This is a genomic window from Paenibacillus sp. J22FR83 (assembly GCF_059691955.1).
In genome coordinates this window covers 1-230,686 of record NZ_JCAUAM010000005.1, presented here as the reverse complement: position 1 = coordinate 230,686, position 230,686 = coordinate 1, and the positions used below count along the sequence as shown (strand labels likewise).

The 230,686-nt window shown below is 42.3% G+C and carries 251 protein-coding genes and 1 pseudogene (1 of these 252 cut by a window edge); 17 read left to right on the top strand and 235 right to left on the bottom strand.

Features of this window, described 5'->3' with window-relative positions; translation table 11 throughout:
* Nucleotides 1–823, bottom strand: the 5' portion of a protein-coding gene (gene rsiV, locus AC58PV_RS11550; protein WP_497432376.1) for an anti-sigma-V factor RsiV. 65 nt of this gene lie to the left of the window's left edge; the window shows 823 of its 888 coding nt (coding positions 1–823); its start codon is at nt 821–823; its stop codon lies beyond the left edge, outside the window.
* Nucleotides 824–825: 2 nt separating this feature from the next.
* Complete coding sequence (sigV, locus tag AC58PV_RS11545) at nt 826–1,335, bottom strand: RNA polymerase sigma factor SigV (protein ID WP_497432375.1); 510 nt, start codon at nt 1,333–1,335, stop codon at nt 826–828.
* A gap of 156 nt (nt 1,336–1,491) precedes the next feature.
* Between sigV and xerS the strand changes: the two genes are divergently transcribed.
* The gene (gene xerS / locus AC58PV_RS11540; RefSeq protein ID WP_497432374.1) at nt 1,492–2,574 is read left to right on the top strand and encodes a tyrosine recombinase XerS; all 1,083 of its coding nucleotides are present in this window, start codon (nt 1,492–1,494) and stop codon (nt 2,572–2,574) included.
* A gap of 39 nt (nt 2,575–2,613) precedes the next feature.
* On the opposite strand, the gene AC58PV_RS11535 is transcribed toward xerS, so the two are convergent.
* From AC58PV_RS11535 to AC58PV_RS11495, 9 genes are all read right to left on the bottom strand, one after another.
* Nucleotides 2,614–3,288: a YjgB family protein gene (locus tag AC58PV_RS11535; RefSeq protein ID WP_497432373.1), complete on the bottom strand. Its 675-nt coding sequence runs from the start codon at nt 3,286–3,288 to the stop codon at nt 2,614–2,616.
* 149 nt (nt 3,289–3,437) lie between these two features.
* Complete coding sequence (gene mgrA / locus AC58PV_RS11530) at nt 3,438–4,427, bottom strand: L-glyceraldehyde 3-phosphate reductase (protein WP_497432372.1); 990 nt, start codon at nt 4,425–4,427, stop codon at nt 3,438–3,440.
* Nucleotides 4,428–4,607: 180 nt separating this feature from the next.
* Nucleotides 4,608–5,636: a phosphotransferase gene (locus AC58PV_RS11525; RefSeq protein WP_497432371.1), complete on the bottom strand. Its 1,029-nt coding sequence runs from the start codon at nt 5,634–5,636 to the stop codon at nt 4,608–4,610.
* Nucleotides 5,637–5,660: 24 nt separating this feature from the next.
* Complete coding sequence (locus tag AC58PV_RS11520) at nt 5,661–6,167, bottom strand: ADP-heptose synthase (RefSeq protein ID WP_497432370.1); 507 nt, start codon at nt 6,165–6,167, stop codon at nt 5,661–5,663.
* 161 nt (nt 6,168–6,328) lie between these two features.
* Nucleotides 6,329–6,922, bottom strand: coding sequence for a ribonuclease H-like YkuK family protein (locus tag AC58PV_RS11515; protein WP_497432369.1), 594 nt, complete (start codon nt 6,920–6,922; stop codon nt 6,329–6,331).
* A gap of 105 nt (nt 6,923–7,027) precedes the next feature.
* Nucleotides 7,028–7,987, bottom strand: coding sequence for a C40 family peptidase (locus AC58PV_RS11510; protein ID WP_497432368.1), 960 nt, complete (start codon nt 7,985–7,987; stop codon nt 7,028–7,030).
* A gap of 140 nt (nt 7,988–8,127) precedes the next feature.
* Complete coding sequence (locus AC58PV_RS11505; protein ID WP_497432367.1) at nt 8,128–8,424, bottom strand: hypothetical protein; 297 nt, start codon at nt 8,422–8,424, stop codon at nt 8,128–8,130.
* 92 nt (nt 8,425–8,516) lie between these two features.
* Nucleotides 8,517–10,820 carry a thiamine pyrophosphate-dependent enzyme gene (locus AC58PV_RS11500; RefSeq protein WP_497432366.1) on the bottom strand — a complete coding sequence of 768 codons (2,304 nt, stop codon included), beginning with the start codon at nt 10,818–10,820 and terminating at the stop codon, nt 8,517–8,519.
* Nucleotides 10,821–10,854: 34 nt separating this feature from the next.
* Nucleotides 10,855–11,865: a 2-oxoacid:acceptor oxidoreductase family protein gene (locus tag AC58PV_RS11495; protein ID WP_497432365.1), complete on the bottom strand. Its 1,011-nt coding sequence runs from the start codon at nt 11,863–11,865 to the stop codon at nt 10,855–10,857.
* 493 nt (nt 11,866–12,358) lie between these two features.
* Between AC58PV_RS11495 and AC58PV_RS11490 the strand changes: the two genes are divergently transcribed.
* Nucleotides 12,359–13,606, top strand: a complete 1,248-nt coding sequence (locus AC58PV_RS11490; RefSeq protein ID WP_497432364.1) for an ATP-binding protein — start codon at nt 12,359–12,361, stop codon at nt 13,604–13,606.
* 70 nt (nt 13,607–13,676) lie between these two features.
* On the opposite strand, the gene AC58PV_RS11485 is transcribed toward AC58PV_RS11490, so the two are convergent.
* From AC58PV_RS11485 to AC58PV_RS10965, 105 genes are all read right to left on the bottom strand, one after another.
* Entirely contained in the window at nt 13,677–14,165 is a 489-nt protein-coding gene (locus AC58PV_RS11485) for a low molecular weight protein-tyrosine-phosphatase (RefSeq protein WP_497432363.1), read from the bottom strand.
* A complete protein-coding gene (locus tag AC58PV_RS11480) occupies nt 14,162–14,896 on the bottom strand; it encodes a phosphonate ABC transporter ATP-binding protein (RefSeq protein ID WP_497432362.1) in 735 nt (244 codons plus the stop codon). The genes AC58PV_RS11485 and AC58PV_RS11480 overlap by 4 nt, the downstream gene beginning before the upstream one ends.
* Before the next feature lie 117 nt (nt 14,897–15,013).
* Nucleotides 15,014–15,478: a YlbF/YmcA family competence regulator gene (locus AC58PV_RS11475; RefSeq protein ID WP_497432361.1), complete on the bottom strand. Its 465-nt coding sequence runs from the start codon at nt 15,476–15,478 to the stop codon at nt 15,014–15,016.
* Between the two features lie 35 nt (nt 15,479–15,513).
* On the bottom strand, nt 15,514–17,100 hold the full coding sequence (gene miaB / locus AC58PV_RS11470; RefSeq protein ID WP_497432360.1) for a tRNA (N6-isopentenyl adenosine(37)-C2)-methylthiotransferase MiaB: 1,587 nt from the start codon (nt 17,098–17,100) through the stop codon (nt 15,514–15,516).
* A 148-nt stretch (nt 17,101–17,248) separates the two neighbouring features.
* A complete protein-coding gene (locus AC58PV_RS11465) occupies nt 17,249–19,687 on the bottom strand; it encodes an EAL domain-containing protein (protein ID WP_497432359.1) in 2,439 nt (812 codons plus the stop codon).
* Nucleotides 19,688–19,968: 281 nt separating this feature from the next.
* Complete coding sequence (locus tag AC58PV_RS11460) at nt 19,969–20,538, bottom strand: phosphate propanoyltransferase (protein WP_497432358.1); 570 nt, start codon at nt 20,536–20,538, stop codon at nt 19,969–19,971.
* A gap of 96 nt (nt 20,539–20,634) precedes the next feature.
* The gene (locus AC58PV_RS11455) at nt 20,635–21,501 is read right to left on the bottom strand and encodes a 2-oxoacid:ferredoxin oxidoreductase subunit beta (RefSeq protein WP_068662513.1); all 867 of its coding nucleotides are present in this window, start codon (nt 21,499–21,501) and stop codon (nt 20,635–20,637) included.
* A complete protein-coding gene (locus AC58PV_RS11450; RefSeq protein ID WP_497432357.1) occupies nt 21,489–23,237 on the bottom strand; it encodes a 2-oxoacid:acceptor oxidoreductase subunit alpha in 1,749 nt (582 codons plus the stop codon). Before AC58PV_RS11450 ends, AC58PV_RS11455 begins: the two co-directional genes overlap by 13 nt.
* 207 nt (nt 23,238–23,444) lie before the next feature.
* A complete protein-coding gene (locus AC58PV_RS11445; protein WP_497432356.1) occupies nt 23,445–24,386 on the bottom strand; it encodes a dipeptidase in 942 nt (313 codons plus the stop codon).
* Between the two features lie 145 nt (nt 24,387–24,531).
* Nucleotides 24,532–24,792, bottom strand: coding sequence for a stage V sporulation protein S (locus AC58PV_RS11440; protein ID WP_028558349.1), 261 nt, complete (start codon nt 24,790–24,792; stop codon nt 24,532–24,534).
* Between the two features lie 118 nt (nt 24,793–24,910).
* On the bottom strand, nt 24,911–25,705 hold the full coding sequence (locus AC58PV_RS11435; protein ID WP_497432355.1) for a TIGR00282 family metallophosphoesterase: 795 nt from the start codon (nt 25,703–25,705) through the stop codon (nt 24,911–24,913).
* A gap of 99 nt (nt 25,706–25,804) precedes the next feature.
* Nucleotides 25,805–27,346 (bottom strand): ribonuclease Y, encoded by a 1,542-nt coding sequence (gene rny / locus AC58PV_RS11430; protein ID WP_056625130.1) that lies wholly within the window; start codon nt 27,344–27,346, stop codon nt 25,805–25,807.
* A gap of 380 nt (nt 27,347–27,726) precedes the next feature.
* Nucleotides 27,727–28,419, bottom strand: a complete 693-nt coding sequence (locus tag AC58PV_RS11425; protein WP_497432354.1) for a regulatory protein RecX — start codon at nt 28,417–28,419, stop codon at nt 27,727–27,729.
* A gap of 76 nt (nt 28,420–28,495) precedes the next feature.
* Nucleotides 28,496–29,542 carry a recombinase RecA gene (recA, locus tag AC58PV_RS11420; RefSeq protein WP_497432353.1) on the bottom strand — a complete coding sequence of 349 codons (1,047 nt, stop codon included), beginning with the start codon at nt 29,540–29,542 and terminating at the stop codon, nt 28,496–28,498.
* Between the two features lie 170 nt (nt 29,543–29,712).
* Entirely contained in the window at nt 29,713–30,963 is a 1,251-nt protein-coding gene (locus tag AC58PV_RS11415; protein ID WP_497432352.1) for a competence/damage-inducible protein A, read from the bottom strand.
* An 85-nt stretch (nt 30,964–31,048) separates the two neighbouring features.
* Complete coding sequence (pgsA, locus tag AC58PV_RS11410) at nt 31,049–31,633, bottom strand: CDP-diacylglycerol--glycerol-3-phosphate 3-phosphatidyltransferase (protein WP_497432351.1); 585 nt, start codon at nt 31,631–31,633, stop codon at nt 31,049–31,051.
* A complete protein-coding gene (gene rimO, locus AC58PV_RS11405) occupies nt 31,630–32,958 on the bottom strand; it encodes a 30S ribosomal protein S12 methylthiotransferase RimO (protein ID WP_497432350.1) in 1,329 nt (442 codons plus the stop codon). The genes pgsA and rimO overlap by 4 nt, the downstream gene beginning before the upstream one ends.
* A gap of 128 nt (nt 32,959–33,086) precedes the next feature.
* On the bottom strand, nt 33,087–33,578 hold the full coding sequence (locus tag AC58PV_RS11400; protein ID WP_056625112.1) for a YajQ family cyclic di-GMP-binding protein: 492 nt from the start codon (nt 33,576–33,578) through the stop codon (nt 33,087–33,089).
* Nucleotides 33,579–33,722: 144 nt separating this feature from the next.
* Complete coding sequence (locus AC58PV_RS11395; RefSeq protein ID WP_497432349.1) at nt 33,723–34,598, bottom strand: helix-turn-helix domain-containing protein; 876 nt, start codon at nt 34,596–34,598, stop codon at nt 33,723–33,725.
* A 51-nt stretch (nt 34,599–34,649) separates the two neighbouring features.
* Nucleotides 34,650–35,393: a DUF3388 domain-containing protein gene (locus AC58PV_RS11390; RefSeq protein WP_497432524.1), complete on the bottom strand. Its 744-nt coding sequence runs from the start codon at nt 35,391–35,393 to the stop codon at nt 34,650–34,652.
* 144 nt (nt 35,394–35,537) lie between these two features.
* Complete coding sequence (locus AC58PV_RS11385; protein WP_497432348.1) at nt 35,538–36,392, bottom strand: hypothetical protein; 855 nt, start codon at nt 36,390–36,392, stop codon at nt 35,538–35,540.
* A gap of 89 nt (nt 36,393–36,481) precedes the next feature.
* Nucleotides 36,482–36,733, bottom strand: coding sequence for a DUF3243 domain-containing protein (locus AC58PV_RS11380; protein WP_028558337.1), 252 nt, complete (start codon nt 36,731–36,733; stop codon nt 36,482–36,484).
* Between the two features lie 97 nt (nt 36,734–36,830).
* On the bottom strand, nt 36,831–37,586 hold the full coding sequence (gene ymfI, locus AC58PV_RS11375; protein WP_497432347.1) for an elongation factor P 5-aminopentanone reductase: 756 nt from the start codon (nt 37,584–37,586) through the stop codon (nt 36,831–36,833).
* Complete coding sequence (gene yfmH, locus AC58PV_RS11370; protein ID WP_497432346.1) at nt 37,583–38,872, bottom strand: EF-P 5-aminopentanol modification-associated protein YfmH; 1,290 nt, start codon at nt 38,870–38,872, stop codon at nt 37,583–37,585. The genes ymfI and yfmH overlap by 4 nt, the downstream gene beginning before the upstream one ends.
* 3 nt (nt 38,873–38,875) lie before the next feature.
* Nucleotides 38,876–40,156 (bottom strand): EF-P 5-aminopentanol modification-associated protein YfmF, encoded by a 1,281-nt coding sequence (gene yfmF / locus AC58PV_RS11365; protein WP_497432345.1) that lies wholly within the window; start codon nt 40,154–40,156, stop codon nt 38,876–38,878.
* 95 nt (nt 40,157–40,251) lie between these two features.
* Nucleotides 40,252–41,031 (bottom strand): spore cortex-lytic enzyme, encoded by a 780-nt coding sequence (gene sleB, locus AC58PV_RS11360; protein WP_497432344.1) that lies wholly within the window; start codon nt 41,029–41,031, stop codon nt 40,252–40,254.
* A 119-nt stretch (nt 41,032–41,150) separates the two neighbouring features.
* A complete protein-coding gene (locus AC58PV_RS11355; RefSeq protein ID WP_497432343.1) occupies nt 41,151–43,703 on the bottom strand; it encodes a DNA translocase FtsK in 2,553 nt (850 codons plus the stop codon).
* Nucleotides 43,704–43,766: 63 nt separating this feature from the next.
* A complete protein-coding gene (locus tag AC58PV_RS11350; RefSeq protein ID WP_497432342.1) occupies nt 43,767–44,006 on the bottom strand; it encodes a YlzJ-like family protein in 240 nt (79 codons plus the stop codon).
* Complete coding sequence (locus AC58PV_RS11345; protein ID WP_497432341.1) at nt 44,003–44,737, bottom strand: ClpP family protease; 735 nt, start codon at nt 44,735–44,737, stop codon at nt 44,003–44,005. The genes AC58PV_RS11350 and AC58PV_RS11345 overlap by 4 nt, the downstream gene beginning before the upstream one ends.
* 173 nt (nt 44,738–44,910) lie before the next feature.
* Entirely contained in the window at nt 44,911–46,587 is a 1,677-nt protein-coding gene (locus AC58PV_RS11340) for a ribonuclease J (protein ID WP_497432340.1), read from the bottom strand.
* Between the two features lie 171 nt (nt 46,588–46,758).
* The gene (gene dapA, locus AC58PV_RS11335; protein ID WP_497432339.1) at nt 46,759–47,622 is read right to left on the bottom strand and encodes a 4-hydroxy-tetrahydrodipicolinate synthase; all 864 of its coding nucleotides are present in this window, start codon (nt 47,620–47,622) and stop codon (nt 46,759–46,761) included.
* A 26-nt stretch (nt 47,623–47,648) separates the two neighbouring features.
* Nucleotides 47,649–48,866: an aspartate kinase gene (gene dapG / locus AC58PV_RS11330; protein WP_497432338.1), complete on the bottom strand. Its 1,218-nt coding sequence runs from the start codon at nt 48,864–48,866 to the stop codon at nt 47,649–47,651.
* 41 nt (nt 48,867–48,907) lie between these two features.
* On the bottom strand, nt 48,908–49,948 hold the full coding sequence (locus tag AC58PV_RS11325; protein ID WP_497432337.1) for an aspartate-semialdehyde dehydrogenase: 1,041 nt from the start codon (nt 49,946–49,948) through the stop codon (nt 48,908–48,910).
* Nucleotides 49,949–49,984: 36 nt separating this feature from the next.
* Nucleotides 49,985–50,578, bottom strand: coding sequence for a dipicolinate synthase subunit B (locus AC58PV_RS11320; protein ID WP_068662536.1), 594 nt, complete (start codon nt 50,576–50,578; stop codon nt 49,985–49,987).
* Nucleotides 50,575–51,474, bottom strand: coding sequence for a dipicolinate synthase subunit DpsA (gene dpsA / locus AC58PV_RS11315; protein WP_497432336.1), 900 nt, complete (start codon nt 51,472–51,474; stop codon nt 50,575–50,577). Before dpsA ends, AC58PV_RS11320 begins: the two co-directional genes overlap by 4 nt.
* Nucleotides 51,475–51,626: 152 nt before the next feature.
* On the bottom strand, nt 51,627–52,082 hold the full coding sequence (gene dut, locus AC58PV_RS11310) for a dUTP diphosphatase (protein ID WP_497432335.1): 456 nt from the start codon (nt 52,080–52,082) through the stop codon (nt 51,627–51,629).
* Nucleotides 52,069–53,325 (bottom strand): M16 family metallopeptidase, encoded by a 1,257-nt coding sequence (locus AC58PV_RS11305; protein ID WP_497432334.1) that lies wholly within the window; start codon nt 53,323–53,325, stop codon nt 52,069–52,071. The genes dut and AC58PV_RS11305 overlap by 14 nt, the downstream gene beginning before the upstream one ends.
* 108 nt (nt 53,326–53,433) lie before the next feature.
* Entirely contained in the window at nt 53,434–54,411 is a 978-nt protein-coding gene (locus tag AC58PV_RS11300) for a polysaccharide deacetylase family protein (protein ID WP_497432333.1), read from the bottom strand.
* 290 nt (nt 54,412–54,701) lie between these two features.
* Nucleotides 54,702–56,804, bottom strand: coding sequence for a polyribonucleotide nucleotidyltransferase (gene pnp / locus AC58PV_RS11295; protein ID WP_497432332.1), 2,103 nt, complete (start codon nt 56,802–56,804; stop codon nt 54,702–54,704).
* A 267-nt stretch (nt 56,805–57,071) separates the two neighbouring features.
* Nucleotides 57,072–57,341 carry a 30S ribosomal protein S15 gene (gene rpsO / locus AC58PV_RS11290; RefSeq protein WP_028558319.1) on the bottom strand — a complete coding sequence of 90 codons (270 nt, stop codon included), beginning with the start codon at nt 57,339–57,341 and terminating at the stop codon, nt 57,072–57,074.
* Nucleotides 57,342–57,496: 155 nt separating this feature from the next.
* Nucleotides 57,497–58,444, bottom strand: coding sequence for a bifunctional riboflavin kinase/FAD synthetase (locus AC58PV_RS11285; RefSeq protein ID WP_497432331.1), 948 nt, complete (start codon nt 58,442–58,444; stop codon nt 57,497–57,499).
* 48 nt (nt 58,445–58,492) lie between these two features.
* On the bottom strand, nt 58,493–59,407 hold the full coding sequence (gene truB / locus AC58PV_RS11280; RefSeq protein WP_497432330.1) for a tRNA pseudouridine(55) synthase TruB: 915 nt from the start codon (nt 59,405–59,407) through the stop codon (nt 58,493–58,495).
* Nucleotides 59,404–60,405 carry a DHH family phosphoesterase gene (locus AC58PV_RS11275; RefSeq protein ID WP_497432329.1) on the bottom strand — a complete coding sequence of 334 codons (1,002 nt, stop codon included), beginning with the start codon at nt 60,403–60,405 and terminating at the stop codon, nt 59,404–59,406. Before AC58PV_RS11275 ends, truB begins: the two co-directional genes overlap by 4 nt.
* Nucleotides 60,402–60,761: a 30S ribosome-binding factor RbfA gene (gene rbfA, locus AC58PV_RS11270; RefSeq protein WP_056625044.1), complete on the bottom strand. Its 360-nt coding sequence runs from the start codon at nt 60,759–60,761 to the stop codon at nt 60,402–60,404. The genes AC58PV_RS11275 and rbfA overlap by 4 nt, the downstream gene beginning before the upstream one ends.
* A 6-nt stretch (nt 60,762–60,767) precedes the next feature.
* Nucleotides 60,768–63,698: a translation initiation factor IF-2 gene (gene infB, locus AC58PV_RS11265; protein ID WP_497432328.1), complete on the bottom strand. Its 2,931-nt coding sequence runs from the start codon at nt 63,696–63,698 to the stop codon at nt 60,768–60,770.
* Complete coding sequence (locus tag AC58PV_RS11260; protein ID WP_239696555.1) at nt 63,688–64,017, bottom strand: L7Ae/L30e/S12e/Gadd45 family ribosomal protein; 330 nt, start codon at nt 64,015–64,017, stop codon at nt 63,688–63,690. The genes infB and AC58PV_RS11260 overlap by 11 nt, the downstream gene beginning before the upstream one ends.
* Complete coding sequence (gene rnpM, locus AC58PV_RS11255; RefSeq protein ID WP_497432327.1) at nt 64,007–64,324, bottom strand: RNase P modulator RnpM; 318 nt, start codon at nt 64,322–64,324, stop codon at nt 64,007–64,009. Before rnpM ends, AC58PV_RS11260 begins: the two co-directional genes overlap by 11 nt.
* A gap of 30 nt (nt 64,325–64,354) precedes the next feature.
* Nucleotides 64,355–65,452: a transcription termination factor NusA gene (nusA, locus tag AC58PV_RS11250; RefSeq protein WP_497432326.1), complete on the bottom strand. Its 1,098-nt coding sequence runs from the start codon at nt 65,450–65,452 to the stop codon at nt 64,355–64,357.
* 36 nt (nt 65,453–65,488) lie between these two features.
* Nucleotides 65,489–65,953, bottom strand: coding sequence for a ribosome maturation factor RimP (rimP, locus tag AC58PV_RS11245; protein WP_275667871.1), 465 nt, complete (start codon nt 65,951–65,953; stop codon nt 65,489–65,491).
* A gap of 230 nt (nt 65,954–66,183) precedes the next feature.
* Nucleotides 66,184–70,494: a PolC-type DNA polymerase III gene (locus AC58PV_RS11240; protein ID WP_497432325.1), complete on the bottom strand. Its 4,311-nt coding sequence runs from the start codon at nt 70,492–70,494 to the stop codon at nt 66,184–66,186.
* Nucleotides 70,495–70,560: 66 nt separating this feature from the next.
* Nucleotides 70,561–72,009: a proline--tRNA ligase gene (gene proS / locus AC58PV_RS11235; protein WP_497432324.1), complete on the bottom strand. Its 1,449-nt coding sequence runs from the start codon at nt 72,007–72,009 to the stop codon at nt 70,561–70,563.
* 21 nt (nt 72,010–72,030) lie between these two features.
* Nucleotides 72,031–73,290, bottom strand: coding sequence for an RIP metalloprotease RseP (gene rseP / locus AC58PV_RS11230; RefSeq protein ID WP_068662549.1), 1,260 nt, complete (start codon nt 73,288–73,290; stop codon nt 72,031–72,033).
* A 273-nt stretch (nt 73,291–73,563) separates the two neighbouring features.
* Complete coding sequence (locus AC58PV_RS11225) at nt 73,564–74,709, bottom strand: 1-deoxy-D-xylulose-5-phosphate reductoisomerase (RefSeq protein ID WP_497432323.1); 1,146 nt, start codon at nt 74,707–74,709, stop codon at nt 73,564–73,566.
* A gap of 27 nt (nt 74,710–74,736) precedes the next feature.
* Nucleotides 74,737–75,531 (bottom strand): phosphatidate cytidylyltransferase, encoded by a 795-nt coding sequence (locus AC58PV_RS11220; protein WP_497432322.1) that lies wholly within the window; start codon nt 75,529–75,531, stop codon nt 74,737–74,739.
* Nucleotides 75,532–75,606: 75 nt separating this feature from the next.
* A complete protein-coding gene (uppS, locus tag AC58PV_RS11215; protein ID WP_497432321.1) occupies nt 75,607–76,380 on the bottom strand; it encodes an undecaprenyl pyrophosphate synthase in 774 nt (257 codons plus the stop codon).
* Nucleotides 76,381–76,448: 68 nt separating this feature from the next.
* Nucleotides 76,449–77,003 (bottom strand): ribosome recycling factor, encoded by a 555-nt coding sequence (gene frr / locus AC58PV_RS11210; protein WP_057315673.1) that lies wholly within the window; start codon nt 77,001–77,003, stop codon nt 76,449–76,451.
* Nucleotides 77,004–77,006: 3 nt separating this feature from the next.
* Nucleotides 77,007–77,732: a UMP kinase gene (gene pyrH / locus AC58PV_RS11205; RefSeq protein ID WP_068662553.1), complete on the bottom strand. Its 726-nt coding sequence runs from the start codon at nt 77,730–77,732 to the stop codon at nt 77,007–77,009.
* Between the two features lie 92 nt (nt 77,733–77,824).
* Nucleotides 77,825–78,475: a translation elongation factor Ts gene (tsf, locus tag AC58PV_RS11200; RefSeq protein WP_497432320.1), complete on the bottom strand. Its 651-nt coding sequence runs from the start codon at nt 78,473–78,475 to the stop codon at nt 77,825–77,827.
* 117 nt (nt 78,476–78,592) lie between these two features.
* Entirely contained in the window at nt 78,593–79,291 is a 699-nt protein-coding gene (rpsB, locus tag AC58PV_RS11195) for a 30S ribosomal protein S2 (protein WP_056625008.1), read from the bottom strand.
* 247 nt (nt 79,292–79,538) lie between these two features.
* A complete protein-coding gene (locus AC58PV_RS11190; protein WP_497432319.1) occupies nt 79,539–80,057 on the bottom strand; it encodes a hypothetical protein in 519 nt (172 codons plus the stop codon).
* Nucleotides 80,050–80,625, bottom strand: coding sequence for a hypothetical protein (locus AC58PV_RS11185; protein WP_497432318.1), 576 nt, complete (start codon nt 80,623–80,625; stop codon nt 80,050–80,052). The genes AC58PV_RS11190 and AC58PV_RS11185 overlap by 8 nt, the downstream gene beginning before the upstream one ends.
* A 31-nt stretch (nt 80,626–80,656) precedes the next feature.
* The gene (locus AC58PV_RS11180) at nt 80,657–80,977 is read right to left on the bottom strand and encodes a hypothetical protein (protein WP_497432317.1); all 321 of its coding nucleotides are present in this window, start codon (nt 80,975–80,977) and stop codon (nt 80,657–80,659) included.
* Between the two features lie 20 nt (nt 80,978–80,997).
* Nucleotides 80,998–82,413: a flagellar assembly protein A gene (locus AC58PV_RS11175; RefSeq protein ID WP_497432316.1), complete on the bottom strand. Its 1,416-nt coding sequence runs from the start codon at nt 82,411–82,413 to the stop codon at nt 80,998–81,000.
* Nucleotides 82,414–82,441: 28 nt separating this feature from the next.
* Nucleotides 82,442–83,230: a FliA/WhiG family RNA polymerase sigma factor gene (locus AC58PV_RS11170; protein WP_497432315.1), complete on the bottom strand. Its 789-nt coding sequence runs from the start codon at nt 83,228–83,230 to the stop codon at nt 82,442–82,444.
* Nucleotides 83,231–83,249: 19 nt separating this feature from the next.
* The gene (locus AC58PV_RS11165; RefSeq protein ID WP_497432314.1) at nt 83,250–83,681 is read right to left on the bottom strand and encodes a hypothetical protein; all 432 of its coding nucleotides are present in this window, start codon (nt 83,679–83,681) and stop codon (nt 83,250–83,252) included.
* Nucleotides 83,681–84,175, bottom strand: a complete 495-nt coding sequence (locus AC58PV_RS11160) for a chemotaxis protein CheD (RefSeq protein WP_068662558.1) — start codon at nt 84,173–84,175, stop codon at nt 83,681–83,683. Before AC58PV_RS11160 ends, AC58PV_RS11165 begins: the two co-directional genes overlap by 1 nt.
* Complete coding sequence (locus AC58PV_RS11155; RefSeq protein ID WP_497432313.1) at nt 84,172–84,792, bottom strand: chemotaxis protein CheC; 621 nt, start codon at nt 84,790–84,792, stop codon at nt 84,172–84,174. Before AC58PV_RS11155 ends, AC58PV_RS11160 begins: the two co-directional genes overlap by 4 nt.
* A 3-nt stretch (nt 84,793–84,795) precedes the next feature.
* Nucleotides 84,796–85,257 (bottom strand): chemotaxis protein CheW, encoded by a 462-nt coding sequence (locus AC58PV_RS11150; RefSeq protein WP_057315684.1) that lies wholly within the window; start codon nt 85,255–85,257, stop codon nt 84,796–84,798.
* Nucleotides 85,258–85,327: 70 nt separating this feature from the next.
* The gene (locus AC58PV_RS11145; RefSeq protein ID WP_497432312.1) at nt 85,328–87,400 is read right to left on the bottom strand and encodes a chemotaxis protein CheW; all 2,073 of its coding nucleotides are present in this window, start codon (nt 87,398–87,400) and stop codon (nt 85,328–85,330) included.
* Nucleotides 87,401–87,444: 44 nt separating this feature from the next.
* Nucleotides 87,445–88,566, bottom strand: coding sequence for a protein-glutamate methylesterase/protein-glutamine glutaminase (locus AC58PV_RS11140; RefSeq protein WP_497432311.1), 1,122 nt, complete (start codon nt 88,564–88,566; stop codon nt 87,445–87,447).
* A 47-nt stretch (nt 88,567–88,613) separates the two neighbouring features.
* Nucleotides 88,614–89,483 carry a MinD/ParA family protein gene (locus AC58PV_RS11135; protein WP_068662562.1) on the bottom strand — a complete coding sequence of 290 codons (870 nt, stop codon included), beginning with the start codon at nt 89,481–89,483 and terminating at the stop codon, nt 88,614–88,616.
* Nucleotides 89,480–90,784: a flagellar biosynthesis GTPase FlhF gene (gene flhF / locus AC58PV_RS11130; protein ID WP_497432310.1), complete on the bottom strand. Its 1,305-nt coding sequence runs from the start codon at nt 90,782–90,784 to the stop codon at nt 89,480–89,482. The genes AC58PV_RS11135 and flhF overlap by 4 nt, the downstream gene beginning before the upstream one ends.
* On the bottom strand, nt 90,781–92,814 hold the full coding sequence (gene flhA / locus AC58PV_RS11125; RefSeq protein WP_497432309.1) for a flagellar biosynthesis protein FlhA: 2,034 nt from the start codon (nt 92,812–92,814) through the stop codon (nt 90,781–90,783). The genes flhF and flhA overlap by 4 nt, the downstream gene beginning before the upstream one ends.
* A 21-nt stretch (nt 92,815–92,835) precedes the next feature.
* Complete coding sequence (flhB, locus tag AC58PV_RS11120; RefSeq protein WP_497432308.1) at nt 92,836–93,930, bottom strand: flagellar biosynthesis protein FlhB; 1,095 nt, start codon at nt 93,928–93,930, stop codon at nt 92,836–92,838.
* A 10-nt stretch (nt 93,931–93,940) separates the two neighbouring features.
* Nucleotides 93,941–94,741, bottom strand: coding sequence for a flagellar biosynthetic protein FliR (fliR, locus tag AC58PV_RS11115; protein ID WP_497432307.1), 801 nt, complete (start codon nt 94,739–94,741; stop codon nt 93,941–93,943).
* Nucleotides 94,742–94,753: 12 nt separating this feature from the next.
* Entirely contained in the window at nt 94,754–95,023 is a 270-nt protein-coding gene (gene fliQ, locus AC58PV_RS11110; RefSeq protein WP_057315691.1) for a flagellar biosynthesis protein FliQ, read from the bottom strand.
* 26 nt (nt 95,024–95,049) lie between these two features.
* Complete coding sequence (gene fliP / locus AC58PV_RS11105; RefSeq protein WP_497432306.1) at nt 95,050–95,823, bottom strand: flagellar type III secretion system pore protein FliP; 774 nt, start codon at nt 95,821–95,823, stop codon at nt 95,050–95,052.
* Nucleotides 95,820–96,452 carry a flagellar biosynthetic protein FliO gene (locus AC58PV_RS11100; protein ID WP_497432305.1) on the bottom strand — a complete coding sequence of 211 codons (633 nt, stop codon included), beginning with the start codon at nt 96,450–96,452 and terminating at the stop codon, nt 95,820–95,822. The genes fliP and AC58PV_RS11100 overlap by 4 nt, the downstream gene beginning before the upstream one ends.
* 48 nt (nt 96,453–96,500) lie before the next feature.
* A complete protein-coding gene (locus AC58PV_RS11095) occupies nt 96,501–96,863 on the bottom strand; it encodes a response regulator (protein WP_028558282.1) in 363 nt (120 codons plus the stop codon).
* A gap of 24 nt (nt 96,864–96,887) precedes the next feature.
* Nucleotides 96,888–98,156, bottom strand: a complete 1,269-nt coding sequence (gene fliY, locus AC58PV_RS11090) for a flagellar motor switch phosphatase FliY (protein WP_497432523.1) — start codon at nt 98,154–98,156, stop codon at nt 96,888–96,890.
* Complete coding sequence (gene fliM, locus AC58PV_RS11085) at nt 98,149–99,147, bottom strand: flagellar motor switch protein FliM (RefSeq protein ID WP_497432304.1); 999 nt, start codon at nt 99,145–99,147, stop codon at nt 98,149–98,151. Before fliM ends, fliY begins: the two co-directional genes overlap by 8 nt.
* Before the next feature lie 35 nt (nt 99,148–99,182).
* Nucleotides 99,183–99,668: a flagellar basal body-associated FliL family protein gene (locus tag AC58PV_RS11080; protein ID WP_497432303.1), complete on the bottom strand. Its 486-nt coding sequence runs from the start codon at nt 99,666–99,668 to the stop codon at nt 99,183–99,185.
* Nucleotides 99,669–99,890 carry a flagellar FlbD family protein gene (locus AC58PV_RS11075; protein WP_497432302.1) on the bottom strand — a complete coding sequence of 74 codons (222 nt, stop codon included), beginning with the start codon at nt 99,888–99,890 and terminating at the stop codon, nt 99,669–99,671.
* Nucleotides 99,891–99,952: 62 nt separating this feature from the next.
* Nucleotides 99,953–100,774, bottom strand: coding sequence for a flagellar basal body rod protein FlgG (gene flgG, locus AC58PV_RS11070; RefSeq protein WP_497432301.1), 822 nt, complete (start codon nt 100,772–100,774; stop codon nt 99,953–99,955).
* 101 nt (nt 100,775–100,875) lie between these two features.
* Nucleotides 100,876–101,265: a TIGR02530 family flagellar biosynthesis protein gene (locus tag AC58PV_RS11065; RefSeq protein WP_497432300.1), complete on the bottom strand. Its 390-nt coding sequence runs from the start codon at nt 101,263–101,265 to the stop codon at nt 100,876–100,878.
* Nucleotides 101,262–101,705: a flagellar hook capping FlgD N-terminal domain-containing protein gene (locus AC58PV_RS11060; protein WP_497432299.1), complete on the bottom strand. Its 444-nt coding sequence runs from the start codon at nt 101,703–101,705 to the stop codon at nt 101,262–101,264. Before AC58PV_RS11060 ends, AC58PV_RS11065 begins: the two co-directional genes overlap by 4 nt.
* Nucleotides 101,706–101,736: 31 nt before the next feature.
* The gene (locus AC58PV_RS11055; RefSeq protein ID WP_497432298.1) at nt 101,737–103,176 is read right to left on the bottom strand and encodes a flagellar hook-length control protein FliK; all 1,440 of its coding nucleotides are present in this window, start codon (nt 103,174–103,176) and stop codon (nt 101,737–101,739) included.
* A 33-nt stretch (nt 103,177–103,209) separates the two neighbouring features.
* Nucleotides 103,210–104,127 carry a MotE family protein gene (locus AC58PV_RS11050; RefSeq protein ID WP_497432297.1) on the bottom strand — a complete coding sequence of 306 codons (918 nt, stop codon included), beginning with the start codon at nt 104,125–104,127 and terminating at the stop codon, nt 103,210–103,212.
* A 23-nt stretch (nt 104,128–104,150) separates the two neighbouring features.
* Nucleotides 104,151–104,594, bottom strand: coding sequence for a flagellar export protein FliJ (gene fliJ / locus AC58PV_RS11045; RefSeq protein ID WP_497432296.1), 444 nt, complete (start codon nt 104,592–104,594; stop codon nt 104,151–104,153).
* Between the two features lie 9 nt (nt 104,595–104,603).
* On the bottom strand, nt 104,604–105,932 hold the full coding sequence (gene fliI / locus AC58PV_RS11040) for a flagellar protein export ATPase FliI (RefSeq protein ID WP_497432295.1): 1,329 nt from the start codon (nt 105,930–105,932) through the stop codon (nt 104,604–104,606).
* Nucleotides 105,932–106,768: a FliH/SctL family protein gene (locus AC58PV_RS11035; protein ID WP_497432294.1), complete on the bottom strand. Its 837-nt coding sequence runs from the start codon at nt 106,766–106,768 to the stop codon at nt 105,932–105,934. Before AC58PV_RS11035 ends, fliI begins: the two co-directional genes overlap by 1 nt.
* The gene (gene fliG / locus AC58PV_RS11030; RefSeq protein WP_068662580.1) at nt 106,752–107,768 is read right to left on the bottom strand and encodes a flagellar motor switch protein FliG; all 1,017 of its coding nucleotides are present in this window, start codon (nt 107,766–107,768) and stop codon (nt 106,752–106,754) included. The genes AC58PV_RS11035 and fliG overlap by 17 nt, the downstream gene beginning before the upstream one ends.
* A gap of 12 nt (nt 107,769–107,780) precedes the next feature.
* On the bottom strand, nt 107,781–109,349 hold the full coding sequence (gene fliF / locus AC58PV_RS11025; RefSeq protein ID WP_497432293.1) for a flagellar basal-body MS-ring/collar protein FliF: 1,569 nt from the start codon (nt 109,347–109,349) through the stop codon (nt 107,781–107,783).
* Nucleotides 109,350–109,390: 41 nt separating this feature from the next.
* Nucleotides 109,391–109,699, bottom strand: a complete 309-nt coding sequence (fliE, locus tag AC58PV_RS11020; protein ID WP_497432292.1) for a flagellar hook-basal body complex protein FliE — start codon at nt 109,697–109,699, stop codon at nt 109,391–109,393.
* Between the two features lie 11 nt (nt 109,700–109,710).
* Nucleotides 109,711–110,160, bottom strand: coding sequence for a flagellar basal body rod protein FlgC (gene flgC, locus AC58PV_RS11015; RefSeq protein ID WP_497432291.1), 450 nt, complete (start codon nt 110,158–110,160; stop codon nt 109,711–109,713).
* Nucleotides 110,161–110,166: 6 nt separating this feature from the next.
* Nucleotides 110,167–110,574, bottom strand: a complete 408-nt coding sequence (gene flgB, locus AC58PV_RS11010; protein WP_497432290.1) for a flagellar basal body rod protein FlgB — start codon at nt 110,572–110,574, stop codon at nt 110,167–110,169.
* Between the two features lie 226 nt (nt 110,575–110,800).
* Nucleotides 110,801–111,586 carry a GTP-sensing pleiotropic transcriptional regulator CodY gene (gene codY / locus AC58PV_RS11005; RefSeq protein WP_056624907.1) on the bottom strand — a complete coding sequence of 262 codons (786 nt, stop codon included), beginning with the start codon at nt 111,584–111,586 and terminating at the stop codon, nt 110,801–110,803.
* Between the two features lie 36 nt (nt 111,587–111,622).
* Nucleotides 111,623–113,020: an ATP-dependent protease ATPase subunit HslU gene (gene hslU / locus AC58PV_RS11000; RefSeq protein WP_497432289.1), complete on the bottom strand. Its 1,398-nt coding sequence runs from the start codon at nt 113,018–113,020 to the stop codon at nt 111,623–111,625.
* Between the two features lie 88 nt (nt 113,021–113,108).
* Entirely contained in the window at nt 113,109–113,663 is a 555-nt protein-coding gene (gene hslV, locus AC58PV_RS10995; RefSeq protein ID WP_497432288.1) for an ATP-dependent protease subunit HslV, read from the bottom strand.
* 196 nt (nt 113,664–113,859) lie between these two features.
* The gene (gene trmFO / locus AC58PV_RS10990; protein WP_497432287.1) at nt 113,860–115,176 is read right to left on the bottom strand and encodes an FADH(2)-oxidizing methylenetetrahydrofolate--tRNA-(uracil(54)-C(5))-methyltransferase TrmFO; all 1,317 of its coding nucleotides are present in this window, start codon (nt 115,174–115,176) and stop codon (nt 113,860–113,862) included.
* A gap of 12 nt (nt 115,177–115,188) precedes the next feature.
* The gene (gene topA, locus AC58PV_RS10985; RefSeq protein WP_497432286.1) at nt 115,189–117,297 is read right to left on the bottom strand and encodes a type I DNA topoisomerase; all 2,109 of its coding nucleotides are present in this window, start codon (nt 117,295–117,297) and stop codon (nt 115,189–115,191) included.
* 70 nt (nt 117,298–117,367) lie between these two features.
* The gene (gene dprA / locus AC58PV_RS10980; RefSeq protein WP_497432285.1) at nt 117,368–118,459 is read right to left on the bottom strand and encodes a DNA-processing protein DprA; all 1,092 of its coding nucleotides are present in this window, start codon (nt 118,457–118,459) and stop codon (nt 117,368–117,370) included.
* Nucleotides 118,460–118,574: 115 nt separating this feature from the next.
* Nucleotides 118,575–119,507 carry a succinate--CoA ligase subunit alpha gene (sucD, locus tag AC58PV_RS10975; RefSeq protein ID WP_057315715.1) on the bottom strand — a complete coding sequence of 311 codons (933 nt, stop codon included), beginning with the start codon at nt 119,505–119,507 and terminating at the stop codon, nt 118,575–118,577.
* A 49-nt stretch (nt 119,508–119,556) separates the two neighbouring features.
* The gene (sucC, locus tag AC58PV_RS10970) at nt 119,557–120,717 is read right to left on the bottom strand and encodes an ADP-forming succinate--CoA ligase subunit beta (protein ID WP_068662589.1); all 1,161 of its coding nucleotides are present in this window, start codon (nt 120,715–120,717) and stop codon (nt 119,557–119,559) included.
* Between the two features lie 280 nt (nt 120,718–120,997).
* A complete protein-coding gene (locus AC58PV_RS10965) occupies nt 120,998–121,255 on the bottom strand; it encodes a hypothetical protein (protein WP_497432284.1) in 258 nt (85 codons plus the stop codon).
* Between the two features lie 193 nt (nt 121,256–121,448).
* Between AC58PV_RS10965 and AC58PV_RS10960 the strand changes: the two genes are divergently transcribed.
* Both AC58PV_RS10960 and AC58PV_RS10955 read left to right on the top strand, forming a co-directional pair.
* A complete protein-coding gene (locus tag AC58PV_RS10960) occupies nt 121,449–122,144 on the top strand; it encodes a magnesium chelatase domain-containing protein (RefSeq protein WP_497432283.1) in 696 nt (231 codons plus the stop codon).
* A 48-nt stretch (nt 122,145–122,192) separates the two neighbouring features.
* Complete coding sequence (locus AC58PV_RS10955) at nt 122,193–123,881, top strand: recombinase family protein (protein WP_497432282.1); 1,689 nt, start codon at nt 122,193–122,195, stop codon at nt 123,879–123,881.
* Between the two features lie 303 nt (nt 123,882–124,184).
* Here AC58PV_RS10955 and AC58PV_RS10950 read toward each other — a convergent pair whose 3' ends face one another.
* From AC58PV_RS10950 to AC58PV_RS10820, 27 genes are all read right to left on the bottom strand, one after another.
* Nucleotides 124,185–124,586, bottom strand: a complete 402-nt coding sequence (locus AC58PV_RS10950; protein ID WP_497432281.1) for a hypothetical protein — start codon at nt 124,584–124,586, stop codon at nt 124,185–124,187.
* 146 nt (nt 124,587–124,732) lie between these two features.
* Nucleotides 124,733–125,293, bottom strand: coding sequence for a M15 family metallopeptidase (locus AC58PV_RS10945; protein ID WP_497432280.1), 561 nt, complete (start codon nt 125,291–125,293; stop codon nt 124,733–124,735).
* 41 nt (nt 125,294–125,334) lie between these two features.
* Nucleotides 125,335–125,550 (bottom strand): hypothetical protein, encoded by a 216-nt coding sequence (locus tag AC58PV_RS10940; RefSeq protein WP_497432279.1) that lies wholly within the window; start codon nt 125,548–125,550, stop codon nt 125,335–125,337.
* A 409-nt stretch (nt 125,551–125,959) separates the two neighbouring features.
* Nucleotides 125,960–126,115, bottom strand: coding sequence for a hypothetical protein (locus AC58PV_RS10935; RefSeq protein ID WP_497432278.1), 156 nt, complete (start codon nt 126,113–126,115; stop codon nt 125,960–125,962).
* Nucleotides 126,116–126,195: 80 nt separating this feature from the next.
* On the bottom strand, nt 126,196–126,486 hold the full coding sequence (locus AC58PV_RS10930; protein WP_497432277.1) for a hypothetical protein: 291 nt from the start codon (nt 126,484–126,486) through the stop codon (nt 126,196–126,198).
* A 127-nt stretch (nt 126,487–126,613) separates the two neighbouring features.
* A complete protein-coding gene (locus AC58PV_RS10925; RefSeq protein ID WP_497432276.1) occupies nt 126,614–127,669 on the bottom strand; it encodes a right-handed parallel beta-helix repeat-containing protein in 1,056 nt (351 codons plus the stop codon).
* Nucleotides 127,656–128,054, bottom strand: a complete 399-nt coding sequence (locus tag AC58PV_RS10920) for a hypothetical protein (protein WP_497432275.1) — start codon at nt 128,052–128,054, stop codon at nt 127,656–127,658. Before AC58PV_RS10920 ends, AC58PV_RS10925 begins: the two co-directional genes overlap by 14 nt.
* Nucleotides 128,055–128,286: 232 nt before the next feature.
* Nucleotides 128,287–128,853, bottom strand: coding sequence for a DUF4376 domain-containing protein (locus AC58PV_RS10915; RefSeq protein ID WP_497432274.1), 567 nt, complete (start codon nt 128,851–128,853; stop codon nt 128,287–128,289).
* An 11-nt stretch (nt 128,854–128,864) separates the two neighbouring features.
* A complete protein-coding gene (locus AC58PV_RS10910) occupies nt 128,865–129,767 on the bottom strand; it encodes a hypothetical protein (protein ID WP_497432273.1) in 903 nt (300 codons plus the stop codon).
* A 4-nt stretch (nt 129,768–129,771) separates the two neighbouring features.
* Nucleotides 129,772–130,239 (bottom strand): hypothetical protein, encoded by a 468-nt coding sequence (locus AC58PV_RS10905; protein ID WP_497432272.1) that lies wholly within the window; start codon nt 130,237–130,239, stop codon nt 129,772–129,774.
* 16 nt (nt 130,240–130,255) lie between these two features.
* A complete protein-coding gene (locus AC58PV_RS10900) occupies nt 130,256–131,716 on the bottom strand; it encodes a hypothetical protein (RefSeq protein ID WP_497432271.1) in 1,461 nt (486 codons plus the stop codon).
* The gene (locus AC58PV_RS10895) at nt 131,713–133,329 is read right to left on the bottom strand and encodes a phage tail protein (RefSeq protein WP_497432270.1); all 1,617 of its coding nucleotides are present in this window, start codon (nt 133,327–133,329) and stop codon (nt 131,713–131,715) included. Before AC58PV_RS10895 ends, AC58PV_RS10900 begins: the two co-directional genes overlap by 4 nt.
* Before the next feature lie 75 nt (nt 133,330–133,404).
* Nucleotides 133,405–133,626 (bottom strand): hypothetical protein, encoded by a 222-nt coding sequence (locus AC58PV_RS10890; protein WP_497432269.1) that lies wholly within the window; start codon nt 133,624–133,626, stop codon nt 133,405–133,407.
* 89 nt (nt 133,627–133,715) lie between these two features.
* On the bottom strand, nt 133,716–134,057 hold the full coding sequence (locus tag AC58PV_RS10885) for a hypothetical protein (protein WP_497432268.1): 342 nt from the start codon (nt 134,055–134,057) through the stop codon (nt 133,716–133,718).
* A gap of 69 nt (nt 134,058–134,126) precedes the next feature.
* On the bottom strand, nt 134,127–134,624 hold the full coding sequence (locus AC58PV_RS10880; RefSeq protein WP_497432267.1) for a hypothetical protein: 498 nt from the start codon (nt 134,622–134,624) through the stop codon (nt 134,127–134,129).
* 15 nt (nt 134,625–134,639) lie between these two features.
* Nucleotides 134,640–135,020 carry a hypothetical protein gene (locus AC58PV_RS10875; RefSeq protein WP_497432266.1) on the bottom strand — a complete coding sequence of 127 codons (381 nt, stop codon included), beginning with the start codon at nt 135,018–135,020 and terminating at the stop codon, nt 134,640–134,642.
* Nucleotides 135,017–135,469, bottom strand: coding sequence for an HK97-gp10 family putative phage morphogenesis protein (locus AC58PV_RS10870; protein WP_497432265.1), 453 nt, complete (start codon nt 135,467–135,469; stop codon nt 135,017–135,019). The genes AC58PV_RS10875 and AC58PV_RS10870 overlap by 4 nt, the downstream gene beginning before the upstream one ends.
* Entirely contained in the window at nt 135,456–135,767 is a 312-nt protein-coding gene (locus tag AC58PV_RS10865; RefSeq protein ID WP_497432264.1) for a phage head closure protein, read from the bottom strand. The genes AC58PV_RS10870 and AC58PV_RS10865 overlap by 14 nt, the downstream gene beginning before the upstream one ends.
* Nucleotides 135,768–136,034 (bottom strand): phage head-tail connector protein, encoded by a 267-nt coding sequence (locus tag AC58PV_RS10860; RefSeq protein WP_497432263.1) that lies wholly within the window; start codon nt 136,032–136,034, stop codon nt 135,768–135,770.
* A gap of 34 nt (nt 136,035–136,068) precedes the next feature.
* Nucleotides 136,069–136,218, bottom strand: a complete 150-nt coding sequence (locus AC58PV_RS10855; protein ID WP_497432262.1) for a hypothetical protein — start codon at nt 136,216–136,218, stop codon at nt 136,069–136,071.
* A 14-nt stretch (nt 136,219–136,232) separates the two neighbouring features.
* Complete coding sequence (locus tag AC58PV_RS10850) at nt 136,233–137,366, bottom strand: phage major capsid protein (protein WP_497432261.1); 1,134 nt, start codon at nt 137,364–137,366, stop codon at nt 136,233–136,235.
* 64 nt (nt 137,367–137,430) lie between these two features.
* Nucleotides 137,431–138,072: an HK97 family phage prohead protease gene (locus tag AC58PV_RS10845; RefSeq protein WP_497432260.1), complete on the bottom strand. Its 642-nt coding sequence runs from the start codon at nt 138,070–138,072 to the stop codon at nt 137,431–137,433.
* The gene (locus AC58PV_RS10840; RefSeq protein WP_497432259.1) at nt 138,038–139,291 is read right to left on the bottom strand and encodes a phage portal protein; all 1,254 of its coding nucleotides are present in this window, start codon (nt 139,289–139,291) and stop codon (nt 138,038–138,040) included. The genes AC58PV_RS10845 and AC58PV_RS10840 overlap by 35 nt, the downstream gene beginning before the upstream one ends.
* An 18-nt stretch (nt 139,292–139,309) precedes the next feature.
* The gene (locus AC58PV_RS10835; protein WP_497432258.1) at nt 139,310–140,986 is read right to left on the bottom strand and encodes a terminase large subunit; all 1,677 of its coding nucleotides are present in this window, start codon (nt 140,984–140,986) and stop codon (nt 139,310–139,312) included.
* Nucleotides 140,983–141,357 carry a hypothetical protein gene (locus AC58PV_RS10830; protein WP_497432257.1) on the bottom strand — a complete coding sequence of 125 codons (375 nt, stop codon included), beginning with the start codon at nt 141,355–141,357 and terminating at the stop codon, nt 140,983–140,985. The genes AC58PV_RS10835 and AC58PV_RS10830 overlap by 4 nt, the downstream gene beginning before the upstream one ends.
* 354 nt (nt 141,358–141,711) lie before the next feature.
* On the bottom strand, nt 141,712–142,029 hold the full coding sequence (locus AC58PV_RS10825) for an HNH endonuclease (protein ID WP_497432256.1): 318 nt from the start codon (nt 142,027–142,029) through the stop codon (nt 141,712–141,714).
* 70 nt (nt 142,030–142,099) lie between these two features.
* On the bottom strand, nt 142,100–142,639 hold the full coding sequence (locus AC58PV_RS10820; protein WP_497432255.1) for a stalk domain-containing protein: 540 nt from the start codon (nt 142,637–142,639) through the stop codon (nt 142,100–142,102).
* 447 nt (nt 142,640–143,086) lie between these two features.
* On the opposite strand from AC58PV_RS10820, the gene AC58PV_RS10815 reads away from it, so the two are divergent.
* Nucleotides 143,087–143,524, top strand: coding sequence for a hypothetical protein (locus AC58PV_RS10815; protein ID WP_497432254.1), 438 nt, complete (start codon nt 143,087–143,089; stop codon nt 143,522–143,524).
* A gap of 194 nt (nt 143,525–143,718) precedes the next feature.
* Here AC58PV_RS10815 and AC58PV_RS10810 read toward each other — a convergent pair whose 3' ends face one another.
* A complete protein-coding gene (locus tag AC58PV_RS10810) occupies nt 143,719–144,258 on the bottom strand; it encodes a hypothetical protein (protein ID WP_497432253.1) in 540 nt (179 codons plus the stop codon).
* A gap of 125 nt (nt 144,259–144,383) precedes the next feature.
* Here AC58PV_RS10810 and AC58PV_RS10805 point away from each other — a divergent pair, with 125 nt between their 5' ends.
* Both AC58PV_RS10805 and AC58PV_RS10800 read left to right on the top strand, forming a co-directional pair.
* Complete coding sequence (locus AC58PV_RS10805) at nt 144,384–144,581, top strand: hypothetical protein (protein WP_497432252.1); 198 nt, start codon at nt 144,384–144,386, stop codon at nt 144,579–144,581.
* A gap of 69 nt (nt 144,582–144,650) precedes the next feature.
* Complete coding sequence (locus AC58PV_RS10800) at nt 144,651–144,824, top strand: hypothetical protein (RefSeq protein WP_497432251.1); 174 nt, start codon at nt 144,651–144,653, stop codon at nt 144,822–144,824.
* 66 nt (nt 144,825–144,890) lie between these two features.
* Here the strand turns inward: AC58PV_RS10800 and AC58PV_RS10795 are convergent, their stop codons facing one another.
* From AC58PV_RS10795 to AC58PV_RS10760, 8 genes are all read right to left on the bottom strand, one after another.
* Nucleotides 144,891–145,607: a hypothetical protein gene (locus AC58PV_RS10795; protein WP_497432250.1), complete on the bottom strand. Its 717-nt coding sequence runs from the start codon at nt 145,605–145,607 to the stop codon at nt 144,891–144,893.
* A gap of 176 nt (nt 145,608–145,783) precedes the next feature.
* Nucleotides 145,784–146,368 (bottom strand): HNH endonuclease family protein, encoded by a 585-nt coding sequence (locus AC58PV_RS10790; protein WP_497432249.1) that lies wholly within the window; start codon nt 146,366–146,368, stop codon nt 145,784–145,786.
* Nucleotides 146,369–146,807: 439 nt separating this feature from the next.
* Entirely contained in the window at nt 146,808–149,507 is a 2,700-nt protein-coding gene (locus tag AC58PV_RS10785; RefSeq protein WP_497432248.1) for a hypothetical protein, read from the bottom strand.
* A 3-nt stretch (nt 149,508–149,510) separates the two neighbouring features.
* Nucleotides 149,511–150,497 (bottom strand): hypothetical protein, encoded by a 987-nt coding sequence (locus AC58PV_RS10780; RefSeq protein ID WP_497432247.1) that lies wholly within the window; start codon nt 150,495–150,497, stop codon nt 149,511–149,513.
* A gap of 302 nt (nt 150,498–150,799) precedes the next feature.
* Nucleotides 150,800–150,967 (bottom strand): DUF5659 domain-containing protein, encoded by a 168-nt coding sequence (locus AC58PV_RS10775; protein ID WP_497432246.1) that lies wholly within the window; start codon nt 150,965–150,967, stop codon nt 150,800–150,802.
* A gap of 485 nt (nt 150,968–151,452) precedes the next feature.
* Nucleotides 151,453–151,608, bottom strand: coding sequence for a hypothetical protein (locus tag AC58PV_RS10770; RefSeq protein ID WP_497432245.1), 156 nt, complete (start codon nt 151,606–151,608; stop codon nt 151,453–151,455).
* Complete coding sequence (locus tag AC58PV_RS10765) at nt 151,596–151,982, bottom strand: type II toxin-antitoxin system PemK/MazF family toxin (protein ID WP_497432522.1); 387 nt, start codon at nt 151,980–151,982, stop codon at nt 151,596–151,598. The genes AC58PV_RS10770 and AC58PV_RS10765 overlap by 13 nt, the downstream gene beginning before the upstream one ends.
* Nucleotides 151,983–152,090: 108 nt before the next feature.
* Nucleotides 152,091–152,324 carry a hypothetical protein gene (locus AC58PV_RS10760; protein ID WP_497432244.1) on the bottom strand — a complete coding sequence of 78 codons (234 nt, stop codon included), beginning with the start codon at nt 152,322–152,324 and terminating at the stop codon, nt 152,091–152,093.
* A 127-nt stretch (nt 152,325–152,451) separates the two neighbouring features.
* Here AC58PV_RS10760 and AC58PV_RS10755 point away from each other — a divergent pair, with 127 nt between their 5' ends.
* A complete protein-coding gene (locus tag AC58PV_RS10755) occupies nt 152,452–152,682 on the top strand; it encodes a helix-turn-helix domain-containing protein (RefSeq protein ID WP_497432243.1) in 231 nt (76 codons plus the stop codon).
* Between the two features lie 25 nt (nt 152,683–152,707).
* Here the strand turns inward: AC58PV_RS10755 and AC58PV_RS10750 are convergent, their stop codons facing one another.
* From AC58PV_RS10750 to AC58PV_RS10705, 10 genes are all read right to left on the bottom strand, one after another.
* Nucleotides 152,708–152,917 (bottom strand): hypothetical protein, encoded by a 210-nt coding sequence (locus AC58PV_RS10750; RefSeq protein WP_497432242.1) that lies wholly within the window; start codon nt 152,915–152,917, stop codon nt 152,708–152,710.
* 178 nt (nt 152,918–153,095) lie between these two features.
* The gene (locus AC58PV_RS10745) at nt 153,096–153,269 is read right to left on the bottom strand and encodes a hypothetical protein (RefSeq protein ID WP_497432241.1); all 174 of its coding nucleotides are present in this window, start codon (nt 153,267–153,269) and stop codon (nt 153,096–153,098) included.
* 122 nt (nt 153,270–153,391) lie between these two features.
* Nucleotides 153,392–153,646 (bottom strand): hypothetical protein, encoded by a 255-nt coding sequence (locus AC58PV_RS10740; RefSeq protein ID WP_497432240.1) that lies wholly within the window; start codon nt 153,644–153,646, stop codon nt 153,392–153,394.
* A gap of 1,092 nt (nt 153,647–154,738) precedes the next feature.
* Entirely contained in the window at nt 154,739–155,218 is a 480-nt protein-coding gene (locus AC58PV_RS10735; RefSeq protein ID WP_497432239.1) for a hypothetical protein, read from the bottom strand.
* Between the two features lie 24 nt (nt 155,219–155,242).
* On the bottom strand, nt 155,243–155,770 hold the full coding sequence (locus AC58PV_RS10730) for a hypothetical protein (RefSeq protein WP_497432238.1): 528 nt from the start codon (nt 155,768–155,770) through the stop codon (nt 155,243–155,245).
* A gap of 79 nt (nt 155,771–155,849) precedes the next feature.
* On the bottom strand, nt 155,850–156,020 hold the full coding sequence (locus tag AC58PV_RS10725; protein ID WP_497432237.1) for a hypothetical protein: 171 nt from the start codon (nt 156,018–156,020) through the stop codon (nt 155,850–155,852).
* A 65-nt stretch (nt 156,021–156,085) separates the two neighbouring features.
* Nucleotides 156,086–156,496: a hypothetical protein gene (locus tag AC58PV_RS10720; protein WP_497432236.1), complete on the bottom strand. Its 411-nt coding sequence runs from the start codon at nt 156,494–156,496 to the stop codon at nt 156,086–156,088.
* A 22-nt stretch (nt 156,497–156,518) separates the two neighbouring features.
* Nucleotides 156,519–157,139 (bottom strand): hypothetical protein, encoded by a 621-nt coding sequence (locus AC58PV_RS10715; protein WP_497432235.1) that lies wholly within the window; start codon nt 157,137–157,139, stop codon nt 156,519–156,521.
* Nucleotides 157,140–157,178: 39 nt separating this feature from the next.
* Nucleotides 157,179–157,766 (bottom strand): DUF2441 domain-containing protein, encoded by a 588-nt coding sequence (locus tag AC58PV_RS10710; protein WP_497432234.1) that lies wholly within the window; start codon nt 157,764–157,766, stop codon nt 157,179–157,181.
* Between the two features lie 45 nt (nt 157,767–157,811).
* On the bottom strand, nt 157,812–158,081 hold the full coding sequence (locus AC58PV_RS10705; RefSeq protein WP_497432233.1) for a hypothetical protein: 270 nt from the start codon (nt 158,079–158,081) through the stop codon (nt 157,812–157,814).
* 573 nt (nt 158,082–158,654) lie between these two features.
* On the opposite strand from AC58PV_RS10705, the gene AC58PV_RS10700 reads away from it, so the two are divergent.
* Entirely contained in the window at nt 158,655–159,572 is a 918-nt protein-coding gene (locus AC58PV_RS10700; RefSeq protein ID WP_497432232.1) for a YifB family Mg chelatase-like AAA ATPase, read from the top strand.
* A gap of 67 nt (nt 159,573–159,639) precedes the next feature.
* On the opposite strand, the gene AC58PV_RS10695 is transcribed toward AC58PV_RS10700, so the two are convergent.
* The 26 genes from AC58PV_RS10695 to AC58PV_RS10570 all read right to left on the bottom strand — a co-directional run bounded on the left by AC58PV_RS10695 (nt 159,640) and on the right by AC58PV_RS10570 (nt 182,337).
* Nucleotides 159,640–160,020 carry a YraN family protein gene (locus AC58PV_RS10695; protein ID WP_497432231.1) on the bottom strand — a complete coding sequence of 127 codons (381 nt, stop codon included), beginning with the start codon at nt 160,018–160,020 and terminating at the stop codon, nt 159,640–159,642.
* Nucleotides 160,017–160,334 (bottom strand): EscU/YscU/HrcU family type III secretion system export apparatus switch protein, encoded by a 318-nt coding sequence (locus tag AC58PV_RS10690; protein WP_497432230.1) that lies wholly within the window; start codon nt 160,332–160,334, stop codon nt 160,017–160,019. The genes AC58PV_RS10695 and AC58PV_RS10690 overlap by 4 nt, the downstream gene beginning before the upstream one ends.
* Nucleotides 160,331–162,166, bottom strand: coding sequence for a TP0910 N-terminal domain-containing protein (locus AC58PV_RS10685; RefSeq protein ID WP_497432229.1), 1,836 nt, complete (start codon nt 162,164–162,166; stop codon nt 160,331–160,333). Before AC58PV_RS10685 ends, AC58PV_RS10690 begins: the two co-directional genes overlap by 4 nt.
* 60 nt (nt 162,167–162,226) lie before the next feature.
* Nucleotides 162,227–162,925, bottom strand: coding sequence for a ribonuclease HII (gene rnhB / locus AC58PV_RS10680; protein WP_497432228.1), 699 nt, complete (start codon nt 162,923–162,925; stop codon nt 162,227–162,229).
* A gap of 85 nt (nt 162,926–163,010) precedes the next feature.
* Nucleotides 163,011–163,874: a ribosome biogenesis GTPase YlqF gene (gene ylqF / locus AC58PV_RS10675; RefSeq protein WP_497432227.1), complete on the bottom strand. Its 864-nt coding sequence runs from the start codon at nt 163,872–163,874 to the stop codon at nt 163,011–163,013.
* A gap of 11 nt (nt 163,875–163,885) precedes the next feature.
* Nucleotides 163,886–164,497 (bottom strand): signal peptidase I, encoded by a 612-nt coding sequence (gene lepB / locus AC58PV_RS10670; protein WP_497432226.1) that lies wholly within the window; start codon nt 164,495–164,497, stop codon nt 163,886–163,888.
* Between the two features lie 101 nt (nt 164,498–164,598).
* Complete coding sequence (rplS, locus tag AC58PV_RS10665) at nt 164,599–164,940, bottom strand: 50S ribosomal protein L19 (RefSeq protein ID WP_028558249.1); 342 nt, start codon at nt 164,938–164,940, stop codon at nt 164,599–164,601.
* Nucleotides 164,941–165,102: 162 nt separating this feature from the next.
* Nucleotides 165,103–165,867, bottom strand: coding sequence for a tRNA (guanosine(37)-N1)-methyltransferase TrmD (gene trmD / locus AC58PV_RS10660; RefSeq protein WP_497432225.1), 765 nt, complete (start codon nt 165,865–165,867; stop codon nt 165,103–165,105).
* On the bottom strand, nt 165,864–166,379 hold the full coding sequence (rimM, locus tag AC58PV_RS10655; protein WP_497432224.1) for a ribosome maturation factor RimM: 516 nt from the start codon (nt 166,377–166,379) through the stop codon (nt 165,864–165,866). The genes trmD and rimM overlap by 4 nt, the downstream gene beginning before the upstream one ends.
* Before the next feature lie 82 nt (nt 166,380–166,461).
* Nucleotides 166,462–166,692 (bottom strand): KH domain-containing protein, encoded by a 231-nt coding sequence (locus tag AC58PV_RS10650; protein WP_028558246.1) that lies wholly within the window; start codon nt 166,690–166,692, stop codon nt 166,462–166,464.
* 26 nt (nt 166,693–166,718) lie between these two features.
* Complete coding sequence (gene rpsP, locus AC58PV_RS10645) at nt 166,719–166,991, bottom strand: 30S ribosomal protein S16 (RefSeq protein WP_028558245.1); 273 nt, start codon at nt 166,989–166,991, stop codon at nt 166,719–166,721.
* Nucleotides 166,992–167,028: 37 nt separating this feature from the next.
* A complete protein-coding gene (gene ffh, locus AC58PV_RS10640) occupies nt 167,029–168,387 on the bottom strand; it encodes a signal recognition particle protein (RefSeq protein WP_497432223.1) in 1,359 nt (452 codons plus the stop codon).
* Between the two features lie 31 nt (nt 168,388–168,418).
* Nucleotides 168,419–168,769, bottom strand: a complete 351-nt coding sequence (locus tag AC58PV_RS10635) for a putative DNA-binding protein (protein WP_497432222.1) — start codon at nt 168,767–168,769, stop codon at nt 168,419–168,421.
* An 81-nt stretch (nt 168,770–168,850) separates the two neighbouring features.
* Nucleotides 168,851–169,840 (bottom strand): signal recognition particle-docking protein FtsY, encoded by a 990-nt coding sequence (ftsY, locus tag AC58PV_RS10630; protein ID WP_497432221.1) that lies wholly within the window; start codon nt 169,838–169,840, stop codon nt 168,851–168,853.
* A 32-nt stretch (nt 169,841–169,872) separates the two neighbouring features.
* Entirely contained in the window at nt 169,873–173,448 is a 3,576-nt protein-coding gene (gene smc, locus AC58PV_RS10625; RefSeq protein WP_497432220.1) for a chromosome segregation protein SMC, read from the bottom strand.
* A gap of 94 nt (nt 173,449–173,542) precedes the next feature.
* Nucleotides 173,543–174,244 (bottom strand): ribonuclease III, encoded by a 702-nt coding sequence (gene rnc, locus AC58PV_RS10620; RefSeq protein ID WP_497432219.1) that lies wholly within the window; start codon nt 174,242–174,244, stop codon nt 173,543–173,545.
* 60 nt (nt 174,245–174,304) lie between these two features.
* Nucleotides 174,305–175,540 (bottom strand): beta-ketoacyl-ACP synthase II, encoded by a 1,236-nt coding sequence (gene fabF, locus AC58PV_RS10615; protein ID WP_497432218.1) that lies wholly within the window; start codon nt 175,538–175,540, stop codon nt 174,305–174,307.
* Between the two features lie 91 nt (nt 175,541–175,631).
* Nucleotides 175,632–175,865: an acyl carrier protein gene (acpP, locus tag AC58PV_RS10610; protein ID WP_028558238.1), complete on the bottom strand. Its 234-nt coding sequence runs from the start codon at nt 175,863–175,865 to the stop codon at nt 175,632–175,634.
* 84 nt (nt 175,866–175,949) lie between these two features.
* Nucleotides 175,950–176,690: a 3-oxoacyl-[acyl-carrier-protein] reductase gene (gene fabG, locus AC58PV_RS10605; RefSeq protein WP_068668856.1), complete on the bottom strand. Its 741-nt coding sequence runs from the start codon at nt 176,688–176,690 to the stop codon at nt 175,950–175,952.
* A complete protein-coding gene (gene fabD, locus AC58PV_RS10600; RefSeq protein ID WP_497432217.1) occupies nt 176,677–177,630 on the bottom strand; it encodes an ACP S-malonyltransferase in 954 nt (317 codons plus the stop codon). Before fabD ends, fabG begins: the two co-directional genes overlap by 14 nt.
* Nucleotides 177,631–177,703: 73 nt before the next feature.
* The gene (locus AC58PV_RS10595; RefSeq protein ID WP_497432216.1) at nt 177,704–178,690 is read right to left on the bottom strand and encodes a beta-ketoacyl-ACP synthase III; all 987 of its coding nucleotides are present in this window, start codon (nt 178,688–178,690) and stop codon (nt 177,704–177,706) included.
* Nucleotides 178,687–179,691: a phosphate acyltransferase PlsX gene (plsX, locus tag AC58PV_RS10590; RefSeq protein WP_497432215.1), complete on the bottom strand. Its 1,005-nt coding sequence runs from the start codon at nt 179,689–179,691 to the stop codon at nt 178,687–178,689. Before plsX ends, AC58PV_RS10595 begins: the two co-directional genes overlap by 4 nt.
* The gene (fapR, locus tag AC58PV_RS10585) at nt 179,675–180,286 is read right to left on the bottom strand and encodes a transcription factor FapR (protein WP_057315735.1); all 612 of its coding nucleotides are present in this window, start codon (nt 180,284–180,286) and stop codon (nt 179,675–179,677) included. The genes plsX and fapR overlap by 17 nt, the downstream gene beginning before the upstream one ends.
* Before the next feature lie 121 nt (nt 180,287–180,407).
* A complete protein-coding gene (rpmF, locus tag AC58PV_RS10580; protein WP_068668809.1) occupies nt 180,408–180,581 on the bottom strand; it encodes a 50S ribosomal protein L32 in 174 nt (57 codons plus the stop codon).
* A gap of 38 nt (nt 180,582–180,619) precedes the next feature.
* Nucleotides 180,620–181,129: a YceD family protein gene (locus AC58PV_RS10575; protein WP_497432214.1), complete on the bottom strand. Its 510-nt coding sequence runs from the start codon at nt 181,127–181,129 to the stop codon at nt 180,620–180,622.
* 86 nt (nt 181,130–181,215) lie between these two features.
* Complete coding sequence (locus AC58PV_RS10570) at nt 181,216–182,337, bottom strand: SepM family pheromone-processing serine protease (protein WP_497432213.1); 1,122 nt, start codon at nt 182,335–182,337, stop codon at nt 181,216–181,218.
* A gap of 123 nt (nt 182,338–182,460) precedes the next feature.
* Here AC58PV_RS10570 and AC58PV_RS10565 point away from each other — a divergent pair, with 123 nt between their 5' ends.
* The gene (locus AC58PV_RS10565; protein WP_497432212.1) at nt 182,461–183,732 is read left to right on the top strand and encodes a nucleoside recognition domain-containing protein; all 1,272 of its coding nucleotides are present in this window, start codon (nt 182,461–182,463) and stop codon (nt 183,730–183,732) included.
* Between the two features lie 33 nt (nt 183,733–183,765).
* Here the strand turns inward: AC58PV_RS10565 and coaD are convergent, their stop codons facing one another.
* The 4 genes and pseudogenes from coaD to AC58PV_RS10545 form a co-directional block, all read right to left on the bottom strand.
* Nucleotides 183,766–184,269, bottom strand: a complete 504-nt coding sequence (gene coaD, locus AC58PV_RS10560) for a pantetheine-phosphate adenylyltransferase (RefSeq protein WP_497432211.1) — start codon at nt 184,267–184,269, stop codon at nt 183,766–183,768.
* Between the two features lie 13 nt (nt 184,270–184,282).
* Nucleotides 184,283–184,867 (bottom strand): annotated as a pseudogene (rsmD, locus tag AC58PV_RS10555) (16S rRNA (guanine(966)-N(2))-methyltransferase RsmD); the annotation flags it as partial.
* A 446-nt stretch (nt 184,868–185,313) separates the two neighbouring features.
* Nucleotides 185,314–186,852 (bottom strand): stalk domain-containing protein, encoded by a 1,539-nt coding sequence (locus tag AC58PV_RS10550; protein WP_497432210.1) that lies wholly within the window; start codon nt 186,850–186,852, stop codon nt 185,314–185,316.
* A gap of 528 nt (nt 186,853–187,380) precedes the next feature.
* Nucleotides 187,381–187,569, bottom strand: a complete 189-nt coding sequence (locus AC58PV_RS10545; RefSeq protein WP_497432209.1) for a hypothetical protein — start codon at nt 187,567–187,569, stop codon at nt 187,381–187,383.
* A gap of 493 nt (nt 187,570–188,062) precedes the next feature.
* Between AC58PV_RS10545 and AC58PV_RS10540 the strand changes: the two genes are divergently transcribed.
* Nucleotides 188,063–189,298 (top strand): hypothetical protein, encoded by a 1,236-nt coding sequence (locus tag AC58PV_RS10540; protein ID WP_497432208.1) that lies wholly within the window; start codon nt 188,063–188,065, stop codon nt 189,296–189,298.
* Between the two features lie 75 nt (nt 189,299–189,373).
* Here AC58PV_RS10540 and AC58PV_RS10535 read toward each other — a convergent pair whose 3' ends face one another.
* The 4 genes from AC58PV_RS10535 to AC58PV_RS10520 are packed head-to-tail and all read right to left on the bottom strand — an operon-like array spanning nt 189,374 to nt 190,926.
* Nucleotides 189,374–189,826: a hypothetical protein gene (locus AC58PV_RS10535; protein WP_497432207.1), complete on the bottom strand. Its 453-nt coding sequence runs from the start codon at nt 189,824–189,826 to the stop codon at nt 189,374–189,376.
* Nucleotides 189,810–190,040, bottom strand: coding sequence for a hypothetical protein (locus AC58PV_RS10530; RefSeq protein ID WP_497432206.1), 231 nt, complete (start codon nt 190,038–190,040; stop codon nt 189,810–189,812). Before AC58PV_RS10530 ends, AC58PV_RS10535 begins: the two co-directional genes overlap by 17 nt.
* Nucleotides 190,040–190,126, bottom strand: coding sequence for a hypothetical protein (locus AC58PV_RS10525; protein ID WP_497432521.1), 87 nt, complete (start codon nt 190,124–190,126; stop codon nt 190,040–190,042). The genes AC58PV_RS10530 and AC58PV_RS10525 overlap by 1 nt, the downstream gene beginning before the upstream one ends.
* 38 nt (nt 190,127–190,164) lie before the next feature.
* Nucleotides 190,165–190,926 (bottom strand): hypothetical protein, encoded by a 762-nt coding sequence (locus AC58PV_RS10520; protein WP_497432205.1) that lies wholly within the window; start codon nt 190,924–190,926, stop codon nt 190,165–190,167.
* Nucleotides 190,927–191,096: 170 nt separating this feature from the next.
* On the opposite strand from AC58PV_RS10520, the gene AC58PV_RS10515 reads away from it, so the two are divergent.
* Nucleotides 191,097–191,267 (top strand): hypothetical protein, encoded by a 171-nt coding sequence (locus AC58PV_RS10515; RefSeq protein ID WP_157257142.1) that lies wholly within the window; start codon nt 191,097–191,099, stop codon nt 191,265–191,267.
* Nucleotides 191,268–191,339: 72 nt separating this feature from the next.
* Here AC58PV_RS10515 and AC58PV_RS10510 read toward each other — a convergent pair whose 3' ends face one another.
* Complete coding sequence (locus AC58PV_RS10510; protein WP_497432204.1) at nt 191,340–191,624, bottom strand: hypothetical protein; 285 nt, start codon at nt 191,622–191,624, stop codon at nt 191,340–191,342.
* Between the two features lie 153 nt (nt 191,625–191,777).
* Between AC58PV_RS10510 and AC58PV_RS10505 the strand changes: the two genes are divergently transcribed.
* Nucleotides 191,778–192,275 carry a GNAT family N-acetyltransferase gene (locus tag AC58PV_RS10505; protein WP_497432203.1) on the top strand — a complete coding sequence of 166 codons (498 nt, stop codon included), beginning with the start codon at nt 191,778–191,780 and terminating at the stop codon, nt 192,273–192,275.
* A gap of 120 nt (nt 192,276–192,395) precedes the next feature.
* Complete coding sequence (locus tag AC58PV_RS10500; protein WP_497432202.1) at nt 192,396–193,457, top strand: polysaccharide deacetylase family protein; 1,062 nt, start codon at nt 192,396–192,398, stop codon at nt 193,455–193,457.
* Nucleotides 193,458–193,521: 64 nt separating this feature from the next.
* On the opposite strand, the gene AC58PV_RS10495 is transcribed toward AC58PV_RS10500, so the two are convergent.
* The 12 genes from AC58PV_RS10495 to AC58PV_RS10440 form a co-directional block, all read right to left on the bottom strand.
* Nucleotides 193,522–193,944, bottom strand: coding sequence for a Fur family transcriptional regulator (locus AC58PV_RS10495; protein ID WP_497432520.1), 423 nt, complete (start codon nt 193,942–193,944; stop codon nt 193,522–193,524).
* Between the two features lie 173 nt (nt 193,945–194,117).
* A complete protein-coding gene (locus AC58PV_RS10490; RefSeq protein ID WP_497432201.1) occupies nt 194,118–195,116 on the bottom strand; it encodes a CobW family GTP-binding protein in 999 nt (332 codons plus the stop codon).
* 38 nt (nt 195,117–195,154) lie between these two features.
* The gene (locus AC58PV_RS10485) at nt 195,155–195,697 is read right to left on the bottom strand and encodes a hypothetical protein (RefSeq protein WP_497432200.1); all 543 of its coding nucleotides are present in this window, start codon (nt 195,695–195,697) and stop codon (nt 195,155–195,157) included.
* 3 nt (nt 195,698–195,700) lie between these two features.
* On the bottom strand, nt 195,701–196,855 hold the full coding sequence (locus tag AC58PV_RS10480) for a metallophosphoesterase (RefSeq protein ID WP_497432199.1): 1,155 nt from the start codon (nt 196,853–196,855) through the stop codon (nt 195,701–195,703).
* A gap of 30 nt (nt 196,856–196,885) precedes the next feature.
* Nucleotides 196,886–197,566 carry an SOS response-associated peptidase gene (locus AC58PV_RS10475; protein ID WP_497432198.1) on the bottom strand — a complete coding sequence of 227 codons (681 nt, stop codon included), beginning with the start codon at nt 197,564–197,566 and terminating at the stop codon, nt 196,886–196,888.
* A 145-nt stretch (nt 197,567–197,711) separates the two neighbouring features.
* Nucleotides 197,712–198,236 (bottom strand): YhjD family protein, encoded by a 525-nt coding sequence (locus AC58PV_RS10470; protein ID WP_497432197.1) that lies wholly within the window; start codon nt 198,234–198,236, stop codon nt 197,712–197,714.
* The gene (locus AC58PV_RS10465; protein WP_497432196.1) at nt 198,233–199,507 is read right to left on the bottom strand and encodes a DNA polymerase IV; all 1,275 of its coding nucleotides are present in this window, start codon (nt 199,505–199,507) and stop codon (nt 198,233–198,235) included. The genes AC58PV_RS10470 and AC58PV_RS10465 overlap by 4 nt, the downstream gene beginning before the upstream one ends.
* Nucleotides 199,504–199,875, bottom strand: coding sequence for a YhjD family protein (locus AC58PV_RS10460; protein WP_063795520.1), 372 nt, complete (start codon nt 199,873–199,875; stop codon nt 199,504–199,506). Before AC58PV_RS10460 ends, AC58PV_RS10465 begins: the two co-directional genes overlap by 4 nt.
* Nucleotides 199,876–200,145: 270 nt before the next feature.
* On the bottom strand, nt 200,146–200,412 hold the full coding sequence (locus tag AC58PV_RS10455) for a hypothetical protein (protein ID WP_497432195.1): 267 nt from the start codon (nt 200,410–200,412) through the stop codon (nt 200,146–200,148).
* 35 nt (nt 200,413–200,447) lie between these two features.
* Nucleotides 200,448–201,065: a hypothetical protein gene (locus AC58PV_RS10450; protein WP_497432194.1), complete on the bottom strand. Its 618-nt coding sequence runs from the start codon at nt 201,063–201,065 to the stop codon at nt 200,448–200,450.
* A gap of 55 nt (nt 201,066–201,120) precedes the next feature.
* Nucleotides 201,121–201,477 (bottom strand): hypothetical protein, encoded by a 357-nt coding sequence (locus AC58PV_RS10445; protein ID WP_497432193.1) that lies wholly within the window; start codon nt 201,475–201,477, stop codon nt 201,121–201,123.
* Between the two features lie 42 nt (nt 201,478–201,519).
* Nucleotides 201,520–201,696 carry a hypothetical protein gene (locus AC58PV_RS10440; protein WP_497432192.1) on the bottom strand — a complete coding sequence of 59 codons (177 nt, stop codon included), beginning with the start codon at nt 201,694–201,696 and terminating at the stop codon, nt 201,520–201,522.
* Nucleotides 201,697–202,046: 350 nt separating this feature from the next.
* On the opposite strand from AC58PV_RS10440, the gene AC58PV_RS10435 reads away from it, so the two are divergent.
* Entirely contained in the window at nt 202,047–202,418 is a 372-nt protein-coding gene (locus AC58PV_RS10435; protein WP_497432191.1) for a DUF3992 domain-containing protein, read from the top strand.
* A gap of 34 nt (nt 202,419–202,452) precedes the next feature.
* The gene (locus tag AC58PV_RS10430) at nt 202,453–202,794 is read left to right on the top strand and encodes a DUF3992 domain-containing protein (RefSeq protein WP_497432190.1); all 342 of its coding nucleotides are present in this window, start codon (nt 202,453–202,455) and stop codon (nt 202,792–202,794) included.
* A gap of 49 nt (nt 202,795–202,843) precedes the next feature.
* On the opposite strand, the gene AC58PV_RS10425 is transcribed toward AC58PV_RS10430, so the two are convergent.
* From AC58PV_RS10425 to AC58PV_RS10390, 8 genes are all read right to left on the bottom strand, one after another.
* A complete protein-coding gene (locus tag AC58PV_RS10425; RefSeq protein WP_497432519.1) occupies nt 202,844–203,245 on the bottom strand; it encodes an S-Ena type endospore appendage in 402 nt (133 codons plus the stop codon).
* Between the two features lie 362 nt (nt 203,246–203,607).
* A complete protein-coding gene (locus AC58PV_RS10420) occupies nt 203,608–204,633 on the bottom strand; it encodes a hypothetical protein (RefSeq protein WP_497432189.1) in 1,026 nt (341 codons plus the stop codon).
* Between the two features lie 260 nt (nt 204,634–204,893).
* Complete coding sequence (locus tag AC58PV_RS10415) at nt 204,894–205,181, bottom strand: stage VI sporulation protein F (protein ID WP_068668745.1); 288 nt, start codon at nt 205,179–205,181, stop codon at nt 204,894–204,896.
* Between the two features lie 535 nt (nt 205,182–205,716).
* The gene (locus AC58PV_RS10410; protein WP_497432188.1) at nt 205,717–205,983 is read right to left on the bottom strand and encodes a DUF1294 domain-containing protein; all 267 of its coding nucleotides are present in this window, start codon (nt 205,981–205,983) and stop codon (nt 205,717–205,719) included.
* Between the two features lie 92 nt (nt 205,984–206,075).
* On the bottom strand, nt 206,076–208,121 hold the full coding sequence (gene recG, locus AC58PV_RS10405) for an ATP-dependent DNA helicase RecG (RefSeq protein ID WP_497432187.1): 2,046 nt from the start codon (nt 208,119–208,121) through the stop codon (nt 206,076–206,078).
* A 2-nt stretch (nt 208,122–208,123) separates the two neighbouring features.
* Nucleotides 208,124–208,984, bottom strand: a complete 861-nt coding sequence (locus AC58PV_RS10400) for a DegV family protein (protein WP_497432186.1) — start codon at nt 208,982–208,984, stop codon at nt 208,124–208,126.
* Between the two features lie 45 nt (nt 208,985–209,029).
* Nucleotides 209,030–210,766: a DAK2 domain-containing protein gene (locus tag AC58PV_RS10395; RefSeq protein WP_497432185.1), complete on the bottom strand. Its 1,737-nt coding sequence runs from the start codon at nt 210,764–210,766 to the stop codon at nt 209,030–209,032.
* A 29-nt stretch (nt 210,767–210,795) separates the two neighbouring features.
* Nucleotides 210,796–211,155: an Asp23/Gls24 family envelope stress response protein gene (locus AC58PV_RS10390; RefSeq protein WP_028558212.1), complete on the bottom strand. Its 360-nt coding sequence runs from the start codon at nt 211,153–211,155 to the stop codon at nt 210,796–210,798.
* A 249-nt stretch (nt 211,156–211,404) separates the two neighbouring features.
* On the opposite strand from AC58PV_RS10390, the gene rpmB reads away from it, so the two are divergent.
* On the top strand, nt 211,405–211,593 hold the full coding sequence (gene rpmB / locus AC58PV_RS10385) for a 50S ribosomal protein L28 (protein WP_029197753.1): 189 nt from the start codon (nt 211,405–211,407) through the stop codon (nt 211,591–211,593).
* Nucleotides 211,594–211,697: 104 nt separating this feature from the next.
* On the opposite strand, the gene spoVM is transcribed toward rpmB, so the two are convergent.
* The 18 genes from spoVM to dapF form a co-directional block, all read right to left on the bottom strand.
* Complete coding sequence (gene spoVM / locus AC58PV_RS10380; protein WP_036634233.1) at nt 211,698–211,778, bottom strand: stage V sporulation protein SpoVM; 81 nt, start codon at nt 211,776–211,778, stop codon at nt 211,698–211,700.
* A gap of 334 nt (nt 211,779–212,112) precedes the next feature.
* Nucleotides 212,113–212,358, bottom strand: coding sequence for a hypothetical protein (locus AC58PV_RS10375; RefSeq protein ID WP_497432184.1), 246 nt, complete (start codon nt 212,356–212,358; stop codon nt 212,113–212,115).
* 16 nt (nt 212,359–212,374) lie between these two features.
* Nucleotides 212,375–213,025, bottom strand: coding sequence for a ribulose-phosphate 3-epimerase (gene rpe / locus AC58PV_RS10370; RefSeq protein WP_497432183.1), 651 nt, complete (start codon nt 213,023–213,025; stop codon nt 212,375–212,377).
* A gap of 5 nt (nt 213,026–213,030) precedes the next feature.
* Nucleotides 213,031–213,963, bottom strand: a complete 933-nt coding sequence (gene rsgA, locus AC58PV_RS10365) for a ribosome small subunit-dependent GTPase A (protein ID WP_497432182.1) — start codon at nt 213,961–213,963, stop codon at nt 213,031–213,033.
* Complete coding sequence (pknB, locus tag AC58PV_RS10360) at nt 213,963–216,071, bottom strand: Stk1 family PASTA domain-containing Ser/Thr kinase (RefSeq protein WP_497432181.1); 2,109 nt, start codon at nt 216,069–216,071, stop codon at nt 213,963–213,965. The genes rsgA and pknB overlap by 1 nt, the downstream gene beginning before the upstream one ends.
* Entirely contained in the window at nt 216,068–216,832 is a 765-nt protein-coding gene (locus AC58PV_RS10355; protein WP_497432180.1) for a Stp1/IreP family PP2C-type Ser/Thr phosphatase, read from the bottom strand. The genes pknB and AC58PV_RS10355 overlap by 4 nt, the downstream gene beginning before the upstream one ends.
* Before the next feature lie 12 nt (nt 216,833–216,844).
* Nucleotides 216,845–217,915 carry a dual-specificity RNA methyltransferase RlmN gene (rlmN, locus tag AC58PV_RS10350; RefSeq protein ID WP_057313261.1) on the bottom strand — a complete coding sequence of 357 codons (1,071 nt, stop codon included), beginning with the start codon at nt 217,913–217,915 and terminating at the stop codon, nt 216,845–216,847.
* Between the two features lie 79 nt (nt 217,916–217,994).
* Nucleotides 217,995–219,470: a 16S rRNA (cytosine(967)-C(5))-methyltransferase RsmB gene (gene rsmB, locus AC58PV_RS10345; protein ID WP_497432179.1), complete on the bottom strand. Its 1,476-nt coding sequence runs from the start codon at nt 219,468–219,470 to the stop codon at nt 217,995–217,997.
* Nucleotides 219,471–219,664: 194 nt separating this feature from the next.
* On the bottom strand, nt 219,665–220,612 hold the full coding sequence (gene fmt, locus AC58PV_RS10340) for a methionyl-tRNA formyltransferase (RefSeq protein ID WP_497432178.1): 948 nt from the start codon (nt 220,610–220,612) through the stop codon (nt 219,665–219,667).
* Nucleotides 220,609–221,094, bottom strand: coding sequence for a peptide deformylase (gene def / locus AC58PV_RS10335; protein ID WP_057313262.1), 486 nt, complete (start codon nt 221,092–221,094; stop codon nt 220,609–220,611). Before def ends, fmt begins: the two co-directional genes overlap by 4 nt.
* A gap of 40 nt (nt 221,095–221,134) precedes the next feature.
* Complete coding sequence (priA, locus tag AC58PV_RS10330; RefSeq protein WP_497432177.1) at nt 221,135–223,648, bottom strand: primosomal protein N'; 2,514 nt, start codon at nt 223,646–223,648, stop codon at nt 221,135–221,137.
* Nucleotides 223,648–224,871, bottom strand: coding sequence for a bifunctional phosphopantothenoylcysteine decarboxylase/phosphopantothenate--cysteine ligase CoaBC (gene coaBC / locus AC58PV_RS10325; RefSeq protein ID WP_497432176.1), 1,224 nt, complete (start codon nt 224,869–224,871; stop codon nt 223,648–223,650). Before coaBC ends, priA begins: the two co-directional genes overlap by 1 nt.
* Before the next feature lie 158 nt (nt 224,872–225,029).
* Complete coding sequence (rpoZ, locus tag AC58PV_RS10320; protein WP_497432175.1) at nt 225,030–225,257, bottom strand: DNA-directed RNA polymerase subunit omega; 228 nt, start codon at nt 225,255–225,257, stop codon at nt 225,030–225,032.
* A complete protein-coding gene (gene gmk / locus AC58PV_RS10315) occupies nt 225,258–225,896 on the bottom strand; it encodes a guanylate kinase (protein WP_497432174.1) in 639 nt (212 codons plus the stop codon). It abuts the gene before it with no gap.
* On the bottom strand, nt 225,886–226,146 hold the full coding sequence (gene remA / locus AC58PV_RS10310; protein ID WP_009672664.1) for an extracellular matrix/biofilm regulator RemA: 261 nt from the start codon (nt 226,144–226,146) through the stop codon (nt 225,886–225,888). The genes gmk and remA overlap by 11 nt, the downstream gene beginning before the upstream one ends.
* Nucleotides 226,147–226,180: 34 nt before the next feature.
* Complete coding sequence (locus tag AC58PV_RS10305) at nt 226,181–227,065, bottom strand: YicC/YloC family endoribonuclease (protein ID WP_497432173.1); 885 nt, start codon at nt 227,063–227,065, stop codon at nt 226,181–226,183.
* A gap of 29 nt (nt 227,066–227,094) precedes the next feature.
* Nucleotides 227,095–228,969 carry a bifunctional homocysteine S-methyltransferase/methylenetetrahydrofolate reductase gene (locus AC58PV_RS10300; RefSeq protein ID WP_497432172.1) on the bottom strand — a complete coding sequence of 625 codons (1,875 nt, stop codon included), beginning with the start codon at nt 228,967–228,969 and terminating at the stop codon, nt 227,095–227,097.
* Between the two features lie 16 nt (nt 228,970–228,985).
* Nucleotides 228,986–229,816 carry a diaminopimelate epimerase gene (gene dapF, locus AC58PV_RS10295; RefSeq protein WP_497432171.1) on the bottom strand — a complete coding sequence of 277 codons (831 nt, stop codon included), beginning with the start codon at nt 229,814–229,816 and terminating at the stop codon, nt 228,986–228,988.
* Between the last annotated feature and the right edge of the window lie 870 nt (nt 229,817–230,686).

Below are 230,686 nucleotides of genomic sequence, written 5' to 3'. Positions count from 1 at the left end.
ATTCCGGTGTCCCCATGTAGCCTGGCGTAATCTCATATTTTTGAAACACAATAACAAGCTTGCCATCCTTATTGATGTAGAAACTTTGATTCTTCTTAATCGATTTGAAGTAAAAGTTCACCTCGTTCGGAACGCCATCCACCCAGTACACTTTGGAAGGATCCTCCTTCATTCGTTGAATCATTTGTGCCTTCAGATAGTCACTAATCACTTGAATATATCCTTCATCTTTAAATAAGCTCGGTAGCGTGATTAGTAACTGATTCTTCTTATCAATCGTGTCATACTGAAAAGTTGTTGACGACGATGCAGCCGTGTTCACAACATATCTGCCTACAGCGAAGATTTGGTCATTGTCAGTTTTAACAACATAGCCACTATCTACGCCAAGGTGCCCTTCGAATCCACTCTCTTTCAACTTTTCAAGATCTTTCATGAAATCAGTGTACAGTTTCTTACTTTCGTCCAAGTATTTCGTATTCAGGGACTCCTCTAATGCTTTATTATCCAAATTAGTGATGATCGGCACTTCAACTTTTGCCTTATTTGCACCATCATCGAACTGATATTCTCGAAAGGTGAGGACTTGGATCAGTTTGCCAACGACAGGCACATCCGCTAACGACCCTGCGAATGCTGGACTCGTATTAAGTCCCGCAACAAATATAATAACTGCTGCCGCGGCAGCTACGGATGACCATTTCAAATGCTTCCTCGGCTTTTTACTATGTTGCTTGATCGCTTGATTGACTATGAAATCGAGTTCTGCAGGAATAGGTATGTCCATATAAGTTTGTTTCATTTGTTCTAACTTCTCGTCCATGGTTAATTAACCTCCACAAGCGTATCATCGTTCATTTTAATCCGTAGAAGCTTAAGTGCTTGGTACAGCCTTGTCTTAATCGTACTCGAATTTTCTTTTAACACATCTGCAATTTCATCGATCTTCAAATCTTCAAAATAGCGAAGCGTAATCACAGAACGATATATGGTCGGTAAATCCTCTAACGCTCTCTCTAAGTCAATATTCGTGTAGGCATCTTCACTGCCAGGCGTTATCGCCTCCATCGTTACATCATCCATAACAGTAAGCTTCTTGTGTTTACGCAAGAAATCTAATGACGTATTGACGACAATCCGGTAAAACCAGCTTTTAATGGCCACCTGGCTTTTCAATGAATCTGAGGCTGCAAAAGCTTTCTGGATGGCTTCCTGCACGATATCGAGTGCATCCTCTTGATTTTTCACATAACTGTAGGCAAGACGATATACGTTCTCCTTATGTTCAGTAATACAAGAAATAAGTTCAGTTTCTAGCTTCCTATTCGTAGTCATATCGGTGATGACGCTCCTTTTACCGCGCGGTTAATCAGAATTGAATCATGTTGTAGCTAAGACGATACAGGGTGCCAAATAGTTTGATTGGGATGCCTACCATTTTCGGGAAACCACTGGTATACTAACACCAAGACGCTTGTGAGGTGAACCGCCATGAATATAATTAAAGTCAAAGACCGCCATGAGTTAGATCGACGTGTCCCTTCGATGCCTTGGTATATTGAGAAATTTATTAATTATAAGCTTCCTGATCTGTCTCCTTCATCACTGCTTGAATATGTACGTGATTATGAAATTTTCCTCTCGTGGCTTCTAGCCGAAGGACTTAGCACTGCGACAGCAATGAATCAAGTTCCCCTAGAGGACTTAGAGCGATTACATATGGACAGCGTGAATAATTTTCGCATGTTCCTTGCGACTCGTAAAGCACAAGCTAATGGAAAAACTACGATTAACCGCAAATTATCAGCGCTTCGATCCTTATTTCACTATTTAAGCCAAATTGCTGAAGATGATAATTTCTACCCGCTGCTCAAACGGAATGTGATGGCCAAGGTTGAGATTAAACGTGCGCACAAAGCCAAAGATAGCGCAGCAAAGCTCGAAGGGAAGTTGCTGCAAGAAGAAGAAATTGCCGAGTTCATAGCTTATGTCAAGGAAGGTTATGAACATGATGTCGCAACGAATAAACAAGCACTATATGCTTATGAGTTAAATAAAATCAGGGATGCTTGTATTGTGACCCTCATCCTGAATTCGGGTCTTCGTGTATCTGAAGTGTTTAACCTAAATGTCGATGATATCGATATGAAATTAAAGCTTGTCCATGTATACCGCAAAGGTAAGAATGACGATACGTTCAAAACGCCCGTTTATTTCCGTCTAGATGCCATTCAGGCCATCACGGACTATCTAAATATTCGCTCGTCCCGATATAAGCCAGCCAAAAAAGAAAAAGCCCTCTTCGTTGCCATAGCCAATGGCAAAAAAGAAGGCGATCGTATGACGAAACGAGCCATTCAAGAACTAGTGATCAAATACGCGAAGCGGTTTGGCAAACCCTACTTATCTGTACATAAGCTGAGGCATTCTTTCGCCACAGATTATTATTTACAGAATGACTTATACAAAACGCAAGAACAGCTCGGCCATGCCTCTCCTGAGACTACGCAAATTTATGCGCATCTCACGGATCGTACGATGTCTGAAGCAATTGACAAGCGTGCAGATGCTTAGAGTTGTTTATCTCTCCTACACTCACTGTACTTGTGTAAATTAGCCTGCCATATTATTGATGGAATGAATGGTATCGAATACGGATATATGATCTACTTTTCCAGTGGATTTGGGAATAATAAATTTAAGTTGAAATTCTTGTGAAGCTTTATAAATATAAATGGTATCATCACCATTGACTTTGGTATCAGTTGGTTTACCTAAGGCTTGTTCAATCTGGCTTAACGTCAGCGTGTGCAATTTGGGATCATTCGACCGAAGATCTATGATTTGACTTCCTTTATTAAAACCAATCACAGCATTCTTCTTCGAATAGGTTGCATATATGCCGCTTCCTGCTGATTCTGTCTTATCGGCCTTCCCCCACGATTTCTCGACATCATCAGTTAGATTAGTATTGGCCGCAAATGGAATGCCGTCAACTTTACCTGATTTGGCAAGCTCAAACATATCTTTTACTTGCTTAGACACCGTACTAGCACTGGTAGAAGACGATGCTGCCGGCGAAGAAGATGGTGCTGCTGAAGGGCTCGCAGTAGGACTTGCAGTGGGGCTAGCAACTGCAGTTGATGTAGGTGTAGCCGATGGTAACGAGCTCGGACTTGGAGCCGTCGTATTGGACGCCGGCTCTTGTGTTGAAGAACATGCCGATGCTAGAAGCATTGTCGACAAAATCAGTGTATATATCGTAGTTTTTCTCTTGTATGTTTGCATCGTAAAATCTCCTTTAATCGATTTAGTTACAGTTTACTAACGAAGTACTGACAAGAAAAGTTGCAACTCACGAAATAAAACAAACCATAGGGAATAATTCCCTATGGTTTGTTTGGTTCCATCCCTAATCATCCGTCGAAACGGCAAATTTACTTCAGAATTTTCTCAATTGCTGCTAATTCATCTGCTGTAAATTCCAGATTTTTGAGCGCAGCAACATTCTCTTCAATTTGTGACACGCGGCTTGCGCCAATCAAAGCTGATGTAACACGTTCGCCGCGAAGCACCCAAGCTAGCGACATCTGTGCTAAACTTTGACCACGAGCGTTCGCCAACTCATTCAATTGAATAATTTGGTTAAGCTTCTCTTCTGTAATATCTTTCTCTTTCAAAAATTGGCTCTTTCCGCCAGCTCTTGAATCCGCTGGGATTCCGTTCAGATATTTATTCGTAAGCAAGCCTTGAGCGAGCGGACAGAATGCGATACTGCCTGCACCGAAATCATCCAATATATCCTGTAATCCTTCTTCGATCCAGCGGTTCATCATGCTATAGGAAGGCTGGTGAATAAGAAGAGGTGTTCCCAATCCTTTGAGAATGGATGCCGCTTCTTGCGTTTGCTCCGCTGAATAGTTGGAAAGTCCAACATAGAGCGCCTTACCTTGACGGACGATAAGATCCAATGCTGCCATTGTTTCTTCAAACGGTGTGTTCGGATCTGGACGATGGGAGTAGAAAATATCGACATACTCTAGGCCCATTCTTTTCAAACTTTGATCTAAGCTAGAGACCAAGTATTTCTTGGAGCCCCACTCACCATAAGGCCCTTCCCACATGTGGTAGCCCGCTTTTGTCGAAATGATAATTTCATCACGATAAGCCGCGAGATCACTTTTCAGCACACGTCCCATTAACTCTTCTGCAGAACCTGGCGGCGGTCCATAGTTATTCGCTAAGTCGAAGTGTGTAATACCCAAATCAAATGAACGAAGCAGCATGGCTCTTCCGTTCTCATGGTAATCTAACCCTCCGAAATTATGCCACATGCCAAGTGATATAGCTGGCAGCTTAAGCCCCGATTTCCCTGTACGATTATATTTCATTTCTGCATAGCGAGTTGAACTTGCTTGATAGACCATGATTGTCCTCCTTCATCATTCTAAAACCTTCGTTATTAGGCAGGAATTGTATGTATTCACTAAAGTTTTCACATCTTTCCTGCTTCCTATGTACCAGTATAGTTCAAGCTTCTCGACAAAAAAAGAACTGAAAAAAACGTGTCTTACTAACCTTAAGGTTAGTATGGCACGTTTTTGGGATTAATTTAGGTCAAATCGTAGTAACGAATTATGCTCTTCGAGCCATTTCGTTTTCTCATAGGTATTGCCAATAATATCAACCAGCACTCCTTGTGGGTCCACGCCGTCCAAGTATCGACCAAGGAAATGTATGAAGACATCTAATCTACGAAGTTCAATTAGCAAGGGTAACATTGTAATTTCTTCCTGTGTTAACTGGACAAATTGACGGTAACCTTCATAGAATACTTGGCTATTCTTTCTTAGTCTTTCCTCAGCAAGCGTCGGATCAATCAAATCCGATAAGCAGACCGCAAGTTCCATTACCCTTGCATCGATCGTTACAAATTCAAAATCCAGAATGGCAACGAAACGACCATCGTCATCAACTAGCATATTGGAACCATTAATATCACCATGAACAAGTTGATGAGGTAATTGTCTAATGTGGGGGATCGCACTGTACAAAGCCATATAACGATCAAATATATAAGCAAGTTCGTCCTGCTGTGCGATGAAAGGTTCTGGTGGTTGCAGCGAAAACGCCCGAATCGCATCTGGGTTGCAGCTAGGATGAATATGTTCAATTTCATAATAAGGAGCGTACTCCGGTTTATGTGCAATTGCAATCTTGGCTAAGGATGCAGAGAGTTGCCCTGCTGCTTTCCCCATCTCTTTCAGCTGATGTAAACTTAATTCAATTGGATTATGTCCATCTGTAAATGTAAATAATGCAGCAAGCTTCCCATCATCCTCATTCCCTAATGTAACCACAGTCTCCCCATTTGGCAGCTCTAGCGGCATTGGAATTTCAAAGGGAAGCTCCTCTTTCATGTCAGCCAAACGAAGAAGTATGCTATGCTCAAAATTAATTTTGCTACGGTCACGATGCGTTTCATACAGTCTCAGAACATATGTACGTTCATTTACCTCGACGAATCGTGTTGTATTATTCATCCCGCCTGCACCAACACGAAGCGTCCATGTTTGGGTGGGGAACCAATTAGCTGGGAGTAATGCTAATTGTTCCTCTTTTTCAATGACTCGCATAATACCCTGACTCAACTCCTCATATTAAACTTGATTATCGCCTTCTACCGCGAATTCAAAATCCTCGACATCGAAAGCTTCCACTGGGATAGCAAATTCCACTAAACGCTCAATAAAATCGAATTGATCCGTCAATAGTTCAGCTTTCTCCTTAATTGCAGTCAAGATTAATTCTGTTTCAATCGGGTCAAACTGATCCCCATAAGCTTCATTATCTATTGCAAAAACAATCTGCAAGATTACATGTTCATTAATAGGTAACGGAGGACTTTTGCCCCAAGGCATGGACAAGGCTTTTTCAATTTTTTTCTTATTAAATGATTCTTCGAAGAAAGCAATCAGCTCGCCAATCATTTGTTTGACGAATCCATCATCCTCCGTTTCAAGCATGATGGGTTCGGGACTACTATGCAGTTCGTAAAGTTCTTGAATGGTCGTATACGGAATTAGATAAGTCACAGGCTTAGATGGCAGCATGAGCTGACCATGCACGGCTAACATCACAGCTTCGATAATAAACGTTTTGCTCATGGTGTCCCCCCTAATGCTACAATCTTAATTCAGCAATATTTCGCTAAACATACTCAGAAACCCTTTTTTATACTAGAAACATACCTTACCTTTACCTTAAAACAAAACCGTTAACTCCCAAGATCACTTTGACCATTCGAGCTAACGGTTTAAGATTCTCCTTATAAACTGCCATCGAACACCTCATTGTCTTCATACTGAGGGCGATATGGTTTCTTCGAGAAGCGATTCGCATAAGCAGATGCCACATAACAATCAGGTTTAATGACAGGAACCATACCAACAGTCTCCACTCTTTGCACCATTTCTTGGACGAATTTGGCCGTCCGATTTCTATTCTCGTCATCCCCTGCATCAATATGAATATACATTTCGAAAGTGGCACCTTGATACAGATGAGGAAGAATGATATTTTCCATATCTAATCGTTTGTTTTCGTCAAAATACATCGCAATCTCTTCACTTAACGTTGTTTCCATCGAAAGTTTTTCTTTGATTGAGTGAAGCGCTCGCGGTACGATGACTTGACGATAACAAGCCCACGCTCCTTTCCCTAGCCGCTGGATCACTACACCAGTAATAAATTTCGTATGACCTGTGTGTACCTGACAATCCGTCCCTATAATAAATTTATAGGTCGCCACAGGGTCAAGACGCATGAAATGGAGAATACGCTCGTGCACGGTATCCAGGTTAAGTCCTCTTTCCGCCCGGTTCCTAAATTCCAATGGTTGGTTCATCGTCGAAGGTTTCACAGACAAGGCTCTCCCTTTCTCCATATACTATAAAGAGGCGGATGCTGGGGCAGCACTCGCCTCTTCTATAGTATATGGCAAACCTTGCCTGTTCGAACCATCAACTTATTTTAAAACAGAACCGCCGTACAAATATCGATTTTCCCATTGCTTGCCATCAATCGTATCCACACGAACACCGCCTGATTCAACGGAATACGTATGTAACATTTGACCATTGCCTAAGTATAAGCCAACATGTGTGATTGGCTCTGTCAAGACATTAATGCCATCGTAATCCGATGCTTTAGATCCTTTGTAGCTGCTGAAAAATAAGAGATCTCCACGCTTTAACTTCGTCCAATCCATTACAATCGACCCCAAAGATCTCACATAGCCGCCTTGCGCAGCAGAATCACTTGGCAAGGACAGTCGAAGCGCATCCCAGAACATCGTTTGCACAAAGTCTGAGCAATCAAACGTCGTAGGATCGTTACGTGTTGAGCCGAATTCATATGGAGTCCCCAGGTATGCTTGTCCCGCTTCAATCACAGCTTCGATCTCATCGGCAACAGGCATATTTGGCTTCAATACGGTGAAGTCTGCCGTTATGTATTTGGAACTAGTGCTCACATAACCACTGACACCGTCAGCATCTTTCACTTTGTACCAGCTATCATTCACTTTATCGGTGACCAGAACTTCCTCGCCTTTGGCCAACATTCGGATAACTTTGGATCCTGAGCTAGCATCTGAAGATGGTAAGGTACGGAAATTAACACCATACAAGATTTGAGCATTACTTACGATCGTTATGTACTTACTGTTTGTTGACACATATCCTCTTACACCTTGCGCATCTTTAATTTGGAACCAGTTCGTTGTCGTATAATCCGTTACCGTGACCACTTCGCCTGTTTTCAACATGCGTATGACATTACTTGACGTGCTAGCTTGATCTCGAAAGCTTACACCTGCAACGATTTGAGCTTTAGTCACGACCTTCTCATCAGCGTGTGTTTCTTTGGGAAGTAAAGCCATGAAGGATACTAACAATACCGCAATCACCATAGTCAACTTATTCATCGTCTTATCCTCCACCTTCTTGATGTTAAAAATTTCTTCCGTATCCTTATTATAGTTTGAGGGGGTCATACGCGAATATAGGTGAATGGTAGCGATTATTGTCATTCCATGCGTGGCGATTAGCCTATTGACGGGTAGGTTTAATTTTCCAATTTTTGCACTTCTGCTTTGCGCGTTAAAGATGACCAAAACAGGCGCCACTGCGGGGAATTTTTGAGTTTAACATTCCCAATTTTCATCTCATTCTCTTCCAATTCTATAACCTGCCAACTGCTGAGATCCGGAACGGCTTGCGATTCTAAAAAGGCTAAAGCGTGCTCATTCGCGTCCTCTAGCTCATGCCAGAATTTTACACCGTAGTATGTGAGTCCATACTGGTTAACGAGCGTAGTCGTATAAATCTGACCGGACTCTTTCTGCTGTAGCACATAGGGCAACTTCCTTCACCTCCTAATGCGAAGGCCCATTCGCCATGATGGGAATGGGCCTTCATTCGTACTCAATCGTCTCCGTTCTTAATTACATCAACTTATAAATACGCGTTCTCATGCTTCGCTTTCAACATATTCCACCGGCGTTCAACTTCGGTCTCGAACGATTTCAGTGAACCCTCATACTCAGGCTTCGTAAGATGTTTCGTTTTCCCCATCGTTTTCAACCAATCCGATAGTGGAATCTTCTTACTCTTATCCTCTGGATTATAGGTAATCGAAGTTACGCCATGCTCCACTTCATAGAGCGGGAAGAAACAAGAATCTACTGCAGCACCAACGATGTTGGAACCCTCTTGGTCATCAGAGAGCCAATTCAATGGACAAGCAATAAGAATCTTGCCATACACTAGCCCCTCATGTTGCGCATACCATTGTGCCTTCGCCGCTTTCTTGACCAGATCCTGCGGATACGCTTCAGAACCCGTAAAGACATACGGAATATGCGTCGCAGCCATAATTTGCGCAGTGTCCTTATGATGGAAGACCTTACCACCTTGATGCTTCCCTACATTGGAAGTCGAAGTCCGATGACCCATTGGCGTTGAATACGACAACTGTGCACCTGTGTTCATGTAACCTTCATTATCGTACTCAAGAATAATCATTTTATGATTTCGAAGAGCAGCACCGATCGCTGGCCCCATTCCGATATCCATACCGCCATCGCCCGTAATCATGACGAAGGTAAAGTCGTCTTTCAAACCTAAGTGATCGAGTTCACCGCGACGCTTCCGCTCCCAGAACATCTCCACAACGCCTGACAGCGTTGCTGCTCCATTCTGGAACAAATTGTGGATGTAAGTCGCTTTATGTGCGGAGTATGGATACCCCGTTGTTACAACCATTGCACAACCTGTATGGAAAATAGAAACAATATCGCCCTCTATACCTTTGAAAAACAGTTCGAGTCCTGAGAAAATTCCGCAGCCAGGACAAGCACCATGGCCTGGCGCAATCCGCTTCGGCTTTTTCGTCAAGGAACGCAGTGGCGGTATGCGTACATTTAATTTCCCCGTATTCTCATCTGGTGTAACCGTGATGAGGCCCGTCTTCAGATCTTCATACTTCATTGGCGTCAATACCCGCTTCGGTGCTTTCGAAGGATCCCCCGGCGTATGGCCGTAGTAATCGAAAGGCACGTCAACCTTGCCGCTCTCCATCGCATCAATGGCGAATTGGAACAAATTATGCCCATCCTCGGCATAAAAGTCTTTACCACCTAAGCCATAGATTCGGCTTATGACAAGCGTGTCCTTGTTCCCATGTGTGAACAAGGCCGCTTTAATTTCATTGACCATGTTGCCGCCATGTCCGCCATAAGAGTCCGCGCGATCGCCAACCGTGATCGCTTTGACATGCTTCAGCGCTTCAGCGATTCGCTGCGCTGGGAAAGGTCGGATCAGGTTCGGTGCGATCGAACCTGCTTTAATGCCCTTCTCGCGGAGCTGGTCGACGACATCCTTGATGATTTCGGAGGCCGAATTCATCAGGAATACCGCGACTTCCGCGTCCTCCATCCGATATAATTCAAGAATCGGGTAATCACGACCTGTCAAATCGGCATATTCCTGCCGAATGCGGTCATATACACCTTCGGCATTGTACATCGCTACAGACTGTTGATAACAATTATTAATGTAATCCGGCTCATTCATATAAGGACCGACAGTAATTGGATTGTTCCGATCCAAGGTATCAGGGAAGCCCTGTGGCTTCTCACCTACGAATGCCTGCACATCAGCCCGATGTGCGAAGGTTTGCACTCTGCGCTTTTGGTGAGAGGTGAAATAACCATCGGACGCGACCATAACTGGCAAACGCACCTCAGGATCCTCTGCTAATTTCAGCGCCATAATATTCATATCATACACAGCTTGCGGGTCACGACACATGACAATCGGCCATCCCGTATTCAGCGCGTAGTAGAGATCTGAATGATCGCCGTGAATATTCAAAGGTCCAGATACACTACGACATACCAAATTCAGCACCATCGGAAACCGCGTCCCCGATTGCACCGGCATTTGCTCCAACATATACAAATAACCGTTGGCGCTTGTCGCGTTAAATACGCGGCCGCCAGCAGTTGATGCACCATAACATATACCTGCTGAACCATGCTCACCGTCGGCAGGAATTAAGACAATATCATGTTGTCCATTAGACTTCATGAGATCTAGAAATTGAGCTACTTCTGTCGATGGTGAAATCGGAAAGTACCCCATAATATGATAATTAATTTGATGCGCCGCATAAGCAGCCATCTCATTCCCTGATTCGTATACGATGCGCTGTTCGACTTTGGCTAGCCCTAATTCCTGCTTGATATCAATGGCCATGCGTGTAGTTCCACCCTTCTCCCATAAATACTCTCTAAGAGTTTATAGCTAGATTGAATCGATGAGGCATGCGATTCTGATCCGCATAACTATCTTCTTCACGCTCACTGGAGAGCGCATCGGTTGGACAAGCTTGTACACATTTAAGGCAACCTTTACAGTATTGATAGTCTATGCCTTGCAGGAACATCTGGGGACGGCCTTTCTTATCAGGAAGCTCATCCCATACAAAACAAAAGTCGGGACATACATTATCACAAGATGCACAATGAATACAGGAATCTTCGTGAAAATGCGGCATCATCCCAGCACGGGATATACTCAAATCTTTGAGAATACTGTTGCCAGGATTCGTAACAACGCCCCCGATAGGCTGTGTAGCATAGCCCAGAACGGGTGTATCATACCGCACAAAGTCTGGCATAGATTCGCCTTCTGGAAGCGCATACGTTTGGAAAACAACTTCATTAAATCCACGATCAAATGTGCGTAATGCGGGTGCAACAGCAAGCGGGTATTTCTTCTCTAAAGATTTTCTAATAACGCCTCGCATAACATCCGGATCTAGAAAATCACACAATCGGAACATAGCTCCTAACATAGCCATATTGACACGATTCTTTTCCTCGAGCGAGATACCAATTGCATCAATAACCGCAATCGTTCCTCCTCTGAGCTTCATCTTCTCCTTCAATTCATCAGGCGTTTTCGTTGAATTTACTAACACGGTACTATCCTCATAGATGCCACTGATAACGTTTACAGTTTTGGAAAGAGACTCATGAAAAACACCTACAACATGCGGTCGTTCAACGGGCGATGTATCCCGAATCTTCGTATCCATGTCACAAAATCGAATATGTGCTTTTACTGCCGATCCTTTCTTCTCAGACCCGTAGGATGAAAAACTGACACCGTTCAAACCAACACCAACGACTCCTGCTTCAGCTAACATCTTACCTGCCAGATTAGCGCCTAGACCGCCGATGGATTCCAGTCTTATCTCGAAAAATCCGAGATCGTTCAATTTAGGTAAAGTTACCATGCTTGGTCTCCTTTCAAAAATGAACTGCATATAGAGTGAATAGTGTGAATAATAAATCTACTATCATTGTAACAAGAAATGGCTGGTAATCAACCTTTTTTTGAACGGACTATTTAAAGCAAGTAATCCATGATTAAACCGCATTTTCCCAAATAAAAACTAAGCGATCCCCTTTCTATTTCAATGTCATCCTGCCTCTCTTCACAATCTTCACAAACGTCTACATAATCGTCTTCAATCGGATTAAACACAACACCGCACACCTGTGAGCACAACCGCATTCACATCTCTCCTCGGCTTCAAATCCCTCAATATTGTAAACGTTTGCAAGTATTGTTTTCTTTATTATACAGCGGTTTATACATCATTGACCATAAGTCTTTATGAAATCTTTAGCATTCCAAATGAGCTATTTCTCTTGATTCATACGTCATTTGTGAGATAATGTAGAAATAATTGCCAGATTGTCGAATTATGGAAAGGATGCATAGAATTGCTTCATTTCATTATTGCTAATGAACTCCAAAACCTTTTCTACATCATGAGCGCTGCACTACTCCACCTCATTCTTGCTCCTCGTTTCATACATAAAGAACAACATTTAAATCTCTTCTTCTCTTTAATTCTAGGAAGCTTCATCTTCCTATACTGGAACTTTGGCGATATTGATCCCTTAATTTATTCCTTGCAATTAGTCCCGGTCTGTTTGCTTTTTGTGACGCTTGGTGTTGGCATTGCGCCTTCTATCATGACATGGATCATATTTAATATTGGATGTATGTTCGTGCTGAATTACTATTGGGAGCCAGCGCTTCTAAGCAGCACATTCTTATTAATGTTAGGAATTCTAGTTCGCCATCGTGTAACTAACGCAAATTTGAAAGTGAAACTTCTGTATGCATCTGGCATCCTCATCATTTATGAATTATTGTATGCACCGCTTGCTCCGTATGCCTTAGACCCATTTTCCTTATACACTGGCTTTGTTTTAGCCCTTGCTTTTATCTCGTTATGGATAATGATTACTTTACTTTACTTTATTACTAAATATGAGATACAGCGGACACATATCACTCATCTGGAGAAAAATCGAATGCTCGCTGAGTTATCTGCTACCGTTTCACATGAAATCCGCAACCCTCTCACGTCCACACGTGGATTTATACAATTACTCGCAAGATCAGATCTTACTACATTGGATCGTAGACGTTATGTTGACCATGCCTTATCAGGTGTGGATCAAGCCATCACAATATTGACTGATTTCCTTAACTATGCGAAGCCTTCGCTTGATATGAAGGAACAACTTGATATTAAAGAAGAATTAGAACATACCATTCGATTCATTACTCCCTTTGCGAATGATTTTCAAATTACTATTGATATTCTACATGACTGTGAAACTCCACTTTATATTCTTGGTGAGTCACAAAAGTTGCGCCAATGTTTACTCAATCTCATTAAGAATGCCATTGAGTCCATGCCTAATGGCGGAAAGCTGTCGTTACGTACTTGTAAACATCCTAGCGCCGTTCAGATCTCGATTACTGACACGGGGGTTGGCATGACCGAGAAGCAGCTGAGCTCCTTGGGTAAACCTTTCTACACGACGAAACAACACGGCACAGGACTTGGTCTTGTTGTAGTCATGAGTCTCATTAAGAAAATGAATGGCAAGATTTCATTCACTAGCTCCCTCAATCGCGGAACGCAATGTTCAATTATTTTCCAACAATATTAATTGTAACAAAAAAGCAAGTTAGACAAGAGATAAACTCTTAGTTAACTTGCTTTGATTTGTTGTATGCCGCTTACTTAACCAGTCCATGTTGATCTACAATATGTGTAAGTAACCGAGCACAACTTTCCTCAACCATCTCATATACTTCTTGAAATTTCCCCGTGTAATAGGGATCAGGGACTTCACTAATTGCTTGATTACTAGAAAAATCCAACAATTTATGTACCGAGGCGTGCTTCTCATTCCCCGTCAATGCTGGAGCAAATGCAGCCAGGTTTACGATATTACTTTCATCCATAGCGATGATATAAGTAAATCGACTGAAATCATCTGGACGTACTTGTCTAGCTTTCAAGCCCTCATAACCAATCTGATACTGGTCAAGAATAGCTCGTGTTCCTTGGTGTGGAGGATGACCGATATGCCAATCCCCAGTACCCGCTGAATCAATTGCAATAACATCTTCCAGTTCAGCTTCCTTCACTTGATGACGAAACACCGCTTCCGCCATAGGTGACCGACAAATATTGCCCAAACAAACGAATAAGACCCTAATCATATTTGACCAAATACTAGCATTTTTTCATTTAACGTGAGCGGTCTAGCTGGAATGTCCAGTACAATCTTACCTTCAGACACTCCCCAAATACGTGTGGCAAATCGTTCGGCAAGTTCTACTTTATGTAGTGTTGCAATGACAGTCATATTCCGGTCTTTGCACAACGACTTCAAATCTTGCAAAATATACTCGGTAGACTTCGGATCAAGTCCAGATACCGGCTCATCAGCGACTAGCACCTTAGGGCCAAGAATCAAAGCTTTGGCAATGGCAACACGTTGCTGCTCTCCACCACTAAGCTGACCAACTTTCTTTTCTCCTTTATCCAAGAGACCAACTTTCTCCAAGAAGTCCATGCTATCAATTTTCTCATTTCGTGACGATAAGCCTGTAACCATCCGAAGTGGAGCTTGATAAACCCTGCCCATCAATACGTTCTTGACAGCGCTTTTATTCCGATTTAGAAAAGGTTTCTCTTCCAGGTATGCAAAATCCTTCCCCAATTTGAAACGATCCCACGGACCTGGCTTCGTTATATCATTCGAGTTATATATGAGCTGACCGCTTGTCCATTTCTCTTGATGACTAATACAACGAAGCAGCGTTGTTTTCCCACTGCCGCTGCTACCGATTACCGCGATGAATTCTCCGGCATCAACTTGAAAGCTGATTTGCGATAGGACCTGATTATCCGGAGGGAATACTTTACTCAGATTTCGAACTGTCAGCATAACTACTCTCCTTCACATAAGCCTAGTGGTCATTCATCTGAAATAGTAAATCGCCGCTCAACTAGGGCCATTGGACTACTTGTTGAGGGCGATTTCCTTCACATTTACATGGTCAAATTAATCGCATGAAGTCGGTGCTTCTGCCGCGCCAGCTTCAACATTAATCTTATCAGAAATCGTGTCTCTAACGACTGACATGACCAATTGAAGCAGATAGTTAATATCTTCTTGCGTTTGTTTAAACTCATTTACAATTGGAATGCCATCTAATTCATCCTGTAGAACTTCGATTTCACCCTCAATTTTTTCCACCATTTTCTTATTTTGGAACGTTTCAAAAGCAACAATCTCTTTTTGCTTCTTCTTAATCGCACTAATCAAACCTTGAATATCCGGATTCGTTGCAATTTGCTTTTCAGCTTTTTGATAGAACTGAACTTCATTAGAAGTTGTAAGCAAAGCAGCTAATTCCTTCGCTTTCGCCAGAATATCCTCGCGGACGATCATTTCTGTATTCGTAAATTCCTCTACTTTAAATGCATGAGGTTGATTATCATCATGTGCATGATCACAATGGGACATTTATTAACACGCTCCTATTTATCCTGTTCGTAATTTTATACAGACAATTGAAGAGGTTTATGTACAATCTCGCCCTTCAAAATCCAAGTTTGTGCATGAGTAACTTTGACATGTACCATTTGGCCAATCAAAGAAGGATTTCCAGTGAAGTGAATCAACTTATTCGTCCGTGTACGTCCAGCTAGCACATCCGTATTGTTCTTGCTTTCACCTTCTACTAACACTTCGACAGTTTGATCAAGCAAGCGGTCATTGCTGTCTTTACTCAGCTTATTTACTAGCTCATTCAGCCTATATAAACGCTGCTTCTTAACTTCCATTGGCACATTATCTTCCATCTCAGCTGCTGGCGTCCCTACTCTTGGTGAATAGATGAAAGTAAACGCGAAATCAAATCCAACTTCCTCATACAGCGTCATTGTATCCTCAAATTGCTCATCGGTCTCACCAGGAAAGCCAACGATTATATCTGTCGTTAATACGACATCTGGCATCGTTGCCTTGATTTTACCTGCAAGTTGCAAATAATGATCTCTCGAGTACTTCCGACTCATCCGTTTTAAGACATCTGTATTACCAGCTTGTACAGGTAAATGGATATGCTCAACGAGATTGCCACGTTTCCCTAACACCTCAATCAAACGATCATCGAAATCTCGCGGATGTGACGTTGTAAAACGAATACGTGGAACATCAATCTTACGAATATCGTCCATCAGATCAGCGAACGTGTACGTTATATCTTCAAAGTCTTTGCCGTAAGCATTGACATTCTGTCCAAGTAGCGTAATTTCTTGGAAGCCTTGACGAGCCAAATCTCTGACTTCTGCCAAAACGTCCTGCGGTCTGCGGCTTCGCTCCTTACCACGTGTATAAGGAACAATACAGTAGGTACAGAACTTATCGCAACCGTACATAATATTAACCCAGGCACGGATACCTTCCCGTTTTTTGGGGAGATTTTCTACGATATCGCCTTCCTTTGACCATACCTCCACAACCATTTCTTTGTTGAAGAAGGCATCTTTCAAAAGGCTAGGCAAGCGATGAATATTATGTGTCCCGAAAATCATATCGACAAAAGCATGTTTCTGCATAATGCGATTAACCACGGATTCTTCTTGCGACATACAACCACATACACCAAGAATAAGTCCTGGCTTCTGCGCTTTCAACGTCTTCAAATGACCAAGTTCGCCGAACACCTTATCTTCGGCATTTTCACGTATCGCACACGTATTCAACAGGATCACATCAGCGATCTGTTTGTCATCCGTAGCCGTATAGCCCATTTGCTCAAAAAGGCCTCTCATGACTTCGGTATCATGCTCATTCATCTGACATCCATAAGTCGTGATTAAATAAAACTTGTCCTTACCAAATTCCTGCATATCTTCTGGAATCGCAAAATCGTAGTGAACCTGAATGTCCTCTTTCCCACGTTGCTTCTCATCCCTGTAATTCGGTGCAGAATTTATTTGGATGTTCCTACCTTTAATTCGATAAGTCGTTTTGCCCTCTTCTTGGCTTAACACCTTCGCATCCGAGAAGTCAAAGTATTTGGAGTAATCCTTAACCTTGTCGGATTTTAAGTCCGATGTATTTTGGTTCTCCTTTGACATGATGAATTCACTTCCCTTTATCTATATATATAGCTCTAACTTGTATTAACCCAATATCAAATTATAGCACAAAAGATACCTGTATATCCATATTGGCTTCCATATCAGATGAAAGAGAAAAACCTTCTCCAAAGAGAAGGTTCTGAAATCATTGTTTCCCGAATGAATATTGCTGCATAATGATACCCGTCATCTCTTGCGCAGGTAATGGACGACTAAATAAATATCCTTGGGCTTCATTGCATTCTTTCAATAGTAAAAATTGAAGTTGTTCCTTCGTTTCCACACCTTCAGCGATGACCTTCAAATCTAAGTTATGTGCCATTGAAATAATCGTATGTACGAGTGCAGCATCCTTCGCATCTTCAAACATGTTTCGCGTAAACGATTGGTCAATCTTTAAGCTGTCGATAGGAAACAACTTTAAATAATTCAATGAGGAATAGCCTGTTCCAAAATCGTCAATCGATAAAAAGATACCCATAGCCTTTAACTTATGCATCGTCTCAATGGCATATTTGGAGTCTTGAATAATACTTTCCGTTAGCTCAAGTTCTAGATATTGGTGTTCTAATCCGGATTCATCTAAGGCTTTATTCACCATATCAATCAAATTACTTTGCTTAAATTGTCTAGACGAAATATTTACAGCAATACGAAATGGTGAATATCCTTGATTCTGCCATTCTTTATTTTGACGGCAAGCCTCGTTTAGAACCCATTCTCCAATCGGAATGATTAATCCCGTTTCTTCTGCAAGTGGAATAAATTCAGCTGGTGATATCGGTCCCCACTCTGGATGCTGCCAACGAAGTAATGCTTCAGCCCCTGTGATCTTACCTGTATTCACATCAATCTGCGGTTGATAGAAAACTTTAAATTCGTTTCGCTCTAATGCTTTGCGCAGACCAATTTCCATCTGCATCTTTTTGGTTACTGCTTCGTTCATCTCTGGTGTATAAAACTGAAAATTATTTTTACCTTGTTCTTTCACACGATACATCGCGGTGTCTGCATTTTTAATCAGTGTCTCTATATCGCTTCCATCAGATGGATAGAGACTAATACCAATGGAAGGAGTAACGAATAACTCGTGTTCCAAGATGATAAATGATTGTGAGAAAATACGAACAATTTTATTTGCATTTTTTATCATGTCATCCGTCGTTGTATGCGCCCAAAGGATAATAAATTCATCGCCACCCTGGCGAGAAACAGTATCACCTTTACCTATACATGCTTCGAACCGTTTAGCCACTTCAATCAGTAATTTATCTCCCATTGCATGGCCAAGCGTGTCATTAATAAATTTAAATCGATCCAAATCAATGAACATGATTCCCATACTTTGTTGGTTTTCATGTGCTTGGTCTAGAGCAAGCTCAAGACGATCATTTAATAAAAGCCGATTAGGCAGACCCGTTAAAGGATCTCGATATACCATCCGATTAATTCGTTCCTCTGTCCTTTTTCTTTCAGAGATGTCTCGAATGATACAACTAAAACACATACCATCTTCTTCTTTCCAAACTGCAAGTGAAAGTTCCATCGGAAACTCGGTTTGATCTTTGCGTAATCCTAGTAATTCATAAGTCATTCCAATCTCATTCGCATCAACTGTGGCGGTGGCTAGGAATTTCTCCAAACGTTCTTTATGAGATTCTATGAAACGCTCTGGGAATATGCGATGTAATCTTTCACCGATAAGTTCTTGTTCCTCATAGCCAAAAATGAGTTGTGCACCTTTATTCCAAGAGATTATCGTCCTATTATGATCAGTTAGGATAATTGCATCATGTGCTGATTCTACAACAGAACGGAACCTTTTCTCCGACATCATCATCTGTGATTCAAATCGTTTATCAATGAATGTACTAATGAAAGCTAGCCCCAGTATGAATAGAATTCCAAAACTTATCAAATAAGCTAACAATTGCGAGTCAAATGTGAGGTCTGATGCGATGTGCGCATGATCATGTTTAAATGTTGCAGCTGCCATGCCTGTATAGTGCATACCACTTATAGCGACGCCCATGACCAACGAACTTCCTATCTTTCGTAACATAATGCGCGGGGAGCTGGCATTCTGTTTAACCGCAAACAACAACAGTAGTGCTACTAAAGAGACAACGTAGGCAATAACTGCAGAGAGCGCCCATAGATAAGGATTATATTCAATCATTGCTCCCATCACCATCGCTTCCATGCCAATGTAATGCATCGATACGATCCCAGTAGCTATAAAAGTAGCTCCAATGAACACATGCGGCTTACGCATAATAGGCCTGCTTATGATATATAAAGCTAACCAAGACGCAAGTAACGCTGGGATGATGGAATAAATCACCGTACTTAATTGATATGTGACCGTAATTGGTAAATGAAACGCTAGCATCGCTACAAAATGCATGGACCAAATCCCCATACCCATTGCAAATGCACCACCAGCTAGCCAGGCTTGCCTCGCTGAGCTTTTGGCTTTATGGATCCTTATTCCGAGATCCAAAGCAGCAAAAGATGCAATGATCGCAATTATAATTGAAAAAATGACAAAAGGAATGTGATAGGTACTAGAGATCGTTTCCACAGTGATGTCTCCTAACTTAAGGCAAAGATAATGATATCGACAGGAGCCATTGAATCAAATCGATAAGCCTAAGTAATCTTTATTTGAATCTATTAGAATTCATTTTACCATGATTTACGTAGTGCCTCTATACATTTACGTCGAATATACTCGAAAAATGCAATTATTTACATCGCAACGAATTTTCATGGAAAAAATACGCAAAAAAGCATCCTTATACGTCTTAGTAAAGGATGCTTTTTATGTTAAATTAACCTAACTAATAATTAACGTCGTTAATTTTATAATAAAAGTTCTACTTTGTCACCCGTTTTTACACCTGCTGCATTACCTTCGTCTGTATCAATATGCATGTCCAACGCGAATTGGTCTGATACTCGGGCAATTACATCTTCGAATACTAATGGTCTCTCGCCTCGCATATGTACTCGTAGAAGTTGCTTATCTTGAATTCCCCATTGCTTTGCATCAGATGTATGTAAGTGAATATGCCTTGCCGCGACAATTACTCCTTGTTCCAAGGTAACTTCCCCTTGAGGGCCAATAACACGCAATCCAGGTGTCCCCTCAATGTTCCCAGACTCGCGTACTGGTGGATGTATGCCCAATGTGAACGCATCTGTGCGTGAAACTTCGATTTGCGTTTGCGGACGAATCGGCCCAAGAATTCGCACCTTATCGAATTGTCCTTTGGGCCCTACGATAGCAACGGTTTCTTGCGCTGCGAATTGACCTGGCTGCGAAAGATTCTTGAAGTTGGATAACTCATATCCTTCACCGAATAGAGCAGCTACATCCGCTTGTGAAAGATGGATATGTCTTGCTGAAACACCAATTGGAATCATGGGCATGTCTGTACGCTTCCTCTCATTTGGGTCATAGTTATCAGTATTACCGCTTAGCAAAAAAGGCATACGGATTTCACCGTATGCCTTTTTAAGAAATCATTATTTGAACTCAGTAAGTAGTTTGCTGAAGTCAGCTTCGGAAAGCTTAAGATCTTGCTTCGTTAGACCTTCTTTAGCAAAGTTAGGGATGGAATCTTCATAGCTCTTTTTGTCTTTGTTTTGGTAGATGATACCCGTTAGCATGGAATTCGTTTCCATGATCTTCGTCATCGCCATCACACGGTTTGTGTAATCGTAGTCTGGAATTTCATCCAAATCAACGATATTCTCTTTGAACCAGTCATATGTGTTTACTTTGTTGAAAGTAACACATGGGCTGAATACGTTAATCAAGGAGAATCCTTTGTGATTCAAGCCAGCTTCAATTACTGCTGTCAACTGTTTCAAGTTACTGGAGAATGATTGTGCTACGAAAGAAGCACCAGCAGCCATTGCAATTTCTAATGGCGAAATTGCTGTTTCAATTGTACCTGATGGTACACTTTTCGTTTTGAACCCTTCCGCACTACGCGGAGATGCTTGACCTTTTGTCAAACCGTAGATTTGGTTATCCATGACAATATAAGTCACATCAATGTTACGACGAATAGCATGAACTGTATGTCCCATACCAATTGCAAAGCCGTCTCCGTCTCCACCAGATGCGATAACTGTCAAATCGCGGTTAGCCATTTTCACACCTTGAGCGATTGGCAAAGATCTACCATGAATACCGTGGAATCCATATGCATTGATGTAACCAGAAATACGTCCAGAACATCCGATACCTGATACGATTGCTAGGTTTTCCGGCTCTAACCCAACGTTAGCTGAAGCACGTTGAATCGCTGCTTGTACGGAGAAATCTCCGCATCCTGGACACCAGTTAGGCTTTACATTGTTACGAAAGTCTTTTAATGTTGCCATGCTAAAGTCAACTCCTTACATTTTTGTTCGATTTCTGCAGGTAAGAATGGGTTACCGTTATATTTAAGTACATTTTTGATTTTATCTGCATGACCAACATGCAATTTGATTTGATCAGCTAATTGACCTGTCGCATTGTTTTCAACAATGATAACTTGTTTCGCTTTTTCAACTAGCGGGCGAAGTTGGTCAGCTGGGAACGGATGAATCAAACGCACAGTTGCGTGGTTGGTTTTGATGCCTTCCAATTCAACACGGCTTCTTGCTTCATCAATAGTTCCACCCGTGGAACCCATACCGATAATAAGAAGATCCGGATTCTCATGAGGTGCATCAAATTTGATAGCATCTGTAACTTGAATGTGTTTCAACTTCTCAAGACGTTTATCCATCATGCGTTGGCGATTCTCCGTGCTCTCCGATGGACGACCTGTTTGATCATGCTCTACGCCTGTAACATGGTGAATACCATGTTTAACACCAGGGATTACACGAGGAGAAACACCTTTCTCCGTGAACTCATAACGTTTGAACAATTGATTAGGCTCTTGTTCAGGAGCTTCATTTACAAGTGCACCGCGGTCAATCACAATTCGGTTATAATCCAGCATTTCTGCGGATTGTTTACCTAGGGAAAGTTGAAGATCTGTCATTAGAATAACAGGTACTTGGTATTGCTCAGCAAGGTTGAAGGCTTCAATCGTATCATAGAAACACTCTTCAATCGTGCTTGGGGACAATACGATTTTTGGGATTTCACCGTGTGTTCCGTACACCATAGCATTCAAATCTGATTGCTCTTGTTTAGTAGGAAGTCCTGTACTTGGACCACCACGTTGCGTATCAACGATTACTACTGGAGTTTCGGTCATTCCTGCAAGACCAATAGCTTCCATCATAAGAGACAAACCAGGACCTGCTGAAGCTGTTAGGGCACGAGCACCTGCGTAGTTAGCACCGATAGCCATAGTGCATGCTGCAATTTCATCTTCCGTTTGGATAACCGTTCCACCCAATTTAGGAAGTACTTTTTGCAAATACTCCATAACTTCGGAAGCTGGTGTAATTGGATATGCCGGCATGAAACGGCAACCTGCTGCTACAGCACCAAGTGCGATTGCATCATTTCCGATCATGAACAATTTTTGTTGACCATCAGCAGGCTCAAGTTGGAAGTCAGCGATAGGTCCGCCAGCTAGTTCAAGGACAGATTCTGCACCTTTGCGAACTGCTTCAATATTCTTCTCAACAACTGCTGCGCCCTTACGTCCAAATTCTTCTTCTACAGCTTTATTAAACACGTCAATCGGCAAGCCAAGTAGAGCCCACGAAGCGCCTGACGCGGCCATGTTCTTAAATAGGGAAGTTCCTAACTCCTCTGCAATTGCAGTAATGGGTACTGGGAACAATCTAGCTTTAATACCTTCTGGTAAAACAGGGTTGAATTTAGCGTCCGCAACGATAACACCGTTGTCGCGAAGCTCGTGTGCATTGAAATCGATACTTTCTTGATCGAAAGCAACAAGAATATCCAAGTCGTCTGAAATTGCGCGAATCGGTTTGGTGCTGATGCGGATCTTGTTATTCGTATGTCCCCCCTTAATCCGTGAAGAGAAATGACGGTACCCATACAAATAGTAACCGAGACGGTTCAATGCAGTAGAGAAAATGCGGTCTGTACTTTCGACCCCTTCACCCTGCTGACCTCCGATTTTCCAAGATAACTGACTAATCACCGTACGTCCACTCCTTTTAATTGTAGCTGCGTGAAGAAAATTTGATAAGCTGTTTGTTAAGTAATATAAGATTTTCAATAAAAAAATTCTTTCACTGTCATCCAAATTCTATGCCTTTACAGAGTAAATTGCAAGGGGTTTAACCGTTTCTAACAGATAGAGTTTTTAGATTGTATCCATATCAATATTAGATTGGTTTTTAATTATTCATTGCGGAAGGTTCTGCAACATGAAATTGCGCCAGTTCCCGTACAAAAACGCCTCCACTTGCGACTCTGTATAGTTTTTACACAAAGCTTCTATAATATTTCCGTAATCTCCAACATGTCTTAAATCTTTGACCCATTGTTCGATTCCATCAAAGTCTGAACCAAAACCAATCTGGGACTCTCCGCCTAATGCACAAACATGATCAATATGTTTTAGAATCGTGGAAATTTCTACTGGCGTTTTCAAGTTCTCTAGAAAGTAAGGAACAAATGTAATCCCCATCATACCCTTACATTCTATGATAGCTTTTATCTGATCGTCTGATAAATTTCTTGGATGAGGACAAATGTGATAAGCGTTTGAGTGTGAAGCGATAAACGGTTTTCTGTAAACGTCTACAAGCTCCCAGAAGCCCGATACAGAAAGATGGGACACATCGACTATTATACCCATAGTTTCTATTTCTCTTAACATCAGCTTTCCTTTTTTCGTAAACCCCCCTTTTCTTTGCTCCATAATGCCGTCCGCTGCCCAATTCGCGTAATTCCAAGTAATCCCTGCGCAACGAACACCTAAATAATCGAGTATCCGCAAATGGGTCAGATTGCCAGCAAGTGCATCTAAACCTTCAATAGTGAGAATAGCTCCTATTTCCTGTGTTTGCTCTATGTCTAACCAATCTGAAGCCGTTCGAATCCATCTCATTTGTGGATGGTTAATAATCTTACGATGAAAAATATCTATCATTTGCAAAACATGCTCAAAGCTAGGATTAGGAATGGACTCTGAAAGATAGATCGCAAAAAATTGCACCTTAACGTTTGCCTGCTGCAACTTTGGCATGCTTACATCTAACTCTAATACATTCTGATTAAATGCCAGTTTACCATTCTGAAATAGTTTCGTTAGTGCATCACAATGTCCATCGACAATCTTCATTATAGTGCCTCCTCCTAACAAACGCACATTATGTCCATACAGCACAAAAACCTCTATACAGAGGTTTCATAGGTACTGTGATAACAATTCGATTTAACTGGCAGTCAGTCATGAAAAGTTAACACTTATACTGTTGTCTAACCATTTACCGTGGCTCGACAATCAATTTAATCGCTGTCCGGTCCTCCCCATCAATAACGATATCCGTGAAGGCTGGTACACATATTAAGTCGACTCCACTAGGCGCCACAAATCCTCTTGCGATAGCTACTGCTTTGATGGCTTGGTTCAAAGCGCCTGCACCTATCGCTTGAAGCTCAGCGGCTCCACGCTCACGCAATACGCCTGCCAATGCACCTGCTACGGAGTTTGGATTGGATTTTGCTGAAACTTTTAACACATCCATGAATAGTACCTCCTCGGAAATGATGGATAGCTTCCAATACCCATCATATTCACGAGGTACACGAAACATGCTACCTACCACATGTCATTCAAACAGATACCATTCATATTCCTTACAACTAATCCATAAATACTTGATCCTCGTCGTATCTAATCAAATTAATCCCTTTGGCAAGTCCAGTCTGATCGTTTAATTCTATAACAACGGCATGGAAATGCCATTTTCCCTCATCAGTAATGAAACGCACAGGAAGCTGTGTCTTAAACTTCTGAAGCACAGCATTACGTTCTACCCCTAGAATGCCATCACGCGGCCCTACCATCCCTACATCCGTCACATAGGCTGTTCCTTGAGGCAATACGCGGTTATCATTTGTTTGAACATGTGTGTGGGTTCCTACAACCGCTGACACCTTACCATCCAAGTGCCAACCCATTGCGATTTTTTCTGAAGTTGCTTCCGCATGGAAATCGACAAAAACAAATTTATGCTTTTTCTTATCTCCTTCTAATATCTCATCCACTTTACGGAATGGGCAATCAATTGGAGGCAAGAATGTTCGTCCTTGTAAGTTTATAATAAGAAGTTCTTGATCTTTCACTTTAATGACGGTGTGGCCCTTACCAGGCGTACCTGGAGGAAAGTTCGCAGGACGCACCATCTTATCGTCTCGATCAATAAAATCGAAAATCTCTTTCTGATCCCATGTGTGGTTGCCCATCGTAATCGCTTGAATGCCCATTTCATAAATTTCTTTGGCAATTGCTTGGGTTATCCCTTTCCCCGCGGCTGCATTCTCACCGTTGGCAATGAAGACCGCATGTGGATGTAATTGCTTTAGTCTTGGCATGATATTTTTCAATGCTTTTCTTCCAACAGAACCTACGATATCACCAATAAACACAATTTTCATAACTTAAAACAAGCTCCTTTATATGACCCAATCATCTATTCCATTCGGCCTTGAAAATAAGGAAAAGTGGCTATAATAGCCACTTTTCGCATTTGTTTCTTATTTAGCGTATTCAACTGCTCTAGTTTCACGAATAACCGTAACCTTAATATGTCCTGGATAATCGAGTTCACCCTCGATTTTCTTCGTAATATCACGGGCTAAACGGAACGCTTCAGTGTCATCCACTTTCTCTGGCTGCACCATGACACGTACTTCGCGACCTGCTTGAATGGCATATGATTTCTCAACACCTTCAAATGATTCTGAAATCTCTTCCAGTTTCTCAAGACGCTTGATATACGTTTCTAGCGTTTCTCTTCGTGCACCTGGTCTTGCCGCAGACAATGCATCCGCAGCTCCGACTAACATAGCAATTACTGAAGTTGCTTCCACATCACCATGATGTGAGGCAATACTATTAATTACAATTGGATGCTCTTTGTATTTCTTGCCTATCTCAACACCGATTTCGACATGAGACCCTTCCACTTCATGGTCTAACGCTTTACCAATGTCATGAAGCAGCCCGGCACGTTTCGCCAAAGTTACGTCTACCCCGAGCTCTCCGGCCATTAAACCAGCCAGATACGCTACTTCCATGGAATGTTTCAACACGTTTTGTCCGTAACTTGTTCTGAACTTTAGGCGCCCCAAAATTTTGATCAAGTCAGGATGCAAACCATGTACCCCAACTTCAAACGTCGCTTGTTCCCCATATTCGCGGATACGTTCGTCCACTTCTTTACGAGACTTCTCAACCATCTCTTCGATACGTGCGGGATGAATACGTCCATCCGCCACAAGTTTCTCAAGTGATGTGCGAGCAATTTCACGACGGATTGGGTCAAAACCAGATAAGATTACTGCTTCAGGCGTATCATCAATAATAAGGTCAATACCAGTCAATGTTTCCAATGCTCGGATATTTCTACCTTCACGACCGATAATGCGACCTTTCATTTCTTCATTAGGCAACGAGACAACGGATACCGTAGTTTCCGCTACGTGATCTGCCGCACAACGCTGGATAGCAAGTGTGATAATCTCACGTGCTTTCTTATCGCCTTCTTCTTTGGCTTGTTGTTCGATCTCTTTGATCAGCTGAGCAGTCTCATGACGAACTTCTTGCTCTACATTAGTAAGAATAATACTCTTCGCTTCTTCCATAGTAAGACCAGAAATTCGTTCCAATTCGGAAACTTGGCTTTTATAGAGCTGATCAATCTGTGTTTGTGTATCCTCGATTCGCTTCTCTTTGTTGGCTACTAGCTCTTCTTTACGCTCGAGAGACTCTAATTTTTTATCCAGCGATTCCTCTTTTTGTAACAGTCGTCTTTCTTGTCGTTGAATTTCATTCCGACGTTCACGAATGTCTTTTTCAGCTTCGGAGCGTAGTTTGTGAACTTCGTCCTTTGCTTCCAGAACCGTTTCTTTTTTCAGTGCTTCTGCTTCCTTTTTGGCAGATTCTTTTATCTGCTCAGCGGCTGTTTCAGCACTGGAAATTTTCGCTTCTGCAAGAGATTTACGGATAAAATAACCAATCCCTAAGCATGCAGCTCCAACAACGAGAATGATCGCGATCCAGATGGCAGTCATCATCTTGTTCACCTCCTCGTTGGTTTCTCCAAGTTGTTAGCCTGGGGTACCTTCGGTTTTTTAATCCGATTCAATTGTTTGACTAGTCATACATACCCTTCAATAGTAAGAGTATGGCTTTTAAATGAATGCGCACTGTGCGTTAGGGCACTATAGTGCTAATAATCCATAATCAACAGTGTAAAAATTGGCGGTTTTTACAGCTGTCTTCTCAAAATCAATGAAATTAGTATGATTTTGAATACATTATGAAAATATACACTGTTATTTTATCTTTTGTCGAAGAAGCTTGTCAAGCGTATGTCCTAGAGTTGATTAATTAGACCCAAATTACAAACGCCGATAATTAATGTCATTAAGTTTATTCGAATTAATTAACGCCATTAATTAAAATCAAATTCATCTTCCATATAATCCAATTCTTCCTCATCTGTTTCAGTACTTACGACTCCCAAGACCTTAGTAACAACAGCTCCCGTATAACCTCTTCGCATTAGAAATGCCGCAGTCTTACGCTTTCTATCCATTACTTTTCCTGAGGTTTGCTTCCATTTCGTTTGTGCTACTTTCAATGCGCCTTCGTACTCATCATCTGGATTAATTGACTCCATGGTACTTTTAACCACATCTTGATGTATCCCTTTTTGTTGCAGTTCTTGTCGAATTAGATTTCGTCCTTTGCGTTGTGAAATCACGCGGTTGTCCGTCCACATCTTAGCGAATTCTTCGTCATTGATGTATTTATTTTCAACAAGCTTGTCACACACCCACGCTATTATAGGTGCTTCAAACCCTTTCTCTTTCAATTTACGTTTAACTTCTGCGAGAGAATGAGGACGTCTTCCTACCATATGGAGTGCTTTAACGTAAGCCATATTTCGTTCTTCATCTAGAATAATAGCTTCAATCGCTTGCTGATATAGAGATTCTCCTTTGTTTAAACGATGCTTGATCAGAATATCTTCATGAACTGAAAAAGCGTACTCCTCATTCAGATAAATATTGTAACGATGTCTCCCTTGCTTTTGCTTCTCTACTTTAGTAATTACTTGTAATTCTTGCTCTTCGTTATTCATCTCAACAATCCCCCAAATGAAGAAAAAAACACCCCAACACAAGGTTAAGGTGCTTCATCCATCCTAGTTTTCAAACCTATTCAAAAGCTGTTTCCAACTCGTCTTCTTCATCTTCATCTGTATTCGGGCCAACAACTTTAATCAAGTTGCTATTTTCTCTGATGCGAAGTTCGATCGTTTCGGAGATTGCTTTATTATCTTTCAAGAATTGCTTAGCATTCTCACGACCTTGACCAAGACGTTCACCTTCATAGGAATACCAAGCACCGCTCTTATTGACAATATCCATTTCAGTTCCGATATCGATAATACTACCTTCGCGGGAAATTCCTTCACCGTACATAATATCAACTTCAGCTTGTTTAAATGGAGGCGCTACTTTATTCTTAACAACCTTAATTCTCGTACGGTTCCCAACCATGTCATTCCCTTGTTTTATCGTTTCTACACGACGCACATCTAAGCGTACAGAAGAGTAGAACTTCAATGCACGACCACCAGGTGTCGTCTCTGGATTTCCGAACATAACACCAACCTTTTCACGCAATTGGTTGATGAAGATAGCGATAACTTTGGATTTGTTGATTGCACCGGACAATTTACGAAGCGCTTGTGACATCAAACGCGCTTGAAGACCTACGTGAGAATCCCCCATGTCACCTTCGATTTCCGCTTTCGGTACTAGTGCTGCGACGGAGTCGATAACGATAATATCTACAGCGCCACTGCGAACAAGTGCTTCCGCGATCTCAAGTGCTTGCTCACCTGTATCTGGTTGAGAAAGTAATAGTTCATCTATATTAATACCAAGTTTGCTTGCATAGGAAGGATCCAACGCATGCTCTGCATCGATAAAGGCAGCTTGTCCGCCCACTTTCTGAACTTCTGCAATCGCATGTAGAGCCACAGTTGTTTTACCTGATGATTCTGGTCCATAAACTTCGATAATTCTTCCGCGTGGGAATCCACCTATTCCAAGTGCGATATCCAAGGCAAGAGCACCCGAAGAAATCGTTTCAACTTGCATATGTGTAGATTCTCCAAGTTTCATGATGGAGCCTTTTCCGAACTGTTTCTCAATTTGACGTAATGCGTTATCTAACGCGGCACGACGATCTGACAAAACGACCACTTCCTTCTATCATTATAGGTATATGATAACTTGTTTTAGCACGTTTGCCAAGCATTTTTTCGAACATACATTCGTTTTTTTTGCGAACAAACAAAAAACCGTAACAAAGTTATCGCTTTGCTACGGTTCTTCCGTTAACTACCTCTGATTATAGAGGATTTCTAGTTTTCTTTCAACTGTTTCCATAATTGATAGAGTGCACGCTTAGCTGCCCTATGTTTAATTGACTCTCTATTGCCTGATAGTTGAAGAGTATAAACTTCAGTCTTCGCTTGCTTTTGCGCTAATCCGACATAGACAAGTCCCACAGGCTTCCCTTCAGACGGGCTTGGACCCGCCACACCGGTCACAGATATGCCAAAGTCACTTCCTGTCCTAACGAGCAACTGCTCGGCTAAAATAACAGCTGTCTCGCTGCTAACAGCACCTGGAGCACCTTCCCCCTCCAAAATTTCCATAGGTACACCGAGCAGCCCATGTTTTAAAGCGTTGGAGTACACGATAATGCCGCCTAAGAAGGACTCTGAACTGCCTGGCACTGTCGTTATTAAGTCGCTAAGTAAACCGCCTGTACAGCTCTCAGCAACAGCCAGCGTCTTCTTGTTAGCCGTTAGCAATTGCAAAACAACTGTCTCAATAGGGACGTCGTGATCCGCATAAAGATATTCTCCTAAGCGGTTAGCAATTTCATCCTCAGTCGCTTTGAGCTTCATCTCACCTTCTGCGGCTGTATGTGCACGAGTTGTCAACCGAATTGTGACCTCCCCTTCTTTGGCATATGGGGCAATAGTCGGGTCCGTTTGCGTTTGAATCAAATCTATCAACTGGTGTTCCAAATTCGATTCACCAATTCCTGCAAACTTCAACATTTTAGAATATAGTGGAACTTCATCATTCATTCGTAATTGTAGCCACGGGACTGCATATTTAGTAAACATAGGCTTCATTTCTTTAGGTGGTCCTGGCAAAAGAACGAAATGTGTCCCCTCGAAGGTGAGTGCATTTCCCACCGCTAAACCTGTCTCATTATGTAAGGGATCGCTGCCTTCTAGCATAAGTGCCTGACGACGGTTGCTTTCCACCATATGAATGCCTCTTGAAGCAAACATCGCAGCAATAGCCTCCATAGAAGGCTCATGAAGCACCAATTCACGTCCCGTTAGGGAAGCTAATACATCCTTGGTCAAATCATCTTGCGTTGGCCCTAGTCCACCTGTGCAAATCACAACATCAGCACGGGATGCAGCTAATCGAAGACTGTCTAACAAGCGCTGCTCGTTATCACCAACAACCGTTTGAAAATAAATATCAATCCCTTGCGCTGCACATTCTCTAGAAATAAACTGCGCGTTCGTGTTCACAATTTGACCTAGTAATAACTCTGTCCCTACTGCAATAATTTCTGCTTTCATCTACGAGTCCCTCCTTAAAATGAGAAAACCTCTAACGTGATCGCTCGTTATAGATCGACCGCATTTAGAGGTAAGTTACATGGAACTATGACTTTTCCGAAAAATCGATGACGTGTTTATTTTTGACGAAATATTCCACACCAGAATAAACGGTAATAATTGCTGCAGCCCAACTAGCTATTACATCAAAGGGAACATCTAGAAACGTAAATGGAAAATTATTAATCAGCAGTGCAATGATGGCTGTAATCTGAGCCGCCGTCTTCGCCTTACCCCATTTGCTAGCAGCCATGACAGTACCCTCTAGAAGAGCAATTTGACGAAGTCCAGTCACTGCCCATTCTCTGCTAATAATGACAATAACAATCCATGCATCAACTTTATCCATTTCTACTAATGAAACAAGTACAGCGGTAACAAGCAGCTTGTCTGCCAAAGGATCCAAAAGCTTGCCTAAATTCGTAACAAGATTACGTTTCCTAGCAATGTAACCATCTAAGCTATCTGTACTCGCAGCAATAATAAAAATTAAAGCAGCAATAATTTGATTATACGTTATGCTAAACTCCTCTATCCGTATTTGAGGAAATTTTACCTTAATCAGCAAAAAGAACATGATGATCGGTACTAATAAAATTCTCGCTACGGTGATGCGGTTAGCTAAGTTCATGCAATTACCTCCCCTGACAAGTCAAACTCGTAGGAGTGGGTAACACGAACCTTCGCAAGTTCACCAATATTTAATTTCCCATTGGAAACGAACACTTCGCCATCAATTTCTGGAGCGTCGAATTGCGAACGACCAATATAAACGTCGCTTCTTCCATCATATCTTTCAATAAGCACGTCAATCTCTTGCCCAATTCGGCGACCGCCGCGGATATTCGAAATTTCACGTTGAATTTCCATAATCGCATTGGCACGATATTCTTTCACATCATCTGGAACTTGATCCGGCAGTCTTGATGCAGGTGTATCATCTTCCATCGAGTATGCAAACACACCAAGGCGATCGAACTGAACATCTCGTACGAATTGTTTCAAGTTCTCAAAATCTTGTTCAGTCTCACCAGGGAACCCAACAATTAAGGAAGTGCGCAAGGCAACATCCGGAATCGCTTCACGAATTTTACGAACGAGTTCGCGTGTATCTTTCTGGCGACCTGGTCTGCGCATACGCTTAAGAATAGAATCTTCACTATGTTGTAATGGCATATCAATGTACTTGCACACTTTCGGATTCGTCGCCATGACTTCAATCAACTCATCACTGAAGAAGCCTGGGTATGCATAATGCAGACGTACCCACTCAATACCTTCTACTTCACTCACTTTGTTCAGCAAAGTAGGAAGCATGAAGCTATCATAAATATCCGTTCCATAGTTTGTAGAATCTTGTGCAATTAAGCTAACTTCTTTAACACCTTGAGCCGCAAGGCTTGCAACTTCAGCAACGACCGATTCCATACTTCTGCTTTTGAATGCGCCGCGCATAATTGGAATAGAGCAGAATGTACATGCGTTATCGCACCCTTCTGCAATCTTGACATAGGCTGTGTAACGAGGTGTTGTCATCAGTCGAGGCAGGTCAGCGTCATAGTTAAATACCGGATTCCCTACTAGAACCGGTTTCTTGCCTCTAAGCGCTTCGTCCACAATGTGGTTAATCTTATCAAAATCACCCGTACCTACAATGCCATCAATCTCAGGCATTTCTTCCATTAACTGCTTTTTGTATCGTTGTGTTAAACAGCCTGAAACGATTAACGCCTTGAGATTCGCTGTTTGTTTCAGTTCTGCCATATCCAAAATTGTATTTACGGATTCTTCTTTAGCAGCATCAATGAACCCGCAAGTGTTCACGATAATGACTGTCGCATCTTCCTTGTTGTCTACAAGGTGGAAACCACGGCCATGAATTAAACCTGACATAATCTCGGAATCAACCATATTCTTCTCGCATCCGAGAGTAACTACTTTAACCTTTTCTGTCATGAAAGAAACAACCTCCAATAGTCCTAAAAAACACTCCCTACCAGTATAATACAAGCCAATTAGGGTGTCAAAATGTAAAAACCCCCTGAATCCAGGGGGTTTTCCTTCAAGTAACCTTATTCTGCAGATTATTTCATATTAACAAACTGCAAATCCAAGGGAATATCCGCTTTCCGAAGTAGAGCAATTACGGCCTGTAAATCATCACGGCTCTTCCCGGTTACACGAATTTGATCCCCTTGAATTTGAGTTTTCACTTTCAATTTTGAATCGCGAATCAGTATATTAATCTTCTTGGAATTGTCTTGATCAACACCTTGTTTCATACTGATTTTCTGCCTAACCGTGGAACCAGCAGCTGGCTCAACTTTGGAATATTCGAGATTTTTAATCGAGATTCCACGTTTGGTCATTTTGGCATGCATAATATCAAGGACATTCTGAAGTTTAAACTCATCATCCGATGTGACAACAAGCTGGTCTTTATCAAGTTTAATGCTGCTCTTGCTTCCTTTAAAATCAAAACGGGTTAACATCTCTTTCTCCGCTTGTTGAATCGCATTATTTAGTTCTTGCATATCAACTTTGGATACAATATCAAACGAACTCTCTGAACTCATCTACATCCCAACATCCCTTCCATCAAATTACATAGCATTATAGCAAGAACACATAAAAAAGGAAATATCCAACCGCCAATGGCTTCGAATATTTCCCATCACACTATTTTCATTACCCGGGAAAGCGCAGGAACTGGCAAAAAGCTAGCTTTTCTGCAAATTAAGTTGAACCCGCTTCGGATTCGGCGTATCGCCAACAGGTACGAGAGTGCCATTGACCATGAGCTGCAATGCACTAGCTGCACCAACATTCAAATAGGCTGAAGTCGCAATATCAAATGTATCCGTATCACCGGTATTGTACAGTTTCTGTCTTAGCAATGCACCTTTCTCCCCCTCAGGGCTTAGTGCATTAACAGCGATCCAACAAGATCCGGTAATTTTGAATTCGATTTTCAAATTCGCAGTACCTGTGATGATGTAATTATCTACACCTTTTTCATTAGAGCTAAATTTCACCTGCACAGCAGGCGGTGTTGGCGTCGGAGCTGGAGTTGGTGTCGGCGTTGCAAGCACAGATGCTTTACCATCTCCGGTAGCATTCACAGATGTGCTCGGCGAAGGATTCGTCGAGTCTGTAATGCGCGGTGATTGCGTTTGCGCTGGCTTCTCATCCGCTGGCGTTCCCTTATAATTCTTATATGTATAATAGTATACGATCCCGAATATGAGCAAAATAAAACAGACAAACATCAGGCTTGAAGCCCACCGGCTCATCTTTTCTGTATTGCGAACACTTGATCTATTCTTACGAATCGCTTCCACAACAGGCTTCTCAATCGTTGGGGCAGGAATCGTGGACTGATACATATTCAGAACTTCATTCGGGTCAAGCCCTAATGCTTCCGCATAGCTTTTAATAAAAGCCCTCACATAGAAACTCCCTGGGAGCACTTTATAATTTCCTTCTTCAATAGCTTCTAGATAGCGTTTGCGGATCTTAGTAACTTCCTGAAGATCATCCAACGAAATCTTTTTTTCCAGTCGAGTTTTGCGCAAAATGTAGCCTAAGTCAGACATATGGTCACCTCCCCGAAGGAATTATTCATCCTGTTATTGACGTTTCAAACATTAAAAAGGTTCGGACGTATACGTAAATGAATCATAGTTAATTTCTTCATCCGGACTGTTGCGAAGCTCGATAATATAATCGAAGTGATTATAGGTGTATTCCGATTCGCGAATAAAAATGTCTGGATGCTCGATAACTTTGGTTGATGGCTGACCCATAATATCTTGCAGAAGACTGTAATGTTTCTCGTTGGAACGAATCGTCGAAACAATACCATCAATGATATAGACATTGTTTGGGGTCATTTCATCCTCAGAAAGCTGGCTGCGAACAGTTTGTCTCAATAAAGTTGAAGAAACGAACGTCCACCGTTTATTCGCACACACGCTGCCTGCAATAATCGACTCCGTCTTCCCAACACGCGGCATACCACGAAGACCAACAACTTGATTTCCCTCACGCTTGAATATTTCTCCAAGGAAATCAACTAACAAGCCTAACTCATCTCGCGTAAAGCGGAATGTCTTGCGATCGTCAGAGTCTCGTTCTATATATCTGCCGTGACGAACAGCCAAAATATCCACTAATTTAGGGGGTCTCAAAGCAGTAATAGTAATATTATCTACTTTTCTCAACATTTTACCCATCAAATCAATTTTTTCTTCATCATTCGTTTGTAGAAGCATACCACGTGTACGATCTTCAACCCCATTAATCGTCACAATGTTAATATCCAACATCCCCATCAGTGATGCAATATCACCTAACAAACCGGGACGGTTCTTGTGAATTTTGTACTCCATATACCATTCTTTAACGTCCAATTCTTCCACCTCATCATCATCTCTGTCGCACTGATCTGTAGATGAACCAGAATGTCCATCTCCATATCATTAAATTCTACAAATTCCGTCAAAATCCTTCTCGCAATGTTAACAACCTTGACATTATTTCATTTTTAGTTCTTTTAGCTCTTGCGCATTGTAATTTTGGATACCTTTTTGCCAAGCATGTGTTTTCATCAGTGCAAGACGGTTTTCAAAAATTTGCGTCCAGTTAAGATCCGCAGTCAATGCCCCTGAATAATCCATGACCGACACGCCTAAAGATTTCGCTTTCTGCAGCTGTTCCTCACTCGCCTGACTGTAGAAAATAACCCATGATGCGCGGTGTTGATGAACTTGAAAAGTCAACTGCTGAAACCATTGGGTATTATTGTTTAGCAAAACGACGTGATCAGCCTCTTCAGAAGGGGCCCAGGCGGATGGGATTGGACGATCACTTTGCGTTACCCATTCGATAACCGCATTTTGAAACAGAAGATCTTGAATCGCTTGGTTCTTCATGGTTTCCATCTGTTGCAAATCCAATTGGAGCAATGACGCTTGCTCATTCACACTAACTGCACTGCCTGCTGCCCATGGCTGACTTTGCATAAAAGTCCATTTGCTCGTCGTAATGCCTAATGCCATCGTCTCGTTGGCAGATGGAAATAACTCATTTCCAATAACGTATATGTAATCATATGATTTCGTTTTCAATTTCGAAACCACATTATCATCCACCGCATTCAAATCTTTAACCCAGTCATACGCAATCGAATCAGTATCTCGCCAATTCTTTAGCGTTTGACCTAGCACGTCCTTCGCTGAAGCCGGTATTCCTACACTGGATAACAGTAAAACGGACATTTTCTGGTCAAGAAGCTCTTGTTTAATAACTGGAATTCCACGATTCCCACAACTAGCAAGCAGGGTTACTAATAAGGTTAAAATAAAAAGTAAACGAGTGTTCGTCATCATTGATAATTCCTTTCCAGCTTATAAAGCATGCAAAAGCCTCCGAAAGAGGAGGCTCTCACATCATACCCTATTGAATTGTAAAACGGTTATTAACCTTTGTCTACTAATTTTACCATGAGGCGTGCAAGAGTGTGTTTCTCCTGTTCATCCCCAGCATCCCACAACTCTTTGAGAACTCGTTCTTGCTCATTCTGAGGATCCACCTTGTCTGCCAAAAACTCCCCAATTTGAAAAGCCAGCTTGGAGATGGTTTCATCACTCATCCCTGCATGTCCAGCCTGACTCACGCGTTCAGCCAAAAATTCTTTCCATTTGTCGAACACCTTAAGTACAGTAGCCATTGTAAGAAGCCTCCTTTGAGTTATGAGAAATGGTCATTACATACGTAATATGCGCTTCTCCTAACCGAATTATGCGTGGACTTCCCTACCAGAGATACTAAGTCAACCAACCTCCGTTAGGAGAAATAATTTGGCCAGTAATATAGCCGGATTCAGGCAAGGCCAAGAAATAGACAAGGGATGCGACCTCATGTGGCGACGCAAGCCGACCAACAGGAATTTCGTTCGTAATAGCATCGATTTCATCAGCCTCAAAACCGGCCATCATATCCGTCTGAACAGCTCCAGGTGCGACGGCATTCACCGTAACACCTGATGGAGCAAGTTCTTTGGCTAGCGCTTTCGTAAACGCATTAAGCCCACCCTTAGCCGTTGAATATAAAACCTCACACGAGGCACCTGAGATGCCCCATATGGAGGATACGTTAATGATTCTACCATACTTCTGTTTGACCATGGCGTGCATAAACGTTTGTGTGCATAGAAATGAGCCTTTGAGATTGACATTCATGACACGGTCCCAATCTTCTTCCGTCACATCAGCAAGCATCCCATAATGAGAAATCCCTGCATTATTAACGATAATATCTGGTATCATGTTCATTTGTTCCAGCTTATCTCTCATTTTGAGAATCTGCTCATGCGATTGAATATCCGCGGATACGGTTAATACCTTCGCCCCTTGCTTCATGCACGATCGGGCTATTTCATTAGCTGCTTCATGAGAATCCCGATAATGAATGACTATCTGCATACCTACCGCGGCGAAACGTTGGGCTATTGCAGCCCCAATCCCCCTACTAGCACCCGTAATTAGCACGGTCTGTTCGCTAAAGGGTTTACCCGTATTCACGATGGTTCACGACTCTGTACAATGGATACGGCGAGCTTACTCCAATCAAAATGCTCACGGAAACGGCGATTCACATCTTCTAAGGTTAGCTGTTCATACACAGGCAGGATATCAAAGAGATCAATCCCTTTAAACCGATATTTGGTATATTCATTTGCAATCGATTCAGGTGAGTTCATCATTCGCAGGAAACTGCCAATTTTCTTCTTCCGACTACGTTCGAAAGTGATACGATCGAGACCAGACTCTTTTCTTTTTTCAACCTCTTCACGAATTCTGGCAATAAGCTGTTCCGGATCCTTGGTATCCCCACCAACAATGGAGAACGCATACCCGTCACTGCAGTTATACTCATGACCGAAATTATCCGAAATGAGCTGATCATCATAAAGTGTTTGATACATATCCGAGCTGGAGCTGAATAAGATATCCAACATTAACTTGGTCGTTAATTCTCTCTCCAATAGAGGCTTACCCGTAACTGCAGGTGCCGCTTCCTTAAAGCCCATTAAACATTTCGGCAACGAAACGGGAAGTAAAATAATCCTCCGAGCTTCCTTGACTTCATGTGGTTCATCTGGAAAAAACCTTTGGATCTCGCCTTGGGGTGGAAACGTTTTGGCTGCTTGATTATCTTTGACTAACGTTATAACTTCTTGCGGATCTACGCCTCCAACAACGAATAAACTCATGTTGCTCGGATGATAGAATGTGTTATAGCATTCGTATAACGTTTCTTTGGTAATTTCAGCAATAGATGCCACAGTTCCCGCAATATCAATATGAATCGGATGTTTGGCATACAAAGATTCAATTAACCCGTAATAACTTCTCCAGTCCGCATTATCTTCGTACATTTTAATTTCCTGCCCGATAATCCCTTTTTCCTTCTCAACATTCTCGTCTGTGAAATAAGGATTCTGTACGAAATTAATTAATGTCGTTAAGTTTTCTAAGTAGCGGTCTGTTGATGAGAATAAATAAGCAGTCCGATCAAAGCTTGTAAATGCATTGGCAGATGCGCCATTCGTAGCAAACGTTGCAAAAATATCCCCTTCGGGCTCCTCGAACATTTTGTGCTCTAAGAAATGTGCAATACCGTCCGGTACTCGCACTTCCTCTTTACCTTGAACTTGAAAATGATTATCGATAGACCCATACTGGGTAGTAAAGGTTGCGTATGTTTTCTGGAAACCTGCTTTGGGTAACACAAACACATGCAGCCCATTATCAAGCTTTTCATGATAAATCGTCTCATCAAGATGTGGATATGGCATACTCTGCATGGTTTACTCCCCCTTCTGATCCCGTAAAAAGTATATCGTATCCAATTGGACTCGTTTCGCAACCTCTGCTATAGCAGGTATATCCACTTGCTCGACTGCAGAGATCAACCCTGCTACCGTACGTTCTTTTCCTGACAAAATAGCATTGAAATCAAACGAAATCAGCTCAAACGCTGAATCTTGTATTTCACGCAGTTGATTGGAAATCATCGCTCTCGTTTGACTCCACTCAATGTCAGTGATTTCTCCTTGTTCCAAGGCTTTCAGTTGCTTACGTATAATATCTACGGCTTTCTCATAGTTCGCCATTTCAATACCTGACTGTATCGTCAAAATACCTTTATGACCATCAAAACGAGAAGAAGCATAATAAGCTAAGCTCGCTTTCTCACGAACATTCGTAAATAATTTGGAATGTGGATAGCCACCTAGAACCCCATTATACATAAGTGCTGCTGGATACTGATCGTCGCTGTATGAAAGGTTCGTACGTAGCCCCATATTCAACTTACCCTGGTTAACATCCAAACGTTCTACAATCGTCTTCACTTCACCTGTGACACCGCGCGGCGCGGATGTGACATAATTTGCTTCAGCATTCCGCTCAATAGCGAACGATTGCTTCACAATTTCTTCGACTTCGCTAAGCGTCGTATTGCCGACAACATAAATATCCATCGGCGACGATTGGAGCCATTCTTTATACTGTTCGTACAGCTGCTCCGCATTCATACCGTCGAGATCTTCTATTTTACCTAATGGATGAAGCCGGTAGGGTTCTCCACTGCACATTTCTTCCATACACCGTTCAGCTGCATAGCGAATCTTATCATTGATGACAGATTCAATTCGTTTACGAAGCGTTTGCTTCTCTGCATCTACGTATTTCGTGCGGAAATGTTGATCCTCTAATGCCGGACGCGTTAACGTTTCTCCCACAAATTCTAGTCCTTGCTTTAACAAAGAATCCGCTGATTTGACGAATCGATCATTAATAATGTCCATGCGTAGCTGAACGATTTGATAATCGCCTCGTTTATAAATATCAAAACCAAACCCTGCACCATACAAATCGTCTAGATACTCCCGGAACTGCTTCGTTTCTGGACGTAGCTCTGTACCTCTGCGAAGGATAAATGGTGTTAATGCTGTACTCGTGACCGTCTCTTCATCTAGTTGACGTCCTATGTATACGGAAATGGCAAAAGTTTTGAACCGATCTGTCGGTAGAACGTGTATTCGGATATGTTTCCAGCTGCTGCGCTCAAATTGAGTAGGCTTCAAAGGTCAGTCTCCCTTCTATGTCCGTGTAATAAATCCATTATATTCCTATACGAAGAGGAGAAGCAACCATATGTGGCTCCTTCTCCTTGTCCATTTTACACACAGAAAATGTGTTTACCAATTTTTTTGATTTGCTTTCTTGTCCAAATCCATTTGGACGTTGCCGTTTCTGGGTTGAAGTAATAGATACAGCCGCCTGTTGGGTCCAATCCATTCAAGGCATCTCTAACGGCTTTTTTGGAGTTTTCATCTGGCGTTAACCAAATTTGACCATCAGCAACAGCTGTGAAAGCACCTGGTTGAAAAATAACACCAGAAACTGTATTCGGAAAACTGGCAGATTTTACTCGATTTAAAATAACTGCCGCTACGGCAACTTGTCCTATGTATGGCTCACCACGCGCTTCACCATGGACGGCATTAGCCATTAAATTAATATCCTGTTCTGAATATCCAAGATTATTGGAGGGAGTTAGATTGGCAGGCGCGTCCGTACCTGTACCTTTATTATTCGTACCTTGATTGTTATTAGCTGTTTCCGGAGCTGTAGGTTTCCAGTTTTTCGTTGCTTCCCAGAGCTTCAGTTTGGTCTTCGGTCCAACGATACCGTCTACCGTCATGCCAAACTCACCTTGGAATCGCTTCACTGCGGTTAAAGTTTTGTAACCATAATCACCGTCTATGTTGCCGTTATAGAATCCAATGAATTTCAACCTGCCTTGTAATTCATTCACATCCGAACCGGTGGCGCCATAACGCACTTCATGCTTACTAAATGTTTCTTCCGTTGGTGGATTGAATTTGCCCTTTAATTGAAAAGAAACTACCAAAACAAATACAATACAAAATGTAATGACAATTAGTCGTTTATTCATTCCCCTTCTCAACCTCACTTTTCAAATTACAACCTTTTCTTGCTTATTATGAGAAAGTGAGTCCATGATTATACAAATAAAACAAACACTCCCCGAAGGGAGTGTTTATTCGATACGGATTAGGAACTAATCCGGTTATGATGATATTGTTCAAGTGAAATCAGTACTTCACGTGGTTTGCTGCCTTCATAAGGGCCAACTACCCCTTTAGCTTCCATTGCATCAACCAGCCTAGCAGCACGTGTGTAACCAACTCTCATTCGCCTTTGTAGTAAGGATACTGATGCTTGTTTCGCTTCCAAAACAATTTGAACGGCTTGATCATACAATTCATCCTCAAATTCATTCTGCTGCTCTGGCATTTCTTCAACTTGAGGTACGAGTTCCTCCCGATAATTCGCTTGCTCCTGGGTTCGAACGAACCCAACAACCTGTTCAACTTCCCCATCGGAAAGGAATGCCCCTTGGATACGAACTGGCTTTGATGCACCAACTGGCAAGTAAAGCATATCTCCACGCCCCAGTAGTTTCTCAGCTCCTACCATATCCAGAATCGTTCGCGAATCCACTTGCGAAGATACACCAAAAGCGATCCGGGAAGGGATGTTGGCCTTAATAACACCTGTAATAACGTCGACAGAAGGGCGCTGTGTAGCAATAATTAAGTGAATTCCCGCCGCACGTGCCATTTGGGCAAGACGGCAGATTGAATCCTCTACATCATTTGCTGCTACCATCATGAGATCTGCTAACTCATCCACGATAACTACATAGTATGGCAACGGCGGTGCTGTTCCGCTCTCTGTCAGCATGGCGTTATAACCTTCTATATTTCGCGTCCCACTCTTGGAAAATAACTCATATCGTTTCTCCATCTCGACAACGATTTTCTTGAGTGCGAGTGACGCTCGCCGCGGATCCGTAACTACAGGCGCTAATAGATGTGGAATGCCATTGTACACATTCAACTCCACCATTTTCGGATCAATCATGAGGAACTTCACTTCGTTTGGTTTAGCTTTATACAAAATACTTGTGATAATCCCATTGATACAAACCGACTTACCCGATCCGGTAGCACCAGCTACCAATAAATGGGGCATTCTTGCTAGATTACCAACAATCGGCTGACCCGAAATATCTCGTCCAAGAACGACAGACAAGCGTGAACTAGACTCCTGAAAAGCAGACGTTTCCATGACTTCTCGCATCGTAACAATGGATACTTCTAAATTCGGCACCTCGATACCAATCGCGGATTTCCCTGGAATAGGTGCCTCCATCCGTATATCCTTTGCTGCTAGTGCTAGCGCAATATCATCAGTCAATGATACAATTCTGCTAACCTTCACACCAACATCAGGTTGGATTTCATATCGCGTTACTGCTGGACCTCTTACGACTTCTAGAACCTTAGCTCGAACACCGAAGCTTTCTAATGTCGCCTCAAGTTTCCTAGCATTAGCCTTGTAGTCTGCCATTTCGCTTCCCTTCCCTAGGGCAGGTCTTGCTAACAAATCAAGCGACGGTATCTCGTATGGACGAGTCACAATGGCTGGCGCATCTTGAAACTCAAGTGTTACTGGCTCATTCTCATCGTTTTCCACACTTGCTGGAACAGTAGTTGGACTATTGGATACTAATGGAACCGTAGGTCTAACTACATGTTGGGCTTCTTGAATAACTTGTTCTTGGAAATCACGTATAATAGGCGCCCCTGTTGGATCACCAGCATTATGTATAGGTTCAACTATTGGATCTGCAGTATTCGAGTAAACAACTTCCTCCCCGACTAGTTCAGCTTCTCCCTCAGACAAATTATCCTCGATATCATCTTGTTCTCTTGATGCAGCTTTCTTACGGTTCTCCTTAATAGGACGGAGGAGCTCCATAAACAATGGCGATTTCTTCGATTTCTTAACTGGTTGGAAGACTTCCTCGTCAAATTCATCATCCACAGGTACATAGGCTGGCTTCTTCACCTTCGCAGGCGCACTTCCGGCAGATGCTGCCTGAGGCTGTGGTTGACGCCCTTCTCGATCTTGCAACCATTCCTTCATTCTGTCTTTAAAATTTTGTCCTACGTTACTGAAACGACCCTTCACAATATTACCTAGATCCACATAAGAAACACCTGTCGCTAGAATAAAACCCATAACAAAAAGCATATATTGGATTAATCTGGCACCGAGGTAATCAAATAGGAAATAGAGAATGCTGTATAAAAAAGCACCTATCATTCCTCCGCCAATCCCGTGTTCCAAGGCTGCTCGTCCAGCTTCAGTGGGGTGCAATCCCTCTAGCATGGCAGACCATGTCGAAGAAATGACTTTACCCGACGAAAAGTCGTTGTCAGGATATAGTTGAGCAAATAAATCAATATGATTCTTGATTAATAATCCAAGAATGAACAACAAAATGCCCGCTTTTTTAGGCGTTACCATTAGTGGCCAAGCTCGTTTGATCATGGCGTATAAGGCCACATAAATGAAAATAAGTGGTATGAGTGAATACCAAGTCCCCACAAAAAAACGAAACAAATAAACCAATGAATTTCCCACATGACCTTGATGAGCAAGGGCAATGACCGAGAAAATCAAGATGAGGATTCCATACAGCTCGAATAATAAGCTGGTCTTTACAGCCTTCGTCTTTTTCTTGCGTTTCGCCAAGATTGTCACCCCCAAGTCCACATTATACCACATTTGACTCGAGGGATGATACGGGAACAAGACCTAACGAGTTGAAATAACCGCTAGTTGTGGATGGTATGAAATGATATTTCCAGGCGAGTAGTGTTCATTCAAATAGTCTTGTGGATTACAGCTGTACAATCTTACAATGCGTGCTTGATAGCCACTTAACGGCTCAATTTGCACCATCAAACCGTCTACTTCAATATCTACATACTGTGGGGCATGAGCCTCGAATCCTTCAAAAATAACTTCCATCGGAATCACAGAATAATGGATCACTGAACAAGCCCCCCAGAGTTCGCCGCTTTCTTTTCCTCGATCCGGCTGTTCAACTCACGAATGGCATCACCAATCCCACCTACTTGATCGATTAACCCATATTTGACGGCATCGCTGCCAATTACCGTTGTGCCGATATCTCTTGTAAGTTCACCCGTCTTAAACATAAGCTCTTTAAACTTTTCTTCTGTTACGTTGGAATGCTTCGTTACGAAGCGTACAACACGCTCTTGCATCTTATCCAAGTATTCAAAGGTCTGCGGTACGCCAATTACCAAGCCGTTTAGGCGAATCGGATGAATCGTCATGGTCGCAGTTTCAGCAATAATCGAATAGTTAGCAGATACAGCAATAGGAACCCCAATACTATGTCCGCCTCCTAGAACCAAAGCTATCGTTGGTTTCGATAACGTTGCAATCATTTCTGCGATCGCAAGACCTGCTTCCACATCACCGCCAACCGTGTTTAAGATAATCATGACGCCTTCAATCTTGGAATTCTGCTCCGCTGCTACAAGTTGAGGAATGAGATGTTCATATTTGGTCGTCTTATTCTGAGGAGGCAGTACAATATGCCCCTCTACCTGCCCAATGATCGTTAAACAGAAAATATTTGATTCACCAGAGACCGTATTCGTCTGTCCTAATTGTTGAATATTCTCGAGAACAGCATTCTTCTTAGCTTCCTCTGTCCCTTGTTCCTGTTCTTTCGAGCCTGGTGCTGATGCCACTTGGTAATCCCCTTTCAAATTAAGCTGCTATGACAAGTTGTTCAAGATCTCCCATAGTATGAATAAACTTCTATACTTTCATGCATACATCGCTTTGCAGGAACAAGAAAAAGCTCCCCCCAATTGGAGAGAGCTTTACTATTTGCATAGGCTCAAGTGACTTGTTCGAGTACCTAAACTTCCATAATGATCGGAAGAATCATTGGTCTTCTTCTGGTTTGTTCATATAAAAAGCGTCCGAGAACATCTTTCACATTTGTTTTTAAAGATGCCCATTCGTTTACATTTTCATTCATTAGTTTAGTTAACGTATTTGTTACGATTCGATTGGCTTCTTCAAGAAGTCCTTCGGATTCACGAACATAAACAAATCCGCGTGAAATAATATCTGGGCCGGACAAAATTTTGCCATCTTGCTTACTTAGTGTAACCACGACAACTAGAATTCCATCTTGCGACAGTAATTTACGGTCACGCAATACGATATTGCCTACATCCCCTACACCTAGTCCATCAATTAGGATATTGCCGCTTTGGACTTTCGAACCTTTGCGTGCAGATCCATTTTGAATTTCGACCGTATCACCAATATCGCATAAGAAAATGTCTTCTTTAGGAATGCCGACAGTTTCGGCAAGGATAGCGTGTTGACGCAGCATGCGATATTCGCCATGAATTGGAATAAAGTATTTAGGCTTCATCAGGTTTAGCATAAGCTTCAATTCTTCCTGACTACCATGCCCTGAAACGTGAACACCCGTAACTGATCCTGGGCCATAAATCACGTGGGCACCAATGCGCATAAGCTCATCAACCGTTCTGCCTACGTAACGCTCATTTCCTGGAATTGGAGTTGCCGCAATAATAACCGTATCCCCTGGTAAAATATCAATCTTACGATGGGTTGAACGTGCCATTCTTGTTAGAGCAGACATCGGTTCGCCTTGGCTACCCGTGGATAAGATAACGACACGATCAGCTGCAAGCTTATTAACTTCCTCTGGCTCAATCAACATGCCATCTGGAATGTGTAAATAGCCTAATTCGCTAGCGATCGAAACCACGTTGACCATACTGCGACCAATAACTGTCACTTTGCGATTCGTTGCTGCAGCTGCATCAAACACCTGTTGTACACGGTGAATATTCGATGCGAATGTCGCAATAACAACTCTTTGCTTCGCTTTACGAAATACTTCTTCAATTTCAATCCCTACGCCGCGCTCAGAGCCCGTGTAGCCAGGACGTTCAGCATTCGTACTGTCTGAAAGCAAGGCAAGTACGCCTTTCTTTCCAATTTCAGCCATACGATGCAAATCTGCATATTGTTCATTCACTGGAGTCTGATCAAACTTAAAGTCTCCTGTATGAACAACAACACCTTCTGGCGTATCCAGTGCGACACCAACAGAATCCGGAATACTATGATTGGTTTTGAAGAAAGTTGCCGTAAGAACGCCCAGTGGAAGAACAGATTCCGAATTGATTAGAATTCGGTTCGTCGTTCCGAGCAAGTTCGCTTCCTTCAGCTTAGCCTCGATAAGTCCCATCGTTAACTTCGTAGCATAGAGGGGAACGTTGAGGTGTTTAAGCACGTAAGGTAAGCCACCAATGTGATCCTCATGGCCGTGCGTGATGATAATGCCGCGTACTTTATCCCGATTCTCTGTTAAGTACCCGATATCTGGGATGACAATGTCAATTCCGAGCATGTCCTCCTCTGGAAATTTCAAACCACTGTCAATGACAATAATATCGTTCGCATACTGAACGCAATACATATTTTTTCCGATTTCGCCCACGCCGCCAAGAGCGAAGATCAAAAGTTTATCAATATTTTTTTTGGACAAGAATATACCTCCTTCATAGATTGGACGACGAATTTTAAATGAATAAACCGAACTAGTCACTTGCAACCATTATACATGAAAAAAAACAGCAAATACAAGTTAATACTGAATACGTTTAGATTTCCCAAAAAAAGAAAACCGATGCCGGAAGCACCGATTCATTAGGCATGATCATACAAAAAGTGATTGAATGAATTGTCCTTCTTGCTCGGATACACGAACTAACGGAAGTCGAACGCCGCCTGTTTCAATGCCTTTAAGTGCCAAAGCATATTTGATTGGTGCAGGGCTCGGTGCACAAAAGATACCAGTGAATACTGGATGAAGCTTACGATGAAGCTCAGCAGCTTGCTGAATGTTGCCTTCTAGATAATACTTTATCATAGTTTGCATTTCTTTTCCAATCACATGACTCGCTACACTGATAATCCCTTCACATCCAATAGCTAATGAAGGCAAAGTATTACTGTCATCTCCACTATATACAAGGAAATTAGGGGCAGCATGTGTAAGTATACGTGTCATTTGATCCGTATTCGAGCAATCTTTGGTCGCCACAATATTCGGTATGTGGGAAAGACGAATGGTTGTATCCGCATCCAAGTTCACACCTGTACGTCCAGGCACATTATAGAGCACGACTGGAGTAGTAACCGCTTCTGCTATTGCTTTGAAATGTTGATACAAGCCCTCCTGAGATGGACGGTTGTAATACGGAGCAACGAGAAGTAAAGCATCCACACCAAGTTGTGCTACTTTACGCGAAAAAGCAATTGTATGAACCGTGTCGTTGCTGCCAGTACCTGCAATAATTTTGCAACGTCCTGCCGCAACACGAACGGAAAGTTCAATAAGGCGCAACTTCTCATCTTCTGATAACGTTGGTGACTCCCCTGTCGTCCCACAAATCACAAGGCTATCTGAATGTTGTTCTTCAATTAAATAATTAATTAATGGCTCTACTTGATCCCAGTTAACCTGCAATTGGTCATCAAATGGAGTAACCATAGCTGTGACTACTCTTCCAAAACTCACTTGGTACGCCTCCTGACTTACTTGTTTTATTTGAATAAATTGAATTTTCGATGAAGTGCACGCACGGACTTAATCATGTCGACACCTTGAACAAGCACCCAAATGGTTGTATTCGAATCCGCTGATTGAAGAATTCGGATATCTTCCACTGTTAATGCTTCAACAATATGCGCCATAATACCAGGTACACCATTCATTCCGCCACCAATCACGGACACCTTCGCACAGCCACTCGTAAACTTGGGCTCGTAACCCTGCGCCTTAAGTAATTGAACTGCACGTTCGGCCTCATGATCAAAGACCGTATATACAACGCCTGAAGGGTTTACATTAATAAAATCAACACTAATCTGATGCTGAGCCATCGTTTTGAATACTCGAAGTTGAAGATCGAACTCACCATCAACGGCAGCAACCTGAATCTGTGTTATATTCGTGAAATGTGCAATCCCTGTAACAAAGCGATCTTTAACTTGGTTAATGTCTGTTGACACATTGTCAGAAGCAGTGACAAGTGTTCCTTCTTCCTTCGTGAACGTTGATCTCACACGAATCGGAATATTGGCTTGCATAGCAACTTCAACAGCGCGCGGATGAATAACTTTAGCACCATTATGAGCCATATTACAGATCTCGCTAAAACTCACGCGTTGCAATGGTTTAGCATCCTCAACAATTCTTGGATCCGCTGTCAAAATACCATTAACATCTGTGAAGATATCTACGATTTCTGCTTTCAGTGCGGCGCCAAGCGCTGTTGCTGACGTATCACTGCCCCCGCGGCCTAAAGTCGTCAACTCATCATGACTTGTTTTCCCTTGAAAACCAGTGACAATAACGACCTGATCTTGCTCTAGTAATTCAAAAATCCGATTCGGTTTCATCGCAATGATCTGAGCATTGCCATGATTCTCATTCGTAATTAGACCTGCTTGCCCACCCGTCAAAACTGTGGATCGAATTCCTGTTTTGTTCAATAAACTACACAAAAGTACTGCAGATATTAATTCTCCGCAGCCCATTAACATATCGAGTTCCCTTGCTGGCAGCCCTTCCCCATTCTTCCGAACGAGGTCTAGAAGCGTATCAGTCGCATAGGGTTCCCCTTTTCTTCCCATCGCAGATACAACAACAACTAGTTTATAATGTTGAATTAGTGCGTCTTGAATGTGTCCTATAACGTGTTCTCTAGCTTGTGCGGTGGAAAGTGAAGTACCTCCGAATTTCTGAACTAGAATTCGCATGAGTATCCTCCAATTTCACTGCTCAAAAGGCAGTATGCTGATTATTGTTGCTCTATAGCAATATATTCAGCAATCTGTACCGCATTCCAAGCAGCACCTTTTAACAAATTATCTGACACAATCCACAGGTTAAGCGCTTTAGGGTTGCTCAAATCTCGACGAACACGACCGACGAAAGTTTCGAGTTTACCCGCAGCATCCGTAGCAAGTGGGTACAGTTGCTCAGATGGATTGTCAACAAGAACAATACCGGGTGCATTCGCTAGTAGATTTTTCACTTCTTCAATATCATACTCTTCTTTCAATTCTACATAGACGGACTCTGAATGCCCGTAAACAACAGGAATTCTCACGCATGTAGCTGTGACTTCAATGGACTCATCGCCCATAATTTTCTTTGTTTCAAGAATCATTTTCATTTCTTCATTCGTAAAACCATTATCCAAAAATTTATCAATTTGCGGAATGGCATTGAAAGCAATTTGATGCTTGACTGGTAAAGAGCCCACTGGCAAAATTGCCGGATTAGCCTCATTTCCTGCTAGCACTTCTTTGGATTGTCGCAGCATTTCATTAATGGCTTTAGCCCCAGCACCAGAAACGGCTTGGTACGTGGAAACGATAATACGTGAAATGCCATAGCGGTCATACAGTGGTTTAAGTGCTGCAACCATTTGAATTGTAGAACAGTTCGGATTAGCAATTATCCCTTTATGCTCATTGATTTTCTCAACATTCACTTCGGGTACAACAAGTGGTGTATCCGGGTCCATACGGTACGCACTCGTATTGTCAATACAAATCGCACCTGCTTCAACAGCATGCGGTGCCAATGCTTTGGTGACATCGCCTCCAGCACTAAAGAGCGCCAGATCTACACCATGGAAACTGTCCGGAGTAGCTTCTTGCACAACTACTTCTTGGCCTTTGAATGCAATCTTTACACCAGCAGAACGAGCAGAAGAGAGTAATTTCAATTCCTTGATGGGGAAATTCCGTGCTTCTAGTAGACGGATGATTTGCTCGCCGACAGCGCCTGTAGCGCCTACAACTGCAACGTTGAACAGCTTCTGGTTGGACATAATCTGGTTTCTCCCCCTCAAGTTGACATCTATCAGTTAGTACTGAAATCTCTCAATAATCATGGGTTGCAATTGCTTGCCTTCCAGCGCAGCTTCACAAGCTTCCATTATCAAGTCCATCCGGGCCACCAACGAATTTGGCTTAGCTCCTGGAGCATCTTGACCGTATGGCACAAAGTAAATATTCTTGGTCACCAATAACTTTGCAATGTTCATTGCATTTAATCCTAAACCATCATTTGTTGAAATCGCTAATACGAGCGGTCTCAAGTTTCTCATTTGTGCTTTAGCTGCCATTAGAACGGGACTTTCTGTCATTGCATTTGCTAGTTTACTAGTTGTATTCCCCGTACAAGGAGCAATCACCATCACATCCAACAACTTGGAAGGACCTAGCGGTTCCGCATCTACAATGGTAGAAATAATCTCGTTACCCGTAATATCTTTCAGCATTTGCTGCCAGTCAGCAGACTTACCAAACCGTGTGTCTGTCGTCATGACTGTATTAGATACAATCGGAATGACACGAGCACCCGCATCTACAAATCTCTTAATTTGAGGCATGACCTCTTCAAGTGTACAGTGAGAACCGGTTAATGCATAACCGACTGTTTTCCCTTGCCAATTCATTCCACATCGCTCCTGTCTTTGAAGTCTTCCTCGATCAGCTGACTTAAGGTGTTAGCCATAATACGGCCAGCTGTTTTGGGGGCGACGATTCCAGGTAAACCGGGCGCTAGCATCGCTTTAATGCCTCTCTTCTCGGCAAATCGGAAATCCGTTCCGCCGGGTCTCGAAGCTAAATCGATAATAAGCGCGCGATGTGGGATATTGGTAATAACTTGCGCTGTGACTATCATAGTCGGAATTGTGTTAAAAAGCAAGTCAATATTCCCCACTTCCGGGTACAGATCCTTCGTATAAAAAGGCTGAAAACCCATCTCCCACGCCCTTGCATAATGCTCCGGTTTCCTGACACCAACCTTGACGGTTGCCCCTAATCCTTGCAAAGTTTTGGCCATAGTAAACCCTGTTCGACCAAATCCTAGTACCATACATGTGGAACCATGAATTGTAATATCGGTGTTCTGGATGGCCATCATAAGCGCACCCTCTGCAGTTGGAATCGAGTTATAGATGGCAATATCATCACGATCTAATAACTCTACAAGCTCAATGTTATGTGCTGAAACGAGCTTCTTCAAATAGCTCTTCGCCATACCTGTGTATACCTTGGCATGTTTCGGCAATGAAGATATATGCTCATCTGTCAAAATCATCTCTTCACTTGAGAAAATTGATTCCACTTGTCCTGTCTCATCCGTACCTACAACTGGTAATATTAGTGCGTCCACATGCCCAAACAATTCCGGATCTAACTTCACATTCGTTACACCATGAAATTGCCTCCCGAGATTGTCAAATCCGAGTAAAATAACGGTAGCGTCTAGCTCAGTAAATTTCTGAATTACTTCAAGTTGCCGGGCGTCTCCTCCCATAATAGCAACCGAAATCCCAGTAAGCATTCTTGCTTACACCCCTTCCTCGGTCCGTTTCGATACGTTATAGTATGCGTTCGCCTAAGGATGGGTGACTTCCGACTTTGCATCCTCTGAAATGAGAAAGAACCCCTTCCTAAGAAGAGGTTCTTTCCCTTTCGTTATGTGATCCCGCAGCATTAACGGCCAGTATGGCCGAAGCCGCCTGACCCACGTACTGTTTCTGTCAACGCATTGACAAGAGTTAATTGGATTTGTGGTACACGCTGGAATACCATCTGAGCTATGCGTTCATTCCTCTGAATGATGAAAGGTTCCTGGCCATGATTAATCAGCAACACTTTAACCTCGCCGCGGTAATCGGCATCAATGGTTCCAGGGGAATTAAGCGTTGTAATACCATGTTTATATGCCAGACCGCTTCTAGGACGAATCTGTGCTTCAAGTTCAGGTGGCATGCTTAGCGCGAAGCCCGTTGGAATCAATCGACGTTCACCAGGCGCAAGTACAATTGGCTCTGTAACTGCAGCATGTAAATCATAACCGCTGGCTGCTTCAGACATTTTCTGTGGTAAGAGAATGTCCTCCTGGCCTTCAATCCTTTTCACTTGCACTTCATAATCAAAGGGAGACAAGCTGATCCCTCCTGAAGCCGCTAATAACATCATCCGCATTCCCAACCATGGACAGAGCAAACGGTGTAGCAAATAAATTTTTCGTCAGTTGGCGAATATGATCCATATTCACGCTCTCGATACGTTCAATCATTTCATCCAAACTATAATGCTTGCCAGTCATCAATTCATTTTTACCAAAACGGTTCATACGACTGCTTGTGCTTTCTAAACTCAGAATTAGGCTGCCTTTCAGCTGCTCTTTTCCCTTCTTGAGTTCATTGTCTGTCATTCCATTTACAGCAATATCATGAAGCAGTTCCATCGTTACTTTCAATACTTCTTCCGTTTGCTTAGGTGCCGTACCTGTATAAATGGTAAACATCCCGCTATCGATATGAGAAGAGTGATAGGAATACACAGAATAGGCTAATCCACGTTTCTCTCGAATTTCTTGGAACAATCTTGAGCTCATACCACCACCAATGGCATTATTCAATAAAACCATCGGATACAAATTTTCCTCTTGCAGGGACAATCCAGGCAATGACAGACAAATATGATTTTGTTCTGTTTTCTTCGCATGGAAAATCAACTCGCTAAGGAAATCTGGTGCATCATAGCTTGTTTCAACACCTGATTGTGAGAAATTGCCGAAATGTTTTTCGATTAAATCCTTGACATTATCATCAATATTTCCAGCAATACTCAGAACTGTATTCTCTGTATTGTAATTTTGTTTGAGATAGGAGCGAAGATCATCTGACTTCATTTTGGACAAATTATCTTGCGTACCTAGAATTGTATAACCCAAAGCATGAGCGCCATACGAAGCTTTCGCTAACAAATCATGCACGAGATCATCCGGTGTATCTTCATACATGGAGATTTCTTCGTAAATAACATTCTTCTCTTTTTCAAGCTCACCTTCATCAAATGTGGAATGGAAGAACATATCCGACAGAACATCCATGGCCAAAGGCAAATGCTCATCCAATACTTTGGCATAATAACAGGTATATTCTTTGGAGGTGAAAGCATTCACATTTCCGCCGATGCCATCAAAAATTTCTGCGATATCTTTCGCCGAATGACGCTCCGTACCCTTGAACAACATGTGTTCAATAAAGTGTGAAATACCATTGTTTGTTTGTGATTCGTTACGTGAGCCTGTTTTTACCCAAATCCCGAATGTTACTGATCGAAATGTAGGGATTTGTTCCATAACCACTCTCAATCCATTATGTAAGCGATATTTGATCACCAAGGTTCCTCCTCGAAATGGTACACCTATAAGTCCAATTCTCCTATTATACTTCCTCAGTCTAACAAAAATGTGCCTAGGACTCAAATTAGCACCGGTAAATCATGATTATTTCGTGATTTGCCCCTGTCCAGCGATCCTTTTGGAAGATAGAAGGTCTGAGACTGTACCTACTACTAATCCTTTTTTCTTAATGAGGCTAATCATACCTGGCAACGCATCCCTTGATGAAACGGTCGGATGCATCAGGATAAGTGTCCCCGGTTCAACTTGATTAGACAATCGCTCAAGAATGCGACCAGCACCTGGATTTTTCCAATCAATCGTATCAAACGTCCACAATACCGTTTGTAGCTTAAATTCAGAGGCAACTTGAACGGTCTCTTGATTAAAGTAACCTGACGGAGGCGCAAATAAAGTGTTTTTAACACCTAGTTGCTTCAGTAATTCCTCTGTTTTCGAAATTTCTTCTACTGCTTTACTCCGTGAAATCGTGCGCATGTCTTTATGTGAATAGGCGTGATTCGATACCTCGTGCCCTTCGCTTAAAATACGTTTGGCCATTTCTGAATTCTTCTTTAACCAGGATCCATCAAAGAAGAAAGTCGCATGGACATTTTCTTTGCGAAGCGTCTCTAACATACTCGGTAAATATTCATTGCCCCATGCCACATTGATCATAATAGAAACCATTGGCTTCTTGGGATTGCCTTTATAAACAGGATTAGGACCAAGATCATCCAATTGAATACTTGGCTCTACTTCTTTCATCACGTAATTAATTTGATTAGGAGTTAATTGATGCTCCGCCAACTTCAGCGTTTCGTCAACATCCACTTCAAGACCATTGTAGCCAGGGATTGCTTTCCAAACGGAATCCACTTTCGCATTAATAGGAGCGACCCTACGTTTCTCTGCTTCTTTGGTTATCGTTTCTAATAAAGTGGATTTATTGGCAGATGCAAACACGGGACGTATGTCAACCTTCGTTTCAACACCCTCATGTTCAACATGCAGTTGATTACTTTTAACTTGTTGAATATAAGTTTCAATACTTGGGATTGCATTCACAGTAAATAGAACCATAGCAAAAAAACTCCCAAATAACATCCATTTTCTGTGGAGCATACACAGGTCCCCTTTCTTCATACTAGAAGAATTTATATGTTTAGCCATATAAATAAATTGGCTTTAGAACCCCTTAAACGCTACTCTCCTTCTCATGAAAGTGTAGGCGTTTCTTTGGTCTCCTGATTGTATGAAGGTTGGGACAAGAGTAGAACTGTGCATGTCCTCGAAATGAAGGAAAAGCAAAAAAGAGACAGATAGATCTGACTCTTTATCCTAAACTATGAATGAAACGCGCTTACAAGTCTCTAGCTCTGTGCAGAAACTTGTGAAGTTAGCGTCGCTTTGCGTGAAAGATTTACTCTTCCTTGTTGATCAATCTCAGTCACTTTAACTGTAATTTGATCTCCAACGTTCACAACGTCTTCTACTTTAGCTACACGCTCTGTAGAAATTTGTGAAATGTGTACAAGACCTTCTTTGCCTGGAAGGATTTCAACGAAAGCACCGAATTTCTCAACACGTTTCACTGTACCCAGATAAGTTTCACCAACGATGACTTCACGCACGATGCCCTCAATAATGGAGCGAGCTTTCTCGTTCATTTCTTGATTGGACGATGCGATGAATACGCGGCCGTCTTGCTCGATGTCGATCTTCACGCCAGTTTCCTCAATGATTTTATTGATGATTTTACCACCGGCACCAATAACATCACGGATTTTGTCTGGATTAATATTCATTGTAAGAATTTTAGGCGCATATTTAGATAGATTTTTGTTTGGTGTCGAAATACGGGATACCATTTTGCCCAAGATGTGCAAACGGCCTTCTTTCGCTTGTTGCAACGATTGTTGCAAGATGCTGCGGTCAATCCCGTCAATTTTGATATCCATTTGAAGTGCTGTGATACCTTCTGCAGTACCAGCAACTTTAAAGTCCATATCGCCTAGGTGATCTTCCATTCCTTGAATATCGGACAAAATGGAGAAATGATCGCCGTCTTTGATAAGACCCATTGCAATACCTGCTACTGGTGCTTTAATCGGAACACCGGCATCCATAAGGGCAAGAATACTTGCACAAATACTTGCTTGAGAAGTTGAACCGTTCGATTCCAATACTTCTGATACAAGACGGATTGTGTAAGGGAACTCAATTTCATTTGGGATGATCGCTTCAATAGCTCTCTCACCTAACGCACCATGTCCAATCTCGCGGCGGCCTGGAGGACGCAATGGTCTTGCTTCCCCAACGCTGAATGGAGGGAAGTTATAATGATGCATGAAACGTTTGGTTTCTGTCAGATCTAAACCATCTAAGATTTGAACATCGCCAAGTGCCCCTAATGTACAAATACTAAGCGCTTGAGTTTGTCCACGTGTGAACAAACCAGACCCGTGTGTACGCGGCAACAAGTTGACATCGCACTCAATTGGACGAATCTCATCTGGTTTACGTCCATCAGGTCTTACTTTATCATGCGTGATCAAGCGGCGAACTTCTTCTTTCACGATATCATACAAGGTTTCTTTCACATCACCAAGAAGACCTGGTGTTTCTACGTATAAAGCAGTGAAATGCTCAACAGCATCCGCGTTGACAACATCGATTGCTTCTTGACGAGCATGCTTCTCAGGAATTTTGATCGCATCCACTAATCTAGCTTGAGCAAATTCACGCACCGCGCTATTTACTTCAGCATCAACAGCATGCAGTTTAACTTCCATTTTGGGTTTACCCACTTGCTCAACCAATTCTTCAATTGTTGCAACAATCTTGCGGATTTCATCATGACCGAACATAATCGCTTCTAGAACGACTTCCTCGGAAACTTCTTTCGCGCCAGCTTCAACCATCATAATCGCATCTTTGGTACCTGCAACAGTTAAGTGAAGATCACTCTTCTCGGCAACTTCACCAGTTGGATTGATTACGAATTGACCATCTACACGGCCAACGATGACACCGCCTACAGGACCATTAAATGGAACATCAGAGATAGCAAGAGCCGCTGACGTACCGATCATTGCAGCCATTTCAGGTGGACACTCTTGATCCACGCTCATGACGATCGACACGATTTGAACATCATTTCGGAAACCTTCAGGGAAAAGTGGACGAATCGGACGATCCGTCAAACGGCTCGCAAGAATCGCTTTCTCACTAGGACGTCCTTCGCGCTTAATAAAACCACCCGGAATTTTACCTACCGCGTATAATCTTTCTTCATAATTCACTGTTAACGGAAAGAAATCTAAATCTTTCGGTCCGCTGGAAGCCGTTACTGTGCTAAGCACAACCGTATCACCGTAACGAACAGTTACAGCTGCATTGGCTTGTTTGGCTAGTCGGCCTGTTTCAAGAATGAACGGCTTACCGCCAAGTTCCATTTGTACCCTTGTCTCCATAATATCCTCCTAAGGCATGGTTTGTGTTTCAAAATATGTGTTTGATAAACATGTACAGAAATCATAAGATCCAGAGACCAATCCGAATCTACTCCGTATGTATGCAAAATAGACAAGCTATGGAGTTATCCTCTATTTCTGCGTTATGTCTAGTATTTCCTTCTTTTCCCGTTTTAAAAATACAAGAAAAAGCAACCTTTTGCTGCTCTCTGCCAGAGCTTTATCAAGCCTAGCAAACGAGCAACAGGTTGCTTCTCATTGTCTGTTTTATCGACGCAAACCAAGCTTTGCAATCAAAGCACTATAGCGGCTTACATCTTTGTTTTTAACATATGCTAGCAACTTACGACGTTGTCCAACCATTTTAAGCAAACCACGGCGGGAGTGGTGATCTTTCTTGTGTGTACGAAGGTGGTCTGTAAGATTAACAATGTTTTCTGTAAGGATTGCTACTTGTACTTCAGGTGAACCTGTGTCGGTATCGTGTACTTTGTGTGTTTGAATCAGTTGCGTTTTGCGCTCTTGCGTAATTGCCATAATCGTTCATCTCCTAAATTCTAATTAGTATCCCCGCTAGCCTAGAAAGCGCCGATGAAAACGTCAATCCAAGCTAAGGTTCATGCCAAATGAACACGTCCATTCGACAACGTTATTCAGTATAACACAATTGACCAGAAGAAGTAAATGTATGATTACATCTCTAACGTCAATTTCTGTTTTGCTTCTATGGAATCAAGTTTAATTTGAGCAACTAAATCTTCCAGTGAAGTGAACTTACGTTCTGGTCTAAGAAAAGCAATAAGCTCAACCACAACGGTTTCTCCATATATTTGTTCGGAAAATTCGAATAAATGCGCTTCAAATGAGGGTTTGAGTTCGCCTGTCTCAAATGTTGGTTTCACACCAATATTCATGACACCTTGATATTTCTCCCCGCGAACAGTCGCTTGAATGGCATATACACCGTTCTTGGGACTAACATACGATTCATCCAATTGAAGATTAGCTGTGGGGAATCCAAGTGTTCTCCCTCTCTTCGCACCATCTACAACAGTACCACTAATGCTATATGGACGTCCCAGCAACCTAGTCACTGTTTCCAATTCGCCAACCTGCAAGGCTTCGCGTATACGTGTACTACTCACTTTTTCACCATTCATATGAAAAGGTCTCACCACTTCAACTGAGAATTTCCCGTGACTCAACTCACAGAGCGAATCCGGAGTACCTTTGCCTTGAAATCCAAAGGTAAAATCAAAACCACATATGACGCTATCCACGCCAAGACGATCAAGTACGCCATCCACGAATTGTTCTGGCGTTAAGCGCATCAGCGATGCGTCAAACGTTACAATATATACGTGATTGATGCCCATACTCTCGAAGATTTGCATCTTCTTCTTCGTTGGCGTTAACGACTCCACATATTTATCTTGCCCCATCACCGCTCTAGGATGCGGGTAAAAGGTCATGATAGCTGAGTTTAACCCCAGATTTTTAGCCGTAAGCATAGCCCTACCAATTACCTCTTGGTGTCCTAGATGTACACCGTCGAAGTCACCTATAGCCACCACTTGTTTGCCAACAATCTGCGCTAACTCATCCAAATCCATCGGATATGATATTGGTATTATTTGCATAAAATTCCGTTTCACCTGCCCATTTCAAACCGTCCCGCGACGTTATGATTAAAGGAATACTTTGGCCGGGACCAAGACGTGGCTAGTGCTTTTCCATTCAAACAGACCAAGAAATCGTTCATCTGGTGAATAGGCCCGAAATATGGTTTGTGAAGCATCTGCATGAGCCACTCGATTCGCAGCTAGAGCTATTTTCTTACCTTGCAAAGAATGAAGAGCTTCTTGATCATTGAGGGAAATAGATGGAATATGTGAGATGGCTATATCCATCGGAATCATATGCTGTTGTAAGGTTCCCTCTTCCTTCAATTGAACAATTTGCTCAAAGGTTAAACATTGTTCCTTACGAATATTACCTGTAGACGTACGAATCAGACTTTCCATGACAGCTGGATATCCCAGTGCCCTCCCTATATCTACACACAATGTTCGAATATAGGTACCTTTGGAGCATACGGCACGAAAACGAATTTCAGGATGCTTCTGATCCAAGTTCAGCTCGAGAATTTCAAGTTCGTAAATCGTCGCTTTCCTTGCTTTTCGTTCAACTTCCTTACCCTCTCTTGCTAATTCGTAGAGTCGTTTGCCATCTACTTTAACCGCAGAGAACATAGGAGGAATCTGCTCGATGTCTCCTAAGAAAGATTCAAGTACACCACGTATTTCACTTTCTTCGAGTGATACCTGTGATACTTCTTCCAAGACAGTCCCTGTCATATCTTCCGTATCTGTCGATAGCCCAATACGTAAAACAGCTTCATATTCCTTCGGCAACTCTTGAATATACTCAACCATACGTGTAGCACGACCAATGCAAAGTGGCAAGACACCTGTCACTTGTGGATCAAGCGTACCCGTATGTCCAATTCGTTTAATACTTAAAATCCTTCTGACTTTGGCGACAACATCATGGGATGTAAAGCCCGCTGGTTTCCAAACAGGCAGTATACCTTCTAGCGTCATTTCAGCTTGTCCCCTACTTCCTCAACCATTTTAGCAATTGCTTCATCTAGCGTACCATGAATCGTACATCCAGATGCTCGAACATGACCTCCGCCACCAAGTGACTGTGCAATCGCAGCAACATCGACTAATCCGGAGGAACGTAGACTTACTTTAATGACGCCTGATGCCTTCTCCTTAATCAGCATGCCTACCTCAACACCCTCAACATTACGAGGATAATTCACCAATCCATCCAAATCATCACTCGAAGCACCTGTCAACTCCAAATCTGCGAGTGACACAGCTAGCCAAGCTAACTTGCGATCATAGGCAAAGGAAAGTGTTGATAGTGCTTTTTGGAGAAGTACAATCTGTGCATACGTCATCCGTTCAAGGACAAGTTCAGCGATTTCTGCACCCTTAACTCCTAACTCCAACATGGAAGCTCCGATTTTCATAACCTCAGAAGAAGTATTTGAGTAACGGAAACCACCTGTATCTGTAAGCAGGCCCGTATAGATGCATTCACCGAATGAAATGTCAGGTTGAAGTTTCATATGTAATGCCAAATCATACAAAATTTGAACGGTTGCCGCGGCATCATGTTTGATTAAATGACAGGAACCAAATTCATCATTCGTTGGATGATGGTCAATATTGAGTAGGTTTACCTGCTCATCAAAAAGAGTGCTGATCCTACCCATTCTGGAGAAATCAGCACAATCAACACTTATGATGGTTTGATACAGTCGATTCGGTGCCTGTTCACTATAATCAATCGTTTGTTTACTACCGTCGAGGTAGGAAAACTTAGAGGGCATTGCGCCCTCATTGATCATTGTGAATGACTTTCCCAGTTGACTTAAAATCCAACCTGTTGCATACGTTGAACTGGCAGCATCTCCATCCGGCTGGATGTGAGATACAACCAAGAAATCATCATGCTGCTCGATAAATGCAGCTGCTGCTGCCAGCTGCTGACAGTATTCGGTGGCATGGTTCATTCCGTTATTCATACGTTTGTATTTCCTTCCTGATTGAGCTTATACAACAATTGGTCAATGTGACTACCATAGTCGATCGAAGCATCAAATTTAAACTGAAGCTCTGGAATTTTGCGCAAACGAATTCGTTTGCCTAATTCAGAGCGAATGTAACCTGAAGCAACAGAAAGTGCCTTAAGTGTGGCAGCTTTCTCCTCTTCAGTTCCCATTACGCTTAAATACACACGAGCCAGCGACAAATCATTCGTCACTTCAACACCTGTAACGGTCATAAAACCAATACGAGGATCCTTCAGTTCAGCTTGAATGATCTGACTTAACTCTTTCTTAATCTGTTCGCCAACTCGACCTACACGAACTCTAGCCATTTATTATCACCTCTCAACGGACTCCATGATAAAGGCTTCAATAATGTCGCCCTCTTTAATATCATGATAACGCTCAAGAGATATACCACACTCATAGCCTTGTGCAACTTCTTTTTGGTCGTCCTTGAATCGTTTCAAGGAATCAATCTTGCCTTCATGAACAACAATTCCACTACGCACTAGGCGCGTTTGTGCATTACGAGCAATTTTACCTGAAGTTACATAACAACCTGCAATTGTTCCTGAACCAGTAATTTTGAATACATTACGTACTTCAGCTTGACCAAGAACAACTTCCTTAAAGACTGGATCCAGCATGCCTTTCATCGCTTGCTCGATTTCTTCAATTACGTTGTAAATGATGTTATGCAGACGGATATCTACTTTCTCTTGATCAGCTGTTGCTTTCGCAGCAGGCTCAGGACGAACGTTGAATCCGATAATAATCGCATTGGATGCAGAGGCCAGAATAATATCAGATTCCGTTACTGCGCCAACCCCATTATGAAGGATCTTAACACGAACACCTTCAACTTCAATCTTCTCAAGAGAGCTTTTCAGTGCTTCTACAGAACCTTGAACATCACCTTTGATAATTACATTCAGATCTTTCACTTCACCGTCTTTAATATGCTTAAAGAGGTCTTCCAAGGTAACACGTGAATTAGCTGTCATCTCGGATTGACGAAGTGCAATCGCACGGCGTTCAGCGATATCTCTTGCTTTACGCTCATCTTCATAAGCCAGGAATGGATCTCCAGCTTGTGGAACTTCTGTCAGACCCGTAATTTCAACCGGAGTTGAAGGACCTGCTTCTTTCAAACGTTTACCTTTATCATTAACGATCGCACGCACACGACCGAAGCATACACCAGCTACGAAGCTATCTCCAACTTTTAACGTACCATGTTGAATTAGAATTCTAGCCACTGGGCCTCTTCCTTTATCCAACTCAGCCTCAATAACAGTCGCTCTAGCACGCTTGTTCGGGTTAGCTTTGTACTCTTGTACTTCAGCTACGAGCAAGATCATTTCAAGCAAGTTTTCAAGGCCAATACGTTGTTTTGCGGAAATTTCGCAGAAAATCGTATCGCCGCCCCACTCTTCTGGAACTAACTCGTAAGCAGTGAGAGCTTGTTTGATTTGGTCTGGATTAGCGCCTTCTTTATCAATCTTGTTCACAGCAACAATGATTGGTACACCAGCCGCTTTAGCGTGACTAATCGCTTCTACGGTTTGTGGCATTACACCGTCATCTGCTGCAACAACGATAATCGTAATATCCGTAACTTGAGCACCACGAGCACGCATTGTAGTAAACGCTTCGTGACCAGGTGTATCCAAGAAAGTAATTTTCTTATGATTAACTTCGACTTGATAAGCACCAATGTGCTGTGTGATTCCGCCTGCTTCGCCTTCCGTAACACTTGTTTTACGAATGGCATCAAGCAAAGTAGTTTTACCATGATCGACGTGACCCATGATTGTAACAACAGGTGGACGTTCAAGCAAATCAGCCTCGTCATCGATCTCTTCGAATGTTTCGAAGTTATCTTCTTCGACTTTGATTTTGATTTCAACTTCGACACCAAATTCAGAAGCAATCAATTGGATCGTTTCCAAATCCAACTCTTGGTTGATCGTTGCCATTGTACCTAGGAATAAAAGTTTCTTGATAACTTCCGAAGCATCTTTGTGAAGCAACTTCGCTGTTTCACCAACCGTCATGTTGCCACGAACGATGATCTTCTTAGGTGTGTTATCCACTTTTTCTTTCTTAACAACGTCTTGTTGGTAACGACCTCTGTTGTTTCCGCGTTGGTTGCCTCTGTTGTTTCCACCAGGACCACGATTACCACCAGACCTATTATCGTCAAAACGTTTTGGCGTTGGTTTGGATTTCTTTGTTGTTATGACACCAGCTTTTGCTGCTGCATCATCCAACTCAGCCGCGGTTGCACCAACGTGAAATTGTGGTTTAGCTTCTTGCACAACTGGTCTTCCACTTTGGTTGTTGTTGCGGTTCTCAAAGGGCTTGGACCCACGATTAGGACCAGCACTGCGATTCGGGCTAGATTGAGGACGCCCACTGTTCGCGCTTTGACCACTGCTTGCTCCAGGACCGCCTGCACCTTGATTTGGGCGTGAACCTGCATAGTTGCTGTTCGAGCGTGGTGCTCCGCCTTGTCCTTGACCTTGACTATAGCCTTGGCTAGCTGGACGGTTGCTGTTGTTGTATCCGCCGCTGCTTCCACCTGAAGGACGTTGTCCACCAGGATTGGAGCCTTGATACCCTGTACGTTGCCCACCTTGGCTGGAGCCTTGACCAGAAGGACGTTGTCCACCAGGATTGGAGCCTTGGTAACCTGTACGTTGTCCACCTTGGCTGGAACCTTGGCCACTAGGGCGTCCACCATTTGGATTAGACCCTTGATAGCCCGTACGCTGACCACCTTGAGAGTTGTTAGAACGATTTCCTTGATAATTACTGCTTTGTCCACTTGGGCGTGACTGCTGTGGGCGACTTGATGAATTTTGATTTTGTGTAGACTGACTTTGTTGAGGAGTCGTAGCTCCAGTTGATGTAGTAGGTTGACTACTAGCAGATTGTTGCTCATTAGTAACTGGCTTAGCCGCCGGAGTTACTGCACCTTTATTCTCTTGTGCTGGAGCCTGCGATGCAGGATTCTGATTCGTCGTAGATGAACTCACATTTCCTCCGTCCGTAGCTGCTCGTTTGGCAGCTGCATTAGCTTTGATATCTCTAAAGAACTTTTCCACACTGCTAACCGCGTCATTTTCCATTACACTCATGTGGTTGTTAACAGGTATATTTAATCGTTTGAGAATGGTGATAATTTCTTTGCTGCTCATATTGAGCTGTTTCGCGTATTCGTAAACGCGTGTCTTGTCTTTATTATCTTGTTTATTGGTCAATATGTTTCACCTCCGCAGGATTTTCTTGACTCTTCTGCAGCATCTGCGCGAAGCCTCCGTCCAATACACCTATGGTGACACGCATTTCTTTCCCAATGCTGCGGCCCAATTCATACTTAGTACCCACTTCCATGAGCTTAACCCCATAGAATAGGCATTTATCTTGAAATTTCTTACGTGTATTAGCAGAAGCGTCTTCCGCCATAATAACTAGCTTGGCCTCACCCGCGCGAATGGCTTTGAATACACCTTCGTCACCCGTAACGAGTTTCCCGGCTCTCATCGCCAATCCTAATTGATTAAGAAATTTAGGATTCATCTTCTGCTTCCTCCTCTTCTTTCGAAGAAAGGAACTCATCTTCAACACGAATGAAATCTTGCTCCAGTTGGTCATAAATGTCTGCGCCTACAGCATGCTTCAGAGCTCTATCCAGGGCTTTGCTTTTCTTTGCCAATTTAAAACAAGAAACTTTACCGCACAGGTAGGCACCGCGCCCAGACTTCTTCCCCTTAAGATCAATGAGAATGTCATCCTCAGGCGTTTTGACGACGCGGATCAATTCCCTCTTCGGCATCATTTCCTGACAGGCAACGCATTTTCTCAGAGGGACTTTTCTCTGCTTCATTCCGATCACCCCTTGTTCCAAACCAAAAACTTAATCGATGCTAACTGAATCTTGATGCATTTCTTCCAAGTAAGTTTTCACTCTGCCATATTCTTGTTCTGCTTGTGTTTCACTCTTGATATCGATTTTCCAGCCTGTAAGCTTAGCAGCTAAACGGGCGTTCTGTCCTTTAATCCCAATTGCCAAAGAAAGCTGATAATCAGGTACAATGACGCGAGCCATTTTTTCATTTTCATGAATCTGAACTTCAAGCACTTTAGAAGGACTTAGCGCATTCGCTACATACTCTTCTACGCTCTCCATCCAGCGAACGATATCAATTTTCTCTCCACGCAGTTCAGTTACTATCGTTTGAACACGGAGTCCCTTAGGGCCTACGCATGATCCAACGGGATCAACCTCTGGATTGCGAGAGTGAACAGCAATTTTTGAACGGAAGCCTGCTTCACGTGCAACGGAGCGAATCTCTACTACACCATCGAAAATCTCAGGTACTTCAAGCTCAAATAGACGCTTCAACAAGCCTGGATGTGTTCTCGATAGAATAATTTGAGGACCCTTTGTAGTGTTCTCGACTTTCGTAATATAAGCTTTAATACGGTCTCCCTGTTTAAACTTATCCGTAGGCATAAGCTCTGTAAGTGGAAGAACAGCTTCTACTTTGCCAAGGTCCACATAAATATTGCGTTGATCTTGACGTTGTAAAATCCCTGTTACGATATCTTCCTCTTTATCGATAAATGCATTATAAATTAAGCCACGCTCGGCTTCACGGATCCGTTGCGTTACAACCTGTTTAGCGGTTTGTGCTGCAATACGTCCAAAATCACGAGGCGTTACTTCAATTTCAACGATATCGTCCAATTGGTAATTCGGGTTAATTTCACGCGAAGCATGAACAGAAATTTCCAATCTCGGATCCAAAACGTCTTCTGTAACAGTCTTTCGTGCATACACCTTAATAAGACCCGTATGTCGATTGATATCTACACGAACGTTCTGTGCCGTGTTGAAATTACGTTTATAACTTGAAATCATCGCCGCTTCAATAGCATCAATGAGTAGCTCCTTGGAGATACCCTTCTCTCGTTCAATTTCCGACAGCGCTTCAATAAAATCCGTGTTCATTTGAACTGAGTCCCCCCCTTCAATAAGTAACGATTACTAAAATACGATAGCAAGACGTGCACTAGCTACTTTGGCAACCGGAATGCTGATTTTCTTTTTACCAATCTCAATCACGAGTACTTCCTCGTCATAAGACTGCAACAACCCTTCAAACTCTTTAGAACCTTCGATTGGTTCATACGAGGTAACAAATACGTGACTATTTACGGCCTTATAAAAATCTTGAGTTTTCTTAAGCGGACGTTCTGCTCCAGGAGAAGAAACTTCTAAGAAATAAGCATCCGTAATCGGATCTTTCTCATCCAATTGAACACTTAAGAACTCGCTGATGCGGCCGCAATCATCTATATCAATTCCGCCTTCTTTGTCAGCATAGACGCGAAGGAACCAATTGCTGCCTTCTTTGACATATTCAATATCCACGATTTCAAACCCATTTTGTTCAACAAAATCCTTCAGCATGTCCTCAATGATGGATTTGATTTGTTCTTGTGTAGCCACAGATATGTGTACCTCCTAAATTGACTTCTCCTTGTCGTATCCCGAAAAGTCCTATATCAAAATGTAAAGAGTGGGTTTCCCCACTCTTTAATCACAAGATGATATCCTCATTATTGCCAATAAAAATTATACCATAACCATTCTTTGCATTACAATAGCAAACTTGTTAATCATTTTCACTTGACAGCTTAAAGTTTTCTTTAAAAAATTCTCTCCGGAAGCATCTACTTCTAGAACAAGGAAAGCTGATTGGATTCAGGCATACCACGGAAGCACCCCATTGCAGTCAGCAGCTCTATAACCGTTTTAGAAGCCTTCGATTTATTCTGGAAATCCTCAACGGATAGGAAATCGCCTTCTTCTTTGGCAGCTGCAATGTTTTTAGCAGCATTTTCGCCAATGCCTGACATCGCAGCAAACGGTGGGATCAAGGAGTTCCCATCAATGATAAACTTCGTTGCATCGGAACGATAGATATCTATCGGTTTGAAACTGAAACCGCGTGATGTCATCTCTAGAGACATTTCAAGAATCGACACCATTGCTTTCTCTTTCGGTAAGGCTTGGAAGCCTTTCGCTTCAATTTCGACTAATTGTCTGAGAATCGCATCATACCCTTGGCAAAGCAGTTCGAGATCAAAGTCCGCAGCACGCACACTAAAATAAGTCGCATAGTAAGCAATCGGATGATACACCTTGAAGTAAGCCGTACGAACGGCGGAGATAACGTAAGCAGCAGCATGCGCTTTTGGAAACATATATTCAATCCGTTCACAGGATTCAATATACCAAGCTGGTACGTTACAACGCTTCATTTCTTCTTTCCATTCATCCGTGAGACCTTTTCCTTTACGTACGCTCTCCGTAATTTTAAAAGCAAGACCTGCATCCATTCCCGCTTTATAAATCAGATAGAGCATGATATCATCCCGACAGCCAATAACCGTCTTAATGTTACAAATCCCTTTTTTAATAAGTTCTTGTGCATTCCCCAACCAAACACCCGTTCCGTGTGACAATCCTGAGATTTGCAAAAGATCGGCAAATGAAGATGGCTGTGTTTCTTGAAGCATCTGGCGAACGAATTTGGTACCCATTTCGGGAACGCCATACGTAGCCACCGGTGAGCGAATCTGATCCGGCCTTACACCTAATGCTTCTGTGGAATTGAAAATACTCATAGCCTTGGCATCATTCATAGGAATTGTCGTTGGATCGATGCCCGTTAAATCCTGAAGCATTCTCATCATCGTCGGATCGTCGTGTCCCAGAATATCTAATTTGAGCAAATTCGCATCGAAAGCATGATAGTCAAAATGTGTCGTCATCCATTCTGAATTCTTATCATCTGCGGGGAATTGAACCGGCGTTATATCATCCACTTCAATATAATCAGGAACAACAACAATACCGCCTGGATGCTGCCCGGTACTTCTTTTGACACCCGTACAACCAGATGCCAATCGCGCAATTTCTGCACCGCGCCACTTTTGGCCTTGCTCTTCTTCATATTTCTTCACGAATCCGAAAGCCGTTTTCTCTGCAACCGTACCGATAGTCCCTGCACGGAACACATTCTTAGGTCCAAAGATCTCTTTCGTGAAGTTATGCGCAACCGGCTGATAAACACCTGAGAAGTTCAAATCGATATCGGGAACTTTATCCCCTTTAAATCCTAGGAATGTTTCGAACGGAATATCATGTCCATCCCCTTTTAAATCACCGCCGCAGGAAGGGCATACTTTATTCGGTAGATCAAAACCACTCGGTACGCTTCCGTCAAGGAACCATTCGCTATGTCTGCAGGAAAGGCATATATAGTGAGGCGGCAAAGGGTTAACTTCCGAAATCCCTAGCATCATGGCAACGACCGAGGAACCTACGGATCCCCGAGAACCTACGAGATATCCATCTGCGTTAGATTTCTTAACGAGCCGCTCTGAAATCAAATAGTTGGCAGAGAATCCGAATTTAATAATCGGAACCAACTCTTTCTCTAACCGCGCAATAATGACTTCGGGAAGCTCCTCACCATACATACTTTTGGCAGTATCATAACAAGTATTACGAATCTCTTCGTCAGCACCTTCAATGATAGGTGTGAATAGCTTGTCTGGAAAAAGTTCAATGGATTCAAAACGATCTGCAAGCTCATTCGTGCTGCGAATAACAACTTCAATCGCTTTCTCTTCACCCAAAAATTTAAACTCCTCCAACATCTCTTTCGTTGTACGGAAATGTGCATCAGGCTTCTTCATCGCTTTCAGTGGACTAAAGCCTGTTATCCCATTGATCGTAATATCCCGGCACACTTTCTCACGTGGATTCAGATAATGAGCGTTTCCTGTCGCGATGACCGGCTTACCTGTTTTATAACCAATTTCACATACTCGACGAACAGCATCCTCTAGATCTTCTTTCGAACCAACCAAGCCTTTTTCTACGAGATGCATATTATAACTAACGGGTTGGATTTCGAGAATGTCGTAGAATTCTGAAACTTGCTCAGCTTCTTCAACAGATTTGTTCAGTACAGCTTCAAAAAACTCACCCTTTTCACACCCCGATGTGATCAAGAGCCCCTCTCTGTGTTCTACTAACACACTCTTCGGAATCGTCGCAGCTCGCTGCAAGTAAGTGGTATGAGACAGCGAGATCAGTTTAAACAAATTTTTCTTACCCACAGGGTTCAATGCATAGATACAACAATGAAAAGGACGTTGATTGGATAAATCTTTACCAACATAATCATTCAATTTCGCCAGGCTCGTAATCTGACGATCATTAGCCTCATTAATTAAATGATAAAGCACGTAACCCAGCGCAATCGAGTCATCAATCGCTCGGTGATGATTATCGAGACCTACTTTAAATTTATCAGATAATGTATTTAAGCGATGATTTTTCATAGATGGGAAGAGAAATCTAGCAAGTTCCAATGTATCGAGTACTGAGTTCGTAACCTCTGGTAAATTCATGCGCTTTAAATTCGCTTGCAGGAACCCCATATCGAAACGCGCATTATGTGCAACTAGCACGCAATCGCCAATAAACTCTACAAACTTAGGGAGTTCGTCCTCAATATCTGGCGCATCCTTCACCATATCATCATTAATATTCGTTAACTGCTGAATGTTATAAGGAATCTTCTCGTGCGGATTAATGAAGGTGGCGAAGCGATCAATTTCTTTGCCGTCCTGCATCTTCACGCCAGCTAACTCAATGATCCGATTGTTAATGACCGAAAGTCCTGTGGTCTCCACGTCAAAAATAACATATGTTGCTTGTTTCAGATCGAGATCTCGACCATTCATAACAATGGGGACAGAATCATTCACGACATTCGCTTCAACACCATATATCACTTTAATGCCATGTTTTTTGGCCGCTTTACCAGCGTCAGGGAAACATTGAATATTACTATGATCGGTAACAGCTATTGCTTTATGGCCCCACTTGGCCGCCATTTTCACATATTGGTCTATCGGCGTCAGTGCATCCATCGTACTCATTGTCGTGTGCAAATGAAACTCTACACGCTTCTCAGCAGCGTCATCCATTCGATCCCTTGGTGCCATAACTTCATACAGATCATTCGGGATCATTACTAGCTCTGGTATTTGCATGAACCGGTCATACTCTACTTTACCTCTGGCGCGAATCCACGTACCATTAGCAAGCAAACTCATAATCTTTACGTCTTCTTTCGTCTTCGCAAAAACCTTCATTGCTAACGAATCTGTGAAATCCGTAATATTAAACGTAAATAACGTATTTCCATTTCTTAATTCTTTGACATCCAAACCAAATACGGTACCTTGTACAGTAATTTTCTTCTCTTCCTCTTGAATATCCTTCAGTGGCGTAGGAACTTCTTTTATATCAATGCCCATAACTAGCTTCAGTTCACCTTCAGGCAGAGAAGGCTCTTCTTCCTCCATGTCGATGGACATCATAATTTCTTGAGTAAATGATTTCTCACCTTGTTCACGCTGCTTTGCAAACTTCTCATATTCTGCAACAATTTCCGTAGTATCACTTATTGCATACTTAACAGATAATTCCGTTTGAAAAAAGTTATGAAAAAAATTCCGAATAAACATATCAATATTCTTTTTCTTCGCTAATTCTAGGCCTATAGCATCCAACATGATCAACGACAGAGCGTTTCCTTGTACCTCAAACCTAGCTTTCGACATCCATCCATTAATAGAAGGGACTTCACGCTGCAACCATTCCATGAATAAAGTCCAGTATTCCTCAACAAGAGCTGCTGGTTCTGCCCCTTCATATTTCCATATAAAGCGAATTTTTGCGATCTGTGCAAACTTCTCTTGAATCAGTTTACAAAATGAACGATAAATCGCCAGAGGCACAAGCTCATTTTTCACCAAATAGAACGTCCAGTCGCGATTTTTCCGACTTATTTCGACTTGATCAATGTAGCCTTCTGTAAAATATGAACGTACAACATCGGCTGGAATCTCGGCTTGCTGCATCAAAAGCTCAAAGCGATTCCGTTTATCAGCCAAATTACTCATGAACAGCCTCCCCATAAAACATACCAAGGGCAATGGAGTAAGATCTCCATATGCCCTTGATTGTAATTAATAGCTTCGACCAAAAACAACTGTATGCTTCGAAGGATCGCCACATACAAGACAAGTCGATTTGGTTTCGGTTGGTGTGAACGGGATATTACGACTTGTTGCTCCTGTTTCTTCCTTCACTTGCGATTCACAAGCGTCAGATCCACACCAGCCAGCCAAGGCAAATCCGCGTTTCGTCTCCAAAAATGTTTTAAATTCATCGATCGTATCAACCGCAATATAATGCTCGTCACGGAATTGCTTCGCTTTATCATACATCTGCTGATGAATCTCAGCAAGTAAATTTTGAACTTCTTGCACGAAGTCAGCCTGTTGAACGATTCTCTTCTCCCCGCTTACGCGAGAAACAAGAACTACCACGCCATTCTCCATATCACGAGGACCTAGTTCTACACGAATTGGGACGCCACGCATTTCGTACTCATTGAATTTCCAACCAGGACTCTGATCAGCACGGTCATCCACTTTAACGCGAACGCCTGCTTTCTTCAGATCCGCGAACAGCTCATCAACGCGTCCAATTACTTGCTCGCGCGTTTTTGGAGGTCCGATTGGGATCATGATGACCTGTGTAGGAGCAACCTTCGGTGGTAATACTAATCCGCGGTCATCACCATGAACCATGATGAGAGCACCAATTAATCGGGTACTAACTCCCCATGACGTTGTGTGTGCGAACTGATGTTGATTTTCGCGGTCTAAGAACTTAATGTCGAAAGCAACTGCGAAATTCGTGCCAAGGTAATGAGAAGTTCCGGCTTGAACAGCTTTGCCATCCTTCATCATAGCTTCAATGGAGAAGGTGTCTATGGCGCCTGCAAATTTCTCTGAAGGTGTTTTCTGACCTACGATAACTGGAATGGCAAGGAAATCTTCGGCAAATTGACGGTAAACATCCAGCATTTGCATCGTTTCGCGGCGTGCATCTTGCTCATCTTCATGCGCAGTATGCCCTTCCTGCCACAGAAACTCGGTTGTCCGTAGGAATGGTAATGTGCGCTTCTCCCAACGCACTACGTTTGCCCACTGGTTGATTAGCAAAGGGAGATCACGATAGGAATTAATCCACTCCGAGTACATATGCCCAATCATCGTTTCGGAAGTAGGACGAATAGCTAGACGCTCTTCTAACTTTTCACCACCGGCTTCTGTGACCCACGGCAGCTCCGGATTGAAGCCTTCGACGTGTTCTTTTTCCTTTTGAAAAAAGCTCTCAGGGATAAATAGTGGAAAGTACGCATTGCGATGCCCTGTTTCTTTAAATTTGCTATCCAATTCACGTTGAATATTTTCCCAGATCTCATAACCATCCGGTTTAAATACGATACACCCGCGAACCGGAGAATAGCTCATTAAATCTGCTTTCTTAATTACGTCTATGTACCATCTGGAGAAATCTTCTCCTTGTGGTGTAATCTCTTTAACAAACTGCTTATCGTTTGACATATACCCTCCCACAGATTAGGACTACCCCTTAATCAATCGTAAAATATCATTGTATGTAACAGCTACCATCAACAGCATGAGAAGAGCAAACCCAACAAAATGAACCATACTCTCTCGGTTCGGGTCTATCGGTTTACCTCTCAAAGCTTCTAAGCCCATAAATAGCAGACGGCTTCCGTCTAATGCAGGGATTGGCAATAAATTAAATATCCCAAGATACAAACTTAAAGTGGCAGCCCAAGCAATTAATGAGCTAAGTCCCATTTTGGCAAATTGCGCAGACACCTGTGCAGTCCGAACTGGTCCACCTAAATCATCGAGTTTAAACTGTAGCATAACGAGTTTTTGTAAGCCTGTTACAATCCCTATAGTAGTGCCAACAACTGAATCATATGTACCTGTGAACACTTCTCCTAAGGTAGCACTTCTGCGATCTCCACTTATAACAACACCCAGTTTGCCAGATCCATCTTCCATTTCAGGCGTAACTTGTAGTGTAAGTGGGTTGCCCGCGCGATCAATGACCCAAGTCATCGGTTTACCAGCTGAAGACTGAATCGCAGTAACCATTTTCTCTCTATCATCACCAATTGGTTGCTTATCTATGGAAATGATAACGTCGCCTTTATGCAAACCAGCTTTCTCACCAGCTTTACCTGCAAGAACCGAATCAAGCTTTACATTCGTGAATACACCAGACATAATCACTACTATGAAGAACAAGACAATGGCTAAAATAAAGTTCATGACAGGTCCCATAACGATAGCAAGAGCACGTTTTCCTACGGATTTAGATCCAAATTGGCGATCATATGGGGCGATTTGCGTTTCAGTCCCCTTAGTCACCATCATGGCTTGCGGATCAATAGGATATGTGACTTTCTCACCGTCCACATCCAAGGATATGCGAAGTGCTCTTTCTAAATCAATTTGTTCCACGACACCCATGATGACATTAGAACGACGATCTAATTGATCCAGATATAAGGATGTAACATCATTCTGTTTGTTTAATTTAATAGCAACCGTCTGTCCAGGATTTACTTGAACAATTTCCGGGTCTTCTCCCGCCATGCGGACAAATCCGCCAATGGGTAAGATCCGTAGGGTATAGCGGGTCTCCCCTTTTTTATATGAGAATATTTTGGGACCGAAGCCAATCGCAAATTCACGAACTAAAATCCCTGCACGTTTCGCGAAATAAAAATGACCCCATTCATGAATCGTAACGAGTACGAAAAACAGCAGAATAACCTTTAATCCAACTTCAATAGCCGACAAGTCGTATTTCCTCCTCCGGGTTTTCTTCAGAAAACTACCTTATGTATCAATGACCTGACGCTTTTGGCAAGCAAGCTCACCTACTAAGCATCTACTTAAGATCAGCTGTTCTTGTTCTTAGATTACCACTTTTGAACGATTGAATACAAGCTATGCCCTTACAGGTCATTATACGAAAAAAATGAAGTATGTAGACTTCGTTTTACAAGCTCGGTGTCGGAAATTGAAAAGAAGAGGTGAGTCATGCAAACTGACTTCATCTCTTCCTGACTTCTAGAAACGGATAGACGCTGCAAACGTCCTAGCCCACTCATCTTGTTCGTGAATAACTTCAATTGTTGGGTTCGCATAGGATTCATGTTTTTGAAGTGACGCTTCAATAATGTCTTCAATTTGCAGAAATGAAATATCCCCCTTAAGGAAACGCGCCACTGCAATTTCATTAGCAGCATTATAAACAGTCGGTGTAGTTCCACCTTGTTTACCGCTTTCAAATGCCATACGCAAGCAAGGGAATCGTGTATAATCCATCTCACGGAAATGAAGTTTACCAACTGCAGCTAAGTCTAATCTAGTCGTTGGAGTTGTGTAGCGATCGGGATATGTTAACGCGTACTGTATGGGAACCCTCATATCAGGATTGCCTAACTGAGCGATAACGCTATGATCAACAAATTCAACATAGGAATGAATAACACTCTCCGGATGAAGCAACACGTTGATATCCTCATAAGCTAGTCCAAATAGCCAATGAGCCTCCATCACTTCAAGTCCTTTGTTCACCATCGTAGCGGAGTCAATTGTAATTTTGGCGCCCATTGACCAATTCGGATGCTTTAATGCATCCTCCACCGTTACACCAATTAGTTGTTCCCGCGTACGATCACGGAAAGAGCCGCCTGATGCAGTAATTGTAATCCGAGCAATTTGAGAACGTTTCTCACCATTTAAACACTGGAAAATCGCAGAATGCTCGCTATCAATGGGTAATAAAGCAACACCTTTACGTGAAACGGCTTCGGTTACAATGTGCCCCGCACTCACTAAGGTCTCTTTGTTGGCTAGTCCAATATCTTTACCAGCTTCTATCGCAGCTAGTGTCGGTCTTAATCCTTGGCTCCCAACTAGTGCACTTACTAACAAATCCGCGTCTGTGGCAGCTGCGACTTCCAACAATCCAGCATCACCGTAAAGAACTTTTATGTTTGAAGGTAGCTGACTAGCAACTGTTTCAGCCAATTCCTTTGTCGCAACAGACACAAGTTTAGGTTGAAATTGTTTCGCTTGTTCAATAACAAGATCGCTGTTATATCCTGCCGATATCGCCTCAACTTGAAACTTTTCTGGCGAATGTTTTACAAGGTCCAACGTTTGAGTACCAATGGATCCTGTCGACCCCAAAATGGCAATTTTCTTCATAAATCCTGTATCCCCCGCTCATGAGAATTAGTTAGGAATCAAATTCAATAGATAGATAAAAGGGAATACAATTAGCCAACTATCCATCCGATCGAGTACGCCACCATGTCCTGGCAGCAGAGTTCCCGTGTCTTTAATTCCTTTCACACGCTTATAGGCGGATTGAATTAAATCACCAATTTGACCTACTACAGCAATCACAAATCCTAATAAGAGTGACTTCCCTACACTTAAGAGATCTGGTGCATACAAAGCAAAGCAGACTGCCAATATCATTGCAATGACTACGCCACCTATAGCTCCTTCAATCGACTTTTTAGGGCTTATTTGAGGCCATAGCGGATGCTTGCCTAACTTCGATCCGACAAAATATGCACCTGCATCGGATGCCCAGATACAAACAAACACCATAATCGACCAAAACAAGCCATTATCCGCCAGTCGAGCCTCAATCATAGAATTGAAGCCAAATCCAATGTATACGACACCAAGTAAAATGACAGAAACCTGATCAATCGTTATTTTGTTTTTGGAAGCTACTGTAATGAAAAGTAATAAAAACATGGCAAACCATATCACAGCGGTAAATGAAAATGACCAAGTAATGCCTAACAATCCCCAAGGTATCGTTAAACATAAGAGTGCTAAGAGGCCCGCTACTGCTGTGAGTTTAAACGGCATATAGCCATTCATTTGTAAGTACTCACGATATCCAATTATTGAAACGAGTACAATTAAACCCGCATACCATAAATCACCAAGTACGAGAAGTGTAATAAAAGCAAGACCAGCTATAACGCCTGTTATGATCCTTTGTTTCAAGTTGAATCCCCCTAGATGAACAAGGTTTATCTCTAAGCCATCCTTTTAGTGAAAAAAAAATTACACAATGGGATGTTAAATACCACCGTATCTTCTTCCGCGGCGCTGATATTCAGCAATGGCTTGCATAAATAAGTCCTCAGTGAATTCGGGCCAATAGGCATCTGTGAACCATAGTTCCGAATAAGCTAATTGCCACAGTAAGAAGTTGCTCAATCGCAATTCTCCACTCGTACGAATCAGCAAATCCGGGTCAGGTAAATCTGACGTTAACATATAGGATGAAAAGAGTGATTCGTCCAACTCATCCGTGTTTAAGTTTCCGTTTTGCAGGTCCTTCATCATATCCTGAACACCAGCAATGATTTCTTTCCGTCCGCCATAATTTAAAGCAAAATTCAATATAAGACCCGTGTTATCTTTCGTTCGTTCGATCGCACCTTCTATAGCTTTCAGCGTATAGTCAGGTAGACCATCTTTCCAACCGGTCATTCGAATACGCACATTGTTCTGAATTAATTCTTCAATTTCCAATGGGAAAAACTCCTGAGGAAGCTTCATTAGAAACTCAACCTCTTCCTTGGGTCTTTTCCAATTTTCCGTTGAGAAAGCATACATCGTTAATACTTTGACACCAATGTCGTTGGCTGCCATTGTAATCTTCTTTACATTTTTCATGCCCGAATGATGGCCCGCTACCCGAGGCAACCCTCTTTGTTTGGCCCATCGACCATTTCCATCCATAATAATCGCAACATGCGCAGGTACTTTGTCCAGCTCTATCTCAGCTGCTGATGTCTTTACAGGCTTATGTGTTGGATTTAACCATTTCTTAAATAGCTTGAGCACAGTTGTTCCTCCCAACTAGGGAAAGATGAAAAACCCCCAGCAAATGAATACCCGGGGGCATATCTATCTTATACTTCCATGATTTCTTTTTCTTTAGCAGCCAAAACTTTCTCAACTTCAGCCACAAATTTATCTGTAAATTTCTGAATGTCCTCTTGATGTTTACGGGACTCATCTTCAGAAATACCAGCTTTCTCAAGCTTTTTGATTTCATCATTCGCATCACGGCGAATATTACGAATCGCAATTTTGGCTTCTTCGCCAAATTTCTTAGTCATTTTCACCAAATCATTACGACGTTCTTCAGTTAATGCAGGGATAACAATACGAATAACGATCCCGTCATTCGATGGTGTTAAGCCTAAATCCGACTTCATAATCGCCTTCTCAATAGAAGACATAGAGCTCTTATCCCATGGTTGAATAAGAAGGGTACGTGAATCTGGTGTTGTCAAATTAGCTAATTGATTAACAGGCGTCATTGCGCCATAGTATTCCACTTGAATACGATCTAACAACGATGGCGTTGCACGACCAGCACGAAGAGAAGTCAAATCTCTTCTTAGTGCTCCGATTGCTTTGTCCATACGATCTTCTGCATTCTTCTTCACTGATTGAGGCATGGTTTATACGCTCCCTTTAACTGTAGTCCCAATTTTATCGCCAAGGACCACTCGTTTGATATTCCCTTTTTCCGTGATGTTAAACACAACCAACGGAATGTTGTTATCCATACAAAGGGAAGATGCAGTGGAGTCCATGACACCAAGATTATTGCTTATTACTTCCATATAGGTTAACGTTTCGAATTTCTTCGCTGTTGGATCTTTGAATGGATCAGCTGAATAGACACCATCCACTTTATTCTTGGCCATAAGAATAACTTCTGCTTCAATTTCTGCAGCTCTCAAGGCAGCCGTCGTATCCGTCGAGAAATAAGGATTACCTGTTCCCGCAGCGAAAATTACAACTCTACCCTTCTCGAGATGGCGCATTGCTCTCCTACGTATGTAAGGTTCAGCAACTTGTTGCATCGTAATGGAAGACTGAACTCTTGTTGGTACCTCAATGTTTTCCAATGCATCCTGCAATGCTAGTGAATTCATGACAGTAGCCAGCATTCCCATGTAATCCGCTGTTGCGCGATCCATTCCCTTCTCGCTGCCCGCGATCCCACGCCAAATATTCCCGCCGCCAACGACGATAGCAACTTCAACATTTAACTCTACAACATCCTTCACTTGTTGAGCAATGGAGGTAATCACTTCTGAATCAATGCCATATCCTTGTTGTCCGGCTAAAGCTTCGCCGCTCAATTTAAGCACTATTCTTTTATAATAAGGTTGACCCAACTTGTATGACCTCCGTTTCCATGCATAACTCCAAAACTTTAAGGGCTAAAAAAGAAGGAACACCAAGTGTTCCAACTTTTTTTGAACATATATTATAGTTTAACTTGGGACATAACTTCTTCCGCAAAGTTTTCTTGTTTTTTCTCAAGACCTTCACCAAGACCGAAACGAACGAAACGACGAATGGAAATGTTCTCGCCGATAGCAGCGATTTTTTCGTTCAACAATTGGTCGATTGTTTTGTCTGGATCTTTAATGAATGCTTGCTCCATTAAACAGAACTCTTCATAGTATTTACCAATACGGCCTTCAACCATTTTCTCGATGATTTTCTCCGGTTTACCTTCGTTCAAAGCTTGGTTACGAAGAATTTCTTTTTCTTTTTCCAAAGCTTCTGTTGGAACTTCTTCACGACGAACATAAGACGGGTTTGCTGCAGCGATGTGCATAGCAATGTCTCTGCAGAACGTTCTGAATTGCTCTGTTTTACCAACGAAGTCAGTTTCACAGTTGATTTCAACAAGAACACCAACTTTACCACCAGCGTGGATGTAAGATTCTACAGCGCCTTCTGTAGCAATACGTCCAGCTTTGTTAGCTGCAGCGGAAAGGCCTTTCTCACGAAGAAGTTCTCCTGCTTTCGTGATATCGCCGTTTGCTTCTTCAAGTGCTTTTTTGCAATCTAACATACCTGCACCTGTTTTTTCACGTAATTCTTTTACTTGTGCTGCTGTAACTGCCATTAGAAGAAACCTCCTGTTAAATGTTTATTGTTTATATGTAACACTAGTTTATTCTCTAAAAAAAGGGTGGTGACAGGCTGTTACACCTTCCAACCACCCTTTTCACATTGCTATAATTTAAGCTGTTGTTTGCTCGCCTTGGTGTGCTTCGATAACTGCATCAGCAATTTTCGCTGTTAACAATTTAACAGCGCGGATTGCATCATCGTTACCAGGAATCACGTAATCGATTTCGTCTGGATCACAGTTTGTATCTACGATACCAACGATTGGGATACCCAATTTACGAGCTTCTGCTACAGCAATACGCTCTTTACGAGGATCGATAATGAAAAGTGCACTTGGCAAACCTTTCATGTTCTTGATTCCGCCTAGGAATTTCTCAAGACGCTCTTTCTCTTTGCGAAGAATGATAACTTCTTTCTTAGGAAGAACTTCGAAAGTGCCATCCTCTTCCCATCTTTCAAGAGTTTTCAAGCGATCGATACGTTTTTGAATTGTTTGGAAGTTAGTCAATGTACCACCCAACCAACGTTGGTTGATGAAGTACATGCCACAACGTTCTGCTTCTTCAGCAACGGAATCTTGGGCTTGTTTCTTAGTTCCTACGAAAAGGATTGTACCATTGTCTTCGGATACAGATTTAACAAAGTTGTAAGCTTCCTCAACTTTTTTAACTGTTTTTTGAAGATCGATGATGTAAATACCGTTTCTTTCAGTAAAGATATACTTGTCCATTTTCGGGTTCCAACGACGTGTTTGGTGACCGAAATGTACGCCAGCTTCTAAAAGCTGTTTCATGGAGATAACTGCCATCCCCAATCCCTCCTCTAAATGGTTTATTTGGTATCCGCCGCCCCTCGCATCTTTGCATAAAACTTACCGAAGTAAGCACCATTATGCAAATTGACGGGCGTGAGTTTTTAACACCGTGAATAAATATACCACAACTGAAAACAAGGTGCAACCTTTAATCCTGAAAGTCATTCTTCCCTTGAATTGGAACGTTTATGTATAAACAAACAAAAAAAGATCTCTATATAAAGATCCTTTTGCCTCGTATCTATTGTGCTGTAATAAGATTAGTAACAATTGTTGCCATGTCCAATTTACCTTCAAACTCATGGTATCCGACTTGTATTTTGTAATTACCACCTTGTTTGTTTAGTTCAGTAACAAATGCCTTACGATCCGAAATTACACTAGCCTGGTACAGTAACTCTGCTACTGCCGTAGCGTCTAAGTTTGGCTGAACATAAATGACAATCTTAGATGAAGCTACAGGAGGAGGTGATGATTTAGGCTGGTCTTGAGGTTGCGCTGCTGCCAACTTATCAGATTCTTCTTTTAATCTCTTCTGGATGGCTGCATCTAATTCCGCTTGGGTATACATTTTCACGTTCTTTTCAAGCACTAAATAGTATTTAGAGGCTTCATCCTTCAGTTTTTGAGGATCCATCTCCTCCAAAGATATTCCTGACGTACTTGGACTGCTAGGACGAATCAGCATCACTTGAAGAAGCAAAGCGCCAACAATAATACCTGCCCCAATACCAGTAATTAAAGCTCTATTTTTAAACACGAGTCCGTTCCTCCTGTCTTGAAAGCTGAAGGATCAAACTGACCTCGCCTTTATTCATGCTTAGCTTTTTGGCAATTGCCTCCACGCTCTTCCCTTGATCATGCAAGGTAAACAATTCTACATATCTGCTCTTCATACTTAATCCAGCATACAGTGGCTCCTCAGGAGGAGGCTCCGGAGTATCCTCGATTACTTGTACAGGTGCAGAAATCCCATGATTAGGTCCGTTTAGCGCACTAAGCATTTCAGCGGGTGAAAGAGCTTGTTGCTGCGTCACGTGAAGAGTCGTAAGTTCTTTGGACAGTTCGTGCTTCTGTTTCTCCAAAGTTTCCAAACGTCCGGCTAATTTAGCTAGCTCCACTTCATAATCTTGCTTTGTCTTTGAAAATAGATCAAGCATGGCTTGATTTTGTTCATCCATCTCAGCCGCGAAATGTTCTATTGTATCTTCGATTTCTTGCACAACTGTAGCATTTGCGGATGAAGCCGTCGTTTGGTCCTTCGGAATAAATCTTGCATAAACAATCATCACAAGACCGAGAAGAATGACATATAGCACCGGCTGCATAACCATAAAGTTCACCTTTTCCTATGGCAAGTTAGAGAGAGAAGTCAATATGATGACCTTTATAAGGATGGTTCGGTTGGTGATCCGGCTCCGTAGAAAGATTATTTGCTTGCACTCTTTTCTTACTTTTACCTATTTGCGTTTTTTTCTGATCACGACGATCCAAGATATCAGCGTGTCCAGTCTCTTCGAGTTTAGCAGCTCGTCCTCGATCACGTTCTGTCGTTTGAACAGCTTGATTCTCTAGTATCGTTCCATCTTGCCGCGGCTTTTGCATCAATTGATTCTGCTTAATACCAGCCTCATCATTCTTGTGTACAGCGAATTGTAAATCGATGGCTTTAAAACTCATCGTCTACTCCCTCCCACACTTTACACATTTGCACTCATGACAATGTCGCCTTCATTTAATCGAAATGTCATTCGGTTCGTTGGATCTTTAATAAATTTTGTGTAACGACCAATGACAATTTTGGTACCCCCATATATCGTCGAAATTACCTGAACCTTTGCATTCTCAGAATCCTCAAGGGATTTCTCAATGTCTAGAATCCGATCCTTAATCGACACTTGCTCATCAAGAGATTGCTTTTTCGTATTATTAAGTTTGATACGCATGGCAAGTTTATCAGGGCTGAGTTGACCAGCAGCAGCTAATTGATCAAGTAAAGTAAGCGCTTTATTCGTCTTTTCCATATTGTCATACAAAGACTTAAGATGATTACGAAGATGAATCATTTCATTCCGCAATTCCGGTAGAACGCCAACTTCAATAATCGTTGCTGTTGACATTGAATTCCCAATTGTTCTAGCGGTCACACGTTCTCCAGCTTGAATAGTCCCGCCTACGATCAAACCTTTTGCTCCAACGCAGTTAACACTTTTCCCCGCCCTTACCGTGGAGTGCATAATACTTTGCGAGACAATTAACTCACCAGAAACTTCAATCGTAGCATCTTGGATGAATGAACTCTTTACATTCTTACCAGCTTTAATCAAAGCTTTATTTTGACCAACGATACCAGCCGAAATTTCAACCGAGCCTTCTGCTTCTAGCTCCGCGGCTTCAACCCCACCGATAACACGAATGTCTCCAGCTGCACGAATTTTAAATCCAGGCAAAACATTTCCTCGAACAACAACTGTTCCGATAAAGTCAATGTTACCTATGTTATAATCGACATCCCCATTAATCTCGTAAACAGGGAATACATTTATTTTATCTCGATCCGTTCGGACTACCATGCCATCAATCGTTGCGTATAACCCCAACTGCTCCGCATCGGTTACAACATTTTTACCGACTTTGAACCTAGCTTCCTTGCCTGATTTTGGGAAAAGTGCTTCACCAGTAACTGCACGACCAGGTGTGCCTGCTGTAGCTATAAACCTTTGACCAATCAATTGACCTTTTCGAACATTATGAATGGATACGACTTCTTTATAATTGACCCGGCCGTCTTCTAGCTCCAAGGGTTTTTTTTCATTGTCATCGAAGTCAAAGAGTAATTTTATATACCCATTTTGACCATCAATCTGATTCGTTCCCGTTGCAATTAGTGTCTTTTTATTTGAAAACGATTTTGGGTTTGCTGCAATTTCTGCTAGTACTACTTGATTCACTCCATGAATAATACGATTCTTTTGAACTAAGTCTAACAATTGACCAACCGAGACTTTAAAGGAATCATCCGTATTACTGATGAGCAGATGAGCTGATAACTTATCATCCGATACAGTAATATCAATGAAGAAATCCAAAGGCATGTTTCCTTCACTCACGGACATACCACCTTTCCATACTTTCAGATTGAGTTTAATTATCTTGAAAAAGTTGATTTTTAAATCGACCTAGTACACCTTTAAGTCTTAAGATTGCTTTGGAATGCAATTGTGAAATGCGAGATGGTGATAAACACATAACTTCAGCAATTTCACTTAAGGATAACTCTTCGAAATAAAAAAGCGAAACAACAGTTCGTTCTTTTTCAGTCAAGCGATCTATTGCTTTGGCCAATGATTCTTTCAAATAAAACTCATTAACTTGGGACTCGGGGTTCTTGGCTTTCTCATCCACAATGAGCGATAATCTTGTCTCCGATTCTTCTTCTCGTATAGGATCATCAATCGAACAAATCGTTGTAACAGAAATATCCTGTAACATTTGTTGAAAATCTTGTTCGCTAATTTGTAAAAATGTGCTTATCTCCGAATCCGTAACGGATCGAAGATACTGTTGTTCAAGCTTTTGATACGCGTCTTCTACTTTTTTAGCTTTTTCTCTAACAGACCTTGGAACCCAATCGCCTTGACGTAAGCCATCAATGATTGAGCCCCGTATTCTCCAGGAAGCATACGTTTCAAATTGTAATCCTCTGGCATAATCGAACTTCTCAATGGCATCAATTAATCCCATTACACCGAAACTTGACAAATCATCTTTGGAAACACTTTTAGGAAGACCAATGGCTAACCTTCCTGAGACATATTCCACTAAGGGCAAATAGTTCTCAATCAGCGCTTGTCTAGCTGCAATAATACCATGCTCTTTCCATTGTTTCCACAAATCAATATTTGCAAGCTGAACTTGCTTTTGATCAATCATGATTAATGATACACCATCCTTAATCTTCAGACATTCGCCTCAAGGCACCCGCCAGTTGTTCAGGGTCCAAATTATTCTTGGTGACTAGCTTAGGTGGATTCAATGGTGAAAATTGCATATCATTGGAATGTGCATCTTTTGCCTGATTCGCGTGATTCGATCTCATTAATTGGCGTGTTTCTTCATCCTCATCAGGAGTGCTTAAATCTAAGTTTTGACCAACCGCGGCTGAGGGGGTCTCGAGTGAAGTAACCTCAAGTGAAGAAACAGGACCAATCAATAAACCTAAGACCCATCTAAATCCAAATGTGACAACAAATAAAATAAGAAAGCTGTATCCTGCTTTGATGCAGGAGGACAAAAACAAATTGTTACCTATCGACAATGCAAATGTGAAAATTCCAGCTAACAGAGCTACGATAAGATTTATTCGTATAGTTCCAATCATCATTAAATTTCCTTTACTCCCAATTGAACACTACGGATCTGGAGAATCCCTGTCGCACTAAAGAACTCAATCGTGCGGCCATAATTAGCTCCTGTATCCTCTGCCAAAATTGGAATCTTGTAACGATTCAACATTTCTTTACAAGATTCTACATTCCTCGGTCCGATTCTCATCGTATCATTATTTCCGGCAAATGCAAACATTTGAGCACCACCAGCAAGCTTAGCTTCAAGCTTACTAATATTGGCGCCTAGCTTCTCCATTCTCGCTATAAGCTCTGGAATAGCCGTATCTGCGTACTTAGCTATGTTCAATGAACCTTCTCGTGCAATCTCAGATGAAGGCAGCATGACGTGAGCCATACCTGCTACTTTTGATCGGCTGTCATATAGAGTAACCCCTACACATGAACCTAATCCTGTTGTCTTCAAAACACCAATTTGATGAGCAACATTCAAGTCAGCCATTCCTACTTTAATTAAGTTTTCTAGCGTCATGGAGAGACTACCCCTAATGCCGAAAAGATTTTACCAAACGATTCCGGATCAGGGATTAAGAAAAAGTGTCCTTGCACTTCATTCTCCCCTTCCAAAAATTTAGTATCAATGAGAAGAGCCTGGTCTCCCATTTGACCAAATTGCAATAAACCATAGCTTAGAATTGCACCAGCCATGTCGATCGCCAGCGCTGGAACCGTCGGCTGCATATTTAAATTCGTAAAATCAGCAAGTGAGGACAAATAAGAACCGGCAAGTATGTTTCCAATTTCATTAAGAGCCGATAGTTCTAACTCCGAATACTCTTCATGATCTGCAATGGATAAACCAACTAAGTCATGTAGCATATTTTTGGCAGCATCCAAATCAAGAATGAAAAACATATTTCCCGGGGCATCCCCCTCAACACGTAAGAAGATGGCTAATACGACTGTCTCAGCCCCACCGACACTTTCACAAATTTCTTCGAAAGGCAGCATTCTTACTTTTGGAACCAACATATCAATCGGCTTATCCAGTAAGGTAGAAAGCGCAGTCGCTGCATGCCCTGCGCCAATATTACCTACTTCCTTAAGCACATCTAATTGGAAATCTTCTAATTGGCTAAAAACGTCCACAAGCTATTCCTCAAATCTTTCAAGCTGTTGAATTTCACTACGATTCAAAACTTGTTCTAGGTTTAAGAGTACCAGTAGTCGACTCTCGCCTACACGCGCGATGCCATCTAAATATTTCGCTTTAATGCCACCAACCACTTCTGGAGGTGTATTAATGTTATCTGTATCGACATCAATAACGTCATTCGCCGAATCAACAATCAATCCTACTTCAAATTCAGCAGCTGAAACAATAATGATACGAGTTGCGTCCGTACTTGCTACCTCTTCAAGTCCAAATCTAGCACGTAGATCGATAATTGGAATTACAATACCACGCAAATTAATTACACCTTTAATAAATTCTGGCGCTTTAGGTACACGTGTCATGGGTTGCATTCTTTCAATCGTTCTAACTTTTTCTACTTCAACACCATACTCTTCCGATCCAAGTGCGAAGACAATTACTTTCTTTTCTTCTCCCATTGTTCATATCCTCCTCAAAGTTTTCGTCAGAAAACTGACTTCGAAAGCATCAGCTTTAATCGAATATGGTTTATTTAATCAATGCATTAGGATCAATGATCAAAGCAACTTGTCCATCACCAAGAATGGTTGCTCCAGATATTGCGAAAATACCTGTTAAATATTTGCCCAGTGTTTTTAAAACGATTTCTTGTTGACCAATAAATTCGTCCACCATAAGAGCTACTTGTTTATCGCCTTTACGAACAACAACGATTTCTGTTTCTTCTTCCAAATCCTCATTAAAATCAGGTACTTGGAATAATGTGCTCAAAGATAGCAATGGAATAACCGTTTTGCGATAATCGATCATTTTACTACCTTGAATATTACGAATTTGCGACTTCTGAATTGCAGAAGTTTCAACAATTGAGGATAACGGAATTGCATATTTCTCACTGCCTAAGCGTACTAACATTGCCGAGATAATGGAGAGTGTTAGTGGCAGCTGTACGGAAAACTTACTTCCAAAGCCCGGCTTAGAATCCACTTGTACATGTCCGCCAAGCATCTGAATTTTTGTTTTCACGACATCTAAGCCTACGCCACGCCCAGAAATATCAGAAATCTTCTCAGCTGTACTGAATCCTGATGCAAAGAGTAAGTTATACACTTCATGGTCGGTTAATTTAGCTGCCTGCTCTGCCGTAACCAGACCATTCTTCAAAGCAGTTTTCAAAACTCTATCTCTGTAAATCCCTTTACCATCTTCTTCAATTTCAATAAAAACATGATTTCCACTATGGAACGCACGAAGTTGGATCGTACCTTGTTCTGGTTTACCTACTGCTATACGATCACTGATCGATTCAATACCGTGGTCAACAGCATTACGTAATAAATGGACGAGTGGATCACCGATTTCATCAATGACAGTTCGATCTAGCTCAGTATCAGCACCTGTAATCACAAGATCCACTTTTTTATCAAGGGATTTAGCAAGATCTCTAATCATCCTTGGGAATCGGTTGAACACCGAATCTACTGGAACCATGCGCAGTTTTAAGACGATATTTTGCAAGTCACTGCTGACACGGGACATATGTTCGACAGTTTCAGTTAAATCATTTCGTTTCACTTCACTCGCTAATTGCTCTAGACGAACACGATCTATCAGTAGTTCACTAAATAGATTCATCAAGGTATCTAAACGTTCAATATCGACACGAATCGTACGGCTAGCAACAGGTGCACCACCTGCAGCCGGTTTAGCAGTACCTGCATTTGCAGCTGATTCTGAAACTTTAGGTGCAGCTACTTCATGGCTTGGAACTGTAGCAGCAACAGCTGCTGCAATTTCTTGACGAGCTGCTTCAACTTCTGTGACCGGACGTGATAATTCTGCAAGAGATTCTGTATCTACGGTTATAATAACTGCAGAAGCAATTTCAGAAACATTTAAAATTTCTTTCTCAAGCGTTGCTTGATCAACTTGGGAGATAAAGTACAACGAAAATGAGCGATCAAATTTCTCTTGCTCGATCTCTTGTACGGAAGGTGTTGATTTAATAATTTCGCCCATTCTTTCCATGGCATCGAACACCATATAAGCACGTGCAGCTTTTAAGACACAGTTTTCATTCACGCTGACTTCGATGTAGAAAACGATAAAGCCTGAATCAATTGACTGTTGTAGAATCGAGTATTGAAACTCATCCACTTCTATGCCTTTAGCAGGTTCTTTTACGGCTACTGCAGTTGCAGCTGCTGGGGCTTTTTTGTAATCACCTGTCACGATAGACCTTAGTGAGGTAACAATTGGACTTACGTCTGCTTTACCTGTTCCACCTTGAATAATATCTTCAACCATGGATTCCAAAGAATCCAGACTTTTGAAAATACAATCAAATATGTAAGGATCCATATCGATCTTGCTATTACGAACAAGGTCAAGCACATTTTCCATCTCATGCGTAAGTGCTGCAATGTCTTCGAACCCCATTGTTGCAGACATCCCTTTTAACGTATGAGCTGAACGAAAAATGTTATGTACAATGCTTATATCTTTCGGATTACTTTCTAAATTAAGAAGATTTTCATTCAATGATTGCAAATGCTCTTTTGATTCATCGATAAACATCGATAAATATTGACTAAGTTCCACTACCACACACCTCCAATAGAATCATCCAGTACCCAATGTTTGCTTCAGTTCACTTCATTCTGTACACACCTTGATAAACGAACTGCAATTTCCTGCTGAGGTAGCACATACATTGCAGCTTGATTTTCTACAGCGGCTCTTGGCATTCCGTATACGACGCAAGTTTCTTCCGCTTCGGCAATAGTTGTTGTAGCCCCCGATTGTTTCAAAGCAAGCATCCCTTTGGCTCCATCACTTCCCATACCAGTCATCAAAACGACATGTCGTTTTAGCTCACTCATACTAAGTAAGGACTCAAACATCACATCTACTGAGGGACGATGACCTGAAACAGGTTCATCTTTTGTTAATTTAATCTTGTAAGATCGGTTTCCATCTTTGTGGATAACCATATGCCATCCACCTGGAGCCACATAAGCAGTTGCTGTTTGAAGAACTTCACCATCAGCAGCTTCAACAACTCGAATTTGAGATATATCATTCAAACGCTGAGCTAGTGATTTGGTGAAATTTGGCGGCATATGTTGAACAATTAGAATGGGAGCTGGAAATCCTGCAGGAATATTGGAGATAACTTGATGTAATGCTCTTGGTCCACCAGTTGATGTTCCTATCGCAACTACATGAGTAAAATGTGTTGTACTTGGGATCGTCTGAGCAACTGAATCTGATTGTTTCAAATTGTCTTTCAGCATCTTGGATCTCAAAGACAACGGATTAACCTTTACTGGCGATTGTGCGCTTGCAGGCTGGGTGACATTCATTTTCGATCGTACAGCCATTTGCAACTTCTCATGCAGCAACAACTTTACTTTATACAAGTCCAGTGAGATGGAACCCGATGGCTTTCGAATAAAGTCTACGGCCCCGAGTTCCAATGCTCTAATCGTCTCAGAAGCACCCTCTTGCGTTAATGAACTCAGCATGATAACGGGAGTAGGCTGCTCTTCCATAATGTGCTTAAGCGCATCCAAGCCATTCATAACAGGCATTTCGATGTCCATTGTTACAGCATCCGGTCGAAGCAGCTTAACTTGTTCAATTGCTTCTTGACCATTCTTTGCAGTACCAATGACTTTAAATTGCGGATTCTCAGAAATTAAATCACTTACTATTTTTCGCATAAAGACGGAGTCATCTACGACAAGAATGTTATATATTGCCAAGCTGCTTCCCTCCTCTATGTGCTTATTCGACACGTTTTTCAAAATTCCTATTTCAAAAGTTTCAACATTTTATTTAAAAAACTCTTGACACCGGTTGAAGGTTTTTCAATCACGCGATACCCCTTAATGTAATTGTCAGTAAGCGTTTTGATACTCTTCGTTGCCGTTGAATATGGAAATGCAATAGAGAACGGAATTTGCCGTTTAACTGCTTTAGAAACAACAGGATCATCATCAACAAACCCTAAGGTAGGAATTTGAATATTCAAAAATTGTTGAGCTACTAAAGAAATTTTATCAGCAGTTTGTTTGCCTTCCCGTGCATCTGTTACACGATTAATTACGAGTTTAAATGATACGTCATGACCCATTGAATTCACCATTTTGATAATGGCGTACGCATCTGTAATCGATGTTGGCTCAGGCGTCGTAACCACAATCGCCTCTTCTGCCGCAAGTATGAATTTGAGCGTTTCTTTGGAGAGGCCAGCACCTGTATCGAAAATAATAAAATCCACATAACCGTTCAGTTGCATGACTTGTTCAGCAAAATAATCTAATTCTTCTTCGGTTAATCGGAGTAGATCATTAAAACCGGACCCACCTGCAATGAACTCTAAATCATTCGATCCTTTTTGGATGATTTCCCATATCGTCTTATCTTTCTTTAAGAGGTGATAAAGACTATACGTTGAAGAGACACCCATCAGTACGTCAATGTTCGCGAGCCCAATATCTGCATCGAATACGAGCACCTTGTAACCCAATGATTGCAGGGATAAAGCGAAGTTTAGTGTAAAATTGGATTTACCTACACCACCTTTTCCACTGGTTACGGTAATAATCCTGGTTGTTCTTGTGCCTTTATCACCTTGCGTCTGAACCAGATTCCGCAACCCTTCTGCTTGATCCTTCATGTTCTAGGCTCCTCCAATAACAAATCAATGATTTGCCACTCGTTCATTTCCGCAATGTCATCAGGCACGCTTTGCCCAGTTGTCACATAAGAAAGCTTTAGAGAAAACTCATGAACAACATTGAGAATGGCACCGTAAGAATCCGTCTCATCCATTTTGGTAAAGAGAACTTTATCTAATTTGAACTTACTGAAATTGTTCGTAATGGCTCTCAGATCTCGATACTTCGTTGTTAAGCTTAAAACAAGTATGGTTTCACTATTCCCCTGCGTTTTCAAAAGAGAATTCAGTTCTGAAACATACATTTCATTTCGGAAATTACGTCCGGCCGTATCCATGAAAATAATGTCGCATTGAGCGAGATTTTGAAAGGCTTTTGTCAAATCCTGCGGTGAAAAGACAACTTCAAGCGGTACATTCAAAATAGTTGCATATGTTTTGAGCTGTTCAATGGCTGCAATCCGATAAGTGTCAGAGGTAATGAATCCAACCTTACGATGGTATTTCAATACTTGCTCCGCGGCTAACTTCGCGATCGTGGTCGTTTTGCCAACACCAGTGGGTCCAACGAAATGAACAACACGTGTTTGATTTGAAATATGCTTGCTATGATCTGTTTGGAAAATCTCGCCTAATTTCGAACGAACAAGTTGATGAGCCGCCTCTTCTGTAACAGGTTCATCTGCAAGTTGAAAATCAGCCACAACCTCATCCATGATCTGTCTCACAAGCGATGGATTCACTTCTTGGTCATAGAGTCTCTGTTCAAGCTTCTGTAATGGTTCAGGAAGTTTATCTCCATCTGTCGCTTGAGTAAGCTTCTTCATCATTTCTTTCATTTGCTTAAGCTCGTCCATCACCTGCTCATCTTTTACAGCCACCTTGGCAGTTGACTGCACAGAATTAGGTGAATAGGCTTGATGCGCCGCTGGATGCATAACCTTCACTTGTTGAGGAGCGGCTGTTACTCCTACGGATTCACTCTTCAGTGCTACTGGAGCTAATACATCAGGAACATCTGGGAAATCAGATTGATAACTCGTTTTAATTTGTGCTACCTGACTATTCAACTTAGGTTGTGGTGGCGGCTGCGTTGCTACTCGTTGCGGAGCAGGTGCAGGTTTCGCATTAGTGGCATCAATTGCAGCAATAACTTCTATCTTTTTCTTTCCAAACATGCCAAGAAATCCACCGGTTCGAATTTCTTTCGTATTCAGAATTACTGCATCCTTGCCGAGATCCGTACGAATTTTTTGCAAAGCATCTGGCATGGAATCAACAACATATCTTTTTACTCTCATAAATTGACTACCCCCATGCTTTGGATTTCAACGCTAGGCTCTAATTCACTATACGAAAGTACGGGTATATCTTGTAATGTCCGTTCTAAAAGCTGTCTCACATACATCCGAATTGTTGGTGATGTTAAAATGACCGGTTGTTGGCCTGATTGAATCAATTTCGTAACTTGTTCCGTTACACGATGATAAATAATTTGTGATGATGAAGGATCTAAAGCCAAATAACTACCTTGATCTGATTGTTGGACAGAATCTGCAATTTTCTTCTCTACCGATGGTCCAACTGTAATAACTTTGAGCGAATCCCCATGCGAAGTGAACTGCTGTGTAATTTGTCGTGATAATGACTGTCTCACATACTCGGTTAGGATCTCAGGGTCTTTCGTATACGTACCATAATCTGCAAGTGTTTCTAAGATGGTGACCAGATCACGAACAGATATTTTCTCACGGAGAAGCTTAGATAAAACTTTCTGAATATCTCCGATTGCAAGTACGGAAGGAATTAAATCATCAACAAGAGCAGGATAGGATTCCCTTACATTCTCGATAAGTGCCTTCGTTTCCTGACGTCCCAATAGCTCATGAATGTGTTTCTTAATAATTTCTGTTAAATGCGTTGCGACTACAGAAGGAGGATCTACGACCGTATAACCGGACAGTTCCGCTCTCTCTTTGTTAGCTTCATCTATCCAGATTGCAGGCAATCCGAATGCTGGTTCTGTTGTTTCAATCCCTGATATGGAATCATCATCGAAACCTGGACTCATAGCTAGATAGTGATTTAAAAGGAGTTCGCCGCGTGCAACCGTATTGCCTTTAATTTTGATGATATACTCATTTGGTCTTAATTGGATATTATCGCGAATCCGAATGACGGGAACTACAACACCAAGTTCCAACGCACATTGACGGCGTATTAAAATAATCCGATCTAACAAATCGCCACCCTGCTGTGTATCTGCAAGAGGGATTAATCCATAACCAAACTCAAACTCAATCGGATCAACTTGTAACAAGGAAATGACACTTTCAGGACTGCGAACTTCTTCAATCTGCTGTTCCTCAACCAATTGTTCTTCTTTAATCGCTTCTTTTTCCAAATTCTTTTGCATTTTAAATGCGGCGTACACCAATAACGCAGCAATCGGATATGTCGTAAACCAATGGATTGGTGTAAAAGTACCAAGGACGACTAATGTACCTGCAACAATGTACAGTAACTTAGGTTGAGCTGTTAATTGTTTCGTTACATCGTGTCCTAGATTTCCTTCAGACGATGCTCGCGTTACGATGATACCCGCGGCAGTAGAAATTAATAGAGCTGGAATCTGACTGACCAATCCATCCCCGATTGTCAGAATCGAGAATGTTTGCAATGCTTCAGCAAAATCCATCCCCTTCATTGACATTCCAATAATAAATCCACCAATTAAATTGATAACGAGGATAATAATCCCGGCGATCGCATCACCTTTGACAAATTTACTAGCACCGTCCATAGCACCATAAAAATCTGCCTCACGTTCAATTTTTTGACGTCTTTCTCTCGCTTGAACCTCATTAATCAATCCAGCATTCAAATCGGCATCAATACTCATTTGCTTTCCGGGCATAGCATCCAATGTAAACCTTGCTGCTACCTCGGCCACGCGCTCAGAACCTTTGGTAATAACTATGAATTGAACTAGAACAAGAATGAGAAACACAACGAATCCCACGACGATATTGCCCTGAGCAACAAATGAACCAAAAGTTCTGACCACGTCGCCTGCTTCCGCATGCGCCAAAATATTACGAGTAGTTGATACGTTCAACGCTAATCGAAAAAGTGTCGTGATCAATAGCAAAGATGGGAAAATCGAGAACTGGAGTGCTTCTTGCGTATTCATAGCAACCAAGATAATCATTAGTGCTATGGAAATATTAATAATTAATAAAAAGTCCAGCAAAGGGATCGGAATCGGTACAATCATCATCAACACGATGCCAATAATACCGACTAGAACAACTAAATCCTTAATTTTCATCAGATTGCACCTCCCTCTACATTAATTCGTCTTACCCTTCATCTTATATACATACGCTAGTACTTCTGCAACAGCTTGGAATAGATCTGCTGGAATGGCATCCCCAATTTCCACCTGTGCAAAAATCGCTCGAGCAAGCGGCTTATTTTCCATTGTCATGACGCCATTCTGTTTGGCGACTTCTTTAATTTTGAGTGCGACATAATCTGCCCCTTTTGCTATTACTGTAGGAGCCTGCATATTGGACGCATCATATTTCAAAGCAACTGCAAAGTGAGTTGGATTTGTAATAATGACATCAGCTTTTGGAACTTCCTGCATCATACGCTGCATGGCCATTTGCCGTTGTTTGGCACGAATTTTACCTTTAATGAGGGGATCGCCCTCACTTTTCTTATATTCATCCTTAATATCTTGTTTGGACATTTTGAGACTTTTCTCATGTTCATACTTTTGATAAATAAAATCAAAAACAGCTAGTACGATTAGAATAGCGCCAATTTTAACCCCTAAGCCTAGCGTAACCGACGCAACAAAGGAAAATGTATTCTCGAGCGGTGCATGTCCTAAACCCAACAGCTTTGCTTTTTGCCCCATTAATGTTGTGTATACCGCATAACCGATGATTAACATTTTCAAAGTCGACTTAAGAAAGTCCATGACGGTTCGCAACGAAAAAATACGTTTAAAACCACTAATTGGATTGATCTTATCGAACTTCATCAACAAGGGTTCACCGATAAACATAAAACCTATTTGCGCATAGTTCGTAATAAAAGCAATGATAACGACCAACAAAAAGATTGGAGTCAAAATAATCAAACCTTGAACCGTTAAATCAGTAAATAAAACCTGTATATTGCCTACAGTTAAATCCATACGTAGTTGATTCTCGTAGACGTTCCGAAAGATATGAATGATCCTACCTTTCATAAAAGAACCGAACATTAGAAAAGCCACGAAAGAAAAAAGTAAAATGGAAGCCGCGGGCAAGTCCATACTTTTTGCAACTTGACCCTTTTTTCTGGCATCCTGTCTTTTCTTAGCAGTAGCAGGCTCCGTTTTTTCCCCAGCAAACCATTGTAAATCAAGATGTAAACGAAGTTGTTGGGACACGGCGCTCCTCCTACTTAGGTGTTGTCAGCGGTGAACCGCTCATGATATGCAACATTTGCTCCATATAATCAAACATCGTTCCGAACAATTGCTGAAATTGTGAAACTAACTCTGGGAAGATAATAACAAGGAGAAAAAATCCAAGTATCATTTTAAGTGGTGCACCGATAACAAAAATATTGAATTGCGGTGCTACCCTTGTCAGCAAGCCTAAACCTAAATCTGTTAGAAATAAGGCAGCTACGATGGGAGCAGCGAGTTGGAATGACAGATAAAACATTTTGGATAGCGATTTAAATAGAAAGTCCGAAATTTGTCCCTCATAGATGCGACTGAATAATGCGTTATCGATTGGCACCCATTTGTAACTATCAATGATCGCTCTTAGCAAATAATGATGACCGTCAAAAGACAGAAACAACAACACAGCAATCATATACTTTAAATTACCAAGCATTGGTGTTGATGCGCCTGTCAAAGGATCAATCACGCTTGCCATACTAAATCCAATCTGCATATCCATGAATGAACCCGCAGTTTGAACAACGGTGAAAAATAGATAAGCGATAAAACCTAATATGATCCCAATCAGCATTTCACGAATAATTAACAGCAAGTAAACACCATCAATTGGCATGGACTTATCCATCCCCAGCGTCGCATAAATAATCAATGATATAAAAATGGATAGTCCCACCTTGAATACCATTGGTATATTTCTCGAAGATAGAATGGGAACCACGACAAAAAATGATGTAATTCGACAAAAAATAAGCAGAAAAATAGGAATTGCTTGAATAAATGTTGGCATTTCACTCACAACCTAACCAACGAATTTGTAAAGATTGTTGAGTAGATTAAAGGTGAAATCAACTAAAGTATTCATTATCCATGATCCGAAGATAAGGATTGAAAACAATACAGCAACGATTTTGGGAACAAAGGCAAGCGTTTGCTCTTGAATCTGTGTCGTTGCTTGAAAAATACTAATGGCTAAACCGACGATTAATCCAATTAGCAGCATTGGCGCACTAGCTTTAAGAACGGTATATACGGCCTCGCCTGCAATACGTATTACAAATTCCGAACCCATCTAGATTCCCTCCGATATCTTGGTTATTAACCGTAGCTTAAGAGTAACGATCTCACCACAAGATACCAACCATCTACAAGAATAAAAAGAAGGATTTTGAATGGAAGTGAAATCATCACGGGCGGGAGCATCATCATCCCCATTGCCATTAACGTACTAGAGACAACCATATCTATAACCAAGAATGGAATAAATATCATGAATCCCATTTGGAAAGCTGATTTTAATTCACTTATGGCATAGGCAGGTACTAGTGAGGTAAGCGGTATATCTTCAACACCTGTAGGTGCTTTAGCTTTGGAATAGTCAAGAAACAGTTTCAAATCCTTCTGCCGCGTATGCTTAAACATAAATTTCTTCATAGGCAATGCTGCCGTCTGAAAAGCCTGCGTCTGATTGATTTCACCTTTTAAGTAAGGTTGAAGTGCTGTTTGATTAACTTCCCCTAAAGTTGGAGACATAATAAAAAAGGTTAAAAACAGAGCGAGTCCGATTAAAACCTGATTAGGTGGCATTTGTTGAGTTCCTAATGACGTTCGAACAAAACCCAAAACAATAACGATTCGCGTGAAACTCGTCATTAATATAAGAAATGATGGAGCTAAACTTAATACCGTTAGCAACAAAAGGAGAGTTACGGTGTTCGAAGATCCCCCCGTTGCCGTGCTTGTCCCAATATTAACATTCAATCCTGGAATCGGATTCGTTACATCCGTTTCGGCAGCAGAAGCGGTTAATGACAGTAGGAACATAGATATCACGATGAGTAGCAGTATGCCAATGAATTTATTTCTTTTCATTCTTCATTCAACCGATCTGTTTGTTTTTGATCAGACAACCATTCTTCTACATGCTTATTTCGATCTGTTACACGCTTTAATTTGTCATGAAAAACTTGTTGAAACGAAGAAGTAATCTCTACTTCCTCTTCAATATCGTTCTTTTTTCGAGGAAGCTTGTTGATCCACTTACTCAGTGTGCCAAACCCCATTCGATCATCCTGTGATGAGTGTAAGAGTTCAGTGATATAGGCCACTTCATCAGCGTCAATGATTTTATCCAATAGTTGAATATTCTCACCAACGCCCACTACGAAGAGCGAATGCCCAATCTCTACAATCTGTATAGATTTGTTTTGACCCAGGGGAACTCCACCTAAAGAACGAATCGAGTTCCCAAACAATGAGCCTTTGTTTTTCTTTGCCACATATCTCATCAACGCATAAAAAAGAATAATGATAAATGCAAGAACTGCAATCACCTTAACAACCATAAGCAAGGAATCCCCTGAACCCAGGGAACCTGGATAGTCGGAGATTGGATCGGTAGTAGTAGAATCCGTTTCGGCATTTACGACTTTATTTGTGTAAAGCATGGCCATCGTACTGAAAATAGTTAAGTATGTTTTATTCGATTGAAGTCTTTTCATAAGAACAACCCTTTCGGTTTATGTAAGACTCAACCGAATCAGGACGGTTTAACCTAGAGTCTTTTTGATAGCTTCGATAACACGGTCAGCTTGGAATGGTTTAACGATGAAGTCTTTCGCGCCTGCTTGAATGGCATCAATAACCATGGCTTGTTGGCCCATCGCAGAACACATAATTACTTTCGCATTAGGTTCAATTTTTTTAATTTCTTTTAATGCTTGAATACCGTCCATTTCAGGCATCGTAATATCCATCGTGATTAGATCTGGTTTCAACTCTTTATATTTTTCAATAGCTTGTGCTCCATCATTCGCCTCGCCACATACTTCGTACCCATTTTTAGATAAAATATCACGAATCATCATTCTCATAAAAGCTGCATCATCCACAATTAGAATACGGTTAGCCATTGAAAATATCCCCCTAAAATTAAATTATTGTAATTTTTGAATTCGTTCCCATTGATTAACAATGTCAGTTACACGAACCCCAAAATTCTCATCGATAACGACAACTTCACCTTTGGCAATCAACTTATTATTCACCAAGATGTCTACCGGTTCACCAGCCAGCTTGTCCAATTCAATAATGGACCCCTGAGACAGTTCTAAGATGTCTTTAATTACCTTGTTCGTTCTGCCCAATTCTACGGTAACCTTAAGTGGTATGTCGAGAAGTAAATTCAGGTTTGTATCATCGGCTTGCGCGTACGAGCCTGATTGTAAATTACCGAACTGAACCGGTTGTACATTCACATTACGATTTGGCATCCCACCAAACGCAGCTGGAGGCTGTTGTTGGTACATCGGCTGCTGGGGTGGATACATCGGTTGTTGTGGTGGATACATCGGCTGACCCATTGGAGGCTGCTGATACATCGGTTGCTCATACATCGGTTGTTGGTAAACAGGTTGCTCATACACTGGTGCAGGTTGCGAATTAGGAGCTTCTTGAACTGGTGGAGCTACCACAGGAGATGCTTGCGCCGCCGGTGCAGCTTCCATTGCTGATTCAGTATCACCACCACCCATTAAGATCGATACCATTTCTTTGGCGAAAGGAACAGGTAATAACTGCATAATATTGGAGTCAATAAGATCACCAATGGTAAGTCGGAACGATATCTTTATAAATACGTCCTCGTCAGGCAGTTTTCCTTCTCCTTTCGACAAATTTAATATGTCGATTCCTGGGGGAGAGATATTGACAAATCGATTAAAGATAGTTGACATGGATGTAGCTGATGAACCCATCATCTGATTCATGGCTTCTTGCACCGCGCTGATATGAATTTCACTAAGATTTTCATCACCGCCGGTACCGTCTCCGCCCATCATTAAATCAGCAATAACTTGAGCATCTTTGGATTGGATGACAAGTAAGTTAATACCATCGAATCCATCAACATAATTGACATGAACGGCAACATGAGGCCTTGGGAATTGTTCTTCCAATTCTTCTTTGCCAATAACAGACACCTTAGGAGTTGTTATATCTACCTTCTTACCCAATAGCGTCGATAACGCTGTCGCTGCGCTACCGAATGTAATATTACCAATTTCCCCAAGTGCATCCTGCTCTAATGGGGATAAAAAATCTTCTACTTGCGGAGGCCCATGAAATGAAGAGACAGAACTTTCTTCAGATGATTGTCTCAACAAAGCGTCGATCTCTTCCTGCGACAAATAATCTCTGTTATTCATCATATTCTTCTTCTCCTTCATTCACGATTTCTGTAATTTGTACAGCCATCTTCCCTTTTACGGTACCAGGGCTTCCGAGATATTTCAGCTTCTCGCCCACTTTGACTTGAAGCGAATCTTCGACGGATTTATGCAGCGGGATTACATCGCCTATCGTTAACCCTAAGAAATCACGGATTGAAATTTCAGACGTTCCCAATTCTGCAATGAGAGGTAGCTTGGTTTTCTCCAAGCGGGATTGAAGTGCTTCCACTTCTTCAGGTGCTCTCGTTTTCTTCTGGGAAACAAACCAGTGATGGACAGAAAGCCGAGGCATGATAGGTTCAATAACAACATGAGGAATACATAAGTTGATCATTCCAGTTGTGTCCCCGATTTTGGTACTCAGCGATATTAATGCAATCGTTTCATTGGGAGAAACAATTTGCATAAACTGCGGATTCGTCTCTAGTGCCTCTAAACGTGGTTGAATATCGATAACGGTCTTCCATGCTTCTTGCAAACTATCAAATGCTCGACTAAAAATACGCTCCATAACAATCGTTTCAATCTCGGTTAATGCGTTAATTTTGGTTGGCGTCGTTCCTGCTCCGCCTAATAATCGATCCAACATAGCAAAGGCAACATTGGGATGTACCTCAAGTACCATTCGACCCTCTAAAGGCTCTGCTTCAAAGATGTTCAAAATGGTCATTTTCGGGATCGAACGAATAAACTCATCATAGGGCAATTGTTCAACCTGGACTACACTGATTTGCACGAAAGTACGCAGTTGCGCTGAGAAATATGTCGTTAGGAAACGCGCGAAATTTTCATGAATCCGAGTTAAGCTACGAATATGATCCTTTGAGAAACGCACTGCTCTCTTAAAATCATATGCCCTTACCTTCTTCTGAGTATCCTCCTTCTTAAGTTCATCTGCATCCATTTCCCCAGAGGACAACGCAGCCAGTAAGGCATCGATCTCATTTTGCGATAAAACATCAACCATTCGAGTCACCTCCTTTAAGCAAAATCATTTATGAGTTACTGCAGCACTTTATCAGTTATCCAAATTTGTTTGATTTTACCTTCATGCAATAATGGGTTTAGTTTGTTCATTATTGTAGAAGTTAAACTATCAGAACCTTTGCTTCCTTCAATTTGCTCCTTGGTCATGTCACCAAGAATCTGGACAATCGTCCCCTTAACAGCAGAATCGAGCAAACTATCGAATTCAGCTTTGGCTTTAGCATTTTCCATTTCAAAAGCGAAACTTATCTTAATGAAATTCTGGCTGCCTGATAAGTTAGTTAAAATGTCTTTAATAATTGAAGTATTCGCTTTAACCGTTTCCGCTGAAGGTGCTTTCGTCGGTTTCACACTTGCTACAGCATCCTGAGCTTTCACAGCAGGATCTGTGGATTCATTGTTTTTCTCCATAAAGTTCCACAACACGAAAGCTGCAGTAAGAATTAGTGTGATCGCAATAAGGATGGAAACAATGAGTATAAATATTTTGTTCTTAAACACTTATGAACCCTCCGTATCCCTGGACTGTATTGTCGCTCGGACGGAACCAATTTCTTGCATGTAGGTCCGCACTAAGCTTACCACAACCTCTGCCTTTTCGAGAACTGTGATTTTCTTGCCTGTTGTCAATGTAATCATCGTATCCGGAGTTTCTTCGATAAGCTCAATTAGTATGGCATTTAAGATAAGCGTTTTGCCATTCAAACGAGTGAGAGAAATCATAATTCTCCTCCTGAATCAGGGTAAGGGGAGCTGTGCTCCCCCATCATTCATTCAATTGCTTATTACTGTTTCAGATTTACAACCTCTTGCAGGATTTGATCTGAAGTTGTGATAATTCTGGAGTTCGCTTGGAAACCACGTTGTGCAATAATCATTTCTGTGAATTCACCAGTTAAGTCGACATTCGACATTTCTAGTTGTCCTGAAACAAGTGTTCCCGTTCCCGTTTCTGGATCACCAGGGGCGCCAACTACAATCTCAGGCTCAGGATTAGCGTTTGCGGTCATTTGATACAAGTTACCACCGATTTTTTCAAGACCAGCTGGATTAACTACTTTAACAACGCCAACCTTTTGCCCGGTATTAACCGTTTCACCATCTGCATTTACGCCAATAATGTCACCATTTTGTGAAATCGAGAAAGAGACGATATCATCTGGAATTACGATGGGGCCTGCATTATCAGCGCCCATAACATGAAGCCCTTCAGCATTTACCAGATTCCGAGTCGGATCCACTGTGAAGTTACCAGCTCTTGTCAAAAATGGAGCATCAACTTGATCGAGAGTTCCTACTGCGAAGAACCCATCGCCATTCACACGTAGATCAGTTACAACGTTAGTCGTCATTGCACTACCAGCTGTGTGCACAGTATCGATAGCAGCCAAACTTACACCCAAACCAACTTGCTGGGCATTAACGCCGCCTCGGTTTTCGTCTGGCGCACTAACGCCAGCGACCGTCTGGCTAAGAATGTCTTTAAACATAACTCGGCTACCTTTAAATCCGATGGTATTAACGTTAGCGATATTATTACCAATAACGTCTAACTTTGTTTGAAAACCACGCATACCTGAAACGCCTGAGTACAAAGATCTTAACATGAAATGGCCTCCTAAATCGGATGTAAGAATATGAATTTGAATGTGAGTTGCTTCTTTCGTTCCACAACTCCAGGCTTCCTAAACGGTCGAGCCCTATAAATCTATGATATTATCATTGCGCTATCGATCTGTGTAAACACATGATCATTCATAGCTTGGCCATCTAGCGCAGTCACTACAGTTCGATTGGGTACATTTACGATATATCCATTCCCTGCTAAGATCAGGAGCGCGTCTTTGGCACCTTTGGATGCAGCTTTATCAATGGCATTGTTCATTTTCTCAATTTGCTCAGGTTTGAGTTGAATACCTCGTTCTTTCAATCTAACCTCAGCATGATGACTAAATTTTACAAATTGATCTTGAAAAAGTTTTTGAAAAGTAGGATTACCATTTCCAGTAACCGGTACCTGATGCGATGGAACTCTTCTCGTTGATGTGGGTGAAACAGGATTTGGATAAAGTTGGCCTATGGATACTCGCTCTGTCATTCTGAATCTCCAGCGTTTTCAATTTTCTTTAACTTATCGAGGGAAACTTCCACACCATTCACAGTGGCAAATTGATTCCCATCTTTAAAAGTTATCGAATCTACTACGCCAGACATCTCAGTTGAAACCCCTGATGCATCTGTTCCAGTCCATGAAATTGACTTACCAATTAATCCTGACACGAAACCTAACGATTGTCTCATTAGCTTCATTTCACTAGCCATGTTCGTCAATTGCTCAACAGATGTAAATTGTGCCATTTGAGCGATAAACTCTTTGTCTTGCAAAGGCTGTGTAGGATCTTGATTCTGAAGCTGTGTAATCAAAATTTTAAGGAAATCATCCTTACCCAGGGTAGTACTGTCCTTCTCCTTGGTTTTCGCGCTAGTCCCTTGATTAATCAGGTCAGTTACATTGCCAACGATTGGATTAGTAGCCATACGTTCACCTCCACCACTTCATTCTACTCATTTAGGCAATGACATCGAAGGAATTACCATTTGTATGATTGCGAATCTGTGCGATTTGCTCCATATCCTCTTTAAATTCAATAGCATCCATTTCAATTTCACCTGAGCGATTCTTGGACTGTTGTTGTGATTGATTGAAGGTTTGCGGTTGACGTTGTTCTTGGAACATGCTTGAAGACATATTTTGGCTTTGCGTAACTTCTAGTTTCTCAACTTGTAAGCCCTGCGTAAGGAGTGCTTGACGTAATTGAGGCAACTGGCTTTCTAGCATTTGTTTACCTGCTAAAGTATCGGCTGCAAACTGGGCAAATAGTTGTCCATCATGCATGGAAATTTTCACATCTACGTGTCCTAAATTCTTTGGAAACAAAGATAACTTAGCCTCTGAGAAACCTTCAGACATCGTAATTTTCATGTTTTTGAGAACATGCGTTGTCATCTCGTCCGCGAAATTAGCTGAAGTTAGCACGGGTGCTTGTGTTTTATCTGCCGCATTCATCAATTGCTGTGATTTCTGAAGATCACCGATCGTAACGATCGAATTTGTTCCTGTAGCTGTCTCGATCGGCAAATCAACTAGTTGTCCAATTGTCGATTCGGGCAAGTCACTTGACTGCTCACTAACAACTAAGGGAATGTGCTTTATTGCAAACTTCTCTTGTTTAGGCTGCAATGATAGCAAATTTACTGAAAGACTATTATCTACTGAATCATTTTCACGTTTATTTATGTACTTACTAGAAGTTAATCTCCCATTTGATGAAATGTGCTCCTTGGCTCCAGTCACAGGTGCAGTAGTCCCAATTGCAGTAGCAGCAACATCACCGACAGTTACCTTCTGAGCTTTTCCCACTTCTGCTAGAATCTCTGGAAGTAAAGGTTGAATTGTACTTGCAAGCTCTGAATTCAAAAATTTTAGAATCGAATTGTCAGGTTGCTGCTTGGATAAAGTAGACAGTGTTAACAATGTATTCTGTGCTTTCAGACTCAGTGAATTGCTTGTTGGTTGCTGCCACATTGCAAGATTTCCGGACGCGAGTGGGTTTGATGTGTTACTTAGCGCAGCCAGTATATCTTCTGCATTTTCAAACCACTTTTTCACTTTCGGATCTTGCAGTAATTTGTCAGCAAGTTCAGGATTGCTATTCATTGCTTCAATAAGTATTTCAGGCAAAGTACTATCCGCCGAAGATACTTCTGATTCTTGAGCCTTATCCGTTTGAATCGGCATTACCAAGTTCTGAAGCATTTGCAACATCATACTCATGGAAATCTCAGTTTCTGATGGTTGTCCTTCAACCATGGGTGCATTCTCTTGTGCGGTTTGGTCAGAAAGAAGTGCTGAAAAGCTATCCGTCGTTCCAGTTGCTTTGGAATTCCCTTTACCTGCTACTGTTGCCCCTGGTAGTGCGACTGGTACTGACGTCATCTGTACATCCATTTTTCTCACCTCCCTTCTTAAATCCCCAGCAAATTACGGTACAAGCTTTGCAGTGATTGAAGCAGCAACTTCCTTATTCGCATCTGACAGCGCAGACATCACCTTAGAGCGTGAAGAATTATCCATCCCACTTAAAATAGACAACACTTTTGTCGGATTAGATTTATTCATCTCTAGCAGAACATTAGAAGCGCTTTTTGGTGTCATATTGGCAAAAGTTTGTCCAAGATCTGAATTGCTTACCGTACTTGTCGCTGCTTTGGTATCCGTCGTATTATTCGTGGCTAATCTTTCTTGTAATGCTGCTATTTCTTTGTCACGCACGGGTACGATATCCTTTAGTCCAATGGAAGCAGCGGCTGCTTTAGCAGCATCCATTTTTTCAAGAATTGCTCCGCGGTTATCAGGTTTCATCATAGAGAATACTAATACCATTTCATTTGGCGTCAATGCTTCAATGATTGGAGCAACTTTACTAGGTGTCATTTTGGCATACATATTCGCAAGTTGTGTAATTTGATTCGTGTACTCTTCTTCCGATTGCGTTTTATCTTTTAACTTCTCTTCAAGTTCCGTTACTTTCGCAACTGCCGCCTTAAGAGAAGCATCCTTACTCTCAGTCGTCGAATCTGCTTTTTGTAATGCTGTTGTCAACTCATTTACACGGGCGTTCAGCTTCGCAATTTCATCTTCTTTCAACTTTACACTTTGCTCAGATGATACAGCTTTACTATCTGTTGTCGCGGGCGCAGCTTCTTTTGGAGCTGGGACTATTAATCCAACGACAGGTGTATTGTGCAGTGCTTTTTGAATACTACTTTTGATATCATAATCAAAAATGGAAAGCAGCACGAAGAGTAACACCGCCGTGAACACAAAGGGGATGACAAACCATATCAAAAATCGCTCCAGTGCACTATAAGATGCACCCTCTACGCTTGTATCGGCCATCTCTTCGTCCCTCCTTTTCTAGCTTAATACGATAAACGTCTGAAACGATTTGTAGCCATTTCATCTAGTGCATCCTGCTCTTTTTTCGCAATCATAAGCTGGAATTGGTTATGTGCCTTTTCTCTTGCTTTGGTCCACACTTTTTCATCGATCATTTTCACAGATAAATGTTCTTGCTTCTCCGTTACGATATGCATAGCATGTTTAACATCTTGATGTTTGCGTGCTATTTGTTTATCCACATGGTTCATATAGTTCTGCATGAGAAGCATATTCGATATCGACACGGAATCGCTAGTTGCTTGAATCATTTCATTGTGTAAGTTTTCCTTCTGTTCGAACAATCCATTTAAGCTCGTTTCTTCAATCCTTAACTGACCCATTGCCTCAGATAAAATCCATTCTGCTTGTGTACGTTCATTATTCTTCAAATCGACAATTTGCTGGAAAGAATAGCGAAAACTCATTTAGGACCCTCATCCCTTATAAAATTCTTGAATTAATCGCGCTTGAGCTTCTTCGTAGGTCAGCTTTTCACTTGTTCGTTGTTTCGTAAAATCCCAAATGGCTTCGATGTTATCCATCGCAATATCAATATTTGGATTAGAACCTTTCTGATACGCCCCGATATTGATAAGATCTTCCGAATCTTTATATATAGAGAGAAGACGCTTAAGTTGATCCGCTGCTTCCATATGCTCTGTCGGTACAATTTCTTTCATGACACGACTTACACTTGATAAAACATCGATCGCAGGATAATGTCCCCTGTTGGCGATACTACGATTTAAGACGATATGACCATCCAAGATACCACGGACCGCATCTGCAATGGGCTCGTTCATATCATCACCATCAACAAGCACAGTGTAAAAAGCTGTAATAGAGCCCTTAGCACCTGTTCCTGACCGCTCCAACAGCCTAGGCAGCATTGCGAACACAGATGGTGTATAACCACGTGTTGCTGGCGGTTCACCAACAGCCAGTCCGACTTCACGTTGTGCCATAGCAAATCGTGTTACAGAATCCATCATCATCATGACATTTAAGCCGCGGTCTCTAAAATACTCAGCAATACTGGTCGCAATCATAGCGCCTTTAATCCGAATTAAAGCAGGTTGGTCGGAAGTCGCCACAATAACAACCGATCTCGCCAAGCCTTCTGGTCCGAGATCACGTTCAATGAAATCGAGAACTTCTCTACCGCGCTCACCAATCAGTGCAATGACATTGACATCAGCTGAAGTATTACGGGCAATCATTCCCATCAACGTACTTTTACCAACACCAGATCCAGCAAAAATACCAACACGTTGACCTTTACCAATTGTCAATAATCCATCAATACACCGAACACCAACAGAAATGGGATGAAGTACACGGGGACGCGATAAAGGATTACTCGGTAAATTATTTGTCGAATACTGCGCCATCCTTGAAGGCAAATACGAGCCGTCTAACGGTTGACCAAGACCGTCTAGAACTTTTCCTAATAACTCATGTCCCACCTGAACGGTTAACGGTTTTCCTGTCCCAACAACATCACAACCAGGGCCAATGGCATCAAGATCACCAAGTGGCATAAGAATAACTTTGTTGCTTCGGAAACCGACTACTTCCGCTTTTAATGGTTTATTTGATTTGTGCGGATAGATATAACAGAGATCACCTATACTGACATCAGGACCTTCAGATTCAACTGTAAGTCCAATGACTTGCGTCACTTTACCGTTCACCCTAATTGGATCAATCGTTTGTAAGACTTCCTTGTATTTATCCACCTTCGGGATCGATATCGGTTCCATTATGCTTCCTCACTTTGTAAGGCCAGTTGGAGCGCTGACTTAATTTCTTTCAGTTGCGTATCGAGTCTAGCATCAATGCTCCCGTATGAAGAACGAATGACACAGCCTTGATCTTGTACTGATGAATCTGGAATGATCTCGAGTTCAGCCTGTGAATCAATTGAAGTGATCAATTCTTCCCTCGCATCTTGAATATATGCAAATTGAGAAGGAGCTACACATAAAGTAATAATTCCTTTTTCACGTCTGCGTGCAAGTACTTTTTGAATGAATTCAATCACCCAACCAGGTTCGAGAGATAGTTGACGCACTATAATTTTTTCTGCAATAGAGGTACTTAAATCGATAAGAAAAGGTTCTGACTCTTGGATGATTTGCTGCTTCAGTTTGTAGGATTGTTCAAGAATGGAACGAGCTTCAGCGAGCATATCTTCATATTCTTTACGAAGTGTACTCTCTGCTTGAGCTAGACCTTGATGATAACCATCATCATATCCTGACTGCTTAGACGCATTTACTACCTCGATATCATCAGCTCGCTTACTTTCCCACCAACTCGCAATATCACGCTCTGTTTCTTCACGGATTAAGGCACATTCACGTTTGGCCTCTTCGATCTGTTCACTTGCAAATGCTTCGGCATCCTCTATTATTTGGTTCTTGAGTGAGGTTGCATCATTGATCTCCGTTTGCATTTCCGCTGAAATACCTTCATCAACAGGTGGCGAGTCCGTTGTAAGTATTAATGAAGAAAGAGCTGAAAATGTTTCAACAATCTTCTTATCTTCAAGAGGATAATATGCGAATGATTTAATGACATTAGACAATAATATCATCTCCTCCACCACGTGCGATGATGATTTCACCTGACTCTTCTAAACGACGAATCGTAGCCACGATGCGGGTTTGTGCTTCTTCCACATCACGCAATCGAACGGGTCCCATGAATTCCATCTCTTCTTTGAAGGTTTCGGCCATACGTTTGGACATGTTTTTGAACAACACATCGCGCACTTCTTCACTCGCAACTTTAAGAGCAAGTTGCAAATCGGCATTTTCAATATCACGAATGATTCGTTGAATGGAACGATTATCGATATTAACAATATCCTCAAATACGAACATCCGTTTCTTAATTTCCTCAGCGAGTTCTGGATCTTGAATTTCTAAAGAGTCCAGAATGGTACGTTCCGTTCCACGATCGACGCCATTCAAGATTTGAACGATAGATGCGATACCACCAGCATTCGTGTAATCCTGCGTGACAGTGGATGAAAGTTTCTGTTCTAATACCCGTTCAACCTGTGAAATAACTTCTGGTGATGTACTATCCATGAGAGCAATCCGTTTAGCAACATCAGCTTGTTTCTCCTGAGGCAGTGAAGACAGAATGATAGATGCTTGCTCGGCTTGCAGATAGGACAAAACAAGTGCAATCGTCTGTGAATTCTCATTCTGAATAAAGTTGAGAATTTGTGCAGGGTCCGCTTTCCGTGCAAAGTCAAAAGGCCTTACTTGGAGTGTAGCTGTTAAACGATTGATAATATCAAGCGCTTTTTGTGATCCTAGTGCTTTCTCCAAAATATCTTTGGCATAGGCGATACCACCTTGAGAAATAAATTCTTGTGCCAAACAAATCTGATGAAATTCGGCTAGAATTGAATCCTTTTCTAAGGTATCGACCTTACGCACATTCGCGATCTCAAGTGTTAATTGTTCAATCTCTTCTTCACGTAAATGCTTGAAAATTTGTGCAGAAACCTCTGGGCCTAAACTGATCAAAAGAATAGCTGCCTTTTGTCGTCCGGTTAACCCTTGTAAAGCGGCTCTGGCCATTCAGGTGCACCTCTATTCGTCTACTAACCAAGTACGCAGCAAGTTCACAAATTCTTCCGGCCGTTTTTTTGCAAGCGTTTCGAGCTGCTTACGTACTTGATTGTCATTCGTTACACTTTCAATATCAATCGTTGGAAGCTCTGCTTTTTGAGATGCAAGATTCATTTCCTGGTCTTGTAATTGTTGCGCTGCTTTCTTACGTTTTCTAATTACAAATCCAATCAATGCGCCAATTGCAAGTGCCGCTAACGCAAGTGCACCATACGTCAAGTAAGTAGATGTCTTCGTCGTACTCGCATCGGAAGTTCTTGCAAATGAATGAGCAAAAACCGTAACTTTTTTCTGTAAGTCTTCGTCTGTATAAGTAGTCTTATTATCAGCTAGTGCTGTTCTCACGATATTCACTAGCGCATTCTGAATAGCTGTTTTCGTTTCTGCAGTTAACGAATTTGGATCATCTCTTACTGGAGGCTCAATTCCGACATTAATACTGACATCTTTTACTACATACGGCGTTGAAATAATGTCATTGGTAATGCGGTCCACTTCATAGTTTACTGTTTTGCTATTTTTCTCTGATGTGGAGTTCCCATTGTTAGAGGCTCCTGGATAACCAGGCACATCCGTTTCGCCAGTACCAGGTACACCGCCTGTTTCAGTGCCTTTATTTTGATAAGATTCATTCGCTTCTTGCAGGGATATTTCAATCCCCTTTTGGTCAACTTGATTTGGGGCCCGTACAAGTTGTTCCTTCGTTTTCTTCTGATCAAAATTCATCGTTGTAAATACACTGACGCTCACTTTATCGCGTCCAAACATCGTGCTTAGCATGGAGTTGATGTTCTTCTGCAAATCATTTCTGAACTGGTTATTAATATCTGTATCTCTCGGTGTGTTATTAGCTTCACCACTAAACTTGTAGGAGAGCAAATTTTGATCTGAAATGGAAATATTCTCAATCGGTAGATTCTTAATACTATGTGATACTAAATTGTAAATCGTATCCACTTTAGCTTGATCTAGCGTGTAACCTTGTTTCACTTGAAGAACTACTGAAGCCGTAGCTTTCTCCGCTTGTTGTTGTAAGAATGGACCTTCTTCAGGAAGTGAAATATTTACCTTAGAGCTTGAAATAGCTTGATTTGCATTAATTAGTTGTTGAAGCTCTCCTTGAATGGCACTCAAATATTTCACTTTGAATTCATTATCCGTGATACCGAAGGAACTGCTTCCACTAAATACTTCAAACCCTAAGGATCCGTTCTTGTTCAACCCTTGTGATTCAACTGCCAGTTTGACATTGGCGACTTCACTTGTAGGCACTTCAATACTTTTACCATCTGCACTCAAGTGATAGGGAATTTTGGCTGTATCCAAATATGATTTAATATTAGCTGCATCACTTGGTTGAAGTTCTGTATAGGCCAGTGAATAATCAGTCTTGGATAAATTAACACTAATAATGGCGGCTGTTAGAACCAGAAGGAACACAGTAGCTATAAAAATTATTTTCGTCGTACGATTATAACGATTCCAGTATTGCTTCACCTTTTCCCAGTACTGGAGCAGGTTCTCGTTCACTCTGTCACCTCATTGACCCAAATTTAGCAGCATCTCTAAAGTTACAGCTGCATTCTCATAATTTCTTGGTACGCCTCTAAAACTTTATTTCGAACTTGAACTGTAATTTCAAGTCCCAATGAAGCTTTTTCAGAGGCAATTGTCAATTGATGAACATCGGAAAGTTCCCCTTTAATGAAGCTTTCGTTCAACTGATCAACCTGCTTTTGCTGCGCATTTAAATTAGTCATGGCATCATTCAGAAATGAACCAAATCTCTTGCCAAGATCATCTGCTCCCTCACCCGAGTTATCTTTCGGTTGAATGGAACTCATTATATTTATCGGACTATAACTAATTTTGTCAATCATCCCACAACCTCCTATCTACCGATTTCCAATGCCTTAGTAATCAAAGCTTTACTTGCATTCAGTGCTGTTACATTGGCTTCATAAGATCGTGTAGCCGAGATCATATCAACCATTTCTTTGGCAATATCTACATTTGGCATATACACAAACCCATTCGTGTCTGCATCGGGATGTGAAGGATTATAAACTTGCTTTACTGGAGAATTATCTTCAAATATTTTATTAACTCTGACACCTTCGCCCGTTCCATCCGCCATAGCAGAGTTAAGTGATTGCGCGAAACTCGGTTGGGATTTTGTTTCAAATGATACTAACTTCCTCGTATATGGCACCCATTTCCCATCTACAAATTTCGCTCTCGTAGTATCGGCATTAGCTATATTGGAAGATACAACGTCCATACGAAGTCGCTGTGCAGTTAATGCGGATGAACTAATGTCAAATCCGTTAGTAAGTCTCATTTCTTATTACTTACCCCCTAAGACTGTGTGCATTTTTTTGAAATCGCTGTTCAATTGTTGAACCAAAGCATTGTATTTAAGTTGGTTTTTAGCCATTAATGACATTTCATAGTCCATGTCGACATTGTTCATGTTGATGTTGATTGCTGTCGATTCGTCTGTTTTCACCTCGGAATACGGTAACTTTGAAGAATTACCTATAACGAAATGCCTGGGGTCTGTGCGATATCCCGATATAGCTGGTGTTCCCGAACTCATCTGATTTTGCAGTAGCTCTTCAAACACAACATCAGCACGTTTAAAGTTAGGAGTATCCGCATTAGCAATGTTATTCGCTACTACTTTTTGCCTTAGCGTCGATGCATCCAACGAACGCTCCATCATATTCCAAATAGGCTTGTCTAATAAAGACATAAACGATTCCCCTTCACACAAAAAAATATTCAGTAACTATTTCAACATCGGAAGATTTGATTCCTTCTTGTTTCGACATTATTCTCAATTTCCGATACAAAATAGTTCTATATGTAGAATTATGTAAACCTTTGACTTATACTCTTTATCATCTAAGATATTACGTTAAGTTTCAATAAGAAAAAAGCCCTATCTTTTTACCAGATAGGGCTTAACCTGTAATTCATTATAGTTTGGACTTCATTTGTTCAATACTTTGCATAAGTTGTTCATTTAGAATACGGATATAAGTGCCTTTCATGCCAAGTGATCGCGTTTCAATCACGCCAGCACTTTCCAATTTACGCAGCGCATTTACAATAACGGAACGCGTTATACCCACACGATCTGCAATTTTACTCGCCACCAGCAATCCTTCCTTGCCATCCAACTCTTCAAATATATGTTCAACAGCTTCCATTTCGCTGAAAGACAATGAGCCAATTGCGACTTGAACAACTGCTTTGCTGCGTGCTTCCTCTTCAATTTCTTCCGCGCGCTCTCTTAATATTTCCATGGCAATAACCGTTGATCCATACTCTGCGAGAACCAAATCATCATCAATAAAGTGACCTTCGCTTCGACTTAGAATCAAAGTGCCCAAACGATCGCCTCCACCAATAATTGGCACTAGCGTTGTATGCGTAGCTGGAAACATATCTTTCATCTGATCGGTGTAGTAGAAATACGGACTATCAGGTTCCGACGTCGATGAAGTCTCCTCAATTTTTAACAATAAATTATTAGATTCAATTGGAAATCTGCGCTCAATTAGAATCGTTTGATTCATTTCTGGAGAAACAGGATCATTCGTAACCGCGTAGCCCAAAATTTTACCCTTGCGGCTAACCACATATATATTTGCGATTACGACATCTCTTAATACTTCCGCCATATCCATAAAGCTTACCGCATTGCCCGCTTCTTTTTGGAGCAAACGATTCAGCCTTCTTGTTTTATTTAATAAACTCATCTAACTGCCTCCTACTACCTGCAACCTGCTTATTTCTTATAAGATGTACTGACTTAAATCTCTGTTCTGGACAATACTGCTTAGTTTCTCGCGAACATAAGCTGGATTAATCACGAGTGACTCTAATGTGATTTCTGGCGCTTCAAAAGATAAATCTTCCAACAATTTCTCTAAAATTGTATGTAAACGACGAGCTCCAATATTCTCTGTTTGTTGATTGACTTCAACAGCAATACGAGCAATTTCATGAATAGCTTCGTCTGCAAACTCAACTGTTATACCTTCCGTTTGCAATAAGGCTGTATATTGTTTAGTCAATGCATTCTTAGGCTCTGTTAAAATCGAAACAAAGTCTTCTAAAGTTAAATCGCTTAACTCGACACGAATAGGGAACCTGCCCTGCAACTCTGGGATAAGATCTGATGGCTTTGCAATATGAAATGCTCCTGCCCCGATAAACAACACATAGTCCGTCTTAACAGGACCGTACTTCGTCACGACAGTAGACCCTTCCACAATAGGTAAGATATCTCTTTGAACACCCTCTCGCGAAATATCCGGTCCACTTCCACCGCGGCTACTGCTTGCTATTTTATCAATTTCATCTATAAAAATAATCCCACTTTGTTCCGCACGGTTAATGGACTCCTGGATAACATCATCCATATCGATTAATTTCTGTGCTTCTTCTTGTGTTAAAACTTTTCTAGCTTCTTTCACAAGCAGTTTACGTCTTTTCGTCTTCTTAGGCAACAAACTTCCGAACATTTCTTGCATATTCATGCCTGCTTGTTCATTACCTTGACCACCAAGCATATCGAGCATAGAGGGAGTTGCATCTTCCACTTCAATTTCAACATGTTCGTTTTCTAATTTACCATTGGATAATTGTTCTGCGACTTGAGCTCTTTTAGAAGCCAGATTGGAATCAGGCGGCGTCTCTTCTTGCTCATCTTTATTTTGCCCGCCAAACAACATCTCAAGCGGATTACGCTGTGTTTTGGTACGAGTAGGACTTGGAGCAAGCAAAGTAACTAATCGCTCATTAGCGAGCTTCTCTGCACGATCCTTGACCTTCTCCATACGCTCTGCTTTGACCATACGTACAGATGTCTCCACTAAATCACGGACCATTGATTCTACATCACGGCCCACATAGCCAACTTCAGTAAATTTCGTCGCTTCAACTTTAATAAAAGGTGCGCCAACCAACTTCGCAAGTCTACGTGCGATTTCTGTTTTCCCAACACCCGTAGGTCCAATCATTAGGATATTCTTGGGCACAATTTCATCTCTCATGCTTTCCTCAACGAGATTTCTCCGGTATCGGTTCCGCAATGCAATTGCAACGGATTTCTTCGCTTTTTTCTGCCCCACAATGTAGCGATCCAGTTCATGGACAATTTGCTTTGGGGTTAGAGAGCTGTTTGCCATATGTGATACCCTCCTTATAATGTAGGCTAAAGCTAATTGATCAATTGAGAGCGTGTGCTAATGTTCCTATGTAAACATACGTTCTAGTCTATTCAATCTCTTCAACAATAATATTATGGTTGGTAAACACACAAATTTCTGCTGCCGTCGTCAGCGCGGCGTGCGCAATTTCCTTCGCACTAAGCTGAGGTGCATGTCGATGCAACGCTCTTCCTGCTGATAGTGCAAAACTTCCGCCTGAACCAATTGCCAATATGCCATCATCCGGTTCAATGACTTCTCCATTGCCAGAAAGCAACAATAGTCCTGTTGCATCCATAACAATCATCATCGCCTCTAATCTGCGAAGCACACGATCTTGCCGCCAATCTTTCGTTAACTCAACCGCAGCACGTTGAAGGTTGCCATGGTGCTCTTCTAGCTTTCCTTCGAACTTTTCAAATAGTGTTATCGCATCAGCAACGGAACCGGCGAATCCAGCAATGACTTTCCCTCTATGTAAACGCCGTACTTTTTTGGCCGTGCTCTTCATGATCATACTATTGCCAAATGTCACTTGACCATCACCGGCTATAGCTCCCTTACCTTGATGACGAATTGCGAATATGGTTGTTGCATGAAACGTTGCTTGATTGGGCTCCATTTCGATTCACCCCTCTATAAGAATTAATTCCGTTCAAGAGTTCTCTCCCTTGCAGTTGGGTCGCAAAAATGAGAGAAACCTCTAGCGAGGTCTAAAGGTTGAGCAGACCGCATCTAGAGGTAAATGTATGATCAAACGAATGAAAAATGCAATAAACATTAATTTATACTAACACAGTGGATCAGCTCATGACAACTTATACGGATACAGTATTCACAAAATTCTGAATACTCTCTAAAGCACGGTTAGCCAGTTGTTCATATTTCTCTTTTTTGTTTCGAATACGTTCTGGCAGTGCTGGTAGCAATCCGAAATTCGCATTCATCGGTTGAAAATGCTTAGACTCTGCCGCCGTAATATACTGTGCCATACTCCCTAATGTTGTTTCTGCAGGCAATACTACGCAATCTTGACCCTTCGCCATTCGACCTGCATTTAGTCCCGCAATTAAGCCAGAAGCAGCCGATTCCACATACCCTTCAACACCTGTCATTTGACCCGCAAAGAACAGATTCTCACGGTGCTTGTATTGGTAAGTAGGTTCAAGCAGCTTAGGTGAATTAATGAATGTGTTACGGTGCATAACACCATAACGAACGAATTCAGCCTGCTCTAACCCAGGGATAAGCTGCAACACACGTTTCTGCTCTCCCCATTTCAAATGCGTTTGGAAACCTACCAAGTTGTACAGGGTACCTGCCGCATTATCTTGACGGAGTTGCACAACTGCGTGTGGCATTTTACCTGTGTGTGGATTGATCAAGCCAACAGGTTTCATAGGTCCGAATAACACGGTTTGTTTACCACGTTTCGCCATCACTTCTAGCGGCATACAGCCTTCGAAATAAATTTCTTTCTCAAATTCCTTTAATTCTGCGACTTCCGCTGTGATAAGAGCCTCGTAGAATACGTTGAACTCTTCTTCTGTCATCGGACAGTTCAAGTAGGCTGCTTCCCCTTTATCATAACGTGAAGCCAAGTATACCTTATTCATATCTATGGAATCTTTCTCAACGATAGGTGCAGCCGCATCATAAAAGTATAAATACTCCTCACCCATTAGTGCTTTGAGTTCAGCAGCTAAGTCGGGAGATGTCAATGGTCCTGTAGCAACAACTGTGATTCCTTCTGGCAGTGCCTGAAGTTCTTCGTTACGAACCTCAATCAGTGGGTGGTTACGTAATGTGTTAGTCACAGCTTGAGAGAATCCATCTCGATCGACCGCTAGAGCGCCTCCAGCAGGTACGGCATGCTGGTCAGCACATGCAAGAATGAGAGAGTCCATTCGTCTCATCTCTTCTTTGAGAACCCCAACAGCATTCGTTAGACCATTGGAGCGTAGTGAGTTGCTGCATACAAGTTCAGCGAACTGATCAGTAATGTGTGCAGGTGTTTTCCTTACGTTACGCATTTCATATAAAGTAACAGGCACGCCTTGACGGGCAATTTGCCATGCGGCTTCACTGCCTGCTAATCCTGCGCCGATGACTGTTACTCTTTGATTTTCCGGCAAAATCAGACACCTCTAATCTTTCATATCTTCTATGTGATCGGATTCGTCAACGGCTTCTTCCTTATGATCACATTGTGTACATTGAATCATAACCCCATTCTTGCTTCTCTTCTCAATCATCAGAGAACTGCAAGCTGGACATGGTCGATGGACTGGTTTATCCCAGGAAACGAAGTCACAGGTTGGATATTGATCGCAACCATAGAATACACGGCCCTTTTTGCTTCTACGCTCTACAATTTTACCAGCGTGACAAGTTGGGCAAGTAACACCGATATCCTTAATGATCGGCTTCGTATTTCGGCAGTCTGGGAAACCAGAACATGCAAGGAATTTACCGAAACGTCCCATTTTATATACAAGGTGCTTACCGCATTTCTCGCATATTTCATCTGAAACTTCATCTTGAATTTCAATTTCTTTCATTTCTTCTTCTGCAAACTCTAGCCGCTTCTCAAACGAAGTATAGAAGGTATCCAGTACGCGGACCCAATCCTCTTTCCCTTCTTCAACAAAGTCCAACTCTTCTTCCATATGAGCAGTGAACTCAATATCCAGAATTTCCGGGAAAAATTCTTGCATAAGTTGGATCACGAGCTCGCCGAGCTCTGTTGGTACGAATTTCTTCTCTTCGATCGCCACATAGCCACGCTTCTGTATCGTTTCTAACGTTGGTGCGTAAGTACTTGGTCGCCCAATACCCATTTCCTCAAGCGCACGTACTAAGCGTGCCTCTGTATACCTTGGAGGTGGTTGTGTAAAGTGTTGCTTCGGTTCTACGCTTTGCTTGGCCAGTGAATCGCCTTTCGATAGAGGGGGCAACAGTTTATCTTCTTCTGTCGTCCCGTCATCATTGCTTTCGACGTATACTTTCATGAAACCAGCAAACTTCATTTTGGATCCATTCGCTCTAAATATGGTCTCTCCTGCGTTCAAATCAATCGTCATGGTATCCAAAATCGCGGATGACATTTGGCTTGCAACGAAGCGATCCCATACTAGCTTGTACAATCGGAATTGATCTTTACTCAAGAACGCTTTCATTTGATCAGGTTCACGCAATACAGAAGTAGGCCGAATCCCTTCATGCGCATCTTGTGCATTCGCATTTTTCTTCAGGTACTGACGAGGTGTTTCTGGATAGAAAGCTGGGCCGTATTTCGATATAATAAAATCTTTGGCTTCTTCTTGAGCAACAGGAGAAATCCGCGTTGAATCCGTACGCATATACGTAATTAAACCGACGGTACCTTCTTTACCCAAATCAATACCTTCATATAGCTGCTGCGCCACAGACATCGTCTTGGAAGCACGGAAGTTTAGTTTGCGAGCTGCTTCCTGTTGCATTGAGCTTGTAATAAAAGGTGGTGAAGGGTTGCGCCCACGTTCTTTCTCCTTCACTTCTTTCACAACAAACGCTTCATTACCCATAGCAGCAAGAATTACATCGACATCCTCTTGTGAGTGAAGTTCTTTTTTCTCACCGTTATGACTATGGTATTTAGCTTCAAAAACGGTTTTACCCGCATCAAGTACGGCTGTAATTGACCAGTACTCTTCTGGTTCAAACGCTTTGATTTCATTCTCACGGTCTTGAATTAACTTGACCGCTACCGATTGCACACGACCTGCTGAAAGTCCTTTCTTCACTTTTTTCCAAAGTAAAGGACTGATTTTGTAGCCAACAAGTCGATCCAAAATCCGACGCGCTTGTTGCGCATTGACTAAATCTTGATTGATGCGTCTAGGCGTTTTGAAAGCATCCTTAACAGCATCCTTCGTAATTTCATTAAATACAACACGACAAAGTTCATCTGAACCTACGTCGAGATAATGAGCCAAATGCCAAGCAATCGCTTCACCTTCGCGATCCGGATCCGCCGCTAGATATATTTTCTTAACTTTTTTACTTGCGTCTTTGAGTTCTTTAAGGATAGAACCCTTACCACGTATTGTTATGTATTTAGGCTCAAAGTTACGATCGACTTCAACGCCAATTTGGCTTTTCGGAAGGTCACGAATATGACCCATCGATGCTTTAACGATGAACTTACTGCCTAGATATTTGCCGATGGTTTTGGCTTTAGCTGGTGACTCAACAATGACTAACGAATCTGCCATGGTTCGTCCTTCCTCCCCTCTTGGTTTCAAGGTAAGTTTATTTGGCGAGAAGCAAAACTTCGTGATTAGCCTATGCTCGAATGTATGTTGAACCCGGAAGCTGTTTAATCGCCTTTTTCAATACCAAAGATAACAGAACTCCATGCAAATGTCCAAACGTAAATTGCGTCTCTTCTAATAAAGTGTCAATTGAGACTGGATCATCTGATAACTTTTGTACAATTTCGACCTCATCTTCCGTTAAAATAAAAGTCGTTTTTTGCTGTAATACGGACTTAATTTCATCTATATTTACAATGTGTTTATATTCTTCGACAATCTCTTGGGCACAGGTGACTAATTTCGCGCCATCCTTCAAAAGCTTATGTACACCACTGCTTTGTCGTGAATTAATTGGACCTGGAACCGCGAACACATCTCGTGAAGAATCTAATGCACACTCAACCGTGATTAAAGAGCCACTATCTTGTGCCGCCTCTACTACTGTAACACCCAATGATAATCCAGCGATAATTCGATTCCTCTGAGGAAACATGCCTGGTCTCATCCCTGTTCCTATTGGGTATTCTGAAATAATAACACCTTCTTGCTCTATGTTGCGAAATAACAGGGCATTCTCTCGCGGATAGATTGTATTAATCGCGCATCCAAGAACCGCCACCGTTTTGGCCTTCCCTTGCAGGGCTCCAATATGGGCCTTGCTATCTATTCCTCTTGCTAACCCGCTTACAATCCCAAATCCTGCTCGTGAAAGCGATGCTGCCCATTCCTCAGCTATTTTCTTCCCATAGAGGGTCGGGGTTCGAGTTCCCACAATACCAAGCAAGCGTCCATGCAAAAGAGATGAATCTCCTTTCACATATAACACCCATGGGGGCTGAGCAATTTCTTGCAGAATCGACGGATAATCTTCATCGAATCGTGTCATGATCCGGATAGACTGACTTTTATATTGGTGTATCTTTTGTTCAATAAAGACAGGCGTCAATCGTGTGGCAATCGTTTCTGCTACGGTTCTCCGAATTCCACATGCAGCGATCTCCCCTGCACTCTTCCCGATCAAAACATACAGTTCAGGGAAACAATGCAAGAGCTGGTGAATCGTTTTCCACCCTACTCCCTCTAGCTCATGCAAGCCAATTAAACAACGACGATTATCCATTAGTATATACACTCCTTCCAAGAATGACAAATCTATGCATCTAGCTGAAAATAAAAAAACCTCCCAAATCCCAATTAAGGGAAATGGAAGGTTGCTTACCTTCGTGAAACGAAGCTTATTTTTTTGTGATAACTTTATCAAGCATACCTTTTTCTTCAAGTACACTAACAAGAGTTGAACCCATTTCAGATGGTGTAGCCGCTACGCGAATACCACATCTTTCCATCGTTGCAACTTTCTCAGCAGCCGTACCTTTACCACCAGAAATAATGGCACCAGCATGGCCCATACGTTTTCCTGGAGGCGCTGTTTTACCGCCGATGAAACCAACGACTGGTTTCGTCATGTTTGCCGCAACCCACTCCGCTGCTTCTTCTTCAGCCGTTCCGCCGATTTCACCAATCATAATAACCGCGTACGTATCTGGATCTTCGTTAAAACGTTTGAGGATGTCGATGAACTCGGATCCTTTAACCGGATCTCCACCGATACCAACTGCGGAGGATTGTCCAATTCCGCGCGTTGTCAATTGGTGTACAGCCTCGTAAGTCAATGTTCCAGAACGTGAAACAACACCTACGTGACCTGGTGTGTGGATGTATCCTGGCATAATACCGATTTTGCACTCGCCTGGTGTAATAACACCTGGGCAGTTAGGTCCGATAAGAACGGTATTTTTACCTTCTAGGTAACGCTTAACGCGTACCATATCAAGAACAGGAATACCTTCTGTGATACAGATAACCAATTCAAGCTCAGCTTCAATCGCTTCGATGATGGATTCTGCAGCAAATGCTGGAGGTACATAAATAACGGATGCCGTAGCACCTGTTACTTTTTTCGCTTCTACAACTGTGTTGAAAACAGGCAGCTTAACAAGCTCACCATTTTCCAATGTGATATCTACAGTAGTGCCGCCTTTACCAGGAGTTACGCCACCCACCATTTGCGTGCCGTAGTCTAGACCGCCTTTGGTATGAAACAAACCCGTAGCGCCGGTAATCCCTTGAGTAATGACTTTTGTATGTTTATTGACCAAAATACTCATGATCGATTGTTCACATCCCTTATCTATTATTAAAACCGCTCTGGTTCTACTATTTAACTAGTGCAACGATTTTTTGTGCGCCATCAGCCATCGAATCAGCAGCAACAATGTTCAAACCGGATTCGTTAAGAAGCTTTTTGCCAAGCTCAACGTTCGTACCTTCAAGACGTACTACAAGCGGACGGGAAAGTCCAAGCTCTCTAGCCGCAGCGATAACGCCCTCAGCGATAACGTCACAACGCATGATACCACCGAAAATGTTAACGAAAATCCCTTTAACTTGCTCGTCGGAAAGGATGATTTTGAAAGCTTCTGTAACTTTCTCTTTCGTCGCACCGCCCCCTACGTCTAGGAAGTTAGCAGGGTCTCCGCCGTAGTGCTTGATAATGTCCATAGTGGCCATAGCAAGTCCAGCGCCGTTAACCATACAACCGATATTGCCATCAAGTGCGATGTAGCTTAGGTCATATTTGGAAGCTTCGATTTCTTTCGCATCTTCTTCTTCAAGATCACGAAGATCTACGATGTCTTTATGACGGAAAAGAGCGTTAGAATCAAAGTTTAATTTCGCATCAAGAGCCATAACGTCGCCAGAACCAGTTACAACCAATGGGTTGATTTCAGCAATGGAAGCGTCTTTCTCAACGAATGCTTTGTAAAGCGCAAGCATGAACTTAACTGCTTTGTTTACAAGCTCATTCGGGATATTGATTGCATAAGCAAGTCTACGTGCTTGGAAAGATTGAAGACCGATTGCTGGGTCAACCACTTCTTTGAAAATTTTCTCAGGAGAGTGTTCAGCTACTTCTTCAATTTCCGTACCGCCTTCTTCGGAAGCCATCAAAACGACGCTGCCTGTAGCACGGTCAACAACTACACCTACGTAATATTCTTTTTTAATGTCACAGCCCTCTTCGATCAAAAGGCGTTTTACTTCTTTACCTTCTGGACCTGTTTGGTGAGTGACAAGTACTTTACCTAGAATTTCGCTAGCATATGTACGCACTTCATCGAGGTTTTTGGCTACCTTAACGCCGCCTGCTTTACCGCGACCACCGGCATGAATTTGCGCCTTAACAACGACAACAGATGTTCCAAGTTCTTTTGCTGCTTCAACTGCCTCATCAACAGTAAATGCAACCTTTCCGTTAGGAACGCTGACTCCGTACTGTCTCAGGACTTCTTTGCCTTGATACTCATGGATATTCATTTCCTAAATCCTCCTATCAGTATGGACTTTCTATACGTGCTATACAGGGAAAAGTGTAATTTCCAATTGACGTTGCGCACGAGAAACGATCTTGCTACCGGAATTAGTATCACACTTCTTCGCAAGCCCTAACCATTGTATCACATTATTTTCGACAGTTTCTTTATTTTTTTCGTGAATTCATTCAAATTTATCTTTCACACTGAAAAATTTTAACTATCACGTCAAAATAAAAAACGTATTTCTCATATTACTGAAAAATACGTCTTGCTTCAATTGATTAAGAATACGATGTTGGTGCTGTATTTACCCGGGGTTCACGCTCTGCTTGTTTAATAAAACGCATTTCATTGCCTGAATAGTTACAGATTAGGCATTGAATCGTTGGCTCCGGCTCTGGTATGACGCCTGGATCATGGAATTCGGTAATACTCCCAGAAAGCGCATCTTTCAAAAAAGACTGCGAATAGCTCGTGATTACATTAAATTTAATACGATTGGAACGGCAATTGGGACAAAAATATGGTTTTTCCTGCATATCATCACCTCATCTTCCAGTATGTGCATGTCGCACATTTTTAAACCGTGAAAGTTCTATACCGTATTTGCGTAATTTTACCAATTGCGATTATAATAAAAGAAATCAATCGGATCAATGAGGAAGCACCTTTTATCCAATTCGAAGCTCAGTCTTCCGACTGTGTATTCCATGGAGAAGAAGGTGTTTTTCTATGTATGGCAAAGTGATGAGTGCTTGTTTACAAGGAATTGAGGGACGCACGATTGAAGTTGAAGTCGATATTTCAAGTGGTCTACCTCAAATAAACTTAGTTGGGTTACCGGATTCAGCTATTCGTGAATCTGTTGAACGCGTTCGATCATCGATTAAAAATTGTGGTTTCACCTTCCCTATGGATCGGATTACAGTAAATCTCGCCCCAGCAGATTTGCGCAAGGAAGGTTCATCATTCGATCTCGCCATTGCAGTTGGTATTCTCGTTACTACTGGCCAAGTCCATGTGGAAGACTTCGCCTCCACCTTATTTCTAGGAGAATTAGCATTAGATGGTTCTCTTCGTCCTATTCCCGGCGTTCTATCTATGGTTCATGCAGCCAAGAAGATGGGTATTAAACGAGTCTGTCTATCAACTGCGAATGCACAAGAAGCTGCTTTAATAGCAGGTGTAGAGGTTTGTGTGATTACGAACCTATCTGATTTCAATAAATGGAACAAATGTTCTCACGTTGAATTTATTTACCAAGCTGCCGAGCGTGAATCTACTGCATTTTCCAACTCTGTCAATTCTCTCCCCACTTATGTTGAAGATTATGCCGATGTAAATGGGCAGCATCAGGTAAAGCGTGCCATGATGATCGCTGCCGCAGGGATGCACAATTTGCTTCTATTATGGCACGTTGCCAAGTGAATTTATGGATGGTAAAATTTATTATAATTAACATGAGGAGAATACCAAATGAAACCTATAAATGTTGTCGGATACGTAAGAGTTTCGACAGAGAAAAATGAGCAAGAGGGTAGCTTTGAATCACAAAAATTAAACATTGAAGAAGTAATCAAAGAACGTTATCCCCACTTTAACTTAATACATGTGTACAGTGACAAGAAAACAGCTACCAAATTTAAGCGTCAAGGTTTTCTTGAAATGATTGAGGATGCAGGAGTCAGAGTTACTATTGATAACAAGTCAAAGAAGATTCACTTCGACCATGATCATCATTCTGTACCTAAGTATAAATATATCTTAGTGTCCAATCTTTCTCGATTTGCAAGGCAAACGGGAATCGCTGATCCACTTGAGGAACTTAAACGTAAAGGCGTTTACGTTATCTTCCTTGACTCAGGAAAATCAACTGAGAATGATTCAGATGCTATGTACATTGATCTGATGTTTACTTTTGCAGCTAATGAATCACGTGACAAGAGTATTAAGATGAAAGATGCACTAAAAAGAACAGCATCACGCGGCACACTTATGACTAATGGCAAACTGTTTGGGTATGACTATGTTAATGGAAGCAAAGAATTAACTATTAATATAGAAGAAGCTAAAACTGTTAATAGGATATTCGAATTGTATACCGCTGGAGAAGGTTTCCGACGCATTTCAGAAAATTATGATCTCAAAACTCGAAACGGTAAACAATTCACGATTTCAGGCATCAAAAGTATACTGAACAATGAAAAGTATTATGGTTGCCTTGTAAGAAACAAATGGACAGATGGAGTTGTATTTAGCAAGCACTCACCTAGAATTAGAGACAAATCAGAATGGAAAGTAAATGAGGATGTAATCCCTGCTATTATCAGCAAAGAAACTTTCGAATTAGCACAAGCCTTACGAAAAGAAAAAGGCGATGGGCAACGTGGGATTTATAAAGGAACAAGCGAATTTGCAGGAAAAATTAAATGTGGAAAATGTGGTTCAAGTTATGTTCGAAACGTTGATAGAGGGAAACCATTCTATATTTGTAGCATCAAGAAAAAGAAAGGTGTCAAAGCATGTAATGCGATACATTTATATGAAAATGTACTAGAATGGTCATTGCTATCGTGGGCTGAGGATGGGATCAAGTCAAGTCTTGAAAGTTTAAAAGAAGAGTATATTCTTGACCTTGAACGAGTAAAAGTAAAACTCTTAGAAAAAGTTGATAACCAACAGGAGGATAAAGCTGATTCAATAAGATTTAGACTCGATGAACTAAAGGTGCAGCGCAAAAACTTATTGAAAGAATATACTAAAGGCAAATTTATGGAATCTGAATTAGATGAACTAATGGAAGAAATTACTTTAGAACAAAATGACTTAAATATTCAATTAGAAGAAGCTGTAATGTCAAATGAAGACATACTTAAACAGATTACCAATATTAATGGAGTAATTCCAACCATCACTAATTTTAAGGCTAGAGACGATTATACGCGAGAAGAAACTATAGGTATGATTGATAAGATAGTTATTCAGCAAGCTGAGTGTGCAGATAGTGGAGATGATTTACTTCTAATTGATTATTATTTCAATTTATTTGAAAAATTAAGTAATATTAGCACTGATTTACTTGATAGCGAAATCCATAAAACATTTTCCAGTATAAGTCTTATATGGAATAGGACACTGAATGAACCAAGATACCATCTAGATTAATAAAGATTAAGCCCCAATTTCGGGTTCACCATGGATACTAATCTCTCCTGCACTTACAGGAAGAGACTTTTTCGTCAAACTTTGAGCCTTTCTGGGTTTTACCTCTATTGCATTCCAATATAAAGTCAAGAGACATCTTACACATACATTTCATGTCGTGGTATGAGCTCTGTAAAATAGCAAGAAGCCCATGCAATAATTTGCACAAGCTCATCTTATCTCTTATTAGAACGAGGCTTTATTTTCAAATTTGGAATTCATGAAATTCAAAATAACAAAAATGTCTCTCCCAATTTCTTTTATTCAATCTTCACATCTAGCGCAAATTAGTATGCAAGTTGCGAACGATGAACCTTTGTTGGAACTTAGCCTGACTTCTATTCTTGACCAAGGGCCATCCCCATTTCCCGATGACATATATTCTTGTTCTATATTACCTTCAGGTGGATAGAACTCATTTTCACCTTTCATAAGATGGTAATGTGATCCTTCAATCGTCGGAATCCCTGTCTCTCTTTCTGTAACTTCTGTGGGGTTCATAATAAACTCATCTAGAAGCGCTTGATCTTCCAAAAGTCTTGCATGAAATTTGACGTATGCCGTATGATCATACTTTTGATAATGCTGATGAATCTTTAATGTCATGTCTTTTACATCGTCTACAGCTTTTCTTGCTGCTATCATGTCAATAGTTGCTATTGTCACAAACAATTCCTCCAATTACTTTTATTTGATTTATTTTACATTTTTAATGTTCCTTTCCATTTATTTTTTATTCAAGAAGATTTCCCACTTTTCTCATACCAACAGATGATAAGACTATAACAATTATCTCGCTTTTCTCAGGGTAACTACTCCTCTTCCCTACCTACAGCAACTCTCAATACATTGGCCACTCGATGAGTCTCATTTTGAATGTCCATATTCCCATCCATGTCATGCCAATACTTGCTCATAATAGCTAAGATAAACTCTACGTCTTCACTTCTCATATCTAACACCTCTTGTTCTGGTGGTTTCTTACCTGCCAGCAAATCATTAATACTAAGTCCAAATGTCATCTCTAGATGTGGATAATCAACAAACCCAGTCCAATCTCCTCCCCATGAGAATCCTAGACTCTTGCCAATCTCCACTACTCTTTTCCACTTGCTATTTACTGTCCATAATATGCTATAACCATCATCAGAAAGTAAGGCGAAGTCTATAGCCAAACCATAGTTGTGATAGCTATATCCTGCCTTTGCGTTCGTTACAATAGCTCCTGAAATGGTTCGTCCTTGGGCATATAAGGCTGCCTGCTCTTCCATAGTTCGTAGCCCTTGAACAATGACAATATTAATGCCCTCATTATATGCAATGGTAATAAGCTGTCTAGTCAGATGTGCTACGGTTGGATACAACTTTGTCACTCTTGCTTCACTCTTATATAGCATCTGAGCAATGTTTAGCATTAGACTTTCTTTCCCTTGAATAAACTTTTTAAAGAAGATGCTTCAAAAGTCACCCCAAATATAATTGAAGCAGCGTAGCTTATGACATCAGCATAAAAATCGATCTCAGAGTCAGGAATCCCGTGACCGTATCTAGATGCGATCATATTTCCGATTCCGAAAACAGCAAAAATAAGCGATACATAGCGTAGCACCTTGGTCTTATCAATATTCATTTTTTCATTCTTCTCCTTTATTATGTATGATTGTAGACAAAACAAAAAAGTCATTCCGTTTTTAGTGGAGTGGAATATATATTACAAAAAAATGCATTGTGACTGTTTACCGTCTAAATTGTTTTTGTCGCAATTTCTTATCATGTTCTTTCATGTAACTACTAGCAGTGATAATATTAACATCACGATACTTTTTTAAATCTAAAAGTCCATTTTGAAAATCATTAGTTATTAAATGGTTAGCTCCAGAGGAAACTGCCAACTCAATGAATGGCTGATCCCCTCTATCCCAAGATAAATTTTCAAGTTTTTGCGGTGATTTTACCCTAATATTCTTTCATCACTTTTAAATCCATTAGAGAATATTGCATTAATAAAGATATTAGTATCTACAACTAATAGATCCATCCTATTTGTATGTGTCTCTTAAATTTGATAAATCTTTTTTAAGATCCTTCGCATCAAAGTTACCATGCTTCATTGCCTTATCAGCGATCTGTTTCATACGTTTCCAACCAGTTGGAACATCTGCTTTATGTAGTGTTTTAGGCATAACCATTCCCATAGTTTTTTCTCCTCTTTTCTCAGATATTTAAAATACCGCAAAGAATAATTGCGCAAGTTATAATTGCGATATAATAAATATCACTTCCACAAAGCCACCATAGCAACAATCACCGCGGCAAAAGATGGCATTAACCCTAACCAAATAGGTAGGTTATTTTTGTTGGATTGTTTATCTGCTTTCAAACTCGCTATTTCACGGTCACGTATCTCAAGTTTACTTTCAAGCACATCTTTAGTAACATAAGTTTCTTCCCGAAGCATTACAATTTTCTTTAAATCATATATAGCTTCTTTAATGGCCACTAACTCAGTTTCAACACGAGTTTCCAGCCTCATAATACGTTCTTCAATAGTTAACTCATTTCCCACATTTTTCACACCTTTCAAATACTCAAATATACTACTGTTTCCTCCGTATTTCTAAGGTGAATATCCAATAAAACTATGCTTTTATTGACATATCAAAAAAGTCACCCTACATATGAGTGACTTTTCTTTATGCTCTCGTTAAATCCGCGGCACCAATATTATTACTTACTTTCACAAGTGTACAATCACCATCAATCATGATTCCTGTGCTGAGATTATCTTCAATTATGTTATTATTAACGATTAGTCCACTAACCGCGTATGCCTCAATTCCATAACCTTGAGTCGGTGAGAAATCTGTACATGAGATCATATTTCCAGAAATAATCCCTCTACGGTTGTAGCCGATAATAATCCCAGCTGAATAGACATTCACCCTACCGTTAAGGTGAATGTTGTTATTCGTGATACTGTATTGCTTACCACCAACATATCTTATTCCTGATTTACCGTTGTTACGTATATGATTAAATCCAATTAGAACTCTCGCACTTCCTTGGTCAATCTCAATACCAAAACCTTCATTGGATAGAATTTGACTATCAGATACACCTAAATTACCCGATGCAATTGGTGTTGTATTTGTTACTGTTAGGCCATTTCCACCGTTAAATTCTAGGTTACATGTCGTGACATTTACATCTGCTACAGAATCAATAAATATAGCATGACGAGTGTTAGATTGAATGAAGCAGTGATTGATATGAACCTCATCATTACCCCTGAAAAGTGTTGTGTCTATTGGATCGAAGTAGCCGACAACTTGAAGTCCATCTCCATAAACATCAGTAATTCGACAATTCAGAATGAATGAAAAGTACACAGCTTTAAACTTAATCCCTGAGACAATGGTTGTTTGATTTCCCTTGTTTCCATCTATTTTTAACCCAACGATAGAAGAATATGGACACTGTTCCATTAGTAGCACATCTTTATTACTATTGGCCTTTAACTTAAGAGTTGCACCATTACTATAGATGTTTACATGATCCTTACCAAAGAGTTTTAATCCACTCACTATATAGATTCCATCAGGAATAAAAATTGAAGAATGAGAGGTGACACTATCAAAGCAAGCTTGCATCGCTGCTGTATCATCTGTAACTCCATCACCTTTAGCTCCGAATGCTTTAGGGCTTAATATGCTGTGAAGATCTTCAACATTAGGATTATACCGCGACATAACTAACACCCTCTCCGCTCACAGATGCGTCTATCCATATTAGATTGGTGTTCGAAACTGTAAAGGTAAAACTCCCATCTCTCTTTAATTTAACGCCATATACAGTTGAAGAAACATCACTACCTCCAGCATAGATAATCCCAGTATTTGTATCTTTAGAGATAACAGTTACTTCACGACAGGCGTAGGGCGGAAGTTGTACTCTCGTTCCCGCTGTAGTGACGTTTTGTAGCGAACCTTTTAAAACATTACTTCCTGTTAATTGCATAAAAGCAGACCCGTTCGAACCTTGTAGTGGCTCATTGTCATTTATGGATGAATTAAAATATTGGGGTACTGCTTCTCCTGCTGAATTTCGTTTTAATATTTTATCAAACCAAGCCATCTAAAATCACTTCCTTATTCACTTCTATTTCCCTCGTCTGTTTCAATTGACCTTTTGCAATGCTCCTTATCAAAAAAATCCAAAAATCTGCAAATAAAAAAGCACACCTTACAATCGGTGCGCTTTCCCATTCTTGAGGAGATTGTTTCGTCTGGGTAGCCTCCTAACAGTGTGTTTATTAGTTGATCGATGGAGATGAGAAGATTCCAAATGTATCTTTTCATAACATGTTTCACCAATGTATCGATTCACGTTCTTCGTCAGTAGTTGCGTCAAGGACAGCAGCCTTCAGTGTCTTATATCGTTGAATATTTGTATTCTTGTGCGCGAATCCATCATAATAGACAATTGTAAATTGCACTTGATTATGCAGAATTTCACCTGCGTCAGTCTTCCACTTTATTTCAGTAATTACACCGTCTTTGAAAGCATCTTTTGTACCGATGAAATTGATCTGGGCTTCATAATCAAAATCATACGTATGAGGAGTTCCTAATGCATTCGATGTGAAACCTGCTAGGATTGCCGCATTACATGCTGCATTAAGCTCTGCTATCTTTGTGACTGGTGAAACGGCATCAGGATCAGGGAAATATCTCTGCGATCTTGCTAGTTCAACATACTCACCTAATTCCAAATCAAAGGAATAATTGATATCTTCAACATTCAGATTATCAATTCTTATTGTTTCTGTTTTACTTAAAGCACCAATTGTGTAGCTTATATAACTCGTTTCGTCATTGTCATCAACTTCTTTGACTACAACATCAGAATCAACTACTGAATATAATTTAGGCACAATACTTCCTCCTATGTTCCGATATGTAAAGCGTAACGAGCAACAACGCTAAAAGTTGGCTGTGTTGCTGTCCAAGGAGCCTCAGTAACCTCACCATAAACTTCTATTTTGCAGTTTTTCATGAAGTAAATAGGATCTGTACGTTGAGTTGCTAAATAATAGGTGTCTCCACCAGTACCGAACTGATCTGAAATAAATATCATACCGAGTGGAAATGAGGAGTAGTAACTGGAGTTAGGTGGTAAAACAACTGTTGCTGTCTCTACTTGATCATCAATCGTAAGTCTAGCCTTTAGGGTACTTCCCATGTAGTAAGTATCGTCTCCCGAACTCGTAGTACCCGTAGCACCTTGCGCTTGAGCGTACATTAGAATTCCTCTTTTGTTTTGGATATCTAATGCGGTATGCCAAACGCCTTTTGCCTTAACACCTCCAAATGTAGCTGTTCGTGTATATGTTGCTTGTATTGCTGAACCTCCACCCACTGGATACCACCCTCCTAATGTTGTGTTATACCATTCTAAGTACAAGCCGCTTGAATGTACCCGCATCCTGTTATCATGCCATAACTCATATGCAGTTGCTCCCATGCTCCAACCGCCGACTTTCCATTTGTTATCAGTATCGATACCAAAATGAGCCGCATAAAGCCCTTGTCTGTGGAATGACATATATGCTGCATCAGATGCTGTGCCATTGTTTTTAACTTCTAGTTTTGAGTTACCTATAGCTACTCCGATAGCGCCAGTTGTAGCGGCAGCACCTAAAGCTCCTGTCATAGCTCCACCACTTCTAGCAAGAGCCGCATCAGCTGTAGTATGTGCGGATGCAATACCTGCCTCAATCTTATTTAATTTCTCTGCTGAAATACCAGGAGCACCTCCTGCATTCCATATTGTTTTTTCGTAAGCCACTATTTCACCCTCTTAAAATTGAATCTGTTCGGACGAATTGAATACTTTCCAGATTTGTTTTGTTGCGGTCATAAAGAATACGACTTATCATAATTCCTGAATTCGCTGTACTTGTTGCCGTAGCTCCTGCGAATATGCCAATCTCCTTAATATGAAAAACTGCCTCCGAATCTAATACCAATGCCGTAGATCTCAATTGTCCTACACTAAGTTCAGATTTACTTACGAACGTTGTCCTAAACCCTTCTGCACCTAATTGAGTCTGTGAATCATTTACTGCAATATTAGATGTTCCTACCGCTAAATACTTTAATTCCACATCGGATACAGTTCCTTTAAGAGCATCGCGAATCATATTTAATCCAGCATTTGTTATTCGATTCTTTATCTGTTGTCGTTCTTTTGTTCCATCAATATGGGTGATTAGAATCTCATACTCACCTAACCACCCCATTAATAAATTTTCTCTCATCTTATATCAAGCCACCTTAACACGGTAATAAGTTTACTGACGGAAATAACCCTTTTGTTTCAATAATCTGAAAAGGTGTTAGAAATATTGAAGACATATCGTTTGTAGGAATTGGACATGTAAATACAGTCTGTATTGTTTCTTCGTTCCAACCTTGATTTTCACTTGTATTTTGAACAAGTACGAGCACTTCATTTTCACGAATAACAAGTTTACGATTACCTTGAACTAAGTTCTTGAAGAACTGTTCCCATCCACCTAATGAAGAACCATCTAGGCACTTTACTGCATACTTAGTAATACCGTTATCATCTCTTGCATTAACGGATTCAATTAGGAAATTCCCAGACAACTCAAATTTAGTGTTGGAGATAGACAGTAACTGTCCAGCAGAAAGGCCTCTATTGTAAGTTTGAAATGTCACGACATTTGATATGAAGCCAAACTTTTCAAGTTTACCGAAAGCAAAGTCAAACGCAGCTTGACGAGTATTGAGATTCTGTTCCTCGATTACATTCTCATAAATTCCAGTTCCACCTTCAATACTTTTACGCTCTAAAATCTCATCAGTGTTCTCCGAAACAACGATAATTGGATATAATCCTTTGTAACTGACTTCAATATTTTCCGTAGCAGATAGCACAGTCTCGCTTGAATCCTGTGTAATTACATTAGAGTTATAACTAAAGTAAAACTTCCTATCTTTATCAAGACCATTAACCCCGATTTCATTTGGATCAAGTTCAATATCATTGATAAAGATGCGAGGCTTCTGAGCAACAGGAAGACGAACGATGAATGTTCTAGAAACTCCATCAGGTTTAGGTGATGGATTCTCCTTTGGTAATTCCTCAGTTGTATCAAGTCCAGCTCTAATATATTGTTTGTTTCTGTATTGACTACGTGTTCTCTGAACAACCATGCCACTGTAGTTTCCACTCGAATCCGTTAAAGTAAATGGAGATGAAAAGGTAGAACGGTTAAAGAAGTGCAACTTTTTATCCCTGTCTATGTACCAGTTAAATCCAGTTACTTCAGCTAGATAATTCATAGCAATATTGCCGTTATCATAATTGAAGACAGCTTGAGCAATAATCGGCCCATCCTGAATAACTCCCTCAGTAATTCCTTCGATACTGAAGAAGTCGTCCAATAGTATTCTGACAATTTCACCCGCAGATTCATTTGATGCCGTGTCAAAGACAATGCGCTTATCTATAAGCTGTGAAAAGTCCACACATTGAACCTGAATATAGGTAAATGCATTGTCCGCACTTAGTGTTGTATTATCTACCGACCCTCTAAAAATGTTTCCATTTTCATCATCGATAGATACCTCCATTCCTGTTTCAACTGGGTGTGAATTAGTCTGAATTGCAGTGAATGAACATGTTGTCCTCTCGTTAATTTTGTCGCTGTAATTCAGACTGTTTTTCTGTACAACAAACTCATTACCGCCAATCGTGTAAGTCCTCATGTTCTCACCAACCCTTGGAGCCTCATCATGACTCTGTCCATTAGTCTGTCTACAGAGTAATCATCCATAATGATTGCACCTTCAAATGCTCCACGTTCAAATGTAACTCCCCCAACTTTGTCGAGTGGAGTAACCTTAGCGCCAGTGGGTAAATCTAGTATCTCTACTCCTTCTTCTCCAACTAACACCCTACCTGCCTTTGTAATGTCTCCACCTTCTGCAAGCATCGGTATTTCTGGTATTTGCGGCATACCAATTGTGCCACCACCAACAACACCTACCATTGGAATATTGACAGCAGGTATCGTTATCTTGATAGAGTTAATCTTGCGAATAAACCCGTTTATCGTTTCAATAACATAATTAATGGAGTTTTTGATGCCTGTTCTGATACCGTCCCAAATTGAAAGTATCGTATCTTTCAGTCCCTTAAAGGCGAGAGTCATTCCTTCTGAAATAAGCTTTAGAGATTTATCCAGAATACTCCATATCCCATCCCAAGTATCGGATAGTAATTTCTTGGTATATTCCCACACTGCCGACCAATCGCCTTTAAATGCAGCAGCAAATATCTTGATAATATCGGTAATGATCGTTAATGCAACCTTGATGGTTGTCGAAATTAAATCCCAAGCGCTCTTTAGGATTGATAAAATATCGTCTCCGTATTTTCTCCACAGTAATTGGAACCCTTCAATAAAAATCTTCACAAGGTTAGTGATTCCACTAAATAAGTCTGAAAATGCTGTTTGTAACTGAGAAAGTGTACTATCACTATCGGATGCCATTGTCTTAATCCATTGGATAACCTTCTGTATCCATTCGACAACAAAATCGAATGCAGAACCTATAGCTTTCATTGCGACTTGAATGCCAGCTTGTATTTGTGGCATGTATTGCATTGTCCAATCCATCATTGACTGAAGCATTGGCAATAACTTGATTCCGATTTCTGTGACAACGCTTGAAAATGAACCTTTGAGTTGATCCATTCCTAGTCTAAATTTCTCAGCTTGCTGAATGGATTCTTCTGGAATGACATTCACATTTGCTTTCATTTTTGCTAATTCTTCGTTGGTCATATTAAGAACTGGAGCTAGTTCTTCTCCAGTGGTACTCAGGAACATAGTAGCAATTGCGTTTCGCTGTGTTACATCTTCCATCCCTTGCAATCCAGTGATGACTTCATTGAATAACTGTTCTTGAGATTTGAGATGTCCATTTGTATCATTGATATTAACACCAAGTGTCTTAAATATCTCAGCATTCTCACCTACTCCACTAGTTGCATCAAGTGCTTTCTCAGCTAAAGCTGCCATGTCTCCGCCAGCTTGCTCCATCGAGAATCCGAAACTCTTCATAACAGAATCCCATTGTTGGAATCCAGTAGTGGAGAAGCCTGCCACCTGCGAAAACTTGTTAATCTCTGCAGTAGTTTCAAGTGTTTTACCAACGAGCATTCCCAATCCAGCTGCCGCTACACCCGCTCCTGCTGCTAGTCCCGCTCCCCATTTAGCCGCTGTACCAATCATTGAACCGATCTTATCCCCAAGACTTGAAGCTTTCTTATCTGTGTCATTTATTGATTGATTAGCTTCATCGTTATCAATCATAATGCGCCCAAAAAGCTTAAACAGTTCGATAATAATCCCTCCTTCCTAATATTGCATAAAAAATAGACCGTTCCATCACGTTGACGAAGCAGCCTGTTTTTTATGCAATATTTTCTTCTGTATCTCTTGTGCTTCTCTTAGTATGTCCTCTGCTGATTTAGTCGTAACTGGTTGTGTCTGCTTCTTGTAAAAGTCACTAAACGGCTTAAAATTGTCCTTCGTCATGTTTGGATATACAGATACCCACATTTCCCATGCACGTTCTTCTTGCTGTTTCTCAAATATTACATCAAGCAAATCACAAACATCATCTGCAGACAGGTCATATATTGTCTCTAAATTTGAGTACCTACAAAGCAGAGCATCCAACAACTCACCGTAACTCTCTACTTTGTAGCAGACTTTAAAAAACTTGCAAAAGCATCATCGTGAAACAACCGAGTAATCATCTCAATAGTTTGGCTAATCTCTTGTTCCTTCAATTCATTAACTGATTTACCAGTATATAAGGCAAAGAAGTCGTAGAATTCTTTTTCGGCATTAGGTAACTTCTCGACAAGCAAGAATACGAAGTCCATACCTTTTTCATCCTTTAGCCTTTCAATATCCTCTGCCTTCATATTACTATCGTTTGCTTTTGTTAAAAACAAACCTTTAATTTCTTTTTTAATATCCAATTTTCCGAACATTTTTAGGAACGGAAATAGGTGTTTAGTCATTAGTTTCATATATTATCATCACACATCCCTTATAGTAATGGTAAAAATAGGACGCACACTAGAGTACGCCCTTGTTTATTAATCTGCAAATTCGATATCCCACGGCTCAACTGTACGCGTAGTTTCATCATATGTTGCTGTGAATGTTAGACTTTGTACAACCTCGTCCTTATCGACCAGACCCCAGTCTAAATTCTCAAGATTTATGGCGTTTTGGAGTGTAATTACAACATCTCGCCCACCTTTAGTCCGTCCTGTCCATGTAACAGTATTATAATCAGTTGTTTGAATATCAGTTTCAGCAGTCAAAGTATCTACCCCTGATGCAGTTGTTACTTTCATGGCCGGATAAAACTTAGTAAGATTTGCTGGTAAAATCTCCAATGCATTTACCACTAACTTTGCAACACTCTTAGTTTTCTTAACCCGTCCCTTTACAAGGCCAAAATCTCCGTCTGCACTTATCTCTTTATACTCTCGCTCAATTGTAAATTGGCCACCACCACGAGTTAAACCAACATTAGTACTACCAATTGCAAAAACTCCATCACCTAAAACAATGTTATTCGCTGCCAAATCATTTCATCTCCTTTATTTCCCGTGTACTCTCATTTGATAAACATATTTCCTTCGTTTAATCTGTTTATCTTCATCTCTTACTACTAATCGATTCTCACGATATATAGTGACTGCATAGACATCGTTAATCATGAATGTCTTCTCATTGATACCTATATCCACATTGTCCATCAGTGTCTCAATTACAGTCGTATCTCCCTTGGCAGGAGTATCCCAGCCATCAACATCAAGCACAAATTGCTCGTATGATATCGTAGTATTTATTGAATTGCTAAGACTATAAACAACATAAGGATATACAGCATTCTTTGGAGCATCTTCATAATAAACTCTCGGATGCTTACTCTTTAATAACGAAGATATTGACTTGCGCAACTCGATCATCTTAATCATGATTCATCTCCTTCCTCTGGCGTATACTCATCATCACTAATTAGCTCTCTAGCCCTCAATTCATCTTCGATTGCTTTAATATATTGGCTTTGAATTAGCCTAATTTGGTCAATATTCTCATACACAGTATCACGTAGTATGTTTCTTTTCGGTTGATTTTTAGTACCTAATTCTTGCATTGCTCCATACCATGAATTATGCTTTAGTCCAACGAGTAAATCGGCTTCATTTTTTCGAACCCAATATTGAGTTGAGTTATAGATTCGTTTACTTCTTCCCATGCCAGGGAGCTTTTTGAACTTCGCAACCATTCGCTTACGTAGGAACTTAGCAACATCCCGCAATGCCGCTCGGCATAACTCATTTAACGTATAGTTAACCCTGTCTACATTACTGGTAAATTCAATTCCATTTCTAGTGACTCTTGTTACTGATCTAGGTAGAGGCATTGTTAACCAACCCTTGGCAAATCAATTCTAAAATTTCATCGTTCTTAGAGTATGTTCTAAGGATAGCGTATGTCTTACTGTTGTATTCCAAGTTCTCTTGATCTGAGTAATCCATCTGACGAATTTCAAACATCAATTCTGGTCTAAGGCCATTAGCCATGCTTTGATAAAACTCGGATTGACGAATACTCTTCTTGTTTGCGTAAACTTGAACAGATACTGGTTCACTAACTGTATCCCCAATATCATTTTCACTTTCCGTCACCGACAATAGCTCAATCACATCACGCCACAGCATCTATTCCACCACCGTATATTCAGAAGACAAACAAAGATGCCTTTTTAGCATCTCATATGAGTTCAACAACCTATCATAATCAGAGTTATCATAGCCAAAATTCAACTTGCAATATATTGAGATTGCTCGTTTAATTAATGCATCCGTATCACTGTCTGCTCTCAATGGTAGTACACCAGACAAGATTAAATCCTGTCTGGCTGCACTTATAAGGTCAATAATCTCAGAATCGAAAGCTGAATTGGTGACGCGCAACATCCCTTTCATGTCATTAAGCACATCGCATCACAACCAATCTAATCTATTTTCCTTTTTTAGCTTCTGCTTCTAGATAGCCAAGTTTAGTCAACTCGTCGATGCGCTCTTTAGTTCCAGAGTATACTTCTCCAACTTGATATTCTCTACCATCTAGTCTACACAGAATGTATTGCTTTACTTTACGTTCAATCATCTAATTATTACCTATTAAACAGATTTCTTAACACGCAAGAAGCCGTTGGAAGATGTTACATTACCACCAGCAAATACACTTGCTTTATGTGCAATCATACCTGTAGAGAATTTGAAATCTGTGGATCGTTGTACATCAATAGGAGAGAATACAGCCAAAGTATAATGACTCAACGAACCATAGGCCATCATAAACTGTCCAGCTGTTGCTGTAGCGGTTGGAATACAAGCAGAGTTAATGATAAACGGAGTCCCATCAATAGTACCAGTAGTACCTTTCAATACAATATCGTGGAATTTGTTGTTGTTACCATCGCGGAGCGCTGCAAATTTCTTCAAATCTTTCTTGTTTAAAATCAATACAGCATCATCTTCTGTTGACTCATCGCCACCATAACTGAAAATGATTTCATTGAGGGTTGTAGTAGTAATATCTGCAATTGCAATATCAGTAGATGCATTAATCGCTGTAGCGCCATCATCAAAGATACCTGTCAGATGCCCAGTTGTACCATCACCAATTAGGATTTCTTTTGCAAGTTTCTTACGAACAGACTTAGTCATTCCTGCTACAACTGCATTAGCATAACCAACTGCAGGGAGCTTTTCTAACTCTTCGCTAACTTCGCTATACGATGTAATTTTAGTTTTAGTAACGGTTGCCTTACCAAATACAGGATCTGTAGTTGTATAAGCTACACCTTCAGCAGTATATCCACCATCTGGATTGGAAACTTCGTACGGTTGTTCAAAGCTTTCTCCACCTTGTAATTCCATTGTGTTTACTGCATCAATGAGGCTTGAAACTTGTTCAAAAGTTGGTTTAATATCAGTCGCTTTATGTTGCGGTAAAATTACACCTGTTGAAGCTACAGTAACAGCACGTTTTTCAAGCAAATCTTTACCCATTTTAGTACGAGTTTCTACATCTTGTCCTTGAATTTCCATTTTGTTTTCATCAACCTTTCTCACTTCAACTTTATTTTCGCTAATGCTTTCCATCATGCTTTTACGCTTCTCAATTTGCTGTTTTTCTGTGTCTAATGCTCGAAGTTCTGTTTCCAATTCCTCCAGATTAACTTCCCCTTCACCTTCCAGCAGACCACGGATTTCTAATTTACGAGTTTCGATTTCTTTGATACGTTTCATATTGATATACACTCTCCATTTGTGATTTATCTGTAACTATTTTAATTACAGTATAGTTATAAAATTAGCAGTAAGTCATCAATAACAACTTCTTACGTTGCTCTTGACTTACTGCCTTTTGAACTTCTTCAGCTTCAGTTAGCTTTTGCATTTCAATTTGTGATTCAAAGTAAGAACGAGCAGATACCGAAGTATCTTGATAAGCAGGAATCGATACACATGATACATCGTATAGTTTCTTAAACCTACGTAGAATTCGTGTATGATTTTCTCTATCGTAAGCCTCTTCCTTAACTGAGAAAGCAAAACTCATTTTATCAATAAAGCCACCGCGAACTTCCTCATAAAGTTGTCTTCCCGCTTCGGTCTGATCAAGACGAGCCTTGATGTATAAGCCTTTTTCATCTACAGTTAATTGAAGTGTTTTGTTACGAGTACGAGCGAATACTTTTCCAGAATGATCAAAGTTAAGTATCACATCAGACATATCACATTCAGAAAATGCTTTAGTGTCGATAGTCTCCTTATATTCAATCCCATCATATTCCCAGATAACTGTAGGGCTATCAAATACACATGCGTATCCTTCTATGTACATTTCATTTTGACTGTCTTCTCCACCAAGCGATGCAGCACGAATTTCAAAGTTAGCAAAGTTACGGTATTCTCTATCACTCTTCAGTTGTGGGTTCGTCTGTTTTGTCAATTTCATCACCTCCCGTTCCCTGATACTTATCAGCGTTCTGAGCATTCACCACATTGAGCGTTTGCAATCTTTTATCTCCATCTTCAACGGGAGCAAGATTAAATACATCTCTAATTTCATTCACAGTGAAAACACCTAGAGGCATTAATTCCTTAGCAAGGCTTATTTTGGTCTTATTCGATGCATAAGCAAGTTTATTAGCTTCGAATACAACTTCCTGTCCGTGTCCGCGTTCTTTATCTGTAAATAATTTAATAGTAAATTCTTGACTCATTTGAATTGCAATAGGCTCGAGAATTGATTCATAGAACGCATCCCACTCGTCTTCGTTATAGCTAGATGTAACGATCTTTTCATTGATTCCAAAGTAGTTATATACTTTATCATTGATAAGTTTCATCTGTTTATCATCAACCATTACTGGAACAGACTTAGATTCTACAAATTCCATCTTATTGTCAGTTGCGCCTACTCCACCATTGTTTTCAACACCAAAGTAATCCTTTACGAAGTCATCCTTTTGTTTCTTGATATCTTCAGGCCGCAAAGAAGACGTAAACTTTAACCATCCGCGTAAATTCGCTGACTTCTTAGTAGCATTCACGATACTATCATTACTTGTATTGATCATTTCAACGGTCGGCTTCAATGGAGCATCATTATTGTCTCCAAAGAAATCATGTTTGTAGAAGTGTCTTCGCAGATGGATTAACTCACTATACGGTAAAGTTTTAGTAGCCCCATTAAGAAATCTAAACCTTACATACACTTCTTTAGTCGGATCATCTCTTAACTCCACAAGTTCAGCTGTCGAAGAATCAATTGGATATAACCCTCGCAGTTGACCAGTACTATCCCAGTCCATGAAAATAAAAGCATTATTCCGCATGAATAACTGTGTTACAACTTTGTATTTGAAAGCATACGCATTCATATATGGATTTGGTTGCAAATTAAGAATTCTCTGCAAATTACCGTTGATGTTAACGATATTACCGTCTAACCTTCGAATATGTTTAGGCTGTAATTTAGCAGAATTCCTTGCAATTGCGTCAACACACGTTCTGACAACATCTGACTCATAAAGATTATCATTGTACATCGTAAACGTTGGTGTATAACCGTCCATCATCTGCATGTGAGTAAAGTTCGATGATTCCTGATATGATTCTTGTACAGTACTACCAAATATTTTCTGATACCAACTTCTTTTCTCCAATTCCTCACCTCCTCATCATTAAATTAAACTTTGGTATTCGTCCATGTTGTCATGAAGAACTTTGTATCCACATAACAAACTAATGGTGCCATCGATCCGCTGTGTTTCATCCGTCTTTTTAACTGGTTGGATGTTAGAGTTGATATCTTCTTTGACACTTGTGTTTGATAAGCACCACATGTCAATTGGGTGAGAATTTAACATGATTTTATTAGCTTCTAAATCAGACTTAAGATCCCTCATAGGTTGACTTAATGTATATGGTCCTTGCCTAACAGGAATCATTGCCTTCTCTCCAAATTCGCTCTTAAACTGCCTTAGAAGAGAATCATCAATATGCCACGGATCATAACCGATCTGTGTAATGTACAAGTCTTCAGTATCCCTTAACTCCTGAAACCAATGTAAGAAGCATATCTTGTCTACTTTGTTTCCTGGCCATGTGCGAAGTAACCCTTGTTTTTCCCATAGTAAATAGGGCGCAGAATCTCGCTCCCTTCGATTTCCATTTTTGGTCATTTTGTTTAAGACATCCTCAGGAATCCAGTACATTGACTTCACATAAATTTTGTCATCGTTAGGCTTCATGCACAGCACTTTAGCTGAGTTCAAATCGACACTATCTGCCGCATCGAATCCTCCGATTCCATATTTAAAACCCATCTCAGTAAAGTTAAATGACTCTTTGTTCTCAATCGCACTCCAAGTTAGCCAACTTGCAGCATCATTTTCCTTCATATTGAAATCTTTAACCATAACAGTTGGTTTAAAGGCTGGGTCACCTTTAGCTTTGTTTACAACATCACGCAAGAATTCAAGGGATTTAATAGTCCCCAATCCTGGATTTGCCTTAATCCACATCTCTTCCTTATCCCACTCATCCTTACTATCCAGTTCGTAAATCAGTGGAAGGAACCTAACCTCATCCTTCTTTTTACCGTCTAAAACATCACATGCATAATTATATTGAGCGTCAAAGATTCCATTTCGAACAAAACCGTTGGTCGATATGGTTGTCAGCAATGGCATCCTTCGTGCGGACATTGATTGTTTCATCAAGTCGTATAAGTCACGGTTCTTAATGGCTGCAAGCTCGTCGATAACCACACATGATGCATTTAGACCGTCAAGTGAGTTACTGTTGCTTGCTAAAGGTTTAATAATTCCAAAGTTGAATTTAGAGTATAAGTCAGATTGACGCTTCCGTAAAAACTTTCGTAAACTAGGGCTTTGTTGTACCATTTTATGCGTCTCGTCAAAGCCCTTTTTGGCTTGGTCGAGCTTTGTAGCAATAAAATATGTCTCAGGTGAACCTTCCCCATCCCCAACGTCCATGAACAGTGCAACAGCGGCCAGCTCGGTGGTCTTACCATTCTTACGACCTCTTATATCTAAGCATTCCGTAAATTGCCTGACACCTGTATCCTTATGTACAAATCCAAAAAGAGCTTGATACTTAGCTTTTTGGAATAACTCCATGACAAAAGGAACCCCTGTTTTACCTTGCGCCATCTTACAAAAAGTCTCGATAAAGTCAATTGGATCATTTGCCTTGTTAATATCAAATACCCATGGCTCATACTTTTCAGGATGATTTAACTTATCAAGAAGTAACGTGTAAACCTGCTTAATACGATGGCACGCAACTATTTCTCCGCTGATTACTTTTGTTGCATATTCTTCTAACCAAATCATGCATTCTCAGCTGCTTTTCTCTTCAAATATTCATCAAGCGGATCAGTGCCACTTGATGGAGTGATTTCTGACAATTGCTTAATCAATGCAGAATAGTTTTTAATCGTCGTATTATAAGTCTTAGCAGCTGGATGTTCTCGCAACATCTTCTGTGAACCATTAACATACAACTCAATTGAACCATCACTATTCAATATGTCCTGCAACTCCTGTAGGGTAACGCTCATAAATGCAACCTGATTTATGAGCCGATTGACATAGTTTCTTTGTTCCTCGTCGATGTTTGCGAATAATTCTGTAAGTTCCTTGATCTCTTTCTTAATCAACTTTTCTTTAAGTTTCTTATCGTATTTATTAGTAACTTCTTCCATACTTTACCTTCTCTCGTTATACCCACCTCGTGTGATATATCACGCGGTAAAATTCGTGCTCACCTACGGTACTCAGCAGGAGTATATTTCAATTTTTATATGGGGGGGTTTACTTTAAATTACTTCCGTTTAAATCCTAATCTCTGATTTAACACCATCACATACTATATAAGCTTCTGGTACAACACAGCCTTCTCCGACAATTGGTAATACTGAGTGTTCACCAGTGATAAAGTGATAATGTACCAACAACATCAACATCTGCATTATAGATAGTTAACTTATCTGCTCCATCTAACTTTAATAAACTAAACAGTAAGTCTTGACTAATCATTACCTTACATGCCTTCACCATTACTCACTCACTCTCTGCACTAATTCACCATACTCATTGAACATCACATCATCCCTTAACACTGGAACACTTGGATTATGTATATCGTTATGACACTGTAAACAAACATATTGTAGACTTTCCCAGTGTGTTGTTATATATGGATCATTGATATTACTCTCATTCAACTCAGTCATGTGATGCACAATATAGCCGGGATTAATATGCCCCTTCTCCTGACACACCTCACATAATCCACCTACGCTCTCTATATATGCCAACCGTGTTCGCTTCCAACGAGCAGATGCGTAGAAGGATTTAGCAAATTGTCTAGCCATTAATTCAACTCCTGAACATTACAAAAAAGCCAGCCCTAAATTAGGCTGACTCATTCATTAATTGCTTATATTAATACGACATATCCAATTGAAACTTAATCGTTTTATAACCTGTCAAATCGTCAGTAGTAATAAGCTTCTCTGTCTTAACGTCTGATACATTCAAATTGCTCGTGCTTCCTTGTGCTGTTCCAATACGCTTACCATCTTCTCCATAAAATACTGCTGTAAAGGTTACACCTTTAAGTGTCTTTGTACCGATGTTTTTAACCTCGGCACTAACTGACCCTCCAAAACTATTCTTCGCTGCTTGCACATCATAAAAAGTTAGATCATCCGCTTTATATACTCCATCCTTTGGTAGCTCTGGAACTTTACCAGCAATATTAATCTCTCGCTTATCACCATCCCATTTAACTTCAGCGCCCAAACTCTCACTGACGACTCGAAGAGGAACGTAGGTCGATCCGTCAATTACTTGAATCAAATCTGAGCTAACACTCTTTCCATTAATAAATAGTTTAATATCGCTAGCTGCAAATGCACCTACAGCTACTGATGATGCAATTACTCCGCTAAGTCCTAATGCAATTAATAGTTTCTTTTTCAATGTGTAAACACTCACCGCAGTTTCATGGATAGATAATCTCCTATATCTTACCAACCACTACGATATGAGTCTATAAATAGTTTCATACTATTTCCAACAGCTGCTGTAGCTGAAACTATATCTCGCCATTCACCATCATAGTAACATTTATTCCCATTGTATACAGAGAGATTGGTTTTCATCAAATTTTCATTAAAAGACTGTAAACCATACCAAAAACACACTATCAACACTACTTCCAAAATTTCTCAAATAAATGCTATAATGACACCAAGACACAACATATAGTGCACATTTAATTGTTGATATATCAAGATGTTGTGATTCTCTATTGTGAATTTTATTTTTTACACTTGCAATCATCCGTGAACCATATTATAATGATTCTATCAGCACTCTTATTTATCGAGTGCTAAATACAAAAACAAATGTGAGAGGTGCATAACAATGAAACTATTAGAAATTTCGTATGATTTGAATGGTAAAGAAGAAACATCTCAAGATTATAGATACCTAATCGACAAAATTCTAAAATTAGGAAGAGTTTCTAAGGGTCTAAAATCATCGTGGTTCCTCCAAACCAATCGTACAGCAAACGATGTTTACAACGAATTAGCTTCTAAATACATTGATGCAAATGATGGATTACAGGTAATTGAAATAAAAGACATGCAGTGTAACAAGAATTTGCCGCAAGCTACTATTAATTTAATAAACGAAACTCTTTATAATATTGGCATCCCTAAAAGCACACCTCTTAATCAATTACAAAGACCAGTTAGTGTCTTACTTAACAACAATTTATTAAGAACTAATCCGTTGAAACCAAATCTATTACATAAAGTCCCTACGATACCCAAAAGGAATCAACCTTTTAGTTTCTAAACAGAAATTATTGTGTATACTCCATGCTTCTTATTCCTGCAACGCAACCTTAATTAGTTCTTAAACCACCAACCATGATTTTACGGACTGGTGGTTTTTATTTTATATTTAATGATCTAAAAACAAAAAAACACCAAACCCGCGATCGTCATTAAGGGTTTAGTGTTTACCTAATAATTTAATTTATTTTAATATTAGCCAAAGAAATGATCGAGAATATCATTAAAGTTATTTGTTTTAAGAATTGAGGGAGCATTTGCAATATTATTAGAAATAGAATATTCCCACGAGATATCTTTTAATCCCATTTGTTTTTTATTACTAACTCTAGTGTTATAACTGTATTGCTCTATTATTGCATTAATATTATCTGATTGAAAATCACTATAGTCATTAGCATTATATTCGATTTTAGTTAAGTCTATAGAAGGAGTCACTTTTATTAGATATACTCCAGTTTCCATAGGAAATTCAAATTTATATGACTGAACTCCATTAGACTCTGTACCTATAGGTTGAAATCTAACCACAAAACCCTTGTAACTTACAACTGCTAGATTACCATTATAACCATCCTTCATGCCTCTTGAAGTAAAGTAATTTACAAAAGTTTTAGTATTTAATGATGCGAGGTTAGAAGTAATAGAATTAATTTCATTGTTGATTTCTTCAACTAGAAGTTTATATGCTTCTCTAGTGTCTGCAAGACGTTTATATTGTTCGAATTTTGACAAAGGGAAAACCTCCGATTAGCTATGATATCCTTCTAAAGTCCTATTAACATTCTACAATAGATTTGTAATTTCTTCCACTATTTTGTAATATAGTATCATAACATAGCTTATTAAAGGAGATCCTCATGCCTAAACCAAAACAATTGCTCTCTTACGAAGATATAGAGAGAATGAGAGTCTTCAGTCAAAGGATAAATATATATCAAGATGGTCATTTACTGGATTCAAACGTAATGATTGATAATCATGATCTCGAATATGTTATTAGTAAAGATGGTACAAGGTATGCAAAAGAAAACTGCCAGTTCTTTAGTATTAAATAAATTGAAACCATCCATAAATTTCCATCGTACTATTCATTAAAAATATCTAACAATGGAGAGCTTCTGCATATGAACCCTAAAATTGCTTTTTACCTAGTATCGTTAATTGGAATTACAGCTATCATTTTATTTTCAACTTATACGGGTTTTGAATTTACAGGCAATACCCTATTAAAAATCATTGGTGGTTTATTCGCTACCGCTCTTGTTGCACAAAGAGTAACTAAACACGTACTTCAGTAGGACATAAAGTTTAAAGCTCCTCCAATTCAATGAGGAGCCACATTATGTAATCACTTTGAATGAAAATCATTCTAAGGTGCAGTTTATTGTTGATACTCTTCTTTGCATTAGTTGAAGCGCTCTAGCCTCTAAATTTTGAACCGTTAAAGCGTCAACATTTCTCGCACCAGTGGGGTTATCGTAAGGTCTTCTAGAAACAGTACCGCTATTGACTAAATACCAAATTTTAATATCATGAGTGTTATCTTTAAAGCTTACATGAATGCTATTAACAGATACTGTCTGCGTGTTCATAACCGAAAATGAAACAGAAATATGCTCTTCATAATTTCCGTAATAACCATTTTCCAGATATCTTTGACCGCCAGTACCACCAGAAAAGGGATTGCTGTTAATTTTAGTTAATGACAACTTTCCGTCTTTTGGGGCTACTACTTTAGAACTTGAGCTCAACTCTTTATAAATTACATTTTTATAATAGTCTCGCAAATCGTTTGCGGTAACATTATTTTTGGCTGCTATATCTTTAGCAACTGACATAAACAGATCCTTCTTCTTATTAGTATTATAGAAGTTTACGAGATCTTCTCTCACCTTTAATTTATCATCATCGCTAATAACTCTCTGTATTGTTGCTGAATTATTACTTATAAACTGTCCAATAGCACGATTTCCAATAGTCCTCTGCAATTGCATAATGGAATTAATATTGTTTGAAACAGTTGGCATATTAATATTTTGATTTACAATATTACTTTGCGATTTCTTCTCATGAGTAAACATATGTGCAGCACCTCAACATAGCAAGTTAAGAAAATATTACCATAGACTTTGCTGACATGTAAAAAAATATATGCGCCTTTAGGCAACTAATTTTCAATACCGAAATGATATCGAATGCATCTGTCTGCATTTTTATTTTTCTTATCCACTCATTTTCTCCTCATCACACAAACACTTTAAACTAAATGGCTCCAGGTATAATTGTAAATCACACTGTTGATGCAACTTTCACTTACTCCGTACTCATTTGCCAATTGTTCAACAAACTCACACTTTAATCCTGACTCAAATTCTTTGTAACGCTGCCTGATCTCAATTACATCATCTTCATTTAACCTACTAAGTGGGTGAGCAGATCCTTGCTTCTTCTTAGCCATCTTAAGCCTTACAGATTTTGTGTATTGAGCATCATGCGTAATTAATTCTAAGTTTTCAGCTCTGTTATTTTCCTTGTGGTTATCGTCTATGTGATTTACTTCTAATCCTTCGTCTTTCCATTTCCATGTGCCTTCTCTTGCAGCCATACAAATCTCATGTACGCCAAGACATTGCGAAACTCCATTCTCATCAATAATCGTGGTTGTCACATAGTTGTGAGGAAGTGGCCTCTCATATAATTTAAGTTTTCTTATTTTATTTCCTGTGCGCGCGCTATAAACTTTTCCATTATTGATATCACAATAATAGTCTGGATAATTTGGCACTTGAGTTAATACTGTTCCATCGTTTAGATAAATTTCCTCTTCAAATCGTTGACTCATACCTTTTTCATTCTCCTCTTTTTTATCTATCTCTGTTTACGTGCAAGCCAAAAAGAGCCTTCAACCTATTTTCTAGGCGGCTCTATTTGCTATGCATCATCTCAGCTCGACTAAATAAAAAGGAGTAACTAGCTCCATTAGCCCAATATCTCAGATGGATACGGGTAAAAACACTTGTTTTATATATGTTCTTGATGTATATTTTATAATAAGGATAAATTTAACCAAATTAGAAAAAATATTTGACCAATCCTGATATCTATGCTAATATATCAATATAGGATAACTCTGTTCGTATTTAAGAAAAAAGAAAAGCAATATTCCTACTTTTGAGACTACTAAATATTACTCCCTTAAAAGACTCTTAACGCAAACAAGCCAAGTCTAATAAACCTTGATATTAAAGGGTTTATTGAGCTTGGCTTTCTATAACTCAGCGTCATTTTGCTATAGCTAATCCTGTCTTACCGTTCATATATTTCAACTGTCTTTTTGCGTGATTTTCCTTCTTAGCTTTATCTAAGCATCCTAAACATTTGTCTTGTCTCTGCTTGGTCTTAACAAATTCAGTGGTGCACGTTACGCAGAAATGAAGGTTCTTCTTCTCAATTGCTTGATTCCTCTTAATGTTTTCTATAATGATATCCCCGAATGAACTCCATAATGTACATTTATAGTCTGACTCTTTTTCCTTGTATAGATAGTAAATGAGCATATCTACAATCTCATGAATATCAAATGACTCGCCATGAATCGGCTTCAGTAAGTCATCGCGAATCTCCATATATTCAAATAAATAATCTCCAGAAGAATCCTTGTCATTTGCTTGCATACTCATTGTCCACTTCTTCAAATCTAACTTATTGTATTTAACAAGCACACTAGGACTAACACAATCAACCTCACTTTTTCTCATCAACATACGATAATCAAATTCTCCAGCGACATTAAAGAAGTGAATACGTTTGTTAGGAATAAGTCTTGCTAATCTATTCATTGTGCTGGGATTCCCATCCGATTTTACTTCCTTTTTCGATTTATCCTTCGCATATCTAAACAGATGAGGCAGCTTCCCTTTTGTGGCTGCTTTAATCTCATTTTTAACATGTTCTGGGGGGGTGACTCTAAAAAGGGTCTTGGCATAGTCGATTTCAAAATTGTTGATCATGGTGAGATATTTCAAAACATTTACGTTTATATCCTCACTATCCCAAACACGAGCCACATCATTTGAAATAAGCCCAATATTAGCTTTAAATGCATCTTGCAGGCCTTGGAATATACTCTCATTAGTTATCTTCACAACTTCAGCCTTTTTCATTTTGTAGTGCAGCGGTACGACACCTTTCATATGTGTCTCAGCACAACTGACGAGAGTCGGTTCATTAACACAGGCTAGTTGGTCTCCGTCCCAATCCAGCATTAAAAGTTTAGGAAGCATTGACTTATGACTCAGGTAGACATTTCCACCCAGCAACCATTTCTCCAACAATTCCGTTTTTTTATTTCTAACCAACCCATGTTCGCGGTAGAGTGACGGTGATCGGAGAATATTTATTTTCTCATTATCATTAAAGTACTTGCAATACACTTCGTTCTCACCTAACAAACCTTTAACCTTACTTTTCTTTACCCCACCAATAAGCCATGAACAATATGCCCACCAATCAGGACAAACAAACACATATCGACCTGATACCTCGATTTTACCTGCACGAGAATCATCTACCATAGATTTCTTTGTCTCTTTGATTATTTCCTGAGAGTAAGTATCAGTTAGTAATGAAGGTGTCAACTCTAGCGCTTGTTGATAGTAATTTTTTTGTTGGTGATTGTCAGTAACACCAAGAACCTTAAGCATAGTATCTTTGTCTCTACCTAATAATTTGATGTCTTTAACTGTTCGTTCACACAGAGCTTCAATTTGGTCATTATCCATCTTGTCAAGGCTCTGAAGCATCTGGTACCCAAGTTCAACCGTATTTTTAACTTCAGACTCAACTTGAACAATAGCAGCATGACATTTGTTTTCTTTAAATGCCTTCTTAAATTCGTCCCAGGTATCATAGTATCCACCCATTTTAAACATGGACTTACAAAGTATCATCTGTATATTTTCAGCGATAATGTCACGTTCTACACCATCTATATCTATTACCTTTGTTTTATTATGATCAATTGCCCATTGTCTAAAGTTAAACGCAGAAACATAGCCCTTCGTATATGGCATCCTGAACTGGAAACCTTTTTTACTGACTTCAGGCAAACACATCCCTGCGCCATCTGTTGGGGTCATACTTATTGCCATAACCTTACGAGTAATATCAAATGTTTTATAATCGATATAGTCAACATCAGCCACAATATCAAATTCGAAATCTGGACATATAATTACACGATCAATATCAAAGCTGGACCAACGAGTGCTGGCTGTCATTTGCAATGATTTATAAGCCAACAACTTGTTAACATTTGCACCATCATGGTCATTAATAATATCTTCATTCAATCCGCACATTAAAGTCTTTCCAAATTCTCCCCACAGGTTAGTTTCCACGAAAACCATCTTCTTATCGCGAATTTGACCACTTGATGACGAATAGTATTGGTAGGACTTCCCTCTAAAAATGAATCCATCGTCAATAAGTTGTTTCGATACAGCGGCATAATATTGCTCAACAATAATAATTGAATCTGTAAATGCATTCGCTTCTATTATTTTAAAAGTGCGCGTCAACTCGGAATCAAATACACTGATTACGACTTTCTTCTTGAATTTGCGTTGCTCTGTTTCTTGCCCATTTGAATCTTTAACTGGATAAGTTATAGCATCTTCACGTAACTGACGAACATCAATATTCTTGTTGAACTCAGGAAATAACTTGTCCTGCTTATATTTCTTTATTTTACGATTAGCGTCTTTTCTTTGTACTAACAATTTATCAGTAATTACTTTTCTTGAACCCTTCTCAATTTGCTTCTCTTCCTTCTCTATTTCATCACGAATGAATTTACGTTGAAGATAAAGCTCTGATAATTTTTTACCAATCTCGTGTTCAGATTCAGTGTAAAACGCCGAACTATCTACAGACAAGATTCTAATTTGTTTATTGAGGCTTCCTTTGACGTTCATTTTCATTAATTAAATAGCCTCCGCTTCATTTTCATCTTCACGAGTGTCATCTAAGTACTGTTGTTCCCACTGCTCAAAGTCATAAGGAAGTTCGATATTATCCCTCATTGCTTCAATTGCTCTGTCCAATTTATAAATAAAAGTAGTTGCTACTTTCTCGTCCTTCGCCAAACGATAGTAGAAATAATCATCATACTCCAACTCTTCAAGCGCACCACTGTATGGATTACGTTTACCCCAATTTGAATCACGGAGATGTTCCCTCAGCTCTTTAACAGTCATGTCATCACCCCAATGTGTGTTAGACTTGACTAATTCAGTATCTTTCCTGAATGCAGCTTTCTTAATCGCTTTGTTTTCAATGTGCTTAACATAACTTCTCTTCAAATCCTCGGTTATGTATTTAGAGCTAATGTATGTATTCTCATCCTGTCTCGGACTGCCTTCATGTCTGTCGCCACTAAACCGATAAATGAGCTTACCATCCATCTCATTAACGACTTCCTGTATTACTGACACTGAATGATTCTTACAACTATTGAAGTAATTACACTTATCTGAAATAATGGAATAGCTTAATCTGTTACCACGCTGGTATCTATTCGCATCGGCATAAATATAAAACTTTAACTTTGCCTTGGTTAAATCTTCCCTTAACAACTCATCTAAAATTGAACTATCTATGCCGCTATAGTCTTCCTTTAAATTGAGGATTACTCCAGTAATCAAATCGTCGTACTCTGTAAACTCAGTAACATTTGATTGGATATATTGCTTCTGTTCCAGAGAAACGAGTATCTCTCTAACGTGAGTTTTATTTCTCCGATCTCGACCACTCTGAAATTTGAACACTGCGCTAATCAAATCAATGCTAGTGACAAATATTGAATCTGCGTTATGATACTTATGTAACCAAGCAAATACAATCGTCTCATCGGGTGACAACTTCCTCTCACCTTCAATAAATAAAGCAACGTTTGGAATCCTAATAATCATGTATAATGAATAACCTCTTTCTGAATTTTAAATTTAAATATTAGACAATAAATAATCCTGTTCAAGGCTGGTTTTGACCTTCGAGCGATAGCGACCAATTCAGTCACCTTACCCTTTGGCTATTAAAGTATTAATTTATTTAAATCTTTCTATAAAGATACTGTCTTGGTGCCACAGGCTAGAAAACGTCCAAGATGTTGCTATAATGTTGGACGAAAGCGTCCAAGATGTTAAAAAATGTTGGACAAAAGCGTCCATGATTATTTTCTAATAAATAATGTTGGACGAAAGCGTCCAAGATGTTAAATTTTACTGATAGCTTCCATTAGTTGCTGTAGTCTAGGTGTGTTCACGAATTTAAACACAATTTTGTTCGGATCATCCAGTTTCCGAGTTGTTTGGATGTATATGACTCCATTAAACATGAGCCATCCTGCCATACGAGCAGAATGAACAGTTACAATATCCATTTGATATTCCTTTCCCATTAAAATTTCACTTTTATAAGGTTTTGCTTTACAGATGTTAAGTAGGATGGTATTCTAATAAAAGAAAAGTTTTAAACACACTAAATCCCTCATCGCCAAATGAGGTAAACTGGTATCAAGTTTTCAAGGAACAGGAAACACAACCTCCTTTTTTACATAATAAAATATGAGGCTCAAAATTCAAGTACAGTTAATTATACTGTGCAATTTTTGCATTCAGCCCAAAAATCGAGTCTCCGCTACTATCTTCACATGCTTTTCAAAATCCGTCAACAAAATATTTATACTGTATCTCTAGTACCTGTTTACAAAGGAATTCCTTAATCAAATCGTACCACTCACCAAACCATCAGTAAATATACACTTACACGCTATAACTGACACTTGATTTTACGATTTATTTATGCTTTGACTCTTATTTTCTTCCTCCAGACATCCTTCGCACTAGTTAGTTACATCCCCTACCACTATCTAACGAGCATGAAGCGATAAGAACCCATCTGCAAGCGACCGTTTCGCTCGACCTCTTTAATGATGCTATCATGTTCCAGCAGACCGATTTTGACTAGAAATTGAATAAATGCATCTTTGGTAAACAAGCCTTTGCCTATTACCGCGTACATGTCATCACATCCCTTCTGTAAATGAATTTCTCGTACAGGCCGTTACTTATTAACAATGCAATATCAATTTTATCCATAGTTTCCTTATCTAATGTTGCTACTTTGCGCATAAGTCGGAACTTATCGGCCACCCTCTGCTGCTCACAGGATACGAAACTGTCTCTGTTTAATCCATGGAATTCAGCAGATAAATCTACATGTGTTGGCAGCCGCTTTTTCGATTTAGATGAAGTTATTGGACAAATTTGAACCGTAGGCGAATGACGATTACCTGCCTCACACTGAACTATGACCACAGGCCTCTGAAGTCCTGAATATTCAGACCCCACCGATCCCGATAGGTCGCATATAAAAACGTCTCCTCTTCGATACATCTGATCCATTTTTCATCACCTTTGTTTTAGAATTTTATACCACCTCACTCCCCAATTTTGAGGAGTAAACGCATCAGGCTTAAAGTCTTTTTAGAGTCGCCTGAGCAACTACACTAGTTTAAGTCTTACTTTGTTGTCATAAGTCCAAATATTACTATGTATAAATTCCGCCAAATTCCAACTAAAGTATCTAAAAAAACCTTGTGCATCCTCTTCGGTGTACTGTTGTTCGACGCATTCACAGGCAGATTGTTGTTCCTCATCGATCTCACCAGTGTTTTTGTCAATCTCGGCTGTTTCTTGAAGCAACTTGAGCAATCCTGCTTTTGTATTTTCGAACATTCGTCATCACTCCTTCAATTTCTTTAACTTTCTAAAGTTATTCTATACTTTATAAAAGATTATGTCAAGAAGAATATCTTTTACTTTTTAAAGAAATAACCTATAATTGGATTAAGGGAGGTGTTGTATGGGTTTTTCGTATAAACCGCTATGGAAAATACTAGTTGATAAGAATAAAACTAAAGAAGAGTTGAGATTGGCAATTAAGACATCATCAGCTACAATTGCAAAAATGGGCAAAGGTGAATTCGTATCAATGGAAGTACTGGATAAGATTTGTAACACTTATAATGTCAAAATTGAGGACGTTATTGAACATATACCAACAGATACCAAAGAAAAAGCACCCGACAAATGATCAGGTGCTTTCTTCATTCTGAACCTTAGTAACTAACACTTTCGTAACATTGTACTACTTTTTCTCCAAATAACTTTATTTCTTCTGCGCTAGGATTAGTCTTCATAAATTCCTCAAAGATTCTGGCACCTTCTAATTTAATCTTAACCTGTATATCATCAATAAAAAAAATGTGGTAACCTTCTTCATCGGGTACAATACGATCAGGCCTACCTCTCTTTTTATTCTCTTCCATCAGTCACCTCCAAAAGTAAGTATAGGAAAATCACTTTCATGTTTTCTCCTATAAATATCATCCACACCTAATCACTCAGGTGTCTTTTTTAAAACAGTAAGAATTTTGTTAATATAATTCTGAATTACGAATTTAAAGTCGCCTATCACACTTATTATGACTTTAATACACGTTGATTCTATTTTCTAATTTCTGTTAAAACTTTATTAATTATGTAATCTTTTAATTCAAATTTATTTAAATATGTTTCATTTTCTATTGGGAGTAATCTGCATCCTTTAAAGTATTCATGATCAGCATATTTGAGTTTTTGTTGTTCTGCAACTTCGTTCTTAGTTTGGCTATACTCCATCAAACCACCTCACAACAAGTATAGGACAGAAGCCACAATGTTAAACCTCTATTGAGTGAAAATGATTCGGGTAAATGTTGACAAAAAAACTCCTTGTTAGGGAGGTTAGGTTTCATTATCTTTCATCTAAACTTCTTAGACACTGGGATTTTCACAAATATTTCATCCTTACTTTCTTCTATGTTATATTCTTTCTCTACATCGACCACCATTGTTGTATCAGGGTTCAATAATAACTTCGCAGCATTTAATGCAAATTCAATATTCTTATCAGTAAATGTCCCCAGTTCTATAGCTTTGTATGCTATCTCTTCAACCTTAACCAAAAACTCTTTTTCTACTTCGGTCAGCTCTCGGGTTTTGTTTTTCTTCGACATAACATTACGCTCCTTCAATTGTTTAATGAAGCCTAAATTCTAACTCCATTATATTTTGATATGATCCAATTGAAATTCAACCAAGTGTTCTAGGCACAAGCCTAGTCTATCACTCGCAACAGTACATCCAACTGCCCTACACTCACGCTGAAGAGTCTGTTGCTGCTTCATTTCTGATCTCAACTTCGTGGAGCCAGTTCTAAATTGTCTTTGATGATGTTTTGAACATAGTCCTTTTGCTTTAACTGGATTCCCACAGTTATCCGTAGTGCATATTGAGTTATCATGAATTATCTTTATCCGCGCTATCGTAGGCACATCCAATCTAATAAATAATTCATTTTATTTGAAATTAATCAAATATGAATATACAAGCATATACAAAAGACAAAAACATACGATGTACATTAGTATAAAGATACTGGTTACTTTAATTCTATTTACAGGTTTAATCTTTTTCGATCTCCGCACTACGTCAGAAACTATGGATTCATTTAAATCGCTTAAGTTAATTCGGATTTTTTTGATTAAACTTTTCCTCCTCAATTTAAAGATTATTAAAGAATATGTAAATTCAAAAAACCAACAGAAGATGTAATCAGAATAGGATGGTTTTAAATACACAACTCTATCTCTCAATTTTGATGGGATTTTATTTTCGTCTATATGACTGCTTACTATCTCAACGTTAATTTTTTCATTACTAGTGTCTTTGATTGCTGCGAATAAAATTCGATAAGAAGATTCGATCATCTTCTTTGGGTGATTACTCTTTCTTTTCGGTATTGGAGTGTGAATTTCGTAATATCTGTTTTTTTCTCCATTAACCATTTTAGTGTAGTAATATTCTGAATAAGGATTTCTGAGATAAATCCAATTATACCTAATCATCGAAATTATGAGCCCTAACAGTCCCACAACTATAATAAAATAAGATATAGTAATAATCGATAATTGCAAGTTATAGCTTGAAAAAAGTCGAGATGTTTGTAAAATTATTAATCCAAATAAAATAAGTGATGCATTCCTAAACAATGAATTATATAAACTGATGTTTATCACTCCTGTTGTGAATGATTTAAAAGAATTGTTTTATTTGCATTCTGTTTTCTTATGCTTATCTACAAATTTCTGTAGTGATTCCAAGACCTTTTCTGCATCATTAATACCTAAATACATGCTCATTTCGTTATATAGAAGATTATTACGCTTAGACACACCAAAACTCTCCAAACAAAAGATAGAATTTTCATCGTGATAAACTTCAAAAACTGACTCGTAAGTGTCTCTCATTTCGTGCCTTATTAACAAATAATCTTCAACTCCACGTCTCTTTCTTGTAAACTCATCTAATGGAGCTTTTCTACGTTCACCAAAGCGTTCCTCATGTTTCATTTCGGAGTAATTTTGAATTTGCTCTGAAATAAATGCAAGTGTCTTTCCATCAATTTCTTCACCACGATTATTAGTTATCTTAGTACTCCATGTATTTGGCTCAAATAATATATTCCAATTTGAAGTAGTTAGCACTTTGATTTGTTCTTTAAATAATAATTTAATGTCTCTATTCAATTCTTTCTCCCCCCTATGAAAGTATTATTTTATATTCAAGTCATTAAATCCGAACATGTGTTTAGCTTTGATTTCCACCAATGTCTTCTTATTTGCATCTTTGTCTAAATCTTCTATAAACTCAGATACACCAAATCTAAAACTAGATAAAAGGTTTTCTATTTCCAAAGCAATTGCATTTCCATCCCGAAAAAATTTCAAAGATTCCTTCAAATCCTCATGTAAAAGCGGATTCCCCCATGAATAAACTATAGGATCTGCTTGCCCTTTCCGTGACATATTCGATTCTGCTGCTAGTGAATGAACTACAGCACATCTTGCAGCGTACAGATCTTCACCTCTACACTTGACCGAAAGTCGGGGAATTAGATACTTCTCAGTCCAAGAAATAAAGTCTTTCTTTTGAACATCTTTGTTTTCACCGACAGTTAGTGATGCCACAATGTCAATTCCGCTATATATTAATATCAAGGAAGGAGTAATTAATTTATTTTCAATACATAATTCTACAGATCTAATTATCTGATAGAGGTTCTGAAAAACATTTAACATTGGCAAACTCCCTCATAGGTTATTTGTTTTATGTATCCAGAAAGAGTTTTACACCCTTTCTGTAATCCCTTCATCCAATCTACCTAACTCCTTCTAACCAAACATAAATCTCATTCAGATCCACATTGTAAGCCATATCAACAATGGTGTAAGAGAAAGACCCTACATCGACTTTATCTACGAATTTGAGTGCATATAATTGCTCCAATGACATGTCGCGGCAGTTTAAGTTGTCTCCTTCAGGATTCATAAACATAACCTTCAACATAGGAACACCGCTCTTTTCTATTCAAATTGTTGTTTCATTGGATTAACTCATTGAAGTTTTGACATTATCAATTGCATGACTTTTGAAATGTTGCCTATACCATTTTTCTGTACAAAATAACCAAAATCATATGGATGAGGATGTAATCTTTTCTCTGCGACTTCAAAACTATCAATCATATATTCGGTTCCGTCAACAATATCCTTAAAAGCATCCACAAGCAGTCCATGTTCTTCTTTAAAAGATACTGGTGGACTTACAGATAAGACTTCATTTTGGCATTTAAGGTAAGATGCCAACTCTTGTTTAAGATTTATTAAGCGTTTTTCTGGCTCCCATTTTTTATCAGGTTGTTTTTCAACCTCTTTCAGGAACTCTACAGCTGGTTTTGTGGACTCACTGACTCTTTGTAAGACTGAAATAATATAATTTTTGTCTTCCATATTCATTTCTTTCAAGTTAAGCACACTCCTCATAAAATTATCTTTTTATTGCATCATTAATTAAGTCATAAAGCGTTTTTTCGTTACCCTCAAGTACTATATAACTGTGATTGTAGTCCTTGTTAGATTCAATTTTTTCAAGATTGCGTTCTTGGTTACTATTTTCCAATTTGTCAAAAATAAAAGTTACAGTTGGATAAATCTCGGTGCAGTTATCCTTTATATTTGATATTCTGAACAAGTCTTGCGTAATGTTGCTTTTACCAAAGTTAGACATAAGTTTACGGCAATCTTCAGAATCTCTTTCATGCGGTTTCCAGTCAGCCCCACCATATTTGTGCTTAATTGAACAACCTAAAACAACTAACTTAGAATCTGTTGACAGTAATGCCAGATCCAATTGATTTTCTTTGGAGTTACGCCCACTGTCAGAATAATTTGTAACAATTTCAAGATCATTTGAGCCAATAATCCGCAGATAATTTTTAAAAAATATACTAATGAGCAATTCTGTAATTCCTGTTAAATCCCTCGTATGTCCCATATACTTATAACATGCTTCATAGAAATCTCTTTTGTACTTATGCAAGTCATCACAGCTCATCGTTCTGACCTTGCTGCCGATATCATGATACAATTGATCCACAAAATTCAGCATTCAATACTCCACATTCCTTTTTATAAAATTAACCTTTTATTAGACTATTTCTAAAACTCTTGCTGACCCCTCAAATAAATATTCATATCCCTGTTCATCAGAATCATCTCCAGCCCAGTATTTTCTCGCTTGCTCATGATTAATAGCTTGGCTGTCTGTATTGAGTCTAACAAACTTTTCATTGGCTTTATGGATCTTACCAGACAAAGAAAGTTTATAAATTGTTTGACTATTAAGATTTCCTAAAAGCGGTTTCCAATAGTTAATTCCCGCCAAGTCAGTAACAAACAAACAATTAAATCTCGAAGGTAACTCTGGATCTAATCGTAATCTTTCTAATTCAAAAATGTACTCTCTTGTTTTAATAATATATTCCTTCCAAACAATACTCATATTCTTTAAATGTTGTAAATCACTTTGATCCAAATGCTTCTGCTGCAATCTAACGAATTCTTTTTCAAAGTCTAATTCAGGATTCATGTTATAATCCTTGTCGTATCTGCTCTCCATAAATTTATTATGCTTATTTCCAATTTCAATTGTATCTCCAATTTCCCAATTATCGCTTAATCCCCATCTTTTATTTCGTTGAATATGAAAAAATTCAACAGACTTAATCTCATGCATGTCTCACAATGCCTCCCAATGAAACTATCCTTTTATCATAAAAAATTAATCAATAATTGGGTATGCCTCAAAAAGCTTACGTTTAAATTCTTCATTCTCCATTATATAAAGTTCTTTAATTATCTTACCTTCTTTATCCAACACAACAAATTTCCAGTCTTGGTGCACTTCAACATTACACTCATCATACATTCTTAGTTCAAATAAATAGAAATTCACATTATTATATTGATAATGTCCACCATCGAATCCATCCACAGTATCAAAATCAAATACATCAATATCGCAAAATTTTAAAGTTGCTCTCTCTTCCATACTTTTCATTCCTCCTAAGTATTAACTACAGAATAAATTATTTTTATTATTACTGTTCAATCACATACACCTAACCAACATTCAAGAACCTATTCCTTAATCTGACATCCTCTATGTTCTTTAATTATCTCTACCTTCTTGTAAATGGACAACAAGAATGCAACCAATCTCCTTGGTACACTTTTATGTAATAAGTGAAATGAAAGTCAGTATTTACTAACTACCAAAACAAATTTAGATAAAACAACCCTTGATACGGTTACATATATCATCTAGAGAATATAGTGCATTAGGACTATTTTACATGTGCTGAACTATGGAAGGCAATACAATTATTCCCTGTGAAATTAGGAGTTTAATTGGCTTGCATGGATATTGAAGGGTAAGATGATACTAGTTGAGTGGATTTACTACTGAAACCTGTTAGAGGGTCTTCTGATGAGTTTTATGAGGTGTTGAGAGATAATGCAACGTAAAATGATCCCAACTGTTGTAAGTTGAAATGATTTATGAGTTACACTATACTATATCTAGTATAAAATCATATAACTACCCCTATATACCTGCTTGGTAATGTCACATATTAGGCTTCTCCTTGGTCCACCAGGCACTGGGAAAACGATGCTTATCAAACGCTTGCCTTCTATACTTCCCCCTTTAACAGACCGAGAAGCACTCGAAGTTACGAAGATTTACAGTGCTTCTGGCAAGTTGACAGACCATTCCACATTGATGCGTGCAAGAACATTCCGCGCTCCACACCACTCCATCTCAGCTGCCGGTCTCGTCGGTGGCGGAAGCATCCCCAAACCCGGTGAAGTGAGTTTATCTCATCGTGGTATTCTCTTCTTAGACGAGCTCCCGGAGTTTACACGTAATGCGCTTGAGGTACTCAGGCAGCCCCTTGAAGATCGTTACGTCATGATTGCCAGAGCAAGGGCTGTGTACACGTTTCCGTCCCATTTTATATTAGCCGCAGCTATGAATCCTTGCCCTTGCGGTTATTATGGTGCTGAAACAGAAACAAACGCTTGCATTTGCAGCCCCGCTAAGATCGTTCATTATCGTTCCAAAATTTCAGGGCCACTTCTCGATCGCATTGATCTCCATGTTGAAGTCCCTAAACCTAGCTATGCGCAACTGAAAGACAATACTTCTAATTTATCCTCTAGTGAAATGCGAGCTAGGGTCTTGCATGCTCATATGCGTCAGCAGCAACGTTATGCAGGCACAGATATTCAGCATAATAATGAATTGAGTGGAAGATTAATGCGCGACATCTGTCAATTAACACCTGAATGTGATCAGCTTCTTCGCATTTCATTCGACGCATTGGGATTAAGCGCACGCGCACATGATCGAATTTTGCGGCTTGCGCTCACCATATCGGATTTAGATGGTTGTGATGATATTCTTCCTGCTCATCTTGCAGAAGCCATCCAATATCGGAATTTAGATAAAAACCAGCGCATCGATGAAATTGTGATCTAAATGGATTGAGACTTCGTGTCTCGCTAAATGCGAAAAGCCCTTTGACATGTCATCAGATTACTGACTGTCAAAAGGCTTCTTGTATGTGTACGATCTTCGGTTCTGTATGTAGATCAATCATTTCAATGGTAATGACATCGAATTGTATGGGTTGCTCGTATTTATGAAAGCGATGCATATACACTTGTGCAATTTCTCGAACCTTCGCTTGTTTACGGTAGTCTACCGATTCTTTGGCGGTACCGAATCGGTTAGACGGACGCCTCGTTCGCACCTCAATAAAAATGAGCTTATTTGCGTTCTCTGCAATGATATCAATCTCACCTGAACGACAGCGCCAATTCCGCGCAACAATTTGATACGCTTGCTCGACCAAATAATTGCATGCCAGGTCTTCACCTTGTTTTCCCAGCATTTTACGATCATCTTTATGCATGTTGTTCATCATTCTAAGCCTCGCGTAGGCTTCATCCGTTGATCAGAACGATATATGAAACTTAGCACCTCGGCCACTAATTGATAAAGCTCTGGCGGTATTTCTTGATCCAAATCAAGTTTGGAGAGTACTTCAACTAAGGATTTATCCTCTTGAATCGGAATACCGCTGTCCTTCGCCTTTTGCAAAATGGCTTCAGCTACATGCCCTTTCCCTTTGGCAATGAGGGTCGGAGCTTTCTGTGATTCAGGTGAATAGCGCAGGGCTACTGCCTTCTTAATCGGATTAAGCCCTGTTTCCTCAGGTGTTTTCTTGGAGGGACTCATGCGCGAACATCAACCCCTTTATATGTCCTAGGACGATAAAGCTCACTTAAATCTACACGTCCATCCAAAGCACCCATTCTAGCCCCTCCGTCCTTACCGTCTTGAATTTCTAGCGGTTTGGGATATGGAGAGCATTTTAACGAAATAAACTGATAACCCACACTATTCATGGCAGTGGCAATCTCATCTTTGGATGACTCCATCAGCATAGCTAGAGCCGGATGGTCATTGTGAATCGTTAACGAAACAATTTTGTTCACTACTTGAACATCCAGTAATGTATTTCCCATGACCTTCATCTGAAGATCAAATAAGAGTCGACAGTTGCTAGCATCTACTTCCCCACGGCTCCCTTTGCGGGATTGAATATGAATAGCTGCTGTTTGTTGACCTGTGCTGTCCAGAAATGGCACAAACATCGTCATTTGGGTAAACATGGCGTTCTTATCATTCGTCAGCATAAGCTGCTGGCCCGTAATTTGACTAACCGCTTGCTGTGCCGCTTCTTTCAGCGGCGCAGGCGTATCGTCAGATGCTGTAAGTTGAAGCAATAGGCTTTTCAAGGTTTCTGTAGCTGGCTTCGCGATATCGCCTTGTTGCTCAGGTGTGTTGGTGCTTATGATTGAAAAAGAGCTATCCGTCGCTTGTTGGCGCACCGAAACAGGATTGCCGCGCTCGTCTAGCTTGGCGGCGACATGCGTTTCATGCTCGACGCCAACGGCTTTGAGCATCTTGCTGATCCAGTTCGTTTCTACTGGATCAGCTTGCGCTTGCGGAGGCGCTGCTTCGCCACGCGCCACTGTAGGAGCAAGCCCGCCCTCCTGCTTCGCAGGAGGGGCTTGTACAGGCACCGGCGAACCCGCTTGCAGCGGTTCGCCGCCTTGCCTCACAGGCTCAGCGCTGGGCGCCTGAGCCGCGTGAGCGTCGGCCGCCGGCTTCGCCGAGGCGGCCACAGTCGCCGCGCCAGCAGTTGGCGGCGCGGGAGGGGCTTCGCCCGCTGCTGCCGCGGCGGGCGGGGCTGCAATGGCAGCGGCCGCAGGCTCGCTGCCACGCGTCACAGCACCAGCCTGCGCAGCAGCTGGTGCAGACGAACCTGCCTGCGGCGGCGCAGCCGCAGGCTCATCCGCGGCGGAGGCTGGCGCAGCCGGCTCCGCAGGCCGTACAGCTGCGGCGGTAGCCCGCAGCTCCTTGAGCAGCGACACAACCTGCTTGGCGGTATCTGCCGCAGGGTGTGTCGGGTCTTGCTCAAGCAGCGCGTTCGCTTGCTGCTCGAGCTGCTCTAACACCTGGCCCGCCGCCGGGCCGGTCGTCACTTGTTTGATGGCATCCACGGTCGCAGGGGTAAGCGGCAACCCTTTTTTCGATGTGAGGATAGCCGCTTGCAGCCATTCTTCTTGATTCACGCCCTTTGGCATCTCACGCATCACAGACTCAAATGCTTTCACATTTTCCTTAGACACTGGAATGCCTTCTTGCTGTATGTGCTGAACCATTTGACGATTGACTGCTGTATCTTTAATCTCAAATGCTTTCAAAAGCTCGCCTAGCGAATCATCCGCAATCTGTACGTCCGAAGCAAGCAGCGGTTTCAAAATAATTTGACCGCCTTTAGATTCCGGTTGAACCTGCAACATGGTAACATCACCTTGTTTAAGCGGAGTTTCCAACTTTGCACGAACCTGCGTTCCACCTATATTTAATAATGCTTCTTGGTCACTCAGAAGCTGAAGCACGACACCTTTGATAATTTGTCCAACTTTTAATTCGAGCGTCTTCGAATCGGCAGCTGTCAAATCGCCGACCAAATTACGAATTAATCCACTTATATTCACACAGCTCACCTCAAATCTGATTACACATATGTATATTATCGGCGTCTCCAGCCATTTTCGTTATATGAAATCAAATAGCAGTTGTTCCGTCTGCGCTTCATTCTCTTGCGCATCCAGCTGCGCCATAATTTTACGGATAAATAATTTCCTATGTAACGGCGTCGGCCCATATTTCAAAAGCATCTCACGATGGTGCTTGGTTGCATACCCCTTATGTACGGCAATTCCATACTCTGGATAAAGCTCGTCCCATTCCGCACACATACGATCTCTCGTCACTTTGGCGATAATGGAAGCAGCTGCGATGGATTGACTTAACACATCTCCATGAATAATAGCCGATTGAGGTAGATCTATGTCCACATTTTCAGCATCAACTAGCAAATAATCTGGTGCTTGATCCAGTTTCTCAACCGCTTGCTTCATAGCAAGTCTGGATGCCTGTTTAATATTCCATATTTCTATGCCTTCCACATCAACAATGCCAACCCCCACCGAAATTGCCTCATTCATGATCTGATCAAAAAGCAGTTCGCGTTTCTTCTCCGATAATTTCTTGGAATCATTAACCCCTTCAAGAACATGTCCCATCGGAAGAATAACAGCCGCAGCTACGACATCTCCAAACAAACAGCCACGCCCAACTTCATCAATACCTGCTATCGCAGTAAAACCTTGTTGCCATATGTCTTTCTCATGATCTAGCACTTGTTCCGCCCCTTCCTGTGCCTTCATTATATAAGATCGACACTTCGTCAAGCCACACCCATTTTTTACAACTTTAACCCTATACCAAAAAGAAAAACCCAAGGCTCAGCCCCAGGTTCTTCCTGATTCATTATCATCAATATGGTTTTTCTAACGAGATACGACCCATTTTCCCTGCTCTTAGATCACGAATAATAATAAGGGAAGCTTTGTCCAAATCGACTTTCCCCCCGCTTACAATAGCGCCGCGCTTACGCCCAATCGCTTCCATGACCTTCACCATTTCTTGAATGTTATCCATATCTTCCGGTAATTCCTGAACACCAAAGCGTTCCTGAATACCAGCTCCATAATGCTGAACCATATATTTGATGGTAAACAGGGCTACTTCATCTAAATGCAAAAGCTCTTCCTTGATAGCCCCAGTGGCAGCCAAACGCATGCCAACCAACTGATCTTCAAATTTAGGCCACAAAATACCTGGTGTATCGAGCAGATCCATCTCAGTGCCCACCTTGATCCATTGCTGACCTTTGGTCACACCTGGCTTATCACCAGTCGCGGCAATCTTCTTACCTGCCAATTGATTAATCAGTGTAGATTTACCCACATTCGGAATCCCAACGATGAGTGCTCTTATCGCACGGGGATTAATCCCTTTACGCAGCATTGTCTCAATCTTATGAGCCCAAAGTTGTTTCACGCGGGGCAGAATCTCTTTGACATTCGTTCCGTTCGCAGCGTCAATTGGCAAGGCAGGTAAGCCTTGATCTCCAAAATATTTAACCCATTCTGCGGTTACCTGCGGGTCAGCCAGATCGTTCTTATTAAGCAATACCAGACGCGGCTTGCCTTTCAAAATCTCATCAACCATCGGGTTCCGGCTGGATAGCGGGATTCGGGCATCCAAGAGCTCAATCACGACGTCAATCAGCTTAAGCTTATCTTCGATCTGTCTGCGAGCCTTGGTCATGTGACCGGGAAACCATTGAATGGTCATTTCTCTTCACCTCAAAAATGTATGAAACTAATTTTCTTCACCGGCCAAAAAATCACTTCTGCACGGCCTACAATTTTATTATACGGCACAAAGCCTACACTTTTCGTACGACTGTCTTTGGAATTCGGACGATTATCTCCCATCGCAAAAATCTGGCCTTCAGGCACTTTCGTTTCTGGGAAATCCAGTAATGTGTTGTACGGGTGGCCTTCTTTAACAGCCTGATCTATCGCCTCTTGAATAAAAGGCTGAGCCAGTTCTTCGCCGTTAATGTACACCTTGTCCCCAACTACCTTCACGGTTTCTCCAGGCAGGGCGATAACACGCTTAATATAATCTTTGCCTTCAGGTGCGTGGAAAACGATGACTTCGCCTCGTTTCGGATCACGAATATCGTACACAATTTTATTGACAATCAATCGCTCTCCCGTAAAGAAATTCGGATGCATCGAATCTCCATCAACAATAAAGGGGGAGAAGAGGAACCAACGAATAATAATAACAAGTACTCCTGCGATTACTAGCGCTTTAATCCATTCCCACGTTTCACTTTTTGTTTGCACGGTCTTTGCTGGAGCAGCACTGATCGGCTGATTGGGTTGCATTTGATCGTTATTTTCCATCACTGACGGCCTCTCTTCCAGTTTTGGTGTGATCTCTATTATATCCTATTATGTACAGAAAAAATGAAAAGGAGACTTGACTGAACAAGCCCCCCATTTTACTATCGAATTTCTTTAATTCTTGCTGCTTTACCACGAAGACCACGCAAGTAATAAAGTTTCGCACGACGAACTTTACCACGGCGAGCCACTTCAATCTTGTCAATCTTCGGAGAATGGAATGGGAAAGTTCTTTCCACACCCACACCGTAAGAAATTTTACGAACTGTAAACGTTTCGCTGATTCCACCGCCGTGGCGTTTAATAACAACACCTTCGAACAGCTGAATACGCTCACGTGTACCCTCGATAACTTTTACGTGTACTTTAAGTGTGTCTCCTGGACGGAAATTAGGAATATCCGTACGGAGTTGCTCTTTCGTAATCTCTTGAATAAGATTCATAGTTGACTCCCTCCTTCCACACAGGTGTTCATTCCGCTAATTGTTAGTAAATCTAAGTTGTTATGCGTAGAGGACCACCAGACTCGAACTGTTGAAAAATTCACAACAGAATACATATTATCATAGTCCCAAGATTAATTCAATAGAGAAGATTGTACAAGCCTAACTATTTTGTTCTTGTTGTTCTCTTTTCCATTCAGCCACCCATAATTTTTCCTCTTTGGACAATACTCTGCCCTCCAGCAAATCTGGCCGACGCTCTAGAGTCCGAATGAGCGACTCCTTGTTCCGCCATTTTTTTACGTTAGCATGGTGACCAGAAAGAAGCATCTCAGGAACTTCCCAATCTCGGAACTTGGCGGGGCGAGTGTAATGCGGATACTCAAGCAGTCCCGTTGAGAAAGAATCTGTCACAGCGGACATCTCATTCCCGAGCACCCCAGGTAGAAGTCTCACTACACTGTCTATAATGACCATAGCGGGTATTTCACCACCGGTTAGTACATAATCACCAACGGAGAGCTCGTCCGTCACCAGGTACTGCCTAATCCGTTCATCATAGCCCTCGTAATGACCACAGATAAAAACAAGATGCTCCTCACCAGCTAGTTCTTCCGCTTTCTTCTGCGTGAAGGTCTCCCCTTGTGGGCATAACAGGATGACACGCGGCTTTACAGCCACCCCTTCAGCGGTTTGATGCGTAGGCAAAGCTTCGACTGCACCAAAAATCGGTTCTGGCTTCAGCACCATGCCCCCGCCGCCACCGTAAGGGTAATCATCAACTGTATTGTGCTTGTTCGTGGAATACTCACGGAAATTAACCGTACTCAGAGAAACGATCCCTTTCTCACGTGCCTTCCCTAAAATACTAGAAGAGAATACCCCTTCAAACATTTCTGGGAATAAAGTTAAGACATCCACTCTCATTCCATTAACCCTTCCATCAGATGAATACGAATTGTTTTGTTTGGAATATCAACTTTTAGGATGACATCATCGATCACTGGAAGTAGTAGTTGCTTGCCTTTCGGTAAAGATACCACCCAGACATCGTTTGCTCCTGGCGTTAGTATTTCAGAGATCAGCCCCAGTTCTCGTTCATCTTCTGTAACGACCTTACAGCCGATGATTTCGTGGTAATAGTACTCTCCCTCTTCTAGCGGCTGTTGATCCTTAGCCTCTATCTTCAGCAGGGACCCTTTAAACTTCTCAACATCATTTATGTTCGAGAATTGACTGAACAAGACAATAAATACGTTTTTATGTAAGCGGGACGATTTCACTGTCACCGGCGTTTGCTTATTTTGAGAATCTACAATGATTAATGAATTCCCCACATCGAACCGTTCTGGGAAATCTGTTTCAGGCACGATCTTTAGCTCTCCACGTATCCCGTGGCTATTCACGACTTTCCCAACCGTCACTAATTTCTCCGTCATATGCGCTTGCCCAACCTCCACATTAAATTACCTTCTTTTCATATGCGAAAAAAGGCTAGGAATTGAATCCTAACCTCATTTCTTATGAAACGATTTCAACGGCTACCCGTTTCGTTTCTTTCACAGCTGCCGACGTGACAACCGTACGGAGCGATTTCGCAATCTTGCCTTGCTTGCCAATCACTTTACCGACATCGTCGGGATGAACAGAAAGCCTGTACTCGATCTTGTCCTCTTTCTCCACCACAGCGACACGTACCTCTTCCGGATGATCGACAAGAGCCTTAGCAATAACGGTGATAAGATCCTTCATGAACCCACCCTCCGAAAGATAACAGATTACTTCTGTAATTTCAGCTCGTGAAACTTAGTCATCAAACCTGCTTTTGAGAACAGGCTGCGAACTGTATCGGACGGTTGAGCGCCAGTTTGAAGCCATTTAAGCGCTTTTTCCTCATCAAGAACCACAGCTGCTGGTTCAGCAATTGGATTATAAGTACCGATTTCTTCGATAAAACGACCATCACGCGGGGAACGGGAATCCGAAACCACGACACGGTAGAAAGGAGCTTTATGAGCGCCTACACGTTTAAGACGAATACGTACTGCCATTGAAAAATCACCTCCTACTTAGAATAAACGCTATGATTTAAAAGGGAAATTTAAATCCCTTACCTAACTTCTTCATGCCCTTGGCACCTTTCGGTCCCATCATACCCGAGAATTGCTTCATCATCTTGCGCATATCGTCGAATTGCTTGATGAAACGATTGACTTCCTGCACCGAATTTCCACTACCTGCTGCAATCCGTTTGCGACGATTCGCATTCAGCAACTCAGGTTTACGCTTCTCTTCGGTCGTCATCGACTTCACAATGGCTTCAACACGCGCCATCTGTTTCTCGTCAACCTTCATGTCTTTCATGCCTTTAATCTTGTTCGCTCCCGGCAGCATATCAAGAATTTGGTCAAGAGGCCCCATCTTCTTCACTTGCTCCATCTGCTCAATGAAATCCTCGAAGGTAAATTCGGCGTTGCGCATCTTGCGCTCCATCTCTTTCGCCTTATCCATATCAATACCAGCTTGCGCCTTCTCGATTAAGGAGAGCATATCGCCCATGCCGAGAATTCTTGAGGCCATACGGTCAGGGTAAAATGGCTCTAAAGCATCCATTTTCTCACCGCTGGCTACGAACTTAATCGGACAACCTGTTACCGCTTTGACGGATAACGCAGCACCACCGCGCGTATCTCCATCTAGTTTGGTTAACACAACACCGGATAATTCAAGCTGCGCATGGAAGCTTTCTGCCACATTAACAGCATCTTGCCCCGTCATCGCATCGACAACTAGCAGAATCTCATCCGGGCTTGTCGCTTCACGAACATTCTTGAGCTCATCCATGAGGTTTTCATCAATGTGCAAGCGACCTGCGGTATCGATAATCACGTAGTCATTGCCGTTATCCTTCGCGTGTTGAAGACCCGCTTTGGCAATCTCAACAGGGTTTACTTTATCCCCTAGTGAGAACACCGGCACCTTCAGTTGTTCACCCAGCACTTCCAACTGCTTAATCGCCGCGGGACGATAAATGTCACACGCAACTAGAAGCGGTCGGTGATTCTGTTTCACCAACATTTTAGCTAACTTGCCTGAGGTCGTTGTTTTACCAGCCCCTTGCAAGCCCGCCATCATAATAACCGTCGGCGGTCGATTCGAACGCGCTAGCTTACTTTGTGTACCACCCATAAGGGCAGTAAGCTCCTTGTTCACGATATCGATAACCACCATGCCAGGTGTGAAAGATTTCAGAACTTCTTGTCCGATCGATTGCTCTTTCACCTTCGCAATAAAGTCTTTCACAACTTTAAAGTTAACGTCCGCTTCAAGCAGTGCCAATCGAACTTCGCGAAGCGCTTCGCCTACATCTTCTTCCGTCAGCTTACCTTTGCTTCTCAGCTTGCCGAACACATTCTGCAATCGGTTTGCTAATCCTTCAAATGCCATGCGCTTCACCTCCTGCTTCTAAACTATGGTTTCAATCCATGCCTACTATTGTATCAAAAAGCTCTGTCACTTTCCTCTTTAGCGCTGGATCACAATCACTCAACCCAACAACTAATTCTTGACGCAGCTTCATGCGTTGTTCGTGCTTATGTAACAACTTCAACTTACTCTCATACTCCTGCAAGGTCAATTCCGCACGTTTGATATGCTCATAGACCGCTTGGCGGCTGATCGTGAAGTTCTCAGCAATCTCCCCGAGGGAGTAATCATCATGGAAGTACAGTTCAAGAAATGTTCGCTGCTTATCGGTCAACAATGGTTCATAGAAATCAAAAAGCAGGTTAATGCGATTCGTTTTCTCCAACATAGGATCGACAGTCATAATCTACCTCCGTAAAGGTTGCACACTTGACAGCAGCACAACAGAACCTATCATACTGAATTCCAAGATGATTGTCAAGCATTATACCTTGTCAGTATTTTCACCTATCCATTTGCCAAAAAGCGCATGCACGAACTGCTCCGAATCGAATGCCTGAAGATCATCCATTTTCTCACCAAGCCCTACAAACTTAACCGGCAAGGAGAGTTCTTGACGAATAGCCACGACGATTCCGCCTTTGGCTGTTCCATCTAATTTGGACAATACCAAGCCTGTCAAACCTGTTTTATCACCGAATAACTTAGCTTGGCTAAGTGCATTTTGCCCCGTCGTAGCATCCAGCACAAGAATGACTTCATGAGGAGCATCTGGGACTTCCCGCTGGATGACACGATAAATCTTGTTGAGCTCTTCCATCAGATTCACTTTGTTCTGCAGACGACCCGCTGTATCGCATAAAAGAATATCCACGTTGCGCGTTTTGGCCGCTTGTACAGCATCGTACATGACTGCGGCAGGATCTGCACCAGATTGTTGCTTGATGACATCAACACCTACACGCTCTCCCCACGTCTCGAGCTGCTCAATGGCGCCAGCACGGAACGTATCCCCAGCAGCCATCAGCACCTTCTTCCCTTGCGATTTGAACATGTGAGCCATTTTGCCAATCGTCGTCGTCTTGCCTACACCGTTAACGCCAACGAACAAGATGACCGTCAAGCCATTCGGATTAATGTTCAGTCCGGCATCTGCATCCCCTTTTAGCAGCTCAATCAGTTTTTCTGAAAGGATCGGTTGCAGCTCTGCTGGATCTTCAATTTTGCGCTTTTTAACCTCAGCACGAAGCTCATCAATCAATTTCAGAACCGTATTCACACCAACATCTGCACCAATTAGAATTTCTTCCAATTCTTCATAGAAATCTTCATCAATTTTTTTGCGACGGCTAAATAAATCATCGACACGATTCACGAACGCATCCCGCGTTTTCGTTAAACCTTCCTTAAATTTATTCGTTACTGCTTCAGCTTTACCTGAAATACTCTCTTTCAATCGTTTAAAAAAACTCATAGTTCCTCCTAAATAACACTGTTAATTTCACACTATGATGCTGTCATTGTCGCTTCCTCATCCTCTAATCGGACCGAAACAAGCTTGGAAACGCCGCCTTCTTGCATGGTAACACCATACAACACATCAGCTTCTTCCATCGTTCCTTTGCGGTGTGTAACCACAATAAATTGCGTCATTTCCGAAAACTCCCGTAAGTACTCAGCAAAGCGAGATACGTTCGCCTCGTCTAACGCGGCTTCTACCTCATCCAGTACGCAGAATGGCACAGGTTTCACGCGAATAATAGAGAACAAAAGCGCAATCGCAGTCAATGCGCGTTCGCCACCGGATAGCAATTGCAAGTTTTGCAGCTTTTTGCCTGGCGGCTGAGCCACAATCTCAATGCCAGTATCCAGCATATTCTCAGGCTCGGACAGAATTAAATCTGCACGACCTCCACCGAATAACTTGGCAAATACGACACCGAAATGAGAGCGAATGGCATCGAACGTCGTTTTAAATCGTTTGGACATTTCTTGATCCATCTCACGAATAACTTGGTATAGAGTTGTTTTCGCTTCGATCAAATCATCCTTTTGCGAACTCAAGAACTCAAAACGTTCAGATACACGTGCATACTCCTCAATTGCCCCGAGATTCACATCTCCTAGTGAAGTTATTTCACGTTTCAACTCACGCACTTTGCTTTGTGTACCCTGAACATCCTCAGGGACGGGATACCGCATTTTCGCCAGTTCGTAGCTTAACTCATATTCTTCGGCAAGCTTCTTAAGCAAATTCTCAAGCTCCACATCAAGACGCGTTACACGCACCTCGGTTTGATGAAGATTTTCTTCTACTTGCTTCAACTGAATACGCTGCGTACGCGTCTCATTCTCACCCTGCTCAAGCTTCTGTAACCAATCCACACGCTCTGCACGCTTGAATTCGATACTTTCGGAACATTGCTGCTTCTTAAGCTTCAAATCATTCAATTGCTCAATTTGAAGGACAGTTTCTTGTTCCAGTGTTGCCATATCGCTTTCTAATTGAGTTAATAGACCGCGATTGACTTCGATCTCACGCTCCACATCGCTTAGATCTTGTTGCAATCGTCTTTGTTGATCTTGAAGGGACTGTTTCTCTTGTGAAGTTGAGGCTACTTTCACCTTCAAATCCGTCAGTTGGCTTTGCAGCTCTTCTTTTTGTGATTCGCTTGCCTTACGTGAGCTCTCGGCATCACGAATCGCTTGTTGCAACGAAGCTTCTTCTTCCTGGAGCTGCGCGAGAGTTGCTTCACTTTCGACCTTCTTGTTGCCGAAGTCAGTTCGTTCTCCAAGTAGGGCGCCTCTGTCTTGGCTATCCAGTGTCAGCTGTTCTTCAACTGTGCGGCTTTCTGATTCAAGCGGATTCAATTCCGCGCGAATTTGCTGCTCCGTAATCCGTTGTTGCTCACCTAATTGCCGCAGCTGTTCAACTTTTAACATTTCATCTGTTATTTCACGCTTTAATGTACTGGATTGACTACGTAAACCGCTGAGTTGCCCTTCCGAAGTTGCAATTTCTGCATCGAGTTCTTCAATTTGACGCTGACGCCCTAACAGATTCGTCGACTTCTTCTGTAAGCTTCCGCCCGTCATGGAACCACCTGGGTTAACCACGTCTCCCTCAAGCGTCACCACACGGTAGCGATATTGCGCTTTGGCCGCGATATGATTGGCATCTTCCAGACTTTCAGCAATGACGACATTCCCCAATAAACTAGAGAATATATTCGTATAGGTCGAATCGAAAGAAACGAGATCAACTGCGATCCCTACAAAGCCCTTCGAGGCTTTCAACGTCTGACTTTCGTGGTCAGATATCGAGCGTCCGCGAATGACATTCATCGGCAAGAACGTTGCTCGTCCCATTTGACGACGCTTCAGGAAAGCAATCGCTTCTCGTCCGTCAGCTTCCGTCTCTACGACGATATTTTGCAAAGCTCCGCCTAAAGCTGTTTCTATCGCTACTTCCACATTGGCAGGAACTTTGACAAGCTCAGCAACTGCTCCGCGAATGCCCCGCAAATCTTTGCGTGTTTTCGCTTTAAGCACTTCCTTAACACCTTGTTGGAAGCCATCGTAATCATTGGCCATTTCTTTCATCGTGTCGCGGCGGGAAATCAAGCTATCCATCTTTTGCTCCCATTTCCGAACCATCGACTGCGCTTCATCCAGCAATCCTTGCTTACTCTTTAACGCTTGGGTTAACCCAACATATTCTTGTCTTGCACGCTCGATGTCTCCGACTGTTTCTTGCAATTTAGTTGAAAGCTCCTGCTTACGTCGCGTAATACTTTCACGTTGATCCGCCCATTTCTGACGTTCCTCATCCAGTCTTTCCAATCGACGCCCAATGCTTTCGATTTGCTGCTCGGCGTAGCGAATCTCATTGCGAGATTGTGCCATACGGTTGAGCGTTTCCAACAACTCACCCTTCAACTGTTCTTCAGGCGAAGAACTGATTCCTCCGCTTACTCCTTGCAAGCGCTGTTCTTCCGCAGTCAGCTTCGCTTGGAATTCAAACAGCTGCGCACCGATTCCAATGATTTTATCACGCTGTTCACTCAAATCTGCTTCTTTATCTATTTTGCGCTGCTCTTGCATTGCGATTGTGGTGCTCAATTGGAGATGATTCGTCACATAGTTCTTCTTCCGTTCCTTGAGAACTTCTCCGTGACCCTCACACTTCTCGAATTCCTCACTCAAACCTAATAAACTCTCTTGCAGCGTTTCTAGTTCCTCTTCCAACCGGCGCGTTTCTAGGCGATGTTTTTCCAAATGCGCATCATGCTTGCTTACAATTGTAGACAATTCTGTTTGCTCTTTCGTTAACTTCTCCAACAATTGCGTAGCGTCATTCCATGCTACATAGATTTGATCAATCTGATGGACATACATCGAGATCTCACTACTTTTGAGTGTTTCCTTCAATTCTTTAAAACGAATCGCTTTCTCCGCCTGGTCCCGAAGTGGCTCGACTTGATCCTCAAGTTCTGAAACTAAATCATGAATACGCAGCAAGTTCTGCTCAGTATCGTTTAATTTCTTCTCCGCTTCGCGCTTACGTGATTTATATTTAACTATCCCCGAAGCTTCTTCGAAAATGCCTCGACGATCTTCCGATTTCGTACTCAAAATTTCTTCAATGCGCCCTTGTCCAATGATGGAATACGCTTCTTTCCCGATACCGGTGTCCATGAATAACTCCGTGATATCTTTCAAGCGACAAGGTTGTTTGTTAATCAAATATTCGCTATCTCCGCTACGATGAACTCTACGCGTCACCGTAACTTCATTAAACTCAAGCGGGAGCGATTGTGAAGAATTATCCAGCGTCAGTGATACTTCCCCGTAATTGACTGCACGACGTGCATCACTGCCAGCGAAAATGACATCCTCCATCTTGCCCCCACGCAAAGATTTCGCGCTCTGTTCACCTAACACCCAACGGATCCCGTCCGAGATATTACTCTTCCCACTCCCGTTAGGACCTACAACCGCGGTTATACCTCGTACAAATTCGAGTTCCGTCCGATCCGCGAATGATTTAAATCCGGATAATTCGATCCGTTTCAAAAACATGGTCTCACCTCAAAAAGTATTGTAACATATCGCCTATCAAAATAAGAGAGAAAAACAAAAAAGGCAGCAGCAGCCGCCTCTTCTGGTTAATCTACTATCGTAGTACAGTTACGTTTAGTTTGGACAGTGCACCAGCAGCTGCCTGCTGTTCCGCCTCTTTCTTAGAACGACCTGCACCAGTTCCCAGAAGCTCGCCATCCATGTGTACTTCTGCAACGAACTCTCGCTCATGTGCAGGTCCACGTTCATTCACGATCCGGTATTCCAAGGAACCCAAATTGTGATGCTGGGTATGCTCTTGCAATTGTGTCTTGTAGTCAATTACAAGCAGCTTGCCCTCACTGGAAATTTTGGCAAATACATGCTTCTGTAGAAACGCCTTGACTGTATCCAAGCCTTGGTCTAGATATAAAGCGCCAATAAAGGATTCGAATACATCTGCCAACAAGGCTGGCCGAGAACGTCCTCCCGTTAACTCTTCGCCCTTGCCTAACAAGACAAAAGATCCGAAATCCAGATCTTCGGCAAATGTCACGAGCGACGGCTCGCAGACAATCGATGCTCTCAGCTTCGTTAATTCACCTTCTGAACGCCCAGGATAAGATTCATATAAGAATTCCGAAACTGTTAACTCTAGTACGGCATCGCCAAGAAACTCAAGCCGTTCATTATCTTTATGTCCAGCAATGCGATGTTCATTCACATAGGAAGAATGTGTGAAAGCTTGTTTCAACAGCTCCATTTTGCGGAAATGAACACCTACTTGCTTCTGTAAATCCTTAATTTCACGATTCATGTCTTACTTCACCACCCGGAGAGAATGATATTCCGTTATCTTTCGTCACAGGCATGGTAATTATGCTTGAAATTTCTTCATAATGATCGTTGCATTATGACCACCGAAACCGAAGGAGTTCGACATCGCAATATCAACGTTCGCTTCGCGCGCCTTATTTGGCACATAATCCAAATCACACTCAGGATCTTGATTATCCAAGTTGATTGTCGGAGCAATCAGGCTATTCGATATCGTTAATCCACAGATGACAGCTTCTACACCGCCGGCAGCACCAAGCAAATGACCTGTCATCGATTTCGTTGAACTTACTGCAACTTTATATGCATGCTCGCCAAGCGCTTTCTTGATGGCAATCGTTTCGGATTTATCACCAACTGGCGTTGACGTGCCGTGAGCGTTAATGTAAGAAATTTCATCAGGTGAAATGCCTGCGTCCTTGATCGCTTTCACCATACAACGTGCAGCACCATCCGGGTCTGGATCTGTCATATGATAAGCGTCACCGCTCATACCGTAGCCGATAACTTCTGCATAGATGCGTGCTCCACGCTTCTGAGCATGTTCTAGTGACTCCAGAATGAGAACACCAGCGCCTTCTCCCATAACAAAGCCATCGCGACCTGTATCGAAAGGACGACTTGCCAAATGCGGCTCTTCATTGCGCGTTGACATCGCACGCAGTGCGCAGAAACCTGCTACACCAATCGGCGTAATCGTCGCTTCGGCACCGCCGCAAATCATCACGTCTGCGTCGCCGCGTTGAATCATTTTGAAAGAGTCACCAATCGAGTGCGTACCTGTTGCACAAGCTGTTACAGCTGTGGAGTTCGGCCCTTTCGCACCTGTGACCATCGACACATGACCAGATGCCATGTTCGCAATCATCATCGGGATAAAGAAAGGAGAAACTCGTTTAGGCCCCTTTTCTAACAAAATGCGATGTTGCTCTTCCCATGTATTCAAACCGCCAATGCCTGATCCGACTGAAACGCCTACGCGCTCCGGATCCGCATCCTCATTCACATTCAAATTCGCGTCCTTGAGTGCATTTAAAGCACCTGCAACTGCGAACTGAACGAAACGATCCATCCGGCGAGATTCCTTGCGATCCACATAGTTCTCGATATTGAAATCTTTAATTTCTGCTGCAATCCGTGTTGGGTATTCGCTTACATCAAAGTTCTCGATCAATCCTACGCCAGATTTACCTGAAGAGAGATTTCCCCAGAACGTTTCTAAATCTTGACCAAGGGCAGTAACTACGCCCATACCTGTAATTACAACTCTGTTCATTTGTACCACCTTCTATGTAGTCATTCATATTTTTTATTGCCAGGAATGGAGAGAAGTCCCGTCTTTATTAGAAACGGGACTCTGTAGACTATTACGTATGAGATTTTATGTAATTCGTAACTTCTCCTACTGTCGTAATCTTCTCAGCATCTTCATCTGAAATTTCTAAATCGAACTCATCTTCTAATTCCATTACTAATTCAACTACATCGAGAGAATCAGCACCTAGGTCTTCTTTGAAAGATGCTTCGAGGGTGACTTCAGCTTCATCAACCCCTAGACGATCGACTACAATTCGTTTAACACGATCCAATACGTCGGACATCCGGTTCACCTCCTCATTTGGTATTATACGAGAATCTTTGACAGATTGCCAGTAGGCAATTTGAGATTCTCATTTCCCAGAAACTTACATGTACATTCCGCCATCTACATGGAGCGTTTGCCCTGTCATGTAGGAAGCATCGTCAGAAGCTAAGAAGCGAACTACCTTCGCAATTTCCTCTGGTTGTCCAAGACGTTCCAGCGGAATTTGCTTCAGCATGTGTTCACGCATCTCAGCAGACAATTTGTCTGTCATATCGGTTTCAATAAAGCCTGGCGCAACGGCGTTTACGGTAATACCACGGGAGGATAACTCTCTCGCTGTAGCTTTCGTGAGTCCGATAACACCTGCTTTGGCTGCTACATAGTTGGCTTGACCCGGGTTACCGAGCACACCAACTACAGAAGATATATTGATAATTCGACCGAAACGCTGCTTCATCATCGGACGTGTAACGGCTTTGACACAGTTGAACACGCCTTTGAGATTGGTAGCGATCACTTGATCGAATTCTTCTTCTTTCATTCGCATGATTAAATTGTCTCTTGTTATGCCCGCATTATTCACGAGAATATCAATTTTACCAAAAACTTCTAACGTTTGCTTAACCAAATCGTCAGCCTCTTGATAGCTGCTTACGTCTGCACGCAATTTGATCGCTTTGCGGCCCATCGCTTCAATCGCAGCTACAACTTCCCCAGCAGCAGCTTCACTACCTGCGTAGTTGACCACTACATCGGCCCCATGCTCGGCCAAATGCAAAGCAATTGCCCGCCCAATGCCACGTGAAGCTCCTGTGACTAGCGCCACTTTACCCGTTAACATGACCGTCATCAGTCTCCTCCTTGTACTTGTCCAGCGCTTCCAGGCTGCCGATCGACACGGTTTTCACCGTTTTGTCGACTTTCTTGATCAAGCCGGCAAGCACCGTTCCCGAGCCTAGCTCGATGAACGTATCAACGCCTTGGCTGATCAGGTACGTAATCGTGTCTTCCCATAGAACGGGGGAATACACCTGCTCCACCAACAAGCCGCGAATATCGCTCGGCTGGGTGACAGGACGTGCCGTTACGTTGGCCACAACAGGGACGGCAGCATCGCTCATCTCGATGGACGCGAGCACCTCTGCGAGGCGCTCCGAGGCCGGCTTCATGAGGGACGAGTGAAACGGCCCGCTCACTTCAAGCGGGATGGCACGCTTCGCGCCAGCTTCCTTGCAGCGCTCAACAGCAGCTAGCACGCCTTCCTTACTGCCCGAGACGACAATCTGTCCCGGGCAGTTCACATTGGCGAGCTCCACGACGGAGCCGCCGCTTGTGATCGCCGTGCAAAGCTCCGTCAGCGCTTCGCGCTCGGCTCCCAGCACGGCTGCCATGGCCCCCAGGCCGCCAGGGACGGCCTGTTCCATGAACTCGCCGCGGGCCCGCACAGTGCGGACCGCGTCCTCGAACGCGAGCACGCCGGCTGCGACGAGCGCGCTGTACTCGCCTAGACTATGTCCTGCGACATAGTCTGGCGTAACGCCAGCAGCCTTGAACGCTTCCAGACAAGCGATGCTTGTCGTGAGCAGCGCTGGCTGCGTGTGGTACGTGATCTTCAATTGGTCCTCTGGACCTTGGAAGATCAGATCAGACAAAGAGAAACCTAGCGCTTCATTCGCGCGGTCGAAATAGTCCTTGGCAGCTGGCAACGCGTTATACAGGTCAGCTCCCATACCAACGGATTGAGAGCCTTGGCCAGGAAATACGAATGCTATTTTACCCATACGAGAAAAGGATCCCCTTCCACGATATATTCAGTCATTTTTTCACATTAAAATAAGTTCATCTAGCTGCCTACTACCATACTAAAGCTGTTGCACCCCAAGTAAGTCCGCCGCCAAATCCAACTAAGATCAGTCGGTCACCTTCGTTTAATCTACCTTGCTCGGCAGCTTCTGCTAAGGCAACTGGAATGGAAGCAGCAGACATATTCCCATACTTATCCAAGTTAATCATACATTTGTCTTCCGACAATTCCAAGCGATTCAGCGAGGATTGAATAATTCTCATGTTGGCTTGGTGAGGTACAAGCAGGTCTATATCGGATTTCTCCCAACCTGCTTTGCGAAGCGCTTCATCTGCAGCATTGCCCATAATGCGAACTGCAAACTTGAATACCTCAGCACCAGCCATATAAATGAAATGTAAACGTTGGTCGAGAGAGTTCTGCGAAGCAGGATTACGGGATCCGCCGCCCTCAATTTTCAGAAGAGGACCTCCAGTACCATCAGCGCCTAATTCGAAGGATTTGAATCCTCTTTCTTCCGGCACTTCACCAATGACAACTGCGCCTGCTCCATCTCCAAATAAAATACAAGTATTGCGGTCTGTGTAATCGGTAATTTTGGACAAACAATCTGCGCCAATGACAAGCGCGTATTTATATGTACCCGTAGCGATGAAATTAGCCGCATTAGCTAGTCCATAAACAAAACCTGAACAAGCTGCTGATAAGTCGAACGCCGCTGCTTTCTTCGCTCCCAGTTTTTCTTGAAGAATACATGCAGTCGATGGGAATGACATGTCTGGTGTAATGGTTGCTACAATGATCAAGTCGAGTTGATCAGCAGTAATCCCTGCATTAGACAGCGCTACTAGGGAAGCTTCAAAACACAGATCCGACGTAGCTTGTCCTTCTGCTGCGATTCTTCTCTCACGAATACCTGTTCGCGTTACGATCCACTCATCGTTCGTTTCCACCATTGTTTCTAATTCTTGATTGGTTAAAATACGTTCTGGTACATATTTACCCGTTCCGAGTACCCCAACTGGTATTAAGTTCATGTTGTTATATCTCGCTTCCCGCGGCTAATTTCGGCAGATATGGTGCCAACCAAATCATTTTGTAACGCGATTCTTGCTTGACGTACGGCATTCTTAATAGCATTTGCATCGGATGAACCATGACTCTTGAGAACTAGTCCATCAATACCTAGAAATGGAGCAGCTCCATGTTCGTTATAATCCAGCTTCTTGCGGAATTGCGTTAACCCTGGCTTCAATACCGCTGCTGCAAGCTTGGTAAATATAGATTTCGTAAATTCTTGCTTTAAAGCTGAGAAAATGGTGGACGCAGCGCCCTCCAATGTTTTCAACATAATATTTCCAGCAAATCCATCGCAAACGATGACGTCACATTGTGCACGCAGTACTTGCGAGGACTCCACATTACCCACAAAATGAATCGGAGCTTGCTCCAATAAAGGATATGCTGTTTTGGTTAATTCATTCCCTTTGGCCGACTCCGTCCCTACATTCAACAATCCTACGCGAGGTTTATTAACACCATGTACTTTGGAACGATAAATACTACCCATAATCGCATATTGGATCAATTGCTCTGGGGTTGCATCCATATTCGCCCCTAAGTCCAAGGCAAGTACACCGTTACCATCCATCGTTGGGATCATTGGTGCTAATGCTGGACGTTCAATACCAGGAATTCTTCCTACAACAAGCAATCCCGTCGTCATTAATGCTCCCGTATTGCCTGCAGAAATCATAGCTTCTGCTTCTTTCTCACGAACTAGTCTTCCTGCCACAACCATGGAAGCATCTTTCTTCCGACGAACCGCTTTAACTGGCTCATCCTCGGCTTCGATGACTTCTTCCGCATGACGAATCGTTAGGTTATCCGGCCTCTCTGTGAGGTGAGCTTCTATCGCTGCGCTGTTTCCGATAAGAATGATATGTACGTCCTTCCACTCTTTGGCCGCTGCGAGAGCACCCTCAACTACGATCTTAGGCGCATGATCTCCGCCCATTGCATCAATCGCGATCCGCATGGAGCTTGTCCTCCCTATCTAGATGTTGCTCTTTCTTCGAATGAAAGATGACAAAGTTGCCTCGAAACACCGTTTCTTCGCCCACATAAGTGAAAACTTCCACACGTGCTTTTCCTTTGGAAACAGATCGCACATAGGCTTTGGCGACACACTTTTCTCCAAGCTTTACGGAGCGAACAAATCGAATATCAGCCGAAGCTGTTAATGCAATCGGATCGTCAATGACAGCAACAGCCAATGAATTAGCTTGTGAGAAAATATGATGTCCCCTGGCAATTTTGGTTCTGGAAAAAATATGGTCTTCTTTAATTTCAAAAATCGAAATACCGCTCTGATCCAACTGTAAGTCAATGACTTCCCCAATAACTTCATCTATTGGAAGTGAACGTACAGGATCGTACGTTTTGACGGCCATATGCTTCATACGTTCCCGCAATTCAGGAATACCGAGTTCTAATCGATCCAAGCGGACAGTTTGGATACTAACCCCAAACGTTCGCATCAATTCCTCATCCGTCATAAATGGGTTCGCTTCAATGGACTGCAACAGTTGCTGCTGCCTTTGTCGTTTAGGAAGGCGTTCGATGGTAAGCACCACCTTATCTCGTGAGATCTCATCTTATTACCAGATACTAAACTGTAGTATATTAAATTTAGGACCAAAAAGAAAGCAAAAAAAATAGCACCTCACCTAGGATGAAGTACTATGTTCAATCTTATGCTTTTACGATCTCTCTGCTTTTGTACGTTCCGCAAGACTTGCACACGTGGTGTGCTAGCTTCAATTCCGCACATTGGTCACATTTCACCATGCCTGGAACTTCCAATTTAAAGTGAGTACGACGCTTGTCGCGACGAGTTTTGGACGTTCTTCTTTGAGGTACTGCCATCTTTAAAACACCTCCTTATACGAAATTTCAATGTTGCCTTATTCTTTGTTAAAAAAGTCCGCGAGACCTGCAAGTCTAGGATCAATCTTGTCCGTCTTGCAGCCGCAATCACGCTCATTGCGATTTTCTCCGCACACGGGGCAAAGACCTTTGCACGCTTCGTCACAAAGTGGTATGTACGGTAAACCAACCACTACATTCTCTACAACGTAAGGCTCCAAATCTACTTTATCCCCAACCACAAGATGAATGTCCTCGTCTAACTCAGGATCTTCCTCTTCCGGTTCCTGCATGAAAACTTCCTTGAAAGGAAGCTTAATTGTTTGGTTCGTGTGCGTTAAGCATCGGGAACAGCTTAACTCCAAGTCTAGCGTTAACGTACCGTTAACTTTAACTACTCCTTCTTCATACTTTGCATGAAGATTCGCATGAACAGGTCCATGATTAAGAATGTCAGGACGACCTTCGAAAGGTTCCGTCAAATTCATAACTTCATTCATGGGTACCGAACGCCCTTGCAGAGATAGTTCTCTAAAACGAATTTGCATGATATCACCCCAAACAAACAAAGATTATTATATCCATTCCTCATACTTCTTGTCAATTTAAAATAATATTACTTGGTCAAGATGACTTATTTCGGCGGCAACGCTGCTAAATAGTTCAAAGCATCTTCCATCGTGCCGATTTCGACAATTTTCATCTTCGTTTTGATTTGATTCGCTCGTTTGACTGCATCGGAATAATTCTCGATCTTGGTTCCGTCTTTATAGGTCATATTTTTGGGAGCAAAGAAAATTTCCGCCTTTTCCCGATCCGCAGCAATAATTTTGTGTTGAATGCCACCGATCGGTCCTACAGTACCATCCGCTTCAATTGTACCCGTTCCTGCAATGCGATACCCCTTCGTAATATCCTCAGGTACAAGCTGATTGAATATTTCCAATGAAAACATGAGGCCAGCTGATGGCCCTCCAATATCTCCAGCCTTGATTGTCACCTGCTGATCTTCCTGATCGGATTTCACGGATTGCATACCTGCTGGAACAACACCAATCCCTGCCCGCGGTACGGTTTCTCCCTCTTGAAGCGGCAGCGCACCCAATGTAAGTGTCGTCTGCATTTCCGTCTTCTTCCTACTATACGTAATGGAAATGGTGTCTCCTGCTTTTTTGCCTGCTAGTGAGTCTAGTAGATCTTGCGCTACTTTCACCTCTTTGTCGCCAGCCTTCAAGAGCACATCCCCTGGTTTAAGCACCTTCTCACCTGATAATCCATGAACAGTTTGAAGAACCATCACACCCTCGTGATCAATATGAAAAGGAACCTTAGCCTCCGTATAAGCTGCCTGAATCGCACTAGCCTGCGAGGTTAACATGACGTATTCCTGACGTTGCGAATATTCTTGCTCGGACTCTCCTTGCTTGAGTACAGCCGTTTTGGGCTCAATTTCTTCATACGGATGAAGGAGTCCTACTATATAGTTCACGACATTAGCATCAGCTACGCGAACGGTCGTTAGCATAAGCTTCCCTTTTTCTGGGCCCGTGCTTTTGGCAATCGAGACCATCGGCTTAATTTCCTCTGCAGTCCCTGGCATAAAAACAAAGAAGGGCAACCGCACAAAAAACATCAAATATACAATGATAATCCCGACCAGTGCAGAAACTAGGTACCGCCTTGTTGCCGAGCTTCTCGGATATCGATATGAATCATTCGTCCACGTACGTATCGTATTCTCTTCTTCCTTATCCATACAGGTTCCCCTTTCCTGTTGCTTTCACTTGTTGTTTGGCCTACCTATTCTCGGGTGAAAGCTTGGTCTATTCGCCTATCTACTTGCGTACAATGAAGCATGTTCGATGGACGAGGTGATGCTATGCCTAAAGTAAAATTCCATGCCAAATTCACCACGTTGGTGTTAGGTGCTTTGGCTGGATTGGTCGTTATATCTGTCATTCTATTTCCCGACAAAGCTTTTCAGTCATCGCTCGAAGGGCTGACCATTTGGTGGAAGCTCGTCTTCCCTGCTTTGATGCCTTTCCTTATCATGACCGAGCTCTTGATTGGATTCGGTGTTATTCAAGGCACAGGCGTGCTCCTAGAGCCGCTAATGCGCGTCATTTTCCGGCTTCCTGGCGTTAGCGGTTGGGCATTGGCATCCGGCTTTGTTGTAGGATTTCCTGCGGGAGCCAGAATTACTGCATCGCTGCGTGAAAAAAACCTGCTTACACGGACAGAAACAGAACGGTTAACAGCCCTTTCCCATTTGTGCAGTCCATTATTCCTCATCATGGTTATTGGGATTGGATTTCTTCATAACGCCAAACTAGGGATCATACTTGCGATTATCCATTATATTTCCGCTTTCGTAACAGCTTTCTTGATGCGACAAAGCAAGCAAGCCATCTCTCCTCCTGAAGCAAAAACGCCAGTAGCCAAGCCGAAAGAATCAATCTCTATTGGGAAATCTGCTCTTATAGCCATGCGTCAAGCTTATTGGGAAGATGGTCGTACTTTCGGCAAACTCCTTGGAGATGCAGTAACTTCCGCTGTACAAACGCTAATGTTAATTGGCGGATACATGATGATATTTTCAGTATTAATCAACGTCATCTCAATTACACATTTTACCGACATTCTTCGACCCGTCACCCAGTTCCTTCTTAGCTTCATGGGTATTTTTACAGACACAACACCGCAATGGATCAAAGGATTGATGGAAATCCACCTCGGGGCTTATGCTTTAAGCCAGGCTCAAGATCTCTCACTTTTACCGCAAATGGCACTGCTCAGTGCTTTCCTTGGTTGGGGAGGATTGTCCGCCCATGCACAAGTTGCCGGCTTCCACCAGAAAACGGATGCTAGGTATGCGTTTTTTTTACAATCCCGTGCGCTGCATGCTGTACTTGCCTTATTCACTACGGTTTTGCTTTGGAAACCATTGCAGCTGCTCTTAGTAGACACAGAACCTAGCTTCCTCCGGTTAGACTTAGCCAGCAATACAGCTGCCGCGGTACCGTTCCCCTTGAACGGCGAAAATGCATGGGGCCTATGGGGACCAATGCTGTTGCAATTCCTTTTTATTTTCACCCTTATGCTGCTCATATCGGTTGTTCTTCGCTTGTATCAGCGGAAACTAATGAACTAATTCACAACTTGAAATTCCCTTTCGATCTAACTCCTAGGTCTGAGGGAATTTTTTGCGTAGTTCCTCTTCCACTTCTACAGGTACTAGATCCTCGACGGGGCCATGGAATTTGGCAATCTCCTTCACGATGCTTGAGCTCAAATACGAAAACTGCGGCTTCGAAGTCATAAAGAACGTCTCCACATCCGGGTTCAGCTTGTGATTGGTCGATGCCATTTGCAATTCATATTCAAAATCAGATACAGCCCGAAGTCCACGAACGATCAATCTGACATTGCGTTGTTTCATATAATTAACCATCAGATCCCGAAACCCATCAATCTCCACGTTGGGAAGATCCGCCGTTACTTTGCGAAGCAGCTCCATTCGTTCTTCCAAGGTGAATAACGCATTTTTGGATGTATTGTTCAGCACTGCCACAATTAGTTTATCAAACACTTTTGCTGCTCTATGTATAATATCAAGATGACCGTAGGTAACCGGATCAAAGCTACCTGGATATACCGCAACTGTTTTACCATGTTCTTGCTTCATCATGCCTTCATCTCCTTCAATTACTCAGTTCTATGGACGCGTTGTCGCGTTTAAATATGGTTACAGCCGTATCTCCATAGTCTGCTCTACGTAGCTGCTTGAAGCTGCCAATCGTTTCTAGCAGTACATCCTTCGCATCGTGCTCGACCACAATCGTGGCGTCTGGTTCCACAATGGCTTGTTCCTCCATCGTTGTCATCAGCTCTGCGATTCCTTTCATCCGGTATGGTGGATCCAGGAATACAAGTTGGAACTTCTCCGCCCGCTTCGCCAGCACCTTCAACGCTCTTGCCGCATCTGTCCGGTAAATTTCTACCTGATCCTTTAACCTGGCCATTTCAACATTATGCCCAATCGTGTCGATACTCTTTTTCTCGATATCAATAAATACCGCCTTATCCATCCCCCGGCTTAGCGCTTCAATTCCCAGCCCGCCCGTGCCAGCGAACAAATCAAGCACCTGTCCTCCGTCAAAATAAGGTCCAATCATACTGAAAATCGCTTCTTTCACTTTATCTGTTGTTGGTCGTGTACTCGTACCGGGTACAGCCTTTAACGACCTGCCTTTGGCCGTGCCTGAAATCACTCTCATCTGTGTGTTTCCCTTCCATGCTGGTTCATTCTTTTGCTATCGTACCACAAGCACTAATCTGACACAAAAAATTTATCCCTGCGATGTATAAATTTACCGTAAAGCGGTCATCCTTGAACTATCGACATCAGAGAATGTCGTAGACAACCGCGGAGAAGGCTTACGTTTCCCCATAAGCTCTTCATCCGGTTTCTCCTCTCCCATGAGGCGGCTGCGCAAGCAGTCGCCGTTATTATTTTATAGGACAGTTTTCTATAACCCTTATTCTATAAGGGTTTATTTGATTTCGTATTTTAATGTTTCATTTTGCTGGTACTAAAATAATCTTCATTTCATTTAAGAAATTGAACCGTGGGTGTCCGGTGCTCAAGGAGGACGTCAGTGCGTCCTATTTTTATTATTTAAGATGAGTTCAACGAAAAACCGCCTCTTGAAAGGCGGTAAGTCAATCATATTTATTTAGTTTTAATAAACACCGTCTTTGAATTTTCTTCCCAACTAACCTTGGCTCCAAAAGATTCTACTATAAACCGTGCCGGGACCAATGTACTTCCCTCGATAATCAAGGGTTCTGAATCCAGCTTTGTGCTCATGCCATTTACATAAGCTATATCGCTACCTACTGTGAGTTTAATGACTGATTGTCCCTTAGTGGCTGTTACAGTTAATGTATCCTTATCCCATTGAATATCTGCACCAAGTGCCTCAAAGATTTTTCGCAAAGGCACCAATGTGTATCCTTTGACAATAATAGGTGGTTGATCAAACTCTAATTCTTTATTATCCAAGTTCACAATTATTTGGTCTTCATGTAATACTTCAGAATCATAACTTTTTATCCAAACTGGTACAGTCCTATACCACTTCGTCCCATCCCCAACATAACCATTTCCCCAAGACCATAGTGTATGATCTGCTTTTATTGCCATCGATTTAAAATTAGTTCCTGAAGCTGCAATTTTTTTAATTCTAGTTAATCCCTTTACTTGAACAGGGACATTACTATCTTCATAAGAACCAATTCCTAACTGCCCACCTGAATTTGTTCCACTAGCCCAGACCGTTCCATCACCCTTCAATAAAAGTGGCCCTCCTGCACTTGCTTGTACAGAAACTACATCTTCAATTCCTTCAAGTAATTGCGGTTTTGAATTATCAGTAGTAGGTTTCCCATCAACTACTGCGCCGCTCTCCCCATTTGAATCCCAAAACCAAACCTTCCCATCTTTCTTTAGACCATATGAATATTGACCTCCAGCGGCAACTTCTTTAATATCGCTAAGTCCGTCGACTTGAACAGCATTTCCATGTGAAGGTATCCATACCGTACCATCCTTCTTTAATGCAACCATATTTCCCCAACCGAGAGAGACAGAAACAATATCTGAGAAGTTTTTGAGCTGGGTCGGGACATTGTAATTGGCTACACTTCCATCAGCTTTACGATAATAGATGCCACCCCAAGCCCAAAGGGTACCATCACTTTTAACTGCATAACTTGTGGTCCAATCTGCTGCGATAGCAACCACATTGGATAGGCCTATTGCCTGTACTGGTATATCCTTATCTGCACTTTTTATTATCTTATGGGTTTTTGGATCTACAACAGCTTGGGTTCCATCACCTAGTTGACCATCATGATTGCCACCCCAACCCCAGACAGTACCATCTTTCTTCAATGCGAGTGAAAATCCTTGGCCTGAGGCGACGGCAGTGACATCCGAGATGCCTTTAACTTGTTTGGGAGCCATAATAATATCTGATTTATCTATATCTTCTAAGTCAATTATTGGTCTTGAATCACTATTTCCACTCCAAGCCCATACTGTACCATCTTGTTTAATTGCAAGGTTAAAAGCCCCAATTTCTGCCCAGCCAACCTTACTATCATTTGCTGATGATTGTGAATCAGCATTAACCAAGCTACCTTCAGAAAAACTGAAAACAAGTACCGAGGCAAATAAAGTTTTTATAAGCTTAGTTTTTAATTGCATGAATAAATTTACCTCCGGTTATGAAAATATTAAACATTTCATTGCTAATAAGAAAATGGAAAAAAACCTTTTTTATCCCAATATACTACCATACAATAATATTATTAGGTATAAATATTGTTGCACTTTAAGTAGATCCATAATTTCCAAGAAACTGCAGATCGAACTAGTAGTACTGGCTCAACCCCCGTCCTCTCATAACTCCTATTTTAAATCACATCACAAAACACCGAATCCATCTCTAAAGCCCGGCAAGTCTTATCCATCTGCTCGCAAGTCATTAGCGTGAGCCACTCCCGCATGGTTTCACTTCTCATTTAGGCTCTCCTTAAGTTATATCGCTATTTAGGCATTAGAAAAAGGACTCCTGATAGCTCAGGAACCCTAATAAAATCTCTATTGTAGATTTCATCAAAACGAAAAATTGCCTCAGGATACAATGATTATGAACCGGCTTGCTTGAGGATTCAAACATAAAATTCAAATTTGGATCGATCGAACTGACACTCTCTTGCCCACTACCCTTCATCAACTTCTCATGAGCTTGATCAACCTATCCCATTCCAACCGATCAATCTTTAAATCGCGAACCGCCGTCCTAAATCCATACTTACTGGCGTATTCAACGAATATCTGATCTTCATTCAATATTTCATAGCCAATAATTCCGAATGGTTGTTTTGTCAAAGCTTTTTTTAAGACAACTTTATCTGCCACTCATATCACCCATTAACCCCTCAATGTTAATAAAAATTCTTCAATTTTTTATATCTGAACAGCATTAAAAATATTTTCAATTAAATTTGAGTTACACAGGGTTTAAGAGCAACAAATGAATAAGTACGGGAAGGTACGTTCCTGTATTTTTCGTCTTTTACAATCTCAATTGGCCGTTTATTTTATTCTAATACCGACATTGTAGCATACTTAGATGAAGATTTTAACTCTTGTTTATCTTTAATGTAATCGTTTCCATGAATTCCTTAAATACGGGTGTATCAACCCGCTTTACCCATCGTCAAAGATATGTCAACTGTACGACACCTCGCATGGAATAGTGCACAATTGACGGTTTCTTATCAAGTCTCCTTTTTACTAGACACCACGATCACGCAAAATATACTTCTTAACAAATAAAGGAAATTACCAAATTATGGAGAATGTTAAATTTAGGAAATTACCCCTTTCGTTGAGAAATAGGAGGAAATTTATGATGTTTATTAAAAATGTATCCAACCATACATCAAGTAAGCAGACATCTAACCCCAAACAATCTGAGGCTAACTTGACTACACAATATTCATCTCTATACAGCCAGGTCATGCAACTCCAAAGAAGCATAGGCAATCAGAGAGTTGGCCGCATGCTCACATCACAATCACAAGCTAATCAGAAGAGCGTATCTATTCAAGCATCATCTCAGAATGTTATACAAGGTAAATGGGTCAAAGATCCACTAAATCGTAGTATGTATTTTGATGATGTCCATTTCCATAGATATAACGAAGATACTAATGAGTATTTTGAACATGGTGGAAAAACTGCCACTCATCCAAATGAGCATGAAGCAATGAAATTAATGAAGGAAATCAAATCTCAAATAAGCACTTCAGACCCTCTCTCAAAGGTAATACACGGACATGGCTACAGTAACTTAAAAAAAAGTGAATTTAATCCTAATTTAACAATTACATTATACGGTCCATATGGCTCCACTTTAAATAGAGAAGTTTCTAAGTGGCTTCGTGATAAGGGGCCACTTCCACCAGGAAGTATCAGAGAAATTACAAATTCCGATTTTGCTTTATTGAAAAATAAATTTGGCGGAGTTTGCGAATCGTTTACAAAAGCTTTATGGGAAAATGCCAGTGAATCTGAGTTTCCTAAGGTGATAAAGCCTGGAGACTACATACCCGAATTAAAACTTGATGCCGACAAAGATGAGTGGATTGATCCTCAAGATCATGTCATTCAAGTGAATACTTTAACGAAGCTTAAAAACATTTCTAAAATCCCCTCTGAAGCTCATATCCATTGGGGAGCCTGTCTGCAGGAGTTGGGTAAAAATATTATCGAGAAAAATGATATCACTGTTATTTTACATCCTAGCCTTTCAAAACAGGTGTATCCGCCAACACAAGAAGAAGAAATTATTGAACGACGTTACCAGCAACGATTACTAAATCCAACAGATACTGAAACACCTAATAAAGTAAAACCAAAAGAAACACCTGCAACCATCAATAAGACTTTTGTTTCTCAAGGCGCTGCCGCGAATACACAGTTTCCAGAAGATCTTCAAAAAACGCTAGATACGGAGTTTAATAGTGAGCAAAGTTTAGACGATCAAGTCGTCCATATTAATACTCTTGTTATCAAATATGGTTTTACGCGTAACGACATGCTCAGATATTTAGGCGCAAAAGGAAAAAAAGGTCAATTATAGTTAGAATAATCTAATATGAAATCACAGCTTTTAAAAGCCTATTCCGAAAGGAATAGGCCCAACATTCATTCACCCCTATTGCCCATAAACATTAATCCTCCTCAATAAATGGTATGCTCCATCATACAACACGACATTACCCTGTTGATTAATTGCAAAAACGTTTACAGATAGCATCCCTCCATACGAAGCCCCCATATTGGCAAAAGCACTGGCGTCGTACGTATTCGTTTTCGGCAGATAGAGACCGTTGTTATAGGCAGCAATATCTTTCAATCCCACATATGGTTGGGTTTCCCCTGTTGTCTTGACTTCCCAAATCTGCCGTTGCCTTTCGACATAGAAAGCCCCGTTACTCTCATGTACTCTCAAAATTTCTTCCTCTAAGTCTAGGGGTGCTACGAACCTCAAATTTCCTGTTTGCTGCAGCTCATAAATAGATTGCTTGGATACATCTAGAACAAACAGTTTCCCGTCATTTTCAACAGCTGCCAGTTTCACATTTTCTGTATCAGGGGTAAACGACATTTAATACATTTGCTTGCTGACCAGATTCACCAACATAGATGTGATCATAAAGAATATCACTGAAGTAGAAGCTTTTACCGTCTGGCGTCCCCATAATGTTGCCTGGGTGATAAGTCGTTTTCCCGATTGCATAGGTTATCATTCGAACATTTGGTGCAATCTCATAAATAACAGTGGATACGTTGGTGTCGGATGAAAAATTACTGGTAGCCATTAGATAAAGCTTGTCCAATCTAGAATAAATCGCAGAGGAACCATTGTCGTATTATTTAGCAGTACAGGCGGTGTTGAAAACGTCATTTTCTGCCCATTTACTGTAGCCGCAGCATCGTTAATCCTCAATTGAATCTTTGCTCCGATCGAGCCACTGATTTAACTTGCAAAAGTTCGTTGTTCTTGCGTTGCAGTTCGTGAATGATAGCATTCGTGTTGTTCAAGTTTTTTTGTGCTGCGCGCGTAGCGTTTAGCAGGCTGATGCCAAATTGCTTGTCAAATTCAGGCACGCTGTTTCCAGTAAGTTTGAACACGAGCAAATTCTTTGTTTGCTGAACATTGTTATAGGTATCGCTCTCGCTCTTAATGATGGATTTAAGATCATCTGAATGACTTACTGTTTCCAGCAGCTTTAGTGCCAATTGGATGGATTCATTATATTGTTTCATTAAGTCTTCAAAATCCATATTTAACTGACTCACAAATTCACTACCATTCGTTAAACTAGCATAGAGCTGAAGTTGTTGGGAGAAAGTTAGTAAAGCCGTATCTGTATCTTTCAACCATTGATAAACATTCATCAAGTTTTCCGACTCTTGGTTGGCAGGGTTTGATGGGTTGGTTGAGGCGGATTGGGGCATTGTCACGTTTACACTATACGTAGTAGGATTCCATGTCACGAGAACCCCAAGTTGTCGTAACATCGACAAGGGCACAACCGTGTGATCTTTATAAATCATCGCAGGTAGTTCATCGACTTTTAAACTTTGTCCATCGGACGTTACTTGTACAATAGGATTGCCTTCAAAATCCCCATTTAATGTGGCAGCTCCCGCTACGCCAATTGGGACAGAGAGCACTAATAAAGATAGAATAAACTTTTTCATTGTTCACCTCGTTAAGAATTTGTTTGACTGCTATGTACATTCCACATTTACAATACGCTCTCCTTCTGCTAGGATTGATTCTCTCTTCCATTTTATGCTATAATCAAAAAACAAGAACATACATTCTCTATATTTTGCATTCATCCTACAGTCAGAAAAGAAGGTCAGCTATGAAAGATCAGCCTGTATTTGAGAATCTACGTGACAAGTATGCCGATGAAGACCGCGCCAAGCTTGTGATGTTGCAGTTACGAACACTAATGGGACAGAAGCAGAAGAAGAAATGGTATCAGAAATGGAAAACGCCGACAAAGACGAAGCCAACGAATTGGAACGACTAGTACATCCTGGCTGGAGTAAATAATAAAATAGAGGCCCCCTCCGTAGCTGGCTACGTGGAAGCCTCTTCACTTTTATCGGTTTCTTTTGCGTGAATAGTATAAGACCCCTAAGTAATGCGCCCCTGTGAATAGGGTGAGTATACCGAAGAACAATAAGAAGCCTCCGTTTCGATCACGGAAAAACAATTGCACAACGAACAACGCCAGGGAAATCTCGCTCCAGAGAAGCGTTCTTTTCTTAAGCTGTGTCAAATCGGCTGTAGATTTGCTTATTTTGCGAAGATTCATGTAAGTCAGGCCAGCGAGTACGATAATACCAATAACGATCACGAGAATATAACTTGTATTGCCCGACATGTGACTCCCCCTAATTCTAGTAGATATAATATCTAAGATACATGGATTAGGACGGAATGTCTATTTGAAAATGTCATTTCGAATCAAGGAATCGGCTTTCCCCTTCCAACTCATATTATACATTGACTTCTACACGCAGCGAGGTGCCACATCATGTCAACCGTAACATTCAAGTCATTAGAGCTCCTCGATATTCCACTATTGATGGATATTTACAATCATTTCGTTCTTCATTCAACGTATTCTTTCCACACAGAGCCCGTCGCACTACCCGAGTTCACAGAAAGTGTCGTCCACACTAATCCTCGTTATCACACGTATGTCATTCTGCAAGATGAGAAGCTGCAAGGCTATGTTCAAGTTATGCCCCATAAGAAAAAACAAGCGTACGATACAACTGGTGAAGTGACCATCTATCTTCATCCAACATGCGTCGGCAAAGGGATTGGATCTGCTGCTATTCAATATATCGAAGCGTTCGCGAAAGAGCGCGGCTTCCATTCCTTAATTGCAACGGTTTGCGCAGATAATTCAGCTAGCATCCACATGTTCACCCGAAATGGCTACCAACAATGTGCACACTATCGTGAAGTTGGTTTCAAATGGGGGCAATTTTTAGATATTGTTACGTTTCAAAAAATAATTTCTTAATCCGCCTCACCTGTTACGCTCCCCATCTCAAGAACAATTTATTTCCGTTATTTGCACGGGATAATTCCGCCTCCCCTTACAAAACCTAGAGCATAGTCATATTGCTCGGAGGGGATTGCCATGACCAAACGGCTTTGGTCCTTTAGCATCGTTTGTCTGCTTGTAACCAGCTGCGGTGCGCCTTTAACGAAGCCTTTTCAAGATCAGAGCTCAACCCAACATTCCACTCCAAATGTCACCCAGACATCCATGGAGGCTAGTAGAGACGTTGCGGATTCTCCTTTTCTAACAGAGGGTTCCAAACATTTGAGCGTGTTGCCACCTGCGAGCATGCCCTCGCCTTCTGCTTTGCCAACAGCACCTACACGCGCTCCAAGCCATACCCTTACACCAAGTCCCACGCCAACGCCTAGCCTGAAGCCTAAGACTAACCCAAAAAGATCCGTTGCACAACCTGAGGCCTCCAAGCGGCCTTCCTTGCCCGTTCAAAAAAATCAAGGCCAAGTCAGAATTTCTCAGAAAAAACTTACACTCTCACAGCTCGTTGTTAAATACCCAGAGACATTCAAGCTCCGCGGCTCCAGTCAGGAGAAGAAAGTCGCCTTAACCTTTGACGATGGACCCGATACTCGGTTTACGCCCAAAGTGCTTGATGCTTTAAAAGCCAATCAAGTGAAAGCAACTTTTTTCGTACTCGGTGCTATGGCTAACACGCATCCCGACGTCATTAAGCGAATTGTGAATGAAGGGCATGTCATCGGCAACCACTCATACAGCCATGAGAATTTACCGAAGCTCTCTGTGGATAAATTCCAATACCAAATTGAAAGTACAGAAAGCATTTTGCAGAACCTCATTGGCTACGCTCCTAGGTTAATTCGTCCCCCTTATGGCGCAATTAATGAAGATCAAGTCAAATGGATTGCCACTCATCACTATTTAATTGTGAACTGGAATGTCGATTCTCTAGATTGGAAATCACTGAATTCCGATCAAGTTCTTCACAACATCTTACAGCAGACGAAGCCAGGGTCTATTATTCTCCAGCATTCTGGAGGTGCAGACAGCCAAGATCTATCTGGTACTGTGCAAGCAATCGGACCGTTAATTACGAAGCTTAAAGCAGCAGGCTACACTTTCGTCACTGTCCCTGAACTGCTGCACGTTACCAAAAGCAAATAATAAAAAGCAGTCTTGCCGGGCTACCCCAGCAGACTGCTCCTTCTCAAACATGTATAACGTCCATTCACTCGCCCACTTGAGCGGTAGGCATGGCTGATTTACAATCGGCACAATAGCCAAATATTTCAAACCGATGGCTTTGAATTTCAAAGCTCTCTGGCAAATCTTTTACAAGCTTCATTGGACAGAACTCAAACGTCACCGTTTTCTCACAGTTGACACAAATCATGTGATGATGATGATGAGACAAACAGCTCGCTTTAAACTTCAAACCATCCGCCAAATGAAATTGCTCCAGAACACCCATTTCGCTCAACAATCGGAGATTACGATACACCGTATCGAAGCTTACGCCTGGATATTTCATTTTCATATGTTCATAAACATCCTTCGGCGATAAGTAACTGCCCGATTCTGCGAATAAAGTCGCTAAGCTTCTGCGTTGTTCTGTAATACGCCAGCCCTTCTGCGACATTGCCCTTAGCATCTCATCGATCGTATCCGTATGCGTATGCGTACTCACTTGCATTACCCCTCTGTGTTGAAATGTCCTCCTATTATAGTGCAGCAAATAGGCCACTTGCGTCAAGTGTAGAACGATGACGGAATTTGTACTCACTTATTTCGCCCTAGGATTTTCCATTTCGACTAGTTGATTTTCTAGGTAGCAGACTCCGCTTCTAATTTCAACAATTCTGCGCGAATAACATCCCTAGCAAAGTTCTCCCCGATGAATACCGCGACATCAGGCACATCACCTTTCGGCGTTATTTTCACAAAATCCATCTCTCTATAGGCGTACTGGAATAAGAACCGACTTGAGGTATCCGAGAAGCTGAGAATCCCTTTGGCACGATATACTTCCTGGGGAAGTTGACTCACGAATTGTTCAAATGCGTTACTATCTACAGCCCGTTCAAAGAAATGAGTATACGCCATTACATGGTTATGCGAATGATGATGATCATGCCCATGATGGTGCTCGTGGCTATGTGGAACTGCCTCTTCGTCCGATAGTTCCTGAGCAGGTGATCCGTCAGAACCCTCTGTATGGATGTCTTCAATTAGCTTGATATCGATCTGACTGAACACCGTATAATGCAAATCCGCATAAGGATTCCATTCCCGTACGAGATCATGCACTTCTTGAAGCGCCGACCCCTGCAGCAAATCTGTCTTATTGAGCAAAAGCAAGTTCGCACAACGAATTTGATCCCGCATGAGCCGGTAGGTTTTACCGCGACTTGTGCGATTTAATTCTAGCAGCTGCGGAGCATCCACAACCGTGATCAGGGCTGAAAGCTCTATCGGAAGTATGAGCGAGGCATCCGTAATCTCATCAATAATTTCCATCGGATTCGCAATTCCTGTCGATTCTACGAAAATTAAATCTGGCTGCTCTCCTGTCACTAATTCGTTCAACGCTGTGGCAAGATCACCACGACTCGAACAACATATGCATCCGCCAAGCAGCTCCGACATGGGAACTTCATTAGCGATTAATTGTCCATCCAAATTCACTTCGCCTATTTCATTCATAATCACAGCCGGCTTGCGACCCGCTTCGGTGAAATAATCGATGGCCTTGGTAAGTAACGTCGTCTTACCGCTCCCGAGAAATCCTGATAACACATAGACATGAATCCGTTTGTTTGCCATTCGTGCTGCTCCCCTCCGTCGTGAGGCTTATACGCCCACTACTCTGTCTTTACTTCAAATTTCGTGGCCAAGATAGGCCATTTTCCAACGATACCAACCAAAAAAGGAAATAACTTTGCCCACAATAAACTGGTACTTGGATCTGTAGGCTTTAACGGTAACTCTATGCGGTCGTACAGAATTCTCGTTGCTTCGTGGACCAGCTTAAGCGCCAAATCTGCTGGATCCTCCTCTGTTACTGCCTCTAATCTAGGGAGATACAACTGTACGATTGATTCCGATAGTCGATGCTCTGCTAAGTTGTCTGAAGCCATCACTTCGCCCATGCCTAAGCTGACTAAGCGTGCTGTTTCTTCCTCAAATGCGTGCGGGATGCAGTAAATCTCTAGCGCCAACGCCGCTACATAAATCTCTCTTAACAGTTCATCTTCTTTGGCCATCGTTAAGACAGGTTGTGGTAGGTAGGCAACTATAACAGGCTTTAGCGTTTCCCAGCTATTTTCTATGCCCTTCATCGTAAACTGCATCATCGCTGCCGCCAATTCCGCAGGCGTAATTTGTTTCTTCTCTAACTCTTGCATTGGTTACCCCTCTTTTCTGTCATGACTTGTAAAATGGATTGTCAGCTCAATAATTTCGGATTGGCTGCCTAGCCGTATCGGCGGTCCCCACGTTCCGAAGCCCGAGGACACCAGCGCATGTAAATTCCCTTTGCGTAAGTAGCCCCAATCCAGTTCAAAGATACGTCTAGTGAACAGGTGGTTCGGCGCTATTTGACCACGGTGTGTATGGCCTGACACATTCACATCAACGCCTGCGGCGGCGGCGACATCTAACTGGTAAGGTTGATGGTCCATCACGATAATCGGCTGCGCAAGATCAACTCCCTCCATCAAGGAGGCTAACGATTGACGTCCGCCAACGGCATGTTCGGCTGATTTATCTTTACGTCCCACAATAAATAAGCGCTCTTGAACATGAACAACTTCATCCATCAGCACACGAACGCCGATTTGTTCCATTTGTTCCACGAAGGCTGGAATATGTCCGCCATAGTATTCATGGTTGCCAAGCACAGCATACACGCCCAATGGAGCTTGCAGCTCTCGCATGGTCTGTCCCATGTGATACCGGATAAAAGGTTTAATATCATCATCAATGACATCACCTGGCAACAAAATCAAATCAGGCCCCATTGCCTTCACCTGCTTGACTAGCTTGCGCAAATGGCGGTTGCCAACGACAGCCCCCAAATGAATATCCGAAGCGACAGCGACCCGAAGGCTTTCCCAGTCCCCAGCTTGCTTGGGAATCGTAATCTCATATTTGCGGATCACCGGAGTTCGCGCCAGATAAGAGCCTACTAGTAGGAGAATAAGGACAATGGCTGTAACCAGTATAGGCACATAGCTAGCTGACGGAACAGACGATGCATACAGCACACCAATCACCACATCTGTTACCGGCAGAAGAAGGATCCCAAATTGAATGAGAGCCAACCAGTAGGAGCCGATGATGTTAAGCAGTCGAGTTAGCGTCGGAGGCAGAACCTTCGCTCCAAACCGCCCTATGACATAGGCGAACGCAACGATCCAAAACACAGGCCAATACAACCAGGGATGAAATAAAGCTCCCCCTACATGCGATAGAAAAACCTTCAAGTGCCAGCCTATATAGCCGTTAATCGCCGCTACAATAGCAAGTATAATCGTGACCCTGAGCCACATCCCATTTCTCATGTTTCTTGACGCTCCTATTCCCTCAACCTTTTAAAGCAACAGACGTATCGGCTCGATACATTGCTCATCATCATTGCGTACATTCCCTACTCGACTTGACACTGGATACGCCATCATGAGCTCTGAGGGGTACGGTTTCAGAAGCGGACGAAGTTGATCAACGTTCTTCATACTGCGGTCTAACCAAACAGCTTCCTTCTCTCGTGGCAAAATAACCGGCATACGCTCATGAATATCCTTCATCATCTCGTTCGATTCCGTGGTAATGACCGTGCATGTCGAGATGCGCACTCCTTCGGGAGATGTCCATGTATCGTAAAGCCCTGCCATACTAAACAACTCCTTGCTGCGCAGCATGATGCGCATAGGCTGCTTATGCTTGCCGCTTCCTTTCCAATCATAGAAAGAATCTGCTGGAATTAGGCAGCGTTTACGTTCAAATGGCTTGCGGAAGGCAGGCTTGTCCGCCAAGGTCTCGGAGCGCGCATTAAGCATCTGGTAGCCAACTTTCTCATCTTTGGCCCATTCAGGAATCAGTCCCCAGCGCAGTTCGCCTAGCTTATTTCGCTGCCCATCATGCACAATCGCCATCACCTGCTGACCGGGCGCAACGTTATATTTAGGACTATATCTCGGCATAAAAGTATCGTACATATCGTAGCGCAGCATCAACTCTTCTAACGTTACGGTGATCGTATAGCGTCCGCACATAGCTAAACATCCTTCTCCTTCACACGGTTATCCATTCTCCTTTCTCCATTATGGAAAAAAGATAGGCTTACGTCAATTCGCACAGCCTGAAGAACCGTTATTCTTCAAGCTGTGCGAAGAGCGCTAGCGTTATATTCAGGCTGATTCACAATTTTTTCTTCGTTTCCTTCTCTAACACACTCACACGCGGATCCGTCGCATAAATGGTTGTGACCAGACTGTCGGCATAGCGGCCGATTCTTGCCCCAATTTCAGCACGCATATAGTCCCTCGTCATCGTAAATCGATCTTCATGCTCGCGGCACCGATACCGGTAACGGATCATCTGATCGTCTTTCTCCTCTTCCGCGACATGCATGTCATTCTCGAGCATATAGCGCTTTACTTTCGCTAAATCGGCGTACATATTCTTGGCCAGCACCTGAGCTACCTTCGAATAGAGGGTCCTTAGCATCTCGGAGGAGCGTTCCACTTCGCTCGCCCTTCTCACAATAATCGTATGCATGACTGGCAGCAGCACAGATTCTCGTATAATACTAATATCGTCCGCTGTTGGGCGCTTCGTAGGAATCGGTTTATCATGACGCTGGCCCTGAGCTGCTTCCCGGTGTTGGGGTAACATCATGCGGCTTGACTCCCATAAACCGTTATTCTGCAATTTTTTGCTCATTTGTAATGACCTCCGATTTTGAGCGAGCGAACCTTCGCTTGGCCAGCTGTCGTCAAGGAGGACGCCCGAACAATTGCCGCATTGCCGAACCGATCCTTAATGCGATCCGTTACCTTCTCTAATTCACGTGCCTTCACTTGATCTTCAAAAAGCGTGAGCTGATACGTTTCATCGTCCACGAACTGGCTTAACATAACACCTGCACGACGCACTGGCATCGTGTCCCAGAATTTATAGAAAAGCTGTTTCACAGCTTGAAATACAGTACCGGTATGATTCGTCGGGTCCGGCATCTTCATCTGTCGCGAGAAGCCTGTCGGCGCATCAAAGGGACTGCACATGCAACTCACCGTCACGATAGACGCCATATAGCCTTTGCGCCGGCAATCCCGACACACCTCTTCCGTCAGCTCCATGAGTATCGTATTCACTTCTGACGATTCTGCATAGTCTCTCGGCAGCGTCATCATATGCCCGATCGACTTCGGCGGCGTATCGAACGTACCCGGCGTGACTGGACTGTCATCCAGCCCGTTTGCCGTTCGCCACATGACCTCCGCATGAATGTCCGACTGCTTGCCGAAACGCGCGCGAAACTTCTGCTTGAGCTGCGGCAGCGGTGTTCGTGCCACATCGCCAACGGTATACATGCCCAACTTGGCAAAATGGGCGGTCATCCGCGAGCCAACTCCAAACATTTTGCTAACAGGCTGCTCCCACAGTTCAGCAAGATCGGAAGGCAGCAGTGTGAAAATGCCGCTCGCATTCTTTTTCGCCCAAATATCGGTCGCGATCTTCGCTAAAATTTTATTTGAGCTAATGCCTACACGAACTTTAACGCCTGTTTGCTTGAGCACCTTATACTGCAGGGCCATCGCTAGGTTCTCTGCATTCCCGTAATGCGACAGACTCCCTGTGACGTCTAGGAACTGCTCATCAATACTAAATATTTCAACGAGATCCGTAAACTCCTGATAAATCTCAGTAATCATCAGTGAAATATTAATATAATGCTGCATCCTCGGCCGCATAACGATCAGCTCAGGGCACTTCTTCAGCGCTTCACCCAACCGCTCGGCTGTCGATACGCCGAAGCCTTTGGCAACAGGGCAGGCAGCTAAAATAATACCCGACCGGAGCGCAGGATCTCCCGCAACGGCAACCGGCTTATTCTCTAGTCCTGGATGATCGGCCTTCTCGATGCTGGCATAAAAACTCTGACAATCCGCCAAGAAGATCGTTCGTTCCCCACCCTTGTTCCCCTTACTCATCGCAATTCCCCCCGCATATTCATCAGCATAGTCATAAGCTCAGCCTTGACCAAACTACGAAGCATCGTGAAATGATGAATGTAACCTCGAACTTTGTATTCGACTTGAATCCCTAAAGCATTCATTTCCGTGTGAATTACCTTAATCTCTCGCTGCTTCATCTTGCTTTTCAACTGTTGTAATTCTGGATAAATCCCCATCTCAACCTCTCTGAGATAGAAAAGAATATGATTATAAACAATTTTATCTTTATAAACCTTAAGCTCTTCCATATCTCTTGCCAGCATATCAAGCAAAATCGGCAACAATGTGTATTCCTTGATCATTTGAACATCCTCTTCTGTCTCTACTCTTGATGAACCACTCATGTTCTCACCACCATATGCGAACATACATTCGTTTTTCCATATTATATACCGAACAGGTATTCGTTATGCAAGTGGTTTTTTAAATATTTGAGTAATGGATAAAAACACCAAAAACCCAGATGAACTCTGGGCATAATTACGTGAATTTAGTCAAAGAAAATCGCTTACACGGCCTAATTGCAATAAAATAATCGAACATGGGGAGAGGTTAATCGAAAAAACTGGCAGATGTTATGTAATAGCTGCGGCGCTACCAATAAGAATCGCTAGTTACATCTCTTTAATAGACTCATCTTTAAAATGAAAATGTTCATGATGAATAGCATCCATCCCAATTAACTTTCCGTTCTTTTTATGATAGTAAGAAAAGTCATTGTTAATTGGCATCCGAAGCAGTTGGTAGTTATTATCTCTGGGCATGGATTCAATTTGCTTCAAGGCTAATTCGCGTGTTGTGAATAGGCCAACTGGAAAGAAATTCGGGAATGATTTTGTATTATCCGCTACGAATATTCCCCATACATATGTTTCAACCATTATCACTGTTCTCCTTCTCCTGCGTTAAAACGCTTCTAAAAAACAAATTCCTTCTCGTTATTTTCCTCATCAACATAACTAATCTTATGGATCGTTTTCCAGTTACCCCAATTTTTAATACTATCTACCTCAACACGAAATAATTCTTTATATGGAACACTCATCGGACTAGAAAAATCATAAAAGACAAGCTCATACGGACATGCCCAGTAGCAGCCATCAACCACTATTAGATTTTTTTGTTGGAAATATACTATTTCAGCCCAGCAGAACCCACGACCTTTATAAGCTTCTTCAGGGACATAATGTTTAGTTTGTCTATTCAATAAATCAATAATTGAATAACCCTGATAATCAAGTCCGCACAATAGGTATTCAGTTCCATTTGCCTCCAACCAACTATGTAAAAATGAGCCGAGGTTTCTATAGATAGTGTCAATAATATTGTTGTTACTGTCCATGACTATCCCTTTAGTGTAATTATACCTGGTAATTCCTTCCATATGATTATAGTGATAGACTACCAGTTTAAATTTCTTCGATGGTGAACTAATAATTTCAGTTTCCTCTGGTTTGTGGAACATTTCCTGAAAATAATACATCATCTCAGTTCTCTCTTTGAGAAATTGAGCGTCTTTAACGATGTTCCTCATATGTATTCACCTCACACTTCTATACAAAATCGTCTAACACCTGACTTAATTTTTTTCAAGTTTTAGCTGTTCCCCAAACAACTGATATGTAAGGTTTTGTTCTTAAAGTTAGAGTTTTAAATTGTTTATCATGGAATAACAACAAAACAAATTCCGAATCTCCTTGTTTTTTTATTTCTAATCCATAAACTTCTTCTAGTGCAAGTTCTAGTATGACCTTGTTTTCTTGATGCCATCTCATATAAACAGAAGAGATACTTGGTTCTATATCAAACTCTAGCACATCAGCCTCTCGTTTTAGAATGAACCTCCATTGTTTATAGTAGTCAGGAACATCCAAATCTTCTAAGGTTAATTGTGGTTCACATCCAAAAATATCGATAAGTTCGTGTTCTTCTGGGAAAATCTCCATCCTTTGAGCCACCTTGCTATGATTAGTAGAATCGTGATTAAATTACTTCCTCCTAGCTAATCCAAACATGACACTAGCCAAAATAATGAACAATGTGGCGAGTCCCCAACCAATTAGACCTGAATAAGGTATCGTATCCTTTGCAGCTACACTAAACATGACCGATGCTGGAATCAATAAACAGTAGACCACTATATACTTCTGATATGTATTGTTCATTTATTAACTCCAATCTTTACTATTACTCGGTGAATATTGCCTTCCTTTTTACAATGCATATCTGCCAATTCGTTCAAACGACAAGTGAGCAGTATGTTTTTCTTATTCGACGTTGTGTTCTTATATTCCTTGGCTATCCAAGTAACGGAACCACGTTAGAAAATGGTGTAAATACTCAGCACAAGCACATTTGACTCTCACCATCACATGCGAACATACATATCCTCCTTTTAAAATCTCCCCCCACATGTCATATTAAATATTCGTTATTCAGGCGAATGTCCAAGCGTACAGGTGATTGCCTGCATTAAATAGTTTAGAAACAACAAAAAACGGAGGTTTTCTTACCTATGGCATGCGATAATTCGGCTACAGCTTTAACTTGCTGCTCAGAGAAAAATTTCGTACAGGATAAAGTATGTGCGCCATGGACTGGCACAGTAATTGCCGCAGATGTAGACATTGTCGCTTACACGAATAATATTAATCCGAACCTAGTGGGCACGGGATATGTGAAATTTGATTCAGGACCTGCTGCGATTACCTTGGATGTATTAAATAGTGCGGGTGCTTCCATCTTAACAGCTGCGGTTTCCATTGAACCTGGAACAAGTCTGGCTTTTACTTACCAACGCTTCGCCACTATACAATTAACACTGGATGGAGGAGACGACGGTTTGTATCAAGGCGAATTTTGTATCACAACTCGTTACTCCATTTAATAATGCCGTTTGACAACTAAAGGAGGTACTCATCATGTGCTCTTGTAGTAATACAGCGCTTAGCTGTTGTTCAGAAAAAACCTACGTGCAGGATAAAGTATGTACGAACTGGCTGCTGCCTGCACTGGGAACAGCCACTGTTTACACCGATAATATGGCAACTCTGATTAGTGGCACTGGATATGTCAAAAATGAAACCGGGACCGCTGCCATTACGGTAGCATTCCTCCGTTCGGGAGCTCCCGTCATGACCGCTATCACGGTACCCGCAGGAGGTAGCGCTACGTTTACGGTTGGACGTTTCGATACGATTACTGTTACGACTACAGCAGCGGCAAGTGGGGAATTTTGTATAACCGTGCGATATAGCATGTAAAAGCACGCTGCAATATAGGTGGTTTTTCACTTAACTGTGAGAAACCACCTTATTCATGATCGCAGCATGAAGGTTCGGATTGGATTTGAAGTGTAGTAGAAATGACGTACTTGCCTTCTACATACCCCATTTCATCTCCCAGTGAAGAGATCGTTATTGCTTTGACACCTTGGCCTATAAAATTAACGGTACTGCCGGGAGGAACGCTCAGTCTTTTGTTATCAACGACATCGGTTTCAATGTCAACCTCTAGTGCTTGGGTGCTGCTCGCGTTCGAATATATGCTAATCTGAGCCACTTCAATCTTGGAATCCACATCCATCTCCCATATCCGGAATCCAGGCTGATTGCCTTGAAGAAGTATATTGCCGCAGCATTCCTTATTAATGGTTGTTGGCGGAGGTAAAGGATGGCAATGAGAGGGCTTAGGTGGTGGACAAGGTCTAACCATTGGGGTGTATATTAGCTTTGGACTCGGGTTCCACTCTGGCTTTGGCTTATTGGTTGGATAGCGGCTGCGAGAAGAAGGTAGAACGGTGGGTGTGATCCTCGTCATCGTTTGACGATAACACCGCTTTTTTTGCTTTGGCCTGGTGACTCTCCCTTTGTTTAAGGATAGGCAGGAAGACGATGTTTTGTGCACGATGCTCAGCTCTATAAACTTTTTCCTCGCTCTGGACTTCTTCTTGATCACACTCCTCCTCCTCCTCCTTCCTTGGAACGTCCATTCCTTGTGTATACTTATATTAGATGAATGTTCCCCCTCAATGGTTATACATGTTTTGGATTTATTTCAACTATAAATAGACTAGATTAGGCAATCTGGTGTATCGACCATACAACTCCCGTCGTACCATTTCCTATGTTAATCGAAATTGTTAATCCCGCTGCATTGTAGAATAGACCAACAACATCGCCCGCCGTCAAAATAACGTCCCCAGCCAATGTTATTTCACCCGTTCCCAATACTGCCCGTAAAGTTAAAACCAATGCGACGTTAACATTCAAAATAGGTAGAAAACCGCTCACCAAATTGACGGCGGAAGGAGATGTGCGCTGCACGGCAAAAAAAGGATTGATCCCCGCGCCTATGCCCACACTGACAGCTGCAGTCGTGGAGTAGTTAACCGTTGCTAGTAACGTGTAGCTCCCTGTTGTCGGTGCCGTGAAGTTGCCTGTAACTGCGTTAAAATTGGCATTGCCATAATACGGACTAGCCGTCGACCAATTCGTAAGCTGTGTGCTTGTTGCAATGGATAGTGTAGATAAAAATGCCGAAAATCCATTTGTGGCAAAATTCGGTCCGGTGGCTCCTGTTACTCCAGTCGCACCTGTTACACCAGTCACTCCTGTTACTCCAGTTGCCCCGGTGGCTCCAGTTGCTCCTGTTACCCCTGTAGCTCCTGTTACTCCGGTGGCTCCTGTTGCCCCTGTAGCTCCTGTTGCCCCGGTGGCTCCAGTCACTCCTGTTACTCCGGTTGCTCCTGTTACTCCAGTTTCACCTGTTACCCCTGTAGCTCCTGTTACTCCAGTTGCTCCTGTTGCTCCTGTTGCCCCGGTGGCTCCAGTTGCTCCTGTTACCCCTGTAGCTCCTGTGACTCCGGTTGCTCCTGTTACCCCTGTAGCTCCTGTTGCACCAGTTGCTCCGGTGGCTCCGGTTGCCCCTGTAGCTCCTGTTGCACCAGTTTCTCCTGTTACTCCTGTTACTCCTGTTACTCCTGTTGCTCCAGTTGGACATACGCACGGAATGCCGCTGCAGCTTAACCCAACCGAACATGAACAATGTCTATGTGATCTTTCTTGAAATTCATCCTCACCTGCTGGACCGCAATAATTCACGAATCAGACCCTCCCTAAGCCAAACCATGCAAGAACCTTCCTTGCTTCAAACAACTTTATTACTAGTAAATGAATTTCAGCCTAATATGCTTGTACTCATGTCTCTCCTCAGATAAAATGTACCCTGACCAAAAAGACCTTATGGAGTTTACCCAAAGGCCATAAGCAGCTATTTAATTAGACGTAGTTGCCCCTCCAAACAGCCAAAACGCCACAACAGAGCATCTCACCGCTCCACATGTGGCGTTTTCATCATGCAACTATCGGAATATAGTCCATAATTTAATCAAATGAAACGTGTTGTTCGGATCAATCTTTTGCGCCAAAATAAATGTTAAGATCTGGTGTGTCTGGGTCCCGCTGAGTTTCTCTCCAAAAATACCTGCGGCAAGACCAATTAAGCGCGTAACCTTCGCCGTGTTTTGTAAATCTGCTTTCGTGACGCCTTGCAGCAGCATTTTGATACGTTCCTTCACCTCGGGATTTTTCAACTTGAACTTTACACGCTCCACGAGCGCAGGATCGATGCCATATTGCTGATAACTCATCCCCGCACCTCCGATACCCTTCATGCTCTATCTTATGAGTGAATATGGGCAAACTTGCCTGAAGCCGATGCATATAAGATAAACCAAAGACCCAGTGTACGCTGTACAAGATATTTGGCAAATTTCTCCTCTATGCAAACGCACGTAAATTTGGGGTGGCGGGGTGCCAATGCATGACGTCAGGATCAAATAAATGGAAAAAATACAGTTAAACTCGAGCTATTTATTAAAAATTAGCAATTAACTGGATTTTATGCATGTATTCTATTCATAAATTCGAAAAACTGCCGAAACCATTGATTTTACCTACATAATTTCCATCTAATCTTCAATTATGGAAGTTTTCAGCGAAAATAGTTGGACTTTTTCCAGTTAAATCGTTATCAGTAGGTGCACGGCGCGGCGTCTGAGCAGGGGGATCAAAGGGTTACGGGATTCGGGGTTTGCGGGTCAGGGGGCGGGTTACAAGTTACGCCTCGCCTACCCACCAACTATCAAAAAAACAGCCACCGTTACCGGCAGCCGTTCCCTTCACTTACATATACAAGGCAATACAAATGACGCAGATGCAATTTAACGCGATGAGCAGCGGAAAACCCACAACAAACGAAGTATGCTTCGTTTTGTGACGCCACATTCGCATCCCGAGCCAACCGCCTATCCCGCCACCAAGAGCAGCAAGTAGAAACAGGCGTTTCTCGGGGACCCGGCGTCCGCCTTTTTTGGCTTGTCCTTTGTCATGTCCCATTTCAATAAACGTAATGATATTCATCACTAATAAATAGATAAGAAAATAAGTCACAGCCGTACACCTTCGTTCTCCTAAAATAGTACAACTACTCCTATCTTAAAAGGGAACGCGCTAGGGGTCAACTTGTGCTCGTCCATGATCTACTAATCTAGCACTTCGCTGTCAAAAATATGAGCCCGCTCCAAATACGCCCTCAGCGGCATAAAAGAAGCTCCCGTCCAGAAGGACGAGTCACCGACTAGCTCGGCTGCATCATCTCGCGCCTGCTCCATGATTTCGAAATCCGCCATCATATCGGCGATGCGGAACTCCGGCAGTCCGCTCTGCTTCGTGCCGAAGAAATCCCCCGGCCCGCGCAGCTCGAGATCGCGCCGGGCAATCTCGAAGCCGTCGGTGGTCTCCGTCATCGCTTTCATGCGCTCCTTGCCGACCTCCGTTTTCGGGTCGGCGATGAGCACACAGAAAGACTGGTGCTCGCCCCGCCCGACCCGGCCGCGCAGCTGGTGCAGCTGCGACAGCCCGAAGCGGTCGGCGTCGTAGATCACCATCAGCGTGGCGTTCGGTACGTCCACGCCGACCTCGATCACCGTGGTCGACACGAGCGCCTCCACGGTGCCTTCCTTGAACGCGCGCATGATCGCTTCCTTCTCCTGCGCGCTCATACGGCCGTGCAGCAATCCGATCCGCATCTGCGGAAAATGTTGCTGCAACTGAATGTGGACGTCGATTGCATTCTGCACGTCCAGCTTGTCCGACTCCTCGATGAGCGGACAAATTACATAAGCTTGCCGTCCTGCGGCCACTTCGCGCTGAATGAAGCCAAGCACACGCTCCAGCATCGCGTGCTGAACCGCGTACGTCTTGATCGGCTTACGCCCTTTCGGCAGCTCGCGCAGCGTCGAAACGTCCATATCGCCGAACGCCGTAATGGCCAGCGTGCGCGGGATCGGCGTCGCCGTCATCGTCAGCACGTCCGGATTCATTCCTTTGCGCCGCAGGATGCTGCGCTGGTTCACCCCAAAGCGATGCTGCTCATCCGTCACCACTAGACCTAACTGGCGGAAATACACATCCTCTTGAATTAGCGCATGCGTTCCAACCAACACATGGATCAACCCCATCTGCAAAGAGGCCAGCAGATCCCGTCGCTGGCGGTCTGTGGAGCTTCCGGTCAGCAAAGCGACCTGCAGCCCATACGGCTCGAACAACGTGCTGAGCGAGCGATTATGCTGCTCAGCCAGAATCTCCGTCGGCACCATCAGGGCGCCTTGGTAGCCCGCCGTCACCGTCGCGTACAGCCCGATGGCCGCGACGATCGTCTTCCCCGCACCGACATCGCCCTGCAGCAGTCGGTTCATCGCATAAGGCTCCTGCATGTCGTGCAGGAGCTCACCGACGACCTTCTTCTGCGACTCCGTTAGCTGGAAGGGGAGCGCGCGCACGAAGGCGCGTACAGCCGGCAGATCGACCGCCTGCTTCAACCCATCCGTGCGGCTGCGCGTCACGGCCCGGTAAGCCTGGAGCTTGAGCTGGAATAGGAACAGCTCCTCATACACCATGCGCCTGCGCGCCTGCTTGCCCTCCTCCACGCCGCTCGGCGTGTGGATGACAGCCAGCGCCTTGCTGCGCGGCATAAACCCATACCTGCCGGTAATGACCGCCGGCAGCACTTCACTGATCAGAGCGCTGTACTGGGTCAGCGCCTGCCCAATCACTTTACGCATCCATTTCTGCGTAATTGAGCCCGCAACCGAATACACCGGCTGGATCGTGCCGCTATTCGAATCCCCTTGTCCGGGAAACTCCGAATCGGACACACTCATTTGCCGCCGCTTGGCGTCCCACTTCCCAGTCAGGAGAATCTCCTGCTGCGGTCGCAAGCGATCCTTCAGGAAATGGCGGTTAAACCACACCGCCGTCAACAAGAAATCATCGACCATTACCTTGCACGATAAGCGAGATTTCCCGCTATAGCGCTGCAAGACCGGCTCGCCGATGATATAACCTTTCACAGTGACACGGTCACCATCTTTCACGCTCGCTAGATCGCGAACCGTATAATCCTCATATCGGAACGGAATGTATTCCAGCAAATCCATAACCGTAAAAACGCCCATGGCGTTTAGCTCAAGTGCTTTTTGAGCGCCAACTCCATGGACTTCACGTACTTGACATTGATTTAAATCCATTTTTACACCGTACTCACGAAGGCTGCAATCGTACCTGGTCCAGCATGTGCGCCAATGACAGGGCCTAGGGTTATATAGTCCACGTGCTCCACGGCAAACCGCTGCACGATGGCCTCCCGCAGCTGCTCCGCACCTTCCAAATTATTCGCATGAGCAATATGCAGCGATTGAATCGTCTTGTTCGACACATCCGCCGCTAACAGTTCAAGAATGCGTGCAATCGCCTTTTTGTTACCACGAACTTTATCAACAACACTCACTTCACCTGCGCTATCCAACGAAAGAATAGGCTTGATGTTCAATAAAGAACCAAGGAGCGCCGACGCTTTGCCAATTCGACCGCCCTTTTGAAGAAACTCCAACGTATCGACAAGGAAATATATATAAAAGTTCGCTCTCACATTCTTAACTAACGCTATAACTTCATCGACGCTCTTGCCTGCCTGAACAGCCTCAGCAGCAGCCACAACGAGTGCGCCAATGCCATACGAAGCAGAGCAAGAATCAACGACGTGAACCTTGCCGAGCTGGTCACCCTCTAGCAGCGTAGAAGCCAGTTCAGCGGTTCTGTACGTTCCACTCAACACAGAAGATAAATGAATAGAGATAACCTCTGTATCCGGCTCGTTTAACAAGCTAGAATATACATCCAGAAACTCACCTGGTGACGGCGTTGATGTTGTTGGAAAGTGCGCAGATGAAGTCAGCTTACGGTAGAAATCCTCCGACTGCAGCGTCACCGTATCCAAATACTGTTCTTCGCCAAAATTAATTTTGAGCGGCACCATTTCGATGTTCAGCGCTTTTCTGACAGCCAATGGAATATCGGCCGTGCTATCCGTTACAATACGAATATTTGTCACAGGGCTCACTCCAATCACGAATTTACACTACCTGCATGTACGATCCTATTCTACAGAGAATAAGTAAGCATATAAGGGTTGTCCACCAGGATGAAGCTCAATTTCTATATTCGGATACATCGTTTGGATAAAATCTTCCAGTTCGCCCGTTCCTTCTTCCGTCGCATCTTCACCCGTTAGGATCGTTACGATTTCACTGCCTTCATCGATCATTTCCTCCAACAGCTTCTTGCACGCGTCCATCAGACTTGGCTGTGAAGAGACGATTCGGCCATCTTGAATACCGATAAAATGCCCTTGTTTAATATCGATCCCATCCATGTTCGTATCACGCACGGCATACGTCACTTGACCGGATTTCACACGTCGCAACGATTCGTTCATCGCGTCAGTATTCGTCCCTGCATCCGCCTTCTCTTGGAAAGCCAGAATAGCTGCTAGTCCTTGTGGAATGGATTTCGATGGGATGACGATAAGTGTTTTGTTATCAACTAAATCAACAGCTTGCTGTGCGGCCAAAATAATATTCGAATTGTTCGGAAGCACATAAATCGTGTCTGCCTCAATGCTGTTCACTGCGTTCACGATATCCTCCGTACTTGGGTTCATCGTTTGCCCACCAGACAGCACAACATCAACACCTACGCTGGATAAAATGTCTGTAATTCCGTCACCCAGTGCAACTGCAACGAAGCCGTACGGCTTATTTGAAGGAGCAATTGCCCTATCAGGACTCACGACAGGAGCCTCATACCCATGTGTCACGTCTTCTAGTATATGTGAATGCTGATCACGCATATTTTCAATTTTGATCCGGCTGAGTGCGCCGTAATTCATCGCTTGATTCATAACCTCGCCCGGGTATTCCGCATGAATATGCACCTTCACGAGCTCTTCATCAGCAACAACAAGGAGCGAATCTCCCAGCTTGCTAAGCTGCTCGCGGAATGCAGCTTCATCAAACGTAAAGCCCTTGACCTTGCCTGGAGCAATCGTCAGCATAAATTCCGTACAATAGCCGAACTCAATATCTTCCGTAGCTAAATGAGCCTGTGCCGGCATATGAGCATGTACTTCTTTGGCCAAGTTCATGCCAGGAAGAAGCGATACCTCACTTAGATTCGTATCCATGGTAGCAAAGTCCTCATCAACTTGTACCAATCCGCCGCTTAACGACGTAACGAAACCTTCGTAGACGCAGACAAGTCCTTGACCGCCCGCATCAACAACGCCGACCTGTTTAAGGATCGCAAGTTGATCAGGAGTTTTGGCTAATGCTTCCTTCGCTCTGCTCAAAACCTCATTCATCAAATCCAATACATCATTGCTGCGACGGAATTGCACGGCATGTTTAGCCGCTTCCTTGGATACCGTCAGAATCGTGCCCTCAACCGGCTTCACAACAGCCTTATACGCTGTTTCTACGCCTTGCTGCAAGGCAGCCGCGAATTGCTGACCATTCACATTTTCGAAATCGTGCACATATTTCGCGAAACCGCGGAACAATTGCGACAAAATGACACCGGAATTGCCTCTTGCACCCATCAGTAACCCTTTGGACAATGCATCAGCTGCTTTCCCAATATGAGAAGATGGCTTCTTCTTTAGTTCCTCACAGCCTGCTGTGAGTGTTAAATTCATGTTGGTGCCAGTATCTCCATCGGGTACAGGGAATACGTTCAATCCATTAACCTTATCGACATTCCTGCGAAGGTTATCCGCACCCGCCAAGACCATGGCAGTGAAGTCATTTCCATTTATTGAAATAAAGCGCTTACTCAAAGTGATTCCCCTTCCTGGTTATCGGGCTTTTATTTGGCCACTCGCACGCCTTGAACAAAAATGTTCACGTCGTCTACTTGCAGCCCTACAACTTCATTTAAAATATATTTGACTTTCGTTTGGACATTACCTGCCACTACGGATATTTTGGTTCCATAGCTGACAATAATATAAAGATCAATTTCAAGTCGGCCGTTCTCTCTACGAACTTCGACACCACGGCTCAAATTGTCTCGACCCAGCAGTTCAGCTATACCATCCTTCAATTGCTTTCTCGTTGCCATGCCAACAAGCCCATAGCAATCTAATGCAGCAGATCCGGCCAGAGTTGAAATCACTTCATTGGTAATATACACTTTTCCATACTCGGTTGTGAGTTCAATCGGCATTATGTAACAACTCCTTCAAGTTTCGCTATACCAAGACTAATCTTCATTGTACTATAACATACTTCATAAATAAACGGCAAAAATGCTGCTAATTCGTTGACTCGACTCCTTTTGCTATGCTATTATGTTTAAGTGTGTTTTTGCTGGTTACGTTCACGTATCACAAGTAAAAATTTGAGGAATACTGTCATGTCAAGCTTAGGCTTGCCACCCAGGCTTCTTTGTATACTGCCGAAGGAGGTGTCAAACATGTCCCGCAAATGTTTCATTACAGGTAAAAGTCCTAGTTCAGGAAATCACGTGTCCCACGCTAACAATAAAAACAAGCGTACTTGGGGAGTTAACGTTCAAAAGGTTCGCATCCTCGTTGATGGTAAACCGAAACGGGTTTACGTAAGTACTCGTGCGTTGAAATCCGGAAAAGTGGCTCGCGTTTAATTCGTAGCTACGGATACTTAACTTACTTATGTGAATGACAAAAAGCACCTTAATCGGTGCTTTTTTTGCATTCCTGGGGAGAATGACGTAAGTATGGGCGAAAACTAGTTTTTACTAAATGTATTAAGTACGGCTTTCACGAATCCTCCCAAAAATCTCGGCAGTTTGATTGTATAGAATTTCATTCTCTACCCCTCCTTAGAGTTTTCGTCAGGGAACTGGGTTCGAAAGCATCCGCTTAGAATGATTGCCAGCCCACTGACCTCGTTCAAGCATCACTTCGCGGCCCGTCAGCCGCCCTATTCACAAGCTTCTGCTTGTTCTAGCGCCAGTTCACTGACCTTCTTTAGCAAACGTTTCGCGGGCGTGCATGGCTGCTCCTCAAACATCATTACAACAGTGTATGCCCAGAGCGTAGAAAAAGTGCCTTCTATTTTTACTTCCTCCCACAATTCAGTTGCTTCCAGAAAGCAAAAAAAGCTACAAGAGCGTATCACTCTTGTAACTATATGTATGCGACTATGGGGCGGTTATGCCCACCTCATTGTACAATGCAACAATTAAACTAAAAATGAAATAGAAGAATACCGAGATTACGATAAACCATACGCGGAAGCTAATTTGCTCAAATCGACGGAAGAACCGCATCCCTACGTAAAGAGCACCAAGCGAGAAAATGTACTTCACAAAATCGTCTATGGTTGAAAAACAAGTCAATAATACCGCGCAAAGCAGACTGTACATCCCTAGCCAGAGAAATCTCATTATCTTTCGTCCCCTTTTAGCCGCGTATTCGCCTAATGGCCTCAGCACGATCCTGTTGCCCGAACACGGCATTGCCGGCAACCAAGACATCAGCCCCCGCGTCTATAACCTGACGAGCTGTAATCTCGTTGACACCGCCGTCTACTTCGATGTGCAGCCCTGTGAGACCCTTCGCATTCGCCTGCTCACGCAGCGCGCGAATTTTACTCAGCATACCAGGGATGAACGCCTGCCCACCAAAGCCTGGATTCACCGTCATGATTAGCACGAGATCCAAGTGCTCATCAAGCACATGCTCAATGAGTGAAATCGGTGTAGCAGGATTCAGCACAACGCCAGCTTTAATCCCACTTTGTTTGATAAGGTCAAGCGTCCGGTGCAGATGCGTACAAGCTTCTACATGCACAGAAATCAGATCCGCACCCGCCTTAATGAAATCAGGAATATATCGATCCGGCTTTTCGATCATCAAATGCACATCGAGCGGCAGCTTGGTAACTGGACGAATCGCATCAACAACTAAGGGACCAATTGTAATATTGGGAACGAAATGGCCATCCATGACATCAACATGAATCCAATCCGCTCCGCCCTGCTCCACTGCTTTAATCTCATCGCCAAGCTTGGCAAAATCTGCAGATAAAATAGAAGGTGCTACATATACCATTACGCCTAATACCTCCTCTTCCGATCTTTGATTTCAGTTAAAAATAACAAGTAATGATCATAACGAGAAGCTGCTATCGTTCCACTGGCAACGCCGTCCCGCACTTTACAGTCCGGTTCATGCAGATGCAAACAACCTCTAAACCTACACCCCTCAGCGACAGCCGCGAACTCTCGGAAACAACTGCTCAGACCTTCCGCTTCGACTTCCATGAAGTCAAGTTGGCTGAAGCCTGGTGTATCGGCAACAAGGCCCCCATTAGCAAGAGGCAGCAGCTCCACATGACGAGTCGTATGCTTACCTCTTCCTAATCGTTGAGAGATTGCATTCGTCTCCAGATCAAGCCCGCTAATCATTTTATTCAATAAAGAAGACTTGCCCACACCGGATTGCCCAGCAAACACACTCACTTTGCCATCCAAATGCTGTAGAATCGCCTCTACACCCTCTTCTAGCCTAGAACTCGTCGTAACGAAGGGATAACCGATCCCCTCATATAGCGTCGTAATACGCTCAAATTCAGTCGACGTCATTTCTTTGGCATGAGCGGCATTGTCATCCGTTTCCGTCAGCAAATCGCTTTTGGTGAAGCATAATAGCACATCAATCCCCGTATTCTCGATATGCACCAGAAACTTGTCCAATAACTGCGTATTCAGAACAGGCTCTGTCACCGAAAACACAAGCACAACTACGTCCACATTCGCAATCGGCGGACGAATGAGCTCCGAAGAGCGAGGAAGGATTTCCGTTACGGTTCCCTCCCCGTTCTCCGTATTTTCGTACACAACACGATCTCCAACAAGCGGTGTAATTTTTTTGTTTTTGAACACGCCTCTTCCACGGCAAGTTACTGTATTCCCCTCTAGAAGAGCCATCCCTTCAGGCAATACATAATAATACCCGCTAAGCGCTTTGACAATGAGTCCTTGCGGCATTAATTAGCCCCTCCAGCAGGTGGTTTGGAAGCTGTTCCACCGGTTTGTCCTTGCCCATTTCCAGTGCCGCCTACAGGAATAGCAGGTCCTGTATTTTGCGTCTTCGGAGTTGGAGAAGGACTCGGAGATACGTTTTTCCCACTTTTCTGATCTAAATAATCTTGATAGGTACGTGTAATTGAGTTAACCAAGCTGTCTCCCTCTTTGATCAAGATTACGGCTTTCTTTTCAGGTGAAACAATGACTTTAACGTCCAAATTTTGCGCCTTCGATACTTTTTCCGTCAAGTATTCAAAGTTCTCATATTGGGCGTCGCTCACGATAATTTTGAACACAGAATCCTTGCCTTCCGTCGTAGGCTTTACCCCCACACTAACGGATAACTGTCCAGCTTCCTCGGGCAAACCATCACTAATGACAAGCGAGACTTCCCCGCCAATGGAGGCTTCCTCATCCTTTTTGTAAGGGAACTGTGCGATTACTTTCCCTTTAGCTACTTTGTAGCTTCTCTCACGAGTAATCCCATTGACAGGAAGCTTCAGACCTAACTTCGTGATCTGTGCCTTGGCCTCTGCTTCCGACATACCGACTAAGTCTGTCATTTTAACCGTTTCTTTCGCTTTGCTCACCGTAAGGGTAATCGCCGCTTTGTCCAATTCAAACTCCTCACCAGGAGATGGTGACTGCCTGAGAATCAGATCCGGCGCATTGTCGGATGTTTCGGATTTGACCGTAATTTGGTCATCCTTGATACCTAATCCCTGCAGCTTTAATTTAACATCGCCTAGGCTTTGTCCCGTATAATTGTCCAGTTTGATTTTGGGTATGCCTTTACTCACATAAAGAGTTACCTTCGTTCCGACATTCAATCTCATCCCGCTGGGATCTTGACGAATAACCGTATCTTTGGGCAGTTTGCTATCCGCGTCGATTTCGACCGTCCAGCCTAATCTAGCAACCGTTAACTCAGCTTGCGCTTGTGTCAGTAGCTTATTCTCGACATTCGGGACATCAACCGTCTCAATGGCGAACATTCCCTTCACATAGCCAACCATATACCACATACCGCCCAGCACGATAAGCAAAACAGCAATCCAAATGAGCGGCTTAATCCAGCCTTTTCCCTTGGAAGGAGGGGGCTCTTCTCGCCAAGCTGGCTTGTCTGGTTCATCATCGTCATCGTTATCGAATTGAGCTAGCTGATCAGCGCGAATGGCTGGCATAACCAGCGTACGCTCTTCATCCATGCCATAAGCATCCCAGAAAGCGACCTTCGCTTCATTCCGGCGATCTGGCGCCAAACATGTATCAAGATCCGCCATCATCAGCTTGGCAGACTGATACCGTTCTTCCGGCTTTTTGCGCATCGCTTTGAGTATAATATTCTCTACACTTTGCGGAATGAGCGGATTCACCTTACGCGGCTCTTCCACATCCTCCTGCAAATGCTTCAGAGCAACGGAAATCGGACTTTCCCCTAGAAAAGGAAGTCTTCCTGTTAGCATCTGATACATCACAATGCCAAGTGAATACAAATCGGACTTTTCCCCCGTATTCGTACCTTTCGCATGCTCAGGTGAGAAATAATGAACAGAACCGACGACAGAACCGGTTTGTGTAATCGTGGATGATGTCGCAGCTCTCGCAATACCGAAATCCGTCACCTTCACACGACCATTTTTGCCAATTAGAATATTGTGCGGCTTGATATCGCGGTGAATAATTTCATTGTGATGGGCGTGATCAAGTGCATCTGCAATTTGACTTGCATAATGAACTGCATCTTCCACCTGTAGGGGCGCCTTTTCCTTAATCAAATCATTCAGTGTCTTGCCTTCGATATATTCCATCACAATGTAATGGACATCTTCTTCTTGCCCAACGTCATAAATACTGACAACATTAGGATGAGATAGGGAAGCGGCTGCTTGTGCTTCTCTGCGGAAACGACGTATGAATTCTTCATCGTGCACATACTGTGAACGCAGTACTTTAACAGCCACTTTACGATTCAGGAGCAAATCATGCCCTTTGTAGACTAAAGCCATGCCGCCTCCGCCAATACGTTCTAAGATCTCATAGCGGCCTCCAAGCTTTCTACCGATCAATTCCCATCACCCCTTTTTTCGTCCGAATCCTGATCATGTGCAATCAAAAGCACCGTTACATTATCATCTCCGCCTTCGCGAAGTGCGCTCTGAATCAGTTCATCTGCCGCATCTTCCAACCGTTCGCTCGCACGAACAATTCGCAATATATCGCTATCCTCAACCAATCCGCTCAAACCATCCGAACAAATAAGAATAACATCGTCTGGACGCCACGCATACTCATACAGATCGACTTCCACACTAGGCTCAGTGCCGAGTGCACGTGTGATCCAATTGCGTCTTGGATGATGATCAGCCTCTTCCATCGTAAGCTGCCCATTCTTGACAAGCTCGTAAACTAAGGAATGATCCTCCGTCAGTTGCTGGATAGATTCCCCAGTCAGCTTATACGCACGGCTATCCCCGATATGTCCGATAATGAGAAGCTCCTGTGAAACAATAATGGCAACGACTGTCGTTCCCATGCCATGGTACTTTTCTTGATCCGACGCAAAAGCATAAATCTCCTCATTCGCCTTCTCAATCGCTTCCCTCAGTATTTGCTTACAGGACTCCACCGACATTCCCCAATGGATGGATTGCAATTGCGCGCCAATCGTGTCAATGGCCATTTGACTGGCAATATCACCAGCTTGATGCCCCCCCATGCCATCCGCAACAATAGCCAAAGATAGACCATTGAGTTGATGGTGGATAGCGGCACGGTCTTCATTGACTTGACGGACCTTCCCTATATCGGTACGACTTACCATCTTCATCCGGCTCTCACCTCATTTACTGCTCTCCATATGCTTCGCTCGCAATTGTCCGCAGGCAGCAGCAATATCACTACCTTGTTCACGGCGTATGGTGGCATTAATTTTGCCCTTCTCCAGAATACGTTGGAAGGTAAAAATATCATCTCGGGGTGTACGTTTGAAATCACGTTCAGCCACAAAGTTGACAGGAATCAGATTTACATGGCTGAGCGGCATATCTTTTAAGACTAGCGCCAGCTCTTCCGCATGTTCAGGCTGGTCATTCACTTCGCCCATAAGGGCATATTCAAACGTAATACGTCTGCCCGTTTTGGCAATGTAATACTTACAAGCTTCGATGAGATCTACGAAAGGGAACCTGCGATTAACCGGCATTAGCTTCGATCGCAGTGCATCATTCGGCGCATGGATCGAAATCGCCAAATTTACTTGCAAATTCTCATCCGCGAACTTGTAAATGTTCGGTACGATTCCACTCGTGGATACCGTGATGTGACGCTGTCCGATATTCAACCCTTTCGGGTGAATCATGACACGCAGGAAATTCATGGTCGCTTCATAATTTTCGAAAGGCTCACCAATCCCCATGATCACGATGGAAGAGATACGCTCTCCCGTCTCATCCAGCAATTTCTGCGCTTTCACAACCTGGGCGACAATCTCACCCGGTCGTAGATCCCGCTTCAGCCCGCCTAGCGTGGATGCACAGAATGTACAACCGACTCGACAGCCGACTTGCGTCGTCACGCAAATACTATTGCCGTAATTATGCTTCATCACGACGGTTTCGATGGCATTCTTATCTTCAAGCTCAAACAAGAACTTGACCGTGCCATCCTGGGATTGATATTTGGTAATCTCGGACAAGGTAACGAACTCAAATTGATCCTTCAGCTTGTCGCGAAGTGTTTTCGGCAAATTCGACATTTCGTCGAAACTGAATACGCGTTTAATATATAACCAGTCAAAAATTTGACCAGCACGGAACGCGGACTCCCCGTTATCTTTGACCCAACTTTGCCACTCATCCCAATTCAAATCATATACAAATGGTTTATCTTTCTCATACGGCTTTAAACCCACATTTATCACAACCTGTTGTTATTTCGTCTATTTTAAAATATTTTAACACAAAGGGGGAACGAACACACGTCCCTGTCTGTTACACGTCACGCTTACGCAGCCTGGCGATAAAAAAACCGTCCGAATGGAACTGCTGCGGCATTATTTGCACCATGCCAGACGCAGAAGCCTTCGCGTCAATCTCCGTGAAAACATCCCCTGGCAGCGGAATTAACTCGAACTCGCTGTGCTCGGCAAGAAAGCGCTCGACCATGCCCTCATTCTCTGCGTGTTCAATTGTGCACGTGCTGTACACGAGCACGCCGCCTGGCTTGAGCAAGCGATGTACACGACTCAGAATCGCATACTGCGTTTCACAGATCGCATCGATCTCCGCCTCCTGTTTCGCCCATTTGAGATCAGGCTTGCGGCGAATTACCCCAAGGCCCGAGCAAGGCGCATCAAGAAGGATGCGGTCGAAGGACTCCGCCGCAAAATGCTCATCCAGCTTCGCAGCATCGGTCACGAGCGTCTGAATCGACGATAGTCCCAGACGCTCTGCTTGATCTGCGATTAGTTTCTGCTTGTGCTCATGGAGATCACAAGCCCAAATCTGTCCCACATCGTCCATCTTCTCCGCGATGTGGGTGGTCTTGCCGCCAGGGGCGGCGCAACAGTCCAGCACCTTCATGCCTGGACGCGGGTCAAGAGCCTCGGCGACGAGCATCGAGCTCTCGTCTTGAATCGAGAAGTCCCCTTGCTGGAAGCCGGGGACTAACGCCATGTTCCCGGCCCCCTGCACAAGGATGCCGGCCGGGGCCAGCTCTGACGCTTCCGCGCTGAGGCCGCTCGCTTGGAGCTGCTCGAGCAGCTCCAAGCGGCTGCGCCGCCTCGCGTTCGCGCGAATGCTCACGTGCGGCGGCTCATTGTTCGCCGCACAGATCTGTTCCGTCAGCTGGGGGCCGAGCTGACGGATCCATCGGCGCACGAGCCATTCCGGATGGGAATGGCCCAGCGCGATGCGCTTCACGTCGCCGAGCGCAGCCGGCAGCGTGAGCTCGTCCTTGCTGCGGATAATTGCGCGCAGCACACCGTTGACCATGCCCGAGATGCCTTGATGGCCTCGGCGCTTCGCGATATTGACCGCCTCGCTCACGACCGCATGGTCAGGGATGCGGTCCAAGTAGTGCAGCTGATAGAAGCTCAGCCGCAGCAAGCACCGCACCCAAGGCTCCAGCTTCGCAAGACCTTTGCTGACAAAGCGCTCCAAGAAGAAATCAATCGTATTCTGGCGCCCAATTGTGCCGTATACAAGCTCCGTCGCCAGTCCAGCATCTGCACGTTCAAGAGCGTGCTTCTGCAGCACTTGGTTCAACAGCAGATTGCTATAGGACTGATTCTCTTCAACTCGAATAAGCACATCCAGTGCCGCATCACGGGCGGAACGCTTAACAGCGCTGCTCTTCGCAGCGCCCGAGGATGATTTTGGCGCAGAGGGCTTGCGAGCGCTCTGCGAATTCGTATGTCCGCCATGCGGACGACTTGGTTTGTTTGTAGACAAAATCAAATACCTCATTTTTTCATGGCATTATTCACAGTGTATATTTAATAGTCAGGAAAATCCGACTTAAATGAACCAAATCAGCCCATGCGTGCGTAATAATTCGATTTTCCCGAACTATTTGGCTATTATTCGAAGGGTTAGTCGATTTCGTCCACTTTACGTGGGTAAAATCGAACTAATACAATTTGCCACGTACAATTTACGCTTTACGCATTCCCCAATACCGTCCCCGCAGGAATTCGCACTCCGCGAATAAACTCGGACACCGGCATCGCCTTTTTGCCAGCAGGTTGAATCTCCGTTAGCCACAATGTGCCTGCTCCCGTCATCACTTCAATCCCTTGCTCGCTGCAGCTAAGCACAGTGCCTGGCGCTGCGCCAGAGCGATCCTGACCTGCTTGCTTCGGCTTCCAGCTCGCCCATACCTTCAGTACATCCCCATTCCAGAACGTATATGCGCCGGGATACGGGTTTAATCCTCGAATGTGGTTCCACAACTCGGTTGCAGAACGTGACCAGTCCAGAAGTTCATCTTCCCTGCGAATATTCGGTGAATAGATCGCATCCGCCTCATTCTGAGGAACAGCTTCGATCCGCCCAGCCAATAAATCTGGCAGCGTCCGCTTCAGCAGATCAGCTCCAGCTATACTCAGCTTGTCAAACAGCATCCCCGTCGTATCCGTATCTTCAATCGGAAGTTCAACACGCGAGATCATGTCTCCCGTATCTAATCCAACCGCCATATACATGATGGTAACGCCTGTTTCGGCCTCGCCTCGCATAACTGCGTGATGAATCGGCGCTCCTCCCCGATATTTCGGAAGCAGCGATGCATGAATATTAATGCAGCCATACTTCGGCAAATCCAACACCGATTTCGGTAAAATTTGGCCATAAGCTGCAGTGACAATTAAATCTGGCGCAAGTTGGCGGATCTGCTCTACGGAATCTGCCTCACGCAGCTTCACTGGTTGAAGCACGGGAATGCCATGCTTCTCAGCCTCTACCTTCACTGGCGTCGGAGTAAGGACGCGTTTGCGTCCCTTCGGCCGATCCGGCTGCGTAATCACCGTTGTTACGTTATAGCCTTCCTCCAAGAGTGCCTGCAAGGAGGGTACTGCGAAATCTGGCGTACCCATGAAAATGATATTCACGCTTCTTCTTCCTCTTCTTCATCGGCTGTATATGTTTTGACCGCAAGATCGGTAAACAATACGCCATTCAAGTGATCAATCTCATGAAAAATACAACGAGCCAGCAGCTCCGTGCCTGTCACTTCGATCGGATTCCCATCGCGATCTTGCCCCTTCGCCGTTACGTTCAACGCACGAAGTACATCACCACGAAGCCCAGGAATACTCAGACAGCCTTCAGGACCCATTTGTTCCCCGCTAGATACGACGATCTCAGGATTCACCATTTCGATTAACCCGCCATGTTCCTCGCCACAATCCATCACGATTACGCGCTTTAGGATACCGATTTGTGGGGCAGCAAGGCCCACGCCTTCCGCCTCATACATGGTATCTGCCATATCATCAAGCAATTTATGCAGATTGGAATTAAATTTCGTAACTGTGATCGCTTTCTCGCGCAGCACAGGATCTGGATCTTTAACAATAATACGAATAGCCATGAATGTGCACCTACCTTTAAGTCATCTCGATTAGGGGTTATTACATCAAATATTGCGGGTCAACATCCACGCTTATTAGCAGCTTTTCTTTGGCCGAGCGTTCCTCAAACCAAGCTACTGTCTTCCCAACGATCTCTGCAGCTCTATCTTCCCCACGATATTTTACCACGCATTGGAATCGATATCTATCTTTGATTCGGGAAATAGGCGAAGCCACAGGTCCTAGCACGTCAAAATGGAAGGATGAATCCAGCGATACAGCTTCCGCAAACAAATCTACTTGCTGCCTCGTATAAGGGAGAGCGATCTCTTTCAAGCGTGTAACAAAGGCTTCCGCCATGCGTACCAAAAGCGGTACTTGTTCATGTGAGAACGTAATTAAAATCAATTTTTGATAAGGTGGGTAGCCTAGATTGGCCCGAATATCCATCTCATGGTTGGCAAACGCAATATAATCATGTTGACTCGCATACTGCACGCTGTAATGGTCCGGTGTGTACGTTTGAACAAACACTTCCCCTTGCTTCTCATGCCGGCCTGCTCGACCCGCAACTTGGGTTAAGAGCTGGAAGGTCCTCTCAGCGGAGCGAAAATCCGGTATATTCAGCACGGTATCCGCCGCGATCACCCCGACCAAGGTAACATCAGGGAAGTCCAATCCTTTGGCTACCATCTGCGTTCCAAGAAGAACATCCGCCTGCTTCTCACGAAACATCGTCAACCATTTCTCATGTGAACCCTTTTCAGTCGTCGTATCCACATCCATACGAATAACCCTAATGCCAGGAAATATCTTACTAAGCTCTTCCTCAACACGCTGCGTCCCGGTCCCAAAATGCCGAATATGCTCAGACTGACAACTTGGACACTCCTTCACCTCACGCTCCGCATACCCGCAATAATGACAACGCAGCGCATGTGAGCTCTGGTGATAGGTCAACGAAATATCGCAATGTGGACACTGTGAAACGAAACCGCACGTCCGGCACATCACGAATGTCGCGTAACCACGTCGATTCAGCAGCAAAACCGTCTGTTCTTTCTTGTGTAACCGTTCTTCGATCGCTTTATACAGGGATCTGCTAAACATCGACCGATTGCCGGTTTTCAGTTCCTCACGCATATCCACAATCGTCACAGGCGGCATAGGTCTACTTGCAACACGCTCCTTCATGGTCAGCAATGTAAAAGGAGGTTGAAGTCGATCTTTCCTGCGCCTCGTCTTCTCCATACTCTCTAGAGATGGCGTAGCGGAGCCCAACACCACAACGGCATCTTGCTGTTTCGCTCTTTGCACAGCAACATCACGGGTGTGATATTTCGGACTCTCTTCTTGTTTGTACGAGGATTCATGCTCTTCATCTATAATGATTAAGCCAATGTTCGTAAAAGGGGCAAAAATCGCCGAACGCGCGCCGATAACGACCTTTACCTGCTTGCGTGTAATTTTACGCCACTCGTCATACCGCTCGCCATTCGACAGTCGACTGTGCAGAACGGCAACAAGGTCGCCGAATCGCCCTTTAAAACGCTCCACCATCTGCGGCGTCAATGAAATTTCCGGCACAAGCACAATGGCCTCCTTATCCATATCCAAGCATTGCTGGATGGATTGTAGGTATACCTCTGTCTTGCCGCTTCCCGTTACGCCATGCAGCAGAAACACCTCATGTCGATCTTCAGCCACCGCATCGCGAATAGGGGTAAACACGCCACTTTGTTCCTCCGTCAGGGTAAGCGGCTTCGTCCTTGTGAAAGCACGCCCGCTATACGGGTCGCGCATCACTTCCACTTCTCTCAGCTCAATCCAGCCGCGATCCGCCAAGCTTTTGACCGTGCTCGCTCCGACCTCAATGGCTTCCATCAGCTCCGTCAATCGAATAGCGTGCGGATGCTCTATTAAATATCGCAGTACATCCTTCTGCTTATTCGCTCTAGCCGGAAGCTCAGCAAGCGCCTCTTCCAACCCATGTCCACCTGCAGGTGGAAAAACGGTAAGCGCCTTTTTGGTCGCCATCCGATCCTTCACAAGCTGCACTTCCACCAGCCTGCCCGTTGACAACAGTTCTTTGATCAGAGCGCCCTCTTTGGAAAACCGCTCCAACAACACGTCCATGGAAACCGATTCCTTACTCTTCACAAAGTTAATAATCGCTTCTATATCTGGCATATCGAGAAGGGATTGATCCTCAGATTCATCCCCCACAATAATCACGCGCTCATATTTCGCTTTAAGCGCCGCAGGAAGCATCGCCTGCAGGGCCGTCACTTCATGACACATATACATACGACTAATCCAACGCCCCAGACTAACAAGTTCGCTCGTCAAGGGTGGAACCAGATCCAACACATTTTGAATCGGCTTGATGCGCTTCGCATCTACTTGCGTTTCCTCATGCAGTTCAACCACAAAACCTTGCAGAACGCGGGGACCAAAAGGTACACCTACTCGACTGCCGACTTCGACCCACTTGCTCAGGGATGACGGCACTTCATAGTCGAACGCCCGATTCGTTTGCTTGGCTGGGACATCGACAATGACTTTAGCGTACATCAGGATTCCCCCGCAACCGCGGCCATTCGCTCTGCAGCCAGCTCAAGAAGCTTGCGTGCAACATCCCATTTGCTTTGAATCGGCAGCGCTTGTACAAGCCCATTCTGATCATAGAAGCGAACGACATTCGTGTCCCCACCAAAGCCAGCACCCTCTTGTGACACATCGTTCCCTACGATGAGATCACAATTTTTGCGCTTCAGCTTGTCCATCGCATGTTCATCTAGGCGCTCTGTTTCCGCTGCAAACCCGATAACGAACTGTTTTTTCGTCTTCAGCGTGCCGATCTCCTGCAAAATATCCGGATTCTTAATAAGCTCGAGCGTCAGCGAGTCCGCTTTCTTCTTGATTTTCTGCTCAGCAACTACTGCCGGACGATAATCAGCCACAGCTGCTGCTTTAATAATCAGCTGGTTGTCCGTAAGCCGGCTTATCACCGCTTCGCGCATATCCAGTGCGGACTGCACGGGAACAAGCTGTACGCCTTCAGGTACGGATAGGGCCGACGGCCCTGACACCAATGTTACCTTCGCCCCCATGCGGACTGCTTCTTCCGCGATGGCATAGCCCATTTTCCCTGAAGAGTCATTGGTCAAATAACGCACTGGATCAAGACGTTCTACCGTGCCTCCGGCCGTTACTAAGACACGTTTGCCCGCTAATCGACCTGGTTCCCCTTGAAAATGCCGCTCAACCGCGGCCATAATTTCCTCAGGCTCAGCAAGACGCCCTTTGCCCACATACCCACAGGCTAGTTGCCCTTCGCCAGGCTCAATGAAACGTACGCCACGACGGCGCAGCGTCTCCATATTCGTCTGCACGGCTGGATTCGCGTACATATGCACATTCATCGCAGGCGCCACCCAGATCGGTGCCATGGTTGCAAGCAATGTGGTGCTTAGCATGTCATCCCCTAATCCTAGTGCTAGCTTGCCAATCATATTAGCTGTAGCTGGAGCAATCAGCACGAGATCTGCGCTGTCCGCCAAATTGATATGAGACACAACCGCGGGATCCTTTTCATCGAAAGTATCCACAAAAACATGATGCCGCGACAAGGTTTGAAACGTTAAAGGCGCAACGAACTGCACCGCAGATCGTGTCATGATGACCCTCACAACAGCCCCAGCTTGTGTTAATTTACTTGTTAACGCCGCAGCCTTATAAGCCGCAATGCCTCCACAGACACCGAGCACGATCGTTTTGCCTTGCAATACACCCATGGAAATCCCCTTTCGAGCTGTCAAATCGAATAAACGACTACCCGTCCTTCAAGGATAGGAGCATTCATCAAAAAAATAGCCGATTCATAATGTGAAACATAGAATGCCAATATTTTGAGAAAAAAATAACAACCACGAGGGTTGTTGGGTAAGGCGGTTTATTTCTTGGCGTATTTCTCGTTCTCATTAGCATTGATTTTCTCGTAACCAATGTAGTTACCGTAAAGTTCTTCTAGCGCAAGACCTACATGCTTGTGAGCTTTTTGGCCTTTCAAATCGGACTTTGCACCATCACGCAGAGATCTAGCTCGCTTGGAAGCAGCTACAACCAGGGAGTACTTGCTGTCCACGATATCAAGCAGTTTATCAATTGAAGGGTATAACATTCAATTCACCTCATCCATCCATTGTACGATTTTGGGAAACATACGATCTTTTTTACAATGTTCAGCCGCTAAAATGGCTTGAATCTTCGAACACGCGGTATCCACATGATCATTCACAATCGCATAATCATAGTGTTCCATCAAACGAATCTCATCAATAGCCACAGACATCCGGCTGCGAATGACTTCGTCTGTTTCCGTGCCTCGTGTAACAATGCGATTCTCCAGCTCATCCAGAGATGGCGGCAACAAGAAAATAAATACACCTTCGTCAAACTTCTGTTTGACCTGAAGTGCCCCTTGCACCTCAATCTCCAAAATAACATCGTGACCTGAACGAAGGGTTTCTTCCACGAAACGTCTAGGCGTTCCATAGAAGTTGCCTACATATTCGGCCCATTCCAACACTTCATCGGTCTCAATCAACTGCTGAAATTGTTCGCGGGTTTTGAAAAAATAATTCACACCGTCTACTTCACCTTGTCTAGGAGAACGTGTTGTTGCTGATACCGAGTAGACAATATCAGGAGCAACTTTGCGCAGCGCCGCACATACCGTTCCTTTGCCAACACCAGACGGTCCGGATAAAACAATCAGAATACCTCTCTCGCGCTCGAGAGTGTTCGTATTACTCGTCATGATCATCGTCCTTATTCGAAAGTCTATGCGCTACCGTTTCTGGTTGTACTGCCGACAAAATCACATGATCACTGTCCGTGATAATAACGGCACGGGTTCTTCTACCATATGTAGCGTCAATCAGCATGTGACGATCACGCGCTTCTTGAATGATTCTCTTGATCGGAGCAGATTCTGGACTCACAATCGAGATAATGCGGTTCGCCGATACGATGTTGCCGAACCCGATATTGATTAATTTGATAGCCATCTAGGACTTCCTCCTCGCGAAGCGCATGCAAGCTTCACTCGATATTCTGTATTTGTTCCCGCATTTTCTCAAGCTCTGCCTTCATCGTAATCACTCTAGCCGTAGGCTCCGAATGATTCGACTTCGAGCCAATTGTGTTCACTTCCCGATTCATTTCTTGAATCAAGAAGTCTAACTTTCGGCCAACAGGCTCTTTGTCTTCCAGCAATACCTCACATTGTCCAAAATGACTCTTCAGACGCGTTAATTCCTCATCCACATTCGAACGATCTGCGAAGAGAGCAATCTCAGTAGCTAAGCGTTGCTCATCCACAGGTATCCCATCAAGAACAAGAGACTGAATACGAATCGTCATCTTCGCCGCATATTCCTGAACGATTTGAGGAGCAAGCGCTTCTAACTCGATATGAATTCGCTTCATCTCAGCTAGCCGCTCACGGATATCCTGCTCTAAGAACCTGCCTTCGCGGTGTCTCATTGCGGATAGCTGAGCGACAGCCTCTTCTAAGCAGAGGCATAGCTCCTGTTCAATCTCGTCATCACTCTCTTGACGCACATCTTTCATTTGAATCAGCTCAGGAAGTTTCAATAAATCGCTGAGATCTACCTCACCCGTGATACCGTATCGCAGCTTCAACTGCTGGGCTGCTTCCAGATAAGCATCTGCCAAAGCGTAATTCACTGTTACGTTCTTCGGGGAAGCTGCTTCACGTTCCGCCGTGATGAAGACATCTACCCGTCCTCGCTTCACAACATGCAATACCGTTTTCTTCAAAGCGTCTTCAAAAGCAGCCCATTCCTTCGGCAACCGAATCGACACTTCACTATACCTATGATTGACCGATTTCACATCGATAAACACGTTGTATCCCGCAAAAGAACGATTCGCTTGTCCGAACCCGGTCATACTGCAAATCATTCTAATCACATCCATTACCCTATTTTAATTCATTTTGAAAGTGGGTACAAGTGGAAATCATGCCTTTTCGACTTTTCCCACACATAATTCGTCAGATCTACGCACATTTCATACGCCAGAAATGGCGTCATCAGGTAAATGCCATTAAAGTATTGCATGGCGGTATCCAGCAATTCTTTGGCAATTTCTACGCCCATCGCACGACCTTCTGGACCTTTCAAGCCATCCATCCGTGCTCTAACTTCATCTGACAACCGAATACCTGGAACCTCATTATGCAGGTATTCCGCATTGCCGCCACTAGCCAGCGGGGCGATACCGATGAAGATGGGAATGGACAAATGCTTCGTTGCCTCATAAATATCTTCAATCAGCTTCGCATCATAGACGGGCTGGGTCATAATATAATCTGCGCCTGCTTCAATTTTGCGCTCCAAACGCTGAACGGCTTTATCAAGATGTTTCACATTCGGATTGAATGCTGCCCCAACAACGAAATTAGCCTTCTGCTTCAAAGGTTTACCGGAGAAAGCAATGCCTTCGTTGAGTTGTTTGATCATCCGAATAATTTCGAATGAGGTCAGATCGTACACGGAGCTGGAACCGGGGAGATCGCCAAACTTGGCGGGATCGCCGGTCACGGCCAGCACGTGATCTATCCCCAGCGCGTGCAAGCCCATGAGATGGGACTGCGTCCCGATCATGTTGCGGTCACGACACGCGATGTGAATGAGCGGACGCGCGCCCAAGCGCTCCTGCACGAGGTAGCCGAGTGCCAGGTTGCTCATGCGCGTCACAGCAAGGGAATTGTCGGCCATCGTTATGGCGTCGACATGTGCATCATGCAGGGCTTTAGACCCCTGCATGAACTTCTCGATGTCTAGATCCTTCGGGGGATCCAGCTCGACAATGACGGTTTTGCGCTGCTTCACGATGTCCAGCAGCGATGGGATGCCCGCCGGCGGCGCAGGCTTCGCCGGTGCCGGCTCGAGCACAATCGCAGCGGCTCCCGCGGGAGCTTTGCCTGGTGCAGCAGGCACGTAGCCTTGCAGCGCCTTCGCCACAGCGGCGATGTGCTCCGGCGTCGTGCCGCAGCAGCCGCCGATGATGCGCGCGCCAAGATCGGCGAAGCGCAGCGCGCTTTCGGCGAAGTACTTCGGCGTCGCCGCATACGTATAATGCCCGTCTACGTAGTCGGGCAATCCTGCGTTCGGGAACGCCGAGAACGGAATGCCAGGGATCGGCGCGATTTTCTCCATCGAGCGCAGAATACCGTTCGGGCCGACTCGGCAGTTGAAGCCGATCACATCAGCGCCTTCATCACGCAGCCGCAGAAAGGCTTCTTGCAGCGGAACGCCGTCCTGCGTACTGCCCGTGCCCTCATTTGCAAATTGGCAAATAACTGGAAGATTACTCATACTGCGAATAATGCGCAAAGCAAGCTGCAACTCTTCCAAATCATAGAAGGTCTCTAGCAACAACCCGTCCACAGGTGAGTCAAGCAGGATACCTATCTGCTCCTGTAAGGATTGTTCCACCTCAGAGGTTCTCACATTTTTCCGTTTGCCTGCGCGAATGGATCCGATAGCTCCCACGACATAAGCCTCATTGCCAACAGCGTTCCTTGCTAGCTCAACGCCCGCACGATTAATCGCCTCAACGTCGCCTTCCAGCCCATACTTCGAGAGCTTCTCCCGATTCGCCGAAAACGTATTCGTTTCAATAAGACGAGCACCTGCCTCGAAATAACGGCGGTGCACGTCAGCGACCGTTTCCGGTCTAAGCAAATTCAATTCTTCATATGAAATGCCGACGGGAAATCCCATCTGATATAAGTAAGTCCCCATAGCGCCGTCACCGGTCAAAATCTCCCCTTGCAGCGCTGCACGAAGATCCAATTTCATGCCTCATTTCCCCTATCTATAATTTGCCTGTAAACACTTCTTCGGCAGGCCCCGTCATATAGACGTGATTATCCTCTTCCAGCCACTCGATGAACAAATCTCCACCTTTGAGTGAAACGGTTGCCTCACGATCAGATAGACCGTTCAGCACGGAAGAGACAAGCGTAGCACACGCGCCAGTTCCGCAAGCAAGCGTCGGCCCAGCGCCACGCTCCCAAACGCGCATATCGGTATATGCACGATCTCGAACCGTTGCGAATTCGACATTTATTTTACGAGGAAACATAGGATGTGCCTCAAGCTTAGGCCCCCATGTCGCCAAATCAAAATTCACAGCATCCTCTACATAAATGACACAATGGGGATTCCCCATGGATACCGCAGTGAAACGAAACGATGTACCATCGACCTCAATCGGATAATCGATTACTTTGTCAGCATTGACTGTCGTTGGCACTTGAAGTCCTTGTAAAATGGGCTCGCCCATGTCCACACGAGCGGTCACCACTCGGCCATCTTGCACTTGTACTTGCACCTTCTGTACACCAGCACCAATGGTCTCAACGGTAATTTCTGTGGCATCAATTAGTTTATGGTCGTACACATATTTGGAAACACAGCGGATCGCATTGCCGCATTGCTCGGCCTCAGATCCATCCGAGTTGATAATGCGCATTTGAAAATCAGCTTTCTCTGAAGGAAGAATAAAAACAACACCGTCAGCCCCGATGCTAAAAAATCGATTACACAGCTGAATAGCCAACTGGTCCGCCCCGGCAGGGAGCTCTTTCTCTCCGGCTACAACAATGAAATCATTGCCAAGTCCGTGCATTTTCGTAAAATTCATGTCAAGCCCCCCAATGTGCGGTTTAGCCATTATCATAGCGTAAAATCGTCGGTATGCATAGCCCTGCTCCCTCACAGCACGTCATAGTCGCTAAATCGCCATAGTTAGATGAACGAGCTAAAAGATCTTTCATAGTGCCGTCTCAACCAAATTTATCACCCGTAAAGTCCGTAGTATGCGCCTTACATCTGCGTTTTCTGAATTTTGTGCACCCAGGGTTAGAGTTGCTGATAGATGCGCATGGATGAGTTAAGAGTTAAGTAGGAAGAAATAGATGATTTGATTGGATAAGGTAGATGAGGTGAAAGCGTTGGATGGACCGATTGGTCGGGAGAGTCAGATGAGGTGGATGAAGCGAATGAGTTGGCTTGTTGGACAGGGCCTATGAACTAGTTGAGTTGATTGGGTTGATTGGGTTGATTGGGTTGATTGATTGAGTTGGCTGCATCAGATATCGGGTGAGTTGGATGAGTTTGAAAGAAACGAACGAAATCGGACGATACAGTCACTTACTGTGGTTCTGATGCAACAGCATCTGTGTTAAGTGAGAGTGACATGTTTCAAAGTTGCCGCCGAAGCAGGTAGGTAAATGAAATAACTGGAAAACCTACATCTAATACGACAAAATAAAACCTGAAATTTGATTTAAATGGAAAATATGTAGTTAATTCCTTTGATTTCGTACAAACTAGTGAAAAAGCCTGGAAATAACTACAGAAAATCCATTTATTTTGAGTATAAGAGGAATTTCCAACAAACTGTAGAGTGAAAGGCTGGGTTTACCAGCCTCTCCTCATCAAACCGTGCGTGAGGTTTTCCCTCACACGGCTTTCCGACGTTCTTCACCTTGGATATTACGGTAATTTCCAC

Coding starts and splice junctions, on each gene's coding strand:
- sigV (WP_497432375.1), bottom strand. CDS start 1,335: ATGACTACGAATAGGAAGCTAGAAACTGAACTTATTTCTTGTATTACT.
- xerS (WP_497432374.1), top strand. CDS start 1,492: ATGAATATAATTAAAGTCAAAGACCGCCATGAGTTAGATCGACGTGTC.
- AC58PV_RS11535 (WP_497432373.1), bottom strand. CDS start 3,288: ATGCAAACATACAAGAGAAAAACTACGATATATACACTGATTTTGTCG.
- mgrA (WP_497432372.1), bottom strand. CDS start 4,427: ATGGTCTATCAAGCAAGTTCAACTCGCTATGCAGAAATGAAATATAAT.
- AC58PV_RS11525 (WP_497432371.1), bottom strand. CDS start 5,636: ATGCGAGTCATTGAAAAAGAGGAACAATTAGCATTACTCCCAGCTAAT.
- AC58PV_RS11520 (WP_497432370.1), bottom strand. CDS start 6,167: ATGAGCAAAACGTTTATTATCGAAGCTGTGATGTTAGCCGTGCATGGT.
- AC58PV_RS11510 (WP_497432368.1), bottom strand. CDS start 7,987: ATGAATAAGTTGACTATGGTGATTGCGGTATTGTTAGTATCCTTCATG.
- AC58PV_RS11500 (WP_497432366.1), bottom strand. CDS start 10,820: ATGGCCATTGATATCAAGCAGGAATTAGGGCTAGCCAAAGTCGAACAG.
- AC58PV_RS11495 (WP_497432365.1), bottom strand. CDS start 11,865: ATGGTAACTTTACCTAAATTGAACGATCTCGGATTTTTCGAGATAAGA.
- AC58PV_RS11485 (WP_497432363.1), bottom strand. CDS start 14,165: ATGATTAGGGTCTTATTCGTTTGTTTGGGCAATATTTGTCGGTCACCT.
- AC58PV_RS11480 (WP_497432362.1), bottom strand. CDS start 14,896: ATGCTGACAGTTCGAAATCTGAGTAAAGTATTCCCTCCGGATAATCAG.
- AC58PV_RS11475 (WP_497432361.1), bottom strand. CDS start 15,478: ATGTCCCATTGTGATCATGCACATGATGATAATCAACCTCATGCATTT.
- miaB (WP_497432360.1), bottom strand. CDS start 17,100: ATGTCAAAGGAGAACCAAAATACATCGGACTTAAAATCCGACAAGGTT.
- AC58PV_RS11460 (WP_497432358.1), bottom strand. CDS start 20,538: ATGCCCATGATTCCAATTGGTGTTTCAGCAAGACATATCCATCTTTCA.
- AC58PV_RS11455 (WP_068662513.1), bottom strand. CDS start 21,501: ATGGCAACATTAAAAGACTTTCGTAACAATGTAAAGCCTAACTGGTGT.
- AC58PV_RS11445 (WP_497432356.1), bottom strand. CDS start 24,386: ATGAAGATTGTCGATGGACATTGTGATGCACTAACGAAACTATTTCAG.
- AC58PV_RS11440 (WP_028558349.1), bottom strand. CDS start 24,792: ATGGATGTGTTAAAAGTTTCAGCAAAATCCAATCCAAACTCCGTAGCA.
- AC58PV_RS11435 (WP_497432355.1), bottom strand. CDS start 25,705: ATGAAAATTGTGTTTATTGGTGATATCGTAGGTTCTGTTGGAAGAAAA.
- rny (WP_056625130.1), bottom strand. CDS start 27,346: ATGATGACTGCCATCTGGATCGCGATCATTCTCGTTGTTGGAGCTGCA.
- AC58PV_RS11425 (WP_497432354.1), bottom strand. CDS start 28,419: ATGAATAACGAAGAGCAAGAATTACAAGTAATTACTAAAGTAGAGAAG.
- AC58PV_RS11415 (WP_497432352.1), bottom strand. CDS start 30,963: ATGAAAGCAGAAATTATTGCAGTAGGGACAGAGTTATTACTAGGTCAA.
- pgsA (WP_497432351.1), bottom strand. CDS start 31,633: ATGAACTTAGCTAACCGCATCACCGTAGCGAGAATTTTATTAGTACCG.
- rimO (WP_497432350.1), bottom strand. CDS start 32,958: ATGACAGAAAAGGTTAAAGTAGTTACTCTCGGATGCGAGAAGAATATG.
- AC58PV_RS11400 (WP_056625112.1), bottom strand. CDS start 33,578: ATGAGTTCAGAGAGTTCGTTTGATATTGTATCCAAAGTTGATATGCAA.
- AC58PV_RS11395 (WP_497432349.1), bottom strand. CDS start 34,598: ATGTCTGACTTAGGCTACATTTTGCGCAAAACTCGACTGGAAAAAAAG.
- AC58PV_RS11390 (WP_497432524.1), bottom strand. CDS start 35,393: ATGGAGTACAAAATTCACAAGAACCGTCCCGGTTTGTTAGGTGATATT.
- AC58PV_RS11385 (WP_497432348.1), bottom strand. CDS start 36,392: ATGATGACGAACACTCGTTTACTTTTTATTTTAACCTTATTAGTAACC.
- AC58PV_RS11380 (WP_028558337.1), bottom strand. CDS start 36,733: ATGGCTACTGTACTTAAGGTGTTCGACAAATGGAAAGAATTTTTGGCT.
- yfmH (WP_497432346.1), bottom strand. CDS start 38,872: ATGCAGAGTATGCCATATCCACATCTTGATGAGACGATTTATCATGAA.
- sleB (WP_497432344.1), bottom strand. CDS start 41,031: ATGAATAAACGACTAATTGTCATTACATTTTGTATTGTATTTGTTTTG.
- dapG (WP_497432338.1), bottom strand. CDS start 48,866: ATGCGAATTCTAGTTCAGAAATTCGGAGGTACTTCACTTTCCACCGCA.
- AC58PV_RS11325 (WP_497432337.1), bottom strand. CDS start 49,948: ATGTCCAACCAGAAGCTGTTCAACGTTGCAGTTGTAGGCGCTACAGGC.
- AC58PV_RS11320 (WP_068662536.1), bottom strand. CDS start 50,578: ATGAATTGGCAAGGGAAAACAGTCGGTTATGCATTAACCGGTTCTCAC.
- dpsA (WP_497432336.1), bottom strand. CDS start 51,474: ATGCTTACTGGGATTTCGGTTGCTATTATGGGAGGAGACGCCCGGCAA.
- AC58PV_RS11300 (WP_497432333.1), bottom strand. CDS start 54,411: ATGGTTCTATTTACTGTGAATGCAATCCCAAGTATTGAAACTTATATT.
- pnp (WP_497432332.1), bottom strand. CDS start 56,804: ATGGAGACAAGGGTACAAATGGAACTTGGCGGTAAGCCGTTCATTCTT.
- rpsO (WP_028558319.1), bottom strand. CDS start 57,341: ATGGCAATTACGCAAGAGCGCAAAACGCAACTGATTCAAACACACAAA.
- AC58PV_RS11285 (WP_497432331.1), bottom strand. CDS start 58,444: ATGCAAATAATACCAATATCATATCCGATGGATTTGGATGAGTTAGCG.
- truB (WP_497432330.1), bottom strand. CDS start 59,407: ATGACGCTAGAAGGTATACTGCCTGTTTGGAAACCAGCGGGCTTTACA.
- AC58PV_RS11275 (WP_497432329.1), bottom strand. CDS start 60,405: ATGAATAACGGAATGAACCATGCCACCGAATACTGTCAGCAGCTGGCA.
- rbfA (WP_056625044.1), bottom strand. CDS start 60,761: ATGGCTAGAGTTCGTGTAGGTCGAGTTGGCGAACAGATTAAGAAAGAG.
- AC58PV_RS11260 (WP_239696555.1), bottom strand. CDS start 64,017: ATGAATCCTAAATTTCTTAATCAATTAGGATTGGCGATGAGAGCCGGG.
- rnpM (WP_497432327.1), bottom strand. CDS start 64,324: ATGAAGCAGAGAAAAGTCCCTCTGAGAAAATGCGTTGCCTGTCAGGAA.
- nusA (WP_497432326.1), bottom strand. CDS start 65,452: ATGAACACGGATTTTATTGAAGCGCTGTCGGAAATTGAACGAGAGAAG.
- AC58PV_RS11240 (WP_497432325.1), bottom strand. CDS start 70,494: ATGAGTAATTTGGCTGATAAACGGAATCGCTTTGAGCTTTTGATGCAG.
- proS (WP_497432324.1), bottom strand. CDS start 72,009: ATGTCAAACGATAAGCAGTTTGTTAAAGAGATTACACCACAAGGAGAA.
- AC58PV_RS11225 (WP_497432323.1), bottom strand. CDS start 74,709: ATGAAGAAAATTGCCATTTTGGGGTCGACAGGATCCATTGGTACTCAA.
- frr (WP_057315673.1), bottom strand. CDS start 77,003: ATGCCTCAATCAGTGAAGAAGAATGCAGAAGATCGTATGGACAAAGCA.
- tsf (WP_497432320.1), bottom strand. CDS start 78,475: ATGGCAGTTACAGCAGCACAAGTAAAAGAATTACGTGAAAAAACAGGT.
- rpsB (WP_056625008.1), bottom strand. CDS start 79,291: ATGGCAGTTATCTCCATGAAACAGCTTTTAGAAGCTGGCGTACATTTC.
- AC58PV_RS11185 (WP_497432318.1), bottom strand. CDS start 80,625: ATGCAGCCGGTGCTATATGTCATTCTTCTCGGTCTTGTGATGATTGTT.
- AC58PV_RS11180 (WP_497432317.1), bottom strand. CDS start 80,977: ATGAGTTTTAAAGCCATCGATTTACAATTCGCTGTACACAAGAATGAT.
- AC58PV_RS11175 (WP_497432316.1), bottom strand. CDS start 82,413: ATGTCCGTGAGTGAAGGAAACATGCCTTTGGATTTCTTCATTGATATT.
- AC58PV_RS11170 (WP_497432315.1), bottom strand. CDS start 83,230: ATGATTGATCAAAAGCAAGTTCAGCTTGCAAATATTGATTTGTGGAAA.
- AC58PV_RS11165 (WP_497432314.1), bottom strand. CDS start 83,681: ATGATGATTGGAACTATACGAATAAATCTTATCGTAGCTCTGTTAGCT.
- AC58PV_RS11160 (WP_068662558.1), bottom strand. CDS start 84,175: ATGACGCTAGAAAACTTAATTAAAGTAGGAATGGCTGACTTGAATGTT.
- AC58PV_RS11150 (WP_057315684.1), bottom strand. CDS start 85,257: ATGGGAGAAGAAAAGAAAGTAATTGTCTTCGCACTTGGATCGGAAGAG.
- AC58PV_RS11135 (WP_068662562.1), bottom strand. CDS start 89,483: ATGAAGGATCAAGCAGAAGGGTTGCGGAATCTGGTTCAGACGCAAGGT.
- flhF (WP_497432310.1), bottom strand. CDS start 90,784: ATGAGAGTAAAAAGATATGTTGTTGATTCCATGCCAGATGCTTTGCAA.
- flhA (WP_497432309.1), bottom strand. CDS start 92,814: ATGAAAATTAAGGATTTAGTTGTTCTAGTCGGTATTATTGGCATCGTG.
- fliR (WP_497432307.1), bottom strand. CDS start 94,741: ATGCCAACATTTATTCAAGCAATTCCTATTTTTCTGCTTATTTTTTGT.
- fliQ (WP_057315691.1), bottom strand. CDS start 95,023: ATGGGTTCGGAATTTGTAATACGTATTGCAGGCGAGGCCGTATATACC.
- fliP (WP_497432306.1), bottom strand. CDS start 95,823: ATGAAAAGAAATAAATTCATTGGCATACTGCTACTCATCGTGATATCT.
- AC58PV_RS11100 (WP_497432305.1), bottom strand. CDS start 96,452: ATGAAAAGACTTCAATCGAATAAAACATACTTAACTATTTTCAGTACG.
- AC58PV_RS11095 (WP_028558282.1), bottom strand. CDS start 96,863: ATGGCTAACCGTATTCTAATTGTGGATGATGCAGCTTTTATGAGAATG.
- fliY (WP_497432523.1), bottom strand. CDS start 98,156: ATGAATAACAGAGATTATTTGTCGCAGGAAGAGATCGACGCTTTGTTG.
- fliM (WP_497432304.1), bottom strand. CDS start 99,147: ATGGTTGATGTTTTATCGCAAAATGAGATCGATGCCTTACTGGCTGCG.
- AC58PV_RS11075 (WP_497432302.1), bottom strand. CDS start 99,890: ATGATTTCTCTCACTCGTTTGAATGGCAAAACGCTTATCTTAAATGCC.
- flgG (WP_497432301.1), bottom strand. CDS start 100,774: ATGTTAAGATCTTTGTACTCAGGCGTTTCAGGTATGCGTGGTTTTCAA.
- AC58PV_RS11065 (WP_497432300.1), bottom strand. CDS start 101,265: ATGACAGAGCGAGTATCCATAGGCCAACTTTATCCAAATCCTGTTTCA.
- AC58PV_RS11060 (WP_497432299.1), bottom strand. CDS start 101,705: ATGGCTACTAATCCAATCGTTGGCAATGTAACTGACCTGATTAATCAA.
- AC58PV_RS11055 (WP_497432298.1), bottom strand. CDS start 103,176: ATGGATGTACAGATGACGTCAGTACCAGTCGCACTACCAGGGGCAACA.
- AC58PV_RS11050 (WP_497432297.1), bottom strand. CDS start 104,127: ATGGCCGATACAAGCGTAGAGGGTGCATCTTATAGTGCACTGGAGCGA.
- fliJ (WP_497432296.1), bottom strand. CDS start 104,594: ATGAGTTTTCGCTATTCTTTCCAGCAAATTGTCGATTTGAAGAATAAT.
- fliI (WP_497432295.1), bottom strand. CDS start 105,932: ATGGAACCGATATCGATCCCGAAGGTGGATAAATACAAGGAAGTCTTA.
- AC58PV_RS11035 (WP_497432294.1), bottom strand. CDS start 106,768: ATGATATTATTGTCTAATGTCATTAAATCATTCGCATATTATCCTCTT.
- fliG (WP_068662580.1), bottom strand. CDS start 107,768: ATGGCCAGAGCCGCTTTACAAGGGTTAACCGGACGACAAAAGGCAGCT.
- fliE (WP_497432292.1), bottom strand. CDS start 109,699: ATGATTGACAAAATTAGTTATAGTCCGATAAATATAATGAGTTCCATT.
- flgC (WP_497432291.1), bottom strand. CDS start 110,160: ATGAGACTTACTAACGGATTTGACATTAGTTCATCCGCATTAACTGCA.
- flgB (WP_497432290.1), bottom strand. CDS start 110,574: ATGTCTTTATTAGACAAGCCTATTTGGAATATGATGGAGCGTTCGTTG.
- codY (WP_056624907.1), bottom strand. CDS start 111,586: ATGAGTTTATTAAATAAAACAAGAAGGCTGAATCGTTTGCTCCAAAAA.
- hslU (WP_497432289.1), bottom strand. CDS start 113,020: ATGGCAAACAGCTCTCTAACCCCAAAGCAAATTGTCCATGAACTGGAT.
- hslV (WP_497432288.1), bottom strand. CDS start 113,663: ATGGAGCCCAATCAAGCAACGTTTCATGCAACAACCATATTCGCAATT.
- topA (WP_497432286.1), bottom strand. CDS start 117,297: ATGGCAGATTCGTTAGTCATTGTTGAGTCACCAGCTAAAGCCAAAACC.
- dprA (WP_497432285.1), bottom strand. CDS start 118,459: ATGGATAATCGTCGTTGTTTAATTGGCTTGCATGAGCTAGAGGGAGTA.
- sucD (WP_057315715.1), bottom strand. CDS start 119,507: ATGAGTATTTTGGTCAATAAACATACAAAAGTCATTACTCAAGGGATT.
- sucC (WP_068662589.1), bottom strand. CDS start 120,717: ATGAATATCCATGAGTATCAAGGCAAAGAAGTCCTGAGACAGTACGGA.
- AC58PV_RS10965 (WP_497432284.1), bottom strand. CDS start 121,255: ATGCAGGAAAAACCATATTTTTGTCCCAATTGCCGTTCCAATCGTATT.
- AC58PV_RS10960 (WP_497432283.1), top strand. CDS start 121,449: ATGTATGGCAAAGTGATGAGTGCTTGTTTACAAGGAATTGAGGGACGC.
- AC58PV_RS10955 (WP_497432282.1), top strand. CDS start 122,193: ATGAAACCTATAAATGTTGTCGGATACGTAAGAGTTTCGACAGAGAAA.
- AC58PV_RS10940 (WP_497432279.1), bottom strand. CDS start 125,550: ATGAATATTGATAAGACCAAGGTGCTACGCTATGTATCGCTTATTTTT.
- AC58PV_RS10935 (WP_497432278.1), bottom strand. CDS start 126,115: ATGGGAATGGTTATGCCTAAAACACTACATAAAGCAGATGTTCCAACT.
- AC58PV_RS10925 (WP_497432276.1), bottom strand. CDS start 127,669: ATGTCGCGGTATAATCCTAATGTTGAAGATCTTCACAGCATATTAAGC.
- AC58PV_RS10920 (WP_497432275.1), bottom strand. CDS start 128,054: ATGGCTTGGTTTGATAAAATATTAAAACGAAATTCAGCAGGAGAAGCA.
- AC58PV_RS10905 (WP_497432272.1), bottom strand. CDS start 130,239: ATGAGAGAAAATTTATTAATGGGGTGGTTAGGTGAGTATGAGATTCTA.
- AC58PV_RS10900 (WP_497432271.1), bottom strand. CDS start 131,716: ATGAGGACTTACACGATTGGCGGTAATGAGTTTGTTGTACAGAAAAAC.
- AC58PV_RS10895 (WP_497432270.1), bottom strand. CDS start 133,329: ATGATTGATAACGATGAAGCTAATCAATCAATAAATGACACAGATAAG.
- AC58PV_RS10885 (WP_497432268.1), bottom strand. CDS start 134,057: ATGAAACTAATGACTAAACACCTATTTCCGTTCCTAAAAATGTTCGGA.
- AC58PV_RS10875 (WP_497432266.1), bottom strand. CDS start 135,020: ATGATTAAGATGATCGAGTTGCGCAAGTCAATATCTTCGTTATTAAAG.
- AC58PV_RS10870 (WP_497432265.1), bottom strand. CDS start 135,469: ATGCCTCTACCTAGATCAGTAACAAGAGTCACTAGAAATGGAATTGAA.
- AC58PV_RS10865 (WP_497432264.1), bottom strand. CDS start 135,767: ATGCTGTGGCGTGATGTGATTGAGCTATTGTCGGTGACGGAAAGTGAA.
- AC58PV_RS10860 (WP_497432263.1), bottom strand. CDS start 136,034: ATGAAAGGGATGTTGCGCGTCACCAATTCAGCTTTCGATTCTGAGATT.
- AC58PV_RS10855 (WP_497432262.1), bottom strand. CDS start 136,218: ATGATTGAACGTAAAGTAAAGCAATACATTCTGTGTAGACTAGATGGT.
- AC58PV_RS10850 (WP_497432261.1), bottom strand. CDS start 137,366: ATGAAACGTATCAAAGAAATCGAAACTCGTAAATTAGAAATCCGTGGT.
- AC58PV_RS10835 (WP_497432258.1), bottom strand. CDS start 140,986: ATGATTTGGTTAGAAGAATATGCAACAAAAGTAATCAGCGGAGAAATA.
- AC58PV_RS10830 (WP_497432257.1), bottom strand. CDS start 141,357: ATGGAAGAAGTTACTAATAAATACGATAAGAAACTTAAAGAAAAGTTG.
- AC58PV_RS10825 (WP_497432256.1), bottom strand. CDS start 142,029: ATGGCTAGACAATTTGCTAAATCCTTCTACGCATCTGCTCGTTGGAAG.
- AC58PV_RS10815 (WP_497432254.1), top strand. CDS start 143,087: ATGAAACTATTAGAAATTTCGTATGATTTGAATGGTAAAGAAGAAACA.
- AC58PV_RS10805 (WP_497432252.1), top strand. CDS start 144,384: ATGCCTAAACCAAAACAATTGCTCTCTTACGAAGATATAGAGAGAATG.
- AC58PV_RS10800 (WP_497432251.1), top strand. CDS start 144,651: ATGAACCCTAAAATTGCTTTTTACCTAGTATCGTTAATTGGAATTACA.
- AC58PV_RS10795 (WP_497432250.1), bottom strand. CDS start 145,607: ATGTTTACTCATGAGAAGAAATCGCAAAGTAATATTGTAAATCAAAAT.
- AC58PV_RS10790 (WP_497432249.1), bottom strand. CDS start 146,368: ATGAGTCAACGATTTGAAGAGGAAATTTATCTAAACGATGGAACAGTA.
- AC58PV_RS10785 (WP_497432248.1), bottom strand. CDS start 149,507: ATGAAAATGAACGTCAAAGGAAGCCTCAATAAACAAATTAGAATCTTG.
- AC58PV_RS10780 (WP_497432247.1), bottom strand. CDS start 150,497: ATGATTATTAGGATTCCAAACGTTGCTTTATTTATTGAAGGTGAGAGG.
- AC58PV_RS10775 (WP_497432246.1), bottom strand. CDS start 150,967: ATGGATATTGTAACTGTTCATTCTGCTCGTATGGCAGGATGGCTCATG.
- AC58PV_RS10770 (WP_497432245.1), bottom strand. CDS start 151,608: ATGTACGCGGTAATAGGCAAAGGCTTGTTTACCAAAGATGCATTTATT.
- AC58PV_RS10765 (WP_497432522.1), bottom strand. CDS start 151,982: ATGTATCGAAGAGGAGACGTTTTTATATGCGACCTATCGGGATCGGTG.
- AC58PV_RS10760 (WP_497432244.1), bottom strand. CDS start 152,324: ATGTTCGAAAATACAAAAGCAGGATTGCTCAAGTTGCTTCAAGAAACA.
- AC58PV_RS10755 (WP_497432243.1), top strand. CDS start 152,452: ATGGGTTTTTCGTATAAACCGCTATGGAAAATACTAGTTGATAAGAAT.
- AC58PV_RS10750 (WP_497432242.1), bottom strand. CDS start 152,917: ATGGAAGAGAATAAAAAGAGAGGTAGGCCTGATCGTATTGTACCCGAT.
- AC58PV_RS10745 (WP_497432241.1), bottom strand. CDS start 153,269: ATGGAGTATAGCCAAACTAAGAACGAAGTTGCAGAACAACAAAAACTC.
- AC58PV_RS10740 (WP_497432240.1), bottom strand. CDS start 153,646: ATGTCGAAGAAAAACAAAACCCGAGAGCTGACCGAAGTAGAAAAAGAG.
- AC58PV_RS10730 (WP_497432238.1), bottom strand. CDS start 155,770: ATGTTAAATGTTTTTCAGAACCTCTATCAGATAATTAGATCTGTAGAA.
- AC58PV_RS10725 (WP_497432237.1), bottom strand. CDS start 156,020: ATGAATCCTGAAGGAGACAACTTAAACTGCCGCGACATGTCATTGGAG.
- AC58PV_RS10715 (WP_497432235.1), bottom strand. CDS start 157,139: ATGCTGAATTTTGTGGATCAATTGTATCATGATATCGGCAGCAAGGTC.
- AC58PV_RS10710 (WP_497432234.1), bottom strand. CDS start 157,766: ATGCATGAGATTAAGTCTGTTGAATTTTTTCATATTCAACGAAATAAA.
- AC58PV_RS10705 (WP_497432233.1), bottom strand. CDS start 158,081: ATGGAAGAGAGAGCAACTTTAAAATTTTGCGATATTGATGTATTTGAT.
- AC58PV_RS10700 (WP_497432232.1), top strand. CDS start 158,655: ATGTCACATATTAGGCTTCTCCTTGGTCCACCAGGCACTGGGAAAACG.
- AC58PV_RS10695 (WP_497432231.1), bottom strand. CDS start 160,020: ATGATGAACAACATGCATAAAGATGATCGTAAAATGCTGGGAAAACAA.
- AC58PV_RS10690 (WP_497432230.1), bottom strand. CDS start 160,334: ATGAGTCCCTCCAAGAAAACACCTGAGGAAACAGGGCTTAATCCGATT.
- ylqF (WP_497432227.1), bottom strand. CDS start 163,874: ATGACCATTCAATGGTTTCCCGGTCACATGACCAAGGCTCGCAGACAG.
- lepB (WP_497432226.1), bottom strand. CDS start 164,497: ATGGAAAATAACGATCAAATGCAACCCAATCAGCCGATCAGTGCTGCT.
- rplS (WP_028558249.1), bottom strand. CDS start 164,940: ATGAATCTTATTCAAGAGATTACGAAAGAGCAACTCCGTACGGATATT.
- trmD (WP_497432225.1), bottom strand. CDS start 165,867: ATGAGAGTGGATGTCTTAACTTTATTCCCAGAAATGTTTGAAGGGGTA.
- rimM (WP_497432224.1), bottom strand. CDS start 166,379: ATGACGGAGAAATTAGTGACGGTTGGGAAAGTCGTGAATAGCCACGGG.
- AC58PV_RS10650 (WP_028558246.1), bottom strand. CDS start 166,692: ATGAAGGATCTTATCACCGTTATTGCTAAGGCTCTTGTCGATCATCCG.
- rpsP (WP_028558245.1), bottom strand. CDS start 166,991: ATGGCAGTACGTATTCGTCTTAAACGTGTAGGCGCTCATAAAGCTCCT.
- ffh (WP_497432223.1), bottom strand. CDS start 168,387: ATGGCATTTGAAGGATTAGCAAACCGATTGCAGAATGTGTTCGGCAAG.
- AC58PV_RS10635 (WP_497432222.1), bottom strand. CDS start 168,769: ATGACTGTCGATCCTATGTTGGAGAAAACGAATCGCATTAACCTGCTT.
- ftsY (WP_497432221.1), bottom strand. CDS start 169,840: ATGAGTTTTTTTAAACGATTGAAAGAGAGTATTTCAGGTAAAGCTGAA.
- smc (WP_497432220.1), bottom strand. CDS start 173,448: ATGTTTTTGAAACGGATCGAATTATCCGGATTTAAATCATTCGCGGAT.
- rnc (WP_497432219.1), bottom strand. CDS start 174,244: ATGAATCGTGAAATTAAGGATTTACAGAAGCAAGTAGGTGTTCATTTC.
- fabF (WP_497432218.1), bottom strand. CDS start 175,540: ATGAACAGAGTTGTAATTACAGGTATGGGCGTAGTTACTGCCCTTGGT.
- acpP (WP_028558238.1), bottom strand. CDS start 175,865: ATGTCCGACGTATTGGATCGTGTTAAACGAATTGTAGTCGATCGTCTA.
- fabG (WP_068668856.1), bottom strand. CDS start 176,690: ATGTTAACGGGTAAAGTGGCGCTAGTCACAGGAGCTTCACGTGGCATT.
- fabD (WP_497432217.1), bottom strand. CDS start 177,630: ATGGGTAAAATAGCATTCGTATTTCCTGGCCAAGGCTCTCAATCCGTT.
- AC58PV_RS10595 (WP_497432216.1), bottom strand. CDS start 178,690: ATGAACTTAATACCAGTTGGGGTACTCGGAACGGGTAAATATGTACCA.
- plsX (WP_497432215.1), bottom strand. CDS start 179,691: ATGCGGATCGCGATTGATGCAATGGGCGGAGATCATGCGCCTAAGATC.
- rpmF (WP_068668809.1), bottom strand. CDS start 180,581: ATGGCAGTACCTCAAAGAAGAACGTCCAAAACTCGTCGCGACAAGCGT.
- AC58PV_RS10575 (WP_497432214.1), bottom strand. CDS start 181,129: ATGCAAATTCGTTTTAGAGAACTATCTCTGCAAGGGCGTTCGGTACCC.
- AC58PV_RS10570 (WP_497432213.1), bottom strand. CDS start 182,337: ATGGATAAGGAAGAAGAGAATACGATACGTACGTGGACGAATGATTCA.
- AC58PV_RS10565 (WP_497432212.1), top strand. CDS start 182,461: ATGCCTAAAGTAAAATTCCATGCCAAATTCACCACGTTGGTGTTAGGT.
- coaD (WP_497432211.1), bottom strand. CDS start 184,269: ATGATGAAGCAAGAACATGGTAAAACAGTTGCGGTATATCCAGGTAGC.
- AC58PV_RS10550 (WP_497432210.1), bottom strand. CDS start 186,852: ATGCAATTAAAAACTAAGCTTATAAAAACTTTATTTGCCTCGGTACTT.
- AC58PV_RS10540 (WP_497432208.1), top strand. CDS start 188,063: ATGATGTTTATTAAAAATGTATCCAACCATACATCAAGTAAGCAGACA.
- AC58PV_RS10535 (WP_497432207.1), bottom strand. CDS start 189,826: ATGTCGTTTACCCCTGATACAGAAAATGTGAAACTGGCAGCTGTTGAA.
- AC58PV_RS10530 (WP_497432206.1), bottom strand. CDS start 190,040: ATGGCTACCAGTAATTTTTCATCCGACACCAACGTATCCACTGTTATT.
- AC58PV_RS10525 (WP_497432521.1), bottom strand. CDS start 190,126: ATGACGTTTTCAACACCGCCTGTACTGCTAAATAATACGACAATGGTT.
- AC58PV_RS10520 (WP_497432205.1), bottom strand. CDS start 190,926: ATGAAAAAGTTTATTCTATCTTTATTAGTGCTCTCTGTCCCAATTGGC.
- AC58PV_RS10515 (WP_157257142.1), top strand. CDS start 191,097: ATGAAAGATCAGCCTGTATTTGAGAATCTACGTGACAAGTATGCCGAT.
- AC58PV_RS10510 (WP_497432204.1), bottom strand. CDS start 191,624: ATGTCGGGCAATACAAGTTATATTCTCGTGATCGTTATTGGTATTATC.
- AC58PV_RS10505 (WP_497432203.1), top strand. CDS start 191,778: ATGTCAACCGTAACATTCAAGTCATTAGAGCTCCTCGATATTCCACTA.
- AC58PV_RS10500 (WP_497432202.1), top strand. CDS start 192,396: ATGACCAAACGGCTTTGGTCCTTTAGCATCGTTTGTCTGCTTGTAACC.
- AC58PV_RS10495 (WP_497432520.1), bottom strand. CDS start 193,944: ATGCTAAGGGCAATGTCGCAGAAGGGCTGGCGTATTACAGAACAACGC.
- AC58PV_RS10490 (WP_497432201.1), bottom strand. CDS start 195,116: ATGGCAAACAAACGGATTCATGTCTATGTGTTATCAGGATTTCTCGGG.
- AC58PV_RS10485 (WP_497432200.1), bottom strand. CDS start 195,697: ATGCAAGAGTTAGAGAAGAAACAAATTACGCCTGCGGAATTGGCGGCA.
- AC58PV_RS10480 (WP_497432199.1), bottom strand. CDS start 196,855: ATGAGAAATGGGATGTGGCTCAGGGTCACGATTATACTTGCTATTGTA.
- AC58PV_RS10475 (WP_497432198.1), bottom strand. CDS start 197,566: ATGTGCGGACGCTATACGATCACCGTAACGTTAGAAGAGTTGATGCTG.
- AC58PV_RS10470 (WP_497432197.1), bottom strand. CDS start 198,236: ATGAGCAAAAAATTGCAGAATAACGGTTTATGGGAGTCAAGCCGCATG.
- AC58PV_RS10465 (WP_497432196.1), bottom strand. CDS start 199,507: ATGAGTAAGGGGAACAAGGGTGGGGAACGAACGATCTTCTTGGCGGAT.
- AC58PV_RS10460 (WP_063795520.1), bottom strand. CDS start 199,875: ATGAGTGGTTCATCAAGAGTAGAGACAGAAGAGGATGTTCAAATGATC.
- AC58PV_RS10455 (WP_497432195.1), bottom strand. CDS start 200,412: ATGGTTGAAACATATGTATGGGGAATATTCGTAGCGGATAATACAAAA.
- AC58PV_RS10450 (WP_497432194.1), bottom strand. CDS start 201,065: ATGAGGAACATCGTTAAAGACGCTCAATTTCTCAAAGAGAGAACTGAG.
- AC58PV_RS10445 (WP_497432193.1), bottom strand. CDS start 201,477: ATGGAGATTTTCCCAGAAGAACACGAACTTATCGATATTTTTGGATGT.
- AC58PV_RS10440 (WP_497432192.1), bottom strand. CDS start 201,696: ATGAACAATACATATCAGAAGTATATAGTGGTCTACTGTTTATTGATT.
- AC58PV_RS10435 (WP_497432191.1), top strand. CDS start 202,047: ATGGCATGCGATAATTCGGCTACAGCTTTAACTTGCTGCTCAGAGAAA.
- AC58PV_RS10430 (WP_497432190.1), top strand. CDS start 202,453: ATGTGCTCTTGTAGTAATACAGCGCTTAGCTGTTGTTCAGAAAAAACC.
- AC58PV_RS10425 (WP_497432519.1), bottom strand. CDS start 203,245: ATGGTTAGACCTTGTCCACCACCTAAGCCCTCTCATTGCCATCCTTTA.
- AC58PV_RS10415 (WP_068668745.1), bottom strand. CDS start 205,181: ATGAGTTATCAGCAATATGGCATCGATCCTGCGCTCGTGGAGCGTGTA.
- recG (WP_497432187.1), bottom strand. CDS start 208,121: ATGGATTTAAATCAATGTCAAGTACGTGAAGTCCATGGAGTTGGCGCT.
- AC58PV_RS10390 (WP_028558212.1), bottom strand. CDS start 211,155: ATGCCGATTGAACTCACAACCGAGTATGGAAAAGTGTATATTACCAAT.
- rpmB (WP_029197753.1), top strand. CDS start 211,405: ATGTCCCGCAAATGTTTCATTACAGGTAAAAGTCCTAGTTCAGGAAAT.
- spoVM (WP_036634233.1), bottom strand. CDS start 211,778: ATGAAATTCTATACAATCAAACTGCCGAGATTTTTGGGAGGATTCGTG.
- AC58PV_RS10375 (WP_497432184.1), bottom strand. CDS start 212,358: ATGAGATTTCTCTGGCTAGGGATGTACAGTCTGCTTTGCGCGGTATTA.
- rpe (WP_497432183.1), bottom strand. CDS start 213,025: ATGGTATATGTAGCACCTTCTATTTTATCTGCAGATTTTGCCAAGCTT.
- rsgA (WP_497432182.1), bottom strand. CDS start 213,963: ATGCCGCAAGGACTCATTGTCAAAGCGCTTAGCGGGTATTATTATGTA.
- AC58PV_RS10355 (WP_497432180.1), bottom strand. CDS start 216,832: ATGAAGATGGTAAGTCGTACCGATATAGGGAAGGTCCGTCAAGTCAAT.
- rsmB (WP_497432179.1), bottom strand. CDS start 219,470: ATGAGGTATTTGATTTTGTCTACAAACAAACCAAGTCGTCCGCATGGC.
- def (WP_057313262.1), bottom strand. CDS start 221,094: ATGGCTATTCGTATTATTGTTAAAGATCCAGATCCTGTGCTGCGCGAG.
- priA (WP_497432177.1), bottom strand. CDS start 223,648: ATGTACGCTAAAGTCATTGTCGATGTCCCAGCCAAGCAAACGAATCGG.
- coaBC (WP_497432176.1), bottom strand. CDS start 224,871: ATGGGTGTATTGCAAGGCAAAACGATCGTGCTCGGTGTCTGTGGAGGC.
- rpoZ (WP_497432175.1), bottom strand. CDS start 225,257: ATGTTATACCCTTCAATTGATAAACTGCTTGATATCGTGGACAGCAAG.
- gmk (WP_497432174.1), bottom strand. CDS start 225,896: ATGACGAGTAATACGAACACTCTCGAGCGCGAGAGAGGTATTCTGATT.
- remA (WP_009672664.1), bottom strand. CDS start 226,146: ATGGCTATCAAATTAATCAATATCGGGTTCGGCAACATCGTATCGGCG.
- AC58PV_RS10305 (WP_497432173.1), bottom strand. CDS start 227,065: ATGATTTGCAGTATGACCGGGTTCGGACAAGCGAATCGTTCTTTTGCG.
- AC58PV_RS10300 (WP_497432172.1), bottom strand. CDS start 228,969: ATGAAATTGGATCTTCGTGCAGCGCTGCAAGGGGAGATTTTGACCGGT.
- dapF (WP_497432171.1), bottom strand. CDS start 229,816: ATGAATTTTACGAAAATGCACGGACTTGGCAATGATTTCATTGTTGTA.